The organism is Trichocoleus sp. DQ-A3 (assembly GCF_039961975.1).
Lineage (GTDB): Bacteria > Cyanobacteriota > Cyanobacteriia > Cyanobacteriales > FACHB-T130 > FACHB-T130.
The window spans coordinates 57672-288357 of record NZ_JAMPKC010000004.1; the positions used below are offsets into that span (position 1 = coordinate 57672).

The window sequence follows — 230686 nt, forward strand, 5'->3', positions numbered from 1 at the left end:
CCCATTACCACCGCCTCTAGCTCCGCAGAAGTTGCTTTAGCGAAACATCTTGAAGCGGCAGGAGCAAAGATGTACGGCGCTTTCTGGTGTTCTCACTGCCACGATCAAAAGCAATTGTTTGGGAAAGAGGCATTCAGCCAAGTCAATTACGTTGAGTGTGCCGATCCCAATGCTCCACAAAAGCAGGCGGAAATCTGCCAAAAAGCGGGAATTCAAAGCTACCCCAGCTGGGAAGTCAACGGTAAATTGGTCGAGCCTGGTGTGAAATCTTTAGAAAAACTGGCTGATTTATCAGGTTATACAGGGCCTCGCAACTTTCAGAACTCCTTGCCGGGACTTTAAATTTGGGTGCCCTAGAAAATAGCGATGTCACCCAAAACGGAAAAAAAGATATTTGCCGTAGAAGTATTTGGCCTTTTCAGCAGTTGCTAAAATCAAAACCGAATACTTCTACGGCAAAATCTTTGGCATGATGGGGTATCGTTTCATCATCCAATTATTTAGCACTTTACGGATAGCCAAAACAGCGACAACGCTGCTGTCTTAGTATTGAAGAAAGGATAATCAGCAACTCTGATTTTGAAAAAGTCTCTCATTGACCAGACTTAAAGTTTGCACCGAGCCATCTACACATACTGAGGAAAGTTGTATCACGATGGTGTATACAACAAAATTGTTTGGATAACCCTGTAACCAGGTAGATGCTAAAAAAAAGTATATGGACAAGATTGAAGCAACAGCTTCAACAAGAGCGCCGAGTACCAATCGCTTCGTCGGCTGTTGCAAGCTGCATCATTATCCTGCGGATGGCTGGACTGTTTCAATCCTGGGAGTTGGCAGCCTTAGACCAGATGTTTCTTTTGCGTTCTTCAGAACCAATAGACGAGCGCGTGGTAATTGTCGAAATTAACGAAAAAGACTTAAAGCACGTAGGACAATGGCCCATTCCTGACGCAGTCATGGCAACTTTAGTACAAAAACTAAATGCCTTTGAGCCACGAGCGATTGGTCTGGATATTTATCGCGATCTCCCAGTACCACCCGGTCATGTAGAATTCATCAAAGCTGTTCAAACGATCCCTAACTTGATCGGAATTGAACTATTGAAGACTGAAAAAAGCTTGGGTGTTCCACCATCCCCAGTACTAAACCGTCTCCAGCAAGTTGGTTTTAATAATGTGGTCGTTGATGCTGATGGTAAGGTGCGCCGTAGCTTTTTATATGCACACGTAGATAACAAACTACATACAAGTTTTGCGCTCCAGTTGGCGTTGATTTATTTGAAGGACAAGGGAATTACTCCTAGTCCGTCCCCAGTGAACCCCGATTACCTACAGCTAGGGAGGGGTGTTTTCCCAGTTTTTAAATCAAATGATGGAGCTTATGTGACAGCTGATGCCCAGGGTTATCAAATATTAGCCAACTTTAAGCAACCCAATAGCTTTCAGATTGTTTCAATGGTAGATGTTCTGGCAAACCGGGTACAACCAAGCCTTCTACGCGATCGCATTGTGTTGATTGGTTCAACCGCACCCAGCCTCCAGGATTTTTTCTACACCCCTTACAGTAGCCGTTTCAACCAAGGCGCACAAAGGATTTCAGGTGTCGAACTCCAAGCCAATTTTACCAGTGCGCTCCTGAGCGCTGCTCTGGACGGACGTTCCTTAATCAACGTCTGGCCCGATCTCGTAGAAGCCTTGTGGATTTTGGTTTGGTCGTGGATAGGTGCCTATATCAGTTGGCGATTGCGTCTCCTTAGAAAGTCTGGTCTCAGTATTTTAGCGGCTGGGGCTGGATTGCTCGGTATTTCCTACCTGGCCTTTCTCTTCGGTTGGTGGATACCGCTGATTCCTCCACTCCTGGGGCTTGTAGGGTCTGCGATCGCGATCGTGAGTCATCTGGCTTATTTGGAGGAGGAGTTAAAACGCTCTAAAGAGTTTTTGCAGAAGGTGATTAATACCATCCCCGATCCAATTTTTGTCAAAGACAAAGAACATCGTTGGATTATTTTAAATCAGGCATATTGCAAATTTATTGGTTATCCCCTAGAAACTTTACTTAAAAAGTCTGCTTATGAGTTTTTTCCTAAACATGAGGCTGAAGTTTTTTGGCAGAACAATGAGCAAGTGTTACAAGGTGGTGAGGAGCAAGAAAATGAAGAAGAATTTACGGATATTTTGGGTACAACTCACCTAATCGCTACCAAGCGATCGCTCCACAAAGATGCTGCCGGTAATATTTTTTTAGTTGGTGTCATCCGAGATATCACTGAACGCAAGCGGATAGAAGAAGAGTTGAAACGAACGGCAGAGGAGTTAATCCGTTCTAACGCCGAATTAAAGCTTTCAGAAGACCAAATGCGTCATCTAGCTTATCACGATCCACTGACTGGTCTACCTAACCGTAAACAATTCTATGAACGCATGGTTCAAGCTCTAGAATGGGGTAGTAGTAATAACCAGTTGTTTGCTCTTTTGTTTCTTGATCTGGATGGCTTTAAGCAGGTTAATGACACCCTCGGACATGACATGGGCGACCTGCTGTTACGGATGGTTGCTCAACGACTCACGGGTTGCTTGCGCGGCAGTGATACCGTCTCGCGTTTGGGTGGTGACGAATTTACAGTAATTTTACCTGCAATTAGTAGAGTTCAAGATGCTGCCAGAGTTGCAGAAAAGACTTTATCAACCCTATCTCAGCCTTTCATTCTCAACGGACAAACTATCTTCGTAACTGTCAGTATTGGTATTAGCATCTATCCTTTTAATGGGAACACTGTAGATACCTTAATTAAAAATGCAGACTCTGCTATGTACCGTGCCAAAGAACAGGGTCGCAATCGATTTCAATTCTTCTGATACTATTTTCTTGAGGGGTTGCAGTTTACTCGTTGTTAATTAATAAAAATTCGCTTGCTCATTAGTTATTCAACAGTTGCTATTAAAGAATAACGAATTCATTAATCAATAAAGAAATTTAAAATTACTCGTAGTCTTTCTAAAAATATTGCTTCAAAAACTGTAGATGACCTCTACAACCGGGCAACCCTGTTCAGTCTATGGTCTATCCTGTTCAGGAGTGCTTTTGCCTTCATGGAAGGGACGTTCACAGCCCGTTTTGATTTTGACTGGAGAATATTTAGAATCGCCCAGTCGGGTGAATACACGCAAAGAATTAGTTGTAACGATAGGAATGTAAGCCTCTGTTCTTCCCCAGCTGATATGAGAAACAGAAGCGATCGCCTCTAGTTGAACTGATTTCACGAGGTGTTCAAGATGAACGCAATTCCAACTTCTATGCGGATCGAGACCCACAACATTCTCGATTCAAGCGTTTATAGATTGAGCTATAAGAGGAAAAGATGAATTCGACAGCAACCATTATTGAACCTGACAATCAAAAAACTCAGATTCTCAACCCCATAGAACGACCTGAGATTACCCATAGTCTTTCGGAAAATGTCGTTTTGACAACCGTAGACGATTTTTACAACTGGGCACGCCTCTCCAGCTTGTGGCCTATGATGTTTGGGACTGCCTGCTGTTTTATTGAAATGATGGGGATGTTTGCAGCCCGTTTTGATTTTGACAGATTTGGCTTGAAACCTTGGGCAAGTCCTCGTCAAGCTGACTTGATGATTACCGCAGGCACCATCACTATGAAAATGGCTCCAACATTGGTGCGCCTCTACGAACAAATGCCAGAACCCAAGTACGTCATTGCAATGGGTGCTTGCACGATTACCGGCGGTATGTTTAGCGCAGACTCACCAACAGCGGTGCGGGGAGTCGATAAGTTGATTCCGGTCGATGTTTATCTGCCGGGGTGTCCTCCCAGACCAGAAGCCGTGATTGATGCAATTATTAAACTGCGTAAGAAAATTGCCAATGACTCGATGCAGGAGCGAGATATCATTGCTCAGACTCATCGATACTACAGCATTCGCCACCAGATGAAGGTAGTTTCGCCAGCCGTTACGGGTGAATATTTAGAATCGCCCAGTCGGGTGAATGCACCCAAAGAATTAGTTGCAACGATGGGAATGCAAGCCTCTGTTCTTTCCCAGCCGATTTTAGAAACAGAAGAGATCGCCTCTAGTTGAACTGATTTCAAGTTGAACTGATTTCACGAGGTGTTCAAGATGAACGCAATTCCAACTACTCCGCAGACCGAGATCCCCGCCACGACCCACGATATTCTTGATGTACAGCAAACACACTGCTGCATTGTCGGAGGAGGGCCTGCGGGGGCTGTCCTAGCGCTTCTCCTAGCCCGTCAAGGCATCCCAGTGATGTTGCTGGAGGTACACAAAGATTTCGACCGCGATTTTCGGGGAGACACGCTTCATCCATCGGTGATGGAAATCATGGATGAACTCGGTTTGGCAGATCGCTTGTTGCAGATGCGTCACACAAAGGTTCCCAGTCTTACTCTGAAGACGACCGAGGGGCCGATTCGATTTGTTGACCTCAGCCACTTGAAGACGAAGTACCCCTACATCACCATGCTTCCCCAGGTAGATTTCCTGCAATTCATTACTGAAGAAGCGAAACGCTATCCAAATTTTCAGCTGGTGATGGGAGCGAACGTACAGGAGCTGATTGAAGAAAATGGGGTCATCCAGGGTGTACGCTACCGGGGACACGGCGGCTGGCATGAAGTCCGATGTCAAGTGACCATTGGCGCAGACGGACGCTTCTCTCGCATCCGCCAATTAGCCGGGATGGAACCGATCAAGACTTCGCCGCCAATGGATGTGCTTTGGTTCCGCTTACCTCGCAAAGCGGACGATCCCGAAGAAACAATGGGGCGCGTTGCTGGCGGTCATCTTTTGGTTCTGCTGAACCGCTTTGATTATTGGCAGGTTGGCTATGTGATTCCTAAGGGTAGCTATCAACAGTTGCGGGAAGCGGGTTTAGAAACTTTGCGTCAGTCTGTAGCTGAGATATCACCCCTGTTTGCAGACCGGATGCAAGAATTACATGATTGGAGCCAAGTGGCGCTGCTTACCGTCGAGTCTAGCCGCGTCAAGCGTTGGTATCGCCCTGGTTTGCTGCTGATTGGCGATGCGGCTCACGTCATGTCGCCAGTTGGTGGAGTTGGCATTAACTACGCGATTCAGGATGCAGTGGTCGCTGCAAATGTGCTGAATGAGCCGCTGAAAAAAGGACAGTTGCAAGAAAGGGACTTGGTGAAAGTACAGCGCCAACGGGAGTTGCCGACGCGGATTATCCAAGCCTTTCAGTCTTTGGTTCAGCAGCGGGTTATTGCGAGGGCGATTGACTCGACCCAGACATTTAAGCCGCCATTCTTGCTTCGGTTACCGATTTTGCGCGACATCCCGGCGCGTTTGATTGCTTTTGGCGTCTGGCCTGTTCGTATCAAGAAAAACTTAGAAGCAACTTAGCTCCAATTGCACTAACTTAAAGACTTGTAGCAAAGTACACAGAGAGAAGAAGATTTCACGTTTTCAACGCTTTTTTTCAAAAGCATTAAGGGGATTTGTTGCGGACAAGCCGTAAAACGGTATTAGCGTGCAAAGGGTGTTAACTGGAAAGCTTGGGTTTTGCCGTTATAAGTACCGATGCCAACAATGACTCCGCGATCGCTAATGTCGGTGGCACTAGTTAAATCCCAACCCGAATTGGCTGGAATGACGTGATTTAGGTCAATCATGCGATCGCCACTGTAAAGAAAGGCGCGGGGGATGCGGCTGGCATTCTCTGCTTCACCGACCACTTGCCCAAGATTGTTGATACTGTGAGCAATGCTGCTTTGTCCCCCTAAAGTTCCGAGGTCGAGCATCTTGCCATTGTTGTAGAGGAAGGCTTGAGGGCGATAATTCGCGGTGTCTGCCACACCAACTATCTGACCTTGGTTGTTAATACTATTAGCAGTGCTGCTTTGTCCCCCTAAAGTGCCAAGGTTCACCATCTTGCCGCCGCTGTAGAGGAAAGCTTGGGGAATGCGATCGCGATTCTCTGCGGAACCAACGACTTGCCCGTTTTCATTGATGTCGTTGGCGTAGCTATTCGCACCTCCGAAGGTGCCGAGGTCAATCTTCTTGCCGTTACTGTACAGGAAGGCGTGCGCCTTATCGTTGCGAGTTTCGGCAAATCCGACTATCTGACCTTTACGATTGATACTTCTGGCGTCGCTGCTTTTACCGCCAAAAGTGCCAAGGTCAATTGTCTTGCCATTTTTATAAAAAAAGGCGTGATAATTGTCGTTGGCAAAGGTCATCACACCGACTATTTCCCCGTTGTCATTGATACTCGTAGCGGCATTGTAGCGGCTGTTAATACTGTTAATTTCGGTCATTTTGCCATCACGATAGATGAAGGCCGTTTGGGTACTGTCGTTAGGGTTAAAAAAGCCAACAACTTGACCGTTATTATTAATTTTTTTAGCGACGCTGGCACGGCTATGAAGGGTGTCCAGATTAGCGATGCTATAGCGTAGATTTACGGGAATTTGTGTCTGTGATTGCTGTGCGTTACCTGATGAGTGAAGGGTGACGCGGCTAGCAATCATCAATCCAGCGAGGGAAGTAATAATTCCTAAAATAGTGATCGCTTTATGAGTGAAATTCATTATTCCGCGATACCTGAAAAATCCAAGGGAAAGGCAAATATTGGTTGTGCCTGTTCTCCTCGACTAGCGATCGCTCGCGATAGTTGCTAATTCGATCGGAATCCCCCAATCGGATTAGTCATTTCTACTGGTATCCCGCTGCTTGCAACGTGAACAACCGCGCGTAGCGTCCTCCAGCTTTCAATAACTCCTCGTGACTTCCTTGTTCTATCACCTTTCCGGCTTCCAAAACTACAATCTTGTCAGCCATTCGCACCGTTGAGAAGCGGTGGGAAATGAGGAGAACCATCTGATTTTTTGTTACCGTCCGAAAGCGATCAAAAATCATCACTTCCGCTTCTGCGTCCATCGCCGCCGTTGGTTCATCCAATACCAAGATATCCGCTTTCGTTCGCATAAAAGCGCGAGAGAGGGCGATTTTTTGCCACTGACCGCCAGAAAGTTCCGTTCCTCCTTTAAACCATCGTCCTAACTGAGTCTGAAACCCGTCTGTCATCGTTTCGATAAAAGGTTTCGCCATGCCTTTTTCTGAGGCAATTTCCCAGTGTTTTTCGTCTTCTAAGTAGTTGACATCCCCAACGCCCACATTCTCTCCTACCTTGAACTGGTAGCGGACGAAGTTCTGGAAAATCACGCCAATCCGTCGGTGCAGCACCTCAATGTCCCATTCCGGCAAATCCAAGCCATCGAGTAAGATGCGCCCAGAATCGGGGGCGTACAATCGAGTTAACAGTTTAATTAGCGTGGTTTTTCCAGAACCGTTCTCTCCGACAATCGCTAGTTTTTCTCCTGGTTTCAGGTGTAACGAGACTCCATTTAAGGCGGGTTGAGGGCTTCCTGGGTAGGTGAAATAGACATTCTCGAAACGCACCCCATCATTCGGAAGTACACCCTGAGTTGCCATCCCCCAAGTTTTGGGGATGTCTTGTTCTAGAAACTCGTAGAGGTTGGAGAGATACAGGTTGTCTTCATACATTCCCCCAATGGAAGTCAGGGCGGCGGAGAAGGTAGACTGTCCTTGCCGAAACACCATCAAGTACATCGTCATGTCGCCGAGAGAAATCCGACCCGCAATCGCTTCTAAGACAATCCAGGCGTAGGCGACATAGAAGGCGGCGGTACTCAAACTCCCCAGCAAGTAACCCCAGAATCCTCGCCGTAAGGTTAAATCTCGGTCTTCGCTGTACAGTCGAGAGAAGATGTCTTGGTAGCGTTGCAGCAACATCGATCCCAACTGATACAATTTCACTTCTTTGGCATAATCTTCCCGCGCAATCAGTGTTTCCAGGTAGTGTTGTTGGCGGGTTTCCGGCGATCGCCAGCGGAACAAGCGAAAAGCTTCCCCAGAAAAGCGCGTTTCGGCGATAAAGGCAGGCAAGGCGGCTATGACTAGGACTACTACTGCCCAAATGGAGAATTGCAGCAGCAAACCGCCGTAGGTAACCAGCGACAGACCACTCTGAATTAAGCTGAAAGTCCGGCTGACTAGTGACAAGGGACGACTGGATGCTTCCATCCGCGCCCGATTCATTTTGTCGTAAAACTCGGAATCCTCAAAGTGCGTAAGGTTGAGTGTAAGTGCCTTTTCCAAAATTAAGACATTTACTCGCTGACCCAGCAACACTCGCAGCAAGGATTGACAAACGGATAAACCTCTTTGACTACCTGCCAACAACAGGACAACGATCGCTTCTAATCCTACATAACCTAACGCTGTCCAGCGATCGCTTTGCAAGCCGGTTTGAGAAGCCAAAACGACCCCATCGACGATTAACTTGCTGACATAAGCAACAGCTGCGGGTAGCAACCCGGCGAATAAGGTGAAAGCGGCAAGAACGATCGTGAGGATGCGGCTGGTAGTCCAGACTAAACTAATCGCGCGATCGCTATATCGGAAAACTGCTAAAGATTGGCGTAAACGTTGCCCAATCAATCTGAAGAGATTAAATTTCTGACGACTCATAATCTATTTATAACGTCGTCTAGGCATCAGAACGAGCAACGGCTATCGTCCCTAGAGGCGGTAAAACAACTTCTAGATTGAAGTAGCGATCGCGCAACACTCCCGCAAGCGATCGCAATCCCCATTCTTCACTCCGACGATGACCAACGGCGATAACGCGGATTCCGGTTTCTTCCACAGCCGCTGCTGCTGGCTGTCGTAACTGTCCAGTAATGTATAGATCGGCACCCCGCACAGCCGCCTCGCGGATTAGCGCATCAGTCATTGCCCCAACGACTGCGACTCGCTGGATGTCGCTTTCACTACTCGCAAGAGTTTTATCGTATCCGCCGAAGATTTCCCGAACGCGATCGCAGTAACTCACAAAACTCTTTGCAGCAATTTCCCCAATCGTACCAATCGGTCGCCCTTCCTTTTCCCCCAACACCTCCAATGCAGACATCCCCAATACATCGGCAAGTCGAGGATTAAAACCCAGCGTCATTCGTTCGTCAAAAGCTAGATGATACGCCACCACCCCAACATTGGGTGCGAGTTGGCCCGCTTCCAGCTTCCAAGGACGATGTAAAAATAAAGCATCTATTCGTTGAGATTTTGCCCATTTTTCTAGTCCCGCCCAAGGTTCTAAGGCTAATCCTATCCGACGAATCGGGCGCGTTGAAGGGTGATAAATGCCACCTTGGTCATCACCAAAGCGATGAACGGCAAAGAATCGATCTAAAAATTGTCCAATATCATTTAGAGCGATCCCGTCTCCAGTCAAGGCAACTGTACTCATGGGCAAAATCTGATTTATAGCGGCTGTAATCTACGCTTGTGCCCGATCCCAATCCATTCACCGAATATCCATTCATACATCCCGCCTGATAACTGGTAGCCATCTCACAGATGACTCAGTTCAGTTATGACTCAGTAGAACTGGAAACCGGATGAATCGAAGAGAGTTGCTGCAATTTTTGCGCTTCCAGGACTTCTAGCCGAGCCAGTGATGTAGCGGCATCTGCTAACTGTAAAGCCAGATTCACTCGGCATACAGGATCTTTTGCTTGCCAAAGATCCCGCGACAGACAATGTACTCGATAGCGGAACATTTTAATGGAGTATGACGGGATGGCTTTAACAGTCATGGTTACAATCTCTTTTCTACAGAAGCTTGAATGTCTAGAAGTACCCGTGCTGGCTCTAGATAAACAAATGTCAGTATGATTACTTGTTCGTCCGTACTGATTGTTACATCATTAAGGACTTCTTGCGGTAAAACCCGTTCATGCCTCACCACTACAGTGTATTGCCCAATTGGCAGGTCATCAAAGCCCGCGTCTGCATGAATCAGGTCAATTGTCTCCTGAGCGATCGCTTGCCCATTTTGCCTAAGTAAAGTGATAAAGGCAATGCCATCAATTGAAGTCAGGGCATGATTCTCCTGATTGCGAATCGTGACATAAATATCGGACATTTACTCAGACCTCTGTTTCCAGTTTCATGAGTGTATCCGATAACCAAAGCGATCGCTTTTTGGTCTAATCAGCAGTACTTTGTTAAAAGTAGCACCACCAGCGAGATCGCTTTTGTGTTCAATAACGCGATCGCCGCAGTTACAGAAAGCCAGCTACAAGGTACCATTGCTGTAGCAAACCCCACTTGAGAGGCGCTATGTTCATCAGCCTGATTGCAGACTACGGAACCGGCGATCCAGCTTTTGCAGAGGTCACGCAACGTCTTTTGATGGCTTTACCTTCCTCCCAGATTCACTGCCTCTCGGTCCCTCCCTTCAGCACCTTGGCAACTGGTTTCTGGATTGCTCAACTCGGACTCAATCCTGGTCCCGAAGAGCGTCTCATTTATCACAACTGTGCTCCTCGCCAAGATGACCCAGAAGCACGGCAAAACAATGAAGGCGAGGGATTAACTTATGCGCTGTTGCCTAATGGCGTCAAAGTAGTGGGTGTGTTTGCTGGTTACACGCTCTCTTTTATCAAAGACCATGCTCAAGTTTTGCAAACAGTCAAGGTTTCTAGAGGCGGGTCGCAGTTCCGTTCGCGGGATGTGTTTCCTAATGCAGCAGCAGCGATCGCTCAGGGAGATACTAGCTATTTAGGAGAAGTCTTGAACCCCAGCCAAATCCCTGATGCACCGAGCGATCGCGTTGCCTGGATCGATGGTTACGGGAACATCAAAACCACAATTCCCGCTGATACCCTCAACCTAAAACCGGAAGAAAAAGTAGTGATTCGGGTCGGGGATGTCGTGAGCGATGCCATCTACTCTGACGGCAGTTTCCGCGTGCCTCAGGGAACTTTGGCGTTTTCACCGGGAAGCTCCGGCTGGAATGCTGCTAAGGATGGAAAACCTATCCGTTGGATGGAGTTATTTTTGCGAGGGGGCAATGCTTGGGAACGCTTCGGTAGACCCCGAGTGAATCAGGTAGTGACACGACTCTAAATAAGGAATTAAAAATTCTCCTTTCTGAATTTTTAATTTGGCTTAATTTGGCATCTTTAATTTATAGTGGCTCTTTCGGAGCATTACCGATTAGCGCTTGCACTAAATTCCAGAACGTCGAAATAAATGCCGCTCCTAAGACAACAAACATTAGCATCGCCAGCCCAGCAAAGGGAGCGGTAATGAATAAGACTATGAACGCGAACAAGAGAATCGTCAGTAGTGCCTTGTTCATCGGTGTTGTTTCCTTCCGATTCAGGTGTACTTTCAAAGGATAACTAGGTGGTTTGTTCTCGTGACCCCTTCTGTGTGCTGAATTAAATATCATCACAGCGAGAGATGTTCCCAAAGGAGTTAAGTTCCAACGAACTTCAGGAAGTTTATAAAAGCGAGAGCCGCTTTGCTTCGCACTGCTGCGAAAAAGGCGATCGCTTTTAACAAATCTTGGCTATCGCAAATCGCCTTTGGTGAATTATTATCAACCAGAGATAGAAGTAGCACCAAAACTAATTTGCACCTATGGCTTACACCGCTAAAATCTTGGCATTTGCAGGTAGCACCCGCATTGATTCTTACAATAAAAAGCTGGTACAAGTTGCTGCGAACGGAGCGCGGTCAGCGGGAGCTGAGGTGACATACGTGGATCTGCGCGACCTACCGATGCCGCTATACGACGAGGATCTGGAAAAGAGCGAGGGAATGCCTGAAAATGCGCGGAAGTTTAAACAGCTGATGATCGAACATCAGGGACTTCTCATCGCTTCTCCGGAGTACAACAGCTCAATTACAGCCGTTCTGAAAAATGCTATTGATTGGGCGTCACGTTCAACTGCACCGGAGGAACCTCCGCTCGTGGCTTTTGCGGATAAGGTAGCGGCGATTATGAGTACCTCACCGGGAGGATTGGGCGGTTTACGCTGTTTAGTCCACCTGCGCTCAATTTTGGGGAATATCAGAGTCATCGTTCTTCCCGATCAGATAGCGGTGCCTAAAGCTTTTGAAATATTTAATCCCGACGGTACGTTAAAAGATCCTAAGCAGCAAGAGTCTGTCGAGAAGTTAGGTGAAAAAGTTGCTCACGTGGTGGCGAAGTTGCACGGATGAAATATGGCGCTAAGAGCGATCGCTGATTTGCTAAGCCTAAACTTGATTAAAGTAACTACTTATGAGGCTCTAACCTTTTAAAAGCTCTTAGAACAACCAAACACAGCAAAGCCCCAATTAAGCTCATTTGCCATAACCCACACCCAGCAGCAATTCCTAAAGCAGCGGAAACCCAAGTAGCCGCAGCCGAGGTGAGTCCACGAACTTTAACACCTGTTTTCGATTCGTCCTGAGACTCGCGTAAAATTTCTCCTGCGCCTAAAAATCCAACCCCGGCTGTAACGCCCTGAATGACTCTGCCAAGAGCCTCAGCACTTTCTTGTGCCGTACCGATTTGGAGGGGCACGAGAACAAAGAATGCTGAACCCAGACTGACCAGCATATGGGTTCTTAAACCTGCTGGTTTGTTCTTGAGTTGGCGCTCTAAGCCGATGACTGCCCCAACCAGCAAGGCAAGGCATAGCCTTAAGAAAATTCCTAAGCCATCATTGGGAGAAAGGATGTAGGTTTGTGGCAATGTTGTGCTACTAAAAACGAAGTTTCAACCAGTCTAGTTTACAGGCTGGTTTATATAGATGACTAAAAGGGGAATGGGTGCGAGCTAACCATTCCCCTTTTATTCGCTAACGGAGAGGGGGGGATTCGAACTCCCGGAACCTTTCGGTTCATCCGATTTCAAGTCGGACGCAATCGACCACTCTGCCACCTCTCCAGGTGTGTTTTTTTATCATATCAAGGTTGTGGAATTTGTTACTACTAACTTAAAACGGGTTGGATCGCTGGCTCGGTGCGATGGTAAAGAATCTGCTCAGATGCAACGGTGAAGTCTTTACCAACCCAAATCAGGGAGACTTGGGAGACGATACCGCCTTGCAGAGAGACGAGAGAGAAATTATGTAGGCGGTTTGTCTCCGTTTGGATAATCCGAGGTACGCTGGCTGAATTTAAGTAAACGGTTCCCTCTGCGCTGACATAAACTGGGGTTCGCAAGTGGATCTTTGTGTGGCGCATAGTGTGGTGCATATGACCAAAGGTGACGAGGGGAATGGTTTTCCCTGCGTCGCGAGTTTGGGCGATCGCATCTGCAAAATCCGGATCGCCATAGTCGCCCCCAATAGGATGCCAATCTTTGCCACAGGGGTCTTCTGGGCGATCGCCTAACCCGACAGGCCCATTGTGACCTATAAAAATAATCGTTTCAGAAGCAGCACTCTGAGCCGCTGAGAGAATTCGGGCGGTTGACTCCTCGAAATTCTTCACCCCATACCGTTGTTCGTAGAACTGGGCATTTTTCCAAACTTCTCCGCCCCAGCTAAAAGGGCGACTCCCAACAACTGTTAAATTCAGGGCGGGAAAATCAAGCGAACCGTAACCGACATGGGTTTCTCCCAACAAATCCATCTGTTGCTGCACCCGGTCTTCTTTCTGGCGGTCGTAGGGACACCGACTTCTGCCCCAATCTGAGGCGCTGTACCAAGCGTCATGGTTGCCAAATATTGCCGCTTTGGGAAGATCGAGAGATGCGATCGCTCTTACCACATCCACCGACTCATTGCCGAAATCCCCTACAAATAGCACTAGGTCAACACCCAGATGCTTGAGGGCAATTTCATCATCGCTGTCCCACTGGTCGTGAATATCGCCAACAACCGCAATTTTGATGGGTTTTTCCGGGTTCCTCTGATTGCTCATCCTATCTTCCTCGTCGGTCTTTCTCCAGCATAAAAAAGCATCGCCTGTTTTCGCAGTATCCTCTGGTGTAACTCCTTTTTTTTGTTTGTGAGCAATCGCGTGATTTGATTTTGCCAGGAACACTTGCCTGCTTGGGCGGGGTCTAGAGCGTTGTTCACTTTCGACACAATTCACCGCCAGGTAGCACAAGCCGATGAGCGATCGCACAGATGCATCTAACTCTTATTGAGAACCGCTATATTAAAGCAAATTTTCTCTGACCTGACTTGCCCACAAGTTTTGGTAAAAACAACTATAATTACTGATTACACGCCTAGCGATTTGATTCCCCCAAAAAATTATCACTGTGTTTACTACTACACTTCCTCAGCGTAATTTTGCTCAGACAGCGGCATTCCCTCACGATTTATTTGAGGCAATTAACGCCCTCAAAAAAGAGTTAAACGCTGTTATTCTTGCTCATTACTATCAAGATTCTGATATTCAGGATGTAGCAGATTATATCGGAGATTCCTTAGAGCTTTCCCGAAAAGCAGCCAGCACAAATGCTGATGTTATCGTGTTTGCGGGCGTTCACTTTATGGCGGAAACTGCCAAAATTCTCAACCCCGATAAGTTGGTACTCTTACCCGACCTCAACGCCGGTTGCTCGTTGGCAGACAGTTGTCCTGCGGATGCTTTTGCTAAATTTAAGGCGGCTCACCCCGGTCATATAGTCGTTTCTTATATCAATTGCTCTGCCGAAATTAAGGCAATGAGCGACATTATTTGCACCAGTTCCAACGCGGTTAAACTGGTTCTTCAGATTCCAGAAGACCAGCCGATTATATTTGCCCCCGACCGGAATCTGGGACGATATGTAATGGAACAATCGGGGCGAGATTTGGTGCTGTGGCAAGGTAGCTGTATGGTGCATGAGACTTTCTCTGAGAAGAAGATTGTCCAGCTAAAAATTGAACATCCAGAAGCTGAAGTCATTGCCCATCCAGAGTGCGAACCGTCGGTGTTGCGCCATGCCAATTACATCGGTTCTACTTCAGCACTGTTGAAGTATTCTCAAGCAAGTTCCACTCAGGTATTTATTGTGGCGACTGAGCCGGGAATTATTCATCAAATGCAGAAGCAGGCACCTAAAAAGCACTTTATTCCTGCACCGCCAATGAACGACTGTGCTTGCAATGAGTGTCCTCATATGCGGTTAAATACTCTGGAGAAGCTGTATTTAGCGATGAAAAATCGGGCACCAGAAATTACTTTACCGGAAGAAACGCGAGTGGCGGCGCTGCGTCCAATTCAGCGGATGTTGGAAATGAGCGCCTAGCCAATGTTGGGTCGGGAAGGAAACCTGATGGAAAAGAACCCCACCCCCAGCCCCTCCCCGCTTGCAGGGCGGGGAGATGGAGTAAGAGGCGCAGGCGATCGCTTGGTTGGGGTTCTTCATTTCGGGGGATCGATTGGACTTGGTATAACAAGCAACAATGAACGATGAATGAGCAACGAATTGAATGGCAATGAATAGAGAGTGCTTGATCGTTTTTACTCGCTATCCAGAGCCAGGAAAGGCAAAAACTCGGCTAATTCCAGTTTTGGGGGAGGATGGCGCTTCAAATCTTCATCGCCAGATGACCGAGCATACACTCTCGCAGGCGAGGGAACTGCAAAGCGATCGCGCGACGAGAGTGGAAGTTTATTTTACTGGCGGCGACCAGCAGTTGATGGAAGACTGGTTGGGAGCTGATATCATCTATCAGCCGCAGGGTGAGGGCGATTTGGGACAGCGGATGAAGTCGGCGTTTCAAACGGCTTTTGCGGCTGGGATAGAGGGCGTTGCGATCGTCGGTACTGATTGCCCTGGTTTGGATGCGAAAATAATGGCGCAAGCATTTGAGCAGCTAAACGGTCATGATTTGGTTTTGGGACCAGCGATGGACGGCGGCTATTATTTAATTGGGTTGCGGTGGGTGATTCCAGAATTATTTGCGGGAATCAACTGGGGAACCTCGGAGGTGCGAGAAAAGACGGTAGCGATCGCTATCTCCCTTGGTTTGGCAGTTGCTTATCTTCCCCCCCTATTTGATGTTGACCGTCCAGAGGATCTTGCAAAAGTTACAAGTTTTGAGTTTTGAGTGATAGAAACGGCAAGAATTTCCATCATTATTCCCGTTTTGAATGAAGCTGCTGACACGATTCGGTCAACATTAGCGAGTGTTCAGAATGTCGAAAATGTGGAAGTAATCGTAGTGGATGGGGGAAGTCAGAATGAAACCGTCGCTCTTGTGCAATCCTGGGGCGTTAAAGTTCTGTTTTCGACTGCTGGACGTGCTTGCCAAATGAACGCGGGTGCAACGGCTGCGACAGGAGATATCTTGTTATTCCTCCATGCAGATACCTCTTTACCGCTTGGGTTTGAGAAATTAGTTCCGTTGACACTAGCCCAGTCTGGAACCGTTGCGGGTGCCTTTGAACTCAAAATTAATTCTCCAATGCGATCGCTACGTCTAGTTGAAAGGATGGTGAATTGGCGATCGCGCTTTTTTTCCCTACCCTATGGCGACCAAGCTATCTTCTTGAAAGCTTCTCTATTTCACGATATTGGAGGTTTTCCCAATCTTCCCATCATGGAAGATTGTGAATTAATTTGTCGCCTGAAACGCTTAGGGCGAATTTCTATTGCCCCCGCTCCCGTAATGACTTCAGCCCGTCGCTGGCAGAAACTTGGGGTGCTGAAAACTACGCTGATAAATCAGATAGTAATTCTTGGCTATTTCTTGGGAGTTTCCCCATCTCAACTGGTTAAATTTTATCGCGCTAAAAAGTGAGTAGAAAATTTCTCTAAAAATTTTATTAATATAGCCTGAGTTCGGGATAAGAGAGGGGCAAAACTGATAGGCAGAAAGTGCTAAATTGTTATCCATCTGGTTGCCCCATGTCCAGTCTAGAAGAACTGTTTTGCTGCGTCGATGACTTCTGCCAAACCTTTGAATCACTCTCTTGAGTGCCAACTTCTTAGTAACATCTGCCTGTTGAATTGCACAGCTTTTGGCAGCCGCTGATCGCAACTGTCAAACCACTTAATCTTGAGTGGAAACACAACCAAAAGGTTATGAGTGGGAATTCAGCACCGAGTTAAATAAGTCTGAGTTTGCCCCCGATGAATGAAGCCTTGTATTTGAAAGCTGTGCAACCATCTCGGCACGGGATGAAACCTCAAGCTTACGGAACATTCGCTTTAAAGCTTGCTTCACAGAATTTTCAGTAATCCAAAGTTGATTGCCAATTTCTGCGTTGGTTTGCCTCAACGCCACCAATTCTGCAATTTGCAACTCGCGAGGTGTTAAACGTTCGGCTTTGCCGTTCTGAAGGAAACCGCTATTAAACGGTTGGTGCTGTGACTTTCCTGCAAAAATGCTTTGTGAATCCACTGTTGCAACCCAACTCGATAAGTGCAGGCAGATGGCACCTAAATCGACTAGATTTTCGCTATCAAAAGCAGGCATTATCTTTTCAGGTGTGCAGCCGACTACGCCCACGATTTGACCCTGATTGATGATAGGTCCCGCCATCACATGCCAGTGATCTGGACGAGGACAGATTAATTTCCAAGTCTTGGGGGTTGTCACTAATGCTTCGTGAACCGGAGCATAGCGCTCCGCTAAATAACGCGCCACAGGATTATGCTCGATTGAGAGTGCAATTTTCAGGATTTTCTGAAAATTGCGATCGCTTAAGGGCAGTTGGTTAAAGAAAAAAAATTGCCCATCGTTTCGCTGCAAAATATTCACCAATTTTTGGTGCGATTTGCGATCGCAGGTCGGATTTGCTATGGGTTTGGCGAATGGCTGACAACAGAGGCTCTAAGGAATTTGTCATACGTGAAGGGGTCTAAAGTGTACCCGATCGAGGTCTAGAAGCATTAAGGCGCTCAGCCTATATTAGCTTTAATCTCAATAATCCCCTGATATGACTATCAATCCAGAAATCGATCGCACTTCTATCCGCGCGATGCAGGTCGGCTTTTATGCGACTTCAGTCGTCTTTAACCTATGCTTGATTACTCAATTATTGACAGTCGGAATCGCCTACTTTATTAGTCCTGCATGGTGGAATATTCACGTTTGGCTAGTCCGAGGATATGGTGGACTGTCATTAGTATTACTAGGATGGTCATTTATCACCTCATTTCCACCTCAAATACAACGCCTCACTGCGAGTCTACCCGTGCTGCTGGCACTACAGTTTGTCAGCATTCATCTCAAAAGTTCTTTGCACCTAGAGATACTACACCCTTTGATAGGATTTTCGTTACTCTACGTTTCCTCAAGCCTTGTCCATCGTGTATGGCGCAGCCTATCGCTCAATCATCGGCATAATGAACAAGTTTAAGAGGTAGAGATGACACAAGAGGCAATCTTTAGTCCCTTTTTTGCAACACTGTTTCTGACACTCCTAGTCTGGGTGTATATGTACATTCGTCGGATCGGTTTCATCAAAAGCCAGAAGCTCCGTCCGCAAGACCTTGTTGCATCTAGCACACCCGCACAAATCTGGCCGCGAAACGTATCCAATCCATCAGATAACCTAAAAAATCTGTTCGAGATTCCGGTACTTTTCTATGCGCTCGTACTCTACCTTTTCGTCACAAAACAAGTAGATATAGTGTACGTAACCGCTGCGTGGATCTTCGTTGGGTTTCGCGGATTGCATAGCGCCGTCCACTGTACATTCAATCTCGTTATGCTTCGGTTCTACCTCTATCTGTTCGCTACCCTCTCGGTTTGGTTCATCGCGTTCCGCGCCGCCCTTACTTACTTTGGCGCGTAGGTATGCTTTCATAAATTTGCGTCATGTATTCAGCCACTTGGGTTGAGACGTGCGATCGATCCCAGACATCAAATTGAGATTGGAACAATCATGTAAACGGTGGACAAACTCTGGATGTGCGAATCGAGCAATCATCTCCTAATCCGTCAAATCCGACTGAAAAAATCGCCCTCTAGGAGAAGAAAAAGCGATCGCATTCTCACGATAACTGAATGTGAAATATGCGATCGCGAAGCGCCGACTTTGTCGGTTCGCCCATTAGAATCCCGATCCCAACCACTTGGCAAAATTGTGTTTTTGGGCGTCGTCAGGAGACTCCACTGGCACAATTTTGTAAGCACTTGGGCGCGGATCTGCTAACGTCACCAGTGGCATCCGGAGTTCATCTTGATGGAAAACCGTTACCTGAATCGTATTACCCGGTTGGTAGTCTTTCAAGCGATCGCTCAAAGAAAGTGCCGTCACTCGGAAGCCGTCAATTGCTAGCAATTCATCTCCCGCATCAATTCCTGCTAACTGAGCTGGAGAACCCGCTTCGACAAATTTGATCGCCTCGCGCCCATTCTCCGTCTTCGCCGTCACACCGAGAAAAGGAACGGGTTCCTCTTCCTCAACCACTAACCGCAAACCGAAGGGATTCAGGTACTCGTCAAAGGGTAACTCTTCAGTTCCATCAACGTAGCGCTTAAAGAAGTCGCTCAAATCCATATCAGCGACTGATTCTATAACTTGCTGCAATTCTTCTGGAGTGAAGCCGGTTTCCGGCTGTCCAAACTGCTGCCACATTTGCCGCATCACATCATCGAGCGATCGCTGATTGCTATGACGCCCTCGAATCAGTAAATCCAGCAAAAAGGATACCATCGCCCCTTTCAGATAGTAGGAAATCTGGGAATTCCCACTATTGGCATCCGGTCGGTACAGCTTAATCCAGGCATCAAAACTCGATTCACTCGCCGGTTGCACCAGCCGCCCTGGTGTCGTTTGTAACCGCGAGATTTCCTTGCCTAACTCCTTCAAGAAAGACTTTGCATCATAGATTCCCGCCCGGAACGGAATCACCAAGTCGTAATAACTGGTCGTCCCCTCACTAAACCACAGAGAAGGCGTATAGTTTTCCCCAGTATAATCAAACACTTCCAATCCTTTAGGACGGATGCGCTTCACGTTCCACAGGTGAAAGAACTCGTGGGCGACCAGCTGCATAAAGCGATTGTACTTCTCGCGATCGCGGAAACCAAAGCGATTGTAATTCAACGTGCAAGCATTCTTGTGTTCCAAACCTCCAGCACCCGTGGAAGCTAAATGCAACAGAAACACATATCGGTCATAAGGTAAACCTCCAAATATCTGGGATTCCACCCCAATAATTTTCTGCGTGTCCTCAATAATCCGCTCTGGTTCGACGTTCCCCTGTCCCCAGATGGCTAACTCATGAGCTTTTCCCAAAACTTCAAAATGATACAACTGGTGGCAACCAATCTCAAAAGGACTATCCACCAGCGTGTCAAAATCGGGCGCTTGGAAGGTGTTCGCTTGCCCATCCGCCGTGGGTAATGGAGTTGTGACGCGCCATTCGGGTTTGGGCGGCACAATCGTCACTAGAATGGGTTGTTTTTCAAATTCGGGTATATAAAATAACAGAGCAGCACTGTTAAAATAACCGTGAGTCGCGTCCAAATGATTGGTTCGCACTGTTAGTTCATTGGCAAACATTCGGTAACGCACCGTAACTTCCGACACACTGTTTGTCTCTATTTGCCAGTGATTTTTGCTAAGCTTGCGCCACGCTAAAGGTTGTTCGCTGGAATCAGCTGAAAAGTCTTGCAAATGTTTAGAATACTCGCGCACCAAGTAGGAACCAGGAGTCCAAACGGGCAATTTTAAATCGAGAATCGGTGACTGCCAGTTTTGTACGGTAAAAGTTACGTCAAAAAGATGCGATTCCGGCTCCTGTATCGCCACCTGGTAATGAATTTTTGGTGCGGTATTGGATAAGCGATCGCGGCGAATAGCTGTTGCTTCTGTCATTTTTAGCTTTTATCAATCGTAGATATCCACTAATTTAACTAGCAATTTTTGGTCAGTGGTTAGCCGGTAGTCAGAAATTCGGTTTTCAATTAGTAGAGATAAGGATTAACGACATAAGTCCTAAATGATTCGCGCAGGGGAGATCCTCAACTTCGCGAGAGAAGCCAGGGATCTGAACATCTGGAATCTCACAACTAAACTCGTCCTGCTAGATGCGTTAGCTGCTTGATGTTGAGAAGATGGAGCGTCTCCTGCGCTGGATCGATTTTAATCCAGCCTTTACTTTCCAGTTTCTCGATAATTTTGCTAGTGTCTTCAACGCCGATATCTGTGACGTTAGCCAAATCTTTAGAGGGAATATTATAGATTTCCGTTCCTTTTTCTGTGGCTTCGCCATAGTTTTCTCCCAAAGCAATCAGCGTGTTCGCTAATTTTACGGCTGGGGGTTGATGACGCATTTGAAAGCGGAGGTTCGTTTGGCGCAGACGCTTCACCATCAGTTGTAACATCCGGTGGTGCAACTGCGGATCTTTGAAGAGGGTTTGAATGAAGCGTTGGGCAGAGACGCTGAGCAATTCTACGGGTGAGAGGGCAATCACATCGGTTGAGCGGGGAGATTCATCAAGAATTGCCATTTCCCCAAAAAAATCACCTTTGCCCAAGATTGCTAGGGTAACGACATTCTCCCCAGAGAGTCGTCGGACTTTCACCCAACCCGACACGACAAAATAAACTGCGTTGCCCCAAGCGTCTTCCATCAAAACCGCTCTGTCTGATGGGTACTCGTGTTCGACTGCGACAGACAAAAGCCATTCTAATGTCTCTGGAGCGGCAGTGTTAAAGAGGGGAAACAGCTCAGAAAAAGCTTTGGTCTGCATGAAAGGAAGTGTGAACTATAAAGTATGAATTATCAAGTTTAAAGTTTGAACGAGCAAGCTTGGAAAATAGGATTATCTAAGTTGGGATATTCGTCGATTCATCCTTTATGATTTATCCTACCCTACTGCAACGGGTGCGAATTCGTTCGTGCAGGCTAAGGCAATCGGTAGCACCTTACAGCCTTGAATTCATCTATCACTTCAGCGATCGCGATCTGCCTCTTGCTTGGAGCATTCATGCTTTTTTCTTCAGCTTTCAGGCAAGAAGCTGGTTACTCCTACGCTCTTCATTACATCACAGATGAGCCATATTGTCCTTTGACTTGGGATCAAGGTTCGCGCGATCGCTCTGCATTCGTTTGAGTCCTTCCAGTTGTTGCTCTATGCTCGTAAGCAAGTGATGCACGGCTGGCAGGGCTTCTATCTGAGCTGGGTTTGAGGCGGGATGGGATGAAGTACGGAGAACTGAGTCTGAGGCGCTGGCATGGCATATCTGATTCATCTTGCGCTGGAGCTTCTGGGCAAGATTTAAAGCTTCCCCCCAGAGATTTTCTAGTTGCTGCTGCTGATAAGCTCTCAAAGCTTCTCCGCGAAACACTTGCATAACTGCCTCATCTCCGTACTCACCAGGGATGATTTGCAAGCGCAGTAACAGATGATTGTGCTGATAGCATCGCTCAATCTCCACCATTTTGGTTTGTTCGACTGGCATTAATTGCAGATTTCCGATTCGCTTTAGCTCGTCGATGACTCCTTGAAGTATGGGTAGCGCCAATCCTGGGATCGCAAACTGCAAGACATTGTTTCGACTACAGAGAATGTTTCCTTCATAGAGCTGTCGTTCGCAATCCAGCCGATCGATGGTTCCATTCAGCACCCGCTTTAACAATTCTTTTAACATCTGCTGGGGCGGTAGGGCTGCCAGATTAGCAGTGAAACCAGATAAGTGATGCTGCGATCGCTCTTGCCATTGGAGGGAGGGATTGCCAGCCGGTGAAACTGTGGCGTTGCGCTTCACCTGCTGCGATTTTCTCAAAGGTGTTTCTGGAGCTGGTTGCGGCACTTGAGTGTTGGGGCGATCTGCCTCCACTTCAACCAGTTCTTCCGGACTATCGACAATCAGAGTTGGGAGGGTTTGCCGTTCTATCGGATCGGAATTTTTGCTTGGGCTTTCTCGATCTGGCTGCGTGTCTAAGTGTCCAGTTGCCGGCGTGGGCGGTTCGGTATGGGCTTGTTGTTTGCCGATGCCCGTATTGTGTTTCAAGTACGCGCTGAGGATTGCCTGGAGAGCGTCAGCGGCTATCGGCTGGGTTTCTAACGAGTAGTTTTGATAAGTTAGGATACGACGGACATAATCCAACGAGACTGTGTCTGTTGGATTTACCATGCCCAGTTTCAGGCAGGTGCCTTCTAAGGTGATGGGCAAAATTTGATAGTACAGACAGGCTTCAAAGGGCAGGAGCTTGTCAATCAATCTAAACATTTGATTTGCATCTATCAGAGCCACCCAGGAAAAGAGTGGAGAGGGTATCAGCACCAGTAGTAATTACCAGCCGCAGCTTGGTTACTCCGAGTGCGGTCATGGCGAGTTACAGAACTTGAATTGTGAATATCCTAGATGCCCCTGCGATCGAGTTTCAGCTATTATCTAGCACATTGTTCTGAATAAATCAGTTTTATCCATATAGTTATAGTTATGCTACCCCTCTGGGAAGAAAATATTGCTAGTTGTCGAAAACTAGGTTAAGAATCGCTCCGCAAGGCTTGAGCGGCTAGATAAAGTTTGCTCCATTCGCCCATGACTTGGTGATTTTTCAGGTTCAACTCAGCAGCGATCGCGTCTAGGGTTTTGCCTGCTTTCAAACCGTCAATCAACTGGCGCTGCACGGAGGGGAGAGTGGCGTAGAATTGCTCCCACTCGATTAGGGTCAACCCCAGGTTGTGTTCTTGCAATGATGCTTCTAGCCAACTGGCAACTAATTCTGGCTGACTTTTAACAGCAAAGACGCGAATGGCATGGTAGCTGACTTTTTCGCGCAGTCGATAGACTTCTTTGATCTGTAGGTTTAAGGCGCTAGCAATCGCTTCTTGGGACTTGCCTTGCAGATACAGTGTCAGCCAATCAGCAGCAGATTGACTCACATTTTCGGCTAGATAGTCTTTAAATTCCTGCTTGACCGTGGTGCGTAACGCTTGTTGTTCTTCCCAAACTTGATTTTCTTGGTACTGAGTGACTGCTTGAGCGTCTAGCAAACTCACCGGGCTGTCTGTTTCATCGGGCGTCACTTCTTCGGAAACCAGCCGTACCAGTTCGCCATCGGGTACGTGAGTCATGCCGCCTCGCTGAGAACGCCGTAGATAATTCACAAACCGATACACTAACAGCGGTTGGTTGCGAATCGGTCTGAGGCAATACTCTTCGATACTGGTCATCAGTAGGGAATTGCGGAGGCGAGTATCACTAGGAGTACATTGGGCAATCCAAGCAATTTGCTGTTGAATGTAGCGATCGCTGTGTAATAGTTCCTGAATTACTTCTTGCAATACATCGACCACTGCCCGCTGGCGATCGCGCGAAAGCGCCACCCAAGTACGGATTTTATTGCGAAGCAGCACTAAGCTGCCCAAGCGAGTCGTAAGATTCCGATAGGCACGCTCTGGCCCCACGCCTAAATAGCGCTGCCGTAAAATTCGGTAACGATATTCCATTGCTTGCCGAGCAATTGTCATCTGGCTTGGGTTCAGGGCTTCAAATCGTTCTAAATCTTCTCCGATCAGCCAGCGCGTAATACTTTCTTGCATTGCTGCGCTAGAGTCGGGATAGTCGGCTACAATCTGCTCTCGCCAATTCTGTGCCAGTTCTTGGGCCAGTGACATGGAGTTTTGAGTATTTAGCATCGTTTGAGTTTTCAGTTTTGAAGCCGGAAATTCAGACAGAGGAAGACTGACTTCAAACTCATTTTCCTGATTTAAAGTTTGCTCTACAAACCTCATCTCTCACCTCACCCATTTAAGGAGCAACTGACCTCTATTTCATCATGTCTACCTTGAGATAGAAGTGATCGCACCACCCTGGATAGTTTGACTCCTAACATCTATGGAGTGAGATTTTGATCTTATTGCCTTGTGCGTTGAATCACAACATTTAGTTGGTCAACTCATGAGCGATAATGTTAGATTTTGTTAAGTAAAGAATGATTAAGAAAGGTTTACTTTTGACGATGAAAGCCACATTAACAAGATTCAGACGGTGCTAGACTGATTCCCGACTTCTTCACCCTCAACTTCTCAAAAAACTATGCAACCAGAGCAGACAATCGCTGCTGGGCAACAGTCAAAGGAGGAACAAGAACTCATTTTGAATCCAGTAGACCATGCGATCGCTTTGTTTAACCGCTCCCATCACTTAGTCTTGTTTAATCGAAAATTCAGTCTTCTTTGGGGACTTCCCCCCGAATGGCTGGGTCTACAGCCGCATTGTAGCGAAGTCTTGGCTGAAGTGGTGGCGCAGGGCTATTGGTCGCAGCAGCAGAGCGAACAAATCGCTTCAGCCCTTAGCGAAACCGAAACAGAATACATTTCCTTTCCCATACAGCAATCTAACGGTATCTGCCTAGAGATAGATACCACACTGACGAGTGATGGGGGACGCCTGTTTACCTTCCGCGATGTCACCAGGTATCAAGACTACCAGGTAACTTTAAACGCTGAGGTGAGGCGGCTGACTTTTTTAGTAGGTTTGATGGAACGGTTGCAGCCTGCCAGTGACTTGCAGACAATCGGAAAATTTGCACTTTCCTATCTGGTGGAGACAATGGGTGCAGCGTTCGGCGATGTCAAGGTAATTACGGGTCAAGGCATTGATGCCTATGCCGATATTCTCACCAATCAAATTTCTGGTCGATTCATCGCGACTCACGGCGAAGCTGCCGTTGCCGAGATGCAAGCCTTTCTCGATCGAGGGATTCCCTATGGTCAAGGGTTATTGTGGCAAGTCGTAGAAACCGGCAAGCCAGTATTTGTTGACGATTATTCTAAACATTCCCAGGCAGTGTCGGCATTTCGCCATCCGGCAATTGGTCAACTGGGCATTTTTCCCATTCCCGCCGCCAATGGCAAGATTATTGGCGTCTTGACGCTGGAATCTCGCACTCATCAGAGACTTCAGGACGCTCCCCAACAGGATATACTCTTGGTCGCTTGTCGCACGCTGGGCGTTGCCATTGAAAGGGCCCAGGCGCAAGAACACCTGCGCGAAATTAATCAGAATTTAGAACGGGCTTCCCAAATGAAGTCTGAGTTTCTGGCTGCCATGTCCCACGAACTGCGGACACCCCTCAACAGCATTTTAGGGTTTTCGGACTTGTTGCTGCGGCAAATTGCCGGTTCTTTGAACGAACGCCAGATTAAATACGTGCGGGTGATGGAAGAAAGCGGTCAACACCTGTTGCAGTTGATTAATGACATTCTGGATCTCTCCAAAATAGAAGCCGGAAAGGCAGAACTCGAACTCCAGCCAGTTTCCATCCTGGATCTTTGCAGGCAGTGTTTGCAAATGATTCAACCCCGTGCGGATAAAAAGCGACTTGCCTTAACCCTAGAAATAGACTATCGGCTGGGGCAGGCATCTTTAGATGAACGCCGTGTCCGCCAGATATTAATTAATTTGCTCTCCAACGCTGTCAAGTTTACCCCAGATCGCGGGCAAATTAAATTGAGTGGACGACTGGCTTATGGCACCCAGTTGATTGGGGAATTTCGACCGGATCGCAGCCCGGTGAATCCTAGCACGCCTTTCTTGTGTCTTGAAGTCAAAGACTCAGGTATCGGGATTTCTAGAGATAAGTGGCATTTGCTGTTTCGCCCTTTCCAGCAGGTGGATGCTTCCTTAACGCGGCAACATGAAGGAACTGGGTTAGGTTTGGCGCTGACGAAGCGACTGGCGGAACTCCACGGCGGCACCGTCTCTCTGGAATCGGTGGAAAATCAGGGGAGTACGTTTCGCGTCTGGTTGCCGGTAACGGAAATGAGTCAAACTTTGACAGAGGCAGCGAACCCAGTGCCAAGCCAACAGCAGTCATCATTGCTCAAAGGTGGTGTATCTTCTGGGAATGCCAAGCGAGTTTTGGTGGTGGAAGATCAAGCTTTCAATCAGGCATTGATTTCTGATGTGCTTGAGTTAGAAGGGTATGCAGTTGAGTTAATTTATAACGGTCGCACGATGATGGAAGCGTTGCAATCTCCCTTTGTGACGCCTAAATCGCTGCCGCACTTGATTGTCATGGATATCCAACTACCGGGGGTGGATGGGTTTGAAATTATCCGTCAGCTCAAAGCCAATCGCTTGTGGAAGTCGGTGCCAGTAATTGCAGTAACGGCAATGGCAATGGCGGGCGATCGCGATCGCTGTTTGGCTGCTGGGGCAAATGGTTACATCAGTAAGCCAATAGATATCGATCTCCTCACGACTACCGTCCGCTCTTTTATGCAGGATTAGAACCCCAAAGAATCCATGAGGGGCAAGGATACCCTGCTCCTATACCCTATTTGAATCTGCAAATTGAGAGGTGTGGCAGCCCTCTAGGTCTATGGGGTGGGGTTAAACCTTGCTGCATTCAATCGAGAATTGTTATCACCAAAGGGCTATCTATCTTTGGGAGAAAGATCATCTCTTGATCGGTTTGTTTTTCGATCTACCAGATGGTTAATTGTCTTTACCGAAGTCCTGTGTTTCAATAATGTTAAAGTTCTCTCAGTTACCGGCGACCTCGGAGGAGTTAGATTTCCATCTATCTACCTACCTGTACTGAAAGAAAACTTGTCAAGCTTAGGAATCGTCAGGGGCATCTAGTTAGAATTACTGGTTCAGCGAACAACTGTTTTAAGTAGTTACACTGAAGGAAAATCATAGGCGCGAGTGTAATGGTGGCTAACAGAAGTAGTTTTCCATAACAGCGCCACTTGCACTTATATTGTCAGTCCCATGACAAAGCCCTTGCCGCGCATTCTGTTAGTTGATGATGAACCCAATAATTTATTGCTGCTAGAAGAGTTGTTGTATTCACAAGGATATGAAACTCTAATAGCTTCATCAGGCGTTCAAGCACTGGAAGTTGTCAAAGATTTTCAGCCAGATTTGATTTTACTGGATGTGATGATGCCGGATCTGGGAGGCTTTGAAGTTTGTCGCCGGTTGCGGGAGGATGCAAAGCTACAAACGGTGCCGGTGATTTTTTTGACGGCTTTGGATGATGAAGAATCCAAGCTTCGGGGGTTGGAAATATTAGGTGATGACTACTTCACCAAGCCGATTAAAACTACTCTCCTTTTGAAAAAGATTGCAAATACTCTGCGTTTGATCGAGATGCGATCGCAGCATTCCGGGCAACAAATGCAGGAAAAAATTAAAGAAAAAACGAAGCGTCAACTATCAGCGGCATGGCGAATCAATGAATATCTCTCAGAGAAGTTTCGGCTATTTGTGCCGGATCAATTCTTGAGACGCATTGCACCCGAAGGGGTAGAGTCAATTCAACTGGGAAATGCCAGGGAAGAAGAATTGACGATTTTGTTTTGCGATATTCGGGAATTTACCGCGATCGCTGAAACTCAAACAGCCAGCGACACCTTTGAGTGGCTGAACGCTTTCTTTACCCAGATGAATCAAGAGATCGCCATCAATTATGGATTTATTGATAAATTCCTGGGAGATGCGCTGATGGCGGTGTTTGACCGCACGGGAAACCACGGACAGGATGCCTTAAGTGCGGCGGTGGCGATGGTAGACAGCTTAAATCGGTTTAATCGCGATCGCCAACAATACAACCTGGAGCAGCCGGTGAACATTGGTATCGGCATTCATACAGGCGTTGCCATGATTGGGACAGTGGGTTCAGACCGGCGCATGGACTCTACTGTAATCGGCGATGTCGTGAATACTGCCGCCCGTCTAGAAGAATTGACAAAGCTTTACGGCTGTCACATCCTTGCCAGTGATGCCGTTATTGCCCAGATGAGACAACCGGAGTTATTCAAGTGTCGGTTGATTGACCGGGTGATCCCTCGCGGTAAGCAGCAAGCAGTTGACCTCTACGAAGTCTTGGGTACGCAAACTCAACTGTTCCATCAAGCAAAGCTACTTTATTAATTCATCTGAATTAATGCAGCTAGCTGATGGTGCAATATAAAGCTTATCCGGAACACAGCAATAGTGTGTGCCAAAGCGTCTCATTTATGCATCTGAGAATTGCTGCTATAGGATCTGGATAACAGCCGCAAGATTTAATGAATTGTAAGCTATATAGTTTTGCAGCCTTACAAGCTTAATTTATGCTCAGCGATCAAAAACTTCAAAATAGACTTATGTATTTTAAATTACAGATTTGCTGCAAGTTATATCCCTAGAAAGAAGCTGCGGCAAACGGTATGCAGTTATTTTAGTTATTCAGGACAGCCAATCTGAGACATAAAAAATTTCCTGGGAGTCTTCTATATCTCCTGGGTATTTTTATGCACAAAACAACCATTAATACCTGGACATAAAATCAATGGAAGCTCAAGAAAACGTACCAGCGAATAAACCTAGCGGGCAGTTGGTGATCATCGGGGGTGCAGAAGACAAGGAGGGAGACTGCACAATCCTCCGAGAGTTTGTTCGCCGCGCCGGGGGTACTAAAGCTCGAATTGTCGTCATGACCGTGGCGACAGAGCTGCCCAGAGAAGTGGGAGAGAACTATATCAGAGTGTTTGAGCGGCTGGGAGCCGAAGACGTTCGTATCGTTGATACTGTTGAGCGGGAAGATGCAACTTCAGCCACTTACTTGGAGGCAATTGAGAAAGCCACTGGTGTATTTTTTACCGGCGGAGATCAGGCTCGCATCACCAGCATTCTGAAGGGTACCCAGATCGATGAGGCGATTCACAGACGGTACGCTGAAGGAATCGTGGTGGGAGGCACCAGTGCGGGAGCTGCCATGATGCCAGATGTCATGATCGTTGAAGGCGACTCTGAGACAAATCCACGGGTTGAAGTGGTAGAGATGGGTCCCGGTATGGGCTTCTTGCCAGGAGTGGTCATCGATCAACATTTCTTACAGCGTGGGCGTCTGGGACGGTTAATTTCTGCCTTGGCACAGCAGCCTGCTGTCTTAGGATTTGGGATTGACGAGAATACAGCGATCGCAGTCAGCGATAACAAGTTTGAAGTAATCGGGGAAGGAGCTGTCACGATTGTCGATGAGTCAGAGCTTACCCATAGCAACATCGGTGACATTTTGAAGGATGAGCCTTTGGCAGTTTGCGGAGCCAAGCTTCATATCCTTCCACACGGATACAAATTTGATCTGAAAACTCGCAAGCCAATTCTTGATTAATTGAAAGTAGGGTGGGCACTTTCCATCCTACTTTTTAAATGCTACCTGTGCCTTTAAAATCTAACTGCCGAGGGATGTCTTTTTCACCCTTAAGCTTCTTATACTGGGAGTAGTATAATAAATTACATATCCTTGTAAAGGAGCTAAAAATGAGCGTAGAAGATAGAGCCAGAGCGGTTGCTAAAAACATAGAAGGCAAGGTGCAAGAGGGGCTTGGTCATGTAACCGGCGACCAAAAAGACCAAGCAGAAGGTCAGATGAAGCAGGATGAAGCTGCTGCTATGCATCTAAAAGAAGACCTCAAAGATAAAGCAAAAGAAATTGTAGATCGAGCTTAGGTTTTGTATCAAATTTTCAAGGGGGGAACTCCACAAATCTGAAAACCCATTTTCTTAAAGAAAATGGGTTTTTAAAGTGTTTTATTAAAGAAATTTAAGCGATTTGGGTAATGGCGATCGCAAATGGTAGAAAGGCAACGAACCATTCACCATTAAATCCAATAAAAAAGAATTGACTTGACTCTGCCCTTTGATAGCTGAAAAGGTTATGCAATCGAATTAGGCTCAAGTAAGCGAGTCGCCAAGTTAATAAAAAGGGTGTTTAAAAACGGGAGATACTCAATGAGCAGAGAGATAATGACCGATGCAGTCCGTGTCAATGCGAGAAAAACGGATGCATTCGATATCTTTAACTTCAAGCATTACATGGGGCCAAACCCGTATTTGCAGACGGGGGCGCTAATATTCGATTTCGCCCTAACTGAGTCCGCGCAACCTCCGGCAATTAGCGATTATGTATCGATTATTGGCGATCGCTACCCCCACCTGCGTGATGAAACCTACGAATCTCATGCCCAACTGTTCGCTCGAACCGTGTCAGAAGTGGGAAAACTGGACATGGGGCTGCACCTCAAGCACTGGAGTATCAAGCAACTTCCCGCTTGCACGAAGATTGCCGTAGAATCACTTCATGCACGCACTAGTCGGGCAGTCGTTTACAGTGTTTGGGATTGGTTTGAAGCGATCGCTCAAGGCAAAGATTTTAGGATTGACGATCAGTTCAAGGCGATGCAGGATCAGTTCCGCTACTCCGTCTACGGCGGACCGACAGTCTATGCGCTGTGGCGTACAGCTCACGAAAAAGGAATTCCCGTTTTTTATCTGTGGGACGAAGGACTGGTTCAATATGGCTATGGAAGAAAGCAGATTCGCGGGATAGCAACGACTTTTGACTGCGATAGCCATCTGGATTCGGACTTTACCACTCGCAAAGATGACTGCAAAGCTTTCTTAGGTACCTTGGGATTCCCCGTTCCCAAAGGTGACATCGTCGCTTCACTGGAAGACGCTCGCGCAGCCGCTAGAGAGATTGGCTATCCCGTCGCTGTGAAGCCGGTAGTGGGCCACAAAGGAATTGGGGTAACGGCTGATGTGCAAGATTCAGAAGAACTGAAATATGCCTTTAGCAGGGCAGTCAATGCGATTCCTAAAGAGCAGCCAGTCCGGATCATCGTCGAAAAAAGCTACAAAGGGTCAGATTTTCGGATGCTTTGCGTCAATGGTAGATTCGTCGCCGCGACGGAACGCCGCGCCGCATCAGTCGTGGGTGATGGACACTCGACGATTGCGGAATTGATCGAGCAGGAAAATCGGAAGCCAGACAGGATAGATACACCAACGTCGCCAATGGGCAAGATCCAGTGCGATGAAGCGATGGAAATGTACTTAGAAGAACAGGGATTAGGTCTGGATAGCGTGATTGAAAGCGATCGCACCGTCTATCTTCGCAAAGTTGCCAACCTATCGGCTGGCGGCTTGAGCATCGATCAGACAAGCACTGTTCATCCTGACAACATTATCCTGGCGCAAGACATCGCCCAGCATTTCCGGCTAACTTGCCTGGGTATTGATGTCATTGCCCAAGATTTATCCAAATCTTGGAAGGATGGTGAGTTTGGCATCATCGAAATCAACGCTGCCCCTGGCATCTATATGCATCTTAGACCCGCCGTTGGTGACAGCGTCGATGTACCTTCCCATATTCTGGAAACCTTCTTTGACTCCCCTGAAAAAGCCAGAATCCCATTCATCACCTTCAACCGGATCTCAGTTCAAGAACTTCAAGAAGTCATTGACGATATTCTGATGCGACACCCCGACTGGACAATTGGCGCAGTTTGTCGGGATGGAGTTTTCGTCAACCGTTCCGAGAAAAACTTGAACAAGGATTACAACATTAACGTTCAAAACCTGCTCCGGAATCCCCAGCTCGATCTGCTGATTGTCGAGTACACAGAAGACGTACTAGAGGCAGATGGGATGTTCTACTACGGCAGCAATCTTGTAATCTTGGATAATCCTACGGAAACTGAGATGATGCTGGCGAGAGACATTCTCCACGACTCAACCGTGGTGATTAAGGAAGGAGACACTATCTCTATCCGCTCTCATGGCTTGCTTGAACAGTACCAGCTTGGCTCAGCCGAACCTTTTTCGCGAGTTTATCTCAAAGAAATTCCAAAAATCTCACCTGAGTTTGAAGTTAGGCACTAAACCTTTTGTAAAAGTCTCTGGAATACACAAGCGGGCAGACTTTACCCAAACCCCTCTCCGTATCGGAGAGGGGTTTGAAGATGGTTTCCCTTGCCTGTCGCTTTCTAAGGGGCGATTCTGGCTAGGTCTAAGACTGCTTTGAGCAAAATAAGTCCCTTGAGTTCGCATCTTGCACCGGACGGTTGAAAGCGCACCAGCAAGCACGCAAGCGAAACTTGCCAGGAGCAGGTTACAGAACCTTTAATGTTCGCTTAGTTCGCGCTTTTCTGGGCGGGGATGTTTGTCTGGATGCCAAAGTTGCTAATCTAGTACCGTTGCTCAAAAAAACGGCTGAATAATCAGATGGAAAATATTGATTGGATGAATGTTACGGCAGGCGGGATGGCGATCGCAATTTTTATAGGCGGGTTGACCATGATGTTCACGGATCTTTGGACTCGCAAGAAAAAATAATGGATATCGTCTCCGGGTGAATACTCCGATTATTTATTCGCCCCTCTATTCATCGCACATCCATCGCACATCGCTTTAAGCTTCATCGCGCCTCTATTTCTAAGTTAAAGAAATTTTCTTGCGGAACGTTGGCTTCTGTCAGGTCGGCACCCTTGAGCATCGCCCGACTCAAATCCACATCCGTCAAGTCTGCCCCACTTAGGTTGGCTCCCCTTAAATCCGTTCGCGTTAAGTCTACCCCCCTCAAGTCGGCTTCACTTAAGTTCACCTGCTTCAAGCTAGCTCCCGTCAAGTCTACTCCTCTCAAGTCGGCTCTACTTAGATTGGCTCCCTTCAAGTCGGCTCGCGTTAAGTCTACTCCTCTTAGATCCGCCTCGCTGAAGTTCACCAGCCTCAAAATGGCTCCCGTAAAGTCCGCCCCTCGTAAGTCGGCTCCGCTCAAGTTGGCATCATCCAGGTCAGCTTTCCTCAAGTTAGCTTTGCTTAAGTCTACCCCTCTCAAGTTTGCTCCTCGTAACTTTGCCCCTCGCAGATTGGTCGCCCTTAAGTCGGCTCCGCTCAGATTAACTCCGCTCAAATTAACCCCAGGCAGGCATACACCCGCAGCAATCAAGTAAGCTCCAGCTTCACTGGGGTCAAACTCGTAGGGAAATTGAGTCTCTTGCGTGTAGACAGCTTTTTCTAGAATGGTTCCCCTCAGCTTGGCTTTACTCAAATCGGTTCCAACCAGATTGGCACCCGCCAAGTTAACGTTCTCCAAATTTGCGCCGACCAGATTTGCTCTCATCAAATTTGCTGCTTTCAGGTCGGCTGACTTTAAATAAACTCCACTGAGATCGACTTCACTCAGGTTGACGCCGATGAGTAAAGTGCCAGAGGCAATCAAGTAAGCCCCCGCTTCCTGAAGGTTAAAGTCTGGAGGGAATCGAGTCTCTTGATTGTAGACAGCCTTTTGTAGGATAGCCCCCTTTAGCTCGGCTGCGCTCAAGTCTACTCCTACCAGGTTCGCTCCAGCCAAGTTAGCATTTTCCAGATTAGTTCCAACCAGATTCGCCTTTTTCAAGTTGGCTCCGCTCAAGTTGGCGGCTGTTAAATCTGCTCCAATCAGGGTGGTTCCACTCAAATCTGCTTTCGTCAGGTCTGCCTCGCTCAGATTTGCTAAATTGAGACAAGCTCCACTTAGATTTGACCCATTCAGGTTTGCCTCTGTTAGGTCTGCTTCTATGAGATCTGCATAACTGAGGTTCGCCTCGCTGAGGTTTACCCTTCTTAGGTCTGCTCCCCTCAGCTCCTTCCCTTTGAGAAAAGCTCCCCTGAGTTCAGTTTCTTTCAAGTCTACAATCACGGCGTATGCCCCCTGGGTTTTTGCCCCCTTAGGTATTGGCTATTCAAGTCAGCTCGAATAGGTTTTTCCCCGCTCGGATTTTCTGGAAATGTTTTTAATTGTTTTTTCAGCACTTTAAAAATAACCGCTTTCAACTCTTAAGTTATTATTCCCAGTGCTAAGCAGCTGATTACTAATCATACGCGAAGTACAACTTTTCACTCGCCTGCCGATCGAAGATAGATGAGCAGCCGCCGAGCGATCGCGGCATACGCTAGCAAAGAGATCGCATGGTAAAGTTTACGAGCGATCGCAACACTCAGTTTTCTGCTTGTCAAATTCCTCCTGTTTCCAATTCACCTAGCGCTCAATCGTGACTCCACCCCTTCGAGAATTTCAGGTGGTTAGTCTTGGCTGGCTGACCAATCTTTACGTCTGGGTTGGGTTGAAGTGGATGCACCCCCAACAGCAGCCAGTGTTTCGCTCTATTGACTCTCCAAGGCTGCACCTACGCTCCCGCACGGGCACCTACGGCTTTTGAAGGGGTTCAAGAATTTTGGAGAGTCTTGCAGGTCGTCTGCTTGACCCTAAACTAGCAGTTGTTTCCCGAAAACAGGCTTCATCGCTATTTGATTCGAGTTTAGAGTTCAAATCCCAGACTGTTCTAAGGAGTCTGGGGTTTCATCTTTAAAAATTAGTTGAAAGTGCTATACCTGGGTTGTTGAAGGCGTCACGATTTCCTCAGAAGTATTCACTGCTAACGGTAAAATGACAGTGAAGGTGGAGCCAATGCCTACTTGTGAAACTAGCTCTATTCTTCCTTGTAATAATTTTACCAACCGCGAGACAATCGCTAATCCTAAACCTGTACTTTCCGGAAGGAAAGACTTTTCTTGGGGGATAGAGCGAAAGTAGGGTTCAAATATACGAGCTTGGTCTTCTGGAGGAACGCCGATTCCCGTATCGCTGATAGCGATCGCCCACTCTTTATCTGATAGCGTTTGGCACCTTAATTTAATCGTTCCAGAGTCGGTGTAACGAATCGCGTTACTAAAGAGATTAGTAATAATTTGCTGTAGTCTCAGCGGATCTGTCAGCACCCGATCGGGGGCGCATGTTGGGTGTAGTCCTTCTCGAAGAGCAGCACAGCTATCGGCGCTAGCTGAATCGTAATCAACGATTATCTGTAGCTCCTTGGAATCCGCCAAAGGTTCTACCATTTCCAGGATATTCTGAATTAAAGAGCGTACATCTGTTACAGATGGCTGCAATTTCATTTTCCCCGCTTCATAGCGAGAGATTTCCAACGCATCGTTGATTAATCGAAGTAGCTGTCGTCCATTTCGTAGCACTTTCTCAATGTGTTCTAGATTCGGAAGGTTATCACTCTCCTCCGGCTTCCGTTGTTGTTGGCGCAAAAATAAATCTGAGTAGCCAATAATGGAAGTAAGGGGAGTTTTCAATTCGTGGGCTAGATGAGAAAGGTTATCTTTATTCGCCCGAAGCAAACGAGTTAATTCTTGATTGGTCAATTTTAACTGACTTTGCAGCTGTTGGAGTTCGTGCAATCGCTCATCCATGTAGCTTTTAAAACATTGAGCGATCGCTTCATCCACTACTGTATCAATCAGACGAATGACTCGGATTATCTCAATCGGTGATGAGTCTAGCAACTCTCCCTCTAACGTAGAAACAATTGTCTCCCGTAAAATTCGGTATTCGCGGACAATTTCTACTGGATCGTAACCTTGTTCAGCCCGAAGTATACCATGTTCTAAACTTGCATCTACTAACGACTGAACATCACTGTCTTGAAACTTAGAAAGTACAGTCGCTAATGCCTTGAGGACACGGGGGAGGCTGTCGCGCAAACCCTTGTAAGATAATTCTGCTGCGGTCTCAATTCGACTATCAGCACGGACAGCTTCAATCCATTTCTCTACAATCGTGGCAGATTTATCGATCAGTAATTGACTAAAATCCATCATTTTTTGGCGCTATTGACTCGTTTACAAATGCTCTCCCTAAACTAATCTTAGTTTAGGGAGTAGCTAATTTGTTTGTCTTTCTTATTTTCGCGCCCAAATGCTTCGCCTATAAGCTCTTAAAATATTTTTAATCAAAAGCCACCCTAAGGGTTAAAAGCTTCATTTTCAGACGCTCATTTCTTCATGTACGCGGAGATGATCGCAGGGAATTACTTCTATTAAAGCTAAGTTTTCAGTAGAACTTTTTGTTGGGTTAGTATGTATTTTTAGTTGGGAGTCCGGTAAGGCTTTAAACAATAAACGTTGACCAGGGAAAACAATCCGTTCAAAGTTTAAGTCTTGAGTATTATCAAATTTAACAATTTGAATCTTATTTGTGCAATTTGTATAAAAACAAAGGATTTGTTCGGAAGGTTCAGAAACCAAAGAGGAGAATGCTGACATCATATTGGGTGCCTTGAACGAACGATAAAATTGGCTGATTAACAAGATAGATAATATAAACTTTGACTGCTTTAAGCGGCTTCTACTTAAAGATGGGGTTGAAGGAAGGCAAGATGTAGTACAAAATACAAACACCACTAGAATGCCTCAAAAAATTCGTAAACTATTGTGAATTTGATGGAGAAGCGATCGCTAGAAAGCTATGTCTTCGGAAAGGTGGACTGTCTTAAAAAGGCGTGCTAGACTTATCGGTTAATCCGAGTAAGTCAGCCTAATTCAGCGTCTTAGCAAGCGATCGCTCTGTATAAGCGCTGGAACGGAGGAACCAATTAATGGGGCGTATCTCTGCCAGGAGTAAGGCAAAAGGTGTAAGGCGGAATAAAAAACTGTTTATTCATCCTTCATCCCTTATCCCTTAGAGAAGAGCATCTCTCAGCTCTAGCCCGTCAGCTAACTTCGTAGGCATTGAGAGGAGACTGAAGAGTCAGCATTTTTCATTTTTTGAAATGTTCTGAACTTGTCAGTGTCCCGGCTGGTACTGCTCTACTTTTTTGTACCTGAAGAGTGACTCTGAGGAGCTTCATAATGATATTGCAGCTGAATTTGTCTGCGATTGCAGTTGCTGGACAGGTAGCCTGGAAACGGGCAAAACCCGTTCTGATTCGGGATGTCGTCGTCCTCCCCGCCCTTGGTTTTTTAGGAATTATCGTTCTGTGGTGGATTGTTGCGCTTTTCAAGCATGAATTAATACCCACCCCACCAGAGGCGTTCGTCAAGAATTTAGACTACATTCTGAACCCCTTTTACCGACGGGGTCCTGGCGATCTAGGGATTGGTTGGTTACTACTGGCAAGCCTTCGACGAGTATTGCTGGGATTTTTGTTAGGTGCAGTTGTTGCCATTCCCATTGGATTTTTGATTGGCATGTCCAAGCAAGCAATGATGGCACTCAATCCCATAATTCAGATTTTCAAGCCGGTATCGCCGCTAGCTTGGTTGCCCATTGCTTTAGCAATTTTTAACCTAGCAGATCCGTCAGCAATTTTTGTTATCTTCATTACCTCTTTGTGGCCCACCATTATTAATACTGCTCTCGGTGTTTCTAGCGTTTCCAAAGATTACCTCGATGTGGCAAGGGTGCTAGAAATGCCCCGCTGGCGACGAATTACCAAGATTATTTGGCCTGCCAGTTTGCCTTATATCTTTACTGGTTTACGGATTAGTTTGGGGATTGCATGGCTGGTCATTGTCGCTGTAGAAATGCTCACGGGCGGCATCGGGATTGGGTTTTTTGTGTGGGATGAATGGAGTCGCTTAAACCTAAGCTCAGTATTTTTGGCAGTGGTAGTGATTGGGCTGACAGGACTACTGCTGGACTACGCCCTAGGCAAAGTTGAAGCTTTGGTTACTCACCGTCGCCCTAGGGCAACCTCTGTCTAATAATTTTCTGTAAACCTCTGTTGAGTAGGGATGATTCTGCTCTAACAGAAATCGCTAGTGTGAGCGAGACTCACGGGCGTCGTGGTAACGATGATTGCTCAAACGAGTGGGTTGAGAGACATAGTACCTACGGCGTCAATTTTTTCAGAGAACTCATGAGCAGTAATGGCTCAAACCTAGTGGCTTGAGCTGAGTGGAAATGGATCGCAAGGACGAATTATGAGTGACACCACAAACTGGACGCGACGAAAATTTCTGGAGGGTATGGGTGCCACAGCAGCAGGAATGGCACTATCATCTTGTGCGATTAGCGGCGATCGCTCAGCGAAAGGACTCACTGAAGAATCCGCATCCATCAAACAAGTCGTAGAGCCAGGATCGTTAGAAAAACCCGATCTGATTGTTGGCTATGTGCCGGTGAATGATTGTGCGCCGTTTGCGATCGCTTGGAAAAAAGGATTTTTCCGCAAGTACGGTCTCAACGTCCAACTTAACCGGGAAGCTAGCTGGGCAACCTCTCGTGACGGCGTAATTTTTGGTCGCACTGATGCCGCCCCCGTAGTCTCCGGTGCCGTCACCAACGCCAGAATCGGTGCTGAAGGCGCACGCCACGCCCCTCTCTGCGCCGCCATGACCATTCACCGACACGGCAACGCCATGACGATGAACCGGAAAATGTGGGAAGCAGGTTTGCGTCCCTGGCGGGAGTATAACGGCGATTTAGAAGCCTTTGGAAAGGACTTCCGCAGCTACTTTGACAAGCAGCCGCGAGAACAACGAGTTTGGGCAGTTGTACTCAGTTCTGCCATTTACGAATACTTCGTCCGCTACTTATCCGCCGCCGCCGGAGTCGATCCCCTCAAAGAGTTTCGCGTCATCATCGTTCCCCCACCGCAAATGGTGACGAACGTGCGGATAGGGGCGATGCAAGCCTACATGGTGGCAGAACCTTGGAATACCCGCGCAATTACCGGAAATGAAGGCGTTGGTTTTACCTTCGCTCAAGGCAAAGAAATTTGGTTGGGACACCCAGATCGACTGCTGGGTGTGATGGAATCTTTCATCCAAAAAAATCCCAAAACTTATCGTTCCCTTGTCAAAGCGATGATTGAAGCTTGCCAGTATTGCAGCAAGCCTGAAAACCGCGAAGAAGTAGCAACACTTATTTCCGAGCGTTCCTTTACAGGTGCTAAACCCAAATTTACTCGTCCCGCAATTATTGGCGACTACAATTATGGCGGTTTTGATGGTAAAGCTCGGATTGCGAAAGCCGAGGACAGTACAATCTTCTTCGATATCCCTGACAACATTCCCAAACGTCCAGGAGAACATTCGACATTTCTCTGGCAATCTGAAAGTCTCTGGTTAATGACTCAAGCAGCTCGTTGGGGACAAATCAAAGAATTTCCAAAGAATGCAGAAGCACTTGCCAAACAAGGCTGGAGAACCGATCTCTATCGAGAAATTGCCGCAGAAATGGGCATTGAGTGTCCCCAGGAAGATTACAAAGTTGAAGTACCGGAAGTATTTATTGATAAGAAAGGTTTTGACCCCAGCGATCCTGTTGGATATGTCAACGGTTTTGAGATTCGGGCGAACCGTCCCACTCGTTTCTTTCTGTCTTAATTAGCTGCACTGGCTACAGTTCAAGCGGCTCGGCTAAGTTTTACTTTTTAGAAACAGCCAGCCTAATACCTTCAAAATTCTCAAGAGTTCGTCCCAAGAAGGAGCATGATATGACTAAATCCACCTCATTCTCAACGGATGCTAATAATCAAAGTGTCAACCGCACTGGATTTCTGGAAATAGAAAATCTTCGCAAGTCCTATCCCACAGCAGATGGAGGTGAATTTGTTGTCCTGGATGGCATTAATCTTAGTGTCAGTGAAAATGAATTTATTTGCGTGATTGGTCACTCTGGCTGCGGTAAATCAACGCTTCTCAAAATGGTTGCCGGGTTAGAAAAACCAACTTCAGGCTCAGTGCAATTAGAGGGTAAAGAAATTCGTAAACCTGGTGCCGAGCGCATGATGGTGTTCCAACACTATTCACTGCTGCCGTGGCTGACGGTGAAAGAAAATATCCGTTTGGCGGTGGATGAAGTCTTGAAAAATGCCTCTCGTGCTGAAAAAATTAGCATTGTGAACGAACACCTAGCAATGGTGAATTTAACAGCCGCCGCTGACAAATATCCCGATGAAATTTCTGGCGGCATGAAACAACGGGTGGGGATTGCTCGTGCCCTCGCAATTCGCCCCAAAATGTTGTTAATGGATGAACCTTTTGGGGCACTCGACGCCTTAACGAGAGGCAAATTACAGCAGCAGGTACTGCATATTTGGGAACATCAGCGGCAGGCAGTGATGATGATTACCCATGATGTAGATGAAGCGCTGTATATGTCTGACCGAATTATACTGATGACCAACGGCCCCCACGCGAAGATTGGGGAAATTTTGGACGTGCCTTTTAAGCATCCACGCGATCGCCAAGCCCTCCGCAACTCCCGCGAGTATTTTGAATTGCGTAACCACGCTTTGAACTTCCTCGATGAATATTTTAATCAAGACGAGTAGACGAGCCATTGGTCAACTGTTTATCAAAGAAAAAACAACTGAACTGGAAACACGCTCTATTGCGTTTCTAACCCATTAAAACCCTTACTTAAGTTCTTGCAAAGCTAGGCTAATTACTTCAGGAGGTTTGAATTTGTGAATATTAAGTCAATGTTAGCCCGTCTTGAAAGCGCAATGGGTCGTCAGGATGTAGTTGAACAAATGGTATTACTACCAGAGCCAGCTTCCCCCACTTCCAAACGCGCTAACTCTGCTAAATCAATCAATTTAGTCGTGGGCTATAATCGCTCTCCTAGCAGTCAAACCGCTCTGGATCTTGCCCTATGGATTGCCCATCAAACCCGGTTAGTTACAAAGGCGCAAGTCACGGTTCAAGTCGTTTACGTTGTCGATGAAGAGCAAAGCAGCCATTGTCCACATATCTCTAACGGGGGCGATGCTAGACGCCCTTTAAGCCAACAGCTTCCCCTAGAGTCTCTAGAAGCATCGGCAAGAAAGTGTGCCACACCTGTTTTAACTCAACCTACCCCTGTGGAATTAGAAGCACGCACACGAATGATGGAGATAGATCCTTCCTATTTGAGGGAAATTTTCTATCAAACGAATCCTTTTGAGCAAGCAGATCGTATCCTATCGCAAGCCCGTTGTCTGGCTGAAGAATGGCGAGGTTCTTTCAAAGCTCATCTACGGTTTGGTTGCATTTCTACAGAACTCAGAAAAGTTGTTGAATCAGAAGCTGCGACTTTATTGTTACTGGGCTGTACCTCTGCCAATCATCCAATTGTTCAGAAACTAGGTTCTAATTTTCCTTGCGCGGTGTTGGGTATTCCCAGCATCTTGAATTCACCGGATACTTCAAGTTGTTCCTCAGATTTCCAATCAGTTTAATCGTTGAGTAGAAATTTTCACATAGGAAATTAGAGGAAAACCATCGGGATTTAAATAATTTTGATTTGTTTCTACCTTTTCCCGATACCTGAAAAAGCACAATTAGAGATCGCCTAAAAGGTTTCTATTGCACTTCTATCTGATTTGTGAAGAGAGTCTCTTCTAAAAAACTCCGTTAGCGATCGCATAGCACTGCGGATGCGTTATTCTCCGCTTTAGATGCAAAGGAAGCGAAGAACACAAGCGATGATTTTACAACCTACAACAAAAATTAAAAGGCAAATGCATCAAGAAAATTGCTCCTTTCTTTAGCATTTTGCCTTTTTATTGTCTCAAGCCGACTATCGGCTCCTGAAAAAGAAATTCTGAAAATTAGTACTGAATCAGATGGAGTACATCACAAACCACACTATCGCTCTTTTGTCACTCTAGGCAGAGGAAAAGTGGAAATCGGTTGGCTCAAGAGCTGTGGGAACAACTCCCCTGAACCAATTCATAAAAGCAATTAAACCCTAAAAACCCGCATCTAGCTCAAGGATAGGAAATACTTTTAGCCAAATCTTCATAAGATTAAAAGCCACAAAAGGTCGGAGAATTAAACGTAGATAGCGCTAGCTCCTCCCGAAGGGAGGCTCGCCCTTGCATCAGACGGGAAAGATAGTGGTTTGCTGACGGCGGGTGAAATACTGGATTTGTACGCACGAGCGGAGCGAACTGCCTTCGACACACCGCACAGTTCGTCTTTAAAAGCCGAATTAGGGGTTTTGAGTGCTTGTGACATGGGAAGGGGTCGGATTACAGGCGATGGCGTCATCAGGCTGTCTCGTGCTTTTATTTCTGCTAGAGTTCCTAGTGTTCAAGTGTCATTATGGCCGATCCCCGATGCCCCCACTTTTTTCCTAATGACGGAGTTTTATCATAATCTCCAAGGAAATCCAGACAGAGCCGCTGCACTGCGAAGTGCCATGTGAAAAACTCTGAAAACATATCTGAACCCATTAGACTGGGCAGCATTTACCCTGATTGGCGAAGCGCAGTGAAGGGAAATATTTGAGTAAGATTGAAGTCAATACTTTTCGGTTAATCTCTCCCCAACTCATAATTATCTGTGTGAAGGGTAGAGCGACTAAGCGTTAGCCATCGAACCCTTCTCAATGTTGTGGGTTGCGTTCCTCAAAGGCTACGCCCCCAACGCGGAGAACTCATTTACACGGGGTGGCTTACCAGCCTAAAAAATGACAGGGTTTCATTCATTTCTCCGACTTAACTCCCAGCAATCCTCGATCTAGAAGCTCGTGCATCGGATTGTGAATTCTAGAAGACTTGAGGCGAGTATTGCACAAAGTGCATCTGAAGAGCGCGATCGCGTTTTTATTTAGATAAGGCCATATTCTTGCGGAAATCCTCGAACTCAGCATGTAGGGGCTAGCAAAAGCGGTAGTGACTCTTTGTCATTCATCTCGGAAAATTCCCAAATGAATGACAGACTTTTCGGATCGGTGCAGCAAAGCCCTGGGCTATCATCGACCCATGCGGCAATCCTTAAAGGAAAGGGGTACGTTTAAGGGCAGAAAGGGGTATACTCCGGAAGGGTATATGTTGCCGACTGAACTGTCCGAAGTGGAGATTCGAAATTTGCCTACTCATCCGTTTTGGCGATGATTGGCACTTCACGATTGGCATAGACTCAAACAGTGTTACAGCCAATTAAGTTTTAGAGAAAAAATAATTTTACCATCCCCTAAAAGGAATGCGTTCGCCTATGGATTTTATATAGCTGTAGAGAGAAAAGTGCATTAACACATCTTGTTAAAATAAATGCATTAAAAATGCCTAAAATCTACTTTTTGAGGATAGCTTGGAGATAAGGCTAGGCAGGGCAATCTAAATTTGGTTTTTTTGCCGCCTCGCCACTTTTCTAATTGAGAGTAGAAAAAAAGTCGGTGCATTCTTACCAAGTATCTGGCTACCTGCTACCTGCAACACAAGCTGGGGTGACAGTTCCAGAAGTGGCAACGAGCGACGTGTTTCTTCCCAGGAATTAGGCAAATGAAAGTCGCTGTATGTGAAATCAGTCTATTGCTGAAGGCAAGCTATATTAAAGTGAAAAAAGAAAAAGGAAAAAGGATAAAATATTTAGTTTTACCCTTCGCCTTTTGGATGTTGCCTGCGATCGCTCCAGGAGGCGTCGATTGGGCGATCGCGCAGGCACAAATTGTGCCAGATCAGGACCCCACCAACACCACGAACACCATTGTCAATACCAATGGCAACAGTTTCGACATTACTGGGGGAAAAACCTCCAGTAATGGGGCAAACCTTTTTCACAGTTTCTCCGAGTTTGGGCTAAACGCCAACCAAGTTGCGAATTTTCTGTCGAACCAAAATATTAAAAATATATTGGGTCGCGTCACTGGCGGAAACCCCTCTATTATTAACGGTCTGCTCCAAGTTACGAATGGCAATTCCAATCTATTTCTAATTAATCCATCTGGCATTGTATTGGGTGCCAACGCCAGCTTAAATGTAAACGGAAGCTTCACCGCCACCACTGCTACAGGAATTGGTTTTGGCAACAACTGGTTCAATGCATCTGGTAACAATAATTATGCTGCCCTGGGGGGAGAACCCAACGCCTTTGCCTTCACCAACGCTCAACCCGGTGCAATTATCAACGCAGGGCAACTGAGTGTAGGCGCGGCAAAGGATATTGCTTTACTGGGTGGTACCGTAGTAAATACCGGAACCCTGACAGCTCCTGGGGGTAATATCACCTTAACAGCCGTACCTGGTGAGAACATAGTACGCCTGAGTCAACCAGGGAATCTACTAAGCTTAGAAATTCAACCCATAGCAGCAGCCGGTAGCCAGCCGGAAAATTGGACATTGCCAGTTGCTTCCATCCCAGAACTGTTAACGGGAGGCGGTGCCGGGAGTGCCACTGGGCTAACAGTCAACAGCAATGGTCAGGTAGTGTTAACGGGATCTGGGGTTAGCATTCCCACAGATCCAGGCACTGCGATCGCCTCTGGCAGTCTCAACGTTTCAGGTCAGACTGGCGGCACGGCGCAGGTCTTGGGCGACAAAGTCGGGCTGGTTAGTGGCAATGTTAACGCTTCAGGCACCAATGGTGGCGGCACCGTCCTGATTGGAGGGGATTTTCAGGGGAAAGGCACCATTCCCACTGCCTCTCATACTTACATCAGCAGCGACTCTACGATCAATGCTGACAGTTTGCTCAACGGCGATGGCGGTCATGTCATCGTCTGGGCAGACAAAGTAACCGGCTTCTATGGCAAAATCGGTGCTAGTGGCGGCACTAATCAAGGTAATGGTGGCTTTGTCGAAGTATCCGGCAAGGAAAACTTAGCATTTAAAGGAGAGGTGAATGTAGGTGCCCCTAACGGGGTAGACGGCACCATTCTGCTCGATCCAAAGAATATCAAGATAGTCAATACAGGTGGTACGAACGACGATCAACTCAATGCCGATACTCCTACAGGAGACTTAGCGGGGCAAATTTTATCGGCTGATGGAGGGGATGAGGTAGACTTCACTATCTCCAAGAGCTTACTCGAAAATCAGACTGGTAATGTCTTACTACAAGCAACGAATGATATTACCATCGACAACGGTGTGTCGCTGGACTTTTCTTCTGGTGGCTCGATTACCTTTACTGCCGACGCGGATAAAAATGGTGCCGGGTCTTTTTCAATGGATCAATCGCAATCCATCACAACTTCCGGGGGAGCGTTAACCATTACAGGTGCAAATGTAACTGTTGGAGAGATTAACACTTCTGTTAAGGGCAACATGGGCGGTGCTGGTAGTGTAACGTTGACAGCACAAGACGGAAACATTAAAACTGGCAACATCATAACGAAAGCTACAGGCGGCCCCAACGATGGTGGGAATGTAACGTTAACTGCGAAGGGTAGCATTACGTATAACAAGATAACGGCGGGCGCTTCTGGTAATGGAAAGTTCGGTCAAGGCACTGATGGGACGATTACTTTAACAACGGGTACAGCAGCCCCCATAAAATACACGGGATCTACGGGATCTGCCCAACCGACCAAGGTAGGTACAGATATTGCCCCAAATCCGGGCGGTAATACAGGTGGCAGCGGCACGGGTGGCATAGATACAGGTGGCAGCGGCACGGGTGGCATAGATACAGGTGGCAGCGGCACGGGTGGCATAGATACGGGCAGTAATACAGGTGGCAGCGGCACGGGCGGCATAGATACGGGCAGTAATACAGGTGGCAGCGGCACGGGCGGCATAGATACGGGCAGTAATACAGGTGGCAGCGGCACGGGTGGCATAGATACAGGTGGCAGCGGCACGGGTGGCATAGATACAGGTGGCAGCGGCACGGGTGGCATAGATACAGGTGGCAGCGGCACGGGTGGCATAGATACAGGTGGCAGCGGCACGGGCGGCATAAATACAGGTGGTAGTACCGGCGGCATAGATACGGGCAGTAATACAGGTGGCAGCGGCACCGGCTCATCCGGGGGTACGGGTGGAAACACAGGCTCCTCCGGTGGCACGGGGGGCGGCACAGGCAAAAACACAGGCTCCTCCGGTAGCACGGGGGGTGGTAGCACCGGCACTGGTGGCACGGGCAAAAACACAAGTTCCTCTGGCGGTACGGGTGGAAGCACAGGCAAAAACACAGGCTCCTCCGGTGGCACGGGGGGCGGTAGTACCGGCACTGGTGGCACGGGCAAAAACACAGGCTCCGGCAGCCCTAGCAACGATCAAGCAAGCAAGGGAGATGACGGAACAAGTCAGGGAGATAACTTATCCGGCTCAGGAAACGATCCGGTTTCCACCTCTTCCGGCAAGGAAAATTCATCATCACGAAAGGTGGATGCGGAATCATCTTCACAAACTGATGCAAGTGAATCTGTTGCAGTTCTGGAAGAATCCTTCACCCGTGAATTTGAGGAATATTTGGGTCAGCAGGTTGATTCTCAGACAACCACACTGGTAGAGGCTCGGAATATTCTGCAAAAAATTGAGAAAGCGACTGGGGTGAAACCAGCACTCATCTATGTAACTTTTGTGCCTCAGACGATTGCACTCGATCCGAGCCTACTGGATACAACGGCTTTCAATGGAACTAAGTCACTACAGCCGTTAAATCAACCAGAAAATGTGCAGCAATCTAGTTTCCTAGGTAAGGTCAATCGGGCAGGGCGTAACAATAGCGACCAGTTGGAAATATTGGTGGTGACTTCTGATGGTGTCCCCATTCGCAAGCGGGTTCCGGGGACAACGCGATCGCAAGTAATCAAGGTTGCCGATCAATTCCGTGCCGAAGTGATTAACCCCCGAAGACAGAAGGCTTACCTGGCTCCAGCCCAAAAACTTTATAAGTGGATGATTGCACCCATTGAAGCCGATTTACAAGCGCGGGGTATCCAGAATATGGTCTTCCTCGCAGACAGTGGGTTACGCTCCATCCCGATTGCCGCTCTCCACGATGGTCAAAAGTTTCTGGTGGAGAAATACAGTACGGGGCTGATGCCCAGTCTTAGTTTGACGGATACTCTCTTCAAAGACATTAAAAATTCCCAAGTTCTGGCAATGGGAGCAGAGAAGTTTCCCGAACAAAGCGCTTTACCATCAGTGCCCCTGGAGTTGTCAATGATTACGCCCCAGCTGTGGAAAGGCAAAGCCTTCCTTAACGACGCCTTCACCCTCAAGAATCTGAAGTCTCAGCGCTACTCGCAGCCTTTTGGGATTGTCCATCTAGCAACTCATGCCGAATTTGAATTAGGCCCTCCTAGCCAATCCTACATTCAGCTATGGGACACGAAACTGCGATTGAATCAGCTAAAGCAAATGGGCTGGAACGATCCACCTGTAGAGTTATTAGTGCTGAGCGCCTGTCGCACAGCGTTAGGCAATGAACAGGCAGAGATGGGCTTTGCTGGATTGGCTGTGCAAGCAGGGGTGAAATCGGCAATGGGAAGTCTGTGGTACGTCAGCGATGAAGGGACGCTGGGACTGATGACCAGTTTCTATTCACAATTGAAAAAAGCCCCCATCAAAGCGGAGGCACTACGGCAGGCACAGATATCGATGATTAATGGAGAAGTAAGCATTGAGGGAAACAAAATGCATACTTCCAGAGAGGATATCTCGCTACCTCCGGAGTTGGCAGGGTTAGGAGAGAAGAAACTCTCTCATCCCTATTATTGGGCAGCGTTTACGATGATCGGCAATCCTTGGTAAACAATTAAAAACGCCAAATTAAACATTCTCTGATTTTTAATTTGGCGTTTTTTTGAATTTTTAATTGCTTAATACCCACGAGCGCATCAGAGCATTTACTTGTTCTGGTACCTCATCATGGGGACAGTGACCTGCTTGTAAAAAATGCTCTGTCAGTTGAGGATAGTATTGGCGAAATTGCTCCGCTCTATCTCTTGTATTCATCCAGGGATCTGCTTCTCCCCACAACAGTAACAGCGGGCAGCGCATCTGCTTTAATAAAACGTCAACTTTTTCGCCTTGAGGCGTTCTGAAGACAGAAGCAAATACTTGAGCAGCACCGGGATCGCAAGAGGGGCGATAGATTTCTTCCACCAACCGATCGGTGATCGCACTCTGGTCGAGATAAACTTTCTGGAGTGTATTCCGAATGACTGAACGTTGTCGCGCATACTGGAACAACAGAAAACTAGCCCAGGGTTGGCGAAAAAGTAACTGAACGACTTCACCCATCACTTTTTGGATGGGGTTCGGTTGAGTCGGCACCTTAAGATTGGTGAACGGGCCAGCACTATTGAGCAATACCAATCCAACAGCGGCTGATGGACGTTGGGCTGCCACGCAAAGCCCGCAATAGCCGCCTAGAGAGTTTCCTGCTAACACAACTGGCTGACGAATCACGTTAGTGATGAAATCATACAGTTGGTCTCGCCACAAGTCGCCACCATACTCCCACTCCGGCTTGGCTGAACGACCAAAGCCCAGCAGATCGATCGCCCAAACTTCAAAATCCTGACTCAGTTCAGTAATATTCTTGCGCCAGTGGTCTGTAGAGGCACCAAAGCCATGAATCAATAATAGGGGCGGGCGTTCGGTTTGCGGTTGTCCTGACCGTACATAATAGATGGATTGCCCCCGCCATTGCCAATAAGTGCCGGGAATGGGGACGGTAGAGGCTGCTGGGGTTGCCTGCATGTCACAAAAATGTTAAGTAATGTTAACTTCTTTATTTTAGCTTCTCAGGAAGGCTGGATGCCCTTAGACATTCAGTAGTTCCGTCTAAGGGCTTGGTTGCTGCATCCCCGTTAGTTATGTTGAGGAAAGGTTTTGCTCAGGCGTAGGGGAAATGCTGGAGCGATCGCCTCCTCAGAACGCATAAGTATTGAGTAATATAAAAAAAGCAGCTAGAATCTTAACATTTGCCTTGAGCGACCCGACTTCAGATGGGGTAACGTAGGCGCGTAGCGGCTTTCCGTATGGTAGTACGCAAGCTGTGTTCGCATCGCATCTGGAGTAGAGAAGGGGAGAGTTCAAGTAGCGTTTATCAATCGTAGATCAGTAACGAAGAGGGAAGAGCAGTGTCTGTCGAAACCGTACAAAAGCCTTCAACAGTCCGTAAACTCGCACCTCGTTATCGTGTGTTGCTCCATAATGATGACTTCAACCCAATGGAGTACGTGGTGCAGGTTTTGATAACGACGGTGCCTGGTATCACGCAACCTCAGGCTGTCAGTATCATGATGGAAGCTCATACCAATGGGCTTGCTCTCGTGATTACTTGCGCCTTGGAGCATGCGGAGTTCTATAGCGAAACATTGAACAACCACGGATTGACCAGCACCATAGAACCAGACGAATAGGATACGCCCAGGCAACAAGTAAGAGGCAAGATAAGAGGCAAGAGGTTGTTAAAAATAAACTTTGTCCGTTTAGCCCAGTACCCGGCACCGGCGCGGCTGGGCTGTTTTGTGCTGAGTTTACTCTTGCTCTGGTTGCCGGTGGCTGCACCCATTTACTTACTCTTGAGTAAAGATCCCAACTTAGTTACCATCCTGACGATGGGGCTGTTGTTTGCAGCGTTTCTCCTGCTTGTTCGGTGGTGGGGTCAGAAAGTCTATCAGCAACCCCAGCTACTGAGACGCTATGGTTTACAAGGAACGCGGCAAAATGCCAAAGAGCTTTTCTCTGGACTGGGTGTTGGCGTCTTGATTACTTTCAGTCTGTTTGGGCTGGAGGGGCTATTGGGTTGGCTGGTGTGGCAGCCTCCGACAATTCCATTAGCCAAGCTGATTTTAGAAGGGTTAGCGAGCGCTCTGGGTATCGGTTTTGCAGAGGAATTGGTATTCCGAGGTTGGCTGTTAGATGAGTTGGAACGGGATTATCGTCCCCGCGTATCTCTTTTGGCAGATGCTTTTATCTTTGCGCTGCTACATTTTCTGAAGCCGCTGAGGGAGATTTTTCGGACTTTGCCGGGATTTCCAGGGTTGTTGCTGCTGGGATTAACCCTGGTTTGGGTAAAGCGCGGAAGCAAGGGGCGTCTGGGACTTTCGATCGGTCTGCACGCTGGCTTGGTTTGGGGATACTACATCATTAATGTGGGGAATCTGGTGCAATTTTCTGGTCAAGTTTCCGACTGGATTACTGGTGTGGACAAAAATCCCTTGGCGGGGGTAATCGGGTTGGTGTTTTTGAGCGTTTTGGCGTTTGGGATGCGGAAGCGATCGCATTCACTACACTCGCCCCAATAATCAACAACCAGTGATCCTAGACTCGACCTATAGCATTACCCGATCTGGCTTCTGGAGTGGGAGAGTCCCTCTTTATCGGCAAACGGAATTCTCTACTTCCCTGCCTCTCTCCCCCATCTAGACTCTTTAGAGGAAGGTTAACCGAAAAGTATTATAAAACTTAGTTGTGGCGGATTCGGTAAGCGGCTCTTGAGGAGCAACGACGAGCGCAAATATTCTTACCAGATTGCCCCTCGCCGCTTCAAGTCACGCTTCATTGCTTCTGAAAGTCCTGTATTCTCTCCAAATCGAGCTTTTTCCACTTTTACCGTGCCTAAATCCGCATCGCTCAAATTGGCACGACGCAGGTCAGCGCCGCTTAGGTCGGCACCCATCAAGTTTGCACCTATCAACGTGCCACTACTCAGGTCAGCACGACGCAGGATAGCATAACTCAAGTTCGCCTCACTCAAGTTGACACTACACAAGGAAGCATCAATTAAGTTGGCACGACAAAGGTCGGCTCCAATCATTTGAGCCTCATTCAGTTGGGCACATAGTAAGTTGGCACTGTTGAGGTTAGCGCCAATCAAGTTGGCACCCATCAAACAGACTTTAATGGCGTCAGCTCTGTTGAGATTGGCACTGAGCAAATTGGCACCGCTCAAATCAGCCATATTCAAGTTGGCTTTATTTAGCTTGGCACCCGCGAGATCGGCACCAATCAGATTGGCACCCAGCAGCAGCGTACCCAGCAAAATCGAACCGCTTAAGTCGGCACCATGTAGGTCAACGCCACTAAGATTAGCACCCGCAAAATCTTTAACGGGATTTAATCCAGCAATTTCTGCTAATTCAAGGAAGTTATCTGTATCTGCCTCTACAACGTGTAAGATCAAGTCTTTCAGTCGCTGGAGAGATTTCTCATTAGGCACATTCAAACTCTGTCCGGCTTTCATTAGGCTTTTGTTTGGACCTGAATAGGCAGAGGGCAATCATTCTCTCTATTACCGCCCTCTTGTTACGACTAATATGCTTCAACCCCAGTTCCTCGACATCCGGATATTCACTTACAAATTGGTTATTTTGCTCTAGTTGAGCCAAAATTGCTTCTAAGGATTTATCGAGACTGTCTGTTGACTCCTCATCAACCATCTCTAGGTGGGATTTTTTAGAATTTGAGTATTGCATTTTTTACCTCAACATCATTTAGCTTAAGTAAACCCATTCTAAAAATAACATTGCACTGCGATCTCCGGGGAAATATCCACTAAAATTTACGTGAATTTGAGGGTTCATCAAGTTATGGAAAAGTAACAAACTCCTTTTCGTCTAGATGTCTGAAGCTGCATGAGTTTAGAAAAAACTTTTGATTCTCAACCAGTAAAACAAAAGCAATGTTTAGTATGTTTTTATACTTGGGTTACTTGGATTTTGATTTCTGGATTGAACTCGCTCGAAAAAACTTTACGGTTGTTTTTGTCTAAAGTGCGATTGGTTGGCATTTTCCCAACAAAATAGCTGGGATCGTTACGGGCAGACATTTATCAGACTCAGAGAAAGAAGATTTAACCTTGACCTGCTTGAGGGACTTTGGGCGATCGCTTATCGAGCGATCGTGTTGCGTAGCCGACAGCATATGCTGCAATTGAAATGGCTATGTGGCGATCGCATCGGTTCAGTTGCATCAGGGGAACACCAAGCGAAATTACTATGTAGCCTATAATACTTTCGCCTACTGAGATTCCCTTTGCTCGAAATGCCTTTTTAGTCAAGTTTCTATCAAATTGCATAAAAGAATAATTGTGAATCCACGCTTCTCGATAGAAGGCGAATCTGACGATTTGCTGACAATTTAACAAAGTAGTAATTTCTTCTGAATGTCAAAAAATCTCAACTCAGTTGCTGCCAACTATTGCCTTTACGAAGGGCAATAAATTTATACCTATCCCTAATAATTTATAAAGGTTGCCAATAAATTGTCAAAGCTCAGCGTCGGTTTCTGGGATGACAAGCTTGACATTTTGAACGGGAAATGGTCTAAGAACGGGGATGCTTATCTCTTGCAAAACCTGATTGAAGTCCTAACTGAAGTAGGGATACGATCGCACTACGTAGATTTCGGCTTAGTTTTGAAAGAACCCAAACCTGTTCTCGAAGAAAACAGGTTTGGGTAAGCAACCTTGCGATCGCTTCGGTAAAATCCCCTAAGATTCATGGGGGATACCCGGAAGCGCGTTTGGCATCTATAGCGGTTCTTATTGTTATGCCATACACTCTGACCTCGCCCCTCCCCTTTTCGGAATCGGGAAGGGGACTCGAGGGTTAAACCTGGATTGGACTCAACTTGGCATCACTATAGTTGGGGATGCCAATATAGTCTTGCAGCGCTTTCACCTCCAAAGGAGCTGACTGCAAGGCACGAATCGCTGCCGCAGTAGCTTTAGCACCTGCAATCGTCGTGATCATAGGGATTTTGTAAGTGAGGGCACTGCGACGAATCAAGCGTCCATCTGCCTGCGCTTCTTCCCCAGAAGGTGTGGTGATAATCAGCTGAATCTTGTTGTTTTTGATCGCATCCAGAACGTGAGGACGCCCCTCATGCAGTTTCAGCACCACATCCACCTCTAGCCCATGTTCCCGCAGCACTTTGCGCGTGCCAACGGTGGCGACAATATGAAAGCCCAACGCGATCAAATCTCTGACCACTGGCACCGCCGCCGCCTTATCCCGGTCGTTCATTGAGACAAACACTGTGCCAGATAAGGGCAACCGCTGTCCCGCTGCTAACGCTGCCTTAGCAAACGCTCTTCCGAAATCCACGTCAATCCCCATAACTTCTCCCGTCGAGCGCATTTCTGGCCCCAGAAGGGTGTCAGCACCGGGGAATTTTTCAAAAGGCAGTACGGCTTCCTTGACGGCAACGTGACGCGGCAGTACCTCCTCTGTCAAGCCGAGGGATTCCAGGGTGGCACCTGCCATAATTCGGGACGCCAGAGCGGCTAGGGGTACTCCAGTCGCTTTGGAGACATAAGGGATGGTGCGCGAGGCTCTGGGGTTGGCTTCTAGAATGTAAACTTGTTCCCCCTGAACGGCAAACTGGATATTCATCAATCCAATCACCTTGAGGGTCTTGGCGAGATCGATAGTCCAGGTACGGATGGTATCCAAGACTGCTTCCGATAGGGAAGTATAGGGCAAGGAACAGGCAGAATCCCCAGAGTGAATGCCCGCTTGTTCGATATGCTCCATGATGCCGCCAATCACGACCTTACCAGTGCGATCGCTGATCGCATCCACATCCACCTCAATCGCATTTTCCAAAAACTTGTCGATCAAGATTGGATGATCGGGTTCCACCAGCACCGCATACATCATGTAGCGCTGCAAATCCTCATCGGAGTAGACAATTTCCATCGCCCGTCCTCCCAATACATAAGAAGGACGTACCACGACGGGGTAGCCAATGCGCTGCGCGACCGCTAAGGCGTCTTCAAAACTCCGAGCAATTCCGTTCGCTGGTTGCTTGATATCAAGTTCCCGCAGGATTTTTTCAAATCGCTCTCGGTCTTCGGCGGTGTCAATCGAATCTGGCGAGGTTCCCCAAATTTTAGCGGTGATTTCGGGGTGGGATTGCAGATATTCCTGCAATGGCAAAGCCAATTTTAGCGGCGTCTGACCCCCAAACTGCACGATAATTCCCTCTGGCTGTTCCGCCTCGATGATGTTGAGAACATCTTCTTTCGTCAGCGGCTCAAAGTAGAGACGATCGCTCGTATCATAATCGGTGGAAACGGTCTCCGGGTTTGAATTGACCATAATCGTCTCAAACCCTTGCTTGGAGAGAGCATAAGCTGCATGACAGCAACAGTAGTCAAACTCAATCCCCTGTCCAATCCGGTTCGGGCCACCCCCTAAAATCATGACCTTGCGGTTATCTGAAGGCAATACCTCCGATTCTTCCTCGTAAGTTGAGTAGTAATAAGGAGTCAGTGCCTCAAATTCCGCCGCACAAGTATCCACGGTTTTGTAGACGGGGACGACGCCCAACTGCTTGCGGTAGTCGCGGACTTCATCTTCGGTCGTTTTAGTAGCGTAGGCGATCTGGCGATCGCTAAAACCTTCCTGCTTGATGTCCCACAACTTTTCTTTTGTCAGGTCTTTCAGCTTGCTTCGCTTCAAGAACTTCTCGGTTTCCAACAGTTGTTGCATCTTATCTAGAAACCACGGATCGATTCCCGTCAGTTCATAGACTTCTTCTACCGTCATCCCCATCAACATGGCATGACGAACGGTGAAAATTCTCTCTGGATGAGGCGTCCGCAGTCCCGAACGAATTTGTTCCAAACTCGGCAATTTCTCGTTCTTGTCGCATCCCCAACCCGCGCGACCCGTTTCCAAGCCTCTTAATGCTTTCTGGAACGACTCGCAGAACGTTCGCCCCATCGCCATCACTTCTCCCACCGACTTCATCTGCGTCGTCAGGATTGCCTGAGAACCCGGAAATTTCTCAAAGGCAAATCGGGGTATTTTCGTCACCACATAGTCAATGGTCGGTTCAAAGGATGCCGGGGTTTTCTTGGTGATATCGTTGGGAATTTCGTCGAGGGTATAGCCTACCGCCAACTTTGCCGCTATCTTCGCAATTGGGAACCCGGTTGCTTTAGAAGCCAGGGCAGAACTGCGAGAAACGCGGGGGTTCATCTCAATGACAATCAGGTCGCCAGTCAGAGGATTAACTGCAAACTGAATATTCGAGCCGCCGGTTTCTACCCCAATCTCGCGAATAATTTTAATCGACGCATCCCGCAACCGCTGGTATTCCTTATCGGTGAGGGTTTGCGCGGGTGCTACGGTAATCGAGTCCCCGGTGTGGATGCCCATCGGGTCAAGGTTCTCAATCGAGCAGATAATCACGACGTTATCTGCCAAATCGCGCATGACTTCTAGTTCGTACTCTTTCCAACCCAACAGCGACTGTTCGATGAGAATTTGCGACACTGGGCTGGCATCCAAACCGCCCTGAGCCATTTCTTCAAATTCTTCCTGGTTGTAAGAAATGCCGCCGCCGGTGCCGCCTAGGGTATAAGCAGGGCGGATAATCAAGGGATAGCTGCCAATTTGGGACGCGATCTCCTTCGCTTCGTCGAGGGTGCTAGCAATCCCCGATGGGCACACGCTTACCCCAATTTTCGCCATCGCTTCCTTAAACAGCAGCCGGTCTTCGGCTTTCTCGATTGCCGGTAGCTTGGCTCCAATTAACTCGACCCCGTACTTTTCCAATACTCCATTTTTCGCAAGGGTGACGGCTATATTTAGAGCTGTCTGACCTCCCATTGTGGGCAGCAGCGCATCAGGTTGTTCTTTGGCGATTACCTTTTCTACGATTTCTGGTGTCAACGGTTCAATATAGGTGCGATCGGCCGTTTCCGGGTCGGTCATAATGCTGGCTGGATTCGAGTTCACCAGCACGACTTCATATCCTTCCTCCCGGAGCGCCTTACAGGCTTGAGTGCCTGAATAGTCAAACTCGCAGGCTTGTCCAATCACAATTGGACCAGAGCCTAGTAACAGAATTTTGTGGATGTCCTGGCGGCGGGGCATAGTTGTTTGTCCTAGCGTGACTGTTTTAAGTCCAGATTATTTTAAAGGCTTTCTTCCCTGTGCTTGGTAGTGGTTTTTGCCAATTTGCCCAAGATTTGATGAGGAAAGGTTTTTGCAACTTCTTTTGTGTCAACTGGCAAGTGTCTTCTTGGTACAACCAGCTCCCATTGACCGGGCAGTTTGATTGAGGCTATCGATGTTAGAGACCAGGTTATCGCGTCTCTACCGCGATCGCGTCAAATCCGCCCTTCCATTCTGAACTCTTCGGTTCTCATTCCCATGATGTAGGGAAGCCAAGAAATCTGCCTTTTAGGTTAGTTGACAACTAATTTCAACAAGCTTAAAATCAATTTCTGGGTTTTTCTTTACAACTTAAATCAGAACTTTTACAACTTCATAATAAACAAGCAGAGAGAAGATATCTTCCCTCTGCTCAGTTAGTGTTACTCTCTGTCTTAAAGAACCACAGGTTAGGTACTGAAAATTTTAGCAGCCTGCATATCGAGGCTACATCTAGCTTACCTCAACGGGATTCAAGAGGCAGATACTAATTATTCGTAGTCTGGACAAAACCCAAGGTCAAGCTGTCTTTAGCGAGGAAGTGAGCCAGATGATAAGCCCGCTCTTCGGTTTTCAGCAAGATTGTTTCGTACAGATAACGGGTTGCGCGATCGCCCAAACTTTCTGCTTGTCCTGCCTGACGCCGGATTAGCTGAATCATCGCTTGCTCGGCGGCTAAGTCGTGTTCCACCATCTGGCGGCAAGAAAATACCCCTTCATCTTCTGGCGTGAAGCAGCACAGCTCTGCTAGCTTGGCAAAGCCAGCTACTGGAACGCCACCCAGTCCATCCAACCGTTCGCCAATATCATGAACGTGTCCCTGCACCTGTTCGTAGCTTTCGCTGAAGAACTCGTGCAGCATATAAAATTCTGAACCTTCGACCACAAAGTGATGCTTTTGATATTGCAAGTACAGCGCCTGAAAACTCGCTAGAGCAATGTTGAAGCCCTCACAAACCGGCGTGGTGATACTGCGATCCAGCAACACCGGATTGTCATAAACCTGACCGAAGGAGCGCAATACACTCTGAGTTTCGGACATCGTTGTATTCTCCTCTCAATAAGCAACGGTTGTTGCTAATGCAGTAAGTGTATCACGCTAACCCAATTTTGGTGTCTCACTATAGTCTGAGCCAGTTTGACCCGATCCGCAGCAAGCGCTAGTTCCTCAGTTGTATCTTTGCCTATTTCTCGCAAGCAATTAAATTTTCAGTTAAGCTAGTTGAGAATTGTTGTCGTTTGAGTTATATGTATTAACTAGGGTGAAATTGTAAAAATTCCCTACGTCAGGGAATTTTCGGAAAGGCTAGCGAGTCCAGGGAAGTTATAGACAATGCTAATTTTTCGCGTCTGTGGGAACGAATGAATCCAATAGAGCCAATTGAGCCACAACCAGAAACCGGCAAGGTTGTTGAGGTGAATCGAGCAGATCGGTGGCAAGTTTATTACCGCTTGCGAGAGTTAGGAATTTCCTGTGGGTGTGCGGTTGACCAGCCCTTGCTGGTTGAGGTCTACAACACGACAGCAGCGATTCAGCTGTGGAGTGTAGTCAGGCAGTTAACTGCATCGCGCGGCGAGTTGGTGAGCCATCTGGAACGCTGCTGGCAGACGAGTAACGATCCAAAAGAAAGTTAAAAGAGGTTGTAAAAAAGCATGAGTAAATTTAAACAAAACAACTCAGAATTCCGCCTTGAGGGATGGTTACTCGGTTTTGTCATCGAAGATGGCTATAAAATCAAATATTTGAGACTCGCAACTTCAGAGGGTGAATGTCAGATCAAGCTTGCCAAAGAAGCTCGGATTTCCCTATTTCGCTCAGGAGTGACACCCGGTACTTGGGTTGAGGTTTTTGGCGAAACCAAGCTTAAGTTAAAAAGTGGAGAAGTCAAACAAAAAGCTTATCTGGTTAAACCCGGTGTTCCTCCCAGCCAATTGCAGGGAGTTACACAAGTTGAGGAAATTCAGGAATTGCCTCGACCTGCTAAAAAATTGCCTCTACCTTCCGGCGTCAAAGCGACAATTTTGGTGTGTAAAAAGTCCGATTGTTGCAAGTTGGGTGCTAATAAAGTTTGTCAGGCTTTAGAAGAAGGTTTGCGCGATCGCGGCTTGGACGACCAGGTTACGATTAAAGGAACTGGCTGCATGAAGCGTTGCAAATCAGGGCCAAATATCGTTATGCCGGATAAAACCCGCTACACTCGGATTAACGCTACAGAAATCCCTGAAATTATAGATAAACATTTTCCAGATGAGATGGTATCTGAAGAGCTAATTGCACCTCGTTTGGAGTGCGAAACAGCTAGGGTTCGTTAATAATTTTTCGTAATTTATAGATAATACATACCCCCAACTTCTTTTTATCAGGAAGTTGGGGGTATCGTCTATGTGCAGCCTGCCATAATATTAGTACCTGACCAAAGCGAGTAGATAACTATGGCGATCGCTACTGTAACCGAAAGCTGCTCTCTAGAAGACTTTATGGCTAATCCCCCCGATCGCATGGAGTGGGTGGATGGACAACTTGTGGAGAAAACGGGAATGACGGTAAAACATAGTATAGTTCAGACTAGGTTAGCTTGGGGCTGGAAAAATTTCATTACCCAATCTGGACAAGGAGGAGAGGTTGTTGTAGAACTTCCCTGTCGGACTTTGAAGCAGGGGCGTCGTCCTGATGTATCCTATCTCACAGCGGAATTGGTAGCGCAGTTTGGTGAGGCAGGAGCGTTGCCACAAAGTCCGCCACTGATTGCTGAAATCGCTTCTCCAACTGATTCAGCCGAGGATTTATTTGCCAAAGCAAGCGAGTATTTAGAATCGGGTTGTTCGGAAGTCTGGCTAGTATTTCCTGAGAGTCGTCGGATATTGTTAATTACTCAAAGTCAGACATTAGGGTTTAATACTGGTAATGTAGTGAGTACGCAATTGGTACTCAGAGGATTTAGTGTAGCAATAGATGAATTGTTAGCTTGAAGCTGACAGTTGATAGAGATTTTGAATATTACTAAATAGATAGTAATTTTAGCGCGAGTAGAGTGGCAAGAGCGATCGCCTAAAAGTTACGTGGATTAAGCAAAAACCCACCATCACCGCCTGAAGACGGGCATAGTGGGTAAAGAGAAGGAAATTCTTCAACTCAAGAAAGCGCGATCGCTTTTTTGCCATCGCCGTCCATCTTGACTAAAGCGTAAACTGACCTTGCATTTGACTCAGAGCCTTAGTGCAAGCAGCACAACTGCACCCTAGATGGTCTTTGATAGGATTACTCGGTTGCACAGATGCAGGCACTTGTTGATATTGCACGACAATAACTTGTGCAGTTGGTGCAGACAGCATCATATTTGAAGCTTCAGCGGCTTGTGCTGTATTCGCTAGCAGGAGCATTGATGCCAAAATTATCGGACAAGTAAGCAAAGCAAGAGCAATTCTGTTCATAATTCAAAAGCTGACAGTTTTTGATGGCATTATAGCCAATTAATTGCCCGCTAAGTTTTGCTTAACGGCAACCAAATCCTTAGCTGTGTTAGCTTGGCTTGGCTTGAGGACAAAGTAAATGCGATCGCACTCACCCACCCTCACCCATCAAAAATGGCAAGATAGCAGCGCCTACAGCATCTGCGTACTCTTCATGTAATCCCAACGAACCGGGAAGCCTGACTGTCTGCACTCCTGAGACATTCGCCATTGCTTCCATTTCTTCCTTTGATTTCGGCGGTGCTTGTTCGCCAATGACTACCATCACGGGTAACGGTAAAGGCTGAAACCAGGCGAGAAAATCGTCTCTATGATTAACCGGATCTAAACCTCCGGTGACGAAGGCGGCGGGAGCAAAACGCGCTCCTGGTTGATGTGCTGTCTGCAACTTTTGTTCGAGTCGGCTAGGAGTCAGCGAGTCAGGTTCAACGTAGACATGGCGACGATACATCAAGCTAATGAAAGATTCGGTGGTGTTTAGCTTGTAGAGAGCTTGTCCTAAAATAGGCGATCGCACTACATTTCTCAGCGTTCCAAACCACCCTTGCTGTTTACCCATCATCGTCGGAAATGGCCCGCGCCAAGTGGGAGCCGCTAAAACAATCCGTGACAAAACGGGCGGTTGTTGTTGCGCTAGTTGCATCGCGTAACCAGCAGCGTGTCCAGCAGCGATGATGGCTACTGGAGTATTAAAAACATTTTTGACAAAATCTTCCAGAAATTGGTGATATAGGGCGGGTTGGTAGTTCAAGGGTAGACGAGGCGATCGCCCAAATCCAGGCCAATCGAGAGCGACGACTTGAAACTGAGATGATAATAACTCTGCCAGTCCGCGCATTTCCGAGCGTGTGGAAGCAGTGCTGAAAGCTGGCAGAAGTAATATGGGAGATCCTTTGCCTAGAGTTTCATAAACGATGGGTAATTCTTGCCGTTCCCAAGCCCAGAGATATTCCTGAACGGTTCCGCCAATTCCGACAGCATTAGGTGCAGAAATCGTTGAAGTTGCCATAAGACACAATCCCTATTTTATTTACTCTAGGCAGTCTTTTAACTGCTGTTGAATTTCGGCTACATTCAAGTTTCGCCCAATAAATACCAGTTGATTGCTTTTTTGAGAAGTCCACTTGTCAGTTTTCATCTCAATTCGTTTACCGCACAGTTGAAAGATGTGGCGTAAACTACTCTCCTTAAACCAGAGTAAACCTTTGGCGCGAAAAACGTCTTCGGGAAGTTGTTCGGTTAAAAATTCTTGAAATTTCTCTAAAAGGAGAGGGCGATCGCTTTCAAAAGAAAATGACATGAAACCATCATTTTCTAAGTGGTGGGAATGATCGTGATGATGATCGTGATGGTGATCGTGATGGTGATGATGGCTAGATTCCTCTTTAGCTGGATAAGATTCCGCTTGGGAAACTCCCACATCTAAAATTAGTGGCAGAGGAACTTGTCCGTAGGAGGTTCGCAAAACTCTTGCGCCTACTTTCATGGCGCGAATGTAGTCTTCCAACTCCTTGACTTGGGCTTCTGGAACCAAATCGGTTTTGTTCAGCAGAATGATGTCACCATAGGAAATCTGATTGAGGGCGGCATCACTTTCAAAATGCTCCGGTGTAAACGTTTCCACATCCACCAAAGTCAAGATAGAATCGAGCCGAGTTAGATCGCGCAAATCTGTACTAATGAAGGTCAAGGCAATGGGCAATGGATCGGCAATTCCGGTTGTTTCGACAATTAAGTAATCAATGCGATCGCTCCGTTCCAGCACCCGATAAACTGCATCGAGCAATCCATCGTTGATGGTGCAACAAATACAGCCATTAGTGAGTTCGATCATGTTTCGATCGACGGAAATCAATAGCTGGCTATCGATATTAATATCGCCAAATTCATTAACTAAAACTGCTACTTTTAAGTCTTGACAATTATGCAAAATATGGTTAAGCAGCGTTGTTTTACCACTGCCTAAAAAGCCTGTAACGATCGTGACTGGCATTCCCCGTTTAGGAATATCCGAAATCAGGTTTTGTTTGGGTGCTGTAAGATTGTTCATTACTCTTTCGGTGTTAATTGAGCGATGCAGACATAGATTCACACCATGCGGCGCAGTGTCTGCGATGACATGGCAAGTTCTCAGAATGCCAAGATATTTTTAATAATGATAACTATTATCATAGGCGATCGCAGGTAGTGCTTCGTAGGCGAACTCTTCTATCAATCGCTTACAGACTATACAGGCGTAGGTTAGAGTAGCGAGTTCTAACCTACAATGCGATCGCGCTTGGCGTTATCGGTCTTAAATTACCGCAATGCAGTCAATTTCTACCAGCACATCCTTGGGTAGACGGGATACTTGCACGCAGGCACGGGCAGGGGCTGTCTCTGCGTCAAAATATTTACCATAAACTGCGTTAACCGCAGCAAAATCATTCATATCTTTGAGAAAGACGGTGGTTTTGACCACATTCTCAAAGTTAGCGCCAGCCGCAGAGAGAATCGCTTCAAGATGAGCCATTACCTGTTCTGTTTGCTTGGCTACATCGTCGGTGTAGACAATATCACCGATTCTGGGATCGATGGCAATTTGACCAGCGACGAAGATCATCTGACCACTGGCAGCGATCGCTTGATTATACGGCCCGACTGGTGCTGGTGCGTTCTCGGTGCGAATTACTTTGCGTGTCATTGATGTTTGTGTTGGTAACGATGTTTCCTGTTTGCGGGGTTCTGTATCAGAGGCTAAGGACTTGTAAACTTCCCCATCGGGCATTATCGCGCCCGTGAAATCCGCACCCTTGATGCTTGCTCCATAAAGGTTTGCATCAGTCAAATCTGCTTTTTTCAGGTTGGCTCCATTCAGGTTTGCCCCCATGAAATTTGCTCCTTGCAGACCTGCTCTCTCTAAATTTATCCCTCGCAGACAGGCTTTTCTAAACTGTATGTTTGTCAGTTCTGCTGCGCCTAAATCTACCTCAGCAAAATTCATAGCTGACAAATTATAGCTGGGCAACTTGACACCCCGGAGCTTGGCTCCCTGGAGGTTGGCATCTTGGATGTTAACATTAGCTAATTCTGCCCGACTTAAGTCAGCTTCAGCTAAGTTTGCACCCGTTAGTTTCGCATTACTCAAGTTTGCTCTAACAAGGTTGGCTTGACTTAGAGACGCTTTAGTTAGGTTGGCACTATTTAGTTGAGCATCACTTAGGTTTACATTGTCTAGGTTGGCATTATTAAAGTTAACACCACTCAAGTTTGCCTTACTGAGGTTGGCACCGCTGAGTTCTGCCAAACCCAAATTTACTGAAGAAGCTTGCACCCCACTCAGATTTGCTCCAATTAAGGATACTCTGCTAAATTTTGCGCCAGTGAGGTTGGCATTAGCCAAGTTTGCCTGATTTAACTCAGCTCCGGTCAAATCTGCATTCTGTAGGTCTATCCCATTTAGGTTTGCACCTGGGAGCTTTATCCCACTTAGTTTTGCTCCTTGAAAGTTCCGTTCGCGTTGGGCGTATCTTTTTAGAAGTTCTTCAGCGTCCATTGTTGGTTGAGCAATTATCGCGCACTTGCATCAGTTTAAGACACCAGGCGAACAGGAAATCGCTGGGGCATTATTTTAAACCTGCGAAGGCGGGTTTTGTCTGTATAGGCGCGATTTCTAATCGCCGGAGCTAATGCAAATTTTAAACGCTCGGATTAATGCAAATTCTAATTGCCGGACTAATCTTAATTGCTTGATTTCGCTAACACACCATTCAGGAAAATATCAGCTAACCCTTCTGCCATTTCTTGCATTGCTTTCGGGGAAGCATTTTCTCCCAATAGGGTGTCGTGGCTAAAACCGGCGATTGTGAACATCCCTAAGAAAACTTGGGCGACAATTCTTGGATTCATGCGGCGATAGGTGCCTCTATCCATTGCAGTTTGAAAGAAAGCTTCCGCCACATCCGTCATTTTGACAATGACTTCAGCTTGGATGCGATCGCGCAACTCTGGATGAAACTGCGCTTCTGTAAAACAAACCCGCAGCATATCCGCATTTTCACGTAGATTCATCATCCGCCGATGCATCACCTGAGCCACAGCTTTATAGCTGCCCATTTCACTCAATTCCGTTAATAAATCTGTGAGAATTTCTACCCAGCCTTGCGTCGCCACCTCAATCAAGATCGCCTTTTTGTTCGGAAAATGACGAAACAACGTTCCTTCTGCAACCCCCGCTGTTGCGGCAAGATCGCGGGTTGTTGTCCCCTCATATCCCTGGCGGGCAAATAACCGCTGTGCTGCCTGTAAAATTCGGGTGTGAGTATCGTCTTCAGTATGAGCAACTTGCTTAGTTGTTCCTACCGTTTTCCGGTTAAAAATTCCCATATTAAGAAATAAATGGATGGATTACCACTAACACCCTAATGCAATTGTGCTATAGGCGAGTAATCAATCACCCAAACCTTCACAGATTGTTAACACCACACAATCCACGTTAGAGTCAATATCTTGGAATTAGCGCTGCTTAATCTTTAGTATTGTATGAGTCAGTTTTGTCGATTCCTGTGTGTGTCAATCCCAACGACAGCACAACCGTTACGGGAAAGTTTGAACCCCAGCCCTCAACCGTCAAGACAGCGTCAGTGGCGAAGCATTCTGGCTTTTCTGCTCGCGCTGCTGCTGGGGTGGGGTATGCAGCCCAATGTGGCGTTAGCTCGTACCCAGACGCTTGAAAAGGCGGATGTAAAACCTGCCACAACCCAATCGATTCAGCCCTATTTAGACCGGGTAATTCAGCGGGTGACAGAGTTTCGTTTAGAGAATGGTCTCAAGTTTATTGTATTGGAACGGCACCAAGCGCCAGTTGTGTCGTTTTACACCTATGCCGATGTGGGCGGTGCCAACGAACCCAATGGTCAAACAGGCGTTGCTCACTTTCTAGAGCATTTAGCTTTTAAGGGAACCACCCGCATTGGCACGCAGGACTACAAGGCAGAAAAGCCACTTTTAGACCGCTTAGACCAGTTAGCCGAACAAATTGAGGCAGCAAAAGCGGCAAAGAAATCGGCAGAAGTGACAAGGTTGCAGGCAGAATTTAACAAAGTTGAAGCCGAAGCAGCGAAATATGTCAAGCAAAATGAACTGGGTCAGATTGTCGAGCAAGCGGGCGGCGTCGGTCTAAACGCGGCAACCTCTACAGATTCCACAGTCTATTTCTACAGCTTTCCCTCTAACAAGTTAGAGCTGTGGATGTCGCTAGAGTCGGAGCGGTTTTTAGATCCGGTGTTTCGGGAATTTTATAAAGAGAAAGAAGTCATTCTGGAAGAGCGGCGGTTGCGAACCGATAACTCGCCCATCGGTCAAATGATTGAGGCTTTTCTGGATGCGGCTTTCAAAGTGCATCCCTATAAGCGTCCAGTGATTGGCTACGACCAGGACATCCGCAATCTTACCCGCGAAAATGTGCAGGAGTTTTTTGACACGCACTACGTCCCCAGCAAGTTAACTATTGCGGTCGTTGGGGATGTTAACCCAGCGGAAGTGAAACGGTTGGCTCAAGTTTATTTTGGACGTTACAAAGCGAGAACGGCGGAGCGGGAGCAATTACCGACGGAACCCAAGCAAATGGAAGCGCAGGATGTCACCTTGCGGCTGCAATCCCAACCTTGGTATCTAGAAGGCTATCACCGCCCAGCGATGAATCATCCGGATCATGCGATTTATGAACTGATCGGTCGATTGTTGAGCGATGGTCGGACTTCTCGCCTCTACAAGTCTTTAGTAGAAGAGCAGCAAGTGGCTCTGAATGCGGAAGGTTTTAGTGGCTTTCCGGGAGATAAGTATCCGAATTTGATGCTGTTCTACGCGCTAACAGCTCCCGGTCATACAGTGGATGAAGTGGCGGCGTCTTTGAGCAAGGAAATTGAGCGGCTGAAGACGGAACCCGTAGCGGCGATGGATTTGGATCGGGTGAAGACTCAAGCAAGAGCTGATTTATTGCGATCGCTCGATTCCAATATGGGCATGGCGATGTCGCTGGTGGACTATGAAGTGAAAACCGGCTCATGGCGGAACCTTTTTAAGCAACTAGATGCGATCGCTACCGTGACACCCGCAGAGATTCAGCGCGTGGCGAAAGAAACTTTCCAGCCACAAAACCGGACAATTGGGCGAATTCTGCCTAAACAGGACTGAGGACTGAGAGGAAGAAGAAGGAAGAGGAATGAGTATGCAGTGGTTTAGGCAGAATTTGCTGAAGAAAGGCAAAGGAAAACAAAGGAAAAACTATTTTCTATTTCTTTTGACTTTCTCCTTGATACTTTTGACATTTTTGATGCCAGCGGTAGCGGATACAGCGCGACATTATACGGAGTTGAAGTTTCCGCCGTTGCCGGAAATTCAGGTACCGCCATACACGCGCTATCAGATGGACAATGGGATGATTGTGTATCTGATGGAAGATCGCGAACTTCCCCTCGTGAGTGGCACGGCGATGATTCGCACCGGCGCTCGTCTGGAACCAGAAAACGAGGTAGGTTTGGCTACGTTGGTTGGGGAAGTCCTGCGGACTGGCGGAACCGCGAAGCACTCCAGCGATGAACTAAACCAATTGTTGGAACAACGCGCCGCTTCGGTAGAGAGCAGTATTGTTAGCACTGCGGGTAGTGCTGACTTTACGACGCTCTCTGAAGACTTGAAGGACGTATTTAGTTTGTTTGCTGAGGTAATCCAAGAGCCGATTTTTGCACAGGAAAAGCTAGATTTAGCCAAGACGCAACAGCGTGGTGAAATTGCGCGTCGGAATGACGACCCAGGTGGTATTGCTTCCCGCGAATTTGAGAAATTAGTCTATGGCAACAATAGCCCCTATGCTCGCACCGTAGAATATGCAACCTTAGACAACATTTCCCGCGATGACTTAATCAGTTTCTACCAGAAATATTTTCATCCGAAGAATATGATTCTGGGCATCGTGGGGGATTTTGATAGTAAGGCGATGCGTCAGATGATCCAGGAAAAGTTTGGGAACTGGAAGCCAAAAGGCACAGCGCAAACTCCACCGATACCAGGGGCGGAACAGGCAAAGCGAGGAGGGGTTTTTCTGGTAAATCAGCCGCAGCTGACGCAGAGTAATATTGTCATGGGTCATCTGGGCGGTCAATTGAACAGTCCTGACTATGCGGCTCTGTCAGTATTAAATGGAGTGTTAAACGGTTTTGGCGGACGGTTGTTTAACGAAGTGCGATCGCGCCAAGGTCTTGCTTACACGGTGTACGGTTATTGGGGCGCTCAATATGACTACCCAGGCGTATTCCTTGCTGGGGGACAGACTCGCTCAGATGCGACTGTACCCTTCATTAAGGGCGTCTTATCGGAAATCGAGCGCATCCGCACCAATCCAGTGACGCCAGCAGAACTTTCCTACGCCAAGGAATCGGAACTCAATTCTTTTGTTTTTAAGTTCCAAGATCCCAGCCAAACTCTGTCGCGATTGATGCGATATGAATATTACGGCTACCCGAAGGATTTTATCTTTCGTTACCAGCGCGACGTGGAAGCAACCACGATTGAGGATATTCAACGGGTTGCTGAAAAATATCTCCAGCCAGAGAACATTGTCACGCTGGTGGTCGGAAATGCTGCTGCAATTCAGCCGCCTCTAACCAGCATCACGCCCAATGTTACGTCGATAGATATTGCGATTCCAGGAGCATCAAAAAATAGTTAGTCCTTAGTCCTTAGTCCTTAGTTATTGCAACAGACTAATGACTCATGATTAAATGATTATTTGTCACAGGTCAGGAATCATTAGTTAAATGACTCTTGACCTGTGATTTTAATTTGATTGCATCTGAGCATCTAAGGCTTTAGAGATGCGATCGCGTGTTTCTTGCAGGTGGGCTTTGGTGTATTCATCTAAGTTCCCACTCCGGTGCCTGAGGCTGCCGTTGATGTCTTCGCGCAATTGGCGCAATTTCGACCAGGCAAGCGTTCGGGCGTCTTCGGGCACGTCCTCAGTCCGCAACACCATGCCGATTAGTATTTGCAAATGTTCTCGCTGCAAAGCCCGACGAAAGCTGGATATCTTCACCGACTTGCTATCTGCTGGCTGCAACTCACTCCAAATATCACTGTGCAAGGTATTAAATAGTTCTGGTAGCGTCAGCGCTTGATTTGGCTGACTCTTCAGTTCCAAGTCGCGCAGACGGTTGAGGCGATCGCCCGATAGCACTTCTCTCAAAACAATGCTTTGCGGGAAGAAGATGCTGTCGTGAACCGGAAAATCAAGGCGATTAATGGCAATATTATTGCTCCAATCCATCCAGCGCGAGGGTGCTAACTTATTGAGTAGATCCGGCGGGAAATTAAAAGCGTCTTCCGCAAAGACATACTTTTGCAATGCTGCCAAGGCTTCTCGCTGCTTGGCGACTGGCACAGGTTCAAAGGGTAAGCGTCCGTTGCGGTTTCCGGGGCGATCCCGGTAAAACGACTGTCCACCAATATATTTAGTAATCAAGAACACGTTTTGCAAATAGTGCATAAACGCGGTGTTAAAGCGATCGCTGACTTCGCTGTAACTTTCGCCGGTGCCGGGATACCCTTTATTGAGACGATCCCATAGTTGGCGGTCGATATCCAGTTGCGATCGCGCATAGCCCAGCGGATCGCCACTCAGGTCATATTGGTTCACGGTGGGATCGAGGTCAAAGCTGTCCTCATCGGAGGCATAAGCCAATTCCGGCTGACTCGATTTCTTGGCAATCTCATCAAGAAACCGCTGTTCGGCGATGGGAACTACCCCACCGCTGGGTTTGTAGCCATACTCAATCGCCCACTCGTCATAAGCGCCCACCTTGCTGGTATAGTAATCTCCTTGCTTGACGCCTTGGGGTGCCAAGTTGGGTGGCAGATAGTCCATGACGGAACTTACCATCCCCTTCGCGCGGGTGATGTCAGTGTTGTTCAATTCCTCTGGTGTTAGGAGGGTACTGCCACGGAAGTTGTGTCTTAAGCCTATAGTGTGTCCAACTTCGTGAGCAATGAGCAATCGCACAAATTGATGAATATACTCTTTCATGCGATCGCTTCTGGGACTGACATTCTGCAATAGTGACAGCGACAGCGACCCAACTGCCATCTGATTGGCAAATTGCATTCCCTTGCATCGATCGTTGTGACCATCATGCTCTAATAACGAAGGTTTTACCTGTCTATTGGCACCATGCGCCTCTCCACCATGCGCCTCTCCACCATGTTTAGACGAGTGAGAAGGCAAGAAGCCACGGTGACAAATACTGCTATTCCCTTTCTGGTTTGGTTCGATCAGGTGGCGATATTCCTGCTTGAACGAATTCACAAAGTCAGCGTCCACGATAATGTCAGCATCCAAGATTTCCCCAGTCAACGGGTTAACCCGCGACGGCCCTAATGCAAATGCGGCATCCAAAGAATTGAACCAGCGAATCGTGTTGTAGCGCACATCAGCCGGGTCCCAAGTCGCATTGTCTGGCATCTGCTGCACTGCGATCGCATCCTTGAATCCCGCCTTCTCAAACGCGGCGTTCCACATCAAAACGCCCTCGCGGATAGCGTCGCGGTACTCAACCGGGACAGTATTTTCAATCCAGAAGACAATTTGTTTTTTGGGTGGCGACAAGGAAGCTGCGGGATCTTGCTTTTCTAAATTCCAGCGCTGGATATAGCGCACAAACGGATCTTTACCACTTTTACTGGAAAAATCCTTGTAAACCGTGGTGAAGTATCCAATCCGTTCGTCGGCAAGACGCGGAATATAGCCGTTATTTTCCGGCAGCTGAGAGAGGCTGTAATGTACCTTGAGGGAAAGGGCGCGACTGTCTGGCAGCGTTGGCAGGTACGCCCCGTCATCTCCACTAGGGTTAGAGAAGCCGTAAATCGACTCAATTTCCATGTTCAGGGGGAAAGCTTTGGCAGCACCGAAGTAGGTTTTGTCTTCTTCTAGCTGGTATGAAGCCTCCAAAGCAGTTTTTAAATACGAACTTAATCCAGGTAAATCGCTGAGTAGCAGGTTCCCCAGATCGACGAGAATGGTTTGACGTTGCGGATGAATGCTGATGATCTTCAGGGAACTGAGAACGGAGTCAGAAAACCCTCGTTCTAGCGATCGCTGTTCTGGATTGCCGGGACTAGTGCGGAAGTTCACGTTGCGGACGGCAAAGTGCAAATTGTTGTTGACCCGGCGAAAATAGAAAAGCATATCTTGCAGCGGCATTCCGCTGTAAAGACCTCGTTCGCCAATTCCGGAGTCTAAGGTAATGGTGGCAAGGTAGTTTTTATTGAGCTGTTCTGGTTTAATTTCTAGATATATTGTGCCGGTTTGTTTGTTTCGGTAAAGGGTAAATAATCCTTCCAGCTTTTGAGTATTTTTAACCGTATCATCGAAGGATTGAAAATCTGAATTTTCTATATTTATATCTTTAGCTAAAACCTGAGAGGTTACGACTGGCTTCTGGGTGTTTGTAATGGCTGCTTTAACTGAAGAAACATTTGCGAATAATAATCCCAGAAGACAACACACGTAGAATGGCGATTTTTTCATTTTGTCTTTAAACTGATTGACGATTACTGATTCAAGTTAAAACAATGATGGGGTTGGTGCTTTATAGACACCATCTAAGCCGGGCTGAAGACAGCACATAAATCCTTTGTCTCTTTAATAAAACCTAGAGAGCTATGTTGCACGCTAAAGTTGAACGTCGTTTGCAACGCCATCTTTGAATGCATCAGCGGCTCCCTGTTTAAGATTCCCGCTTTGGAGTCTAAAAATACTATGCGCCAGCCAAAAAACCAAAAAAGTTTATATTTAATAGCGGATGGCTGTTTCCCCTGGATTTAACCTCTCCTCCAACCCTTTCAAGTTGCACCATTTATCGTCGATGGTGGATTCACTTCGATTCCAACTGGGCGTTTAAGGCTTTGTTAATGCGATCGCGTGTTTCCAGAAGGTGCGCGTTGGTGTAGGTGTCGAGGTTCTTCTGCTTCGATGCGCTATCCAGCGATTTCCGCAGTTGTTGCAGTTCGTACCATGCCAACGTTCGGGCATCTTCCGGTACCGATTCAGTCCGCAACACCATCCCCAGCATGATTTCCAGATGTTCGCGTTGCAAGGAACGGCGGAGGCTGGAAATATTCGCGGGTTTGCGATCGGATTGCTGCACCTCTGTCCAAATGCTCTTTTGCAAGGTGTCGAAGAGTTCCGGTAATGTCAGCGCTTCCCCTGGTTTTGTCTTCAGTTCGATGTCGCGCAGACGATTCAGGCGATCTTCTGATAGAAGCGATCGCAATACGCGACGTTGCTGCAACAGCAGGTTTTCGTGAATGGGATAATCTAGTCGGAAAATCGGGATCGGATTTCCCCAGTGTCTCCAGCGCGACGGTGCTAACTGATTGAGTAATTCCGGCGGAAAATCAAAAGCGTCTGCTGCAAACACATATTTACCTAATTTTGTCAATGCATCGCGCTGTTTTTCCAGGGGTACGGGTTCAAACGGCAAACGCCCGTTGGGATCTCCGGCATGGTTGCGGCTAAATGACTGTCCGCCAATGTATTGACTCATCAAATTAGCATTACTGAAGTAGTAACTAAGTATCGTGTTAAACAACAGGCGCATTTCTGCATAGCTATCACCCCGCAACGGATAACGCTTATCCAAACGCCCCCACATCATCCGGGCGTTGTCCATCTGCGACTGTGAGTAGCGCAGCACATCGCCACTCAAATCCCAAAGGCTGGCACCCGGATCGAGATCCAAGATGTCTTCATCCGTCGCATAGGCGTATTCTGGCTGGGGTGATTTGGAGGCAATTTGCTCTAAAAATCGCTTTTCAGCCACAAAATTCGTTGCCCCACTCGGTTTATAACCGTATTCAATCGCCCATTTGTCGTAAGGGCCAACAACGGCTGGATAATAGTCTCCTTGCTTCACACCTTGGGGCGCCAAGTTGACGGGAACGTAGTCCATCACCGAACTCGCCATTCCTTTGATGCGCGTGATGTCGGTGTTGTTCAATTCTTCCGGCTTTAGCAGAGTGCTACCGTGGAAGTTGTGCCGCAACCCTAAAGTATGTCCAATTTCGTGGGAAATCAGGTGGCGGATATACTGATGCACAAATTCTTTCATTTCGTTGCTGTTAGGCAAGACATTGTGAACCAGCGATAATGCGATCGCTCCCATCGCTGATTGAGTAGCCGCTTCCATGCCGTAGCAGAGATCGTGGTCTTGTAGGAGTTGCGAAAAATCGGGGGTAGATAATGACGGATTTTCCTCTTTTCCTTTCTCCGTCGCTTGTCCTCTCTCCAATCCGTTGCAGAGATTGGGATTCCCCGCAATTTGGGAAAATAACCCGGTTTCCGACGACTGGCTTGACTCGACAAGGTTGCGATATCGCTGCTTGATCGATTGCACCATGTTGGCATCTACAATGATGTCGGCGTCTAAGATTTCGCCAGTCAGCGGATTGACACGCGATGGCCCTCTGGCAGAATATCCATCCAAAGAATTGATCCAGCGAATCGTGTTGTAGCGGACATCTGCGGGACTCCAGGTGGCATTATCCGGCATTTGCCGCACTTCAATGGCGTCCTTAAATCCCGCCTTCTCAAAAGCTTTGTTCCACATCAGAACGCCTTCGCGGATGGAGTCGCGGTACTCAACCGGGACAGAATTCTCAATCCAGAAGACAATTGGTTTCTTGGGTGGTGACAAGGATGCTTTCGGATCTTGCTTTTCCAAGTGCCAGCGATGAATATAACGAACAAAAGGTTCTCTGCGGTTGTCGTTGGAGAAGTCCTTATAAGCAGTAATAAAGTAGCCAATCCGGTCGTCGGCAAGACGCGGAATATAGCCGTTGTTTTCCGGTAGCTGGGATAAACTGTAATGGACTTTAAGGCTGAGTGCCCTGCTATCAGGCAGAGTCGCTAAATTTGCGTCCTGGCTACTCGTCGATGAGAAACCGTAAACCGAGGAAATTTCGATATTGAGGGGAAAGGCTTTGGCGGTGTCGAAATACGACTTGCTACTGTCGAGGCGGTAGGAAGTATCCAAAAACGTTTTTAACATCGAGGTTAACCCAGGCAAATCGGTGAGGAGTAAGTCCCCCATATCGATAAGCAGGGTTTTGCGTTGCGGATGAGTCGCTTTGATGTCCAGCGAGTAGAGGACAGAGTCGCTAAACGCCCGGTTGAGCGATCGCTCTTGCGGCTCCCCAGAGCGCGTGCGAAAGTTAACATTGCGAACCACAAAGTGTAAATTCTCGTTCACGCGACGAAAATAAAACAGGAAATCATTTAGGGGAACTCCGCTATAAATCCCGCGTTCTCCAATCCCCGATTCCATCGTCACGGTGCCGAGGAAGTTTTTATTGAGCTGTTCGGGCTTGATTTCTAAATAAATTTTGCCCGTCTTCTTGTTGCGGTAGAGGGTAAACAACCCTTCCACCTTCTCCGTATTTTTAACGATTTCATCAAAGCCAGACTTTTTAGTAGCTTTACCCGCGTCACCCGCGTCTGCCATCTGAAGCGCTGCCTGGTTGGTATCTTTCAGCAGCCCCAATATCGGTTGTAGCGGCACCGTACTGCCATCTTCATGCTGTTTTTTAGTATCTTTGACCATCCACGCAAAAGGCTGTTGCTCTGGCTGATTTTGGCTGTCTTTGATGACCCATACGTGAGAATACGGAGACGTGACAGAGGTAGGAATTTCGAGTGCTGACCCCTCTTCACTTTTTTGAGGCAACTTATTTGCGCTGCCCCGATCGAGAGGAATCTGTTGCAATTTATTAGTAAAACGGTCTGACTTCTGGCTTCCAGATAGCTGCTTCTTGGTAACAGCAGCCTCAAGCGATCGCATCTGTTGGCGACCGCCCAACCTTTCCACCGCTTTTAGAGGCACCAGCGCCTGCGCTGCTACTTGTAGCTCTATCCCGAACAACACTCCTTGTAGAACCAATAGATAGAACGGCAATTTTTTCATTTTGTTCAGCATCCGAATGACCATTCCTACTTCATCAAATCTTTAAAAAGTATTTCAGTATATTTACTGGAGCTTTACTCTAATTTTAGAGAATTGGGATTATGATACTTACGTGAAAGTCCTTAAGTATTTCTTTGCTAAAGTGCAATAGAAACTTTTCTCGTCAGTCTTTTCAGCGTAACCCAAAGGTTTGTTAAATGGAGACATCCATTTAACAAACAGGCTGTTTATTGTTATTGAAAACAGTCTAGGTGAAATTGTTCCTTTGTTAGTTCATCGCTTCGATCTGCAACTTTCAGCAGGTCAAAATTCTCATGCCCAAAATTTTAGTGACATAAGGAAATAAGGTTTTTATGATAACCAAACAACGTCCCAGCTTACGCTTCTTGCTGTTCGCAACGCCTTTGATGGCTAGCTCTGCGTTCGTTGCTGCGCCTGGTTGGGCTGCAACTCTAGCCAAGTCTGAAGCGACAGTAGAACTGAATAAATTTAGCCACTCACCTGTTGAGGTGGAGGCTTTTACTGAGGCTTTTACTGAGATATTTACAAGCAGTAGTGAGGTGACTGCCGATGCTGATGCCTTTGCAGAATTTACAGCCGATCCCTCCCCTAAAAAAACCTCAGCTTTCAATTTCTCTTTAAGTAAAATTGAGGGCGAAGGTAAGAGCTATTTTGGACAGGTGAAAAGCGTAGCTGGAGTGATTGGCTATAACTTTCTAGTAAATGCAGGTCAAACTTTCTCTTTCGATTTTTCAGCTTTTTTAGGTCTTAAAACCTCTATTGACGAACCAGAATTTGAATATGCTAGTGCGTCTGGAGAGGTAAATTTTCAGTTATATAACACCCAGAATAATAAAGATACGAAGACTTGGATTCCTTTAGACTTTTTTAGCTTAGCCGGAAAAATAAAGACATTAGAACCTGGTGATTTTCTTGCTTATGAGAAGAGCGCCAACGTAACCGTTAAGCCAAATAAAGTTTTTTTAGAGACTTCTTTTGGAGGCAACGAAGAAACTGCTGAAGCTTTTATTCAAGGTAAGTTTTCGCGTAAATTCGATAGCTTAACTTATCTAACCTTAGTAGAAACTAAGACAAATAAAGTGAAAGCAAGTAAGGCAATTGCTGAAACCCCAGAGTTTTCGAGTACCTTAGCTTTACTCTTATTCTGCTTAATGGGCGTTGGATATGAAGCCAGAAAGAAAGCTGTTGCAGTGAAGTCAAAGTAAAAACGTTAGGCGACTAAAGTCGTAGCTACACGAACGAAGCCTGCCTACGTAGCCTTCATTTTTCAGCCTCTTAGTAGGGAATAGTTGCTGTAGGGGCACGGCATTGCCGTGCCCCTACAATGGCATAGAGATGATTTTTTCTAGAAGTCCCTAATAGAAACATCCTAATGCTTGTAGAAAGGGCGATCTGTAATCGCTAGGGATATAACAATTCTCGTTTGGATGCAGTAAGATTATATCCCACCCCACTTTTCAGGCAGGTGTCTATTTAGAAGTCACGCTAGATGTTGAGCGACTGCTACAACGATTGCCGGAACAGACTTCAACCGTGACGCATTGACTAATTGTATTCTCACTATCATCCGACGTAATGACTACGCTCTTGGCTTCTGCAACGCTTTTTCCATCAGATGAGACGATTCGCTGAATTAAGACTTTAGAACGGATCACGATTGATATCCTCCATTCAGAAGGGTGAATTAAAAGCAAGAGTTTAGATAGAATTCTAAACTCACCCAAAATTGGTGGCTTGTTCAAACCATTTGGTTATGAATCATATAATTTAACTCACTGGTTAACCACTCTTCAAAGAGTCTATCAAGGATTTCTTGATACCTTTCAGGGGTTAATTCCGCAGGAATGAACTCTTCAACCATTAAGAGATGATAACCTTGCTCGGTTTGGATGGGACCCATTACTTCTCCGATTTGGGCACTAAATATAAGGGCGGCAATATCTGGCTTTAAGTTCCAGCGGAAAAGCTTGCCTTCCAATCCACAATGATGTCTGCGCCTTTCATCACAATCGTAAAGATGAGCGGCTTGATGAAAATCGATCTCCTCTTCTTCAATTTGATAGAAAAGTTCTTGAGCGACCTTTTCGTAAGGAACAATAATTTGGTAGAGTAAAACTTGGTCAAAATCAAGCCGATTTTCCGCAAAGAACTTCTCGACTTCTTTAGAGAATAGAGAATTAGCTAACTTGCAAGCCAGAATGCGATCGCTAATTCCTGCCTCCCAGTCATCCACAGTAATCATCTGGTCTGCCAGCCATGCTAGCGTGTCTGAGGCTTTCTCCAAACGCTTCTCATAACGCAGCCTATCCGCGTCAGCCTGAATTTCTTCTGCGGTGACTGTTAGGTTTCTTTCCTGAGCCGCTTTTTCGATGATTCTTTGATATAAAATTTTTTGATGGACATCCTTCAACTGAAGATTTTTTTTCAGGAAATTAACCACTTCATTCGGATGAATAGATGCCCCTGAAAGATCGGTCATATCATTGTTATGACTCCACTCAGTTAGACTTAATCAGTAACTAGCCTCACACCAAGGCCTGGAAAAACTCGGCTACCTAGCCCTACAAGGCTATAGGAAGCTCCTTCATTGTTGCTACTATTATTTTCAACAGAAAGGTCTTTACGTTGTTCAATAATCTCACTCTTGTCTGGAAGAGATGATAGCAAAGAGAAGTTGCTAATGTAGGTTGCGGCAACGGTTGATGAGCGGGAAGTGCTTGGGACGTTAGGGTTAGAGAAGGTTGCCACTGGCAAGGTGGTTGAGATTCCAGCAGCATTAGGGATGATTGTTGCTGGCGCATTAACTTTAGCGCTAGTGATATTAGCGCTAGTGATATTAGCGCTATTGGGATTGGCAGAGGTTGCAGGTGTAGGAACGGTGACGCTAGTGGGATTGGTAGAGGTTGCGGGTGCGGCAACAGTGACGCTCGTAATATTAGGAGAAGTTGTAGATGCGGCAGCTGTGGCGCTAGCGCTACTGGATGTTGCGCCAGGAGTAAAGACTGTCGCACTTTGGCTACTGGGAGTTCCTGTAGGAGATGTCGCTGTCGCACTACTACTACTGCCAGAACCCGCTGAAGATGAGAATGCGCTAGAGGTACTTTGACTGCTGCTGAAACCGCTATCACCAGACGAGGTTGCTGTTGCACTACTGGTAGCGGTGACACTACTAGAACCACCTCCAGAGGAAAATGAACTAATGACGCTTAAAGCGCTGGTGAAATCTTTGCCACCCGGAGGGTTAGCTTGGGAAGGTAGAGCAACAGATAAGATCAAGCTTCCAGCTAGACCAAGATACAAAACGCATTGAGATGATTTAATCATATTGTTTATATGTCCTTAGATCAACAACTTAAATAAAGTCAGCAAGGCAAACTAAGGCATAATTATCTTCAATTTTTACAGTCATAGAAGGATTGATAAACAGTCCAAGCTAGGGTAAATCTTGAACTGTTATCTGCAAAATCTAGATTAATAGCCACCGGAAGTCCATGTTGAAACAGACATATTACCCTTGCTCCCAAAAGCACTAGCTGTGGCCTTCAGGCTATTTTTTGTTCCCTTGCTACTGCTAGTCGAATAACTAAAGTAGTCCGTGTCTTTGACATCGATATAATCAATCGGGATGCTGATATCTTTCAAAAAGTCGTGCAAGGTAATCTTGCTTGAGCCACCTGTCACCCCACTTGAGTCCGAAATTCCCGAATCGAAAAAATTTAAATCATTGATTGTTAATCCACTCATGGGAGTCCTCCTGCTAACAAAAAGGCCGCTGAAAGCCTTTTTATTCACTTAAAATTGGCTTTCAGCAGTTCTCAGACTTAAATTTGCTCAATGACTAGAAGCAATAGCCATCGTTAATTAGTTACTTTGGTAAACGTTGGCTGAATTGGAAGAAATTGCTACGGCAGTTGCTGGACCGAAGAATGATTTAGCCGTCGCTTTGGAAGAAGCGTATTGACTGAGATAGCTGTAGTTGCTCTTAGATGTGCTGTAGTAGCTATAGCCAGCACCAACAACGCTGGGAGATTGTTCGGCAACTTCTAAATGGCTCAGGTCAGAAATAATCATGGGATGTCTCCTTTTCAAAATGGGTTTAGTTTTTGCAGAAATCTAGTTGAAAAGCCAATCCCGGGGATAAGTTTCCCCAAGGTTTACTACTGAAAAAGCTCAAAGTTTAGAGCAGCAGTCACCTTTCATCAATTAATTTGGTAAACGCTGGCGTCATTGGTAGAGATTGCTACCGCAGTTGCTGAACTTAAAAATGATTTAGCACTTGCCTTAGAAGAAGCGTATTGATCGACATAGCTGGAATTGCTCTTATAATTGCTATAGCTATAGCTATACCAACCACCAACAACACTGGGAGATTGCTTCGCAGCTTCCAAATGGCTCAGGTCAGAAATAATCATTCGATGTCTCCTTTCCAGATTGAGAGTTTGGTTTACTTTTTGAGTAACCGAGTTAGAAAGCCTATTGTCGATAGACTTCCAGAGAGGTTTACCCCGATAAATGCTCAATATTTAGAGCATTATTTAACAGCAACCGCAACTTTTAAAAATTTAGTTGGGTAACGGTGGCTACATTTGTAGAAATTGCTACGGCTGTTGCTGGACCAAATACTGATTTAGCCGTTGCTTTGGAAGAAGCGTATTGATTGAGATAGCTGGAATTGCTCTTATATTTGCTGTAGCTGGAGTAGCTATAGCCAGCACCAACAAGACTGGGAGATTGGTCGGCAACTTCCAAATGGCTTAGGTCAGAAATAATCATTAAATGTTTCCTTTGCAATTCAGTTTTTTTCTGAAACAACCTTGTTTGGTTGATATAAACAATATAAACAGTATGGTTAAGGTCGTGTTGCCATTTTGGCATTTTTTCTCGATGATTTAAAAAATAGTGTGAGAGCAGTTTTTTGGCAATTGTAAAAGAAAAACCTGCCCCATTCTTTAGTAAAGATGAACGCGGCAGGATTTTTACGACTGGTCAAAAAATCAACTTCAATCTTGAAGAGCAGATTTTTTTGTTATTTTAATTCCCGAAAAATTGAGTTTATTTTTTGAGTTTTTATGACTAACCAGGGATCAAAATGACCCCCGCTTCCCCGTACTTGTGGCTCAGCGATCGCTTCTAGATAACCAAGGTCTTTAATTGTGCTTAAGCACTTGTGTGACTCTAGGCTCTCTGACCCGATTGCAGCCCTTTGATTATCTGTATTTAAAGTATCTGTTTTACAGTTGGTGTGTCTGCCAACTTGGCAGTTTTCTTTGAGCAATCGGTTGTATGTTCGGTAGGGGATGTAGTGTAGGGGATTGTAACCAGCAAACCGCAATAGTAAAACGCAAGCCCAAGAATACTTTCCTTCCATGATGGCTTCAACAACTTGATTAAACTGTTCGGAATTCATGGTTTTGTCAAGTTTAGGATTAGAACAGGGAATGTGATAAGCCATAACAATTGCCCTTGGATAAATTTGGTTTTACAAACTGATGCCGCCTTTTTGCATCTGGCGGATGGGATCTAACAGAATGTCGGCAATCCGGCGTCGGCGGATGATAATCTCCGCAGAGGCAGTTTGACCGGCTTTAAATTTGATGTTTTGACGATCTGCATTGATATAGTTACGATCCAGCGCTACTTCAATTCGATAGACTTCTCCCAGTCGCTCATCGGGTTTCGCATCGGGAGAGACGGATTGTATCTTCCCGGAAACGATACCGTACTCTTGATAGGGGTAAGCGTCGAATTTGATTTTTACTGGCATTCCCGTTTTTACAAAGCCCGCTTCTTGATTGGGTAAACTGGCTACGAGAATCATGGGTGCTTTGTGGGGAGCGATTTCGGCAACAGTTTGGCTGGGTTGAACCACTTCGCCAACGTTGCGGACTTTCAGAGACGACACCACTCCATCAACGGCAGCAGTCAGAAACCGTTGTTTGAGCTTTGCTTTAGCGGCGTTCAGCAGATTTTGAGTTTCAGCAATTTGGGCTTTAAGCTGAGTCATTTCAACTTCTAATTCCTGAATTTGCTGCTGTGTTTCTATCTGAGTTTTGCGCTCTTGAGCTTGTTTTTGAGCGAGTTCTGCGTGGAGTTGCTGTGCTTGTGCGAGTGTCTGCTTTAAATCGCCTTGACTTGAAGCGATCGCGCGATCGCCATCTCGCAGAGCTTGCTGGGCCTCAAACAGTCGGTCTTTAAGAGTTGTGTCTTCTTCTAGTTGAGTTTTGGTGATGGCACTTTGGCGATCGCGCATCATTTGCTCGGCATCCAGCAAATATTTCTTGGAGATCGCCCCCTCTTTGACCAGCGGTTTTACCCTCTCGACTTCCTCTACCGCCGCCGCTACATCAGCTTTTAGTTTCTTGTGCAGTTCTGCCGTCGTCGCCGACAGGGGTTTTAGTGTTTCGAGTCTTTCTTGATTCGCCGTCTTTGCCGTTTGAAGTTGAGCGATTTGTTCGCGGGTAGCAGATCCTTTGGCATTGACTTCGGAGATCGCAGCAAAAGCTGCTTGAGTGTCTGAAGAAGCGATCGCTGTCTGGGTTTTCACTTCCAGATGCGTTTTCTCTAGAAGCGCTTGTTTCTGAATAAGTTGCATTTGATTCGTTGCCAGCATTTGCTGCAAACGCTCTACTTCACCCGCCGCAATTTGGGTATCCAGTTCCACTAACACTTGACCGGCTTTTACCGCTTGACCTTCTTTGACGGCAATGTTGGCAACCTTCCCCATTTCCACTGGGTCAATCTTGTAGACGGCTCCTTTGGGCATTAACCGTCCTTGAGCGTGACCCACTTCGTCAATTTGCCCAAAGGTAGCCCAAGCCCCAAAAGCCAGACAGAAAGCCATTCCGCCCAATATCAGCTGACGAGGAAGCGTGGAAGGTGGCTGGTCGAGCACCGTCTGTAACGAGGTAGACCATTGGTTGGTTCGAGTCTCTGGAGAAGTGGCAGACGCGAAATGAACTTGAGAATTGCTAGCTGTTTCAGTCGAGGTGGGCTGTACGCTCATTTCGATAGAGCCAGTCGCACCCCCATAAATCTCAGCAAAAGAGCGATCGCACTGACGCTGAATCTTGCCAGGATGAGTAACCGACTCGCCTTGAGTCGGAGTACGGGATAATATCCCCTGGCTATCGAATGAATTCTGGTTGCTACCTGTATAGCCTGAGCCAAAAGGCTCAACGGGTGGAGTTAAGGGTAGGTTTGAGGCCGTTGATGCAGAAATCGATCTGATTGGTTTTTGCATGGCTGTGGCCCAGAATGAGCAAGTTCAAAGTTTGAGATTGAGGATGGCTCTCGTTGCTTGGATTTAACGAGCGGTGCCATTTTTAGCCGGTTTCAGCAACATTTTGGTTTGGCTTTTCATCGTTACCAATTTTTCCACAGGAACTCCCTTTTTATCCTAATTTCTGCTGCTTGGAAAGTCTGCCAAATTGGCATATTTTTTGCCAAATTTTCTGAATTAGCTGCTAATTCACCGAGGACTGGAATTGATGATTGCAATGCTACTGAACAAATGGTCGTGGAAGAGGAATTTGGCAGAACAAGAATCTTTAACATCGTAACGGTTGTAATTTGCTCCACATTCCTGCCAACGGATGAAACCAATTTCAAGTAAAACTGTAATAATTCATACAAGTTGGCTCGGTTTAGAACATTTGGAGTTAAAGATCCAGTTGTTGCTGCGCTAGATGGTAATAAAGACCTTGAAGCGAAATCAGTTCATCATGAGTACCGCGCTCAATTAGAATGCCTCGATCTAAGACCAGGATGCAGTCAGCGTGTCGGACCGTTGAGAGTCGGTGGGCAATGATAAAAATTGTGCGATTTCGGCTAATTCGAGCTAAATTTTGCTGGAATCGCCGCTCGGAGTCAGTATCTAGAGAGCTGGTAGCTTCATCTAAAATCATAATTTGAGGATTTCCCAAAAGCGCTCGAGCGATCGCAATTCGTTGTCTCTGTCCGCCAGAGAAATTTGCACCTCGTTCTCCCACTTTTGTGTGATATCCCAACGGCATATCTTGAATAAAAGCATGAGCTTCTGCAAGTTTTGCCACTTCAACAACTTGCTCTAAAATGAAGTCATCCGAGTAGAGCGTAATGTTTTCTAAAATGGTTCCGGAAAACAAAAAACACTCCTGCGGTACCACCCCCAACTGACTCCGCAAGGAGGAGGGAGAAACATGGCGGGTATCGTGACCATCGACACAAATTCGACCGCTGGTTGGCTGATATAAACCCTGGAGCAAATTGACCAACGTACTCTTTCCAGAACCGCTGCGCCCTACAATTGCCACCGTTTGCCCAGATGTCACTTCAAAAGATAGATTCTGAAGCGTATTGCGCTCTTGATCTGGAGAGTAGCGGAAGGTAACATTCTCCAATTTCACCTCGCCGCGCAACTGAGGCAACACCAGCAAAGGTTTTTGAGGACTTTCTTCAGGTTGCGCTGAAAAGACATCATTCAGCCGTTCCACAGATACCATGACTTCTTGCAGTTCATCCCAAAGGTTCACCAGTTGCAGCACCGGATTGATGACACTGCCAATCATCATATTGAACGCCACAAACTGACCGATCGTGAGCCGATCCTGAATCACCAGCGTCGCCCCGTACCAAAGCAATGCTGTAGTACCCAAGGTATTAATTAAGCCGCCGGTAACTTGCAAGCCGTTTGCCAGTTTTTGACCCTGAAATTGAGCATTTAGGGTGCTGGTTAAGCGGTCTTCCCAACGCCAGCGCAACTGTCGTTCTGCTGCTGCCGCTTTCACCGTGGCGATGCCGGTCATCATTTCCACGAGTGAGGAATTTTGTCCCGCTTCCTCGTTAAAGATTTTCCGCGACACCCCTCTGAGAAATGGACTCGCCACTACCGTCAAAATGACAATCGGGGGAATTAGCGCCACCACTACTAAGGTGAGACGCCAGTTGTAATAAGCCATCAGCCCCAAATAGACGATTGCCATTGAGGCGTCTAACCAAGCTGTAACCGCTTGGCGAGTTAGAAACATCTGGATTTTCTGGTTTTCCTGAACGCGCGTGATAATGTCCCCGACATGGCGCGATTCAAAAAAGGCGAGGGGTAAGGTTAAGGTATGGCTGATAAAGCCGCCGATTAGGGTGAGGTCTAATCGGTTGCCAAAATAATCCAGCAGGTATTGTCGAATTCCCGTGACGCAGACGCGCCAAACGCCAAATAGTAGCAGACCAAGGCTGAAGACGTGCAGGGCGATCGCGCTTTTGTGAACAACCACCCGGTCGAGAATTATCTGGGTAAACAGGGGGGTAATCAGACCAAAAATCTGGATCAGCAGAGACGCCAGGATAATTTGTCCGATCGCGGAACGATAAGGCCAAAGCAAACCCCAAAAGCGATTGAGAGAATTTTTTTCCGTTGGGGCGGCGTGCAATGCTGGCGTCGGATCGAGCAGCAGGGCGTATCCCGTCCAACTCGCGAGAAATTCCGCCTGGGAAAGCGATCGCCTGCCGACAGCGGGATCGGCAATCAGGATGCGGTCGCCCTTGACTCGGTAAACCACCACATAGTGATCGCCCTGCCAGTGAGCAATCCAGGGGTTTTTCCCCTCGACTAGGCGATTTAAACTTGCCCGCACGGGTTGGGCGTGAAATCCAACCTTTTCTGCCGCTGCGCCTAAGTTCTTCAGAGAGGCACCGGCACGCCCCACGCCAGCGAGATTCCGTAAGGAAGTGATGCTAAACCGCTTCCCCCAGTATTGCCCTATCATTGCCAAGCAGGCGGCACCGCAGTCAGAAGAGCTTTGCTGCTCAATCAAGGGATAGCGTTGCCAAAACCATCGACCCGGACGCTTGACGGGTTTGGGAAAAGCAATCGGAGGCGATTCAGGGGGCTGGATATTTGCCTGCACCTCTGACTGAATTTGCGGCGGTCGATTGCCCTTCAAAGAAGCTGGTGGAGACAGGTTCTTTGGCTGATGCCGCAATTTTCCTTTCTCCGTAGATTCACGGTGCCCGTTTTCAAGCGATCGCTCGGCAACTGCTTCTGACTGCTCTGAGAAAGTTGCTGCGATTGGCGCAATTGCTCGTGCTGCCTCAAAGTGTTGCTCAGGCAACTGATAAACGACTAAATCGGTCTGGGCAATCCAACTGCTCGGTGTGGGATGAGGATACCCCCAACTTTGTCCGATGGCGGGGGGTAAATCTGCGTCTTGTCGGCTTTCAATTTGACCGCTGCGTAACCAAAAGCGACCCGCCTCGGAGGGTGTGGATTCAATCAAAGATGCTCCCGCTTCGATCCGCGTTTCTAGTAGGTAGGGCAACAGTTGTCGTAGCGTATGGCTGCTCAAGCGCCGCCAGTCTGTAGAGGTTTTGAAGAAAATCAGACATTGCCGCCAAATTGCCTGCTGTTGCAGGTAGTCTCGCAGATTCGGGAGTCGCTCTAACCAAGGCTGAAGGTCTGCAACTGAAATCCGAGCCACAATTCCGGCACTGGCAGCGATCGCGCTCGTCAGCTCGCAATGATTGCCAAATACCTTTTCTGCCCCAAAACTTTCTCCCGATTCCACCACCAGAGCGGGAACTTCCTTACCCTGTGCTGCGTCTAAGGCTAGTAGCCGCACCCGACCTTCACAAACTAGGTAAAAATCCCCCTCATTTTGTTCATCACGAACTGAATTTCCTGAGGCAGTGGCGGCACTATAGTTGACAAGGCGATCGCCCAGTTGAAAATCGCAAAGTTCAAATGCTTGATTCAAGTCGGAAGCAAAGCTCGTATCTGATTGGGACAGCCTCAAGAGATTGAGGATATCGGGAAGGCTAGAGTAAGCGTTTTGTATGTCCTGAAGCGGAGGATGACCCTGTACCAGCATCCGATTCATCAGTGAGCCTCTTAGCTTTCAAGGTTTGTGATTGGCTCAATATGCGTTTCCGGTAGGTATCGCAGTAGTAACCGCTAGAATCCTTAGCCAGAAAGCATCTTTTGAATAAATTTCCCGAAAACCATAAACAGCCTAAAGTTTTTAACTTTAGGTTTTGCTTAAAAAAGCATTAAAGGAAAGTTAAGGCTGTTTCGCCGTTAACAATGTATATGTCTTAGTGAATTTACTGAGGATTTGTCAACCGAGGCGCTAACGAATCTCATGGCTTCCATACAACTTTACAGAATCTTTACAAAAAAATGATGGAAGCTTTATGGAATCGTTCGATTTGTTCATCGTAACTTTACAATAAACATTCTTAACTCCGTAAATTCCGCACTGTCTTTCGCAATTGATATTTAAATTCGTTAGTGTAGCAGCAAATTCTATCAATCTGATATATTTCACAAACGGGGATGCTGCTCAATCCTTCTTGAATCAGACAAACTTAACCCCCAATCCCCCTACCAGGGAAGGGGGATAATTTCACTTTCGCCTTAGAGGATGCTGTTGGCTAATCGGGGAAAAACGATTTCATTTCACATTTTTACCGCTACACTGAATGCTTCTGTTTTCTCCAATTGAGTGGAGAGTTGGGGGATTAAATGTGTAGCATCCCCAAGGGAAATTCGGATAACAAAATATCGGGATACTGCCGTTAAAAGTGCGTTATCATGCCGTAGATTGCCCAAATTGCCATTGCTCGCAGGTAATGACTGGCGCGGAAAGTACCGGCAGCAGTAATCGCTTCCGGGGTTCGGAATTGCAACCCATTCTCATAAATTTGCTGCACCACAGCTTCCGTCATTTGGAAGGCTTCCTCTTTCATTCCCATCTGGATCATGAATGCTGCTAGCCCAAAGTTAATACCAGTCCAAACTTCCAGGGGATGAGTCGCGTCGGGGTTTGCTGGTGTACCGTCGGGTTTGACGCCATTAACGGCACCGATAAAGGTTTCAGGCTGGGAGGACGGGAGGTGCCGATTGAAATTCAAAAAACAAGAATTATAGACAGTTTTTAAGGCAGATTCGGCACGCTCAAGCGGCACGATATCGGGTAATTTTAATAAACGAGCGTAGAACTGACCGCATAGCTGATCTGCCATCACGATATCAGAGCCGCTTTCGCTATCGAGCCGGTAGTATTGACCGTTCCAGAGTTTTTCTTGATACACCTGCCGAGATTGTTTTAGCCAGGTTTGGTACTCGGTAATCGGTAATTGGTAATCAGGGGAATTTTCTTCGGAATTAAACTCAGACTTGTGTAATATTTCACCAATGGCGATCGCTGCCTCTAGTGCCGCAATCCACAAGCCGCCGCAGTAGGCGCTAACCCCCTGCAACTTCCAATCATCAAACGTTTGATCGGGCGCACCCGAATTTTCGGGAATCCCATCCCCATCGATATCAAATTGCTTGACATAAGCAAGCGTCTTCACAATCGGCACCCAACACTCGCGCAAAAATTCGATATCTGTGGAACCCGTTAGGACAAAATCTCGATAAACCTGCAACACAAAGTCGCAGGGTAAATCTTTCCACAGGTTGCAATCTTGATAGCTGGTGTAGTTCGTTTTCTCCCACGGATGCTCGTTGGGGGCACCCAAATCGTGGGGCGTCGCATCGGCGGCTTTGCGAATGGCTGAGGCTTGGTTATAGCCGATAATTCGGGGCGTCTCGTCGTGGGTGGAAATCGCCCGTGCATAAGCTTCTAGCACCGCTTTGTCCAGTTTAGGCCAGAGCATCATCAAAGCAAATGAGCCGTAAAGTCGCACATCTAAGCTTTCGTACCAGCGATAATCCAAGCACTCTAGGACGCCAAATTGCCCCACAGGGTCATCTTCCGAAGCCGCAGTCCAGAGGGTGCCGCCGTCGCAAAGTAAGTACAGCTCATTAAACAGCGCCATTTTAAACCAATTGGGCAAGTCTTGACGCTGCAAAATCGGCTGTTGCCATTCTCGGATCGCATCCTTCCACATATCATCTTGCTTGAGAGCGGTGCGAACCATCGACCAGGCATTTTTGCCGTTTCGACCAAAGAAATCGGTGTAGCGGCGGTAGTATTGAGTGCCCAGATTTGGTTGCTGGGTACTCCGTGAGAAGTCCATCACTGGAAAATCCCAGCAGACGATGAAGGGAATTTGGCGAGTTCTCCCAGGTTTTAGAGTAAACCGGACAGCGATCGCGCAACCGATTTGTTCTCCCGGTGCTGCCGGAGTTTCATCTTCTCGATCTGGCAACGAGCCATTACAAGCGAATAAATCCCAAATATCTGAGCCATCCCCGATCGGGTTCCAACGACCGTGATAGAAGACTTCTAAACTAGGATTCGTGACAGTTGCGATCGCCCACTGTCCTTCCCCCTCTCCGACTTCATCGTGTAGCCTCACCCGATCTAGCAGACACCCCACTCGGTGGAAGTCCACAATCCACTGATTTAAATTTCCGGTACTATCCCCCCAGCGCGGCTGGTACTCGTAAACCGGACTGCCATCATCCCGCACCCGCACTTCTGGAGATTGAATTGCATTCGTAAACCAACCTACGACATTCTGCCACGTCAGCATGATGCTAATCGTGATCGGCTTATCCGTAGGATTGTGGGCAGTCCAGTGAAAGATTGCTGTTGGGTAAGAGCTTTCTTGATAGTTACCCGCCCAAATGGGGGAGAATTGCTCGCACGTCAACTGAGACTGAAAAACCCCTTCATAAACAAACCAGCTGCGGGGATACAGCGCATGATAGGTTCCAGTGCTGCCTGCTGAGTTTGATTCCTCGTTTGATTGTTCATTTTTAATTTTTGATTCGCTCGGATACCATAACCACCGGGATAAAGTCCCATCCTCAGGCGGTTCTGTACAAAGCGCATAAGCTTGCGCGGGGGAGTCTTCTGGCTGCTCGAAGACGCTGAACTGACAAGCAGGCAGGCTCCGGAAGACGTGTTCTCCGCCATCCAAATGCCACAAGTTAAAGTCGCCACGCGAAGAACGACCGATGCATCCGGCTCCAAAGCCACCCAAGGGCATCCCGTGCCAAGGGCCATCGTCGAGATTACTAGGGTAGCGAACCGTGTGGGGTTTGTCCCAGCCGAGACCAATGGGACGACTCCAAGTGCAATCGGGGATTTCGGGGCGAGGGCGTTGATAGATCATGCCTTGATTTTACGGTCTTTCGTTCCTACGATTACCCAAATTTTGTCAGTTCTTCTCTAGCTTCCCGATAAATTGGGGAGTTAAGAAGTCTATATACTGCAAACAAAAAACAAAATGTATTAGCATTGCACATTACGTAGTATTACTTAATTGCGAAAAATTTTTTTGTTGATTTCTCCTGAAAAATACGTAACTTAATCTATATTTTACAGGCATCTCTTTATAACCATCTGTATGACTAAATATTAAGAAATTGCACTACAATTTTAAATTTTTAATTATTTCTTTACCTCTAAAAAAATGACAAACTTCACTAAACTTTTATAGATTCTTTATCATTTCCGATGCTTATTTTTATGTCTAAAGGGGGATGATAAAAAATATTCAATTTGATCGCCAGAGTATTACATGGAAGTTATCTCTCAGAAAACTGATTCATCAGCGAATCCACAGCCAGAGTTAGTTCAAAAAAAAGCTGACGAACTTCTCAAACGATACGCAACCGGACAAAGAACCTTTAGTAAGGTAACAATGCAGGCAGGCAAGCTATGTATTTCTACATTTAACTTGATGGGAGCCAATTTAAGAACTGCTTGTCTAAGCGGAATTGTCCTAGTTGGCGCTAACCTAAGTCAAGCTGATTTGGCTGCAATCGACTTAAGACGCTCGGATCTCAGTAAAGCCAATTTAACTGGCGCGAACTTATGGAAAGCAGACCTCAGTGGGACGAACCTTAGTTATGCAAATTTAAGTGAAGCTTTTTTAGGAGGAGCTAACTTGAATGGAGTGAATCTATATGGAGCTAATTTGAGTCGATCCAATCTCAGAGGAGCCGATTTGTTGGAAGTTGACTTGAGCGGAGCCATTCTGACTCAGGCAATTATGCCCGATGGCAGTATCCATGAGTGAAAAGGATTGGGAACATCTTAAGGGATGCCCAGAACCAAAGCAGAATATCGCCCAACGCGAAGAGGGCGCGGCGTTTGTCTAGAGGTATCCCTTGGCTGAATCAACGCGCGATCGCGTTCCATCTACTCTCCATGTATATGTAAAATATCTTAGGTCTACCTACTTTGCTTTCCAATAGCTGTGCGTTGACCGTTGTTGATTAATTAGAGTGTATTTGTAAAATGGGTCTTAAAATCGTCGAGAATTTTGACAGTAGTTTTGCGCTTGCGCCAGAAGCGAAAGAAGCTCTGTTCAGTTTATTAACAGGTGAAGCTTTTCTCACCCAAATTACCGAACAGACAAACTGGGAAGCAGTTGAGTTTACAGAATTACTTTTTCAACCTGTTCCTTACAGCACTGCAACTCCCAAAGGAATGCCAGCAGAATTTGAAACATATAAAGAATCTGACGATCATATTATCATCAACGTGCCGCCGAACTTTATGTTCAAAGCAAAAATATTTAAACCGTCTCGTCTTTGTGCCATTTATAGAAAGGCGCAGTTAAATTAAGATAGGCTAGGTGGTTGAAACCGCAGCTATACACACAAAACCTGGCTTCTCTGGTTTAAAATTTATGATTTTTCGTTAGTCCGCTTGGCGCGGACTTATTTTGTTTAGCCGCGATTTCCAATTTCCAGGGCTAGTAAGTTGACAATGAGCGCTTCTCCATAAGTCGTCAAAGCGAGATACCCGACTTCTTCAAGAAGTCGGGTATCTGAATTTTTAGCATCTTACAAGGCAATTGTTTCGAGCTTGTGCAGCGTTTATTTAAAAGGACTCCAAAAATAAAAAATAGAATTTTTAAAATAGCTAAAAATAATCCAGAAGGTAAATAGACAAAAATATTTATCTATCATAAGGTCATAAAGTGAAAACAGTTTTATCAAGTTAGTCTGAGGACTCAGCTAACAGTCCTATGTTAAAAGTGTTAAAAGTCACGCGCTCTCAACTGCAACGTTATGGTATCGCGGCTTTGTCAGTCACCTTAACGCTGCTGCTGCTTCTGCTATTGCCGCCGACTAAAACATCCATTTCACCGTTGTTTTTTGCCGCCGTGACGTTCAGTGCCTGGTATGGCGGACTGGGGCCAGGGATAGTGGCTACGATAGTGGCTGTTTTAGCTAACAACTATTTCTTCGTACCTCCGATCTATCAGCTAGCAATCAGCCGTGAGACGGACGTTCTCCAGCTAGTCATATTTAGCTTAGTCGCACTGCTGATTAGTTCGTTAAATGCAGAATTACTGGCTGCGAAGCAACGAAGTGAGGCAAGCTTATCAAAACTAGAAGTAAGCTACCGTCGCCTGATTGATACAGCTCACGAAGGCATCTGGTTGATTACCCCAAACTTGCGGACAGATTACGCGAATCAGCGGTTAGCTGAGATGTTGGGTTACAGCGTCCAAGAGATGGGCGATCGCTTTGTTTTTGACTTCATCAATCGAGAGGAACGCATCGAGGCAGAGGAACACATTGAGCGAAGTAAACAGGGAATTCGAGAGCAATTTGACTTTCGGCTTCGCCGTAAAAATGGCGAAGACCTTTGGGCAATCCTCTCCACAAACCCGATTCTCAATCGGCAAGGTGAGTTTATCGGGGTGCTGACAATGCTGACCGACATCACCAAGCGCAAACAAACCGAGAAGGCACTCCAAGAGAGCGAGAGGCGCTTCCGACGCCTGGTTGAGGCGAATATTTTTGGTGTCACCTTCGCCAACTTTACCGGAAAAATCAACTACGCCAACGACGCTTTCCTGAAATTAGTCGGATATGAGCGGGAGGATTTGGTTTCGGGTCGGCTTTCCTGGGAACAGATAACACCGCCGGAATATCTGCATTTGGATGCACAGGCAGCCGAAGAACTCAAGAAAAATGGTGTTTGTACCCCATTTGAAAAAGAATATATCCGTAAAGACGGGAGCCGGGTTCCCATTCTTATTGGTGGTGCCCTGTTACAGGAACCTTACGACCAGCAACAAGAAGGGATGGCCTTCTTGATAGACATAAGCGATCGCAAGCGAGCGGAGGAAGCGCTTCAACTGCGATCGCAAGCACTCCAGAATCAGCAGCAATGGTTAGAAGACGTGCTGAATCTGATGCCATCTCCTTTGCTGTTTGTTGAGCCAGGAACGGGTCGAGTCCTGTTTTCCAACCGAGCCGCTGACGAGTTGGCAGGAGGCGAATTTCCCAAAGATAAACCAGCCGAAGAGTACCACACCGTTTACTATTGCACGGATACGACGGGAGCGCAGATTCCCAACGAGCAAATGCCAGGAGTACGAGTAGCACGCGGCGAACGGCTCAACGGGTTTGAGATGAACTGGCACACGCCAGGAGGAATCCGTTCCCTGATTGTCTTTGCGGATACCCTGCCACCGATGCACGGTCATTCCTCGGTCTGTGTCGTGATGTTCCAAGACATTAGCAAACGCAAGCAAGCAGAAGCAGCTCTGCGCCAGAGTCAGGAGCGGTATTCTACCTTAGCGAGAGTTTCACGGGTGGGAATCTTTCATACAGACAGTCGGGGGAAGTGTTTGTATACCAACGAACGCTGGTGCGAACTGACCGGAATCACTCCAGAAGCCGCATTGGGAGAAGGTTGGGAAACTGCCCTTCATCCGGAGGATCGCCAACGCATCTTTGAATGGTATCAAGCCGCGCAGGGAAATCGGCTGTTCCAATCAGAGTATCGATATCAGCATTCTGATGGTTCGGTGACTTGGGTATTAGGTCAAGCGGCTCCTGAAATTGGAGAAAACGGTGAGACAATCGGCTATGTTGGCACCGTTACTGATATTAGCGATCGCAAACAAATAGAAATCGCACTGCAAGAAAGCGAAATGCGACTGCGGCGCATCGTTGACTCAAATATCATTGGCATCTTTTTCGGCGATCTGAGCGGCAAAATTACCGAAGCCAACGATGCCTTTCTGCAAATCGTCGGCTATACGCGGGAGGATTTACAAGCTGGTGAAATTGCTTGGAATCTGATGACTCCACCAGAATACATCGAGCGGACTCAGCAGGCGGTTAAGGAACTCAGAGAACAGGGGGTTTGCGTTCCCTTTGAAAAAGAATTGATCCGTAAAGATGGCAGCCGCGTCTTTGTACTGGTGGGGACTGCTTTGTTTGAGGGATCTCTACAAGAGCAGGGTGTCTGCTACGTCCTCGATCTGAGTGAACGCAAGCGAGCCGAAGAAGAACGCGATCGCCTCTTCAAGCTGGAACAGATCGCACGCGCCCAAGCGGAGTCAGCCAACCGGATGAAAGATGAATTTCTGGCTGTCCTCTCCCATGAGGTGAGAACGCCTCTCAATCCGATCTTGGGTTGGGCAAAACTCCTCCGCAGCCGCAAGTTTGATGAAAAAACCACCGCCCGCGCCCTAGAAACGATTGAGCGCAATGCCGAATTACAGTCACGGCTGATCGAGGATTTGCTAGATATTTCGCGGATTCTGCAAGGCAAACTGAGTTTAAATATTGCTCCGGTTAACTTGGTGGCAACGATTGAGGAAGCGATGGAAACGGTGCGTCTAGCGGCTGAAGCGAAGTCGATTCAAATTCACTCAGCGATCGCTCCCAATCTTGGTAAGGTATTGGGGGATGCCAATCGCTTACAGCAAGTCGTCTGGAATCTGCTCTCGAACGCTGTTAAATTTACACCGATAGGAGGACAGGTAGATATCCAACTTTCACAAGTCCCCAGTCCAGAGAATTCGGAATTCATTCAATCAAAATTCAATCAAAATTCCTATGCCCAAATCCAAGTAAGAGACATGGGGAGGGGAATTCACCCAGACTTTTTGCCCTTCGTCTTTGATTCCTTTCGTCAAGCTGATAGCCAAACGACACGGGTATCCGGGGGATTGGGGTTAGGACTGGCAATTGTCCACCACCTCGTAGAACTTCACGGCGGTACTGTTACGGCTGCAAGTCCGGGAGAAGGGCAAGGGGCAACCTTCACTGTGACGCTACCCCTAATGACAACTGCGCCTCAGACGAGTCAGGACAATCCGTTACTTGATAATTCTCCAAATTTGGAAGGGGTAAAGCTACTGGTTGTAGATGATGAGGTGGATACGCGGGAGTTAATCGTCTTCATTCTCGAAGAGTGTGGCGCACAGGTACGCGCTGTGGCATCGGCGGCTGAGGCGCTGGAGGCGCTAGCTCAGATGAAGCCGGATTTGCTGTTGAGCGATATTGGAATGCCTGAAATGGATGGCTATATGCTGATTCGTCAAATTAGAGCCAAGAGTGCAGAGCAGGGGGGAGAGATTCCAGCGATCGCCCTAACCGCTTATGCTGGCGAAACTGACAATCAGCAAATACTAAAAGCAGGCTTCCAGAGACACCTCACCAAGCCAATTGAGCCAGACGAGTTAGCGGTAGCGATCGCTAGCCTGATGAGCAGCATCAGTTCCTGAAGCTACCCTTCCCCGAAGAATTGATGTTAGCTCAGTTGCACTAATTTAGTGCCGCATTTAGAACAGAACTTTGAGTTCGCTGGGTTCTGATTTCCACAGTTAGTACAGAAAACGTGAGTGCGAGTCTCTTGAGCCGGAGAATGATTTGAAGCAACCCCAATTGGCTGAGTTGTAACAGGAGAATCAACAGGTTGACTACCCGGTGAATAAAGCTTAAAAGCTTCAATCATCTCCTGAATCACTCTTGCTTCGCGCTTGTAATTTAAGCTATCAGTTGCGCCTTCTTTTTCTAGTTCGACGGCACGCCGATCCAGATATACTTTCAGTTGGTGATACAGAGCTTGTTTTTTCTGCACCGTGTCAGCTTGGGTTAATTTTGCCGTTACCTGACGCTGAATTTCTTCTTTATCCGGGCGACACGCCAATACTTGCAGCACTTGCACCGCTTCTTCCCAACTGGAGGCGATATCGACATTTTCCAAACCAATTACGGTTTGTCGGGTGTAGCGAATTACCTTTTCTTTGGTTAGGCGATTTTCTTCTATTCGCAGCACTTGTAACGCCCTTGCTTGCACCACAAGGCGGAAAATATCTGGATTTTCTGGAAAAATATCCCAGAAAGGCGGTTCTTTTTGAATGTGAACGGGAATCGGTGGTTCTTTGCTTTCGCCTTTAAGTTGCGCTCGTTTTGCCTGAATCGATTGTCCTTTCCAATCTTGATAAGATTGCTGCAACTCCGGCATTCCCTCAATGCAACGCAGAGAGAAACCACCAATTTCTTGTACAAAAACAATCCGGTGACGTTCAGCTTCTCCCAACGGTGTAATGCCTTCGTTGCTGCCAACTCTCTCCCGCAGAATCGGGATAAGCTTAATTGCCGCTGGATCGCTGCTGTTGCGTCCGCCAACCAGGGCGACTTTGGCATTGAGTGCGGGGGTAAAGCCTGCGTCTTGACGCTTGAGAACGGCGTCAGAGAGTAAAATCAGCGGCTTCGATTTGCTGTAAGCAGTGCCGATGCGGTTGCGGATTTCGGCTTCGTCGTTGTTGAAGACTTTGAATAAGCGATCGCCAGCTGCCAATTCCCGCTTCAATCGGCTACTTTCCGGCGCACTGATCACGACTAATTTAGCGCGATCGCCAATAATTTCTTTAAAATCATTCTCCTGCACATCCGCTAAATTCGGCACATCAAATAGTCGCATCAACTCACCCGCCGCACGGTTACGCTTCCACAGCGGACTTGCTTCTGCGAGAACCTGTACTGACAAATTGCTACAAATCCCATCAATTCCCAACTCGTAGCGACTCTTAGAACCTTCGCTAGCACCCGCTTGTTGCTCAATTAAATCTCGATATAATTCATTGAGTTCTTCGCGGTTATACAGCTTAATCCCATTCACAATCAAAGCATCAGCACTATCCGCTTGTCGATCCGCTTTTTGTTGAAAATTATCGCGGGTTTGCTTCAATTTTTGATTTAAGCGTGCCAAACGGCGGTTTAATTCATCCAGATGTTCTAGCATTCTGGTAATGACTTCTAAACCTAAATATCTTGCTTGAGTTTGAATGGTTGCTACCAAGCTACCTTCTAACCCGGTTAGCGCTAACTCGCAGGATTTTTCCATATCTGCGTGCTTGGTAAGGGCAAACTTATTCTTAAACTCAGTAATATCTTGCAGCGCCTTTTCGTAATCTCTCTGTCGTTCGGTTTCCTTGGGTTGCCAAACTTTTTCTGATTCCCGGCGAAACTTTTCGGCGGCATTTTCAAAAATTTGACGCACCGCCGTCACGAAAGCATCAGCAAATTTTGGCCCTCTCGTGCGATCCTCAATAATCCGATAAAACTCTTCGTCTAACGCTTTTCGTCCTTGTTGTACGATGCGGTTGCGGTTATCGTACATCTTTTGCAAGAAGTCACCGTGCAATCGCTCGTCCGGACTTAATTTCCGCAAATGATTGGCTTTATATTCTTCAACTTTTGGCTGGAGATAGTCTAAAAACTGGAGAATTTTGCCCTTTTCGGCACCAACAATGTTTACGCCTTGCTGGGTACATTGCAACTTATTATCCGTAGCAATTTCATTGCGGATAGAGTTTACCCAAGCGGAGATTTCGGTTATATATGACCTGTCACCAGCCGCAGCTAAATCTGCAATCAGTTCCCCTTCTGTGAGGCGCATCCGTTTCAGGTCACTTTGCACCATCTCTAATACATTCGGTGGCAACTGTACCGATTCATTCAGCCACCAGCGAATAAAATCAGCGGCAAGCCGATCTGATAAAGAAGTGCGAATTTGAGCTATCGGAATTTCTACCGTAGATAACCCAAAACTCATAAAGTTCTTAGGATAACCGCGTCCACCAGGATCTGCTTGCGCCCAAGCTCCTTTAATATTATCTCGAATCGAACGTTTATAAGGCGCAAAATCAGAAGTTAAATCAAGGAAGATATTTTGGGAAATCATCTCCCGAATTTGGTCGAGAGTAAATTCACTCTCCCCATTTTTTGTTCCAACCAAATAAGTAAAATCAAAAGGCGCAGATTTACTGCGAATTTCATCCACTAAACCACTGCTAAATTGGGCAATATATTCTGTTCTATAATCAGAAAAATAGCTCAATTCCATCAAAGCAGCGTAACCGTTAGCGAGAACGCGATCGCCTACATTAATACTGGCGAAAGCTGTAGGCATCGGCACAATTGCCGTTACCATTGGACTCGCTTGTCCCCGCAACCAATGGCGGACGCAATAGCCGATATCAATCAGCATTCCGCTACCAGTCCCGCCAGAGAGAGAACCCGTCACAAAGACATTTAAACTTGTTGTATCTACCTTAATGCCATAGCGATCGCGCATAAAGGTTTCGTGTCCTTTGACGGCATCAGCAGCTTCATTAAACCGTCTTTGAAGTTTGTGATAATTACAATAAAAAGCAAATCGCCCATAACTGCGAATTTGTCCTGCACCAACTTCAATTGCCCCAATATTTCGCTCTAATTCGGTAGGAAACCAACTCTCTATCCAGGGATAGTTTCCCATATCCGACATAATTTTTTTGACTTCACTACCAGCAACACTTGCCCAATATTTTTCGTTGTCTTTGAAGGGAGAACCAGCGGCGGCAGGATTATTGACTTTGTACTCTCTATCTGTATCAATAATTAAAAAGCTGATTAGGGGGAAATTTTGCAAACTGCCATAAGTTTCTTCTACTAAGCGGCGTACTCGTGACAACACTTCATGCCCGGTGCCTCCGATACCCACTAATACAGTGGGAACCATGCTTTTCTCTTCTACTGCCATAAGATTTTCTCCTAGTAGCTATATTTTAGAATTTTTAACGCAAAGGAGCGCAAAGGTAAGCGCAGAGGTACGCAAAGAAAAGATTTTATTTGCGTACCTCTGGGTTTTAAAAATCTCACCTAACATTTAACAACGATATCCAATAAACTAAATAGCTGCCAAACAATTAAAGGTGTCAAAACACTCCAAAATAGAGCATTACTTAAGGATAATTGACCAGAAAGTGACCGATTAAAACCAATTAAACCTTGAAATAACCACCGATCCAGGGGTAAAATTAGCGTCCACATTAAAGCAATCCATGTCGCCCCTAGCCCCAGAATAAGCCATTTAAGGTTACTGTTGAAACGGGTAAAAAATGTGTCGGTGAAGAGCATTTCTAGATTATTCTGTTCGCCAGACAGATAAATACCGCCAGTAGCTAAAGCTGCGGCTTGCAATTCTGGAGAGCCTTCCCCTATCACAACTGTATTAATTCTAACTTTACGATTCCTGGCATCGGTGATGATGGCTGGTGACACGTTAGCACCGCCATCGGTAACTAACAGTAATTCTCGACAGCGCTTTTGCCCAATAGTGCCGAGTGCTTCCGTACCTTTTTGAATTGCTAAGTTAATATCTGTCGTATTGTTCGCGACCAGTTGAGGGAGATCGGGATTTGCCAAAGCTTGAGTTAATTCGGCGTCCACTTGTTGACTGTCTGTTTTAAAATCACCCGTAAGCGATCGCACGACTCCCCCAAATCCCAAAACCTGTATCTGGTTTTTGTTTCTCAACTGCTGGGCGTTTTGTTGCAAATACGACCGCACCGCTGCGACTTCCTGATACATAACTGTACCTGGGGCGTTAAATTCCGTACTGTAAGTGCTGCTGCTGAGGTCGAGAGCGATCGCAACTGCTACTGGCGGTCTACCTAATCCTAACAGCCAGATGAGTGCCGTCACGACTATACACGCTCCCAGCAACATCAACGGAATCTGGAATAACGGATACAACCACAAACCGCGACGAGAACGACTCACTTAGAGAACCCTGTTGTAAATTGGTCATGAGTCATGAGTCATCAACAACAACGACTCATGACAAGCAAAGACAAACTATAAACTACAGCCCTTTCACTACCGACTCCGGACTGCAATCAACCCAAAAACTCCTCTCTCTCCTCTCTTCCCTCTGCGTCCTCTGCGTCCTTGGCGGTTCGTTCTCTTCTAAATCGGGTTAAATTCATACTTAGATCCCGGCGGACCATTAGAACCAGGCGCGGCTTGCACAAGCGGAACTTCATTGAGAACATTAAAATCCGTAGCAGTACCGCTAATGGGCACTCCCTGGTTCAGAAGTTGAGATACCCCCGAACGAGAGGGATTTTGGCTAAAAGCAGACGTTAAAGCTTTCGTCGCATCATAAGCGGTAGCGGTGCGCCAGCTGACACGTCCTTTCCAAATCGTGGCAGCTTGGTTGGCGAAAGGATCGTTCGGTTGAGAACTCCAGGGAACTGCCAGCACAATGCCTTTAATCGCGTCGCCGCCAGAGGTGAGGATAGTCGGGTTATAGAGTTCATCTCCGCCAATTAACTGTAACCCTTGCGTCCCCGTGGGATTGGCTTTGGCAATCGCAACGGCTCGATCTACTTTATTCTTACTGAGTGCCAAGAAACCAATTTTCGCCCCCGCCCCAGTTGCATTCTGAATCTCAGTAGCAGCATTGAAATTGGCACCCGTAACATCTACTTCTTTCACAACTTTGCCGTTTACTTTAGATAAGGCGGTGGTAAACTGCTGCTTCAATTGCTGAGAGTAAGGACTATCGGCGTTGTAAAAAACCACCACAGACGGCGCGGAGGACTTTGCCGCGGTATATTTTGCTAAGGTGGTGCCGACGGTTTGCAGATAAGTACCCAGCAACTCGTTGGCTTTTTTGGCGAGGGGGATGGTTTGCAAGGTAGACTGACCGCCAGAACCGGGAGTAATGCTAGTGCTGATGGGAGAAAGGACGGTTAATCCAGCTTGTTCGTACATGGCGATCGCTTGCTGAGAGCCATTATCTACCCCGTGTCCCAAAACGCCTAAAATATTCGGTGACTTGGTAAGGTCTTGCGCCAAGGAAACCGCTTTTACCGGGTCAACATCGTTGACAATCACGACTTCTAATAAGCGTCCGGGTGTCGCCGGAGACTGGTTAAACTCGTCTTGCGCTTGTCCCACACCCCGCAGAACTTCCTTCGCTGTGTCCGGACTGGGGGTGATGGGAACCACGACTGCCATTGTCAGGGGATTCCCGGCTTTTTTGGCTTTGGCGTTATTCAGGTAAATTTTGCTTTCGGGATCGTTGGGGTTGACGCTAACCGCTTGTTGATATTGCGCGATCGCTTCCTCCCAATTTTTCTGGGCAAACGCGACTGCGGCGGCTGTTTTTTGGGAATTTGTTGCATCCTTTAATAGGATTTTCTCGCCTTGACTGATCAACTCGGAATTATCAGCGGTATCGCTTGCGATCGCTTGCGGATCGGCAGTTGCCGTGGGTGCATTGTCACTAGCAGTGGGAGATTGAGTCTCAGGAGACGCAACGATTGCCGGTTGTTTATTCCCCTGTGTCAGTTTATACAAGCCAAATCCCCCCGCCAGTGCCGCCAGAATCCCCAGCAGAATCAGGATTGGCAGCAGAAGTGAAGGCTTAGAACCGGGCGGCTTAGAGATGACCGTTTTCTGGCTTTTCTGAGGATTCATTGCCGCTCTAGGCAAGCCGCAAACAATACAGTCTGGCCCGTGATTTTCCTGGGGTGGATGGGCTTCATTGCTTGGGTACTGTTGATTGTTGTTTTTCGGTACACCATCACAGATCCATTTGCCTTGCGTATTCAATTCTGCCAATCTCCCTGGTAGCCATACTTACTATTTATTCTAATAATTCCAATCTTCTGCCGGAAAGAGCGACTGTGTCATCGCCATTGCCATCAGGATTCATTCAGATTAAAAAAATTGATTATTATAGCTTAATCATTTAATTCTTGTTAGCGCGGCAACGTTCGCTGCTCCAGACGCTTTAAGATAGTGAAGGTGCATTATCCTTCACTAAGCTTGTGAAGCGTGAGCGCAGAAGTGTAGAGATAAGGTTAATTATTTTCTAGCGCTTTTTTGGCAGTAAGATGACACCTAAAGGAAGAACCTCTGAGTTTAAGCCTAAATCTAAATCTAGGGATAAATTCAAGAGCAATATTTTTTCTGGAATTTGTTCGAGCCACCTCTGTGAGATTATCAAAAAGTCAAATAAATAACTCAAAAAATACCGATGACTTCTGAAAGCGATATTCCATCTCTTGCCAGCCTAGAATATATCCCTTACCTCGACGAAACCGGACATTTACCAGAGAAATTTCAGGGAAAAATTGGCGTATACGCAATATTCGATCGAGAGAAAGTGCTGCAACTGATCAACTATTCCCGCGATATCAATCTCAGTCTCAAGCAACATTTGGTACGTCAACACGAACGCTGCTATTGGCTAAAAGCACACACGAACGATCGCCCGAACCGTACCCTGCTAGAGAGCATTCGGAATGCCTGGATTGAAGAAAATGGTGCCGTCCCTCCTGGTAATGGTTCCGAACAAGCTGCATGGAACGATCCGATTGATGCAAAACGAGCCATGACCGCTGAGGAACAAACTAAATTGACAAGTCCAGCGATGGATGAAGTCGGGCAAGGGAAGCTGTTAAAAAATGTAGCAAGGCGCGTTGAAGAAGAAATTTTTCAGCAGCTCAAATCTCGTGGGGTTCAAGAAGAACTCCGCTTTAATCCAAAATTAAAAGAAAGTGGCTTACTAGACCTAAAGTAAGGACGCCATAACCGCAAGTCTTCTACAATCCTTGCACCAAGCAACCCCGACCGCCCTAACATCCCATGAATCCACACCTGTTGAACAATCGCTATCGCATTATCCAGACGCTGGGAAGTGGTGGATTTGGTAACACCTTTCTGGCAGAAGATACTCATATGCCGTCACGGCGTCGCTGCGTAATTAAACAGCTCAAGCCAATGGCAAACAATCCCCAGATGTTCCAGATGGCGCAAGATCGATTCCAACGGGAAGCGGCTATTTTAGAGGCGATGGGTGAAGGTAGCGATCAAATTCCCAAGTTGTACGCCTACTTTTCGGAAGCTGGGCAGTTTCACCTGGTGCAGGAATTAATTGAAGGGCAAACCCTGACCAAAAAGGTGCAAACTCAGGGGTTAGTGCCTGAAAGTCAAGTTAAGGAGATACTTGTCAGTCTGCTGCCCGTCTTGGATTATATCCACAGCAAGGGCATCATTCACCGGGATATCAAACCGGACAATATTATTATCCGGCAACGGGATGGGAAGCCGGTATTGATTGATTTTGGTGCCGTTAAGGAAAGTATGGGTGCGGCGGTGCATCCAGGGAATGCTCCCGCCTCGATTGTAATTGGCACGCCGGGATTTATGCCGCCGGAACAGGGAGTCGGGCAACCCGTCTTCGCCAGCGACATATATAGTTTGGCGCTGACGGCGATTTATCTACTCACGGGGAAACTACCGCAAGATTTACCAACCGATCCGCGAACGGGGGAGATTTTGTGGCATCAGTCCGCAGCGAATGTTAGTCCGGGTTTTGTTGCTGTCTTGGATAAGGCGATTCAGTCGCATCCGCGCGATCGCTATTCCACTTCCAGAGAAATGCTCGATGCTTTACAATCGGGTGCAACTCCAACGGTGGCTTCTGCTGGGGGTGCTGGAGTGTCTAATATGGCAACCGTTGCAGTGTCTCCGGGTGGTGGCAGGAACGTTTCGCCTGCGCCTGTCAATTCGCCGCATACCCCTCAAAACCCTGCGCCTGTAGTTGGTCAAGGACGGCGATGGAATCCTCTGCTAATCGGCATTGTGGGTGCAATTGTTTTGGTGGGCGCTATTGTCGGTCTTTCTCGACTGTTTAATTCTCGCCAACCCTCTCCCGTCACGTCATCTTCCCCATCAACATCACAACCAACCACCAGAGAAACAGAACGAACCCCAGAAAGAAATCGTCCCCTGGAGACATCGCCTGAACCATCACCTGAAAATTCTCCCACAAGACAGGACGAGGCGACGCCGCCAGTTATTGCTGAATCTCCTAGTCCAAGATCGGAACGTTCACCCGAACCAGAACGGGCGCGTACTACAGAACCCGTGCCCGTTCAATCTGCAACACCAGAACCAGCGCGATCGCCCGAACCCGCACGAACTCCAGAACCTGCACCCATACCCGAAAACAATAACCCAAATCCAAATCGTCCAGTTTCGAGCGTTCCTACATTTCCCGTCGGTACATCAAGAAGCACTATACAAGCATCCCTCGGCACTCCAAACATAGATGTGAGTGGCGCTTGGAGAACCCGCGCTGTCGTCTATAACTTAGTGCCAAATCAGATCGATCTTGGCTACTTATTCGATCGAAATTCCGGTCGTCTTCGCCAAACTGAAGCCTCCTTTTACCCAACAGTAGATCCTCAAGTCATGGAGACTACTTTGGATGGATTATTAAAAGGTGGAGCCGATAATTACATTAAAGATGGACTCCAAAAAGTGCAACAGCGTCGCTTGAGTTCTTACCGTTTTACTCAAGGCTCTTTAAAAGGCATGATTGTCCGGCAAGATTGTGATGTTATTTACATCAGTATTTGGGAAGCAGATATGCACGATTACAATGTGTCTGCTGCTAGGAAATGTTAGTATTTTTATCGTCCGCTTTGGGACAATGCTAATAGTTGTAGTTTACAAACATTTGTTAGGTTTTGTCCCTCAGCCTCACCTACATGGGCTTCTAAATCGTGCTTTTCAGTCTACTATCTTAGTGAACTTTGGCTTAAAGTGTGCGGCTTCAATCGCTGGCGGATGAACGGGTTAGAAACTAAAATATATCCTTCCGCTTCTGTACCCAAAAAGTAACTGTTAAATAAACTGCCGCGTGCAGCAACAAAATACCCCAATTTAACCCTAAATTCTGCCACGTTGGATCGTAAATTGGCGTTTTATCAAACGGCATCGGCGCAAGCGTACCATTCGGTAAAAATATCGGATCGGGAACCATTGCATTGACATTGACCAAAGAACCGTAACCACCAATCGACCACCGACTTAACATCAACCAGGAAATTTTACTGGCAATTCCTTCCATCTTAAATAAAACCCCGGAAAAGATAATTTGAGGTAGCAAAAGTAAAGGTAAAGCACTATTCGCTTGACTGCCATTTTTGGCAAGAGATGAAACCAGTAAGCCTAAACTCATGCTAGTAACAAGCGTCAAAAAGGTATTTAATGCGAATCCTAAAGACCAAGGTATCAATTCAGGTTGCGGAGATTTGAAACCAATCAGAATTACTGCTGAAATCAGCAAGGTTTGCAATAAGGCTAGCGCGGAAAGAACAAATGTTTTTGAAGCAAGATAAGGGATTAACCCTAAATTGACCAATCTTTCTCGCAAGTAAATCGCAGATTCTTTGACGATTTCTTGCAAAGAACTGGAAAGTCCAACCCAAATCGCAGCGCAGGTAAATACAAATAATACTCGCAGCGCTAAAGGTGCAAGCGCAGGATCGGATTCACTGCTAAGAATGAGAGGATTTTTCCCTCCAATTGCGAGGGGAATTAAGGCGATACCGATGGGAGAAGTTAGAAGAGATAAGGCGAGATAGATGAGATCGCGTCCGATCATCTTCAAGTAGCGCCCACTCAGCAAAGCTAATTGCTTCCAAGGCGAGATACTGGCTTTCTGGGGAGGTGAACCGGCGTTTTGTGGCGTATGACTGCCAGCACCGAGGGAATTCGCAATGTAATGTTGATAATCGGGCGATTGACGAAACTGATTCGCGTATTGTTGGACAATGGCTTCCGTTTCTTCTTCTTTCTCCTTATCCAGTTGCGTGTAAATATCGGCAAAGTTATCCGTTGTCACCCCAAAAAATTTCAGCGCGTCCTCCGGGATGCCATAGTAACAAAGTCGTCCGCCGCGACCGAGAAAAGCAACGCGATCGCACATTTTGATATTTGCCGTCGCATGAGTGACTAAAATAATCGTCCGTCCTCGATCCGCTAATTTCCGCAACATCTGCATCATCTTCTTATCCAAACCGGGATCGAGTCCCGACGTCGGTTCGTCCAAGAAAAACAGTTTTGGATCGGCTAAAAGTTCTACCCCAATGCTGACTCGCTTGCGCTGACCGCCGCTGAGATGTTTGATTAAGGCATCCTGGCGATCGGACATTTCAATATCAGTTAGAGTTTTTTGTACCACTTCCAGATCCGTATCCGGTGGAAGTCGCAGCGCCGCCGCATAAGTCAGCACCTCTACCACCGTCAAATCTCGGTGCAAAATATCATCTTGGGGCACATAACCAATTTGCGTGCGGTACATATTAAAGTTTTTCTGCAAATTGTCGCCATTGAGATACACCGCACCTTTAGCCGTCTTCTCAATCCCCAATAAAGTCTTCAGCAACGTGGATTTACCCGTTCCGCTTCCCCCCACCAAAGCCACAAATTGCCCTGGTTCAATTGCCAGGGAAACGCCATCCAGACGCCCTTTGATGACCAGATTCTCAGCATCCAGACGAATTTGATTGCCCTGATCGAGTACCACCAGATTGTCGCCGCGTAGCACCAGGGTAAATGACCCAATGCGAATGGTTGTCCCCTGTGACAGGACAGCAGAACCCGTGACTCGTTGCCCGTTTATAAAAACGCCGTTGGTACTGCGATCTTGCAGGATGTAGCGCCCCTGAGAGTCCGTATCAATCGTGGCGTGACGCCGAGAAACGATGGGCGAATCTAACTGCATCGTGGCATTGGCGTCGCGTCCGATTTCCACCGACCGATTTTTCAGCGAGACGGGACGCGGTGGCGTCAGCATTTTGGCGCTGGAGGGATTGAAATACCTCAGCTGAATTAAATTCTGGGGATTTTGACCAATTTGAATTTCAATGCCATTTTCCAGGCGATAGCCTTCTGTGGGCGTAATCAATCGGTGATCTACAAACAACTTATTGGTACTGGGTTTGCGTCCATCGCCGTCATAAATGTAATAGTCATCCCCATCTCTATGTAAGACGGCTTGGCAAGCGGAGATGACGCGCCAATCATCTGGAACAATTAGATCGGCGAAAGCGCGATCGCGTCCCAGTATGTGTCGGTCTGCTGTCAGTTCCAAGGGTGGTAAAATCTGCCCCTGATTATTTAGCACCAAATAGGGATTGGTGCTGATAACAGTCCGCTGCCCTGGCTGGGTGGTCATTGCATTCTCTAAAAGTGGGTAACTTTTTTTAGGAAAATGAAACCTTTCCGAGGTTTCTCCTTCTTTATCCTTCTTTAACTATTGGTAAATTTTGCTGAAACTGCTAGAAATGTCCTGAATACCTGATGTTATCTTCTAAAGAAAACCTTACGCGGTGAAGGCCAATGATGCCAACGCTGTTGGACAATCGCTATCGCATAATTCAGACGCTGGGCGCTGGTGGGTTTGGCGAAACCTTTCTGGCAGAAGATATCCATATGCCTTCGGGTCGCCGGTGCGCGATCAAGCGACTCAAGCCGGTGACGAATAATCCCCAGTACCAGCTAATTAAAGATCGATTCCAACGCGAAGCCGCCATCTTAGAAGAGTTGGGCGAAGGCAATTACCAGATTCCCCGGCTGTATGCTTACTTTGCGGCTGGCGATCAGTTCTACCTAGTTCAGGAATGGATTGAGGGGGAAACGCTGGCTCAAATGGTGCAACAGCAGGGATCTCTCAGCGAGAGTTCGGTGCGGGAAATTTTGGTAAATCTATTACCTGTCCTAGATTACGTGCATCACAAAGGGATTGTCCATCGAGATATTAAGCCAGCCAACGTGATTGTGCGAAAACGGGATACCAAACCCGTCTTAATTGATTTCGGGGCGGTGAAAGAAACGATGGGCACCATCGTCAATTCTGAGGGGCGTACCATCAGCTCAATTGTAATTGGAACGCCTGGATTTATGCCTAGCGAGCAGGCAATCGGACGCCCACTTTTTTCGAGTGACTTGTATAGTTTGGGTTTGACGGCGATTTATCTACTGACCGGAAAACTCCCTCAATCCTTAAATATCGATCGTGACAGCGGCGAGATTCTGTGGCATCAGTACACTTTGAATGTTAGCGCCAGTTTGCTGGCGGTGCTGGATAAGGCGATTCAGTCTCATCCGAGCGATCGCTATACGAATGTCCAAGAAATGCTCGATGCTTTAGAAACTCCAGTCTCTCCAATTCCCCCCACAGTTCCTTACATTCCCCCGCCAGTCGTTTCTCTACCCCCAGAAAACACCTATCAGCCGTCCACGGTGCCTTCCTACCCTCCTGAAGTTACTTCCTTACAAACCGCTGCGGTGTCTTCCTCCCAACCTGCTGTCACCAGAACCCTCTCCAATTCTGGAGATTGGCAAAAGGCAGTAATTTTAGGCAGTGCGATCGGGATAGTAATTCTGGGTGGTATTTTATTCAAAACTGGAAAGTTACCAAGTTTTTTAACGAACCGACCTCCCAATCTAGAAAATACTCAGCAAGCTCAACAAGAAGCCGTCACGTTAATTAATCGGTGGGTAAACAGCAAGCGAAAAATATTCGCTCCCCCCTTCAATCGCGAACTTGCTGCCGAACTGACCACGGGACAACTCTATGAAAATACCGTTGGTGAGGGCGGCTCAATGGCTTGGTTAGAGAATAACAATGCTTACTACCAATACGGCGTTCAAAAAGTCGGAGATGTTGAACAATTTACCGTGGATGGCGATCGTGCAACCATCGAAATTAGGGTAACTGAAGAACGTACTCTCTATAAGAATGGGAATATCGACCCCAACGAAACTGACTTCAAAACTCGGTTGGTGCGATACACTTTGCAATCAGTAGACAGCAAATGGAAAATCCTTGAATACAAAACGGTCAGAGAGATTCAATAAATTCCCTGTACATTTTCTCTGTTAAAAATTTCTCTGTTAAAAATTATTTTAAACGGGCAATCAGGAAAACTTAAAAACCGTAAGGTGTAGCTCGTGGGTCAGCAACCACAACCAAAACCGAATAAACGTGTCCAACAAATTGCTAAGCTTAAAGCAGGAAGGGCAGCGCGTGCCCATCGAGTCAAGAAAGTACGCCAGCTGCGATTTGCTGCTTTAGCGATCGCTTCCGCTACAATTTTTACAACTTGTGGGTTAACGTTAAATCGGTTGATAACTCAGCGTCCAGTAGTAGTATCCGAGCCACTAAGTTCTCCTTTGCCGGTGGTACTTCCCTCTTGGGCTAAAACCGCATTATTACCGCTTCCTTCTCGCCTACCCGGACGTAATAGTTCACAACTTGTCTACAACGTCAAGACTCCGCCGAACTTTAAACAGAGCCAGGAATTGGAAGAAATTGTTGATAATGTTGTGAAATTGGCGACCGAGAAAGACTTACCCACAAAGCCTTTATCCATTACCTTAATCAACGTTAAAACGGGTGAAATTGCCGGATATCAACAAGATACCTTGAGATATCCGGCTAGCGTCATCAAAATGTTTTGGATGGCAGCTCTCTATGGCCAGATAGAAAATGGTATTTGGGCAGATGAAGGTGCATTTTCTTTATATGTGTCCAAAATGATTAAGGAGTCTGATAACGAGGCAGCTAGCGTCATTCTTGACCTGTTAACCGATACGCAATCTAGACCGAAAATAGAAAATGATGAAGAGTTTAAAATATGGCTAGATAAGCGTCAACAAGTTAATCATTTTTTTAGAGAAGCAGGCTACAAAGACATTAATATTAGCCAAAAAACTTATCCAATCCCCTACCTAAGGCTTCCAGAGCCTCTAGAGATTGATTTGCAAATGCGAGGCGATCCCAAAGACCCCATTCGGAATAAGATAACAACCGATCAGGCAGCTAGACTCCTGTACGAAATGTGTGGAACTGGACAGGCTGTTTCCTCAACTGCTAGCGAAAAAATGTGCGGATGGCTGAGAAGAGATTTGCGTCCAGAAATGAGGACACTAGAGTCAAAAACCTGGGGTGACTTCAACCCCATCCAGGAATTTTTTGGCGAGGCTTTGTCTGATGTGGATATTGATTTTTACTCAAAGGCGGGTTGGACTTCTTTTTCGCGCCAAGAAGCGGCATTCGTCGCAACCAGAGATGGTAGCACCGTTTATATTTTGACAGTCTTTGGTGACGATACCGCCTACGCCCAAGATAAGACAATCTTTTCCAAAATGTCTCGTTTAGTCTTCGATCGCATGGTCGCTCGGAATTCCCCCTAGTAACAAAAGAGGGATTAGATTACCTAAAAAATCACCTCAAAAAAAGGAGCCTTCCTTAGACTCCTGAATCGTAATTCCTGTTTAGCTTCAGGAAATTACTTCATTTCTATTCGGTGATTTTTTGCTAAGTAGGCGGATGCAATTAAATTGAAGATTTTCGTAGATTTTCGTAGGTTAGTTGGAAAAACGCCAGGAACCCCCAAATTTGCATGAGTTACGCGATCGCTAACCCATCCTGCAAATAATTAATCCCGCCTACTGAATGGCTAATGGCTCATTGAAAAAAGCCATTAGCCATTAGCCATTTACTTAACTGCTACCTTCGCACCAGCTTCTTCCAACTGCTTCTTGATATCAGCAGCTTCTTCTTTGGCAGCGCCTTCTTTAACTGGCTTGGGAGTGGATTCTACCAAGTCCTTAGCTTCTTTCAGACCCAGACCCGTGATGGTGCGGACTACCTTAAGAATGGCAATCTTCTTATCAGCTGGGACATCTTCCAGAATCACGTCAAACGCAGTTTGCTCTTCAACTGGTTCCGCAGCAGCAGCAGCACCAGGAGCCGCCATCATCATCATTCCACCAGCAGGGGCAGCAGCACTAACGCCGAAAGCCTCTTCAATCTGCTTAACGAGTTCAGAAGCTTCCAGCAGAGTCAGTGATTTTAGTTGATCGAGAATTTGGTCAGTTGTAGCAGACATTTCAAAACTCCAGTAACGTTATTTTTGTTACAGCCTGCCTAGGCAGGCTTTGTTTGTGTAGCCGCGAATCCATTCTTTAGGCGTTTAGGTAGCTGCCTTCATCGGCAGACTTTGTACCTGTAGCCGCCAATTTATTCCTCAGACGCTGAGGCAGTAGCAGTTGCATCGCTTTCGCCGTTGCCACCTTCTTGCTGCTGCTCGGAGACCGCTTGTAGTCCTCTTGCCAGCGAAGCTGGAACTTCGTTGATAGCCACAGCAATCTTGGTTGCCAAGCCATTGATAGCTCCAGCAATTTGCGCCATGAGTTGTTCCTTGGAAGGCAAATCTCCCAGCGCTTTGATGTCAGCTTGGCTCAAAGCTCGACCTTCCATTACACCACCACGAAGTTCTGTCTTCTTAGTGGCTTTTTGGAAGTCTTGGTAAGCCTTAATTGCGCCGCTCAAATCGTCCTTGACTAGCAAGAAAGCAGAAGAACCTTTAAGGAATTCTGACATCGGTTGCCAGTTGGAATCACCCTCAATGGCAATTCCCATCAGCTTGTTCTTGCTTACCTTGCAAACGGTGCCGCTGGGACGCAGCCGCCGCCGCAAGTCCATAATCTCCGAAACTGATAACCCCTGGTAATCGATGACGATTGCCAGCTGAGCTACATTTAAAGTTTCTTTGATTTCAGCGACCATCGCCCGTTTATCTTCCGGCGTTCTACCCATGTATCTTTCACCTCCTTTAGAAAATGCAGAATGCCAAACCTAAAAAAGCCCAATTAAAAACCCCAGCGGTTGAGCCGGGGTTACGCAATATCCCAAGGAACCCTTTTCAGGGTTCGCATTTTTGGTGCAGCTTCTGCCATGTTGCGTGTGGCGAGAAGATTGACCTTAATGCGGTAAAGTCGCAAACCTAGGCAGGAAATTAAGCCATTAGCTCCTGCTGTCTCCGGCGCGTGCTATTCAGTTAATTGGGCTGAAAACTTTAAATCTTGCTCCTGTTGTTTACTCAATCGATTGCTCCTGTAAGGGTGGGAAACCCTTGCCCCTACAGGGCTGAATCTTAGGCAGCTTCAGTCAGCTTTAGATCGCGCAGGGCGTTGATGTCAATTTCAATCGATGGCCCCATTGTCGCAGATATGTACACTGTGCGCCAGTAGCGACCCTTGGCTCCAGAAGGACGGTTACGGTCAATCGTTTCCTGTAACGCCTTAAGATTCACGAGCAAATCTTGAGTTGGGAAGGCAGCCTTGCCAAACAAAACGTGGACGATCCCAGTACGGTCAGCTCTGAATTCTAACTTACCGGCTTTAAATTCAGCAATCGCTTGCACCAGATCGAACGTCACCGTCCCACCTTTGGGATTGGGCATCAAGCCACGGGGTCCGAGCAAACGTCCCAGTTTTGCTACCTGGGGCATCATATCCGGTGTCGCCAGCAGCAGGTCAAAATCCATCATGCCTTTTTGGATTTGGTCAATCAGCTCTTCGGAACCGGCAATATCAGCACCGGCATTGCTAGCTTCTTGTACCTTTTCCCCTCTGGCGATTACGGCAACTCGAATCGTTTGTCCAGTTCCTTTAGGCAAAGCCACGGTTGTTCGCAGCTGTTGGTCGGTGTATTTGGGATCGATTCCCAGGCGGATATGCGCCTCAGCAGATTCAGGAAACTTAGCAGTGGCTGTCTCTTTTAAAAGGTTGAGAGCCTCTGTGGGTTCGTAGGGTCGATCTTCGACTTTCTTTTGCAGCTCTTGGAGCCTACGGGATACTTTCTTTGCCATATTTTTCTCCTGGGGTCACTAACGAGATGTTACCTCTCCCCCGATTGGGTTTACGTTGCCAGCTTTCCGCTTGCTTGCAATTAGCGAATCAAAGAATCGCTATTCGTTAATAGTAACGCCCATATTCCGGGCAGTTCCTTCCACAATTTTCATTGCCGCATCAATGTCGTTAGCATTGAGATCCGGCATTTTAGTTTGAGCAATTTCTTGCAACTGTGCCTTTGAAATTGACGCCACTTTTTTCCGGTTTGGTTCGTTGGAGCCTCGCTCAATGCCAGCTGCCTTACGAATCAGAACGGATGCCGGTGGTGTTTTAAGAACAAAGGTAAAACTGCGGTCTTCATAGACTGAGATTTCTGCCGGAATTACCATCCCAGCTTGATCCGCTGTTTTGGCGTTGTATTCTTTACAGAACGCCATGATATTGACCCCGTGCTGACCGAGCGCTGGTCCCACTGGCGGGGCAGGGTTAGCTTTGCCCGCATTAAGAGCTAGCTTGATGATTGCAACAACTTTCTTTGCCATCTTAACTATTTAGCTTTGTTTCTGAACCTGATTAAACTCCAATTCTACCGGCGTATTGCGTCCAAAAATGGATAGTGACGCCTTCAGCTTGCTTCTTTCTGGGCTGACTTCAATGACCTCGCCTTCAAAATCTTTAAACGCACCAGAAAGGACAATAATTTTATCTCCTGTAGCCAGATGAGTTTTCACCACTGGCTCTTGCTCGGTAGCTTGTTTAAAGATACGTTCGACTTCTGAAAAACTCAGCGGCAAGGGTTTAACGTGTCCGCGTCCCCGTCCGTAACGGCGTTTCTGTTCTGCACCGACAAAGTTAATCACGTTTGGGGTGTTCTTGACAACCTGCCAAGCTTCATCGTCCATCTCCAATTCACCATCTGCCCCAGGAGTTAGCCGCATCCGGACTAGCACGTAGCCGGGAAAGACTTTTTCTTCCGACTCCTTGCGAGTGCCATCTTTGAGCATTTTCAGGGTGCGAGTTTGAGGAATTTCCACCTGGAGAATGCGATCGCGAACATCAAGAGTTTGAATCCGCTGTTCTAAGTTTGTCTTGACACGCTTTTCACATCCAGATGCCACCTGAACGGCGTACCAGCGGGATTTTACCGAGCCATCTGACGTGTCTTCAAGTTGATTGAAATCCTGTGGATTGTCGGTTGCAAAACTCATCCGAACACCTGCTTTGCTGCCCAAGCAAAGAAACCATCAACCAGATAAATTAAAACTGCCGAAAGAGTTACCATTAACAGCACAGCAGCAGATTCGCTGAGCAATTGCTGCCGACTGGGCCAGACGACTTTATTCAGTTCGTCTTTGGTTTCTTGAAAAAAGGTTGATATATTAAACCCAGTTGTTTTTGCTTCGCTCTCGGCTTCGTTTTTCTTTGCCACAATATCTCTCCCGTTAATACAGCTCTTGAGCAGTTCATTTCTACCGCTTTTAGCTGTGTACAGCCTAATGTGCTGCCAATCTACGCAGATACCGATGCAATCGTTGGGTCTAGCACCTGAACTTAGGCAATACTGATGAACCACCTACACAACACAAGTCTACCCGAAAGTAAACGTTTTTGAGGCTGACTATGCAACCACAGGAATGCTTTCGGGCAGAGCTTTGATGCCTAAGTTCTGAGTCCCTCTATGTTTTCACTCTGTTAGCGCTGTTGCGCTACTTCGCGAACACTCTTCAGTTCTCAGTCCTGTTTTGTGATGAGAGCGCGCCCTGGAGGACTTGAACCCCCGACATCAGGTTTTGGAGACCTGCGTTCTACCAACTGAACTAAGAGCGCACAGGTGGATTTGAGAGCGAGAGGCTGAACTTTTCTCTATTTAAGTTTAACCCCTAGCGGCGTCAATCGGGAATAGCCTTGTCCAAATTGGACTACAGGCTACGGTCAAAGCGTTGTTTAACGCGAGTGGCTTTCCCAACGCGATCGCGCAGATAGTATAGTTTAGCACGACGCACCTTACCCCGACGAATAATCTTGATGCTTTCGACTCGGGGAGAATGGAGCAGAAATACCCGCTCAACGCCTACTCCCTGAAATACTCGCCGCACGGTAATCGTACAGTTAATGCTGCTCCCGCCCTTGGCAATGACGACGCCTTCATAGGGCTGCGTCCGTTCTTTACCGCCTTCCTGGATAATTACCCCAACCTTAACGGTGTCGCCCACATGGATAATGGGCAACTCTTTTTTCAGATGCTCCGCTTCAATCGAGCGGATGATTTCCTGAGCGTTCATTGGTTTCGCCAAAAAGTCACAGCCTTTAATCTTATATCAAGAGCTAGGTATACGTCTACCGGGAATCTCTGAATTTTCCCAAGTTTTTACTTTTGTAGGCGATATAGTGCTAGGCGAATTCAGGATTGGAAGTTCTAGATTCTCACTCCCCAATCCCAAAAACTTCATTGTTAAGTCTTCATAGTCAAGTAGGGTAAGCAGTGCCTACTTGACTAACATTCTGGTTCAGAAAGATCAGCCTCTTGCCGATTCGGGCAATATCTAACGCTGAAACTTACGGCTTGATGGTATCCACTGCTGCTTGAACTTTGGCGACAACAGGCTGTGGAAGAGGCACGTATCCTAGCTCTTCACTGTACTTTTGTCCTTCGTTTAACGACCACTTCAAGACATCCTTGAGGGCTTTTGCCTCGTCAGGATTCTCATAGGTCTTGTAAGCCATGACCCAGGTATAGGTGACAATTGGGTAAGAATTCTCGCCGGTTGGGTCGGTGATAGAAACTTGCAAGTCTGTGGGCAGAGTCACTGCGGCTAGCGTGTTAGCCGCGCTTTCGCTGGAGGGTTCAATAAACTTGCCCGCTTTATTTTCCAGCGCCGCTACAGGGATATTTTGTTGCTTGGCGTAGCCGTACTCGACATAACCGATGGCACCATCACTTTGCAGGAGTTGAGCGGTGACGCCTTCGTTGCCTTTGGCACCCACGCCGACAGGCCAGTTGACAGTTTTACCGTCGCCAGGACCACTTTTCCATGCCGGACTAATCGCACTCAGATGTTTGGTGAAGACTGCTGTAGTACCGCTACCATCGGAGCGATGGATAACAGTAATCTCCCTGTCTGGTAAATTCACCCCAGGATTGGCTTGGGTAATTCTGGGATCGTTCCACTTCTTGATTTTGCCCAAGAAGATATCGGTGTAAACTGCACGCGGTAGCTTGAGACCTTTGACATCGGGCAGGTTGTAGGCTAGAACAATGCTGCCTGCTGTCATGGGTAATAACACAGCACCCTTGCCAACCTTGGTGATTTCCTCCTGTTTCATCCCCGTATCGCTGGCACCAAAGTCCACCGTTCCCTGGGTGAACTGTTCCACACCAGCGCCGCTACCAACTGATTGATAGCTGACTTGGACGTTGGGATTTTGCTTGTTGTACTCCGAGAACCACCGCTGATACAAGGGAGCTGGAAAACTGGCACCGGCACCAGTTAAGGAGACGTTGCCACCGCCACCACCGTTTGCTGCGGCAGGAGTGGCGCTACCAGGGGTTCCTGCCGTTGGACTGGTGGAAGGAGTTGTGTTTGGCGACTGACAGGCAGTCACGCTCAGTGAGAGGGCAATAAAGGGAACGAGAAAAGCCCGTCGTGTTGAATGCATTGGAGAAAACATACTGAATCTTTGAGTCTTTAAAAAGCTGACGCTGAAGAATTGTCAAAAATGCTAGGTGCATGTTCTTTCCTGGCGGTTATTGTCGTTTTATTTACTGCCAGGAAGTAGAAATGAACTAGAGCAGATGAAAACCAACTCTACAAGATAGCGTATTTACAAAATTAAAATGCTACCCCTGCCGATCTTTATGCTAGTTCTGTAAGTTTAGGTAAAGGTAAGGCTTTGGTAATCTACAGGTTAAGCAAAGATGATGATTGCCAGCAGGGAAGCGCAGATCGAAGCAGTTTCGGAGGCTTGGATCTGCACAAGAAAGTGCGATCGCTTAAGTTTCAGATAGGAGCGATCGCACGCAGCATTTTATTCGCGTAAATCTACCGTTTCTTGGGTCAGAGACGAGCGGGCGAGGAATCCCCCGCCCCTAACCGAAACCGAAACGCAGGTGCTTAGAACTTAAAGGTTGTTCGCAGCGTTCCTACGTAGAGTGTGTCGTTATTGTCGTTGTGTTCCGGATTGAGAATCACCAACAAACCTGGGGTGAGTTCAATGTTGTTAGTTAGGCGGTAGCGATACAGAGCCTCTACATGATATGAGGTGTCCCGATCGCTACGGTTACTGACATCGTTGTCAGTCACTTTAGGCGGCATCCCAAATATGAAACCAAGCAGGTTGCCTTTTTTACCCAAGTCTGGGAAGGCTAGGCTTACAGCCCAGTTCCAAATATCTGCATTAGATCCTGTAGTTGCAAGACCAGCCGGGCTAATTTCAGCTGTAGCTACTGAGTAACCTGCCCACCCTGAAAGGTTAATGCCAGGGCCAAACCGGAAGCTGGCATTCAGTCCGTAGTGATTGCCAGAAGTCGCAATGTTCCCGAAGGGTCGATTAGCAAAGCTACTGCCCGTACTCGACATGAAGCTGACGCCTTTTTCTTGGTTTTCATAAGTATGGGCGTAAACCAAACCCACATTAAGGGCGTCACTAGGACGGAATACCAGTTGAGCTAGACCGGCATAGGCACCACTGAATTCCCCCGAACCGTTTGAAGGATCGTTACCCCGAGGCGCTAGATAACCTAAAGATAGGTTTAATGCCTTGCTAAAGTTGTAGGTCGCAGTCAACCCAGTCCCCTCAGAACCTAGTCGGTAGATGGGGTTGAAACGCCCAAAGCGGGAGATAGAGCCACTTCCACTACTCTCGAAATTGGGGTTGAAGGTGTAGACGTTGTCATTGAATTCAACGTTGGCGGCATCAATTTGGATTAAGAGCTTATCACCTAGGGGAAAACGATAGTAAAAGTCGTCAATTGCGACATCATTCGCGCTATCGCCGTCAAAACCCAAACGGGTCATGTTGGTTCCGGTTACACCTGTATTAAAGGGGACGATGTTTCTAGCTTGCAGGCGGGTTCGCAGGCGGTCTTTGCCTGTGAAGCTAGTGTCAAAATTCAAACGGGCACGGTCAGCAAAAATGAGGTTAGCGTCTATGTCGCCCCCGCCAGCCCTTTCTTCACCAAAAACGTCAGCAAGCGCAAAGATAACTTCGCCAGTCAGCTTAGTCGTTGTAGAGAATTGATGGCTTTCCAGAAATGCCGTGCGACCTTCTAAGTTATCTACTCGCGTTCTTAAGGTGGCTAATTCTGCCCCAAATTCATCAATTAGCCGCTGTAGCGTCGCTAAATCTTCTTTAGTGACAAAGTCAGCCGAACTTGCCGCAATCAGTTTTTCGATTTGCAGCAAACAGGCGTTCATTCCGGCGGCAAATTCATAACGCGACAGTGCCCGGTTGCCCCGGAAGGTGCCATCGGGATACCCGGCGATACAACCATAGCGCTCCACCAGACTCCGCAGTGCTTCGTAAGCCCAATCCGTCGGTTCTACGTCCTGCAACTGCGACACGTTGGTGACTTGATCCATCGAGTCGGTTGTACCGGCTTCGGTGGTGTATTGGTCGATTTGTTCTAATTCGCTGTTTTGGCTCGTGGGGACAGCATCAGCAGTGGGTTGCGCGATCGCGTTATCTGCTAAAACTGGTTTCGGACTCACTAATTCAGCTTCAGCAACCGGCGTTTCTTGGGCAGACGTGCCGTTGGTGAAAACTGGAATAGAACTAATTTCTGGTTGAACAGCCAGTTCTTGAACAGGTGTCTGCTGCGCTTGCTGGGATTGGTCGGCTGGTTTTAATAAATCAGTCACCTGGTTAGTGGCAGCTATCGGTTCGCTCGCCATTTGAGTGTCAGGCGTCTGTGCGGCAAGCGTGCTACTGCAAACTAATAAGGATGCACCTAGTATCGCTGGCCCTAATTTTAGAGTATTCCACAAAATTTTAGACATCTAATCTCCTCACACCTAACTGAACTCAAGGGAAACAATCCCGGATTAACGGAACGCTATAGGGAGTCTTCTTGAGAAACTCCATCATTATTAAACATGAAACACTGCCAACTCAAGCTCAACATTGTCTTGTAGGCGACATAATTTCCTCTAATGCTAGTTGTGTCAGTTTAGGGATAGGTAAGGATTTGGTAATCTACAGGTTAAGCAATCCTGACAATCCGCTAGCTAGGAACCCAACAAATAAAGCCGATTTAGAGGCTTTCAAGTTGCGCTCCGAATCGGCAAGAGCAAAGTTGGCGATTAAGCGATTAGATTAGTTTATATGATTAGTTGTCAGTTGTGACTATCGATCCTCACCCTGACCGCTAATTAAAAGGTAAACGTTGTTCTAATTGTACCAATAATGATGTCATCATTATCTCTGTTTTGGTTAGGAGATGTCAGCCAGATAATGCCCGGAGTAATTGAGATGTTATTTATCATCTGATACTTATAGAAACCTTCAATGTGATAGGCAAAATCACGCTCGAAGTTTTCTGGGCCTGGAACATTTAGACCTCTGAGAGTTGGTTCGGCCCCAGCGATAATGCCAAGCAAATTGCCTTTTTTGCCAAAATCCGGTAAAGCAAGACCAAGGGCAAAGTTCCAAATGTCGGCAGCGCCTAAGCCAATCAAACGAGCGTCAGTTTTGCCCACCCAGCCATTTAGAACAAATTGAGGGGTTAATTGGAAGGAAGCCTCTAACCCGTAAGAGTTGCTCGAAACGGGTCTGCTCAACTGAGCTTGGGTTAGACCACCTGTAGTCGCAGCAGCTAGCGTTGCTGGATTCAAATTGGCAAGACCAGTACCAGTACCGCCCATAGCAAAGCGGGGAGCATTATTGCCGCCATTATCATAGGCGTGAATGTAAGTGAATCCAACCTTAAATCGGTTAGTCCCAAAAACTAACTGTGCCAAACCTGAGTAGTTACCGTTAAAAACCCCGTTGTCATCTTCGGGATTGTTGGCTGTGTTGGAGAGATAACCTAAGTCCAACTTCAGAGCGTTGCTAATCTTGTAGTTCAATCCGACACCAGCACCTAAAGGTCCAATCCGATAAATGGGGTTGCGTTCGGAAAAGCGGGATAGGGCATTATTGCCACCGCCATTGCCTTCAAAATACGGGTTAACTGTGTCAGCGTAATAGTGATGCAGTCCATTAGCAGCAGTGAGGGTAACAGTTATATCACTTCTCAATAAGAGGGAAATACAGCGATAGGGGTCTACAGGTAGCTAGCTGTAGACCCTTATCGCGAACTGTATAGAACGCAAGTAAAAAATGCTATATGAGTGCAAGTTTACTTTTAAATCAGTATGGGCACTGCCGTGCCGTGACTGTAGCCTTTAAGACCGGGTTCCCGTGACAATGTAGGCAACTCGTTGACCAATATTGGTGGCGTGGTCTGCCATTCGTTCCAAATGCCGAATGATCAACCCCATCAACAGAATCGGTTCAACCACCCCTTTGATATCCCGCTGAAAGGCTAAGGTTTGATAAACCGTTTCGTAAGCGCTATCCACGGCATCGTCTTGCTGCTTGACAGCTTTCCCGGCGGCTGCGTCCAAATCTGCCAGCGCGACTAAACTCGACGCCAGCATGGCTTGAGCATGATGGGACATTACCTCAATCTGCGGTAGGCAAGAATGAGGCGGGTAAGGAAAGAGTTTAATCGCAATTTCTGCTAGGTCTTTGGCGTAATCACCAATGCGTTCTAAGTCTCGCACCAGCTGCATACAAGCACTGAGTAAACGCAAATCCTGTGCAACCGGAGCTTCCAGAGTCATTAAAGTTGCACAATCTAGCTCGATTTGGCGATAAAATCGGTCAATTTGTTTATCCAATAAGGGAATTTCCCTAGCGGCTGCCAGGTTACGGGAAAATAAGGCTTGATGCGAGAGGCGAAAGGAGTTTTCTACTAAGGCTCCCATTCGCAAAACATCCCTTAATAAGCCCCTAGTTCTGCGATCGAAGTGTATCCGTTCCGTATGCACGTGTTTAGAGGAAAGCATTCACCTCTGCTGGTAGAAAAACAAAACGACTGTACTCTCTAAGATGGCTTAAATTTGTTGATTTGGCTGTATGCATATAGACTAAATGAAAACCTATCGTAGGATAGATGTAATCTCTAGGGGCTGATTTTGGAAGATACAGTTAATAACTTAACGAGCCGAGTTCAGTCGCTGAAACCCTTGAAAAATCATTTAGTCGAATCATACTTTGGTCATCTTAGTGTTTCATGACCCTTTTAAATTGTGGGTTCTGTCTGACTAGCATGATTGGTTAATACTAATTTTCTTAAATGGTGCAAAAAACTCAAAGTGAATATCGAAACTGCAACGACGCCTAACCTTAAATTTCAAGCGGGGATTGAAAGGAAGGTAATTCAATTTGCAGCCACGCGCCGCCGGTTTCTGGATGATTCTTCGCTTTGACGGAGCCGCCATGAGCGATGACAATTTGCCGCACAATCGCTAAGCCTAAACCGCTGCCAGTCGTTACCACAACTGACAATTCTTCAGAAGTTCCAGAGGAGTTGTGCTGACGCCGCCTGGAGGGATCTCCTCGGTAGAGCCGCTCAAAAACATGGGGTAAATCGAACTCAGGGAACCCAATCCCTGAATCAATAATATTGATTTGAACCAAGTTAGGGATATCCTTATTCGGAATAAGATTTACTTCAACACGGATAGCTCCTTCAAGGGGAGTGTATTTAATGCTGTTGTCGAGTAAGTTGAGAAATACTTGGGTGAGACGAGATGCGTCGGCTTTGATGAGTAAGGTGTCGGAACCAGAATAGCTGAAGCTGAGTTGCTTTTGTCGTGCTAAAGGCTCTATTGTTTCCCAGGCAGAGTGAATTAAGCTTCGCAGTTCTACTAATTTTAGGGTGAGGTGTTTGCTGGGATCTTGCTCTAAGTGGCTTAGTTCTAGCCAGTCTTGAACTAGGTTCATTAGTCTGTTGACTTCTGGCAGGAGGCGGTCAATTAATGAGCGCTCTTTTGTAGACTGCAAGCGTTTTTGCAAGGTTTCAGTTACTAAACGGATGGAGGTGAGGGGGGTTCTGAGTTCGTGAGCTAAATCGGAAACCCAGCGATCGCGCGATTGGGAAAGTTCGATTAAAGGTTGACGATTTTCTAGAAAAACACCCACTTGTCCGTAGGCTAAGGGCAAGCTGGATGCGCGTAAAGTAAGCGATCGCATCTCCCCAATTACCGCTGCATCTGAACAATCTGGGTGAAATACCCACTCTTGTTCACAAGGCTTTTGCTGGTGTCGAGTTTGCTCAATTAGCTGATCGAGTTCATAGGATCGCACTAACTCCAGCAGCAAACGCACCTGTCCTGGTTCCCATCGATGAAGCTCTAATAAAATGCGGGCTTGCTCGTTGCACCAAATCAACTGGTTTTCTTCATCCACCTCCAGATAGCCGATGGGTGCCACTTGCAGAATCTCTTGATTCATTTGCAACTGCGTCTTTAGCTGAAGAGACTGCTGATTTGCCAAAGCAATTCCACTGCGTAGCTGCGAAACCAGCGGTAAAGATACCCCAATGACACTTGAAGGTAGCAACCCAAGAATTTGCTCTAACTGGCGGTAAAGCTTGTTCCGCCGCCAGATCCAAAACCCAATTCCTAAAGTTAGCCCCACAAAAAATGCGATGAGGGTCATTTAAGCTATCAGTTAAAAATACAAAGTTAGTAGAGGTGGGTGCCAATAAACGTAAGGTGATGGGAATAGTTGGGGGGAATGATTCATAAAAACAGCGCCTCTCAACCATCGACCGCTACCAGCCATGTTTAGTTGTGCCCCTCTACTGATGAAGAAGGAAGGTTGAAAATTCACTCTTCCTTCTTCATATTGCATCTTTTAGCCGAACCGATAACCAAACCCACGTACCGTAATTACGTATTCTGGTTGGCTAGGGTCGCGTTCTAATTTTTCTCGCAACCAGCGAATGTGAACATCTACTGTTTTACTGTCCCCCACAAAATCTGGACCCCACACCTGATCGATCAGCTGCTCCCGCGACCAAACTCGACGCGGATAACTCATAAATAAGTCCAGTAAGCGAAATTCTTTAGGTGATAGGTTAACTTGCTCTCCCCGAACAATCACGCGACACTCTTGGGGATAAAGCGTCACATCCTTGAATTGCAGCACTGGCGCTTGGGGCAATCCGCCAAGTCGTTGGCGTCGCAATAAGGCACGACAACGGGCAATTAACTCCCGCATACTAAATGGCTTGGTTAAATAGTCATCGGCTCCCACTTCTAGACCTAAAACTCGGTCAGTTTCAGTTGCTTTAGCACTGAGAATCAAAATCGGGACTGGATTTCCTTGATACCGTAACAAGCGACAAAGATCCAAGCCATTGACCTGAGGAAGCATTAAATCGAGAATAATCAGGTCAAAGGGGAAATCTACCGTAGCAGGGGTCTCACCCTGAAGAAATGTCAAAGCGGTACGCCCATCGGCGGCTGTTACCACCTCGAAACCTTCCTCTTCTAGAGCCAAAACTATCATTTCCCGGATGAGATCCTCATCTTCAACAATTAATATCTGGCTCGTTCGCCCTAATTCTGGACTAGATGGGTTCTTCGGGAGGTCGAGGGAAAGCATAATTGGGGAACTTGAGAGTGTAATTCCATCCTCATTCATACAACAAAATTGCTGCCTCAGAGATTCCTTTTCGAGTACATGACCCCTCAACCCAGCTAGGATGGAGTCGGTGCGCTGTTTCGCCCAAATTTATCTTTAGCGATCGCCCAACATTTCTGATTATTCTGATTATGCTGCTGCACTTAAGTACCTGGCCTGAAGTAGAAGTCTATCTCAACCGTTCTCAGGGGATAATTTTCCCGATTGGTTCGACAGAGCAACACGGGCCAACTGGGTTGATTGGGACAGATGCAATTTGTGCAGAAGCGATCGCGCGCGGGGTTGGCGAAGCGATTGACGCAATGGTAGCCCCTACTATCAATGTTGGCATGGCGCTGCACCATACGGCTTTTCCTGGCACAATTAGCCTGCGCCCCAGCACCATGATTCAGCTAATCCGAGACTATATCCTCTGTTTAGCTAGGGCTGGATTTACCAAATTTTTCTTTATTAATGGTCACGGCGGTAATATTGCGACGCTAAAGGCGGCTTTCTCGGAAACTTACGCTCATTTAGCTGATTTAAATATTCCTAATGCCCAGTTAGTGCAGTGTCAAGTCGGCAACTGGTTCATGTGCAGTTCTGTCTACAAGCTGGCAAAAGAGCTATATAAAGACCAAGAAGGTTCTCATGCCACCCCTAGTGAAGTTGCCCTCACTCAGTACGTCTATCCAGAAGCCATTAAACAAGCGCCCCTCTCAGATCAAGTCGCTTCTGGACACCCAATTTATGGTGCTACTGATTTCCGTAACCGTTATCCCGATGGGCGTATGGGTTCTAATCCCGCTTTGGCAACACCCGAACACGGCAAGCAATTCTATGAATTAGCCGTAAAAGAACTCAGCAATGGATATCTGGAATTTTTGAATGCAAACTGAGCACTTCTTTTCTTTATTTAGGCAAATTGAGTAAAATCTGCTCAATTTCCTACTAGACCTATAAAATCGTTCTCGTTTTACGCTTAGCGGGCACTAAGAGTACACAATCCTGCCCACAAGACGATAAATGTCAGTATAGCTTTTCCAATATCCAGACCCGCTCCCAGCAATATTCCAAAAACACACCCTACAAACCCTAAAAGCAGGAACGCGCAAAAGAGCAAGCGGCGGCTGCGTCGGCTGATTTGCATGGGATTTCCCAAAATCCATCCACTCTGCGTATCAAAATTTGTACGTGTGCTTAAAGGTGAGCTTTCGGAAGAGTTGTACATAATATTTATAAAATACAGGCGTCTACTTAAAAATACTTACATAGCTTGCTATGAATTCCCAGTAGGTTCACGGAATCTTTATCAAAAAAATATCTTGATTTACCTACAAATAGAGTAGGTAAAACTATAAAGCTGCTATTTCCTTGGCTTTAAGGAGTTTTGCTGAATATTAATACTTAACTAAATTATGAAGATTAGATAAAGCTTCCGTATTCTTCGATTTGTTTTTGTGGTTAGCAGAATATCAAACTTGGGTCGGATGCAAAGGAGGACAAGTGTCCATTTGCTTACAGTTGTATAAAAATAGACAAGAAACAATTGGGGGCAATGCGATCGCATCCTCATCAGACAGAATCAGACAGAGTGCAAGCGATCGCGCTCAAGAATTTGTCTTTGTTTGCACTTGCCCGGCCATTTCAAAAATTGTTGCCTAGTATCTTCTATTTACAAAGCCCAAAAGCCACTCAGGACGTTTTGGCTAATACAACAGGCTGTAGTTGCCAAAGCAACCATGCAGTGAATGCTGTCAATAGTGCGCCTATCCCAAAACAAACGCTATACCCAAAGGTAGCAGCAAGGTATCCGCTTCCCAAGCTACCCAGCGCGCCTGATGCCCCAATTATTGCGTTGTAAAACCCAATTGCCGAACCTTCCTTGTCTTTGCCAGCCAGTATACCCACTGCCGTGCTACTAGATACAGCGATCGCTGCCCAAGTAATACCGCTTAATATCTGGGCTAATCCAACGAACGCCAGACTGCTCGGTTGAGGCGGAATTAAAGCCAACAAGACAAAAATTCCAAAAACGCCACCCCTGAGAGCGGTAGCCTGCGCTTGGAGTTTGATACCAGGTCGCTGATGCACCCAATGACCGACAGGAACGTACAACCAAGACTCTATTGTTGACTTAACTAAGGCAATTAAGAATACCTGAGTATTCGTAGCTTTTAATGTGTTGGTGAGAAAAACCGGGAAGGGCACAATAACCAGGTTGATGGCAACGAAAAATAGTAAAGAACATAGATAATAACGCCCTAAAGGGCTTCCTAGTGGCTGAACCGCTTGGCTCAGAGAGCTTGGGCGCAGTACAAAGTAGAGGGCGCGGGATGGGTAAAAAACTGCTCGCCTTTCAATCACTCCTACAGTCAATTGTCCTAGCATTTTCGGATTAAATTTTCGGCGTTTGCGAACAAATTTCGGTTCTTTTACCCAAAGAAAGCACAGAAGTAAACTCAGCGACGAAACAACACCTGCAAATAATAATAATCCGCGCATTGCTGCAACATTGCCCACGCATTTGGAAGCAAAGTTGAGCCAGAGCATCCCGAATAGAACACTAGCGACAAAACTCCATCCTGTTACCTGATAGAATTTACCGAAAAACTTAGGCCACTCCTGTTCGGGAAAACTATCCAGTACCAATGCTGAACCTACTGGGGTAATTGTTGCCATGAAAAAGCCCCCCACACTGCCAAGAATTAATACTTGTGAGAGGTTATCGCTAAAGCTGAGCATTGATGTGCAGAGAGTGAATCCTAGAAATCCCAATATCAAGAAGGGAGTACGATAGCCCATCTTATCTGATAGGTTGCCCCATAAAATGAAGGCAAACATACCTACTAGGGCGATCAGTGAGTTTACTTTAGCGACATCAGCGACGGTTCCCCCTACTACCTGAATGATAAATAGGGGCATTAGTATAATTAGTAGGCCTTCACCTATTTTATAAGGAACAAAAGCGAAAAACCATAATGGAACTGAGCTTTCAAGCTTCCATGCGTTTTTCTTGGTAGTAATATTCATTGCTAAATTAAACTGAATCTGGGTGCTGGATTGGCTGTAACTCTCTGTTAAGGTTTACCAGAGTTCTTCATCAATAACAGGATCGATTATCTGCACCCAGACGGTTAATTATTATTAACCCTTTTCTTAATTCAGCCTATTTTTTTGTATTTGTGCATCAGTAATATTACGGATAAAATTGCGGATAAATATTAACAAATAAAACTATTTAGTTTTATAAAAAGTTTATTTTCTTAAGGGATTGAAAGTTAAATTTCTATAATTGGGAATATAAATAAATTCATTTTTTTGAGCCAATATACAGCAATCCTAAATCATGCGGGCAAGCGAGATCCCTGACTTTCTAGAGAAGTCGGGGATCTGAAGAGCTGGCTCACAACTCAAATAGAATTGCTATATTCGCTTTCTCCTTGGTTCCGCTTAATAACGGTTTTTGAGAAAGCGTATATTGCAAAAATTGGAGAAATGGATAGATTCCAAAATGATACAAGATGCTTAAAAAACGCAATAAAGGCGATCGCGCATCATTCCCCAAGCGCTACCACTTGCACCTTAATGCCGTCTATTCATCATCATCATCTAGCATTTCTTCATCATCATGATGATGAGAGGCTGGGATAGCAGCAATGATGGCATCGATAACTTTGGCGACGGGTACAATTTCTAATCCCAATTCTGGGAAAGTTTGCCCTTTGGGGACAATTGCTCGCTTAAAGCCTAGTTTGGCTGCTTCTTTCAGGCGCAGTTCCATTTGGGAGACAGCGCGGACTTGTCCGCCTAAGCCAACTTCGCCAATTAAGACAGTGCGGGGATCGACGACGCGATCGCGAAAAGAAGCCACAACTGCGATCGCCATTCCCAAATCAACAGCGGGTTCTTCTACACTCAACCCCCCCGCTGAAGCCACATAAGAATCTAATTTAGATAAAGGGATACCGACTCGTTTTTCTAATACTGCCAAAATTTGTAGCAGTCGGTTGTAATCAACACCCGTCGTTGAGCGGCGGGGGGAACTATAACTGGTTGGACTCACTAAGGCTTGCAGTTCCACGACAATCGGGCGAGTGCCTTCGCAAGCGACGACAAGAGCGGTACCCGGAACCACTTCGTCCCGATTGCCCAAAAATAACTCCGAGGGATTAGAAACTTCTCGGAGTCCTCGATCTGCCATTTCAAAAACGCCAATTTCGTGAGTTGCGCCGAAGCGGTTTTTGACAGAACGCAGAAGCCGGTGAGACGCAAAGCGATCGCCTTCAAAATACAATACGGTATCTACTAGGTGTTCTAGGACTTTTGGCCCAGCGATCGCGCCCTCCTTAGTAACGTGTCCCACAATCAGCAGGGTGATACTCTCTCTCTTTGCCACCTTCATCAATGCAGCAGTACATTCCCGCACCTGCGCCACCGATCCCGCTGCCGACGTTAGAGACGGTAAGTAAATCGTCTGCACGCTATCAATTACTGCCACATTCGGTTTCAGAGATTCCAACTCCCTGATAATCTCTTCTAAATCGGTTTCCGCCAGCACATACAGATCCGCACCCGCTGAGATGGATGTCACCGGAGTCTCTACAGATGTCTCTACAGATGCCTCTATTTCTGGCTGGAGAGACACGCGATCGCCGTTTTTTTCCCGATCCGGATTCAGGTTGCTAACACCCAAACGCGAAGCCCGCAGTTTTACTTGTTGTCCCGATTCTTCCCCACAGACATAGAGAATGCGATACATCTGCGACATCTGATTCGCCGTTTGCAGCAGCAGCGTTGACTTACCAATGCCCGGATCGCCACCAATTAACACCAAAGAGCCAGGAACAACCCCCCCGCCCAGTACGCGATCGAATTCTCCATAACCAGAAGTCCACCGTTCCTGATACTTGTCGGTAATTTGCGCGAATGTCAGCGATGCCCGCGCCTGGGGTGCTTTGGCAGCTAATTTGCCATTGCGCTGTGAGCTTTGCAAACCCCGGCTGGGAAGGGAAGAATTAATCTGGGACACAAACTGCTCTTCCAGGGAGTTGTAGGTGCCGCAGGCGGGACACTTACCAAACCATTGTGAAGATTCTGACCCACATTCGTTACAAACATAGTTAGTTCGCGGCTTTGCCATGCACCATTCTCGATTTGTTAAAGAATCTTAATAAATCGCAAGGAATAAGAGAATATAAAAATCCAGCAACTGTGAGGATTTCAGGCTTTCCAAACCGACTAAACAGAATGATATCTTAATGTAATGGTATCTAAAATTAACGATTAGAAATCGGAACTTAAGGAGCGTTGACGAGCTTGGAAAGCCATAAAGAAAAAATTCTGGTAGTTGACGATGAAGCTAGCATCCGTCGCATTCTGGAAACGCGCCTTTCCATGATTGGCTACGATGTCGTGACGGCGGCCGATGGAGAAGAAGCGCTGGATACCTTTCGCAATGCCACTCCTGACTTAGTAGTTTTGGATGTGATGATGCCAAAGCTAGATGGCTACGGCGTCTGTCAGGAATTGCGGAAGGAATCGGATGTGCCAATTATCATGCTAACGGCTCTAGGGGATGTCGCCGACCGCATCACTGGTTTAGAGCTGGGTGCAGATGATTACGTTGTCAAGCCTTTTTCCCCTAAGGAACTGGAAGCCCGCATCCGCTCTGTGTTGCGGCGGGTAGACAAAACGGGTGCCTCTGGGATTCCCAGTTCTGGGGTCATCCATGTCGGGAATATCAAGATTGACACCAATAAGCGGCAAGTCTATAAAGGCGATGAGCGGATTCGACTCACCGGAATGGAATTCAGCTTGCTGGAGTTGTTAGTCAGCCGTTCTGGAGAACCTTTTTCCCGTTCTGAGATTTTGCAAGAGGTTTGGGGATATACGCCAGAACGCCACGTAGACACTCGCGTGGTGGATGTGCATATCTCACGACTCCGGGCAAAGTTGGAAGACGATCCAAGCAATCCAGAGCTAATACTGACGGCGCGAGGCACTGGCTATCTGTTTCAACGGATCATTGAGCCGGATGAAATCTGAACTGAAGGATGAAGAATGAATTACGTTAAAAGGTGAGAAAATTTCTACTCTTTTATTCCTACTCATTCCTCAGCCCTCAATCCTCAGCACTAAGAAAATGGCTAAGCCAGATCAAAATCAGGTTCTACGACAACTCCCCCTTGTGGTTGGTGGGTTGGCAGGGGTGCTGCTGTTGATTAACCGTTTATTGACACCGCAGCTAGCGGATTCTCAAGCTCGTTCGGATGCGTTGGGCGTGATAATCAGTGCGGTGTTAATTTTAACGGGGTTGCTGTGGCAGCAAGTACAGCCACGATCGCCCGAAGCTGTCGAATTGCTCGGCGAGGAAGGGTTTGAACTAGCACCCGACTTACCGGAAGCCGTAAAGATAGAACTGGCTTGGGCATCGCATCTGTTGCTCGCGAACACTGGGACGCGATCGCTCGTCGTTTGGTACAAAGGACGAGTGTTGTTGCGGCGGGGTATCTTAGGCGTCAACCCAGAAGTAAAACCAGGGCCGATTCTACAGCGGGTGTTGGAAAAACAAAAACCCGTTTATCTAGTGGCTCTAAAAATATACCCAGGACGGATTGAATTTGACTATCTACCAGAGAATACTCAAGGAGCGATCTGTCAGCCGATTGGCAATCAAGGCGTCTTGATTTTAGGTGCCAATGCTCCGCGCAGTTACACCAAGCAAGATGAAAACTGGATAGCTGGGATTGCTGAAAAACTAGACGTTACTCTCAGCTACCACTTAGATGATGTTGCACCCGCTGGAATTTAAATATCCATGACGATTCTCTACTGGCTTCTCGTTGTCCTCATGCTCGTTGGCGTCGTGGGCGCAGTGGTTCCCGGCATTCCTGGAACTAGCTTGATTGTGATTGCTATTGTGGTTTGGGGAGCCGTTCACAGTTTTAGCAGCGTGTCTGTGGCGCTGGGCGTTGCTATCCTAGTGTTGCTACTTAGCGTTGGCGTCGATCTCTTAGCAACCTACTTGGGGGCGCAACAAGCAGGGGCTAGCAAGTGGGGGCAGATTGGAGCCATTGTTGGCTTGGTGTTGGGCTTTTTGGGATTGTTACCCGCTTTTCTAGTTGCGGGGCCACTAATCGGAATTTTGATTGGACCGCTACTGGGAGCGATTACTGGAGAGTTTCTCTACCGACGCGATTTAGAATTTGAGCCAAGAATCAAGCTAGCACTGAAAGCCGGGATAGGCATTGTGGTGGGTTCGCTGATTGGGAATTTGATTCAGGGATTATTAGCGATCGCCGCCGTGAGCGTTTTCCTCTACACAACTTGGCCCCCTGGAGCTGGGGCATAAGAAACTTAAATCGTTCTTATTTATCGATAATATTTCGGAGAGTTAGCCATATTTCGGTCGACTCTCCCAGTTAATGCTAGGTATTTTTATCTTATCTAGCTAAACATCAGCTTAAATTTTGAGCTTTCCAGTGTAATCACTAAATTTTAGTTATTTTGGCGGACTCACATATTTTTTATACCGAATTTAGATTTTCGTGCAGTATTGGCTGCATAAACAACTTATGATAAGGCGATTTTGTATACCCGTTCGCGTGATGTGTAGCGAACAAATCGCTTATATTAGCCGAACTGACTAAAAATTTCCTATAAGAAAGCTAACCAATGGTAATTCAACTGGATGAAAAGGGAACTATAAGGGTGTGTAGCATCACGCTAAAAGCTTAAGCTAAGGGCTTCTAACTATGAGACAACTGCTATATCTAGTATTTATATCAACTTTGACTGGATGTATCACGATTCAGGCTCCTACTCCAGTGGCACAGAGACAACAAGTTTCATCTTCATCCACTTCAGAAGTATTACCTTCAAATGCTCAAACAGATGTACCTAATGTACCTAATCCTTCTGGTAACTGGCTACTAATTTCTCGTAACGATGATAATGGAAAGCAGTCTTATTTTGATAAAAATTCATTGTTATATAGAGAAAGCCAAGTAAAGTTTTGGCAAAAGATAGTTGCTCCTCTAGAAGGTTATAGCACCGAAAGCTATGTTTTAGCTGATTGTTCTTCTGGTAGCTTTAAATACTTAAGGCTTAGGAATTTTGAGGGAAATAACTTGACAGACGACTTTTACCCTAATAAGGGAATTGAACAAGCAAGCATCAATACTCTTCAAGGCAACGTAATTCAGTATGCCTGCTCTCATCGTTAAACTTTATTGTGAACATCTAGTTAAGAAACATAAACCTGGCGATAGTAAGCTTGGTACTCCTCAGACAGCAACGGTTCCCACCAATCGCGGTGAGTGAGATACCATTCAACAGTGCGTCGTAAACCTTCTTCAACCGTTACAGAAGGAGTCCACCCTAACTCAGTTTTTAGTTTCGTGCTATCAATCGCATAGCGGCGATCGTGCCCCGGTCGATCCTTCACAAATGCGATCAATTTTTTGCAAGAATGCACGGGTAAATTAGGTGCTAATTCATCCATTAGCTGGCACAACATATTAACTAAGTCAAGATTTTTAACTTCATTATTGCCGCCAATATTGTAGGTTTCGCCCAGTTTGCCGTGATGAATCACTACATCCAAAGCGCTACAATGATCGCCAACATATAGCCAATCCCGGATATTCTGCCCATCACCATAAACAGGCAAAGATTTGCCGATTAAGATATTGATGCACATCAAGGGAATGAGCTTTTCAGGAAACTGATAAGGGCCGTAATTGTTAGAGCAATTGGTGATAATGGTGGGGACGCCATAGGTGTGGTAATAGGCGCGGACTAAATGGTCGCTACCCGCCTTCGATGCGGAATAGGGACTATTTGGGGCATAGGGCGTTGTTTCTGTAAATGCGCGATCGCTAGGATTGAGGCTACCGTAGACTTCATCGGTGGAAACATGAAGAAAAATTCCCTCTTGTCTTGTTTCCCAATGTTTCCGAAAAGCTTCTAATAGGGTGAATGTGCCGACAATATTGGTTTGAATGAAGGCACCGGGACCTAGAATTGAGCGGTCAACGTGAGATTCAGCGGCGAAGTGAGCCACTGTATCGATATTTTCTTCTTGTAACAGCGAGTCTAATAAAGCGCGATCGCAAATATCCCCCTTGACAAACCGAAAATTTTCTTGCCCCTCCAAGGACGCCAAATTATAGCGATTCCCTGCATAAGTGAGCGCATCTAGTACCACCACTCGATCGTCAGGGTAAGCCTTACCCCAATAATGCACAAAATTGGAACCAATAAACCCAGCCCCACCTGTCACCAACAACCGACGGCTTCCTCTCATCAAACTCTCTCCTTTTCTTCCCTCTGCGGACTCTGCGTCTTGGCGGTTCGTTTATTCTTCTTCTAACAACGCCAGTAAAGCCGCCTTCATCTCTTCTGGACTGGTGGTTGCCGTTCCAAATTGGCGCACCACGATACTAGCCGCCAAATTTCCCAAAACCGCCGCTTCCCAGAATGACGCCCCAACAACTAAGCTTAGCGTCAGCGCCGCTACCACAGTATCTCCAGCGCCAGTCACATCAAACACATCGGTACGGTTGAACGCTGGGATATGCTGCTCCGTCCCGCTGCGGTCAAACAAACTCATCCCCTCTTCACCGCGAGTAATCAGCATTTGCTGGGCTTGAGTCAGCGCCAAGAGGTCGCGTCCAGCTTGGGTGATTTGCCCAGACGCGATCGCATACCCCACCGCTTGCTCCGCCTCCGGCAAATTTGGCGTAAACAGCGTCGCTCCTTGGTATCTTTGGAGACCGACTTGAGCATCCACTATTGTCTTCTGGTGAGACAACGCCGCCTCAATTACAGGCTGAGTAAAAACGCCATCGCCATAATCTGAGCAAACTACTGCATCCACTGTATCTAGATGTTGCTGAATATACTCAGCAAGCTGTAGCTGCAAATCTTGATCTGGCAACTCATCCGATTTCCGGTCAACGCGCACAATCTGCTGAGTTACCGACTGCCGAGCATGACCAGAAATCCGGGTTTTCGTCACCGTCGGGCGGTCTGGATCGAGCAACATTCCACTGGTATCAATTCCAGCTGCTTCAAAGATATGGCGCAATGCTTGCCCTTGGTCATCCTTTCCGACTAATCCAGCCACCTTCACCTGTGCCCCCAGCGTTGCCAGGTTATAGACGGCATTTGCTCCACCCCCAGGTACCTGCCGGGTATTTTCGTGGCGCAGAATCAACACAGGTGCTTCACGAGAAATTCGTTCCACTTGACCCGTCAGAAACTCATCGAGGGTAAGATCCCCAACAACCAGCACCCGTGCTTGGACAAAGTTATCCAGTAGCTGAATTAATCGCTCAGATGAATTTTGCAGCTGAGCCAAGAAGGAAGCATCTAAAGCCATAGAGGAAGTCGCAAAAGTCCAAGGGTTTATTATCCTGCAAGAGGGCGCTTTTAATGAATCCAGATGGATTCCAACTACTAGCTGCTTACTCCCACGTGAGTTTTGAGTTTATTGAGAGTTATAGGCTAGCTTGAAGAACGAACCTCAACACGCATAAGTATTGGTTGGGGTTCGTTCCTCAACCCAACTGACTGTCTAATACTGTCTTCGCTTCTTGTGAACTATGTTCAGGGTGTCTGTTGAGAATTTTGAGAATCCGGAGATTCTTGTGGTTTTCTCGGCTCAGGTGAGTTTTGAGAATTTTGAGAATCTTGCGGTTTTTTGGACTCCGAGGATTCTTGAGATTCCCGTGGTTTTTGAGACTCAGAGGATTCTTGAGAATCTCGTGGTTTTCTAGAATCTTGAGCTTCTTGAGAATCTCGTGGTTTTCTCGGCTCAGGGGAGTTTTGGGAATTTTGAGAATCTCGTGGTTTTTGAGACTCAGAGGATTCTTGAGAATCTCGTGGTTTTCTCGGCTCAGGGGAGTTTTGGGAATTTTGAGAATCCCGTGGTTTTTGAGGCTCAGAGGATTCTTGAGAATCTCGTGGTTTTCTAGAATCTTGAACTTCTTGAGAATTTCGAGCTTCTCGTGAAGCTGTCATCGGCGGACAATCTTTTTCGTTGTACGCAAACTTGACCTGAACAACATAAACTTGTTCCTTTGCACCAAAGGAATGAGCCTTAACGACTTCCTGCGCTTTCTCATTCAAAATGTTGTAACCAGAACTCCTAAGCAGTTCGGTCGTGACACTACCTTTAGCATCCACCTGCGCCCCAACTAAAGCAGTTGCTTCCGGCTTCTTAATAAAGCACGCACGAAATTGAGAAGTCAGCGTAATTTCTTGTTCTTTCGATGGGACTTTGTTGAGTCTAGAACCCCAACCCGCTAACTTTTGGCTGTAATCGTCATCACGAGTGCCATTGCCGTCATAGGCGTAGTTTCGACGTTGCTGCCGTATATCAGCAAGGACTTGCTGCCGTTGCAGTTCGCGCCGCGCCATTGCTATTTGTTGTGGAGAAAGAGGAGGCGTCTGTTGTCCGGAAGTCGCTGGAGGTTGTTGCTCAGAATTTTTAGACGTTTGTTGTTCGGAATTCGCTGCTATTTGTGGTTCCGAATTCGGTGTCTGTTGTCCAAAATCAATTGACCTCTGTGGCTTGGGATTGCTAGGCGTCTGTTGTCCAAAATCGATAGGGGGCTGTTTTCCAGAAGATTCCTCAGAAGGGTTGAAAGGTGTCTGTTGATCGGAAGTGGGCGGTGGCGGCGGAAACAGACTGGAAATGTCGTCCTGCCCCGGCTCGACACCAGCAGGCAATCCCTGAAACAGGCGACGACGAATCTCTTGCTGTGTAACTTTCCGAGATCCCGATTGGGGAACTTTGGGGGGATCGGGAAGCCGTCCTACGCTAAAACTCGGATTGTTAGGATTGAAAGGATTTTGCCTAGCTCTTTGCTGACGGCGATCGCTCGATCTCTGAAAAATCTCCGGCAACCCAGCCCCCGTGTTAGGTTGCGGTGTGGAGTTCAGCGGAAATTTGTAGGGTGGGGAGCTAGGGATCGGCGGCAATACGGAAGACGGCGGCGGCAAAGGTGGCAACAGCTGGGTTTGGTTGGGAATGGGTGGCAGCGACACGGGCGGCGGTGCAAGTTGCGGAATGCGGCTTTGCTCTGCCGGTGTTAACTCCACAACTTTGACAGTCCCTCGCGGCTTCTGCTCTTCCGGTTTGGAGGACGCGGATAAACTGGGAAGGGTCATCGCCAGCACTCCGTGGATGCCCACGGAAGCCAAAGCTGCAATCAGAGGCGGCTGAGTTAACTTTTCAGGCAGGTTTCTAATGAATGAGAGATAGGACATAGCAGGTAAGTTACACTCCTCAGCGACAGGACAGGCTGGGAATCAGGTCAGGTGGGTACGTGCGGCAAGCACGCGATCGCGATCGAAACAAGCACTCCGCTTTTATATTAGTTTCAGATTCTGAATTTTAATCTCAATTATTTCAGTCTAAAATGCTTAAAAGTTAATTTTCAGGTTCTCTGACCCAATCGCCAAGACTGGAAAAAAAGCCCAAAAGTTGCCACTTTCCTCAAGTTCCTGAAGAAATTAATCTACTGACTCGTTTACTTGCACAATTAATAAAGAAAAGTAAGGCAATTTCAGATTCGGGCGATCGCTTAACCCCGCATAAATTACCTGCTCTGGTAGCGTTGCCCGTTCCACTACCCAGCTACGTTCCAACAACCCGCGCTGCTGCAACACTTTCCAAACTTGCTCGTAAACTGAACTCACTTTCATCAGCACCACCACATCTGCCCATTCTAAAACAGCTTCCAGCTCTCCTACCGTGTAGATCGCTGGTAACACGACGAGGCGCTGAGCGCGAATTGTCAGTGGAATTCCTAACACCGCTGCCGCCGCCAAAGGGGAACAGATTCCCGGCACTGTCTGCACTATTACTTCAGGATGCAGTTGTTGCAGTGTCTGCGCCAAATAGGTAAACGTGCTATAGAAACTGACATCGCCTTCCGAGACAAAAGCAACATCTTGACCCAATTTTAGAGATTGCCAGACTTCTTGGGCTGCGACTTGCCACGCCTGAGTCAAAATCTCGCTTTCTTGTACGTAAGGAAAAGTTAACGCTAATTGCACTTGGCGGGGATTCAACCATTGAGCCACCATCTGCTGAGCGATTCCTGGCTTACCGTGTAACCCAGCGGGAAAAGCCACCACCGGCACCCGTTGCAAAATGCCGAGTCCCTTCACAGTAATCAGTTCTGGGTCGCCGGGACCCACGCCAATGCCGTACAAGATACCTGATTGCACAATAAAATTTAAAATCTAAAAGCTAAAACTCAAAATCTCAAATGCCTTTACCGACTGTCATTTTGCCCGGATATCTCGAAGGCGCGATCGCCTACCGTCCACTCGAACAATCTCTACAAGAATCGGGTTTCCCCACTGTAACCGTACCCTTGCGAAGTCGGGATTGGGTGCCCACTGTAGGAGGACGGTCGATGATTCCGATTTTGCGGCAACTCGACCGCACGGTAAAACAAATTTTGCAGCAATACAACGTTTCTCAGCTTAACCTGATTGGTCACTCCGCTGGCGGCTGGATTTCCCGGATCTACCTGGGGGAAAAACCTTATTCTATTCACGGAGATGTCACAGAAGACGCTGGTTTGTGGCACGCTCACCCTTATGTTGCCACGCTTGTCACCTTGGGAACGCCCCATATCAGCGGGGAACGCTGGACGCGGAAAAATCTAGATTTTGTCAAAATGAACTATCCAGGAGCCTTCTACTCAACGGTGCGTTACATCTGCGTTGCCGGTAAATCTATCTTCGGGGCGAGGCGTCCGGGGCAGTGGCTAGCCTACAGCAGTTACAAACTTACCTGCGGGATTGGTAACACTTGGGGAGATGGGATTACGCCGATTGAAGCGGCTCATCTGGAGGGAGCAACCAATCTGGTTATCGAAGGTGTCAAGCACTCACCCAGAACTCCTGGCATTTGGTACGGTTCGCCAGTCGCTTTACCGTCTTGGGTGGAGTATTTGGCATGACATGGGTAATACTGATGAGTCATTGACCCTTGGCGAATCACTCATGACTCATCACAACGATTCAGCCTTTAGGCATACGCTGTTAGGACAACGAAATTCCTTCTGTAACTGGCTAGCATTTGACTAATGTTAAGAAAAGTAAAGTTTAGCCATGAAAACCGAGCAGTATGAATTTGTCCTTCGGCGTCTGGCTACGATCCTGGCTGTTGGGATTCTAACCTTGAGCCTAATCGCTGCTGTGACTGGAATTCTGTTAGCTTTCTACTACGAACCGGCGGCGGGTGGTGCTTATGATTCCCTGCAAGCGATCGCAAATGAAGTTTCCAATGGCTGGGTGATTCTCCGCGTTCACGATCTCGCGGGAAATGGGTTAATTGCAGTGTCTTTAATCGAAATTGTCGTGATGTTTCTGGGGCGACAATTTACGAATAGTTGGTTAACTGCGTGGATTAGTGGCATTCTATTGACATTAACCGCGATCGCGCTCGGTTGGACGGCGATGATTCTCGACTGGACTCAACTCGGCTACTGGCGTCTGAGCATCGAATTGGGAACTATCGAAGCCATTCCTTTTATTGGCTCCCAGCTGCGAGACATCGTTACAGGTGGTGGAGCCATTACTACAGCTACTGTCGAACACCTCTACACCCTACACAGCTACATTTTATCCGTGGGAGCGATCGCGATCGCACTGATTCATCTAGGCGGGTTATTAGTCCAGGAAAGACAGCACAAGCAGCTTCAGATGAAATTAGCCGCCACCAACTTAGCCACCGAGTCAGAATCCGCGCAGGCAAAGAACGATCCAAAATCTCTCAGCCTCAGTAGTGCTGAGTCACAGAAATAGCAAATTTATAGTCGCAAATCTAGGTTCACTTAGTAACCTGCTCCTGGAAGGTTTCGGTTGTGTGCTTGCTGTCGCTGTGCGGTTTCAACCGCCAAGTGCAAGAATATGCGATCGCTTTTCTTGCTTTCCAGGCAGATTGGCATAGTCGCGACTGTCTTGTGTCAAGCTTCTGTAGGTTCTGTTTGAGGTTCTGGTTTGAGTTCTCCCAAAAGGACACCTACACTTGCAGATGAGATGGGTACCTCTTCAACTTCCGGCAGTTTCTCTAGCGCCAAACGAGAAGATGGACTCGCACCCGATAAACGCTTCAAGAGTTTTGGTCGAGGGTCATGCAGCACATAAATAATCTGATCTCCCGCTTCCCAATCCTCTGTCGCAGGTACCACTTGGAAACGCCCCTCCCGTAAAAATAGTAAGGGTACTAGCTCCCCGGAACGAATTAAGGCTTGTAGATGAGCTTGTTGAAACGAAAAACCAGGCTCTTTGAGTGACGTTTTGCCTAACTTCACCTGTCCATCGTTCAGGTATTGATTCCAATTCTTAATTGATAAATTAGGAATGAAAGCTTGGTGAACCTTACTATTATTAGTCGGTGTATTCGCTTGGGGAAATACTGCCAACACACGAGGAGGACGAAACTCCTCAGAAGCACGCTGCGCCAACACTAAATTCACCTCCCCATTATTCGTCATTGCCAGAAAGGTTCCCATTGAGTCGAGTCCCGCCTCTTCCAGAACTTCCGTATCCAAACCACTGCTTAAAAATACCCGCAGATTTTCCTGCTCTGCTTTTTGGCACGCTTCGGGGTCTGTGTCAATCAGCACTACAGACTCTCCTTGTTCCTGAAACAAACGGGCAATCAGGCGGCTTAAGGGATTACAACCAATAATCACAGCGCCCGTTGCTTCCTGGAGGTTGATTTGCAGCCAACGAGCAACCCAACGTGCTGTCAGTCCTTGCAAAAATACGGTCAGGATAATCGTGAGGAAGACCAACGCTTTGATAGAATCGCCGCCGTTGATGCCCCGCTGGGTCAGAAAAATGGCAAATAGAGAAGCAACCGACGCCGAAACAATTCCTCTAGGAGCAATCCAGCACAAAAACAGCTTCTGCCGCCAGTTCAGGTCGCTATTGAAGGTACATAAGCCGATGTTTATCGGTCGCACGATAAACATCAGTGCCAGAACTGTAAACAAACTTCCCCACCCCAGCGCAAATACACTTGCGATGGACAAGTCAGCTGCCAGCAGGATGAACAAAACCGAAACGCCAAGAATCGTTAATTGTCCTTTAAATCGCCGCAACATCCGTTCTTCTGGGATTGAGGAGGCACCCAGAACAATTCCCGCCATCACGGTTGCCATTAACCCCGACTCACTGCGGATTGTTTGCGCCAAACCAAATAAGCCCCACAACCCAGCCAGAACGACCAGGTTATTTAAGTCTTCTGAAAGAAACTTGGCGCGTTTGATAATCCAACCCATCAACCAGCCACCGACAACGCCAATGCCGCCGCCGATGCCTAAGCGTAAGACGAGACCGATGAAAGCTTCGATGGGGTCGGTATCGGCGTTCAAAATGGTGTCCAGCACGACGACAGCCAAAATAGCCCCTACTGGGTCAATTAAGACGCCTTCTCCTTCCAGAAGTGCTGCCACTTGCCGATCTACTTGCACCTGTTTCAGCAGAGGACTGATCACGGTTGGTCCCGTTACGACCACTAAGGAAGCGTAGAGAAAAGCGATAGGCCAGGGAAATTCACCCAGCCAGTGAGCTGCCATACCGCCGCCCAGAAGCGTGATCAGCGTTCCCAGCGTCACTAAGTTTCGCAGGCTGCCGGAAACCTTGCCCAACTCTCTCAGCTCTAGGTTCAGCCCCCCCTCAAACAGAATCACTGCCACTGCCAGAGCAGTAATGACCTCTAAGCCCGTACCTAGAGAATGCGGGTGTAGCAGGCGCAAGCCATCAGGTCCCAGGAGAATGCCAAACAGCAGCAAAAAGACGATGCTAGGAACCTGAAGATATTGGGCTAAAACCTGGGCGCTGATACCTGCAACAACCGTGATAACGATTTGCAGGGTTAGTTCAAAGGATGTTTCCATGTTGTAGATTTTGATAAAACCAACGAAGTTTTATCAATATCAATATCTTTGGTAAAGGATAGTAAATATTAACCCTTCCTGGCTGCTATGCAATAGTCAACCTGTCTTTGCATCGGATATTTTGAGACAAGTATCTGTAGTCTATGATACACGTTTGGTCTAAAAATCTACTGAAAAAGCAAAAATTTGTCTGTGATGCAAACAGGGTATATAGAGTAGATGCGAAAAGGGCACAGAAGAAAAGTGCGATCGCTCCTTTACTGAATTGCTTGCCCTTTTAACCACGCTTTTCAATCCGTTTGTTGAGAAAAATCCAGCAGCAACTCCCCCAAATCTTCTCACTGGACAACCGTTCCTGCACTCAGAACGCAAAGAACCTCTTCCTAATGTGCTGGTTCGATCCTAGCAAGCTGTTCTAAGAAACACTGCTTCTTGCTGGCATTCAACTGGAGTAGGGGTGTCAATAAAGCCGGTTAGCTGCACTTGTGTTACTTTTATCATTTCTACGGTATCTTTTCGGATATCACCACTTGCTCCAGACTTGTAAACTTGATCAGCACACGACTTGGATGCCTAAGACCATGAACGCATCTGCGAATTTTGACTTCGACGACGACAAGTTCAACGCACCACCTTCTCAAGTTATCCCTTGGTGCCAGATGATCAATCCTCGATATGGGAAAACTGGCATCCAGCCGCACGGATTGGCAATTAAGCTAGATAACGCTAATGCGGTTGGCTTTAAACCGGATGCCACTTGGGACCAGGTGCAGCATGAGTTTAGCACCGGAGTCGAAACGCTGTTTATCACTACTACCCCCCGCTTAGTCATCGTGCGGCGGGGTCCATTGTCTGTGAAAGACCGTGAAACTGGGATGAAATTGGGTACGTTTAAAGATAACTACGATGCTTTTTTGGCAGACAAGCTCAAGTTTAAGACATTCACTCGCCACTTGATTTTTTTAGTGGGGGAGAAACAAAAGCTTTTGCATCACTTGCCATTGCAATTGACGGTGAATGGTGCAGCAGGTGCTAGTTTTGGAAAATCCTACTGCGAGATGAAACAAGGTCAAGTCGTCGGTGGATTTATTGCTGAATTGGAAAAGGCTTATGCTCAGTATCGAAAGCAGCCTTTAACACCAAAAGGGCCGTTGTTTCATGCTCATGGAATTTTTTGTCCGTTAATTGAAATGGAGGAAAGGGGCAGTGGCACAAATACGGCTCTGGTGGCTAGTACAGTAGATTATGAGCATCCTACTGCTAAGAATTTAACAGAATATCTAATTTCTTCCAGTTCTGAGGAGTCTGTGCTTATCTGCAAAACTTTTGAGGAGTACCAAGACTTCGGAAAAGAAAAACCGAAAGAGGAAACCCCCGCGCCCAAAATGGAGATGGCAGGGGTGTCTAGTTCATACGATTATCACGATGAATTTGAGTACGGCGAACCTCCTTATTAAATAGGACACAAGGAAAGAGTAAAAACTTAAAAAAGGCAAAAGTAACAAGTTTTTACTTTTGCCTTTTTACTTTTAATTTCTAGGTAGGATTAGGACGCGATCGCCTCAATTTCTTAGGTTGCGGGATGCTAAAAGATTTACTGTTTTAGCAGCAGGTAATACAGTTGCCCATTGCCGCCGGTGACACCTGCGCGATCGCCTGCCCGTTTACCCGTTCCGATAAAATAATCTACGCGACCGGGACCTAGAATTGCACTTCCCTTATCCTGGTCGAGTACGTAGCGACTCACCAGACGCTGTTCGATCTTACCGGCACGATTAAAGTAGGGAACTCTTGTATGAATTAAAGCTAAGGCACCCGGAGGCATCAAAGATTTATCCGTCGCAATCGAACGCTCAGCTGTCACCGGCACCCCAACGCTTCCCATCGCTGGGGCACCATTGGTTTCGTTGAAGAAAACAAAGCGCTGATTGCGCGGGATATAGTTACTCAGCTCTAAAGGATTTTGCTGGAAGTATTTGATCAGCACAGGTAACGTCAGACCGGATAGGGGCAGTTTGCCATCTTTAGCGAGTTCTTTCCCAACACTGGTGTAGGGGTAATCGGTTCCACCCGCATAACCGACCGTCATCACGCTTCCATCGGTCATCTGGAGCTGAGCAGAGCCTTGGATTTGCACCAAGAAGGCTTCCAGGCGATCGCTCATCCAAGCGATTTCTAGCCCTTTTAGCGGACTGTTCGCTCCCAGCAAGCCATCCTCCCCTTCTAGCTGAACCCGTGTGGGGTGGGGTTTGGGCCAAGAGTTGAAGTTTGACGGCATCCCATAGAGAGGATAACGATGCTCTGCCGTCTGCTTGCGGCTGGCTGTATAGGTTGGTTCGTAGTAGGCGGTGTACTGAACGTTCCCCTTGTTGTCCTTGCCTACAGACTGGTACAAGACAAACTCACGCTTGATTGCAGCTTGCAGTTCGGCAGCCGAACCAGAGTTGAGAACTAGCTGCCGAAAGCGCACTAAAGATCGGCGGACGCGATCGCGGGTGATTCCCGGCACCGGATACTGCTGGTAGGCTTGAGCGGCACTGTTTGTCTGTAAATATCGCAGACTGTTATCAATCGAGGCGATTAAAGCTTTTCGGTCTCCGGCTTGACCGTTTTGCCCCCAGATTTGCTCATCAAGTCCCAGTGCATCTGACCGGCAACAGACGAGATTTAAAAGGTTTGAGTTGACTGGTATCAGCGGAACGGACAGGGGATCTTTAGCGAGGGCAGGCAAAGTGACATTTCCCAGAGTTACACCAAAACTCAGGGACAGTAAAGCCAATGTCTTTCTCATTACTTACACCAAAAGGGAAAGTGATAGCTATTCGTAGTCACTTCTATCGACACTTCCGGCGAAGACAGGTTCCACTCGGATTGCCCTAATGCTGACGGGACGTATAACCATGTACTCGCCCTGGATATTTTTGATCGGCACACTGATAAAGTCCGTGGAGGCGGCTTTGGGCATCAGCTCGCCGCTGTACCACTTCTGAAACTCTTGAATGGTTGCAAAACGCACTTCTGCTTTGTGACCACCTTCTATCATCAGGTGTACAGCGTATTCGGTGGGAGTTCTCGGCATACAGTCGATTGATTTTCAATCCGTCCTGATTATTATGAGCTGAGAATGGTCGAAAATAACAGGCTATTTCTACAGAATTTTCTCAAAAGGTCATTCGTTATTAGTCTGTAGCAACCAACGAATGACGAATAGCACTGGCTTCAGAGCCTTGAATTAAAATTCAGGCTTCACGGCTAGAACCTGTTTTCACAGGTTGAAATTTATATACTGTAATGACCAGTGACGAATGACTAGGAAAATAGATTAAACCGATGCAGCAGGGTTTCTAGCAGGGGCGGTAAAGTTTGATGCAGTTCCGACGCACTGTTAAACAACAGTTGTTGATGGTTGGGAAGGTCAAAGGGAAACTGTCCCGACATCTCCGAACGCTCCATTTGAGCTAGCAGAATTTGTTCAGAACGCTTACTTTGAAAGGCGTAGCCAATTTCTACACAAACATTCGGACTGGGAATGAGTAGGGGCGTTTCTTCCCTGGAAATGCTAGTGATAGGTGTCCCATCAGCAACAAATAGCAGACTCTTCCGAATTTTTCGCATCTGCGTGGTGTTGAGGCGATTTGAGGCACCTGTGGGGCGGTTGGATACTTCTAGCGTCAAAGGAAGACGCGATCGCGTGTTTAATGCTTCTAGGGCGTTAGCCAGTCCCTCTCGCAGGGCTTCACTCGACGCCGCATATTCAGTCTGATGGCAGAGGAAGATAATCGGTTCCAGATTCGCCATCACCGTCTGTTTAGTGAAATAAATCTCGTGGCTTGTCAGGTCAATGTTGGAGATTATGTAGCCACCGCTGCCTTCGATGTAAAACTCTACCGATTCCCCTTCTAGATAACGACCAAACCAAGCTGAGCGCTTAACATCCTGGCTGTCTTCTAAAAAATCTGCCCGTAATCCAGACTTCAGCAAGCTATTTTTGCTCAATCGCAGATCGTGGGGACGTTTCTCTAATTCTTTAATCGGCTCATACTCTTGGAGATACCAGCCTCTCAGGGCAATGATAGCCATGATGTCTTATCAATAATGCACAGAATCTTCACGTCTTTAATTTAAGACGCCTGAGAAGGAATCTTAGCAGTATGCGGTGACATCTTCTCCACATTCATCTGCTAGATAGCAAAGTGCCCGGAAACGTAGGCTTACGACTTCTTCGTAAAGCGGATTCAGCTTGCACATTGGAGGAATGTGAAACAGGGTGCGACCAAATACTTTGATATCGCGCTCAAAGGGGCACTGGGAGGGGATTGACTTGCACAGGCGATGAGCGAGTTCGCGATCGCGCACTTGTATGTTGTCAATCCATTCGCGCAGAGGTTGCAGGAAGTTCAACCGCGTCCGTGCTTTTGTGGGTTGTTGAATCGGGGCTACCTTTTGGGAAACCTCTTCTTGAGGCATCCAGAACCAGCTTGTCAGGGAAATATTTTTTACTGTATACTGGGATACATTCATGATGCTTCTCCTGTGTTGCGTTTTCAAGTCTTCAAAAAGCTAAATTTAACTGTCTGTCCTTTATCTACAACTGCGACTCTGCTTTTACCGGATGCTGGCTGTGAGATTTGAGCGTTTCTAGAAACTTTGACCGTTAGACTTACTTAATCATTGACGCGCGATCGCTATTTTTTGTTCTTTGCTCGGTTAATCTCGGATGCCGACTTGACAGACAAAAGGCTTGTGAGAACTCTTCTGTTATCATCCTCCCTAATTTCCTGTCTATATTGCGTGAGGAACATCACTGAATATTTGTGAGTGTCCCTTCCAGGTTTCAGTGATTACACGCATATATTGCCACTGCACTCTCGCATAAACTTGTCTGCATAAAGGCTGTAAGGTCTGTGGTTGCTTTGCTTTCGGCAAAAATGCCCCTACACGCTTCGCGGCTCGCTCGCTTCCTAACTTTTCTTAGAATCAGAGCCATTTATTTTCCTTTAACGACGAGAAAATAATCACTCATTGAAAACTCTAAGGAGAAGTGAAAGAACCTAGCCAAGTTGATAAAATCATTTCCCGTCTACCAATTTGAATTCAGCAATTTTGCTGATGAAATAAAAAATAAAAGTTGGTAATAAATTACCTATTTCACTGAGGAATAAAAAAATAGAGATAGAAATCTTAAGCTACAGCTAGTTGATTCAGTTTTTGCCCTATTTTCAAAGAGCAATACTTAAAAATCATTAAAAATAAATTTCGTAAAAGTACTTGCAAAGTTATACTGCAAAGGTAAATTATGATCGCTCTACAAAATATATGTGAGTTCAAGGTAAAGATGAACACCCGAACTTTAAAAACAACTCCAATTAAGACAAATATATTGGGAATTGGAGTCAGTCGTACTAAATATAAAGACTGTACGGATTTGATTATTCAAAGTGCCCAATCACGCCAATCTTGTACCGTTGCAGCAGTGAATGTCCATAGCATTACCTCCGGTTATCTTGACCCAGACGGTCATGGTTATCAACTCAATCAATTTACTCTAGTTGCCCCTGATGGTCAGCCGGTGCGTTGGGCGCTCAATCTTCTTCGTAATCGTGATGAAGAGATACTCCCGGAGCGGGTGCGGGGTCCAGAGCTAATGTTAAATATTTGCGAACAAGCTGCTGCTAAAGAAATAAGTATTTTTCTATATGGCTCTACGGAAGCAGTTCTGGAAACTTTACAGAAGAATCTACAAGAAAAATTTCCCAGATTGATAATTGCCGGGGCAGTTTCTCCTCCGTTTCGCCCTTTAACGCCGCAAGAAGATGCGGCATACACTAAACAAATTCGGGAATCTGGCGCGGGAATTGTCTTTGTTTCTTTGGGTTGTCCGCGCCAAGAAGCATGGGCTTTTAATCATCGCCATCAGCTAGATTGTCCGATCGTTGCGGTGGGTGCTGCTTTTGATTTTCATTCTGGCAACATTCCTGAAGCTCCGTTTTGGATGCAAAGCTTGGGTTTAGAATGGCTTTTCCGCTTTTTACAGGAACCCAAACGCCTATGGAAGCGCTATTGGTTACTGAATCCTCTTTATTTGATTCTCTTGGGTTTACAGCTGCTCAAATTACTTCCTGTCGAGCAAGACTCAATAGAAGTAGAAACCAGCAGCGCTGAGCGCCACCCAGAAGCAATCAATCGCTAGTTACAAAGTTGTGTCGCAGTTACGGATTGAAGTCACTAGCGTTTTGGAACGCTCATCTAGCTTAGTCACCCGCGATGTGAACAACAATTTCTCGATAATGACCGCGCTGCCGATGTTCCCAAATATAGATTCCCTGCCAGGTTCCCAATAGCAATTTACCGCCAGCGATAGGGATTTGTTCAGAAGTATGAGTCACAGCAGTGCGAATGTGAGCTGGCATATCATCAGGGCCTTCCGCATTGTGGAAGTAGCGATCGCTTTCCGGCGCGAGTTTTGTTAAAAAGTTCTCTAAATCTTTGAGAACATCTGGATCGGCATTTTCTTGAATCAGCAGACTGGCTGAGGTATGACGCAAAAACAGGGTGCAAAGTCCAGTCTGTATACGCGAATCTGCAACGATCGCTTGAACTTTGGGCGTAATTTTGTATAAAGATTTGCCAGGAGTTTGAACAGTCAGGATCTGTTGGTAATGAGTCATTGCGGCTCGAAAAAATTAACGGTTTTGGAAATAGCTGACGACAGCACGGGCGATCGCTTCGGTTCCATCTGTCGCCACCATCTGAGATTGATGGGGTGGAAGCATTGGTTGATGCAAAAACTCCCAGTTGCTTTGGAAGAACTCAGCAGGTTGTAGAATTTGATGATAAGTATGATTTTGGATGCCTTCAAGCAGCAGAGGCGCTTCGGCAAAATCTTCTCGTGTTAGCGTCACAATGGGTACTCCCAATCGCAAAGCTTCGGCAAAAGTGCTGTATCCAGGTTTGGAAACGACGCGCCCGCATATTGGCATAAAATCGACTGGGCGGTAAGATTGGTCTGTAATTTTTATAAGATTCGGTAAATTGGGTGCATTCCGGTCAAAGGTGATAAATTGCCAATCGGAAAACTTCAGCAAATTGTTGTAGGGAATTTCTTGTAACCCTAAACCGCCAAAGGTGAGCAAGATGGTTTGCTCGGTTGGTGTGGTAATTCCCCATTGAGATCGTAGTGCGTCTGCGCTGTGGCGAGGAGTGCCGCCGGTTAAACCGACATCGACGATCTGTGGGAAAGCGCTCATCGATTCGTGGAAGGGCAAGCGAAACAAGCGATCGCACTTTGCATAACATTCACTCATCCAATCCGCAATTGCATTAAATTCTCCTCCCCACTCCCGATAGATAAAATCCCAGCCAAAATTACTCAGCATCCAACAAGGAATCCCAGCGGCTTTGCCGATTGACGCTGCCAGCGGTGGAATATCTGCCAAAATCAAACCCACTCGGTTTTGACGGATAAAGTTTACTTCACTTGCAATTATCGATTTCTCTTGGGCGCGAATTTGTTGCACTTTTTCCAAAGTCGCAGCTTTATCCATTGCGAAACTATCAGCTTGCACAACGCCGATATCAAAAGCGCGGGGGCGATGAATAAAATCCCCTGGAATATAAGATTCTAGTAACCAACGGGGTGCTGTTGTTACCAGAATCAGCAAAATTTCTGGATACATTTGCTGAACCGCCGCCGCGACGGATGCCGCCCGGACTGCATGACCAAAGCCATGATTGGTGATAGCGATGTATAAAATTGGGTGTTTAGCAGTCATTAGTCAGTAGTCAGTCATGATTAGTCATTAATCTAGTTGCCAATTCCTAAGGTCTAATGACCCGTGACTACTGACTCAATTTTTGAATGGCTTCAACAAGTTGGTCAATGTCAGATGGCAGGGTGAAATAGTGAACGCAGGCGCGTACACAGTCGGGATTGCGGATTGTCCGAACCAGCAAGTTTTGATTTTCTAAAGATTGTACTAATTGCTGGTGATTGCCCCCTCCTGAAAGCTGGAAGGAGACAAGACCGGATTCTGGCGGTGCATTTCGCAGACATTTGATGTGAGGAACTTCGGCTAAACGTTGCCAGAGGTATTGGCTCAACTCTAGGATTTGTTGGAAGCGAGATTCTGGGGTTCCCCATTGCTGATGAAGAGCGATCGCTGCCCTAAGCCCAGCATAGAGGGGATAGGCAGAAGTCGCTACTTCATATCTTCGCCCATCCGGTTGCCAGCCAATTGGTTGACCGGATGAATTGGCGATAATGCTGCGCCAGCCAATAAACGTGGGATTCAGGCTTTCTAAAGCTTCCGGTCGCACGTACAGACCACCGACGCCTTCTGGCCCGCACCACCACTTGTGACCTGTGAAAGCATAAAAATCAATCCCCAATTCTGTCAAATTTAACGGCATTGACCCCACGGATTGAGCTGCGTCCACCAAAATTCTGATGGGGGGATTCTCGGTGGAATGGTTGCGGCAGGCGGCAGCAATTTCAGCCAGCGGCAAGACTTGACCCGTGTTCCAGAGGATATGACTCAGCACGACCATTCTGGTCTTGGGGCGCAGATATTCTGCGATCGCTGCTACGGGATCGCCTTCATTCAAAGTTCCCATGAGCGGACAGCAGGATACTTCAATGCCAAAGCGTCGTTGGAGTTCCTGTACGGTTGCCACAATGCCTGGATGTTCGCAGTCAGAAATTAGCAGATGGTCTCCTGCTTGCCAGTCCATGCCCCAAAGGGCGATATTGCAGCCGACGGTGACATCTTCAGTCAGGGTAATGGTTTCGGTGGGAACACCCAGAGAAGACGCGATCGCAACTCTCGTTTCCGTTGCCTCCCGTACCACCCAGGTACCTACCTCATTGGAGAACGGCCCCACTCGCTGCACGTATTCATAGGATTGGAAAATAGCATCCAAAGCTGCTTGGGGCATCGGACCTTGACCGCCATAGTTGAAATACGCTTTATTCACTAGAGCTGGAAATTGCTGCCGATGCTGTTCTAGCAGCGTTTGTCCTGAAGAAATGCTCGTCATAGTATCAATATTAGACTTCACTGGAACAAGGAATTGTCACTTCGTAGCTTTGCTGGATACGGCAGCAGAGGCGTTGCAATTGGTTATCGCTGTAACGGTTGCTAGATAATGTTAACTTATTTAAAATTTTGCATAAATCCGGTGCGTTGACTTGACAAGTTTACAAGAACGTGAATCAAATTTCACAAAATCTCTTTCTCAGATTTCCCTTGTATGCAGGCTACAAAATGGCGTTGAGTGTCGGTTAAGTTGCTATGCATCTAATACCAAGTTTTCTTTTTGATGCTACACAACATTTAGAACCCAGTTATTTCCCTAGCAAATAACAAACAACAAGGGAGAATCAAAAATCGGTTCAAAGTTCATCTTATAACGAGTAAAGGAACTCGCTATGAATCAGCCAATTGAATTATCTTTAGAGCAAAAATTCAGTATTAGAAGCTTCTCAGACCAAGTGCAAAATATGTCCCGCGAACAAGCACAGGAATTTTTGATTATGCTGTACGAGCAAATGATCGTCAAAGAAAATATGTACAAGTCCTTTCTGAAGCACGAGTGGGGACTTGATTCAGGCAAAATGTCTGCATGAATCTTATCCGTAGTGCCACATTCGGGATGAGAAGTTAATGCTGGGCGATCGCACTCTCTTAAGCGAGGGGCGGCAATGGTGGTCAACCAGGTTAGGTAGTATGGGATAGCCTTGCTAAAATACGCTCTTGCGTCGCATCCCTCCAGTTGAACCATGACCACCACTACTGACTTCCTTAGCCACCTCAACCCCTCCCAGCGCCGCGCTGTTGAGCATTTCTGCGGGCCTTTGCTGGTTGTTGCCGGTGCTGGTTCCGGCAAAACGAGGGCGCTGACTTATCGAATTGCCAATCTCATTTTGAAGCACCGGGTCGATCCGGAAAATATCCTGGCGGTGACTTTTACCAACAAAGCCGCACGGGAGATGAAGCAGCGGATGGAAAAGCTGTTTGCCGAACAGCTTGCTGAAAAAGAATATGGGAAGCCGCTGACAGCGTTACCAGCGGATGAACAGACAAGATTGCGATCGCGCGTTTATAAAATTTACATCAAAGACTTATGGATTGGGACTTTCCACAGTCTGTTCTCTCGTATCCTTCGATACGATATCGAAAAATATCAAGACGAAAGAGGACGTAAGTGGAGCCGCAATTTTTCTATTTTTGACGAATCCGACGCTCAAAGTTTGGTGAAAGAGATTGTTACCAAACAAATGAACCTGGATGAGAAAAAGTTTGAGCCGCGTTCGGTTCGTTATGCCATCAGCAACGCCAAGAATCAGGGATTTTCCCCCAAAGAATTTGAGGCGGAACAGGCGAACTATCGCGGACGGGTAATCTCGGAAGTTTACAGCAAATACCAAGATAGACTGGCAGAAAATAACGCGCTTGACTTCGATGATCTAATTGCGATTCCGGTAAAGCTATTTCAACAAAACGAGCAAGTCTTGGGTTACTGGCATCGAAAATTTGGTCACATTTTGGTAGATGAATATCAAGATACAAACCGGATTCAGTACGATTTGATTCGCCTGCTGACGACGAATGGAGAAACTAGAAAGAATGAGTGGGATTGGAAAAATCGCTCGGTTTTTGTCGTCGGTGATGCGGATCAATCTATTTACTCTTTCCGCATGGCAGATTTCACCATCTTGCTGGAATTTCAAGAAAACTTTGGGGATGGTTTGCCGGATGACGATACGCGGACGATGGTAAAGCTGGAGGAAAATTATCGCTCTAGGGAAAATATTCTCCAAGCGGCAAATAAACTCATTGAAAATAACACTCAGCGGATTGATAAAATTCTCAAAGCGACACGCGGGGCAGGCGAACAAATTTTTTGTCACAAAGCCGACAACGAGATTACAGAAGCTGAGTTCGTCGTGCATCAAATTCGCAACCTGAAACATAAAGATCCAGAGTTAGACTGGGGGAGTTTTGCGATTCTCTACCGCACGAATGCTCAATCTCGTGCTTTTGAAGAGTGCTTGGTGCGTGCGGGTGTTCCCTACAACATTGTTGGGGGTTTAAAATTTTACGACCGCAAAGAAATTAAAGATGCGATCGCGTATCTGCGGCTCATTGTGAATCCAGCGGATGCGCTGAGTTTGTCGCGAATCATTAATACTCCACGGCGCGGTATTGGCAAAGCGACCTTGGATGCGATCTCGGATGTCGCCCAAGAATTAGGCGTATCGATGTGGGAAATCCTCAAAGACGAAACCTCTGTGAAGACTTTAGCTGGACGGGCGGCGAAGTCTATTAACAGTTTTGTGCAGATGATTTGCCACTGGCAGCTACAATTGGACACTCTGCCAGCTTCGGAAATCGTGCAGGGAGTGATGCAAGATTCTGGTTATATTCAGGATTTGAAAAGTCAAGGCACCGACGAATCGCAAAACCGATTGGAAAACGTCCTCGAACTCAAAAACGCTGTTCTGCAATTTGAGGAAGAAAACGAAGATTCAAGCTTAGAGGGTTTTCTCGCAAGTGCTTCCCTATCTTCTGATTTGGATGATGTGAAAGAAGAGCGATCGCGCTTGTCGCTGATGACGTTGCACTCTGCCAAAGGACTAGAATTTCCAGTCGTCTTTTTAGTAGGAATGGAGCAAGGATTGCTTCCTCATACTCGGACTCTCAACGATCCGGCGCAGCTGGAAGAAGAACGCCGCCTCTGTTATGTGGGCATCACCCGCGCTCAAGAACGACTCTATCTCACCCATGCCCGCGAACGTCGCCTCTGGGGTTCCCGCGAACCAGCCATTCATTCTCAGTTTCTCAAGGAGTTACCCGCAGATTTGCTGAGTAGTAATTTACCCAAGGCAACTGCTAATAGTCGCGCTGGTATGGCGTCAACATCTCCGAGACAAACATCCAATGGTGCCAGCAGTCTAGGGCAGAATTGGAGCGTGAGCGATCGCGTCCTCCACAAAGCGTTTGGTGTCGGTCAAATTACGAACATTTTCGGGCAAGGAAGCAAAATTACTCTCGCCGTGAGATTTCCTGGCATCGGTATAAAAATCATCGATCCTAAGATTGCTCAACTGCAACGAGCGGAATAAACAGTCAGGAGAGCTGATTCATTCAAAACTCAAAACAATTGATTGAGTCGTGAGTAAAATCGCCCCAAAGGAATACCACTCGAAAACTGGAGATGTTGTTACAGTCCGGAGTGCCTTGATTGAGGATGCAAAAGCTCTCGTCGATCTTCAATTTTCAGTCGCTCAGGAAGGCAAGTATATGGTGACTGAGGCTGAGGAATTTAACTTAACCAAATCGGAGGAAAAAGAAACAATTGAACAGCATTCTCAGCAACCAGGACAACTTTACTTGGTGGCTGAGATTGACAACACAGTTGTCGGATTTGTTGAGTTTGAGAACGGAAACCGAAGACGCACCTCTCATAGTGGGATACTCTCCATTTTTGTTGGCAGAGAATGGAGAGGAAAAGGCATCGGCTCGTTTTTGCTGCAAGAACTGCTTGATTGGGCAGCTAATGAGCCGCTGATAGAAAAAGTGACTCTAGCAGTATTCTCTACAAATCGCAGCGCGATCGCTCTCTACAAAAAATTCGGTTTTCAAGAAGAAGGAAGATGTCCCAAAGATATGAAATTAGCATCTGGAAAGTATATCGATAGTGTATTGATGTACAAATTTGTAAAGGAAACGTAGAGACACGATATATCGCGTCTCTAGATACTAGGAGAGGAATTCTCACTTGATATTGAGTCCGCGCATAGCTAATAACGCCGAACCATAAGCAGCGGCTGCGTGCATTGGCGGAACAATTGGCACTTGCAGATGACGGGCGCGAATTGTTGTCCAAGTGGGATTTTTCGCACCGCCTCCAGCCGTATAAATGCGAGTTAGAGGAGTGCTACCGAGTTGTTGTAAAAGTTGATACCCTCGTGCTTCAATACGGGCGATACTTTCGAGCAAACCGTGTAGAAATTCTACTGGGTTATCTGGACGCGGTTCCAGTCGTGGCGATAGATGGGGGTCGTTAATCGGGAAGCGATCGCCTTTTTTTAACAACGGATAATAATCCAGCAAACTTTCTTTTTCTGCATCAATCTGACTGCTGAGGCTTTCTAATTCAGCATCGGTGAAGAATTTTCGCAGCACAGCACCGCCAGTATTAGAAGCACCGCCGACTAACCACAAATCGCCCAAACGATGGCTGTAAATTCCGTATTTTGCATCATCTACGCGAGTGCGACTTAACAGCTTCAGCACCAGCGTTGAACCGAGGGAGGTACTCGCTTCACCGGGAGACTTTGCACCGCTAGCGAGAAAAGCCGCAATACTATCAGTGGTTCCAGCACACACTACGCAATCTTTGGGTAATCCCAAGTTAGTAGCAATTTCAGGTTTTAATTCAGCAACAGGTGTCCCTGGGGCAATAACTTCAGGAAGATGAACGGGTAACTTGAGATTTACTAACCATTCTGGATAACATGAATTTTCAACATCGTAGCCTAATTTTAAACAATTTTGATAGTCACTTATGCCCAGTTTTCCATGTAATAAAAATGCCAGCCAATCTGCCTGATGAAGGAAGTAATAATTTTGAATTATAGGAGTAGACCCTTGTACCTGCTCTGAATTTTGAAGCAACCATAAAAGTTTGGCGAGGCTGGAGGTAGCGCTTAATACCGTGTGGTTTGGGGGCGCAATTTCCTGCAACTGCGCCATGACTTCCACCCCTCGCGCATCGTTATAGAGGATAGGTTCAGTAACAGGTTTACCAGCGTCATCGCACAGCAGCACTGTGGAAGAAGTTCCATCGATAGCGATCGCTTTAATTTCCCCGCGTACTTCCAAAGGGATTTGCTCAATCAAGGAAAACAAAGCTTTCTCCCAGCTTGCAGCCAATGCCACTCCCTCAAAGGGATATTCCGCCTCAGCTTGGATCGTCCCATCCGCGTGAATTGCGACGGCTCGTGCGCCAGAGGTGCCAAAATCAATGCCAAGGTAGAGGTTCATAATGAGATTATTGATTCAGGTTCTAGAGAGACTCAAGTTATTTTATTTGCTATCTCTAGTTAATTAAATTAGAAAATAGGTCTTTAGAGATAGGATTTTAAAATTTTAAAATTGCAAGTTAGTATTACATGAATCAGGTGATTAAATTTATGCCTTATAAACAAACTGACGAATTACCAGATTCGGTAAAAAATCACCTACCCAAGCACGCCCAAGAAATTTTTCTCGCTGCCTTTAACAAGGCTAACGAAGAGTATACAGAGGAAGAAACTGCCTTCAAGGTTGCTTGGAGTGCGGTAAAGCGCGATTACGAAAAGGGAGATGATGGGAACTGGCATAAAAAGCCGGAATAGATATGACAACAATAAAATCAGGTTTGGCTGAATGGAGCTTATAGGGAGCTTTTTCCAGGTAAATGGGCGCAATGCGCGATCGCTCTCTCATGTTTGCGAGCGATGCGTAGAAAATAACATCGACTGGTTTATCGATGCGATCGCCTCCTGAAGAGCCAGCTGAAGCCGCTCAAGCAGAAGTGGCAACAGCTCAAGCCGAAGCTGCTGCGAAGCAACGAACAGCACTTCATGCAAACGCGATCGCAGTAGAAAGAGATGCGATCGCGCTTATTAACATCTGCAAACAACTCTGGAGTCCCGATCCTCCAATGGGTAGACAATAGTGCTTCATACCCCAAGTACAGAGGTCATAATGTCTGAACCCACAAGAAGTCCCCAACCAATCATTTTGATTCGTGGTTTTGGCGGACTCGACGTTTCCGACGAGAAAAAAGATACCTACCAGAGATTTAATGTTGGTACTGTTTACCCTCAAAAACAAGGTGAAAACTACATCTACGAGGGGCTAATTCTGCGGTTTATGAAGTCGAACTGGAAGTACCAAGATACCACTAACGTCGTCGGGTACTACGGTAAAACTTATGCCTACGAACCGCTGCTACCGGAGAAACTGAAGCGCTCCACAGATAAGGATATCGTGGAAAAATTTATGCGCTTAAAGGAGTTGGGCTATTTTTCTGGCAATAAGATCATTATCGACCCCGGCATGGCGCTACATCTGCTGGAAACGGTTGAGCAACCCTGGCAAACTCTCTGGGTATTTCGTTACTACGACTTGGACGAGCGAAAATTCAACGTGTATGGTGAAGCACTGGTTCGCTTGATCGACTTTATTCGGGAACTTACAGTCCAAAAGGAAGGCTTTAAGCCCAAGGTGAATATCATTGCCCATTCAATGGGTGGACTCATCGCACGCGAGGCAGTTCAACGCACTTATCCAACCTCGAAGCAACAGAAGGCAGAGAATTACATTAACAAAATTGTCACCCTCGGTACGCCGCACCAAGGCATCAGTTTCCAAATTCTCAAAAATTGGATCAATATTAGTGCGGAAGATGAGTTAAAGCATTTTAATCCTGATTTTCAAAAAGACCCTAGAAATGATGCGGCTTTCGTTAATTTTCACAACTATTTTCCCGCAGAACGACTGCTGACAGTGGTTGGAACAAACTACCGTAGCTACGACGCCGCGATCGCATCTCGGTTAAATCGCGCTTTCTCTCTAGAGGGCGAGTATGGGGCAAACTACAATCGCAGCGATGGTTTAGTCAAACAAACTTCGGCGCAAATCCCCGGCACACCGCGCACTTTCGTCCACAAGTGCCACGGGGGTGACGACTCGCTGATTACTTCACGAGAAGCGTTTGAAGTGGCAACCCGCTTCTTTTTTGGGAACTTGCGATCGCGTCTGCGCTTGGTGAAGGGAAAAGTTACTCGTGGTAAGGATTTCTTCGGCAAGAGCGAATTTTTTCTGGGCGTTTCTATCAAGCCGCGGGGTGTAGATTTCGAGCTTTTCCATCAAAGTAAAGATGCCGAAAATTGCTATGGCCCCTTTAGTCAAGTTGATCCGCTTGACAAAAATGTTAACTTCTCGGAAGCCAATCAGAGTCTCGGCTTTCCTTGGGCAGATAATAACAAACTCATCTGGCAAGGGTACCTCGACACGAAAAAGAGCCTCACTGCCAAAGACATGGTGTTGCGCGTAGAATTTTACATTGGCGAACGCGATCTTTATGGCTTTGGTTTCTCGGACAACAAGATTTTCAACAAGCAATACTACGTTCGTGCCTTGCTACCAACCACTCTACAGCCCAACCTGAAACTCTACCTCCACGCCGATGAACAGTTTATGCGGGAAGGCTTCCAGCCTTCGCCGCAGGAGGAGATGCAGAAGGTGAACGGCGGCTGGCAGTTTGATGTCAGAGAAACCGGGTTCGAGGGGACTTTCCGGATCGAACTGGATAGAATTCCCGAAAATGGGCTGCCAATCCCGTTTGTATAGGCAATTCTTGTTACCTCTCCCCAACATCTCTCCAGCATCGGAGAGCTTTCAATTGTCCTCCTTCCCTTGTAAGGAAGGGGATTAGGGGGTTAGATGTATCTTAAGTAGCGATCGCAGAGTGGGGGCTGAGGACAGTTTGCTTTTCTTTACGAAACTCACAACACTTTTGGTCGGATCTACCTCCAGAATGGTTTTGAGTAACAACGCCGATTACAGCAATCATCATGTCTCAGCCCACAATAGAATCCATCCTTCAAGAAAAACGCTTATTCCAGCCACCGGCTGAATTTTCACAAAAGGCACATATTAAAAGCCTGGAGGAATACCAGCAACTTTATGACCGCGCCAAAGCCGATCCGCAGAAGTTTTGGGCAGAACTTGCAGAACAAGAGTTGCACTGGTTCCAGAAGTGGGATACGGTGCTGGATTGGCAACCGCCTTTTGCCAAGTGGTTTGTGGGTGGTAAAACAAATATTTCCTACAACTGTCTGGATAGACACTTAACTACCTGGCGCAAGAACAAAGCCGCTTTAATTTGGGAAGGGGAACCGGGAGACTCGCGCACCCTGACTTATGCCCAGTTGCATCGGGAAGTTTGTCAATTTGCGAATGCGTTGAAGCAGTTGGGGGTGGAAAAAGGCGATCGCGTCGGGATTTATATGCCGATGATTCCGGAAGCCGCGATCGCAATGTTAGCTTGTGCCAGAATTGGTGCAGCCCACAGCGTCGTTTTTGGTGGTTTTAGTGCCGAAGCTTTGCGCGATCGCTTAATCGATGGACAAGCCAAAGTAGTTGTCACGGCTGATGGCGGTTGGCGCAAAGATGCGATCGTTCCTCTCAAAGATCAAGTTGATAAAGCTTTAGCTGATGGCGCTGTCCCCAGCGTGAAAAGCGTCCTAGTTGTCAAGCGCACCGGACAAGAAATTTATATGCAGGTGGGGGGACGCGACTATTGGTGGCATGAGATGCAAAAGACTATCTCCGCCGATTGTCCCGCCGAACCGATGGACAGCGAAGATATGCTGTTCATCCTTTACACCAGCGGTAGTACCGGCAAACCAAAAGGCGTTGTGCATACCACGGCTGGTTACAACCTCTACACCCACATGACCACCAAGTGGATTTTTGACCTTCAGGATACCGATGTCTATTGGTGTACCGCTGATGTCGGTTGGATTACTGGTCACAGCTACATTGTGTATGGCCCCTTGTCCAACGGTGCCACCACCGTAATGTACGAAGGTGCGCCGCGTGCCTCAAATCCTGGTTGTTTTTGGGATGTGATTGAAAAGCACGGTGTCAACGTTTTTTATACCGCACCGACTGCAATTCGCGCTTTCATCAAGATGGGCGAAGAGTTACCCAACGCCAGAAATCTCTCTTCCCTGCGATTGCTGGGAACGGTAGGCGAACCAATTAACCCGGAAGCGTGGATGTGGTATCACCGCGTAATTGGTGGCGAAAAGTGTCCGATTGTCGATACCTGGTGGCAAACTGAGACGGCTGGGATTATGATTACGCCGCTACCTGGGGCAATTCCCACTAAGCCCGGTTCTGCTACCCTTCCCTTCCCTGGAATCCTTGCTGATATTGTGGATTTGGAAGGCAACACAGTCCCCAACAGCGAAGGCGGCTATCTAGTAATTAAGCACCCTTGGCCTGGGATGATGCGAACCGTCTACGGCGACCCCGATCGCTTTCGCCGCACCTACTGGGAACACATCCCCCCCAAAGATGGGCAGTATGTCTACTTTGCCGGAGATGGTGCCAGACGCGATGAGGATGGTTACTTCTGGGTGATGGGGCGTGTGGACGATGTGCTGAATGTGTCAGGACACCGCTTAGGGACGATGGAAGTGGAATCCGCTTTAGTTTCTCATCCTGCCGTTGCTGAAGCTGCGGTTGTGGGGAAACCGGATGAACTCAAAGGTGAAGAAGTAGTAGCTTTTGTTACTTTAGAAGGTACGCATAGTCCCAGTGAAGAACTGAGCAAAGAACTCAAAAAGCACGTTGTCGCGGAGATAGGCGCGATCGCGCGTCCCGGCGAAATCCGCTTCACCGACTCCTTACCCAAAACTCGTTCGGGTAAGATTATGCGGCGACTGCTGCGAAATCTCGCTTCCGGTCAAGAAGTCTCCGGCGACACCTCTACGCTAGAGGATCGTGGCGTCTTGGATAAACTCCGAGAAGAAGCGTAATTTTTTTAACGCAAAGGTACGCAGTAGGGCAGGTTTTAAACCCGTCCCTACCCCAAACGTTCGCCAAGGAAATTCTCTGCGAACCTCTGCGATTTCCTTAGCGTACCTTTGCGTTTAAAAAAGTGTTGGCAGACATTGCCCACTCTACAATTCAACTATTTTGAAAATAGGCTATTTTGGCATAGCTTCATAAGAAGCTAAAAAGCCACTGGAAGTCAGCATTTATTCAACCCCTTATCTGCATCAGTATCGGCATCCTTGCGGGAATCAGCATATCCCCTGTAGTGCTGGCTCAAACAAGTGTTATCTCTGAGAATGGTGATAGATATTTGTTGTCTTACCCATGTGCAACAGAAGATGCGATCGCTATCTTTAACTCCACTTCAGAGGGGAGAATTAGCGAAGTTAGCACAATGCGTTGTATCTGATTCTGACTCTAATTCAGGCAGAGATTTATGTCCAAAAAACTGGTACTCATGGATCACGATGGCGGCGTTGATGATTATCTTGCCACGATGCTGCTGATGACAATGGATGACGTTCAGCCACTTGGCATCGTTGTGACGCCAGCAGATTGCTATGTTCAGCCAGCCGTGAGTGCTACGCGCAAGATTTTAGATTTGATGGGGCGTTCAGAAGTGCCAGTGGCAGAAAGTACGGTGCGCGGGATTAATCCATTTCCACGCCTATTTCGCCGCGATTCGTTTGTTGTCGATCATCTCCCAATTCTTAACGAACGAGAAACAATTCAGACACCGCTATTGCCAGAATCGGGTCAGAAATTTATGGCGCGATCGCTCCAATCTGCACCCTCACCCGTCACACTGATGGTAACTGGCCCTTTGACAACAGTAGCCACTGCACTGGATATGGCACCGGAGATTGAAGGGAAAATCGAGAAAATTGTTTGGATGGGAGGTGCGTTGAATGTTCCGGGTAACGTTAGCCGCGATATCGAACCAGGACAAGATGGTTCGGCTGAATGGAATGTCTACTGGGACCCCATCTCAGCAAATCGAGTTTGGCAAACATCAATCCCCATCGTACTTTGCCCATTAGACCTGACTAACAATGTGCCGGTGACTTCAGAAGTAGTGCGCCAATTAGGTAAACAGCGGCGTTATCCTATTTCCGATTTAGCAGGGCAATGTTATGCGCTGGTGATTCCTCAAGATTATTATTTTTGGGATATTTTAGCGACGGCTTACCTTGCTCATCCGGAGTTTTATGAAGTGCGAGAAGAGGAGACAATAATTGTGGCTACTGGCATCAGTCAAGGACGAACCAAAGTGGAACCAGGTGCGAGGAAAATTCGGGTGATGCAAAAGGTAGATAAGGAGCGATTCTACGATTACATTTTGCAGCAATGGGCGCGTTAAGGAAAATCATTCCAAGTTTCTGAAAGTAAATAAAAATAGAGGGTTTCCGGAACGGGGCTTTCCTAAAGAGAAGAAAAAATATATATCAGATTCTCGTTCGGAAATATCTATGTTTACCTCTATTGATTCGAGTCAATCTACCTTACCTAATGGCGTTGCCTCTGGGGATACGACGCAAACTTCAACCGTTTTGTGGACGCGCAGCACTGCCAAAGGGACAGTTTTCTTTGAATACTCAATTCACCCGAACTTCTGCACCATTCTTGGCACTGCCAGCGGCTTAGTTACCGATTCCAACCAACCTGTAAAGGTAGAGTTAACTAACTTAAAGCCTAGGACAACTTATTATTATCGAGTCACCGACGCTGCTGGAACGTGTGCTGGTGGTCAGTTCCGTACCGCCGCTGAGTTGGGGACTCCTGCTGGTTTGCGGTTCGGGGTGGCGGGGGACTGGCACGGCGATTTAGCACCCTACCCAGCGATCGCTAATGTACCAGAACGTCAACTAGAGTTCTTTGTTGCACATGGCGATACTGCTTATGCTGACCTGAAGACGCCGGATTTAGACAGACCCGCTTCTACCCTTGACGAGTTTCGTATCAAGTTCAACGAAGTTTATTCCGCCCGTTTGGGGTTAAATACATGGGCGGATCTTCGCGCCTCTACTTCCATCCTCGCTACAATTGATGACCACGAAGTTGATGATAATTTTGCAGGGGGCGCACCAGCATCATCTCATCGGAACGGGCGCTTCGGCACGGGTAGCGAGTTAATTAACAATACCGAACTGTTTAAAAATGCTCTACAAGCATTTCAGGAATATCATCCTCTACGCGATGAATTTTATGGAGAAACGCGCGAAGAACGCACGACAAATAAGCGCAAGCTTTATCGTTACAACACCTATGGCAGTGACGCGGCTGTTTTCATCCTAGATACCCGCTCTTTCCGCGATGCTAATTTGCCGCTTTCTTTTAACCCTACTAAAGAACAAGAAAAAGAGTTCCTAACTCGTTCTTTTGAGCCAAATCGCACGCTCTTAGGTCAAAAACAACTTACGGATTTGCAACGGGATTTGCTAGATGCCCAAAATAACTGCATTACCTGGAAGTTTATTTTGATTCCTGAACCCATCCAAAATTTGGGCATCCCCGTTGCCAACGATCGCTATGAAGGTTTTGCAGCAGAACGTACCCAATTGCTGCGTTTCATCAAGGAAAATTGTATCAATAATGTTGTATTTATCTCCGCTGATTTTCATGGCACAGCGGTGAACAATCTCACCTATCAAGAGTCTGCCGATGGGGTTCAGATCCCGGTTGATGCCTTTGACATTATGACGAGTCCGGTGGCATTCTATGAGCCGTTTGGGCCTACTAGCGTAAGATTTTCCAGCCTCACGTCAGAGGAAAAAGCTGCTTATGAGGCTCTGCCAACTATCCACGAGAAGGATGAATTTGTCAAAAATTTAGTGGATGCCCGTCTTATCCCCTTCGGCTACAATCCTCTAGGGCTGGAAGGTTCGGGAATTGATACTACCCTGCTTAAAGGTAGCTATGTGGCGGCTCATGTCTATGGCTGGACTGAGTTTGAAGTAGATGCCTCCACGCAACAATTGCGCGTAATAACCTATGGAATTGAACCCTATTCCTTAGAGCAACTAACAGCAAATCCCAGCACTATTATCAGCCGGACGCCCATTATTATTAGTGAGTTTATCGTTAATTCCAAGAATTAGGAAATAAGCGCGATCGCTTTCAGCATCTTTTTTTTGGGACTCACTCACTAGCTAAACTCAAATCTTCTCAAAACGAATCATTACAGCAATATAAAACACTAGAGACGCGATTAATCGCGTCTCTACTCATAAATAGACGATTCGGTAACAAGCGGCTTAACTTAAAAAGTAATTCTTCCCTCATTGAGCAATTTGTAGCCGCCAGCCAAAGCAGCAAATCCGACAAAGAAGTTCCAGAGGCTAGTTTGTCTTAAAATTACGCCACCGCTCATAAAAACTAGCACAATTCCTAAACCCAACAAAAATGCCCCAAAGGTGCCCGTTTCTCTTCTAAAAAACATCAGACAAATCACACCGCCCATAATGGCTAAAACGGAACCCATTGCCGGTAAGTTCCGCCAATAGTAAGGGAAGTAGTGACTAGCAAAAATAATATTTTTACCTAAAAAGTAAACTCCAGCCAGAAGCAGGATGAATCCTATTAATTTGATGAAGAGTCTAGTCATAATTTTGGCTATGGTTTCTAACTAAAGTTATTGTATGCAGCTGAGTCAGTACCGCAACCCTTAGTTTTACCGAACTCTTATCTCAGGTTGTAACTTCCGGTAGAGGAAATTACTTAAATGTAACACTACAGAATAGCTAGCCAGAGTGAAGAAAGCGTGTAGAACCCTCCGCTGGACAAATAAATCAGCAAATTTATGAGAATCGTTGATTTAAGTTAACATTCGTAAATATTTGTTCTCCGATTGTCAGAAATCAGTAAAAATACTGAATACTCAATCTTAATTAAAGAATTTGTATAACTTTTGTAAAAAGTTGGTAAAATACAAAACCATTTTCAAGTTTTGTATTTTTGGCAACAGACCCGGATAACCCTACTGTGTGTTAGCTTGATTTTTCCAGATTGAGAAACCTTGGCTGAATTGCCTTGGATGGCTAAATTTCCCTTTTTTTAACAATTTTGGATTTTGTGATGACTCCCTCATTAGCATCTGCTCCGGCTAAAGTTCAGTCTCCTCACGTTGCAATCCGCAACTCATCAAAATCGAATGTTCATTCTCTGGCAGCACTGTGGGCACGAAAATACTATCGTGCAGTTACAGTGGACTATGATACCGAGCATCTAAGACAAAATGAATTTTTAAAAGAAGTAACGTCCAAGGAAGGTCGAGCTTGCACAGCGAACAAGCTAATGCAAAACCTGACTTTGGCGAGTGCTAGAGCCTGGACTAAGACAGAAACGCTGTTATCGGAAGAGATTCGGCGTCATGGCATCAACCCAGACTTAATCAATCCATTAGAAATTGCTGCCGATACTCGCTACTTATTTCAAAAAGTTTTGAATGGTTATGCTGAGCGAGCTACAGCACAACGGGTGTCAGTGATTGCAGGTAGTGACTTTGGGCAGGTACGCGACAAATACACTAACGTCGATCCCCGTGCCATCGGCTTTGTAAGTATGCAGTTTCATTACACAGGTCAGATGTTACTGGAGTGGCTTTCGCCGCCAGAGAAAGCGCTGTGGATGCCGTACTTAAAAATGATGGACGATCATATGTATATGCCGCTACGAGCTGCCTACTCAGCAGCGGCTAACTATAATTATGATTCTCCAGTTTTAGCCGCAGTTCAGCATCTTCTACCGATTAGTAGCAAAATTGCCGAAACGGTTTGTAATCAGGTTTGCCGCCTACATTCCAACCATCGCACTTACAGCGGATCTTTGAGCGAAGCAGTCGTCAGAACCGCTAGCATTCGCGATGCTGAGATGTTTCAGGTTTATCTTTGTTTATGCGTTTTGGAACATGATATCTGCTCCGTACAGCGAGAACTGTTTCCTTTATGCGTGATGTTATATCCTCGCTTAAATGTGAGCTGGAGATTGGTGCAAGATATGCTTCAGGCAATGGGTTGGGCAATGCACTCCCATCTGAGCGCTGATGATATGGCAATCTTGTTACCTTATTTACGGACGATGACGGAAATGTTTTCTTTGGAAGTGTTTCAGGGCGGCTGAGGTGATGAGTAATTAGTGAGTAGTCATTCGTTAAGAATGACTACTCATAACCTTCTAAGCTTTCCGAAAAGCTTATGTATTACCGATAAGTTTCACAATCCTTTAGCTGCAACCCTACCAGATTTCAAGAGATGTGGGTCATGCATAGATTGAAAAGCGATGAGGGAGAATATCGATACCCTTTCGCCTAAAGGTCGCCACAAATAAATTTTTGGAAGTGCCTACTGGCAGAGATGGAATAACCCTAAGGAGTTCACAATTTGGATTGCGAACTCGAAAATCTAAAACGCAGTTCCTTTATCAATTCACTTCAACTGAGCGAATAGAGGCAGCGTCTTTAAATTGCTTTGTCTCAGACAATCCGCCCGATCCTGATTTTGAAGAATAAACTCCTATCAAGCTTGCATCATTAGCATTTCCAAGACGGAAGGAGATACTCTTAGCTGGTTGATTAGCAAACCGGACGTATTCTCTGCCTTCATTGTCAAGGTTGTAAGACAAGGTGGCGTCTCCGTAGGCTGCCTCTGCTTGTTTGAGAGAGGTTCCGGGACCGACTCCTTTTTCAGTTTTATAGTTAGAATTTTCGGTTACTAAAGCATCGATTTTGGCCGAATCAGCTAAGGGGTTCCCGGCTGGGTAGAGGATGTAATATTGCACCTTTCCATTTTGGCTGACAGCGATCGCATCAAAATCCACGATGTAAGGCGACTGCACCTTAAATTCAGCTTTTGAACCCAGCTCTTTTTTGAGTTCGCCTAAAGTCATTCCCAGCTTAGCAGGGCCAATCCCTGTGGCTGAAATTTTCTGGTTTTCAGAAATTGTTTCCGAGACTGGGCTAGGACTTGGAGATTCCGTAGCCGGGGTGGGACTAGGCGACCCTTGCACTGTCTGGGGTGTCGCTGTGCTGGTAGGTGAAACGGATGCTTGTGGAGTTGGCGGCGTCGCCGTGCTACAACCCACGAGTGTCATGAGCAAAAGCAAGGAACTAGACAGAAAAAATCGAGCTTTCACGGGCTAAACCTAACGCAATTATGTATCGAGTCTGTTATTGAGATGAGGTAATGAGTAATTGTCATTTGTCCTTAGTCCTTAGTGCTTATGTTGCTACTAACTAAGCACTAAAGGCTAATAACTAATTTTAGGGTTCATCTACTTCTTTCTCCTCAGTTAGAGCTTCAGCCGGAATTTCTAGCGCTAACTGATAGAGGTGGCGGCGGGAAAAAGAGGTGGCTTTTGCTAACTGGCGACTGGCTTGCGATCGCGAGATTCCTGCTTGCAGGAGATGTTGTAACTCGGCTTTTAGCGCCTCTTCCGACAGCATTGGCATCGTTAACTCGGCACCGGCAACGACGAGGGTAAATTCTCCTTGGGGTTCGCGGGTGGCATAGCGATCGCTTCCTTCCCTAATGGTGCCCCGCCAAAATTCCTCGTGCAACTTGGTTAACTCCCGCGCCAGTACAATTTGGCGGCTGAGTCCCAATACAGCCCCTAAGTCTTGCAGCGTTTGTCGTAACCGATGAGGAGCTTCGTAAAATACAATCGTGCGGTTTTCGCTTTGTAAAGCTTCCAAACGTTCTTGCCGTTCTTGACCTTTTGCGGGTAAAAAGCCTTCAAACACAAATTTGTCTGGGGGGAGTCCGGCGGCACTTAAGGCAGTCGTGACAGCCGTACAACCGGGGATGGGAACGACGGAAATGGCTGCTTCGATACAAGCTTTTACCAGTTCGTAGCCCGGATCGGAGATTCCCGGCATCCCGGCATCAGTGACAAGCGCGATCGCTTTCCCGATTTTGAGTTGTTCCAACAACTCTGGAATCCGCTGCTGCTGGTTGTGTTCGTGGTAACTCCACTGGGGAGTTTTAATTTGAAAGTGCTGCAACAGCTTCCCCGTGTGGCGCGTATCCTCGGCTGCGATCGCGTCCACCGTTTGCAAAATTCGCACTGCCCGAAAGGTCATATCTTCCAGGTTGCCTATCGGTGTCCCGACGATGTAAAGTGTCCCCAATTTTGGCTCAGTTTGCATCAAATCAATTAAAAATTAACAAGTAAAATTAAAAAAGAACAATTTCCTTTTTAATTTTACATTTTTAATTGAATTCTAGTGGCTGGGGTTTGGCAATGACATAACCTTGGGCATAATCTATTCCTAAAAATTTTACCTTCTCTAAAATCGAGTCATTCGTGACAAACTCAGCAATTGTTTTCAGACCCATGACGTGCCCAACGCGGTTAATCGCTTCCACCAGTGCCAAATGAATTGGGTCATCAGCAATATCTTTTACAAAACTTCCATCAATTTTTAAGTAATCTAGTGGCAGATATTTGAGATAAGCAAACGAGGACATCCCGCTGCCAAAATCATCTAAAGCAAAACGACACCCTAAAGCTTTAACTTCCTTAATTAACCCTGAGACTTTACTCAAATTTGCAATCGCGACAGTTTCAGTAATCTCAAAGCAGATCATCTGTGGGGGGATTTTATAGACGGAAAACTGCTCTTTAAGGAATTCTATAAACTGGTCGTCATTAACGGTAGCACCAGAGAGATTGATAGTATACAGGGGAAAAGATGAAGGAGGAAGGATGTAGGGTGTTAGCGGAGGCGAAGTGGCAACATTGCTAGCACCAGCAACGAAGGAGTTGCGAATCCTTCCCCTAGGGTAAGATGCAAAATTCTGAAATTGGGGTTCTAAATTCTGAATTTCTGATTGGTGAAGCATCGCCAAGAAGGTACGGATCACCCAGCAGTCTATTGCAGGCATTAGGTTGTATCGCTCAGCGGCGGGGAGAAATGCCATTGGCGGGATCAACTCGCCTCTGTCATCCACGAAACGCAGCAGAACTTCGTAATGTTCGCCGGTGGTTAGTTCGGCATTCAAAGGGGCAATCGGTTGGTAGTACAAGCAGAATTGATTCTTGGCTGGTAACGTATTTTCAGGAGTAGCCAAAAGCTTCACAGACCCGCTTTGCGCGATCGCTTGATTCAATCGGCTCAACCATTGCACTTCATTGTGCTGCTGCGCCAGTTTTTGATCGTCAGCTTGGTAGACATACACGCGATTTCGTCCCCGATTTTTAGCTTCATAGCAAGCTGCATCGGCAGCACTAACAACGCCCGACAAACTGGAAGAATTGGCGTCAAATGTCACGACACCAATACTGACACCGACCGTAAAAGTTTTATCTTGCCATGCAAATCGAAACTCCTGAATGGTCTCTAGGAGCGAATGAGCAACTCGCAGTGCTTCATCTGTGGGACATTGGTACAGCAGCACGGCGAATTCATCACCGCCTAATCGTGCCAGAACATCAGTTCTACGCACTCTGCTTTGCAACAAACTACTGATTTGACGCAACAATTCATCGCCAGCAACATGACCGCAAGTATCGTTAACAATCTTGAACCGATCGAGATCCAGATAGCAAAGCGTGTGTTCTTGGTTTTGCATTCTGGTATTTGACACCGCTTCTTGCAAACGTTGCTCAAATTCGTAACGGTTGGCGATTCCCGTCAGTGGATCGTGGTTTGCTTGCCAGGAGAGTTTTTCGTTGACTTTGGTGAGTTCGGCAGTTCGTTCTCCCACCACTTTTTCTAGATGTTCTTGGTACTGTTTGAGTGCTGCCTCTGCTTTCTTGCGGGCAGTGATATCTTCCACCAGGCGAATGCCAAATTGCGGTTTGCCCTCAGCGTCCCGCACTTGGGAAACAGTGATGTTGCACCACAACATCTGCCCATTTTTTCCCAGGTAACGCTGCTCCATTTGATAGCAATCGCGACCCCAAATCAGATGTCCATCCTTTCCTAGATAACGCTTCGCCATTTGAGAATAGTCATATTTTCCGGCGAGTAAGTTAATGTAACGATCCCAACCCACTTCGTTCGGAGTGGTATCTTCTTGAATATATCCTCCTGGCAAATTATCCTCTTTGCAACCCAGCATCCGTTGGAGTGCCGGATTCGTTGTCACGACATGACCTTCCATGTCTACGATCGCGATTCCCATGCCTGCTCCCTCAAAAATTGAGCGAAAGCGAGCTTCGCTATGCCGCAATGCTGCTTCTGCTTGCTGGCGTTCGATGACTTCCTGACTGAGTTTTTGGTTCGTTGCTTCTAGTTGTGCCTGACTGGGGATTGCCAGTGCTTTGGGAATCAAACGAATCAGTTCGACAGCTGTGTAACCGGAAATGATAGCGGTAATCACTTTGACGGCACCCGAAAGCCAATAAGCTGGATGCCAGAGCGTCCAGATTTCCATCAGGTGGGTCGTGCCACAGGAAACAATGAAAGCTCCAAACAGGAAAAATATCCTTCGGAAGGGCAAATCCTGTCGTTGGTGGATGAAATAGAGCAAGGCGAGGGAAATCGAGTAATAGGCGATCGCAATCAACGCATCTGCCACGATATGCAGCGAGACTAACCCTGGTTGCCAGAGATAGCCGCGCCCGTGGGGAATAAACCAATTTGGAGAGATTAAATTTTTTAAAAATTGCAGCATTAGTCGTGAATCCTTAAGGATTAGCGGTAGGTTTGATTAATCTGCAAGGATGTTCAACAAAGGTTCCCGCTACTTTTAGGATGCCCAAAAAATTTGCTGCATTTCACAATTAATTGGCTTTCTAGATAAACTTTTGAGTTAATTTTTATGTGTTAATCGTTGTCGGTAATAATTTTAGCAACTAGCATTTAACCCACTTGTCCGTAGAGAATTGGGTCAGTCGGAACAGGAAAAATAATCAATGGCTTTTCAGGGACTTTTTGTAGGATTAGTTACCTTAGACCTGGTGTATTTAACGACGGGTCTACCCGAACAAAATCAGAAAATTGTTGCATCTGACTATACGGTGGCGGCAGGAGGCCCTGCGACCAATGCAGCCGTGACTTTTAGTTATTTGGGCAATCGAGCAAGCCTTTTGGGTATAGTTGGTATTCATCCAATTAATTGCCTGATCCGGACTGATTTGGACAGTCACTCAGTGACGCTGATAGACCTGTCACCTAGCCAATCTGAACCTCCGCCGATTTCTTCTATTATCACGACTCAGGCAACAGGCGATCGCGCGGCGATCTCGATCAATGCGACGAAAACACAAGTTAGCGGTGAATGTCTGCCCCTCAATATTTTACAGGAAATTGATATTGTACTCATTGATGGGCACCAAATGGCAGCTGGCGAGAAAATTGCCCGATTAGCTAAAGAAAATCAGATCCCTGTTGTCATAGATGGCGGCAGTTGGAAGCCTGGATTTGAAAGAATATTGCCCTTTGTAGATTACGCCATTTGTTCGGAAAATTTTCATCCCCCAAGTTGCGATCGCGCACAGCAGGAAGTTCTTTCTTATCTATCCGCACTAGGGATTCCTCACATCGCTATCACTGGCGGAGAGAAACCTATCCAATATCTTTCGCAGGGTACAAGCGGATCGATAGAAGTTCCCCAAATAAATCCCGTTGATACGATGGGTGCTGGGGACATTTTTCATGGTGCCTTTTGTAACTATATCCTACGGAAAAGTTTTGCCGATGCGATCGCATCGGCGGCAAAAATTGCCTCTCATTCCTGTCAATTTTTTGGCACTCGTCGATGGATGCAGAAAACAGCACCAAAGTAATCAGAATTAACCAATCTTAAACTTGGGAGAGGGAACCGGCAGCATATAATAAATCAACTGGCTTAGGACAGAAATTCTCAGAAATGGAAAGCACTTATCAAAAAAGCGGTTTGACCCGCAGACAACATCTTTGGATTGCTGGTAGCCTTTGGACGCTAGTCGGATTAGGGCTTTTTAGCATGGGGTTGGTATTCTGGTTTAAATTCCCTTATTTGGGATTGTTAGACGGACAACATTTGGGGTGGGGTGCAGCAGCTTTTAGTCTTGGTCTAATGAAGGGAAAATTGATTCTTGACCGCACTGCAAATCGCGTCATTAATCGAGTAGAAATGCTACAGGAACCAAACCCGTTTAAGAGTATTTTCCAAATGTTTGGAGGGAAAACGATTGCCTTAATTGTGGCAATGATGACCATTGGTATCGGATTACGTCGTGCGGGTGTTAGTTTTGAAGTGAGGGGTTTAATTTACATAGCGGTTGGCGCTGCGCTGCTGTGGAGTTGTCGCCGCTACTGGATAGCCTCCACCCAAGTGCCGACAGCCGAGGAAGCTTAAAGTGACAGTATTAAAATCGTTGGGCGAAAACCGATATGAGGGGCTAGAAGAAATTGTCGCGATCGCTCGAAGTGTAGGTTGGGGTGCCGCCGATATCCTCCAGTCTTACTATCGCGGCGATCGTAGCACCGATGATTTGGAAGTTGAAAACAAAAAAGATGGCCCAGTCACGGCAGCAGATGTCGCCGTCAACGAATACATCCTCTATAACTTGCAGGCGTCTCTCAACAGCCCGGATTTCGGATATTTAAGCGAAGAAACTTATAAATCTCAGACACCAGCAGTAGAGCAACCTTGGGTTTGGATCGTTGACCCCCTCGATGGAACGCGAGACTTTATCGATCGGACGGGTGAATTTGCAATTCATATTGCCTTAACGCACCAAGGGCGTCCCATTCTGGCAGTGGTCGCGTTGCCAGAGGCAGGAAAATTGTATTACGCAACCAAAGGCGGCGGCACCTATATGGAAACTCGTGAAGGCCAACCCAAGCCAGTTCGCGTATCGGAACGCAACGCCCTTGAGGAACTCACCTTAGTCGTTAGCCGCACCCATCGAGATGAGCGCTTCAATCAGCTAGTGCAACACCTGCCGTTTAAAAATAAACACTATGTCGGCAGTGTCGGCTGCAAAATTGCCACCATCATCGACCACCAAGCAGACGTTTATATCTCTCTGTCTGGTAAATCTGCTCCCAAAGATTGGGATATGGCGGCTCCAGAGCTGATTTTGACGGAAGCAGGCGGACAATTCACCCACGCTGATGGCACTCCCCCCAAGTACAACCAGGGGGATGTGAATCAATGGGGTTGTCTGATTGGGAGTAATGGTCACTGTCACGACACGCTTTGCGCCCAAGCCTCAGAAATTCTGGCTCAATTGGACGCGCCCGCTTAGGTTGCACCGTGCGATCGCGTCTAAAATGCCATTAAAGCGCGATCGCGTTTCCCACCAGTAAAACCATGAATATTTCTTAGCACCATCATCAATTAAAAATTAGAAATTAAAAATGCCAAGTTTTTAATTTTGCATTTTTAATTGATGATTGAGTAGTTTTACTAAGAATCAATCAGATTATCTAGGAGTTAGGTGTCTCCGGGGGCCAATACCTGGATTGATAACGGCTGCCAACTCCTCCTCAGATAAATTCTCGATTTCATTATTCAGTTCTTGAACCGTGAAGTCATAGCCACGTTCACGGGCAATCTGGATGAAGGTTTCTGGGTTAGTGGTTGCTTTGAGTCTTGCTTGTAATGCTTGATCTTCTTTAACTGCTTTGAACAAACTGGCAGCGCTTTCCTGTGCCATGACCATACATCTCCATTAAATATGTGTGATTTAAATGCGTGATTCCGATGCACTAAAGATATTGAGATAGTGCATCGAGTCGGCATCACATCTGAGGTGAAACAAGTCTCTACCCCGCATGTCATGTCGGCTGAATCTAGTTACCTTTTAGGATAAAGATTTCTGTGATACAAGTCACAAAATATTGACAAAAATTAAAGCTGCCGGTATTTGCAGATACCGGCAGCTAAATACACTTGTGCTAATACATACCAGTGCTAATACATACCAGCACGAAGATTTTAAATTTCGGCGGAGGCGCGTTCAATCAAGCGACGAGCCAAGGTTTGAGTGCCTGTGTGTTCGTAATAGTTTGTTGTCACATCTAGAAAGGCACCCAGATAGTCCAACTTGTCACCGGAAACTTCCACAAAATTTTGCAGGTTACTGACAACTTTTTGTGGGGTTAAATTGTGAGAGGTTACAAAACCACTCATCCAGCCTTTAACTGAATCAAAGCTTTGACCGATAAAGTTGAGCTTACCTTCCGGACTGCCGCCAGGAATCAAATCGTTGACACGCTGGTATGTCTGATTTCCTTCTAACTCTGCGGGACTCGCTTGATTCAATCCGGAGGTAGCTTTGAGGAGGAAGTCAGAGCCAAGGGGAACTAAACCATCAAAGCTAATTAAAGCCACCATCCGCATCAAAGATTCGCCACTATAATCAGCTAAAGAGGCGACAAAATCTCCAATGCTGTCTCCTGGGATGCCGTTGATTTGGCAAAAGGCAACCAACTCAACCACCAATTTTATACACAAATCAATCGTTTGAGCTTTGTCCGCTTTAGGAGTGATGTTGTTTAAAAAACCGAAAAGCGGAATTTTTTCGCCTACTTTGTTCGCCAAGGCGGCTGTACCGAGAGCTTTATCTGCACTATCAACAGTTTGATAGAGCCACATGGCTCGCTGATATCCCTGCGATTTGTCGTTGTACAGATAGACGGCGCGTTCGCCAATTTGCTGAATTAACGCTTCGTCAGTTTCGCCAGTGACAGCACGAATTGTGTTGTCAAAGCCAACAATATTTTGCCATTGCCCTGGAACGACAAGATCAAGCGATCGCAAAGCCATCGTGGTGATGTTATTGGTTGGTAGCTCATCAACCAGTTCAAAAATCGATTTGCTCACAGTCGTAGTCTCCTTGTTTTTTCAGTCGTCATTCATCAGTAGTCAGCAGTAATCAGTCATAAGTCATAAATTGCAAACGAATGACTCATGACTGATTCCTCAGGACTACTTACTTTAGTCGAGACAGACCATTGAGATTAAATTTTTGCAGCCAAGCTTCGCGATCGCTCTGAGTAAAGGAAGCATCGCGGGATTGAATTTTGACTTGGTAGCGATCGCCTACTAAAACAGCAGTGCCATTACTCCCCTGGTTAACCGCTGGATAGCCAGCGATTGTTTTACTGCTGCTCTTAAATTTTGCTGCGGCTGCGGGGGTGCTAGTAGTATCAGAAATAGACAGCATGGCAACATCCTTGCCGTCTTTTTTCAACTTATACTCAGCAAAGCCTTTTTTCTCTTGAGCTGGTACAGTTTGGAAGCCACTGCTACTTTTTGGAAAGAATTTATTAAAGCTGCTTCCCTGTTCAGCCTGTTTAGCAACTGCTGGAGGAGCATTCCTTTGAGTGCTTTCCTTTTGCGCTTGGTCGTAACGAGAGGGAGTTTGGGTTGCACAAGAAGTTACTAGCAGCAACATCGAGAGCAACATCGCTGCGAAAATTCTCCGCCCATTTTGAAAAATCATTACCGCCTCCTGATAGCTTGAGGTTTCATTTTTATCACCATCTTCACATTTTTGGCATCTAGCTATGGAGAAACTTAAGCGATTCTCAAGAGGTTCACTCACTTAAGCCGTGACAAGTCTCAACCCCAATTCTTCTTCTCCCTACATTCTACTTGCGCGAGATTTTACATCAGAATTCCCCAAACCCTTTTTTCAGGGAGAGAGAGAAGTGAAGTGTAGCGCCAATCAAGCGGAGGGATTGGGTGCCTCGGAATCCCTGTGGAGAAAGGGGGAGGAGATTATGCCGCTTAAGCGCGGTGAGCAATGACAGCGTAGAAAGGATCTCCCCCACTGGCACCCATCCACTGTAGGAGCTTCGGCGCGGAGGATTGGTGAGTAATGACTTCTGGGGAGCTAAATCCGGGGACTGAGGTGAAGTAGCTTTTCACTAGCTCAACCCGGCTAGCTTCGGAACTATCCCGCCACGCAGCGATCGCTTTTTGATAGAACATCCGGTTGGAAAAGCTGATAATTGCGATTCCACCCGGCTTGAGGATGCGGTAAATTTCCGCAAATACAGCATCCGGATATTGCAGATACTGCACCGAGACGCAGTTGAGAACGGCGTCGAAATCTTCATTCGGTAGGGGTAGCTTCGGATTTTTGTTGATATCTTGAACAAAATAACGATCGAAGCGGGGATTTTTCGCCAGTTCCTCTTCGTTCAGTCCGTGTCCTTCGATGTGAGCAAATTTCATCTCCTCTGGTAGATGGGAAACCCAGCTACTCATCATGTCCAAGATGCGGGTATTCGGCTTCAAGCGATCGCGGTAGAGATCCGTCAGTTGTTGAATAAACCCTTCGTCTACGTGGGTCACAAAGCGCGGATAGGAGTAAAACTCCTTATCATCGGTATCATCTAACTTAGTGCGTTGATTCGGTCGCAGCATCATCACCTAAAATTGAAGCTATCTTTACATCACCAGTTTAGAAAAATTACGAACTGTAAAGATATGCCCGTAGGCTAAAGCCACACTCTTGAGCGTGACGGCTGTTCACTTTAACTTGGCATCCCTCTGCGCCCCCTTGGCGTTCTTTGCGTTAAAAAACCCTCTTTCAAATCCTGGCGGGGTTTCCCTTGCCAGCAACCGAGAAACAAAGCTAAATTAATATTACGCACGCTAAATAATTAACCAATGTCTTCTACATCTGCTGAGAGCAAGCCTTTTGAGCAATGGCACGAAGTAATGGCACCCTATAGTTTGGGCTACCGGATCAAACTGCTCTCCCAGGTGTTTAGCCGCAAGTTTCAGGAACGGCTGGAGCCTTTGGGACTGACTCCCTTTCACTGGGTTGTATTGTGCTGTTTGTGGGAAGAAGACGGCTTAGCCACTTGCAGTATTGGGGAAAAACTACAGCAAGTCGGAGGCACGATCACCGGGGTGCTAGATCGGATGGAAGAACGGGGGCTGATTCGTCGGGAACGCGACCTTCGCGATCGCCGGATTTGGCGCATTTGGTTGACGGAAGCAGGCAAGCAACTACAAGAAGTCCTACCGCCAATCGCGCTAGAAATTCGGGAACAGGCGATGAAAGGGATTCCGATGGCTGAACGCGAACATTTTTCTCAATTGGTAGATCAAGCGATCGCGAATCTCTCTTAAGGCTTGTAGAAGATAGCGACAATCTTCATCCGACTGGGTGAAGCACGGCATTAGGGATTCATCTAAAAATATTACGTATACGAAATAAATGCTGTTCACCAATGATTTCACAAATATTACATATACGGAATGACCGCTTATTAAATACTTTGCCGAGCAGGTAAAAACTGATAACAACAAACTGAACCAAGGACAGATGCCTCTCTAGAGGAACGTGTTGGTCCTCTAGCAACAGCCCAACAGACAGTAGATAGGCAATCAGAACTACCTACAAGCAACCCCTGAATTTCAAGATTTATGAAAAAAAACGCCATCAAGTTCATGCCAGTTTTACCGGCATTGAGATCGAGAAACTATCAGTTATTTTTTGCCGGTCAGGGGCTTTCGCTCGTTGGAACTTGGATGACGCAAATCGCCACGATTTGGCTAGTTTATAGTCTCACGAATTCAGCCTTATTACTGGGTATAGTTGGATTTGCAGGACAATTTCCCAGTTTTATACTGACTCCATTTGGTGGGGTTGTAGTCGATCGAGTCTCTCGTCATCGGCTCTTAGTCCTTACTCAAAGCCTCGCCATGCTCCAGTCGTTGGCGCTAGCTTTTGTAGCACTAACCGGAATCGTCCAAGTCTGGCATCTAATTGTTTTGAGTATATTTCAAGGAATCATTAACGCCTTTGATGCCCCCACTCGTCAAGCTTTCGTACCAGAAATTATCGAACGAAAAGATGATTTAGCGAATGCGATCGCGCTGAATTCTTCCATGTTTAATGGGGCGCGATTGATTGGTCCTGCCATTGGAGGGTTCCTTGTTGCCTCAGTTGGAGCAGGTTACTGTTTTTTAATTGATGGTCTCAGCTATATTGCCGTCATTACTGCTTTATTAGCAATGAAGGTAAAGCCCAGTAAAATAGCAGTCTCTCACGATCATCCTTGGCAAAGATTGAAAGAAGGATTTGTGTATACCTTTGGCTTTCCACCAATTCGTTCTATCATCTTGCTGCTAGCGTTAGTTAGTTTTATGGGAATGCAATATACCGTTCTCACACCAATATTTGCCACGCAAATTCTTCATGGGAATGCTGAAACTCTGGGCTTTCTGATGGCGGCGGCGGGAGTAGGAGCGTTAATTGGTGCAGTTCATTTAAGTACGCGGAAAAATGTTTTAGGCTTGGGCAGATTGATTGCTTATTCTCCGGCTTTCATGGGGATGGGATTGATTGGTTTTTCTTTGTCTCGCATGCTGGGACTTTCTTTACTAATGATGTTACTAGTTGGCTTGAGTTTTACTTTGCAATTTACATCTAGTAATACAGTTCTCCAAACGATTGTTGAGGATGATAAGCGTGGCAGGGTAATGAGCATCTACACGATGGCTTTTTTTGGCGTCGTTCCCTTAGGAAATTTATTTGCGGGTTCTTTAGCAAGTCAAATCGGCGCTCCCAATACGTTAATGATTGGGGGAATCTTTTGTATTCTCGGTTCTTTCGTATTTACAAAACAGCTTCCTGACATAAGACGCTTGGTTTGCCCTATTTATACGAAAATTGGCATTCTTCCCTAGCGATCATAAAAAGAGTGTGATTGAACCGCAAAGGCGCGAAGTAAGAAGGGAAGAAAGAAAGAAAAAAGAAAAGTTTATGAATGAATTCAAATGGCTATATTGGTTGGCAATCCTTCAATTTAATCTGGAGGAAACCAGTGGCGGAACCTGATGCAGTTCGGAAGCAACGCCGGCAACGCAGCAGCGACTGGAACAGTTGACTCAGTTTTTTGTCAGTCGCGGTGCCGATCTGAGTACCGCTCAAAATCAAGCGATCGCTACGATTACGAATACCGTCCGCCGAGAAGCTTATGTGATGGCTTTCAATTAGCTCCAAGTGAAGCGGAATGTCGCTCCAGTGCCCGCTGCGGACTCCACCCACACCCTTCCACCGCGACTTTCGACAATTTTCTTAACCACCGATAGACCGATGCCTGTTCCTTCAACTTTGTCCCTCGCTTCCAGTCTTTGGAAGATGCCCCAAATCTTCTGATGGTATTTGGGTTCGATTCCCTGCCCGTTATCAGCGACTGAGAACTCGTAGTATGTTCCCAGTTCCCGAACACCAACCTGAATGCACATATCCGAGCGATTTGCGTACTTGATGGCGTTGCCGATCAAGTTCATAAACACCTGCTGTAGGGGCACCCGTTCGGTTTGCAACGTCGGCATATTTGGTACAACAATCGCAACTTCGGGCGGTGGATCGAGCAGTTCGATGACTTCCGATAGCAAGGAGGACACATTCACCGCCTCTATCTGTTGTTGTACCCTACCCGCCCGCGAATATTGCAGAATGCCGTTAATTAAAGCTTCCATACGATGAACTCGTCCCCGCAATAAATTCAGATGTTCGCGGGAGTCTTCAGTCAGTTTATCTGCGAGGTCTTCTTCAATCCATTCTGAAAGCGTAGCGATCGCTCTTAAAGGTGCTTTCAAGTCATGAGATGCAATGTAAGCAAATTGGTCTAAATCCCGGTTACTGCGCTCTAGTGCTTGGGTCATTTGAACCAGTTCTTCCGCCTTCTTCTCAATTTCCTGACGCGATCGCACTTGTTCTGTCACTTCCACGGCGTGGGTCATAATGCCGTTGACTTTACCATTAGCATCTACTAAGGGTTGGTAGACAAAATTCCAAAAACTCTCTTCTAGAATGCCATCGCTGTTGCGGTCGAACATCGCCCGCATCTCATTGCCGACAAAAGGTTCGCCACTGGTATAAACCTGGTCTAACAACTCGAAAAAGCCTTGCCCTTGCAAGTCCCAGAACGCCTCGCGCACGGGTTTACCGACGATATCCCGCTTTTCCACAATCTGCATATACAGTGGGTTAACCGTTTCGGTGACATGGTTCGGGCCACGGGTGATGGCAATTGCCGCCGGTGCTTGCATGAAGACTCGCTGTAGTTCAGCACGCGCTGCTTGGGCTTCGGCTAAAGCGCGATCGCGAATCTCCCGCTCTTGCTTGCGTTCGCTGATGTCGCGAGAAACCCCTACAATCTCCACAACGTTGCCGTTGGTATCGAAAATTGGGGATTTAATCGTGTGAAAGAAGCGAGTTTCGCCGTCAGCGCGGACATTCGGCTCTTCCAGAACTTCGATTGGCTGACCTGTTGTGAAGACTTGCAGATCGTCTTGCAGGTACTGCTGAGTGTAATCGAGTTGATTGTAGGGGACATCCGTGATGCCGTGCAGCTGCTCAAGGGTCATTCCATAATATTCGCAGGCAGCTTTGTTGGCGTACACGACAACTGAGCCGGGAGCCTTGCAGAACACCATATCCTGCACGGAATCGAGAATCTGGGCATAGCGGTGTTCGCTCTGTTTAAGGGCTTCCTCGGCACTTTTGCGATCGCTAATATCGGTGTGAACGCCAATCCATTCCCGAATGCTGCCGTCCGCTTCAAATACGGGGACGGCGCGCACGCTCATATATTTATAAATACCGTCGGAACGCCGCAGACGATGCTCGATTTGGTAAAGGGTGCCATTGGCAACCGCATTCGACCACTCTTGCACGGTATGCGCTTGGTCATCTGGGTGAACGGCATTGAGCCACCCCCAGCCTTTTAGCTGTTCGTAGGATTGCCCGGTAAACGCACTCCAACCCGGCTGTGGAGTGACAAATTCTCCCTCAGCTTTGGTGTCCCAGATAATTTGAGCTGTGGCTTCCACAAGCGAACGGTAGCGTTCTTCACTCTTGCGGAGTGCTTCTTGCACCGTTTCCACCTCGATTCGTGCTGCCTGTTCGCGCAATAGAAGCTGAGTTTTTTCCTCAGCTTCCTTCTCCTTGGTGATATCGACCATTACGCCGCGCAGCAGCTTGGGGCAACCTTGTTCATCGCACACCACGCGCACCACATCTTTGAGCCAGACGAGGCGACCATCCGATGCGATCGCCCGATACTGGAATTCGTGGTCTCTAGCTTGATTGGTTGCACTCACGCAAAAATTAACGCACCAGTCGCGGTCTTCCGGATGCAGCAAACAATCCTGCCAAAACGTCGGCTCATCTAACCACTGACCGATCGGATAGCCAAGAATATCTTGAGCGCGATCGCTAACAAACGTGAATTTCCACGTCACGGCGTCCATTTCCCAGACAATCGCATCTAGTCCTTGCACTAGCTCGACAAAGCGCCGATGTGCCTCTGCTGCACTTCGTGCCGCTACTTCCTGCTCAGCCGCTTCGCTAATGCTAACAGCTAGCGCTGTTGTTGATGCTTCAGCGTCTCGCTGTGCCGCTTCTAACTCCGTCTCACTCATCCTCAAGTCTTCTTCTCAGTACGACCAGCTCAAGATGCCCGACTGTTTGCCCAGGCTCCAAACGTTTCAGCAGCTTACTTTTGAGTAAATTCCGGCGCAATCCGATCTGTCTTTGCCGCCATTATAAAATCGTTCCGGTGCAAACCAGAAATCGCGTGAGTCCACCAGCTCACCGTCACCTTACCCCACTCCGTCAGCAAAGCCGGGTGATGCCCTTCCGCTTCCGCTGCTTCGCCGACTTTATTAGTGAAAGCTAGCGCCGTCTGAAAATCTGCAAACTTGTAGGTGCGCTTGAGCCGCGATTCTCCCTCCTCTTCCACAATGTTCCAATCTGGAATCTCCGGCTTGAGTTCTGCAATGTCCGCCTCAGTTACGCGCGGTGCATCTTTATGACAGGCAATACACTTTTCTTGTGTCAGATTTGCCATATTTCCCTATTTTCGGCACTTAAGTTGTCCGATTTTACCCAAGTGTCTGTTTTCCCACGTCTGCCATAATGCGGATTTTGAGGGAAAGGATAAGTGGGAGCGATCGCGCCTGGGTTCGAGGAAGAGGAAGGGTGCGATCGCACTCTTCCACCTCCACAGCAAAACGCGATCGCATCTCCTCCAGCCAGCACTTGTAAAATAAGAAAATCTGATACCCATTACAGGTTAAAACCGTGACACCAAGTTCACAAGACACGGACGTAGAGATCAGAGAATTTCCGATTCGTTTGCGGGAAGGGGGGGAAATTACCGTTCCCCAGCTGGTGCAAGATAAGCTCAACTTAACCGAAGGAGATATGCTGACGCTGTTGCAAGTAGGCAATATAGTCTTGCTTACCCCCAAACAGCCCCAAGTTCCCCAACTAGCCGATAAAATCATAGCCCTCATGGAAGATGAAGGCGTAGGCTTGACTGAATTGCTAGAAGGAATACACGCAGAACGGGAAGCAATCTGGCAAAAGCAACAAGATGCGTAGAGTCTTTGCTGACTCAAGTATTTTAATTGCTGGAGCAGGGTCTCGCAGTGGAGCCAGCCGTGCTGTACTAACAATGGCTGAAATAGGCTTATTTAAGCTGGTCATCTCCCAGCAAGTATTAGATGAGTGCGAGCGCAACCTTCGCAAAAAATTACCCGCTGCCCAACCAATTTTTGCACAACTTCTGACTGCTATCGCTCCTGAAATTCGACATAACCCACCCTTACAAGAATCGGCTCAATGGACAGCTATTATCGAAGCAAAAGATGCACCAATTTTGGCTGCTGCTGTAGTGGCAAATGTTGATCGTCTGTTGAGTTTAAACACGAAAGATTTTACCCAGGAAGTCGCTGTACAGAGTAGGCTGATTATTCAGACTCCCGCCGATTTCATCCGAGAAATTCGCGCAATTGTAGAAAGGGGTTTACAGTAAACTCTCTCTTATGGGCGCAAGGATGCGATCGCACTCTTCTTTAACACCAAAAGCGCGATCGCATTCTTCCCAACACAACAAGCGCGATCGTATTCTCCCCAGCAGAAGAAACGCGAGCGATCGCATCTCTCAGCCTCGCCTCCAATTAACAAAGCTTACCGCTAGCTATAATCAAACCATCAAAGTGTTTTTGAATCCAAATGACAATACCTCTTCCTCCACAACTTCGTAGCCTACCCAATAGCCTGCCAGTAGAAGGTGCTGTCCGAATCGAACTGGAAGAAGGAGTACCTATTTTTCGGGCTTCAAGTTTTGTGCAAACTCGAATCGAAGAGTTATTGTCTAAACAAAAAGATTCCCCTCTTAGTAAAGCAGAAGAACAAGAACTTGATAGCTACGAAGAAATTGATGATTATCTGAGTTTTCTTAATCGCACTGTTCGGAATCTTTTTCTAGCTCAAAATCAAGGATATCTATAAATTTGCCTCCTCATCGTAAAATAAGCGAAGTTGTTCGGCAGCAGGTACGTCAGCGAGCCAGTAGTTTGTGCGAATATTGTCACGCATCAGAACAATGGCAATACGTGCAATTCACAGTAGATCATGTAATTCCAATTGCTCAAGGCGGAGTGGATACTATCGAAAACTTGGCTTTAGCTTGTTTCCATTGCAATCGAAGAAAAGCCGATAAAATAACAGCGATAGATCCTCAGTTTGATGCACAAGTTCTGCTGTTTAACCCCAGACAAGATATCTGGAAGGAGCATTTCATTTGGTCTGGTGATGTACTCTCAATCGTTGGTATAACACCCACTGGTAGGGCTACAGTCGTTGCATTAGGATTAAATCGCGAATGGGTTATAAATATTCGTGCCGCCGATCGAGCAATTGGGCGGCATCCACCAATAGGCGATCCAATTCAGCAAGCTGAGTAAATGATAAACGCGATCGCATCCTCCCCAACACAAAGCGCGATCGCTTGATTTTAATTTTTTCTTTAATCCGTTGATATCTTTAGATCGCAAACCCCAAAACCACATTTAAACTAAAGCGAATCTGTTCCCAATATTCTTCTTCCAGCACACCCACTAAACCCAAAACGCGACGATGATCGACAGCACGAATTTGCCCGACATCAATAAAACGGTCTTGGTCTAATCCATTGGAGGATGTTGCTTTAACATTCACAACATAAGGGGCTTCTTTATTTCCCGGTCGAAATGGCATCACAATTGTCAGAAGCCCATACTGGTTCATAATGTCATTTTGCACAATCAAGCAAGCGCGGGTTTTTTGCGCCTCAGCCCCCACTGTTGGATCGAGTGTTACCCAACGGATTTCTCCCCGCCGATAAGTTAAATTACTCGCTGGCATTCATGCCATCCCCAGCGACACTATCCCAAGCTGCAATTTCAGCTTGGTACTCTGGATCTTTAGCATCCTGTTGGAGGGCGGTAATCATTTGTGTCTCCAAAATACGGCGGCGGTGTTCTGCAAGCAAATCGTTAATATAGGCACTGCGGTTGCCTTTTGCCTGCCGATCTACAAATCGCAGGATGTCATCTTCTAAAGAGATTGTGACTTTCTGCATCAGTATGAGTTTTGGGTATGGTAATTTCATCATACTCAAAATTCTCCCAGTTCATTTCAGGCATCGTGTGTGAAGCGAACAGAGCAAACCCAGTAAATCGCATCCTTCACCAAGACAAAGTGCGATCGCTTATGTTCGCCACTGGTTCAGCCAGCGTACTTGCCCGATCCACTCAGATGCGTGTGTCTCTGACAGCAGGCGATCTAGAGCAGCAATTAAATCCGAGAGTGTCCAACTGCTTTGAGCCGCCAGGATAATGCCCCCATGTTGGGGGTATTCGGCTAAAATCAAAAAATCGCGGATGTTAAAGGTAAAGATACACCGTCCTTGTGCCGTAGCCCCTAATAACTGAGCCTCATCGCTGGCATCTAAAGGCATCCAATCAGTTGGTGTTCGGGTGACATCGTGACCGCGAGAAATTAAGGCTTGATGTAGGGCTTTAATAGATGTATCGGCATCAAGGTGCAACAGCGGTTTAGACATTTGCCGCTTCAAGAGTTTCTTCAGATGCGATCGCCATCTCTATTTCCGCCGCGTGCGCTCCAAAGTAAGCTAGAGCCTGCTTCACCTGAGCCTCACTCAACCCATACTCAGCAGCAATCTCCTTCGGGGATAAACCCCAAAGTTTCGCAGCAACTACCACTGTCTGCACGCGCAAGCCAGTCCCGCGCAGAAAAGGCATTGGCTGACCGCTAGCGCCGCGACGGTATGTAATTTCAGGAAATGCCGGATCGTCGAGTTGCTGGCTTAGCGCCCCTACCTTCTCTGCCACAGCCCACAAAATGAATTGATTTAGCGAAATACCTTGGGAAGCTGCATATTTTTCGGCATCTTGCTTTAACTGAGTCGGTAAGTTCAAGGAGTAACGTGCCATTGATTCTTCCTCAGCGTGCCAATATTATACACATCATATATTACGTCGTATGATATGTCATTTAATCCACAAGCGTCGTCAAGACAACTGTTTGGCTATCCTAATTTGTATCGGCACACGATCGCATCCTCGCCCCGTCACAGCCAAAGCGATCGCATTCTCCCCAACAGAAGAAACGCGATAGCTTGCGCTGACTTGTCAGTTCGCGCTTTATCGGGTCGGTTAACCATACTGGGGGATTCGCGAGTTCTATGAGCAAAGTAAGAATAAGGAGATCGAGTAGTAAGAGGTAAAAATGCAATCAACTATTGAGCGATCGGCAACCCAACTACCGCCGCTGATTCCCCGCGAGATTCTTTTCGGCAACCCAGAACGCACCAGTCCGCGACTATCGCCGGATGGTAAGTATCTGGCGTACATCGCCCCCGACGAGAAGAATGTCTTGCAGGTGTGGTTGCGGACAGCCGGACAGGAAGACGAGCGCCAACTCACCGCAGATAAGAAGCGCGGTATCCGGATTTTCTTCTGGACTTATAACGCCGACCAGCTGATGTATATGCAAGACTCAGATGGCGACGAGAACTTTCACCTCTATTCGGTCAATATTCACTCCAATATTGTCCGCGACTTAACGCCATTTCAAGGGGTGAAAGCACAGCCAGTGGATCTTGACCCCAAGTTCCCCGATCAAGTGTTGGTGGGGATGAACTTGAAGGACTTGCAAAAGTTTGACGTTTACCGCATCAACCTGGCTAACGGTGCGGTTGACTTATACGCCGAAAACCCAGGCAATGTCGTTAGCTGGACAGTAGACGCCCAATTCCAAGTCCGTGCCGCCACCGCTGCTACGCCTGATGGGGGTTCTGACCTATTATTCCGGGAAACAACCCAAGGTGATTGGGAAACGCTGCGTCACTGGGGGCCAGATGATGAAGGCGGTGCCGTTAGCTTCTCGGAAGACGGCAAAACCCTTTATATCAGTGGCAGTCACGATGCCAACGCTAGTCGCCTGATTGCTTTCGATGTCACTACTCGCGAAGAAACAGTAATTGCCGAAGATCCGCAATACGATCTAGGCGGCATCGTCATTCACCCAATTACGCGAGTTATCCAGGCAGTTTCCTTCTACAAAGAGAAACAAGAATGGCAGGTACTTGACCAAAGTATCGCCGCAGACTTTGAAGCGATCGCCCAAATTCGTCCCGGAGAGTTCGGTATCTCCTCCCGCGACCTCGCTGACAAAAATTGGCTAGTCGCTTTCCTCACCGATGACGGCCCGGTCTACTACTACGCCTATAACCGAGACTCCAAGACCAGCACCCTCCTGTTTAGCAACAAACCCACACTCGAAGGGTTGTCGCTGGCATCCATGCAACCGATTTCTTACCAAGCCCAAGACGGCTTGACGATTCACGGCTACCTGACAACACCTGTGGGAATCACCGCACAGAATTTACCAACCGTATTGCTGGTTCACGGTGGCCCTTGGGCGCGAGATACTTGGGGTTACGACCCGCAAGCGCAGTGGTTGGCAAACCGGGGTTACGCAGTGCTGCAAGTGAATTTCCGGGGTTCCACTGGCTACGGTAAAGCCTTTGTCAACGCTGGCAACCGGGAATGGGCGGCGAAAATGCACGACGATCTCATTGATGCCGTCAACTGGCTGGTACAACAAGGCATCTCCGACCCACAAAAGATTGCTATCATGGGCGGTTCTTACGGCGGTTACGCGACGCTAGTGGGATTAACTTTCACTCCGGATGTGTTTGCCTGCGGTGTGGATATTGTTGGCCCCAGTAACCTGATTACGCTGATGCAAAGTATCCCACCCTACTGGGAACCGCTGAAGGCGAATTTCTACTATCGGGTTGGCAACTTGGAGACGGAAGAAGAATTTCTCAAGTCGCGATCGCCCTTATTTTTCGTTGACCGCATAACTAAACCCTTGCTAATCGCCCAAGGTGCCAACGATCCACGGGTGAAGCAGGCGGAAAGCGAACAAATCGTCGAGGCGATGCAAAAGGCAAATAAGCCTGTAGAATACGCCCTTTACACCGACGAAGGACACGGTTTCGCCCGTCCCGAAAACCGACTGCACTTTTACGCGATCGCAGAAGAGTTTCTCTCTAAATACTTGGGTGGACGCTGTGAACCGCTAGGAGACATCCCCGGACATTCCGGCGTACTAAACCCATAGTCCCCATCCTCACCAATTAAGGTACGCAAAGAAAGTCTAAACTTTGCGTACCTCTGCGCGTACCTTTGCGTACCTTTGCGTTGAAAACCGAACCTTTTGCACAGAAAAGCAGTATTCTAAAACAAACTAAATTGTTGACAATTAGACTGTTATGGACGACTTTATGACAGATGCGATCGCCGAAGCTAAACAGGGACTCAGTGAGGGTGGAATTCCCATTGGTTCAGTTCTGGTGAAAGATGGGCAAATTGTCGGGAGAGGACATAATAAGCGCGTCCAAGACAACGACCCTGTTACCCATGCAGAAATCGATTGCTTACGCAATGCTGGCAGAATCGGCAGCTACAAAGATACAACACTTTATTCTACCTTGATGCCTTGTTACCTCTGTGCGGGTGCTGTTGTCCAATTTGGGATTAAAAAAGTCATCGCCGGTGAATCTGCAACTTTTTCTGGTGCCAAGGAATTCATGGAATCTCATGGCGTTGAAGTGATTGATTTAAACCTGGATGATTGCAAGCAGTTGATGAGCGATTTCATCCATAATAATCCCCAGTTATGGAATGAGGATATTGGCAAGTAATTTCCCAGAAAATAGCTTTTAAATTTAAATAATCAGGGAAAACTTTTTGTTTTACCCTCTAGAAGTTATTTATTTTTTTCGATATAATAAACTTGATAAGGAAGAACTAAGCTTCAATATTTATTGAAAACGGATTTCTATTATTTAAATATACCTTGAAAAGGCGGAATTATCGTTACCAAATACGGGATTAATCATAAAAATATACTGAATATCCTTCCCTTTTTCCACTCAACTATAGAATCCCTCTGTTTCTGAGAAATGTGTCGAACGTCTCTCTATCGGGCAGAGAGGGTTGGGCACCGGCAATGGTTGCCGAAATCGCACCAGCGGCAGCACCCCAAACCACTGCCTCCCGGAGAGGATGCCCAGAAGCCAAAGCTGCTGCCAATCCCCCATTAAACGCATCCCCAGCCGCAACAGTATCAACTGCCTGAACAGGGAAAGCGGGGACGAAGAATGTTTCCTCCTCTGTGGCACAGAAGACACCGCGATCGCCTAGTTTCACAATTGCAGTACCGACGCCCTGTTGACGTAAAGCTGCGGCTGCTTTGGCAGCGGTTTCTTGCCCATCCACCGCAAAACCCACCAATTGCCCCGCCTCAATTTCGTTGGGGGTGATAATGTCAACCAACGGATATAAAACAGACGCAAAATCTCCCATCTCGATAGCAGGTGCGGGATCGAGAATCACCTGGACACCGGCTTGTCGGGCTGCCCTAGCCGCGGCTACAACGGCTGGCATCGGAATCTCGAATTGAAGGAGCAATGCAGCAGCACCGGGTAACAAATCGCTAAGGCGTCCGACATCCTCCTGGTTCACGCGCCCATTGGCACCGGGGACGATGATAATGTGATTTTCTCCCCTCCCACCCACAGCGATCGCTGCGACGCCAGAATGAGCCGCCTCATCCACCAAGACAGCCCCAGTCTCGACACCAGACGCTTGAAGATTGGCGAGGAGTTCGCGTCCAAAATTATCGGCACCCAGACGCCCCACAAGCTGAGTTGGAATCCCCAGCCGCGCCACTGCTACCGCTTGATTCGCTCCTTTCCCACCCGCAGCCGTAAAAAAGTCATGACCCCGTAGCGTTTCGCCAGCAACTGGCAATCGGGGCGATCGCGCCACGAGATCCATGTTAATGCTGCCGAAGACGATAACTTTGGTCATTGGTCGCTCTTGAAAGTTTTGAATTTTGAGTTTTGAATGAAAGGGATTCCTAACTCAGAACTCAACATTCACCACGCTTCGGACTCGCTTACTGCACCGTAACCGCCGGTTCTAAACCCAAAGTCGCCATTAACCGCTCAATATCGAAGTTTTCAGCCATCATCTGGCGAACGCACTCGACCTTAATCGGTTCGTGGAGCCGCACTTGACCAAAGGCACGGTCAATAATTCCTACAGTCGTCAGCGTATCCAGGTCAACCGACAAAATCGGAATCTCTAAATCTTCAGCGCGGCTGAGGATAAAATGTTGTGGTGGCAATTGTCCAGTCAAGATCAGGCACTGAGTAGAAGTTTCTAAGGCGGCTAGCTGGATATCCGTGCGATCGCCTCCCGTCACCACCGCCATGTTCGTTCCCTTGCGGAAATACTTCAGCGCTGAATTTACATTCATTGCGCCAATTGTCAAGCTCTGTACCATTAAATCCAATCGATCTGGACGGCACAGAACTTCTGCTTTCAACTGGCTGACCAGTTCCCGAACGCTGACACTCCGCAGCAACTCGCTTCTTGGCAACATTCCCAACACAGGAATCCCCTGCCGCTCTAGAAAAGGTCGTACGAGCGTCTCAGCGGCTTCCAGATTAGCTGCGGGAATATCGTTTATCAAAACACCCGTTAAGCGATCGCCCAGCCGCTTTTTGGCTGACAACAGCGCATCCACCAATAGAACCGAGTGAAAACGAGCCACCAGTAAAACAGCCGCATCAACCGCCTCAGCAACCTGTCCCAGAGACAAGTCGAATAAGCTGCCTTCTTCCAAAGTTCCTGGCCCTTCTAATAAAACCATTGGGGCACCAGGCACCCGTCGATACTGCTCCAGAGACAGACGGTAATCCGTCTGGTCTTCTCCAGATAGGCGTCTTTGAATCGTCTCTTCATCCAGAGACAGCAGAGTCGGTCTGATTCGGTTTTCTGGTAATTTCAATACCTGAGCGAGTAACCGGACATCCTCCTCCATCGCATCTGTTTGCGATTCACTTAAACAGGTGCCCAGCGGTTTCCCATAGGCGATATCCAGACCTTTTTCTTTCAGCTGATGGGCAATCCCCAAGATCGTTGCTGACTTGCCACTGTAAGCTTCTGTTGACCCGATAAGCAAATATTTAGCCGCTTTTGGCACACCCTCACTCCTCATTTCTACAGTGTTCAACCATCTGCTCGTAGCAGCTTACGATAGAACGCGTGGGAAAAGTCGATTGTGCGAGTGCGCTTGAAATTCATAATTACATCGATTAAAAAATCGACTAACTCTGAATTTGCCATCATCACTTCGTAACTCAGTTCCGCATTTCCATCAAACTGCAACCGACAACGGGTCAAATCCAATGGGAGCCTAGACACATACCAGGTGGCAACAAAAGGAATGCTATCGCCGCCTTCTATTTTGCGATTCCCTTCTAAAGACCCTTTTTGATACAGGCTAATTGCCAAGGGCAACATATTTCGCTTATTGCCCTGGTAGTAGGGCATGTAGACACTGACATCCCCTTGGTTTGCAGGCTGAAGTTGGTCAATTGACATTGTCTTAAATCTTCCTCAATTTCCGTCTGACTGGCAGTAGGGCGTTGTCCCTAATTTTCTGCGCTCTGACAGCCGATTGGGAACACAATAGCTTAGAGTTCTAGCCTTGGACGGTGGAGCTAATGGTGATTCTACCTTAATATACAGGTTCCCGCGTCCTCCCCAGGATAAATTCATTCATTAAAGGAATTAAGGACTATGTGGGAGGGAGAAAGAGCAGGAAAGAGTAGTAGAGAAATTTTCGTTTTCCTTCCCCTTTTTTCCCTTTGTAGCGAATTTTTTTCCCCTTTTCCCCGATTCCTGAGTAAAACTTCCTATCTGTTGCCGATTAGTTTACGCTGACTGAATAAAGTTAGGGAATTATTCACGCGAGAAATCTATGCCTCCTTTAGTTGCTAATTACTACTTAACTTATCGCTGCAACGCCCGATGTCATTTTTGTAACATCTGGGCATTAGAGCCACCCCAAGAAGCTGACTTTGCCACGATTCAACACAACTTAAAGGACTTGCGCCGGTTGGGTCTGAAGTATATAGACTTTACGGGTGGCGAACCCCTGCTACGTGCAGATGTTGGTCAGATTTACGCTGAAGCCAAAAAGCAGGGATTCTGGACCAGCATGACGACGAATACAATTCTTTACCCGAAAAAAGCCAAAGAAATTCAAGGATTAGTTGACTTCTTGAATTTCTCGCTAGATGGTGCAGATGCTGAAACCCACGACCATTCGCGGGGAGTGAAAATTTTTGACACCCTGGTTGAGTCGGTTGCTCTAGCACAAGAACTCGGCGAACAACCCGTTCTCAACCACACCGTCACCGCCCAAAATTATCAGCACATTAACGAAGTCGCAGAACTCGGTCTGCGCCTAGGCGTCAGGGTATGGCTCAACCCAGCTTTCACCGCCCACGACCACTACAATTCCAACAAGAATCCCACCCCAGACATGGTGGCAGCAATTCAAGCCGCCGCCAAGAAATATAAGAATGTCGGATACAATAAGGCTGCACTGGCGTTCATTGAAGCTGGGGGGAATGATACGAAAAATCCCCGCTGTAAAGCGGTAGATGCAGTAATTGCGATTTCTCCCGACGACAAGCTACTCCTACCTTGCTATCACTTTGCCCAAACCGGCGTTCCCATTAACGGTAAGCTTTACGACCTCTATCGCCAGTCAGAGGAAGTAGAATCCTACCGCCAATCTCAGGGCAAGCTGTCCGTGTGCGAAGGATGTACGGTATGGTGTTACCTGATCCCCAGCTTCTTTATGGGTGTAGATAAGTATTGGTGGTTGAATCAAGTAACCTATGCCGGAGAATTCCTGGCCCGAAAAAGATTCTTACAACGAGCTTGAACCGCTCGATTCTCTGTTGTCTGAATGTAGAGACGCAATCAATGAAGTTTCTACAGAAGAATTTGAGAGCGACTTTTTTCAGGGACTGGCAGGACGCCGACGCAAAGCGGCGTTCGCCTTAACGGTGATTTGGGGCAGCATCATTGCCCTACATCTGTTTGTTTGGGGTTCGTGGTTAGTCCTAGGACTGACCGGACTGTTGGTGATTCAAGCGTTCCGCGTCGTATTCGCGCGACCCCGACCAGTCCCAGCGCCGTTGTCGGAAGCAACAAAAGACCAATGGCCTTCTGTTTCCCTACTGGTGGCAGCTAAAAATGAGGAAGCTGTTATTGGTAACCTGGTGAAAATGCTGTGTAATCAGGACTACCCAGTAGATCGGTATGAAGTTTGGGTGATTGACGACCACAGCACCGATCGAACCCCCCTAGTGTTAGAGCATCTGGCGAAGGAATATCGCCAGTTAAAAGTCCTGCGCCGAGGTGCGAATGGGGTTGGCGGCAAATCGGGAGCGCTGAATCAAGTGTTGTCCCTGACGCGAGGAGAAATTGTCGGGGTATTTGATGCCGACGCCCAAGTGCCACCAGATATGCTGCGTCGGGTTTGCCCAAGTTTTGAGCGGCAACAGGTGGGAGCCGTGCAGATGCGAAAAGCGATCGCGAACCCATCGCTGAATTTCTGGACTCGCGGTCAGATGGCAGAAATGGCACTGGACTCCTATTTCCAGGAGCAGCGCATTGCCATTGGCGGCATCGGGGAACTTCGAGGCAACGGTCAATTTGTCCGCAGAGCTGCCTTGGAGCATTGCGGTGGGTGGAATGAGGAAACCATCACGGACGACTTGGATTTAACGATCCGCTTACACCTGGATCGGTGGGATATCGAATTTCTGATCTTTCCCCCCGTGTATGAGGAAGGCGTCACCAGCGCGCTGGCACTGTGGCACCAGCGCAATCGATGGGCAGAAGGGGGATTCCAGCGCTATCTGGACTACTGGCGTTTCCTGGTGTCAAACCGGATGGGCACCCTCAAAAGCATTGATGCGTTCTCGTTTTTGCTCACCCAGTATATTCTCCCCGCTGCTGCCGTGCCCGACTGCCTAATGGCGATCGCGCGGAATCGTCTGCCGATTCTGAGTCCCGTCACCGGAATGACGTTCACCCTCTTTCTGATGGGGATGTTCGTCGGTCTGCGCCGCACCAGAAAAGAAGAGAAATTGACTGCATCGGTCTTTTTTGCCACCCTGGTGCAAACCTTACGCGGCGTCCTTTATATGCTCCACTGGATGGCGATTATCGCGAGTACCACCGCCCGGATGTCAGTGCGACCGAAGCGGCTGAAATGGATAAAAACTGTGCATCAAGGCAGCAGCGAGGAAAGTTTCGAGTTTTGAAGTAGAGACACAGGCACTGCCTGTGTCTCTACTCTAAAACCCTACATCATCATCCTCTTGCCACTCATTGAGTAGCTCATCGGCAGGCTCGATCATCTCTGCGAGTGGCAAGCGTGTCGGCATCGGTTCGGAAAGAGACTCTAAATCTAAAGTCTCTAAATTTTCCTCTCGCTCGTCAGCCAGCTTGACAATTTCCCCTTTGAAAAAGTCCGCGAGGCGTTTGGCAGCGATCGCGACTTCATCGTCCCACTCTACATCTGGCGGTGCGGGGGGTTGGGCTGTCGCTGCTGGAGTCCGCGAAGCTGTAGAACTGCCGTTTTTAAACTCATGCTTCGTCTGCGGTGCCATCTTAGACGGCAGCGGACTGGTTGAAGCGGGTGCTAAGTAGTTGCTAGCGCCATTCTCTTTCTTGACTTCCCCGGAAGGCTGTACGGGCGGTGATTGAGGAGCCGGTGTCCCAGACGCGATCGCTCCTACGGAATTTTGACTGGGCGATGTTCCCACAGACTTTTCAGAGTTTGGCGGCTTTGAGGCACTATTCGACTTCACCTCAGTCCCTCCGGCAACTTGAAAGCTAACTTTTACCTTAGATTGAAAGGTTTTTGAAAACGCTGCTTCCACATCTGGCAGTTTTGTCTGGGCTAACTTTAACAAACCCGTTGAACTGACACTCAGGATTGCTTCCCGACCATTAAAGTTTAGTAAGCGACATCGTTGACGCAAAAATTCTTGCGTCCCAAATAGCTGGACGCGATCGATCACCTGTTGCCAAACTCGATCGAGTTCGACTCCTCGATCCGGACCCTCCGCAGGCTGAGAAACTGGCGCAGGGGTTTCGGTCGATTCTCGCTTTTCTGGTGGCGGTGGTGCCGCTGAGGGCGGCTCTGGTGGTGCTTCCTGCTGAATCGGCGAAACATTGGGGGGAGGGGTGTCAACGACTGGCGTAGCGGGTTGGGCAGGTGTTGAGTGTTGAGTGTTGGGCGTGGACGATCCCCGATCGCCTCTTGCCTCTTGCCTCTCGACACGGGGGCGAGTCAGATTAACACTGCCCACCGCCTGTGTCTGCTGACCGCTATTCGCGATTGGCAGCAATCCCAATAGCGTCACTTCTAACCACAGGCGCGGCTGAGTCGTATTTCTAATTTGAACTTCGCTGTCCTTCAGGTGCTTTTGCCCCTGCAAAATGGTCGGGATGTCCAGATCCGCAAATTCGCACAGATGAGTCCAAGTGGGCGCGGTCACGGCGACTAAATCCGGGCGTTTGGGGGCAGTTTTGGCAATGAGTAAATCCCGGTAGAAACCGGCAAGATTTTGGAGGACAATCAGCGGTTCTCTCCCCCTGTCCATGAGGTGACGAGCTTTTTCCAGAACCGCTTCGGGATCGGAATGCGCGATCGCCTTCAACAACTCCATTAAATCTCGTTCTGGCACCGCTCCCACTAAATCCCAGACCGCCTCTACCGTCACTTGACCGGATAATAGGCTGAGCTGGTCGAGCAGGCTTTCCGCATCTCGCAAGCCTCCCTGCGCCACTTGAGACACCAAGGTAATCGCCTCGGAAGTAATGTTGATATTTTCCAACTGGGCAATTTTTCTCAGATGCTCCACCATCGCCTCTAAGGGAATGCGGCGAAAATCAAAGCGTTGACAGCGAGAAATAATTGTCGGTAACACTCGCTGCGGATCGGTGGTCGCCAGGACAAAGACAACGTGCTTGGGTGGCTCCTCTAGCGTCTTCAGCAAGGCATTGAACGCAGCTGAACTGAGACTATGAACTTCGTCAATCACATACACTTTGTAGCGGCACTGAACGGGGGCATATTGGGCGCGTTCGATGATTTCCCGGATATTGTCCACGCCGGTGTTGCTAGCGGCGTCGATTTCAATCACGTCCAGTGCTGAACCTTTGGCGATGCCTTGGCAAACAGGACAAACGCCACAAGGTTGTTCTGTCGGCTGACTATTCTGAAGACAGTTCAGCGACTTTGCCAGAATCCGGGCGCTGGAGGTTTTGCCCGTTCCTCTGGAACCCGTGAATAAATAGGCGGGAGCAATCCGTTCGGTACGGATGGCGTTGCGGAGTGTGTGGGCGATCGCTTCTTGTCCCACCAAATCCGCGAACGTCTGAGGGCGATACTTGTGATGTAGGGGTTGGTAGGTCACGGCAGGGATTCGTCAGGCTAGACAAGCGACAGAGGTGTCGATAAAAGTGTAACGTGTTGCTCTAGTCGAACCGGATGCGATCGCCTTCTGGTTGTCTTTAGAGAATTGGTGTGGTTTTCTGGAAGGCAAACATTACGGTTAACCGATCAAAAGCTCATAATAGCCAGTAAACTGTTCAAGCCCGTTAGATAAAATCTGAGAAAGTAAGGGCGGGGGGACTCTAGCAAATGCTCAAGCAACTATGGCGATCGCTGGTAAGGTGGTTTCAGCGTTTATTTGGAACGGGCGGCAGGCGAAACCCAACACCCGCCTCGGTTCGCTCGGAACCCCCTAAACCCCTGACGGATACAGATTATGAATTTTTGTACAGCCAACTGCTCGAAGGAGTCGCGCATGGCTGGCAGCAAGACCGGGTTTTACGATTTTTTGAGTCTCTGGGCGATCGCGGTCAATCATCCCTATGGGTGGGGTGGCTGAACCGCTTTGGGGAAAGATTATTGGCTTCCCCTGCACCTAATAATGAGTTAGCGGCGCGAATGGTGCAGCTTGGTCAGGTGGGCTGCGGAGAAATCGGGGAAGTTTCTTATGATATTGGGATGCAACTGCTGACGAGAAATGCTCCGGCACGAGCAGTAACCCCCCCACCTGTCTCTTCTGTCTTTGAATACGAGGAGTTCGACGCACCGGAGGAGGAAGTCCCTGCGGTTAGTGAGGAAGGAGAGGAAGGTGAACTCAAAACAGTCACCCTAGATGAGTTGTTGGTGATGTTGCAGCAGGATAGCGGTTTACTTCAGCAAATTTCCGAGCAACTGCAAATTGAGACGACCGATCCACAAGTGATTGTGCAGGCATTGATGAATCAATTCAATGCGGCAAATCCATCCAGCGCCGAGGAAGCAGAAAATCCATCGAGTGCAGAGGAAGCCGAAGCTTGGTTTAATCAAGGCAATCAACAAGCCAGTGCTGGAGAATTGTCAGAAGCGATCGCTTGTTACGATCGTTGCTTAGCGATTAGCCCGGATAACTATATCGCCTGGAACAACCGAGGCGTGATGCAGAAAAATTTAGGACAGTTGCAAAATGCGATCGCTAGCTTTAACAAGGCGATAGAAATTAAACCCGACTTTTACGAAGCTTGGAACAACCAAGGCAATACTTTCCAAGACTTAGACCGTTTAGAAGAAGCGATCGCTAGCTTTGACAAGGCAGTAGAAATTAAAGCAAACGACCCAGAAGCCTTCTACAATCGGGGATTAGCGCTGGAAAACTTGAACCGCTATGAAGAAGCGCTGGCGAGTTTTGACCGGGTGCTGCAACTCCAACCCAACTATTCAGAAGTCTGGATGGTAAGAGGCGAGACCCTACACCGCTTAGCTCGATATGAGGAAGCGATCGCCAGCTACGACCAAGCTTTGCAACTCAAACTGGATGACTGGGACTCCTGGATCGGTCGCGGCAAATCAGCGCTTCTTTCAACAAATTTGGACCCTCTACTGAGTTCCTTAAGTAAGGTTGCTCAAAATAATCCAGCCTTGAACCAGCGCGGTGATGAAGGGCAGTTGGCAAGCTATGAGGAAGGGTTGAAGTACGTTTCTCAAGACACTCACCCAGAAGGTTGGGGTAGATTGCATCAGGCAATCGGCAATGCTTACTATGAGCGATCGCAAGTTAATCCAGAACCTAATCCGTTGCGCCAAAAAGCCATCATTGAGTACGAACAGGTGCTATCAAGCCTCCCCGAAGCGGATTTTCCAGAGTTGCATCAAGAGATTTTACAAGACCTTCTGCAACTCCAGCAATCTTTAGGACAACCCTCTGAATAATCTGACAGGGCAGTTTTCCCTCACTTGGGGCTGCCCGTTTTTTGTACAATAACCATTCAACCTCGCAAAATCACTTTCATGCCCTTGACTCGGACAATCCAAAGTATCTATACCGATGGTGCCTGCGTCGGCAACCCAGGTCCTGGAGGCTGGGGTGTTGTTGTCTATTTCACCGATGGTTCGGTCTATGAAATGGGCGACGCCGATCCGGCAACCACTAATAATCGGATGGAAATGCAAGCCGCAATCGGCGCATTGAAACTCGTGAACGGCCTCGGACAACAAGAACCCATCACCCTCTACACCGATAGCGAATACCTGAAAAACGGTGTTACCAAATGGGTAAAAGGTTGGAAAAAGAAGGGTTGGAAGACGGCAGAAGGGAAACCCGTCCTCAACCAAGACCTTTGGGAAATACTCGATGAACTCAATCTTCCCCGGATCGAGTGGCGATATGTCCGGGGTCACGCAGGAAATGAGGGGAATGAGCGCTGCGATGCGATCGCGCGGGCTTTTGCGACGGGGAAGACTCCTTCGCTGCAACAACCCATAGCAGAAGAGTCAATTGTTTCACCCGCCACTAATTCTATTGATAACAAAACGATACAATCGAGTGACTTATCTTCTGACCCTCCTAACCTCGGCCTAGTCATGGTAGATTCTACTACTCCATCTGCTCTTGATTCTCAGGACAATCTGCCCCGTGAGGTGAGAGTCGCCCAGCTGCGTAATCTGATAGAAACTCTCCACGTGGCTGACGAAATTGCTGCTAAAGGCTACCTAATTACTAGCTCTGAATTAGCTGACTTGATGGATGTCAATGCCAGCGCTGTCACCAGTCGCGGAGACCACTGGGGATGGCGCAATTGGATTGTGTCGCGGGTTCGCCGTGAGGGCAATCAAATTCTTTGGCAGCTAGAACGGGTAGATGCCGTTAACAGTAATTTCGATTCTTAAATGAGTTTTGGTTTTGGGGAATTGGGAAAAAGTTGTGAGTTTTGAGTTTTGAATTAAAGAACTCTCCGATCGCTCAAAATCCAACACTCATTACTCTCATTACCCCTTTGCTTGAAAACTCAAAACTATCCATAACTCCGACCGCGCCATTGCTTAGGAGTACGGATAGCAGACAGAAAAATTCGCAACACAGCTAAAGGATCTGCCAGAGGGGAAAGATAAAAGTAAACAGGTAAAAGTAAAAAGTCAAAGTTCCTTTCCCGTTTGCCTGATTCCGATCCTTTGAAGCTGGGGGATCGCACTGTGCTTTCATAAGATGGCGCGATCGCGAGTAGCAACGCAAACCGAATTAATAGCAGAAATAAATTTAACCCGACAGCAGCCACCACTGGGAGTGTCGAAGTTCCCATCACCAGCCAGGTGAGTAAAACCAAGGACGCGGGTAGAGGTAAACCTTGAACGGCGAATAGCAGCCACAAGTCCCCCCATATCTGACCCCTGGAAGCAGCGTCTTTTAGGTCAAGCGATCGCCCCCACTCTTTCCAAGTTTCGGCTGCCCCCTCATACATCCTTACCTTCAAAACCTTGGCTCCATCTAGAAAGCCCACCTTGAAACCACGGGAGGCAATATTGCGGGCAAGGGTCACATCGTCACAAAAAGAACTTCGGGCGCTGGTATAACCCCCTACAGCCTCCAAAACAGAGCGACGGCACAGGAAACACTGACCGTTCGCCATTACCCGCTCCGGATCTTGAGTATTTGTACCCGCCGGGTCGAATCGGTAAAGCAGGGTCATTAAGAGTGCTGGTTGCAACCACCACTCGCCTGGATATTTCAAGATAAATTGCGGCGACAAGGAGATTAGGTCATAACCTTCTTCCTTTGCTGTCCTGAGCAAACCGGCAACCAATCCGGGAATCGCCTGAGTATCGGCGTCCATTCCCAAAATCCACTCGCTCTGTTCGCTACTGTGCAAAAATCCGGTATGTAAAGCCCAAGGACGCCCTACCCAACTAGGCGGTAAGGGGTCATCCGTCATTAAACGAAACCGGGGATCTTGTTGCTGTGCCGCTTTAACTAACTCTGGAGTTCCATCCTGGGAGCGACTATCAACAACGATAATCTCCCGGACTTCGTAGCTTTGGCGGGTTAGCCCAGCCAGCGCTGGGCTAATTCGCTCTGCTTCATTTAAAGTCGGAACCACGACACTCACAGCACCTAAGAGTTCGGGCGTGGCAGTGTCGGGTTGAATAGGCGATCGCCGAGACGGCCCTTTCAATAGACGCGAGAGCACTATCGCTACTGCTGGTGCCTGAACGAGTAGCAGCAGCAGCGATAGTGCGCTCTGGAGTGTTAACCAATCGACGTTCACTTCACCGCCACTTTGACTTGAGTCACTGGAATTTCTGGCTTCAAACTCGCAGGAGTTTCCGCTGTGGATTCGCGAATCTCTGCGGGTTGTGCCATTTGCCAGAGGGTCAAAGTTGGAATGACACCGACCAGAACGCCCAAGGAGACGGGTATCCAATACCCAGCTGCCAAGCTCAATCCGGCTGCATAACCAAAGTTACTTAGATAGATGATGAGCGGGAAACCTAGCCCAGAACGATCCAATAAAATTGGCGTCTTTCTCCACAATATTGCTCCCACACCGATAAAGAGCGAGCTAGTGCCAAACCAACCGGCATAGTTTCCGTAAGGTGTGCCAAAGAAGGCTCCTGGCTGTTCCCAATACCAAAAAGGTACCATTGTTTGACTCATCGCTGGCTCCAGCGCAAAGTCCCAAGAGGTGAACATCATAGCAGCTACAGCGATCGCGCCTACATAGCGAACCAAGCTCGGATTTTGCCGAGTTTTTAGACCCGCGCAGGCAATTAAATAAGAAACCAATCCCATATAAAACCAGGACAAGGGAATGGTAAAAGGTACCAGTCCACCAATCTTATACCCCAAGCCGTTCAGGTAGCTGTAGTCCCCAAATGGAAAGCCTGTACTGGTTCCCAGCAATTCGCTTCCCAAGGACAGGCACACCGCAGGCAACATGAAAGTCAGCCAGTGCCACAGTCCTAACTTTCTATAGGCATAAATGGCAACGGCGACCGTTCCCAAGACGATATTCACCACTCCACCCCAAGCCATACTCCACTGGAATGCAGTCTGCCCAGTCTCCCCTAAACTCATAATTATTTCAGGATGGGGTACGACCAGCACCAGCCCCGCCAGTCCAAAAACCATCGTTACAATATGACCAATCAGGCAGAAACGCTCGACAGTGACAAGTTGCTTCATTGCAGAATTCTTACTTCTGTATGTTCTTAATAGTAGTTTACAAATGTTTGTCAAATAACCCCATGCTTATGCGGCTGTCGTCGTTAGTCGTGGCTTAAGAGTCCAAATTTAGTTGGAAGTCTCCCAATCTCGTGTCAGAAGTCCAATTCACCCGTTAGCACAACGACCTCGATCAACCTTTGGAATGCTCCGAAGTTTAAGGCTGCTGCTGGACTCCAGACTTCGAGAGAAGGAAAAACGACAATCAAATAAATTCTTCGCCAGTCGGCTTTTGGCTCTTCCTGGTCGGCGGTCAGTAGGGGAAAGCAGTTAAGATATTGGCAGCAACACTTAAAAGGCTTTTTCACTAAAAACCTATTGGTTGCGTTTTTAAGCTGGGCTTGCTCTCCAAGAGCAGCTCGCTCGACCCTATCGGCTTCATGGCGCATGTACTTAACATGACTTCATTTCTGCCTAAAGAAACCAAAATTGCGATCCGTCCCGTTCAATACCGCGATCTAGATGCGCTGGAACGGCTAGCCGCAGAAGATTTTGACGCAGGAGACCAAATTTACTCAACGGACAATCTGGGTAGAAAAGTTCATCAAATTCGACCCTGGTTTGGCCCGCTGAAGTTCTTGAGCTGGTTTCCCAATCCTTGTCAGCACACTTTTTGCGTTTATGTCGCGGAGCAGGATAACCAAGTTCGCGGTACGATCCAGGTTTCACCGTTCAACCGCACGCGCAGCACTTGGCGGGTTGAGCAGGTAGTTTTGGAGACAGGGGTACCGGCGGAAGTTGGCTCGCAGCTTTTACGTTATTGCTTCGAGTCAATCTTGGAAGCGCGTACCTGGGTGTTGGAAGTCAATGTTAACAACAAAGCAACACTGGCTCTCTACCGCCAGAATGGGTTTCAACCTTTGGCTCAGCTGACTTATTGGGCGATCGCTCCAGAGCTGCTTTCGTCACTGCAAGAGCGCGAACCGGATTTACCCAATCTTCTCCCAGTCAGCAATGCTGATGCCCAGTTACTCTACCAACTCGATACGGTGTCAATGCCGCCGCTGCTACGCCAAGTTTATGACCGTCACATCCATGACTTCAAAACTAGCTTCGCTGGCGGGTTTCTCACCAGCTTGAAGCAATGGATTGGCAAGACAGTTAGCGTTAGTGGTTACGTATTTGAACCGCAGCGCAAGGCAGCAATTGGCTATTTTCAAATTTTTCTGTCCCGCGATGGCTCCCAACCCCATGTCGCTGAGTTGACCGTACACCCAGCCTACACTTGGTTATATCCGGAGCTACTTTCCCAAATGGCTCGGATGGCTAAGGATTACCCTTCCCAGTCCTTACAACTGGCTTCAGCCGACTATCAGCCAGAACGAGAAGAATATTTGGAACAATTAGGGGCAGAACGAATCTCCCACTCGCTCCTGATGTCTCGTTCTGTGTGGCACAAGCTGCGGGAGGCAAAGCCCATTTCCCTAGAAGGGCTACAGTTGGCTGAAATGCTTCAGGGTCTCCAACCCGCTCGCAAAGCAGTACCGGGGCGGATGTCTTGGCTGAAGTCGAAGCATAAGAAGCCGCAGGTAGAACCGCAGAAGGATTTATCGTCCTCTGTGGCGTTGCCTCCAAAAGGGGGAATCGTGCTAAATTCCCAATCCCTTGATGCCACGAAAGCTAGCCGCACAGAGCGGGGAGAAGAGAATGGAGAGAATCTCGGCACTGGGTTTGGATGTCGGTAAAAAGCGGGTTGGGGTAGCTGGCTGCGATGGCACTGGATTGATTGCCACCGGAATCGCTACGATCGAACGCACTTCCTTTGACCGGGATATCGAGCAACTGCGACGCCTGGTTGAGGAGCGACAAGTGCAAGTTCTGGTCGTCGGCTTACCCTATGCGATGGATGGAACCCTAGGATTTCAGGCGCAGCAGGTGCAGAAATTTGCGACAAGAGTGGCAGCGGCTCTCCAGTTACCACTGGAATATATGGATGAGCGGCTCACGTCCTATGAGGCAGAGGAACTGCTGAAAACAGAAAGGCGATCGCTCTCCCAAAATAAGCCTCTAATTGACCGCAAGGCGGCAGCTTTGATTTTGCAACGCTGGTTAGATGAACGTCGAGCCGCAAACAAAGTCGCCAAGCAACTTGTAGAAACAACCTATATCGCGTCTGGCGCACAGATAGAGACACAGGCACAGACATCGGAAATTCCCAATTGATTCGCAATTCCCGATTATCCATCACCGATTTCCAAATCAGATGATAATATGAGAGATTGCTGCATTCTAAAAATAGACTTTATCCATGACTCTGCCGCAACAGCGTAAACACGAAATTATGACGGAGTATCAGGTTCACGAAACTGATACTGGCTCGACGGATCTCCAAATTGCGATGCTGACAGAACGCATCAATCGTCTCAGCACTCACCTCAAAGCCAACAAGAAGGATCATGCTTCTCGGCGAGGTTTGTTGACAATGATTGGTACCAGAAAGCGTCTCCTGTCCTACCTGCAAAAGGAAGATAGACCTCGCTATCAAGCCTTGATTGGTCGCCTGGGTATTCGCGGTTAAACCGCCGATAAACTTATGTCTTCAGAAGAATCCCAACGGAATCGCTTACCGTTTGAACCCGCTAAGAAGAATCGCAAAAAACCAGCGAAAAACCAACCAACAACCCTAAGCACTGCCAAAGCGGAAGGTCAAGCGCCTTCTCCAAGAAAGCTCGAATCTTCGGCAGTCCCAGAGGTGGTGAGCAAACGCATGGCTCGCCGGATGGCTCTTTTTTGTGGGATTCCTAGCGCTTTAGGCATTTTGACTTTTATTGTCAGTTATGTCGTGGTTAGCCAGCACTGGTTCAAGTTGCCCAACGCCGCAGTTGTACTTGTGAGTATGGGCTTCTTTGGGTTGGGCGTTCTGGGATTAAGTTACGGGGTTCTCTCAGCCTCCTGGGACGAAGAGAGACCGGGTAGTAAAATCGGCTGGAACGAGTTCACCACGAACTGGGGACGGATGACAGCAGCATGGCGCTCTGCTGGGCAAAAGGATTCATAAATCCCGCGCAAATACCAGTAGTCCAAAGGTGAGTTTTACTTATAAGTTCTTGAGAGAACGATTGCCATCGGTCTCGCTCTTTCCTGGGGTTTGAACCCCAGGCTATTTTCATTTTTTGCTGGAGAGATAAACTCGGCGGTCTATCTAGGCAAAGCTAGAGAAGTATTATCTCTGGTGACTTTTGAAAAAGGAGATATTCGGCAGATAAACAACCGAATTATGGATTTGGAAAAATGATTGTAGTCATGAAAGCTGGCACTCCAGAGGTCGAGATTGAGCGCGTTAGCTCTGAACTCGCCACTTGGGGACTGACACCAGAAAAAATTGTTGGGAAGCATAAGGTGGTATTAGGTCTGGTTGGTGAGACGGCTGACTTAGATCCCCTCCAGATGCAAGAAATTAGCCCTTGGGTTGAACAGGTTCTGCGAGTTGAGCAGCCCTTTAAACGGGCAAGCCGCGATTATCGTCACGGTGAAGCTAGTGACGTTGTGGTATCAACACCTAACGGTAATGTCACTTTTGGCGAACATCATCCTTTAGTAGTGGTGGCTGGTCCTTGTTCGGTCGAAAACGAAGAAATGATTATTGAAACCGCACGTCGAGTTAAGGCGGCGGGAGCGCAGTTTTTGCGCGGCGGTGCTTATAAGCCTCGGACTTCGCCCTATGCTTTCCAAGGACACGGTGAAAGTGCCTTGAATTTGCTAGCGGCGGCGCGGGAAGCGACAGGCTTGGGCATTATTACGGAATTGATGGATAGCCCTGAATTGGATGTCGTGGCAGAATTTGCCGACGTGATCCAAATTGGTGCCAGAAATATGCAAAATTTCTCCCTGTTGAAGAAAGTAGGGGCGCAAGAAAAGCCTGTGCTGCTGAAGCGGGGAATGGCGGCGACAATTGAAGATTGGTTGATGGCGGCGGAGTATATTATGGCTGCTGGCAACCCGAACGTGATTTTGTGCGAACGCGGTATCCGCACCTTTGACCGTCAATATGCACGGAATACGCTGGATTTATCGGCAATTCCAGTGCTGAGAACTTTGACTCACCTACCGATTATGATTGACCCCAGTCACGGTACTGGTAAGTCTGAGTATGTGCCTGCGATGGCGATGGCATCTATCGCTGCTGGTGCTGACTCGTTGATGATTGAAGTCCACCCCAACCCGAAGAAAGCGCTTTCTGACGGTCCTCAATCTCTGACACCAGAGCGTTTCGACCGCCTGATGCTAGAGATGTCTGTAATTGGTAAAGCTGTAGGTCGTTGGCCTGAACCTGCTGTTGCATTAGCTTAGAGTTACAAGGGTGGGCAAAGGCTCACCCTTTTTTATGGATGCGATCGCTACTGTTGATTAGTTTTGGAATGCGATCGCTACTTTTGATTAGTGATGGAATGCGATCGCTACTTTTGATTAGTGATGGAATGCGATCGCTCCCAGTACATCCCCCAACCTCCCTTTAAAAGGCGGCTAGATTCTTCAAAACCCCTTTATTAAGGGGGTCGCCGCAGGCGGGGGATCAAGTCTGATGCCAGAGGTATTGGGAATGCGATCGCTACCTTTGATTAGTTCTGGAATGTGATCGCTCCTGAATGAGATTTGACATTTTTCCGAAAATGTGCCAGCTTATCAACCACTGGGCGGTTGAAACCGCGTCTACACAAACAAAGTCCGCCTTCGCAGACTCTGATAACCCGCCTTCGCGGGTTTTACTTTGGTTGCAGAAATTGAATTCGCAAAATGCGATCGCTTTCCTCTACCCTCAGATAGGTTTTTGATGCCACAACAATAAAGAACAATACGACAAGCCTGCTTTTGTCAGGCTTTGTTTGTGTAACCCCAGCCTACAGGCTGCGGACATCTTAAAAGCTAAGTTCTGTAGGTGGGATATGGTGTCTTGGCGTTGGTTGATTGCTTCTGGTTTCATCGCTTTCTTAACGTCCGGCTGTACTAAACAACTCACATCTGGAGAGATTGCCAAGCAAGTCGGAAACAGTGTAGTTCTGATTACCTACGCAGACGCACAAGGAAATGGCAGCGGCTTTTTCGTGTCGGGAGAAAAGAAAGTCTGCACCGTACTCACAGCGCGTCATGTGGTGGCACCCAGTAGTCAATTGAAGCTGCAAACCAACGATAGAAAATTTTGGAACTCGGCGACTATTCAAAACTTCCCCAATCAAGATTTAGCACTCATCACCTTCGATCCAGGTAGCGAAAACTGCCCTTATAAAGCCCTTGAATTGGGCGACTCAGACACAGTGAACGTGGGAGACGGCATCTACATTACTGGTTTTCCTGGTGGTTCTTCGGCACAGCAGTTTGTACCGGGTACGGTGTCAGCACTTGGCAAGCTATCTGATGGCTATGGGATTTCCTACCCTGTTATAACCGCTGGGGGAATGAGTGGGGGGCCGGTGGTAGATACAGCAGGGAAGATAATTGCAGTTCATGGACCCAGCGAGAGAGAACTTGTTAAAAAGGCAGAACTCACGAACGGAAATCTGCCGCCAGAACAGCAGTCTGCACAAAATGTAAATTCCGCTGATGGGGACGCACAAAATACTTTTAAATGGGGCATCCCTAGCAATACCTATAAGGTAAATCTTTCCAAGATGCTTGCCGAAGCGGCGGCGACAACAAATGCGGAAGAGTTGTTGAATAGCGGCAATGATTTGTTTCCTCCGAACGCTACAAAGAAGCTGTTATTGACTATGACAAAGCAATTCAAATCAAGCCTGACTACCATGAAGCTTGGCATAACCGAGGCGTGGCGCTAGGGGAGTTGAAACAGTACCAAGAGGCGATCGCATCCTATGACAAAGCGATTCAAATCAAGCCTGACAAGCATGAAGCTTGGACTGGTCGAGGCATTGCGCTAAGGAAGTTGGAACAGTACCAAGAGGCGATCGCATCTTATGACAAAGCGATTCAATTCAAGCCTGACAAGCATGAAGCTTGGACTGGTCGAGGCATTGCGCTAGAGGAGTTGAAACAGTATCAAGAGGAGATCGCATCCTATGACAAAGCGATTCAATTCAAGCCTGACTTCCATGAAGCTTGGTATAACCGAGGCGCGGCGCTAGGGGAGTTGCAACGGTATGATGAGGAGATCGCATCCTATGACAAAGCGATTCAATTCAAGCCTGACTTCCAAGAAGCTTGGTATAACCGAGGCGTGGCGCTAGGGGAGTTGCAACGGTACGATGAGGAGATCGCATCTTATGACAAAGCGATTCAATTCAAGCCTGACAAGCATGAAGCTTGGCAGAACCGAGGCAATGCGCTAGTGGCGTTGGAACAGTACCAAGAGGCGATCGCATCTTATGACAAAGCGATTCAATTCAAGCCTGACTTCCATGAAGCTTGGACTGGTCGAGGCAATGCGCTAGTGGCGTTGGAACAGTACCAAGAGGCGATCGCATCTTATGACAAAGCGATTCAATTCAAGCCTGACTTCCAATTAGCAATAAATAATCGTAAGAAGTTACTAACTCCGTTAGGACGCTCAAAATAGCGGAAATTTATTAGGACAACATCGCTAAACTTATAACTTGTCACAGACAGCAGCTTCGGATTTTCTCAATTAGCGCCTATGCGGTATGCGGAATAGTTATAAGTAGCTATGTTGTCCCAGTCACAGCAGATTATTTTTTAGCAGTTTCTCCAGCTTTCAGATCCTCATCTGCCAAAAAGTTTCCCAAATGAACAGACGGCGAAGCTGGGGACAACAGAGAAGTAGATGGTTCACCGTTACTGTTTTGATCCACAGTATTCTTATTCTCTAAAGCCTCAATCATCTTGCTCAGAGACTTATAGGGATCAACACCAACATCCAGCGTCACCAATAGGGGACAATTGTCGCCACTCAGTTTAGTTTTGGCACAGATAACAGATTGACTGGGAGTTGTGGGATCATCGCGATAACTAAATTCAACCAGACCATCTTGGCGATAATTTTCCAAACGACTTTCAATCTCGCCACAACGTTTTGGAGTATTCCACTCATCACCAAAGGTGTTTACCATTCTCAGCCAAGGTTGCACCTCTTTGTCGTTATGATAAACCACTGTCCAAATTTCACCTTCCTCGGAGTAAGGTCGGAGTTCGCAAGTAAAGCGGTCATTTTTTCCGCTGAATAGTAACGGCGGCTTCTTGTTATTAATAACATCGTTTGCAAAGGCAGCAGCACCAATCAAAACACCGATAATCGTTACCACCAAACCTGCTTTTGCTAAAGACATACGACTTGTTCCAAAACCCCGTAGAGATCTTGATGTTTCTAAGATAACTTATCTATACACCTATCTAAAGGAGGGTTTATGAAGAGATTGCAAAACTTGGCAGTTATAAACCGCGTCTACATAGACGAAACCAGCCTGCGCGGGTTAATTTGTCAAGCGATAAAATTTCGGAGAATGCGATCGCATTCCATCTTTGTAGGGGCGAAGCATTCGGGCGAAAAAATAGGCTATTGACGATAATTGATCTACCCGAAAGCTTCGCCCTGCCTCACAGATAATTTATATGTACTGACTTCGCCCTGTCACAGGAAAGGGCGAAGCTTTCGGGTATAAGGATTTACGGTGGGTTTCATAAGGTATCGCCCGAATGCTTCGCCCCTACAAGATTGGTGATTTATTGATGAGATTTTCCTCGTCTTCATCCCAATTTAACGGATTTTCTAAGATGTAACGCCTGATGTTTTCGTATGCTTTTTCGTTGCGGATAATCTCTTCATAATAATTGCGCTGCCATAATGTGCTAGAACTTCTATTGACGCGATTAACTCTGCGTGTTGCTGTTGATTTAAAGCTTTGAATAATTGCTCCCAATGAACCTGATTGAGTTCCATTGAATAAGCTATTTTTAGAATTTGATTTACTTCCTAATAATTCCCGCTTGCTAATATTATTTTCGCTTTCATTAATAACAATAATCCCATGCAAGTGATTAGGCATTACAACATAAGCATCGAGTTCAATAAAAGGGAAATGATGAGGTAAATTATTCCAAACTGCCTCAACAGTTGCACCTATGAGATTGGGGTGCATTACTCCATCTATAATTTCTCCTAACAAACATTGCCTTTGATAACAGCAGATAGTGACATAATATGCACCCACTTGCCCATAATCATATCCCTTGAGGCGAATGGAGCGACGATGGTGTTTGTCTGGGTTATAGGACATTTTACTGCCTCAACGAGATCGCCCCTCTATATCGTCATCACTCCCATAAAAAAATTACCCAGCTCTCGTTAGAGCTGGGTGATAGGAAAAACGGGCTAACCTAAAGTTGATTAACCCGATAGCTTGGGAACGCGCACACAAATTACTTTTGCACAACCAACTTAACGTTGGCATTTTGCAGACCGCGTTGCTTGACTTCAGCCAAGGTCTTGTTCACGGCATACTTCTGATTAATCGAGTTAATCAGTTCGGTTTGGTTGTGCTTCTTGGCGACGCCCCACAGGTCAGCAATCAGGTCGAAAGAACCGTCGCTGTTGCGAGACCAACCGAGGTCATACTCGCCTTCCAGAACTGCAACGATGTCAGAACGAACCCGCTGACCGTTATAACCCCGAACATCTGCTTCGGTCTTAACACTGATACCCAGGTCGCGGAGAGAAGCTTTCAGGATTTCGGCATCGGTGATTTTGGTACGCAGAGTGCTAAAGTGAGACATTTGGATTTCCTCCAGTAGAGAGTTAAGAGAAACGACAACTTGTGGATGTGAGTCTGCCGCCTGGACACATTACTGGGCGGCTTTTTTTTGTCAAACTGCTAGCAAACTGCTAGCCTTTCCTCCTGTTGGGAGCAGGAGAAAGCTTTTAGAACTCCAATCGCTGATACTCGGCGACGGAGGACGCAGCAGGTCGCGCTCGCTGTCTGGCCCAGTCCCTCAGGGCCGTTACCTGCTCGTTCATGGTTCGGGAAAGCGGCAGAGTGGCTTTAATTGCCGCAATGATATCGAGCTGGGTAAATTCTCGGTCTTGGGCAAAAGCTTCGTACATTGCCGCAACCAATCCCTGCTCAATTTCTGCCCCGGAAAACCCATCCGATACCTTAGCCAGCTGGTCGAGGTCAAAGCGAGAAATGTCTCGCTTCCGCTTGCTAAGGTGAATATTGAAAATCTCTTTGCGTTCTTCCGCAGTCGGCAAGTCTACAAAGAAAATCTCGTCGAAGCGTCCTTTGCGGAGAAACTCACCCGGTAGACGTTCAACCCGGTTGGCAGTTGCCATCACGAACACCGGAGACGTTTTTTCTTGTAACCAGGTAAGGAAAGAACCAAAGATGCGGCTGGAAGTACCCCCGTCTGAGTCAGCAGACCCAGAAGTACCGGCAAATGCTTTATCCAGTTCATCAATAAAGAGAATCGCTGGGGAAATTGATTCAGCCGTTTTTAGGGCATTCCGCAAGTTAGCTTCTGAGCGCCCCACCATTGAGCCGTCGTACACTCGCCCCATATCTAGGCGCAGAAGTGGCAGGCTCCAAAGGCGGGCAGTCGTTTTGGCAATTAAAGATTTGCCACATCCCGGTACCCCTAGGATTAACATCCCCTTGGGTTGGGGTAGACCATATTCCCTTGCTTTCTCTGTAAAAGCATTGGAACGTTGTCTCAGCCATCGCTTTAGCTCTTCTAAACCGCCAACCGAATCAATGGTTTCATCTTCTTCGATAAATTCCAAGATACCGTTGCGGCGGATTAGCTGTTTTTTCTCAGAAAGAATAATATCGACTTCTGTTTCCGTCAGACGCCCAGTTTTGACGAAAGCTTTCCGATAAACTTTTTCGGCTTCATCCCGCGTCAGACCCAAGGTTGCTTTTAGCAGTTTTTCCCGAACTTCAGTTGTGGTGCGGCGAGAACGGGTTTGCTCTAACTGGCTAGATAGCACTTGGTTCAGTTCTGCCAAATCTGGCAAAGGATAGTCTAGAACGACGACTTCCTTTTCCAGCTCAATGGGGATTTGCTGAACGGGTGACATGAGAATGATAATTTTCTGTGTCCCTTTGAAGCTGGCGATCGCATCCCGCAGCCACCGCGTTGTTGCCGGTGAGTCAATAAAGGGGTGTAAGTCTTTAAAAATAAAGATACCAGGCTCTCTTTGGCGTACTACCCATTCAATCGCTGCCTCTGGGGAGACGGTGTTGTGCTGGGTAATATGGCGGGGTTGACCGTACTCGACTATGCCGTGGGTGACAGTCCAAATGTAGACGCGCCGAGCCAGGGATTTTGTCTGAGCAATATTGGCAATTGTTCGCTCCGCCCGCTCTTCTTCGGAAGTTACTAGGTAGATGAGGGGGTATTGAGCCTGAACCAGAATATCTAGCTCTTCTTTCATATCTATCGACCCATTAGAGACGGCACAACCACTAGCCAAACATTTATCAACCGCAACCAACGTGAGCAAGCGAGGAATTCAAGCAGTCTGGAGGATTTGGAACTTTAACAGGGAACCAATGCCTCTTCTCCCTGAGAATCCGTGCCAAGTTCACCTCTGGCATTTTCAAGGGTAGTCAGCTCTTCAGCGATTACTCCTGGTTGATTATCCAGGGAAACCATTTCTCCATCTCGCAGTACCACAGAGCTAGTACACTCCGGACAGGAATAGACTCGATGAGTCCTTCCCTGGATTGCTTCTACCTCATCAACCACTTCTGGGTTAGCCAGGTAGAAGACGATCGCTCTTTCGACAATTGTTGACATGGGTTCCGTGTCAACAGCTGAGCGAATTTTGAGCTGGCGATGGAGACCTGGAGGAAGATACAACGTAACCTTTTGCTTGTCTTGCATATAACTTTTCAGTTGTTCTACCCGGGTATATTTCACAGGTTATCTGCCTTATTCCGGGCTGTCAAGACATCATGCCAGCATGACGGCAATATTGTTACATTGCTTAACAGTTTCCGGCAGAGTCGGACGAACTGGCGTAAGGAATATAAGCAAGCAGAACGGAGATAGGTTTCGGCGGTGTCCATTGCTAAATAACCTTCCCAGAGGGGTCCGGCGTCCTAGATCGGTTGTTAGAAGTCAGAGAGTCGAAGCTTGTTGCAACTGGCGTGTTGTTGTTTATGCGATCGCACTCTGTGTAACGCTGTGGAGTTGTCGCGCCTCGGATACCCAGTCGCCAACCTGGAAAACTTATAAAAACCCGCGTTATAGCTTTGAGTTTCCTTATCCCAGTACCTGGATTGCTGCGCCAATGCCAGACAATCGGGATGGACGAGCTTTTAGAGATCCTCAAGACCCAGAGGTGGAAATATTAGGAGTGGCAGGCGATCGCTTGCCAGAAATTGAACTTGCGCCATCAGGGCAAAAAACTCCCCATCAATTCACGCAGAAGAACTTTACTACCCAACAAGGAGTTACCGGAAAACTTTATGTAGAACTACGTTCAGATATCAGTTTGATGCGATTGACACTGATTCAGGGAAGGATACGCTACTACTGGCAGGGGCGATCGCCCTCTAAACAATTTCCCAATTATTATCGCTTCTTCTATTATGTTGCCGGACAATACCGCATCCCCTTGCAAGTGGAAGGAAGAGAGGGAGAGAGGTTAAGAGAGGGAGATTCCAGGCAGTAATCAGCGCAAAATACTATAAAAATTCAAAATCCCTCAAAAATATAGGGCTTTGGCAATTTTTAATTTTAACTTTTACTTTTTAAATTCCGGAAGGGATTAGGATTGGTCTGAGGAAATCCGCTTTATCCGAATTACCTGCCAATCCGCGTGGTTTTACCATAAGTGTAAAGTGCCATTTAATTCCATGCCCTCCGAAACAGAATCACCCCAGAATCTACCAACCGAGTCAAAGCCATTGCGAGTTTTGATTGTAGAAGACGATCCCATGATGCAGTTGGGTTTGGAGCAGTCATTAGCCGCTCATCCGCAGTTCACGATTGTCGGACAAGCCGAAGATGGCTATTTAGGCGTTGAAGCTGCTCTTAAACTGAAACCGGATCTGGTGGTTATGGATATTGGTCTGCCAAGACTAGATGGAATTGCCGCCACCCAGCAAATCAAGGCAGCGCTTCCTGATATCCGGGTAGTGGTATTGACCTCCCATACGACAGAAACCGAGATTATTGCCGCCCTTTCTAGTGGTGCAGATGCTTACTGCATCAAAGGTGCCAGTGTAGAACGCTTGCTCTCTGCGATTGCTGCCGCCCAAGAAGGTGCTACCTACCTCGATCCGCAAATTGCACGACGAGTAATTGACCATCTTAAACCGCCTTCAGTGACCGGCACTGTTTCGACGCTATCGCAGCGCGAGTTAGAGGTATTGAAATTAATGGTAGAAGGCAAAAGCAATCCGGAGATTGCTGCCGCCCTCTACCTCAGCCCCAATACGGTCAAAACCCATGTCCGTGGCATCATGAACAAACTGTCTGTCGATGACCGGGTTCAGGCAGCTGTTGTCGCGCTTCGTTCTGGACTGGTGTAAACCAAATTCTGTAGGAATGCGATTCATTGTATTTCTACAGAAATGTCCGACGCTCCAAGTGATAAAGTTGTGCGATTTGATGTCTACTTTCCGTAAACTGTGCTGACTGTTGGTGCGTCGAAACCTGTAGTTTTGGCTCAATTAAAGACTGTCTGCTAGTCAGACGGGGAGTTTTTGTAATTGCCTCCGGGTGAATCAGAATAAACCCCATGCGTCGAGCGTATAAGTAGAATGACAACATGACCATGCACCCTTGAATTCAGTGTCAGGTCTCAGGTTAAGACGATTAGAAGCGATCGCACTTCATCCCCTTGTCTCACCCAACTGGGTGAACATCTATTCTGTCTTAAGCTAGATGAAAGATTGCAAAGGCTAAGCCAACTAACTCAAGAGTCTTTAGTTTAATCGTGTCCAGCTACTTAGATGGTCAACAACACTTTAAAAAAAATCCTATCTATACAATTCAATTGTTTAAAAAAACAGTAGTTATCAAAATAATATGATTTATTTTATCTACCTCATGCTCTTGATTCACCCGAATGGATGATTTCGAGAAAGGGCAAACATTAGCACTTAATAAAAACCTTTTTACAAGGAGATAAGAATCAATATCATCCAAAGGAATGAGCTAGTTGGGTGAAGTGGAAGCTGAGAGCTAAACATTACCTTAGTAAGTGTAAGGAACACCAAATCACTTTAAGGAACACTAACCATGCAAGCTCCAATTAATACTCAAGCAAATGCTAACATCCAGACCAACAAACCTGTACTTCAGCGCGGTTCCCAAGGAGCATCGGTTGAGGAACTACAAAGACTTTTAACTCACTGGGGAAGTTATAACGGTGACATTGATGGAATCTTCGATATCGTCGTTGAAAATGCAGTGAAATCTTACCAGCACCGCGTCTTTTTGAAAGAAGATGGCATCGTAGGAAATCTAACTTGGCAGGCGCTTTACAAGGGTGCGCCCGTCAATATGCCAGTGCTGCAAAAAGGTAGCAAAGGTCAAATCGTAGTCACGCTTCAGCGTCTTTTACAGACAACTGGCGATTTTACTGCTGCAACTAGCCCAAACTTCGGCCCAGCAACAGATGCAGCGGTGCGCTCTTTCCAAAAGCGTTCTGGTTTAATTGCGGATGGAATTGTTGGCGAGCGCACTTGGCACGCTTTGAGTAAGATTCCTCACTAAAGAAGGAACTTCCCTCTCTTGACGCCTCTCCGTGAACGGAGAGGCGTCAAGAAATTTTTCTATAAGGTTGATGAATTAACCGGATTCGATATAACTTCAAAGACTAAAAGGCTAAGAAGCATCCCGATTTAGAGGTAATGTAAACCACAAGGTTGTCCCTAATCCAGGACTGCTATTCGCTCCAATTTCCCCGCCGTGGGCTGTGATAATTTGCTTGCAAAGATACAATTTTAAACCAGTGCCAGTCGAGCAACTGGATCTCGGATCTCGGATATAAAGATCGAATAAGCGATCGCACTCTTGTTGGCTCATCCCGATACCGTTATCCTGAAGCGTACAGCGCAGTCTTTGAGACTCAATGGTGGCGCTCAGATGTAGGCTCAGTTTAGGGGGATTATGCTTCAAAATATGGTTGAATAAGTTTTCTAAAACTCGCTGTAACTGAGCCGGATCGACCATAACCAAGGGGAAATCAGCGGAAACGAGATTCGTTAGTGTCGCTTGATTTTGCGACAGCATTGGCTCTAAGTCTTGGAGAATCTTTGCAAACAGAGTCTTTATTTGAACAGACTCGCGATGGAGGATAATGCCCTCTTCCTCGCTAGAATGAGTTTCTAACAAGGAATTAATCATTCCCAATTGCCGATCGTTCCCTTGAATCATGCGCTCGACAATTGAGCGAGAAAGGATGATTTTTTCCGATGGCTGATTGAGCAAATTTTTTAGCACCATCACAGTTCCCATTACCGAAGTCCGGAGTTCGTGGGAAACTGTATGTAAAACAACGTCCTTGAGCTGGTTCATTTCTTGGAGTTCTGCCACTACCTGCTGTAATTGGGCAGTGCGCTCCTCGACAGTGCGCTCTAGACAGGTATTCAGAGTGGATACTTGTTCGTAAAGTTGTGCTTGTTGGATAGCGATCGCGACTTGGGTTGCTAGCGAACAGAGCAATTCAATTTCAAACTGCTGCCAATGACGCGATCCGCTGCATTGATTGGCGATCAACATTCCAAAAAACTCGTTTCCCACCAGAATGGGAACGCATAAACTGGCTTTAATTTGATATTGAGCGTAGTAGGCAGTATGAAAGCGAGATTTAACGACTTTCTCTGTATCATCAATTGCCTGAACCTGACCTTGTTTAAAGAAAGATTTAAGTTCTCTGAGGTAACGGTCACTTGTCACCCAGCCGAGAATCGATCGACAATCCGGTACCACTGATTCTGCTACAACTTTGCCTTGAGAAGTGGTATCTAAGTGAGCGATGAAAACTCGGTCAGCTTGCAGAAATTGCCGAACCTCCTGAACGGTGTTGTTGAGAATTTGATCGAGATCCAGCGATCGCCGAATTCTCAGCGCAATCTCTCCTAGTAAGCGAGCCGCACTCAGAGCGCAGATGCTAGCGCGATCGCGTTCTCCCGCAGCCCGGAGTTGGACTTCCGCCTCCTTTCGCTTGGTGATATCGAGAATATATCCTTCGTAGTGGGTGATGTTCCCTTGGTCATTGCGGACAACGCTGGTGAATTCATAAACCCATCGCACCTCGCCATCAGAGCGAATCAGGCGATAGTCCTGTTCCTGAAAATTTAAGCCAGCCGCATCATACGCTTGAGTCTGAGCCTCAACTTGAGCTAAGTCATCGGGATGAATAACGCTACCATACGTCACCCTGCCACTAATGAAGTCATCCGATTGATAGCCCCACTGACTGATGTTGGGCGAGACGTATTCCACGGGTCGATTTTCTTGGGCAATCCAGCGGAAGACCGTAACCGGCCCTCTGATAAATAATCTGCGTTCTCGCTCTAGTGCTGCTTCGGCTCGCTTGCGTTCTGTCACTTCCATCAGCAAGCCATCCCAGAGAATATCACCGTTCGCCTGCTTTTCCGGACGGGAGGCGCATTGTACCCACTTAATTTTGCCAGTAGGCGTGACGATACGACCTTCCCAAGCCCAAGGTTGCAGCGTGGTGGCAGAAATATCTACAGATTCTTCATACCCTTTGAGATCGTCGAGATGAATTAAATCCTTAAGCAGTTGAAAATTCGCCTGAATATTTTCTGGTTCTAACTCAAACAATTCTTGGTACCCGGGACTGGCACAGACGATGGACTCACGACCATCCGGGCACCGCAGATACTGGTAAATCATGCCCGGTATGTTGGCAACCATTCTTTGAAATTTCGATTCTTGCTGTCTGAGCTTGTCTGTCGTTTTCTGAATCGTTTCAATCTCGCCGTCAGCCAGAATTTGTTTAAGCTTTTCAAAGGCGGCTTCGTCCCGACAACACTCCCGGATGGCTTCTAGATATTCAGGCATTCGCAATTACTTCACTTCTTTTTAACTCAACCATTTTTCAACAATTTCACCAGATTAACAGGCTGAAAACCCTGAAAAATGAAGTCCGAAGTGTGAAAAGCTACGCTTTGGGGTAACTTTCAACTTTTCTGGTTTTTCATTTTTTTATAGCCTTCATCCTTTAGTATTCCCATCCCTGCTTCAAAAATGCAGTCCATAGGTGATTGTAAGAAAACTGGCATAGAAAAGGTAAAGCCTAATCTCTTTGTTCTATCAAAAGTAATAATTTTTTTGCCACGATAACAAGCAAAACTTGATTTTCAATTATTTTCACTGATTGAGCGATCGCTCAAAGGTTTATTTTCTAATTTAAGAGGGAACCATACATTTAACCTTCTTTTAGCGAATCACCCAATCGGGTGATTCTTAACCATGCTTTAGTTATTGGTTAGTAGCCATCGTTAAGGATGTACCAGGATTCATTCATCTGGCATCTTTATCTAGTCAGCATAGGAATCTAGTCAGCACAAGAGTCCTATTATTGCGTTTCTCGGTTGGATTGAAGACGAAATACCCAACTTCTCTAAGAAGTTGGGTATCTAAAGGACTAGCATCTTATAAATTAAATCAGATTGGTCTAGTAAGCAGGCATAAAACAGCTCTTAGACTAATAACATCTTTCTGTTTATGGTGACGTTGCAAAAGGTAAAGTAAACCAGAAGGTTGCACCAGCTTTTGGAGAACTAGTCACGCCAATTTTGCCACCGTGAGCTTGTACAATCTGTTGACAAAGATATAATCCCAAACCAATACCCGTTGAGCGTCGTGCTTGCGAACCACGGGCATAAAGTTCAAAGGCGCGATCGCATTGTTCTGGATTCATCCCAACACCGTTATCTTCAATAGTGCAGCGAATTGTCTGTTCTTCAATGGTCGCCTTAAGAATCATCCTGAGTCCGGGTGGGTTATGGTTAAAAGCATTCGTGAGTAGATTTTCAAACACACGCCGCAGCTGAAGCGGATCGGCGTTCACTGTGGGCAGTTCAGAAGGAATTTGATCGATCAGAATTGCCTGATTTTTGACACACAACGGCTCAAAATCCTCAACAATCTCTTGAATGAGAGAGTTAAGTTGAACTGGTTCGCGCTGCAAGACAAAACCTCGCACTTCACTGGTGTGAACTTCTAACAAGGAGTTAATCAAGCGGAGTTGGCGATCGCTACTTTGAATCATCCGCTCTAAAATTGAGCGAGACACTGAAATTGTCTTTTGTTCGTTGCCATTTGCTGTTAACAAATTCTGCAACACTAGTAACCAGCCGGTGAGCGGCGTCCGCAGGTCGTGGGAAACGGCATGGAGGAAGACATCCTTCAGTTCGTATAGTTCTTGAACTTCCTGGATTTTTTGCTCTAGTTGAGCGGTACGTTCCCGAACTTGGCATTCTAAGTTGGTATTGAGTTCCTGTACCTGTTGGAAGAGGCAAGATTGCTGAATGGCGATCGCAACTTGGGTTCCTAATTGCTCCAGCAAATCAATCTCGATCGGCTCCCAGCGCCTCGCTCCACTGCATTGATTAACAATTAATGCACCCAATAGCCGATCGCCTTTCACGCGAATTGGAACAGCCACGGCGGCTTTGACGTGATAATCGCGGTAATAGGATGCGATCGCTGGGTGAACCGTCGCCTGGGTTGTATCCTCAACGACTCGAACCTGATTCGCCTCAAACAAGGTTCGCATCTCCTCCAGGGAACTTCGATCGTCAAGTACCCAGTTCATAATCGGCGGGTAATTGGGTTCTACGGATTCAGCCATTACCCTGCCTTTTCCCGTTGTGTCGGAAGCGATGAAGACGCGGTCGGCTTTCAGAAACGACCGGACTTCTGCCACGGTAGTGTTAAAAATTTCGTCCAAATCCAGCGATTTGCGAATTCGCAGCGCCATTTCTGCCAACAAGCGATCGCGTTCTTGCACCAAGCGCTGCCTCATTTCCGCCTGCTTGCGTTCAGTGATATCGTTCCCAATTGTCAGCAAACACGGCTCACCCTCCAAGTTGATGATTTCTGCACAGAAAAGCCCTATTATTACCTTTCCAGACTTGTTGCGAAACTCGCATTCCTGGTTGCGGACAGCACCTTCTTCCTGTACCTGCTGGATAACTTTGATGCGGTCTTCTGGATTCACCCAGATATTTAATTCCAATGTCGTATGACCAATAATTTCATGGCGTTGAAAACCTGAAAGATGGAGGAAACTGTCGTTGACATCAATGTATCGTCCCTCTTTGAGGGTGGTAATCGTTATCGAGTCAGGACTGGAACGAAAAGCGGATGCGAACTTCTCCTCAGAACTTCGCAGCGCCTCCTCACCCCGCTTTCGGTCGCTAATATCCATTACCAACCCATCCCAGAGAATATCTCCATTGGGTTGCTTCTGCGGTCGGGAAGCGCATTGAATCCACTTAATTTTGCCGCTGGGAGTCTGAATCCGACCTTCCCATTTACAAGGTTGCTGTGTCACAGCCGAAACCGCGATGGATTGTTCATAAGCCTCGCGGTCGTCGGGATAAATTAACTCCTTGCCACAATTTGCCTGAATCGCCTCCGGCTCTAATTCAAACAGTTCGCGGCAACCGGAACTGGCATAGGGGACAGCCTGGGAACCATCCGAACGCTGAAGGAACTGAAAAATCATCCCCGGTACGTTAGCGGTAATTTGTTGCAGCCGTAATTCGCTCTGCCGTAGAGTTTCAGTCGTTTGCTGATGAGCGATCGCTTTCCCGAAACTTGCTGCCATCGTTATCAAACAAGCTTCCTCATCTTTTGACCACTGGCGATCGTAGCGGCGATCGTCAAAGCCAATTAAGCCCCAAAGTTTGCCATTACAAGAAATTGGGACAACTAATATAGAGGAGATTTGCTTGTTTGTTAAAACTTCCCGTTCGTCATTTGGAAGTTCGCGAATTAAACCCCGAACTGCCTTCCCAGCTTGCAAATCTTCGTACCACCGACTGATGCGACAAGCCGCCAATGCCTGGTTTTGTAAATTGGGATTGTGAATTTGAGGCGTTACAAACTCTTTTGTCCATTCAAATCGATGGCTAAAGGCTAATTCACAGGTTTCTGGATGAGGATGAATCTCAAAAATATAAGCTCGATCTACTCCCGTTACTCTGCCTAAAGTTGCTAAAGCTTGATTCAGGCCGACTGCAAAATCGCGATTCGTCAGCAGTTGGTGAGTCGCTTCCGCCACACTTTGTAGGAGATTAGAGCAATACATGGGGCTAGTTTTCGCATACAGTCTAGTAGAAACACGCTCTTCTGAATAGGAAATTTTTTGACTCTGACTTATGGTTTTGTTCACTTTTTAACCCTTTTGTTCGATTGCAGTGGAGGCTTTCATCCTTCGCGCCGATAAAAGTCTTTTGATGGGTTGAAAGCCAAAGGCAGCAGTCAGAAGAATGAATTTTCCAAAAGCATCATGAAAAATGATGAATTGGGAACAAATTCATCATCTAATCTTCAAGATTTATCTTTCCGATTTCCGAAAAAATACGGATCTATCACCCGATCGGGTTAACCAATCTGTAGGAGGGCGATCGCGCCTGCGCCAAGCGATCCTATTTATAGAGGCTCTTCACTTGAGACGCTGGCAGGCACTTCAAATGGCACTAACGACTTTAATTTCCCAAAAATTCCTCTCCAAAATTCCCCCTTTTCAACCCGTACAATTCGTGACCACTTTAGGAATTTTGTCTGCGTTGCTGCTGAATACATCTACTTCGACGTTAGCTCAGCCAGCATCCGATGTGTCTTCAGAAGAACCCAACCAGCAATTGACTGTAGAACAGCAATCAGGAACGTGTCCCGCATCAGTCGGACTTTGGACAGTCTTGTTACCTTCTGAAGGTGCTGCCGATCATACAGTTGTCGCTGACACGAAAGCGATCGCGAGTAATGGGAAAATTTCATCTTCAGGCAATACGTTTGTGGAATATGAAGCTCCACTGCAAGAAGCTTATGCCTCCTGCGTCGGTCAGGCAAGTTCTCCAGATTTACACTCCTATAGCTTCGAGTTTCGCAATGGTAAAGTCTATTTTCGCGTGAATCTCGATTGGGTTCCTGGCTATACCAAGATTGTTTCTAAAACTGTGGCATCTGGGCGTCCTTTCGTGCATTGGCAAGCCAGCGAATAAACTCCTGCAAAATCGCTCAAAATCGCTTTATCTATCAGCTTTTGAAATATCGCTCGTCTTTGTGAAGTCTAGTAGTAAGTGTTAGTTGCGTGCCTTTATCACTGAAGATTAATAATAAAGCGATCGCTTCTTGTCACATAGGAAGCGATCGCTTTCATGAATCTTATCAACTAATTTTATTAATCCTTGCCGAACCACTCTTGCATTTTCTGCTTTGCAGCTTCTTTTACTTCAGAGTTGATATTCCAAACAATCATACTTAGGGCAGTCGTTAAGGAACCTATATCATCCCCAAATCCTACAGCAGGAAGAAAATCAGGAACAGCATCTACGGGCAATATTAAGTAAGCTAATGCTCCATATACAATTAGTTTTTGGTTAGTTGGAGTGTTTGGATGCTCAGCAGCATAGAAAAGAATTAAAGCGTTTTCAACAACATTTTTTCCAGCTTGCACTGCAAAATTTCCAAGCTTTTCCCAAAACAGATCATCTGAATAAGTAGTTTCAAAACTTGTCTGGGTATTTGCTGTTTCTGATGAAGAGAAGGGGGTGACGGGAATCCCTGCTTTTACGAGAACTGAAGTTGCTTCTTTCATGGCATTAACTGCATAATCATCATTTAATCCACGTTCTCGAATCTCTCCCATCTTCTGAACAAATGCCTGTATAGCTTGCACCTGCTCATCTGTGATTTTCAGTTCTGCTTGAGCTAGCTTGATTGCTTTTGCTTCACCAGGGTTAAGAACCTTATCCACCCAAACAAGGTTCAGAATATATAACATTAAACCAAAGCGAAGCGTATCATCTGCCTTAGACAGTTTTTTTAAAGAGTCCTCTAAGGTAGGCGGATTAATAGCATAAGACTGCACCTGACGCTTTGCAGATTCAGACATATTATCCAGATCGGGAGTATTTAAAATTAGGTTCAACTCCTCTGGATCAATTGAGCCATCTGCTGCTGCAACTGCAAAAAGCACACCATAAAAGGCTAAGCGATCATCCTCAGACGTTTGGGGTAAACTTACTGGCTTTCTGGTAGTTTTTCCAACCGCCATAGCCGTTTCTGTTACTGCTTTACTCGCTTGTGATACAGCACTGCTAACAACTCCCCCAAAGCCTGTCGCTGTTTCTGCTGCGGCTTGAGTTGCTTGCGATGCAGTGTTGCCGACAGCTTCTCCAAGATTTGTTGCTGTCTTAGTGAGTGATTCCCAAAAATTTGGTGGTGTCATGAGTAATGGGGGAGTAGAGGTGGGATGTAACCTTTGACTCAAAGGATATCCTCCTCTCAGCAAATAACGGCTCAGTGTTTTCACCCATGTTGGATACGATCGCGCAACTATTGTCAGTAAAAATAATCGCTTGGAAGCGCGATCGCGTCAAAAAAAACCCGCTTTCTTCAAGAAAACGGGTTTTTAAAAATACCAACTTCTATCCTAATAACCAGTAGCTGCCAAATCCAACTCATGCGCGTAAGCAACCCGTTCCACCCTAGTTTCAATCCTGCCATCTGGATACAGATTAAATAAACGAAATCCTGGCGCTTCCTCATCTAAGGAAAACTGGTGGCTATGCGGTTCAAACTGAATTGACGTAGAGGGACTACCCAAGTAATGAACCTCACCGCGCCGCCGATAAAATTCTTGATGAATATGACCAAAAACAACCAACCGCACCTGAGAATGGCGATCGATGACGGCAAATAGTTCCTCTGAATTTTGTAATGAACTGCCATCCAGCCAATCGGAATCGACAACAAAAGGGGGATGGTGTAAAGCAATTAGGGTAGGACGTTTATCTGCACGCTGTAGCTGCTGGTCTAGCCAAACTAAGCTTTCTGAAGATAGTTTGCCATAGACGCAACCTGGTACGTGAGAATTGAGCAATAAAAACTGCCACCCTCCCGCTTCAAACGACTTCTCCGGACAAATCGGAGCCTCATTTAATACCTCTTGCATAACCAATGGTTGGTCATGGTTGCCCGGTAGCCAGTAAGTAGGAATTCCCAGAGGACTCAGCAGTTCTGCCAACCGCGTGTAAGATTGCGGCTTACCATCTTGGGACAAATCTCCTGTTAGCAATAGCAAATCCGGCTGAGGGCACATTCGGTGCAATTGCTCTAAAACTACATCAAAAGACTTGGCAGTAGGAAGCCCTAGCAATTCCTTTTTGGTATCTGCGAACAAGTGAATGTCTGTAATTTGAGCAATCAGAAGCGGGTTGGCTTGAGTCATAGTTTCTGTAATGAAAAGGTATTCTGGTCGCTGCTCAAAAAAATACTTAGCAAGTCAGTACACCCAGATGGCTGTTTTTGGTCAAACCAAGGCGATTCTCCGTTTAGAGATAACCAAAGCTGACGAACTTCCCCAGCAGTAGGCGAACGTCAACCATTCCGTAAATCCACTTACATTTGGAGATTCGTATTAGATTAGCGTTTCAGATCATCAAAGACTTGCGATCTAGGAACCCCGTTCCTGTGATCGTCATCACATCAGATAACCTGCATCAGCTTTGAATATAGCGACTAGTCTTCCAATTCGTACAGAGTCAATGCGTCCGGAAAAAATTTTGGTATACTAAGAATCTGCAATTGCGGCGGCATAGCCAAGTGGTAAGGCAGAGGTCTGCAAAACCTTTATCCCCCGGTTCAAATCCGGGTGCCGCCTTTTTAATCTGGGATTCCAATCAAACCCCCGCTACCAGCGATCGCTTTGCCGATGGCATAGGCGGGGATATTTTGGGATTCAAACCAGCTGATGGTTTGGTCGGCTTGGTTTGGGGGCACGAGGACTACAAAACCGATGCCCATATTGAAAGTATTAAACATATCGGCGGGTTTGACTTCACCAGCGTCAGCAAGCCAATTAAAAATAGGCGGAATTTTCCACGATTGAAGATCGATCTGGATAGATAAATCGGCACCAATACAGCGAGGTAAGTTTTCTGGCAAGCCGCCACCCGTAATGTGAGCCATGCCATGAATGTCAAGCCCAGCCTTCCGTGCTGCTAAAACGGGTTTGACGTAAATCCGGGTGGGAGTTAATAAAACTTCCCCAAAATTCTTACCGTCTAAGGGCGCAAAGCCTTCCCCCCTAACATCGGTTGGGGAGGCGTGCAAGTCAACGCCGCTACGTTCAACAATCTTCCGCACCAGACTAAAACCATTGCTGTGGAGACCTTGACTGGCAAGAGCGATCGCGACATCTCCCTCTTTCACCAGAGAACCATCCAATATCTGGCTCTTTTCTACAATCCCCACACAAAAACCCGCCAAGTCATACTCGCCCAGTTGGTAAAAACCCGGCATTTCTGCGGTTTCTCCTCCCAGGAGGGCACACCCCGACTCGCGACATCCCGCAGCGATGCCATCAACCACCTGAGTCAGCTGCTCTGGGTTTAGTTGCCCTGTGGCTAAATAATCCAGAAAAAATAACGGTTCTGCGCCACACGTCAACACATCGTTGACGCACATTGCTACAAGGTCAATTCCCACGGTGTGGTGAAAGTTGAGCTGATGGGCGAGTTTTAGCTTGGTGCCTACGCCATCCGTCCCTGAAACCAAAACCGGCTCTTTGTATCCAGTTGGCAACTGAAACCAACCACTAAAGCCGCCTAAACCACCCAATACTTCTGAGCGGTGCGTACTTTGCACCAAACTGCGGATTTTCTCTACAAAACTCCGCCCCGCCTCAACATCTACACCAGCGTCTCGATAATCCATGAATTCAAACCTGTTCAGCAGCGATCAAGAGACGTATTTTACTTGGCTAACGCGACAGATAGGACAGCGATCGCAATTTTGTACCGTTGGGCAGCACTATGCCCCGATTGCTTCACCAATTATTCACAAACTGGCTTCCTCGTTTGTGAAGTTCTGATAAAGTTTCGGAAACCTGATTTTTGTCTCAAACCATATTGACTTCAACATCATAACCGCATTTTTTCGGAAATTACTGTGTGAAGGTTTCATAAAGTTGTTGCTTCCTAGCGGAAATCCCCGATCCCCTTTTCAAAAACTTCATGGTAGTCTGTTGCAGTTCCACAGACCAGGGTGAACACAGAACGAGTACGAGTTATCGATTGGGCAAATGAGCCGTCTGGCGCTACCACTGGCATTTGGCTCTAAGCTCGACCTCCCAGTACTTTTCACAAGGACTCTATGAACCAAAGATTTTGTTTCGGAATGTTTGCAACCCTTTTAACGACTGCCCTCCTGGGTACGACTACATCTAGTTATGCGGAGTCAATCAAGGGGGTTAACCAAGCTTCCGAATCCCGTGTTTCTCAGGCGCAACAGACCAGCAAATCGAGAGTGACTAAAAACGACCTTCGGCAAGCAGTCTCTTCGCCCTTACTCTCAACACCGTCAAACCTTCAGCCGACTAACGGTGTCAAATTGGGAGAATACCAGTCTCAAGCCGCGCTCCGTTGCTTAGTAAAACCTTGTCCAAGCGCAATGGATCGGGCGGTTGTTGCTAAAATTCTTCCCCATGAGTTAAACGGGTATCAGGCAGCAACACTCTATGTCCGCAGTATTCCAGTTTTAACCTTTCTCGGCTCCCGTCAAGCTCCCGCAGAAAGCACGAAAGTAGGGGAAACCCAGAGAACTTTAGACGGGTCGCGTCAAGCGGATGCCAACACTTCTCAAGACGATCCGGTTTGGCGAGCCACTACTGTCGCTGCGAAGCTGAATCAGTTGAGCCGAGAGCAAGTGGATGCGAAAGCGATCGCAGTCGTTTGGAATGGTGACAAGAGCAACTACAGCATTAAAGTGAATGGCGAGGAACTGGTGGAGGTAAACGGGAAAACAAGATTGCCCGACACCACTCGTAACGTTGCCACCGATGCCTTACAAGCAACCAATCGGCTGAGACGCCTGATGGGGAACGCGCCGCCGCTACGGGCAATTGCAGGTGTACCCACATCTAAGCCCAAGCCGCGCCAGATTGCCAAGCGCCCTAGCGCTTCCAGAGTCGCGAACGAGCGATCGCGCGTCGTGCAACAACCATCGAACGCCATTGCCTACAGACCAGTCATCTCCGAGCTTAAGGGCATGGCATCCTGGTATGGTTACGCTGGCAATGGCACTCAAAGTGCCAGCGGTGAAAGATTTAATGAGAATGCAATGACCGCGGCTCACCGTACCTTACCTTTTGGAACCCAAGTGCGCGTGACTAACACAAACAACGGGCGTTCTGTCGTCGTGCGAATCAACGATCGCGGGCCTTTTATCCGGGGTCGGATCATTGACGTGTCAGCCGGGGCTGCTAGAGTTCTAGGCATGATCAGCAGTGGTGTGGCACCCGTGCGTGTAGAAATTCTGGGCAAACCGCAGAAGGTAGCAGTTGATGACAACTAAACTTTTAGCCACAAAGGTGTTAAGCCCAGACTCTTGACATTGAACCTCCTGTTCACCTAAAACGCCCAATCCTCTTTTCTGGAGATAGACTACTGGGCAGAGAGTAGTGTTAGTGGTTAGTAGTTAGTTGCTCGAAAACCAATTACTAACCACTAACAACCAAAAAAGGGGGGTTTGGTGCGCCTGTTTACGACAACTGCTGGATTGCACTGCTACTTGGATTTATACCGGCATCCCTTGAAAATCGGTTTTGTACCGACAATGGGAGCATTGCACGCAGGGCATCTTAGCTTAATCCAACACGCTCGACGCGACAACGATCGGGTCATCGTCAGCATCTTCGTAAATCCGTTACAGTTTGGCCCGACAGAGGATTTTCAACAATATCCTCGTCGGCTAGAGCAGGATTGGCAATTGTGCGAACAAGCGGGGGTAGATGCGATTTTTGCCCCCGCTCCTGAAGAAATGTACGGAATGAGGAATGTGGAAAGGACGCTTGCGCCTGTTCCCGATTCCCAATTACCCATTCCCAATGACTTAACTCAGGTAGTTCCACCGGAGAGCATGACCTCATTGTTGTGCGGTCGCTCTCGTCCCGGACACTTTCAGGGAGTGGCGACAGTGGTGGCGAAGCTATTGAACCTGGTACAACCGACTCATGCTTATTTTGGCGAGAAAGATGCCCAGCAACTGGCGATTATCCGGCGTCTGGTGGCGGATCTCAATTTGCCGGTAGAGATTATCGGGTGTCCCATCGTCAGGGAGGCGTCGGGACTGGCACTCTCATCCCGCAATCAGTATCTAAGTGCTGAACAGAAAGAGCAGGCGTCTGTCTTGTATCGCGGCTTGCAGCAAGCGCAGAAGAAATTTAAATCGGGCGATCGCGATCGCATTGTTCTCATTGAGGCAGCTCAAAAGGAATTTGCACTCGTCCCAGAGGTACAGATCGAGTATATTGAACTGGTTCACCCAACAACTCTCATGCGATTGGAAAAAGTTGACGAGGCGGGACTGTTAAGCATCGCGGCGCGGCTAGGAACAACCCGTTTGATTGATAATGTAACTTTGCGCGATCGCCAGCCGATTCTGGCGATTGATGGCCCTGCCGGAGCAGGAAAATCGACCGTAGCCCGCACGGTTGCCCAGTCTTTAGGACTACTTTATTTAGACACCGGGGCGATGTACCGCGCCCTGACTTGGCTGGTTCTGGAATCAGGAACCAGCGTCAAAGATGAACCCGCGATCGCCGAATTAGCGAGCGGTTCTCAGATTCAGCTAAGCACCAGTGACGACCTCCAGACGCCAGTGCGGGTTTGGATTCATGACCGCGAAGTCACCCAGGCAATTCGCTCGCGAGAAGTCACAGCTCAAGTATCAGCGATCGCTGCTCAACCCTACGTCCGCCGAGAACTCGTAAAACAACAGCAGCGCTGGGGAGTAAAAGGAGGCGTCGTCGCCGAAGGACGCGACATCGGCACCCACGTTTTCCCGGATGCGGAACTCAAAATCTTCTTAACCGCCTCCGCTCAAGCACGGGCGCAACGCCGTCAGCAAGACCTGAAAAACCAAGCTCAGCCAGAAGTCAGTTTAGAGCAGTTGGAGCGGGACATTCAAGAACGCGATACCCGCGATAGTACCCGCGCCTTGGCACCCCTGCGAAAGGCAGCCGATGCCATCGAGATCCAAACCGACGGTCTGAGCATAGCCGAAGTCACTGCACAAATTGTCAGCCTTTATCATCAAAGGCTGTCTGTGCCTGTCTAGCAGCTGCTTTCTGAATGTACGGTTTAACAAAAATACAAGGTCAGTCAAAACTAACTTTAACCCGGATTAACTTCTGGTTGGTGAGTATTCTGCTGTAGCCTGCAACAGGGCAGACTTCACTGCCCTGTACAAAAAATAAGCAATTTAACGATAAATGATATAGTTTCTAGCTTTTAGCGCTCTAGACAGGGATTCTAGAGACGAACAAAGGACAGTAGACGCACGTCCTCTAGCTAGCAGTCTTGCTCGCGCAAGTTGCGCCGCTAGTTGTGAAAAAATTTTTGAGAAGCATGGTGTCTGGAAGTGGCGGCAGATGAATTGCCGCCCGGATGAAAGGAGGAGTGGAGGGGACTTAACGTGGCAAAGTATGACAGATTTCTCTGGCGGGAAAAAACAACATTAATTGCTCTGGCTGCGGCTGCTAGTAGTTTTATTGCTGGTCTCATGTTGCCAGTAAACCCACAAGGTAGCGATCCAGAAATTCTTCTATCCCCTACTGAAAAAATGGGGCATCACACCCCCGAAAAAAGTGGCATTGATATCCAAGCTTTAAAGGCACAGCGAGATGAGGCATTTGTAAAGGTATTCTCTCGATTGGAACAGGAGGCACAAGACAGACGCCTGATGGTTTCTGTACCTACGCAATTTCAGGGCAAAACCTTTCAGGAAGTAACCCTCAGCAGCAAAGAGAAAGTCATTGCCCTGACATTTGATGACGGACCTTGGCCTAAAAGCACGTTGGAAGTGCTGGAAATCCTCAAGAAAAATAACATCAAGGCAACGTTCTTTATGGTGGGGAAGAACGTGAAAAATTTTCCCCATTTGGCGCGTCAAGTTTCCCTGGATGGTCACGCGATCGGCAATCACACTTGGAGCCACCTTTACCATCGCTTCAACGAAACTGGAGCTTCCAGTGAAATTGACCGTACATCCGACATGATTTATCAAACTACAGGCATCAAGACAACTCTATTTCGTCCACCCGGTGGTCATCTTAAAAACGGATTAGCTGCCTACGCCCATAAGAAGAATTACGCGGTTGTGATGTGGTCTTCTGATTCAAGAGACTATAGCCGTCCTTCGGTGCCATTATTCATCAAGCACGCGCTAACTGGAATCACACCAGGCGGAATTGTCCTGATGCACGATGGAGGTGGCAATCGAGACCACACGGTGCGGGCTTTACCCCAATTAATCACCGAATACAAAAAGCGTGGCTACAGGTTTGTCACGGTGCCAGAACTGATGGAGATGCAAGACAAAGAAGTTAAGTTGGCAGCCGCTGCTAAACGAGTTCCTCCAAAAGTTCAATCGGCTGTTCCAAAACCTGAATAAGGGAAGAGAATATTTCCTCTTTTCAGGCACGATACAGAGGTGGCTGGTGATTGGGAAAAAGTTTTAAGTTTTGAGTGGTGAGTCTTGAATTAAAGAAATTTATTTTCACTCATCAATCATCACTTTCATTACTGCTGACCTGTACGATGTAGCGGCATTTATAGAATTTATAGAGAAAATTTCTTCTCTATGATGCTGGTAAGGGGAACCCGATGGTTCCCCTTCACTTTTTAGTGCTTACTGCACCGAGCTAAGCACCTTTTCTGGTGTTGCTTCAGGATTGGCTTCTGGAGAATCAGCCTCGGAAGGAGGCACAACTTGCCAGAATTTGGCTAGAGACTCAGCCCAGTTGGCTAAAATATCTTTCGCTTTCTGGCTACCTGTACGTTCGGCGTGCAGCTCAATCAGCTCTTTGAGTTGTTGCTCACCGGCAGGTGTCCTGACTCGTTGCAGCTTGACAATTTCTGGGTTTACCTTCGATGTAAAGCTGCCATCCTCATCGAGGAAGTAAGCTAAACCCCCGGTCATCCCCGCGCCCACATTGCGTCCGACTCTGCCCAAGACGACAATCGCGCCGCCAGTCATGTATTCGCAACAGTGGTCGCCTGCACCTTCGATCACCGCCATGCCCTTGGAATTGCGAACGGCAAAGCGCTCACCAGCTTGACCATTGGCAAGCATGATGCCGCCCGTGGCACCGTAGAGACAGGTGTTGCCGACAATCACGTTTTGGGCTGGATCGTAGGTAGCTGACTGGGGCGGCTTGATGACAATTTCGCCACCATGCATCCCCTTGCCTACGTAATCATTTGCTTCACCTTCCAGGTTGAGAGTGATGCCAGGGAGGTTGAAGGCACCAAAACTTTGACCCACACTGCCTTGGAAGTTGAGGGTAAGACTGCCACTCCAGCCGGTGTTTCCATATTGAGATGCGATCGCTCCCGCAATTCTTGCCCCAACCGTCCGGTCTGTATTTACCACGGTTACAGCTTTGGTCACGCTCGACTGATTTGCGATCGCATCCTTAACTTCCGGGTCGTTGAGCAGTTGATCGTCCAAAACCGAGCCATTGCTATGAACGGCCTCGTGAACCAGCCAGGAACGGTCTTCACGGGTATCGGGAAGACGGGTCAGGCAATCTAGATTCAGCGCCTGTGTCTTGGTGAGTTTCGTTGGGCGCACCTTCAAGAGGTCGGCTCGACCAATGATGTCGTTGAGCGACCGATATCCCAACCGTGCCAAGAGACTCCGCACTTCTTCTGCTGCAAAGTAGAAGAAGTTGACGACGTGTTCTGGCATTCCGGGGAAGCGCTTCCGCAAGTTTTCTTGCTGAGAAGCTACGCCTACAGGGCAGTTATTGGTATGACAAATCCGCGCCATAATGCAGCCTTCGGCAATCATAGCAATTGAGCCGAAACCGTATTCTTCTCCGCCCATTAAAGCGGCAATAACGACATCCCAGCCACTCTTAAAGCCACCGTCTACTCGCAGAATCACGCGATCGCGCAAGCTGTTTTCCATGAGGACGCGATGCACTTCGGTTAACCCCAGTTCCCAAGGGCTTCCGGCGTGTTTAATCGACGACAGCGGAGAAGCGCCCGTACCCCCATCGTGACCGGATATCTGGATAATATCGGCATTTGCTTTGGCGACCCCAGCCGCGATGGTACCGATGCCAACTTCTGCTACCAGCTTCACCGATACTCCCGCTTTCGGGTTAATTTGGTGCAAGTCAAAAATTAACTGCGCCAAATCTTCAATGGAATAGATATCGTGGTGCGGCGGCGGCGAAATCAACGTCACCCCAGGCTTGGAACGGCGCAGCATGGCGATGTAAGGGCTAACTTTTGTCCCCGGTAGCTGACCGCCTTCTCCCGGCTTGGCACCTTGAGCGATTTTGATTTCAATTTGCTTGGCGCTCATCAGGTACTCAGGGGTGACGCCAAAGCGACCGCTAGCAACCTGCTTAATCGAAGAAGAAGCCGTATCCCCATTCCTTAATCCTTTCAGATGCGGTAAGACCTGGGAATGACCCATTTCATCGACATCATCGAGAACTTTGTAACGAACTGGGTCTTCGCCGCCTTCTCCAGAGTTGGATTTACCGCCGATGCGGTTCATGGCGATCGCGAGGGTTTCGTGCGCTTCCCGCGACAATGCCCCTAGAGACATCCCACCTGTAGCGAAACGCTTGAAAATTTCCTCGACTGGCTCTACTTCTGCCAGTGGAATGGGGGCGCGATCGCTTTCTAGATCCAGCAAATCTCTGAGCGCCGTTACAGGTCGCCCTTGCAAGTGCTTTTGATAAACTTCGTAGTGGTCGTACTGCGGATTCTTCACCGCCTGATGCAGCGACTTGGCAACTTCCGGGCTGTTCATGTGGTACTCGCCCCCCGGACGGTACTGCACAAAGCCACAGTTTTCCAGCTTTTTGCGCGGCACTTCTGGGAACGCCGCCGAATGGAAGGACATCACTTCTTGGGCAAGTTCTGCTACGCTCAAGCCACCGAGGCGCGACGCCGTCCCCGCGAAGCCGAGCTTCAGCAAATCTCCTCCAATACCAATTGCCTCAAAAATTTGTGCCCCTTGATAGCTAGACAGTAGAGAAATCCCCATTTTTGAGAGAATTTTCAACAATCCAGCTTCTACCGCTTTGCAGTAATTTTTTTGAGCCTGCTCTAAGCTAATACTCTTGATTCTGCCCCGCTGCATCATATTTTGCGTCTTGCTGTCGCTCCACCAATGACGCACGGTTTCCAGAGACAGATAAGGACAAACCGCAGAAGCACCGTAGCCAATTAGACAACCAAAGTGGTGCGTACTCCAACACTGAGCGGTATCGACAATTAGGGATGCCCTCGTCCGCAGACCCTGCTGGATCAAGTGATGGTGTACTGCCCCTACAGCTAGGAGCGGTGGAATATAGCTGGATTCGGCACTAATACCATTCGCTATGCGATCGCTTAGAATGATTATTTCTTTCCCAGCACGGACGGCTTGAGCCGCTGCTTCGCATAAGCTTCTAACCGCTGCCTCTAGCCCTTCTGGCCCTTTCTCAATTTCAAACAGCGTTGAGAACTGCTCTGTCTCGAAAGAAGAAGCGCAGATTTGCTCTAGTTGTGCTTCATTCAGAACCGGAGACTCTAACTTCAGCAACCGGGCATACTCTGGTTTCACTTCCAAGAGATTTCCCCGCTTACCCAGAGAAACCGATAGCGACATCACCATGCCTTCGCGCAGGGGGTCAATTGGCGGATTTGTCACTTGGGCGAAGCGCTGCTTGAAATAGTCATAAAGCAAATGCGGCTTTTCTGACAGCACTGCGAGGGGAATGTCATCTCCCATGCAAAATGTCGGTTCTTTCCCAGAAGACGCCATTTCCTCAATGACCATTTCCACATCTTCGGTGGTGTAGCCAAAGGCAATTTGCTGGCGCAGCAAGGTTTGATTATCCAGCTTTGGTTCTGGTGCAAAAGGCTCCGCTGCCAGATTTTGTCGGTGAGACGCTAGCCACTCTCCATAAGGATGGGTAGCCGCAATCCGTTCCTTAATCTCCCAATTTTTTTGAACTTCGTGGGTTTCCAGGTCAACGGCGATCATTTGACCTGGCCCCAAGCGACCTTTTTCCAGAATCTCTGCTTCGGGCAAATCGACTACACCTGCTTCGGAAGCGACGACGACGTAGCCATCCCGCGTGATGCTGTATCGAGCCGGTCGCAGACCGTTACGGTCGAGGGTCGCCCCTACTTTTTTCCCGTCGCTGAATACTAGCAGTGCTGGGCCATCCCAAGGTTCCTGAAGCCCGTTGTAATATTCATAAAAATTAACAATTTCTGGACGCTCCAACAATTCCGGCTGATTTTGGTACGCCTCTGGCACCATAATCGTCAAGGCTTCCAGAGGACTCCGACCCGTGCGTACCAGTAACTCTAGTACGTTATCAAGAGTTGCCGAGTCGCTATTATCGAGATGAACGAGTGGCTTGAGGTCGTTGATGCGTTCTCCCCAAAGCGGGTGCTTCAGCTCTGCCTCTCGTGCCATCATCCAGTTAATATTTCCCAACAGCGTATTAATCTCGCCGTTGTGCCCCAAAAGCCGCATTGGCTGGGCTAGAGGCCATTTGGGCAGGGTGTTGGTGCTGAAGCGGCGGTGATAGACCGCAAAGGCGCTCTTATAAACTGGATTTTTTAAATCTGTATAAAATTCTCCCAGCACGGCGGAGCGCACCATGCCCTTATAAACGATGGTGCGGCTAGAGAACGAACAGACGTAAAAATCTTCAGACCATTCTAGATCGAGGTCGCTATTGGCCTTGAGTGCCTTGCTGATACGGCAGCGAGCCAAATACAACTTTCGTTCCAGTTCATCGCCCTGTAAATGGGTCGAGGTACAGATCAGCTGCTCGATTCGTGGCTGGTTCTCTTTTGCCTGTATCCCAAGCACCTGGGGCTGTACCGGCACCTCTCGCCATCCCAAGACAGTTAATTCTTCCTGTTCGAGAGTTTTCCGAACAATGTCCTTGGCTCTGCTGGCAGCTTCGGTATCTTGGGGTAAAAATACCATTGCCACCCCTGTCTGCTGAGTCGGGGGCATTTCTATGCTTTGAGTTGCCAACCATTCACCCAACAGTTCCCACGGAATGGCGGTCATCAAACCGGCTCCATCCCCAGAATCCTGGTCAGCACTACAACCGCCCCGGTGTTCCAGACAAGCCAGGGCAGATAAAGACTTCTCGACTAATTCATGCTCTGGCGTTCCCTGCGGATTGGCGATGAAGCCGACGCCGCAGGCATCACGTTCCTCTACCAACCATCGCGGGCCAGGAGAGGTTTCTGCCCCCTTTAGCGTTCCCTGTAATTGATGATTATCATTCACACTCCTGTTCTCCATGAGCTGATCCACGTTTTTCCTTTACTTACTGATACAAATTTCCCGTTCTCAGGTTGCTAACCCTGTGGCAAGACTTTACTAAACAACAGGATTAAAAATTGTCAAACGATGACAAAACTCGTCGTCAATGTATTTAAACACTCATTTCAGTCTTCTCTCGCCGAGACTAGGTGATGCCTCCAAAGCCTGACTTATCTAGATATAGATGCCATTTGACCATGAAGGCTGCAACTGAATGACATTACTACTTTTTCTGCTTTTTTTGCGCTAGAGCCAAGGGTGACAAAACTGGTTGTCAGAGCGATCGCTTCCCGCAAGGTGCTGTTAAGAACCTCGTTCTAACCCGATTCCTATACCAGCAGCCTGCAAGAGTGACGGATTAGACATCTTATCATTTTTTAATGACGCCTAATATAAATCCCCGACGCTGGTCAAGGGACTGGTAAGCGACCCCAAGACATAGAGCCAGGACAAACAAATTGTAGGGGCTATCGTCAACACCAAGTCTAGACTGGGCTATGTTTTTAGCCGCTACTTTGAGAGCGAATGCTTCGCCCTATTGAGTTGTTGAATAAAGCGTCTTGCCGAACCCTGCGGTTATGCTTTTTATTATGAAGCTAAAAAAGCAGGCTTGAGAAGATAAAGTCATTGTTTTTTGATAGTTGTGCTGCTGACGCGCTGAGTTATTTTAGAAGTCGTGACTCTGTAGACACGCATCCAGCGCTATCCAGGTGTATGGCAAATACGCCCCTACAGAAGAGCCGCCCTATTTTTATTGATGTTGTCGAATGATCAGGAGAACGACGTCACAGAGTGAGACGTTCGATGGTGTAGCGGGCATAATTGCCCCCGGTCGCCTAATCGCTTTCTCGCTCCCGTCCATTATTGCCCTCTCAGTTTACATGGCGACTTCTTCCCCGGTCGGAAGCACTAAAGAGCCAGTGTTAAAGGCACGGGAGAGCGAAGAAAAGAGCCAGATAGCACCACCGACTGCCAAGCAGATACCTGTAGCCCCCCACAAGCTTCCCCCCAAAGGATTACAGTTTTATGCCGCTCTCAGCAGGCCCAACAAGTTGCCCAGTCAAGCGTTGCCTGTTGCAGCTCCCACTGGGAAACTTCAAAAATTACCGGCACCGGAATTGCCCCTAACCACACAGGCGTTGGTGCCTTCAGCATCGCCTCAGATTTCTCGGTTGGGTTATCAAGTTTCTATCAACGGTCGCACCTTGCCAGCCACTTGGAGTCAGTGGCGGCTGGGAGAGTCTGTCCGTACCGGAATTAGCGACGCCGGGATGAGTCAAACATTGGGGGTAGAGCTTTTAAATACTGGAG

The 230686-nt window shown here is 47.2% G+C and carries 199 protein-coding genes, 3 tRNA genes, 3 pseudogenes, 1 riboswitch and 1 other annotated feature (2 of these 207 only partly in view); of the genes and pseudogenes, 97 read left to right on the plus strand and 108 right to left on the minus strand.

Annotated features, from left to right (window positions below):
- Both NDI44_RS09075 and NDI44_RS09080 read left to right on the plus strand, forming a co-directional pair.
- A protein-coding gene (locus NDI44_RS09075) for a vitamin K epoxide reductase family protein (protein WP_190415114.1) crosses the window boundary here: on the plus strand, positions 1–342 show its 3' portion. 603 nt of this gene lie to the left of the window's left edge; only the last 342 of its 945 coding nucleotides appear in the window; its start codon lies off the left edge, out of view; it ends in the stop codon at positions 340–342.
- A 359-nt stretch (positions 343–701) separates the two neighbouring features.
- Entirely contained in the window at positions 702–2858 is a 2157-nt protein-coding gene (locus NDI44_RS09080) for a CHASE2 domain-containing protein (protein WP_190415115.1), read from the plus strand.
- 198 nt (positions 2859–3056) lie between these two features.
- Here the strand turns inward: NDI44_RS09080 and NDI44_RS09085 are convergent, their stop codons facing one another.
- A complete protein-coding gene (locus NDI44_RS09085; protein ID WP_190415116.1) occupies positions 3057–3263 on the minus strand; it encodes a hypothetical protein in 207 nt (68 codons plus the stop codon).
- A gap of 98 nt (positions 3264–3361) precedes the next feature.
- On the opposite strand from NDI44_RS09085, the gene nuoB reads away from it, so the two are divergent.
- Together nuoB and NDI44_RS09095 are read left to right on the plus strand one after the other, a co-directional pair.
- On the plus strand, positions 3362–4102 hold the full coding sequence (nuoB, locus tag NDI44_RS09090) for an NADH-quinone oxidoreductase subunit NuoB (RefSeq protein ID WP_190415117.1): 741 nt from the start codon (positions 3362–3364) through the stop codon (positions 4100–4102).
- Positions 4103–4141: 39 nt separating this feature from the next.
- Positions 4142–5407: an FAD-dependent oxidoreductase gene (locus NDI44_RS09095; RefSeq protein WP_190415118.1), complete on the plus strand. Its 1266-nt coding sequence runs from the start codon at positions 4142–4144 to the stop codon at positions 5405–5407.
- 122 nt (positions 5408–5529) lie between these two features.
- Here the strand turns inward: NDI44_RS09095 and NDI44_RS09100 are convergent, their stop codons facing one another.
- The 5 genes from NDI44_RS09100 to NDI44_RS09120 form a co-directional block, all read right to left on the minus strand.
- Positions 5530–6594 (minus strand): DUF3466 family protein, encoded by a 1065-nt coding sequence (locus NDI44_RS09100; RefSeq protein ID WP_190415119.1) that lies wholly within the window; start codon positions 6592–6594, stop codon positions 5530–5532.
- A 124-nt stretch (positions 6595–6718) separates the two neighbouring features.
- A complete protein-coding gene (locus NDI44_RS09105; RefSeq protein ID WP_190415120.1) occupies positions 6719–8557 on the minus strand; it encodes an ABC transporter ATP-binding protein in 1839 nt (612 codons plus the stop codon).
- Positions 8558–8576: 19 nt separating this feature from the next.
- A complete protein-coding gene (locus NDI44_RS09110) occupies positions 8577–9335 on the minus strand; it encodes a Nif3-like dinuclear metal center hexameric protein (protein WP_190415121.1) in 759 nt (252 codons plus the stop codon).
- Positions 9336–9459: 124 nt separating this feature from the next.
- Entirely contained in the window at positions 9460–9684 is a 225-nt protein-coding gene (locus NDI44_RS09115; RefSeq protein ID WP_190415122.1) for a hypothetical protein, read from the minus strand.
- 2 nt (positions 9685–9686) lie between these two features.
- Positions 9687–10013 (minus strand): hypothetical protein, encoded by a 327-nt coding sequence (locus NDI44_RS09120; RefSeq protein ID WP_190415123.1) that lies wholly within the window; start codon positions 10011–10013, stop codon positions 9687–9689.
- 30 nt (positions 10014–10043) lie between these two features.
- Between NDI44_RS09120 and NDI44_RS09125 the strand changes: the two genes are divergently transcribed.
- Together NDI44_RS09125 and NDI44_RS09130 are read left to right on the plus strand one after the other, a co-directional pair.
- Positions 10044–10202: a hypothetical protein gene (locus tag NDI44_RS09125; protein WP_190415124.1), complete on the plus strand. Its 159-nt coding sequence runs from the start codon at positions 10044–10046 to the stop codon at positions 10200–10202.
- A gap of 8 nt (positions 10203–10210) precedes the next feature.
- Entirely contained in the window at positions 10211–10999 is a 789-nt protein-coding gene (locus tag NDI44_RS09130) for an SAM-dependent chlorinase/fluorinase (RefSeq protein WP_190415125.1), read from the plus strand.
- Between the two features lie 61 nt (positions 11000–11060).
- Here the strand turns inward: NDI44_RS09130 and NDI44_RS09135 are convergent, their stop codons facing one another.
- Complete coding sequence (locus NDI44_RS09135) at positions 11061–11234, minus strand: hypothetical protein (RefSeq protein WP_190415126.1); 174 nt, start codon at positions 11232–11234, stop codon at positions 11061–11063.
- A gap of 284 nt (positions 11235–11518) precedes the next feature.
- Here NDI44_RS09135 and NDI44_RS09140 point away from each other — a divergent pair, with 284 nt between their 5' ends.
- Entirely contained in the window at positions 11519–12103 is a 585-nt protein-coding gene (locus tag NDI44_RS09140; RefSeq protein ID WP_190415127.1) for an NAD(P)H-dependent oxidoreductase, read from the plus strand.
- Positions 12104–12158: 55 nt separating this feature from the next.
- On the opposite strand, the gene NDI44_RS09145 is transcribed toward NDI44_RS09140, so the two are convergent.
- From NDI44_RS09145 to NDI44_RS09155, 3 genes are all read right to left on the minus strand, one after another.
- Positions 12159–12620 carry an MgtC/SapB family protein gene (locus tag NDI44_RS09145; protein ID WP_190415128.1) on the minus strand — a complete coding sequence of 154 codons (462 nt, stop codon included), beginning with the start codon at positions 12618–12620 and terminating at the stop codon, positions 12159–12161.
- 110 nt (positions 12621–12730) lie between these two features.
- Positions 12731–12815: transfer RNA gene (locus NDI44_RS09150), tRNA-Ser, on the minus strand.
- Between the two features lie 44 nt (positions 12816–12859).
- On the minus strand, positions 12860–13795 hold the full coding sequence (locus tag NDI44_RS09155; protein ID WP_190415129.1) for a TIGR04168 family protein: 936 nt from the start codon (positions 13793–13795) through the stop codon (positions 12860–12862).
- A gap of 346 nt (positions 13796–14141) precedes the next feature.
- On the opposite strand from NDI44_RS09155, the gene nadA reads away from it, so the two are divergent.
- The 3 genes from nadA (at position 14142) to NDI44_RS09170 (ending at position 16614) form a co-directional block, all read left to right on the plus strand.
- Positions 14142–15116 (plus strand): quinolinate synthase NadA, encoded by a 975-nt coding sequence (nadA, locus tag NDI44_RS09160; protein WP_190415130.1) that lies wholly within the window; start codon positions 14142–14144, stop codon positions 15114–15116.
- A 190-nt stretch (positions 15117–15306) separates the two neighbouring features.
- Positions 15307–15921 (plus strand): TIGR04282 family arsenosugar biosynthesis glycosyltransferase, encoded by a 615-nt coding sequence (locus tag NDI44_RS09165; protein WP_190415680.1) that lies wholly within the window; start codon positions 15307–15309, stop codon positions 15919–15921.
- A 3-nt stretch (positions 15922–15924) separates the two neighbouring features.
- Positions 15925–16614 (plus strand): TIGR04283 family arsenosugar biosynthesis glycosyltransferase, encoded by a 690-nt coding sequence (locus NDI44_RS09170; RefSeq protein WP_190415682.1) that lies wholly within the window; start codon positions 15925–15927, stop codon positions 16612–16614.
- A 282-nt stretch (positions 16615–16896) separates the two neighbouring features.
- Here the strand turns inward: NDI44_RS09170 and NDI44_RS09175 are convergent.
- Positions 16897–17665 (minus strand): annotated as a pseudogene (locus NDI44_RS09175) (LuxR C-terminal-related transcriptional regulator).
- Between the two features lie 90 nt (positions 17666–17755).
- Here NDI44_RS09175 and NDI44_RS09180 point away from each other — a divergent pair.
- Together NDI44_RS09180 and NDI44_RS09185 are read left to right on the plus strand one after the other, a co-directional pair.
- The gene (locus NDI44_RS09180) at positions 17756–18178 is read left to right on the plus strand and encodes a DUF6220 domain-containing protein (RefSeq protein ID WP_190415131.1); all 423 of its coding nucleotides are present in this window, start codon (positions 17756–17758) and stop codon (positions 18176–18178) included.
- 78 nt (positions 18179–18256) lie between these two features.
- The gene (locus NDI44_RS09185) at positions 18257–18616 is read left to right on the plus strand and encodes an MAPEG family protein (protein WP_242037192.1); all 360 of its coding nucleotides are present in this window, start codon (positions 18257–18259) and stop codon (positions 18614–18616) included.
- A gap of 258 nt (positions 18617–18874) precedes the next feature.
- Here NDI44_RS09185 and NDI44_RS09190 read toward each other — a convergent pair whose 3' ends face one another.
- The 4 genes from NDI44_RS09190 to NDI44_RS09205 all read right to left on the minus strand — a co-directional run bounded on the left by NDI44_RS09190 (position 18875) and on the right by NDI44_RS09205 (position 24402).
- Positions 18875–20647, minus strand: coding sequence for a M61 family metallopeptidase (locus NDI44_RS09190; RefSeq protein WP_190415133.1), 1773 nt, complete (start codon positions 20645–20647; stop codon positions 18875–18877).
- A gap of 194 nt (positions 20648–20841) precedes the next feature.
- A complete protein-coding gene (locus NDI44_RS09195; RefSeq protein WP_190415134.1) occupies positions 20842–21525 on the minus strand; it encodes a Crp/Fnr family transcriptional regulator in 684 nt (227 codons plus the stop codon).
- A 295-nt stretch (positions 21526–21820) separates the two neighbouring features.
- Positions 21821–23008 carry a hypothetical protein gene (locus NDI44_RS09200; RefSeq protein WP_190415135.1) on the minus strand — a complete coding sequence of 396 codons (1188 nt, stop codon included), beginning with the start codon at positions 23006–23008 and terminating at the stop codon, positions 21821–21823.
- A gap of 260 nt (positions 23009–23268) precedes the next feature.
- Positions 23269–24402, minus strand: coding sequence for a HetZ-related protein 2 (locus NDI44_RS09205; protein ID WP_190415684.1), 1134 nt, complete (start codon positions 24400–24402; stop codon positions 23269–23271).
- Between the two features lie 421 nt (positions 24403–24823).
- Here NDI44_RS09205 and NDI44_RS09210 point away from each other — a divergent pair, with 421 nt between their 5' ends.
- From NDI44_RS09210 to NDI44_RS09230, 5 genes are all read left to right on the plus strand, one after another.
- Positions 24824–27022: an ATP-binding protein gene (locus NDI44_RS09210; protein ID WP_190415136.1), complete on the plus strand. Its 2199-nt coding sequence runs from the start codon at positions 24824–24826 to the stop codon at positions 27020–27022.
- Between the two features lie 486 nt (positions 27023–27508).
- On the plus strand, positions 27509–28672 hold the full coding sequence (locus tag NDI44_RS09215) for a response regulator (protein ID WP_190415137.1): 1164 nt from the start codon (positions 27509–27511) through the stop codon (positions 28670–28672).
- A 400-nt stretch (positions 28673–29072) separates the two neighbouring features.
- Positions 29073–29897, plus strand: coding sequence for a cyanophycinase (locus NDI44_RS09220; RefSeq protein WP_190415138.1), 825 nt, complete (start codon positions 29073–29075; stop codon positions 29895–29897).
- Between the two features lie 149 nt (positions 29898–30046).
- Positions 30047–30235 (plus strand): CsbD family protein, encoded by a 189-nt coding sequence (locus tag NDI44_RS09225; RefSeq protein ID WP_190415139.1) that lies wholly within the window; start codon positions 30047–30049, stop codon positions 30233–30235.
- Between the two features lie 282 nt (positions 30236–30517).
- The gene (locus NDI44_RS09230) at positions 30518–32449 is read left to right on the plus strand and encodes an acetate--CoA ligase family protein (protein ID WP_190415140.1); all 1932 of its coding nucleotides are present in this window, start codon (positions 30518–30520) and stop codon (positions 32447–32449) included.
- Between the two features lie 535 nt (positions 32450–32984).
- Here NDI44_RS09230 and NDI44_RS09235 read toward each other — a convergent pair.
- Positions 32985–34247: a pentapeptide repeat-containing protein gene (locus NDI44_RS09235; RefSeq protein WP_190415142.1), complete on the minus strand. Its 1263-nt coding sequence runs from the start codon at positions 34245–34247 to the stop codon at positions 32985–32987.
- Positions 34248–34599: 352 nt separating this feature from the next.
- Here NDI44_RS09235 and NDI44_RS09240 point away from each other — a divergent pair, with 352 nt between their 5' ends.
- Positions 34600–34767, plus strand: a complete 168-nt coding sequence (locus NDI44_RS09240; protein WP_190415143.1) for a hypothetical protein — start codon at positions 34600–34602, stop codon at positions 34765–34767.
- Between the two features lie 166 nt (positions 34768–34933).
- On the opposite strand, the gene NDI44_RS09245 is transcribed toward NDI44_RS09240, so the two are convergent.
- On the minus strand, positions 34934–36211 hold the full coding sequence (locus tag NDI44_RS09245; protein WP_190415686.1) for an ATP-binding protein: 1278 nt from the start codon (positions 36209–36211) through the stop codon (positions 34934–34936).
- 168 nt (positions 36212–36379) lie between these two features.
- Entirely contained in the window at positions 36380–36661 is a 282-nt protein-coding gene (locus tag NDI44_RS09250) for a DUF1830 domain-containing protein (protein WP_190415144.1), read from the minus strand.
- A gap of 255 nt (positions 36662–36916) precedes the next feature.
- Positions 36917–37138: riboswitch (cyclic di-AMP (ydaO/yuaA leader) on the plus strand.
- A gap of 105 nt (positions 37139–37243) precedes the next feature.
- Here NDI44_RS09250 and ntrB point away from each other — a divergent pair.
- The 6 genes and pseudogenes from ntrB (at position 37244) to NDI44_RS09280 (ending at position 47811) form a co-directional block, all read left to right on the plus strand.
- Entirely contained in the window at positions 37244–38098 is an 855-nt protein-coding gene (ntrB, locus tag NDI44_RS09255; RefSeq protein ID WP_190415145.1) for a nitrate ABC transporter permease, read from the plus strand.
- A gap of 219 nt (positions 38099–38317) precedes the next feature.
- Complete coding sequence (locus NDI44_RS09260; protein WP_190415146.1) at positions 38318–39724, plus strand: ABC transporter substrate-binding protein; 1407 nt, start codon at positions 38318–38320, stop codon at positions 39722–39724.
- A 110-nt stretch (positions 39725–39834) separates the two neighbouring features.
- A complete protein-coding gene (locus NDI44_RS09265) occupies positions 39835–40674 on the plus strand; it encodes an ABC transporter ATP-binding protein (RefSeq protein ID WP_190415147.1) in 840 nt (279 codons plus the stop codon).
- A gap of 135 nt (positions 40675–40809) precedes the next feature.
- Positions 40810–41562: a universal stress protein gene (locus tag NDI44_RS09270; protein ID WP_190415148.1), complete on the plus strand. Its 753-nt coding sequence runs from the start codon at positions 40810–40812 to the stop codon at positions 41560–41562.
- A 617-nt stretch (positions 41563–42179) separates the two neighbouring features.
- Positions 42180–42602, plus strand: a pseudogene (locus NDI44_RS09275) (CHAT domain-containing protein); the annotation flags it as partial.
- Positions 42603–43611: 1009 nt separating this feature from the next.
- Positions 43612–47811: a CHAT domain-containing protein gene (locus NDI44_RS09280; RefSeq protein WP_190415149.1), complete on the plus strand. Its 4200-nt coding sequence runs from the start codon at positions 43612–43614 to the stop codon at positions 47809–47811.
- Positions 47812–47871: 60 nt separating this feature from the next.
- Here NDI44_RS09280 and NDI44_RS09285 read toward each other — a convergent pair whose 3' ends face one another.
- Entirely contained in the window at positions 47872–48765 is an 894-nt protein-coding gene (locus NDI44_RS09285; protein ID WP_190415150.1) for an alpha/beta fold hydrolase, read from the minus strand.
- Positions 48766–49148: 383 nt separating this feature from the next.
- Here NDI44_RS09285 and clpS point away from each other — a divergent pair, with 383 nt between their 5' ends.
- Positions 49149–49430 carry an ATP-dependent Clp protease adapter ClpS gene (gene clpS, locus NDI44_RS09290; protein ID WP_190415151.1) on the plus strand — a complete coding sequence of 94 codons (282 nt, stop codon included), beginning with the start codon at positions 49149–49151 and terminating at the stop codon, positions 49428–49430.
- A gap of 54 nt (positions 49431–49484) precedes the next feature.
- Positions 49485–50318 (plus strand): CPBP family intramembrane glutamic endopeptidase, encoded by an 834-nt coding sequence (locus tag NDI44_RS09295; protein WP_347276538.1) that lies wholly within the window; start codon positions 49485–49487, stop codon positions 50316–50318.
- 218 nt (positions 50319–50536) lie between these two features.
- On the opposite strand, the gene NDI44_RS09300 is transcribed toward NDI44_RS09295, so the two are convergent.
- Together NDI44_RS09300 and NDI44_RS09305 are read right to left on the minus strand one after the other, a co-directional pair.
- Positions 50537–51232 carry a pentapeptide repeat-containing protein gene (locus NDI44_RS09300; protein ID WP_190415152.1) on the minus strand — a complete coding sequence of 232 codons (696 nt, stop codon included), beginning with the start codon at positions 51230–51232 and terminating at the stop codon, positions 50537–50539.
- Positions 51225–51488 (minus strand): hypothetical protein, encoded by a 264-nt coding sequence (locus NDI44_RS09305; RefSeq protein WP_190415153.1) that lies wholly within the window; start codon positions 51486–51488, stop codon positions 51225–51227. The genes NDI44_RS09300 and NDI44_RS09305 overlap by 8 nt, the downstream gene beginning before the upstream one ends.
- 307 nt (positions 51489–51795) lie before the next feature.
- On the opposite strand from NDI44_RS09305, the gene NDI44_RS09310 reads away from it, so the two are divergent.
- Entirely contained in the window at positions 51796–52023 is a 228-nt protein-coding gene (locus NDI44_RS09310) for a hypothetical protein (RefSeq protein ID WP_190415154.1), read from the plus strand.
- 599 nt (positions 52024–52622) lie between these two features.
- Here NDI44_RS09310 and carB read toward each other — a convergent pair.
- On the minus strand, positions 52623–55901 hold the full coding sequence (gene carB / locus NDI44_RS09315; RefSeq protein WP_190415156.1) for a carbamoyl-phosphate synthase large subunit: 3279 nt from the start codon (positions 55899–55901) through the stop codon (positions 52623–52625).
- Positions 55902–56448: 547 nt separating this feature from the next.
- Positions 56449–57003 (minus strand): Dps family protein, encoded by a 555-nt coding sequence (locus NDI44_RS09320; protein ID WP_190415157.1) that lies wholly within the window; start codon positions 57001–57003, stop codon positions 56449–56451.
- A gap of 320 nt (positions 57004–57323) precedes the next feature.
- Here NDI44_RS09320 and NDI44_RS09325 point away from each other — a divergent pair, with 320 nt between their 5' ends.
- The 3 genes from NDI44_RS09325 to NDI44_RS09335 all read left to right on the plus strand — a co-directional run bounded on the left by NDI44_RS09325 (position 57324) and on the right by NDI44_RS09335 (position 58931).
- Positions 57324–57596, plus strand: coding sequence for an Asr1405/Asl0597 family protein (locus NDI44_RS09325; protein ID WP_190415158.1), 273 nt, complete (start codon positions 57324–57326; stop codon positions 57594–57596).
- Between the two features lie 18 nt (positions 57597–57614).
- Positions 57615–58274 (plus strand): (2Fe-2S) ferredoxin domain-containing protein, encoded by a 660-nt coding sequence (locus tag NDI44_RS09330; RefSeq protein WP_190415159.1) that lies wholly within the window; start codon positions 57615–57617, stop codon positions 58272–58274.
- Positions 58275–58394: 120 nt separating this feature from the next.
- A complete protein-coding gene (locus tag NDI44_RS09335; RefSeq protein WP_190415160.1) occupies positions 58395–58931 on the plus strand; it encodes a Uma2 family endonuclease in 537 nt (178 codons plus the stop codon).
- 207 nt (positions 58932–59138) lie between these two features.
- Here NDI44_RS09335 and NDI44_RS09340 read toward each other — a convergent pair whose 3' ends face one another.
- The 5 genes from NDI44_RS09340 to NDI44_RS09360 form a co-directional block, all read right to left on the minus strand.
- Positions 59139–59393 (minus strand): hypothetical protein, encoded by a 255-nt coding sequence (locus tag NDI44_RS09340; protein WP_190415162.1) that lies wholly within the window; start codon positions 59391–59393, stop codon positions 59139–59141.
- A gap of 130 nt (positions 59394–59523) precedes the next feature.
- Positions 59524–60441 (minus strand): alpha/beta hydrolase, encoded by a 918-nt coding sequence (locus tag NDI44_RS09345; RefSeq protein ID WP_190415163.1) that lies wholly within the window; start codon positions 60439–60441, stop codon positions 59524–59526.
- 21 nt (positions 60442–60462) lie between these two features.
- Positions 60463–61482 carry a GTP-binding protein gene (locus tag NDI44_RS09350; protein WP_190415164.1) on the minus strand — a complete coding sequence of 340 codons (1020 nt, stop codon included), beginning with the start codon at positions 61480–61482 and terminating at the stop codon, positions 60463–60465.
- Positions 61483–61725: 243 nt separating this feature from the next.
- Positions 61726–62967 carry a Rid family detoxifying hydrolase gene (locus NDI44_RS09355; protein ID WP_190415165.1) on the minus strand — a complete coding sequence of 414 codons (1242 nt, stop codon included), beginning with the start codon at positions 62965–62967 and terminating at the stop codon, positions 61726–61728.
- A 185-nt stretch (positions 62968–63152) separates the two neighbouring features.
- Positions 63153–63797: a TetR/AcrR family transcriptional regulator gene (locus NDI44_RS09360; RefSeq protein ID WP_190415166.1), complete on the minus strand. Its 645-nt coding sequence runs from the start codon at positions 63795–63797 to the stop codon at positions 63153–63155.
- Between the two features lie 222 nt (positions 63798–64019).
- On the opposite strand from NDI44_RS09360, the gene NDI44_RS09365 reads away from it, so the two are divergent.
- Both NDI44_RS09365 and NDI44_RS09370 read left to right on the plus strand, forming a co-directional pair.
- Positions 64020–65606, plus strand: a complete 1587-nt coding sequence (locus tag NDI44_RS09365; protein ID WP_347276916.1) for a pitrilysin family protein — start codon at positions 64020–64022, stop codon at positions 65604–65606.
- A 28-nt stretch (positions 65607–65634) separates the two neighbouring features.
- A complete protein-coding gene (locus NDI44_RS09370) occupies positions 65635–67140 on the plus strand; it encodes a pitrilysin family protein (protein WP_190415168.1) in 1506 nt (501 codons plus the stop codon).
- A gap of 108 nt (positions 67141–67248) precedes the next feature.
- On the opposite strand, the gene NDI44_RS09375 is transcribed toward NDI44_RS09370, so the two are convergent.
- Both NDI44_RS09375 and NDI44_RS09380 read right to left on the minus strand, forming a co-directional pair.
- Positions 67249–69990, minus strand: coding sequence for a zinc-dependent metalloprotease (locus tag NDI44_RS09375; RefSeq protein ID WP_190415169.1), 2742 nt, complete (start codon positions 69988–69990; stop codon positions 67249–67251).
- 346 nt (positions 69991–70336) lie between these two features.
- Entirely contained in the window at positions 70337–73423 is a 3087-nt protein-coding gene (locus NDI44_RS09380; protein ID WP_190415170.1) for a zinc-dependent metalloprotease, read from the minus strand.
- Positions 73424–73776: 353 nt separating this feature from the next.
- On the opposite strand from NDI44_RS09380, the gene NDI44_RS09385 reads away from it, so the two are divergent.
- Positions 73777–74649: a hypothetical protein gene (locus NDI44_RS09385; protein WP_190415171.1), complete on the plus strand. Its 873-nt coding sequence runs from the start codon at positions 73777–73779 to the stop codon at positions 74647–74649.
- A gap of 264 nt (positions 74650–74913) precedes the next feature.
- On the opposite strand, the gene NDI44_RS09390 is transcribed toward NDI44_RS09385, so the two are convergent.
- Together NDI44_RS09390 and NDI44_RS09395 are read right to left on the minus strand one after the other, a co-directional pair.
- Positions 74914–75099, minus strand: coding sequence for a hypothetical protein (locus NDI44_RS09390; RefSeq protein ID WP_190415172.1), 186 nt, complete (start codon positions 75097–75099; stop codon positions 74914–74916).
- 83 nt (positions 75100–75182) lie between these two features.
- Positions 75183–75923 carry a peptidylprolyl isomerase gene (locus NDI44_RS09395; RefSeq protein ID WP_190415173.1) on the minus strand — a complete coding sequence of 247 codons (741 nt, stop codon included), beginning with the start codon at positions 75921–75923 and terminating at the stop codon, positions 75183–75185.
- A 234-nt stretch (positions 75924–76157) separates the two neighbouring features.
- Here NDI44_RS09395 and NDI44_RS09400 point away from each other — a divergent pair, with 234 nt between their 5' ends.
- On the plus strand, positions 76158–76550 hold the full coding sequence (locus NDI44_RS09400) for a hypothetical protein (protein ID WP_190429768.1): 393 nt from the start codon (positions 76158–76160) through the stop codon (positions 76548–76550).
- A gap of 365 nt (positions 76551–76915) precedes the next feature.
- Here NDI44_RS09400 and NDI44_RS09405 read toward each other — a convergent pair whose 3' ends face one another.
- The 8 genes from NDI44_RS09405 to NDI44_RS09440 all read right to left on the minus strand — a co-directional run bounded on the left by NDI44_RS09405 (position 76916) and on the right by NDI44_RS09440 (position 87484).
- Positions 76916–77188: a hypothetical protein gene (locus NDI44_RS09405; RefSeq protein WP_190415175.1), complete on the minus strand. Its 273-nt coding sequence runs from the start codon at positions 77186–77188 to the stop codon at positions 76916–76918.
- Between the two features lie 117 nt (positions 77189–77305).
- A complete protein-coding gene (locus NDI44_RS09410; RefSeq protein ID WP_190415176.1) occupies positions 77306–77515 on the minus strand; it encodes a hypothetical protein in 210 nt (69 codons plus the stop codon).
- Positions 77516–77643: 128 nt separating this feature from the next.
- Positions 77644–77856, minus strand: coding sequence for a hypothetical protein (locus NDI44_RS09415; protein ID WP_190415177.1), 213 nt, complete (start codon positions 77854–77856; stop codon positions 77644–77646).
- Positions 77857–77998: 142 nt separating this feature from the next.
- Complete coding sequence (locus NDI44_RS09420; protein WP_190429765.1) at positions 77999–78217, minus strand: hypothetical protein; 219 nt, start codon at positions 78215–78217, stop codon at positions 77999–78001.
- Between the two features lie 253 nt (positions 78218–78470).
- Complete coding sequence (locus NDI44_RS09425) at positions 78471–78896, minus strand: HetP family heterocyst commitment protein (RefSeq protein ID WP_190415179.1); 426 nt, start codon at positions 78894–78896, stop codon at positions 78471–78473.
- Between the two features lie 27 nt (positions 78897–78923).
- On the minus strand, positions 78924–80684 hold the full coding sequence (locus NDI44_RS09430) for an HlyD family efflux transporter periplasmic adaptor subunit (protein WP_190415180.1): 1761 nt from the start codon (positions 80682–80684) through the stop codon (positions 78924–78926).
- Between the two features lie 418 nt (positions 80685–81102).
- Entirely contained in the window at positions 81103–84294 is a 3192-nt protein-coding gene (locus NDI44_RS09435) for a peptidase domain-containing ABC transporter (RefSeq protein ID WP_242037173.1), read from the minus strand.
- A 697-nt stretch (positions 84295–84991) separates the two neighbouring features.
- On the minus strand, positions 84992–87484 hold the full coding sequence (locus tag NDI44_RS09440; RefSeq protein WP_190415181.1) for a GH116 family glycosyl hydrolase: 2493 nt from the start codon (positions 87482–87484) through the stop codon (positions 84992–84994).
- Positions 87485–87892: 408 nt separating this feature from the next.
- Between NDI44_RS09440 and NDI44_RS09445 the strand changes: the two genes are divergently transcribed.
- From NDI44_RS09445 to NDI44_RS09455, 3 genes are all read left to right on the plus strand, one after another.
- Positions 87893–88393 carry a pentapeptide repeat-containing protein gene (locus NDI44_RS09445; protein WP_190415182.1) on the plus strand — a complete coding sequence of 167 codons (501 nt, stop codon included), beginning with the start codon at positions 87893–87895 and terminating at the stop codon, positions 88391–88393.
- 221 nt (positions 88394–88614) lie between these two features.
- A complete protein-coding gene (locus NDI44_RS09450) occupies positions 88615–88944 on the plus strand; it encodes a hypothetical protein (protein WP_190415183.1) in 330 nt (109 codons plus the stop codon).
- A gap of 406 nt (positions 88945–89350) precedes the next feature.
- Complete coding sequence (locus tag NDI44_RS09455; protein ID WP_190415184.1) at positions 89351–92857, plus strand: PAS domain S-box protein; 3507 nt, start codon at positions 89351–89353, stop codon at positions 92855–92857.
- 26 nt (positions 92858–92883) lie between these two features.
- Here NDI44_RS09455 and NDI44_RS09460 read toward each other — a convergent pair whose 3' ends face one another.
- The 3 genes from NDI44_RS09460 to NDI44_RS09470 form a co-directional block, all read right to left on the minus strand.
- Positions 92884–96162, minus strand: a complete 3279-nt coding sequence (locus tag NDI44_RS09460) for a tubulin-like doman-containing protein (protein WP_190415185.1) — start codon at positions 96160–96162, stop codon at positions 92884–92886.
- A gap of 119 nt (positions 96163–96281) precedes the next feature.
- Positions 96282–97184: a VWA domain-containing protein gene (locus NDI44_RS09465; RefSeq protein ID WP_190415186.1), complete on the minus strand. Its 903-nt coding sequence runs from the start codon at positions 97182–97184 to the stop codon at positions 96282–96284.
- A 186-nt stretch (positions 97185–97370) separates the two neighbouring features.
- Positions 97371–99023 (minus strand): ABC transporter substrate-binding protein, encoded by a 1653-nt coding sequence (locus tag NDI44_RS09470; RefSeq protein WP_190415187.1) that lies wholly within the window; start codon positions 99021–99023, stop codon positions 97371–97373.
- Between the two features lie 427 nt (positions 99024–99450).
- On the opposite strand from NDI44_RS09470, the gene NDI44_RS09475 reads away from it, so the two are divergent.
- Together NDI44_RS09475 and NDI44_RS09480 are read left to right on the plus strand one after the other, a co-directional pair.
- Complete coding sequence (locus tag NDI44_RS09475) at positions 99451–99996, plus strand: GIY-YIG nuclease family protein (protein ID WP_190415188.1); 546 nt, start codon at positions 99451–99453, stop codon at positions 99994–99996.
- A 65-nt stretch (positions 99997–100061) separates the two neighbouring features.
- Positions 100062–101888 (plus strand): protein kinase, encoded by a 1827-nt coding sequence (locus tag NDI44_RS09480; RefSeq protein ID WP_190415189.1) that lies wholly within the window; start codon positions 100062–100064, stop codon positions 101886–101888.
- A 178-nt stretch (positions 101889–102066) separates the two neighbouring features.
- Here the strand turns inward: NDI44_RS09480 and NDI44_RS09485 are convergent, their stop codons facing one another.
- Positions 102067–104445 (minus strand): ATP-binding cassette domain-containing protein, encoded by a 2379-nt coding sequence (locus tag NDI44_RS09485; RefSeq protein WP_190415190.1) that lies wholly within the window; start codon positions 104443–104445, stop codon positions 102067–102069.
- Between the two features lie 167 nt (positions 104446–104612).
- Here NDI44_RS09485 and NDI44_RS09490 point away from each other — a divergent pair, with 167 nt between their 5' ends.
- Together NDI44_RS09490 and NDI44_RS09495 are read left to right on the plus strand one after the other, a co-directional pair.
- Positions 104613–106130, plus strand: a complete 1518-nt coding sequence (locus NDI44_RS09490) for an IMS domain-containing protein (RefSeq protein WP_190415692.1) — start codon at positions 104613–104615, stop codon at positions 106128–106130.
- A 93-nt stretch (positions 106131–106223) separates the two neighbouring features.
- The gene (locus NDI44_RS09495; RefSeq protein WP_190415191.1) at positions 106224–107468 is read left to right on the plus strand and encodes a serine hydrolase; all 1245 of its coding nucleotides are present in this window, start codon (positions 106224–106226) and stop codon (positions 107466–107468) included.
- A gap of 305 nt (positions 107469–107773) precedes the next feature.
- On the opposite strand, the gene rplL is transcribed toward NDI44_RS09495, so the two are convergent.
- From rplL to NDI44_RS09565, 14 genes are all read right to left on the minus strand, one after another.
- Positions 107774–108166 carry a 50S ribosomal protein L7/L12 gene (rplL, locus tag NDI44_RS09500; protein ID WP_190415192.1) on the minus strand — a complete coding sequence of 131 codons (393 nt, stop codon included), beginning with the start codon at positions 108164–108166 and terminating at the stop codon, positions 107774–107776.
- 131 nt (positions 108167–108297) lie between these two features.
- Positions 108298–108876, minus strand: coding sequence for a 50S ribosomal protein L10 (gene rplJ / locus NDI44_RS09505; RefSeq protein ID WP_190415193.1), 579 nt, complete (start codon positions 108874–108876; stop codon positions 108298–108300).
- A gap of 45 nt (positions 108877–108921) precedes the next feature.
- Positions 108922–109121, minus strand: a sequence feature (ribosomal protein L10 leader region).
- Between the two features lie 92 nt (positions 109122–109213).
- A complete protein-coding gene (gene rplA / locus NDI44_RS09510) occupies positions 109214–109930 on the minus strand; it encodes a 50S ribosomal protein L1 (protein WP_190415194.1) in 717 nt (238 codons plus the stop codon).
- Between the two features lie 99 nt (positions 109931–110029).
- The gene (gene rplK, locus NDI44_RS09515; RefSeq protein WP_190415195.1) at positions 110030–110455 is read right to left on the minus strand and encodes a 50S ribosomal protein L11; all 426 of its coding nucleotides are present in this window, start codon (positions 110453–110455) and stop codon (positions 110030–110032) included.
- Positions 110456–110464: 9 nt separating this feature from the next.
- Complete coding sequence (gene nusG / locus NDI44_RS09520) at positions 110465–111121, minus strand: transcription termination/antitermination protein NusG (protein WP_190415196.1); 657 nt, start codon at positions 111119–111121, stop codon at positions 110465–110467.
- Positions 111118–111342, minus strand: coding sequence for a preprotein translocase subunit SecE (secE, locus tag NDI44_RS09525; RefSeq protein ID WP_190415197.1), 225 nt, complete (start codon positions 111340–111342; stop codon positions 111118–111120). The genes nusG and secE overlap by 4 nt, the downstream gene beginning before the upstream one ends.
- Before the next feature lie 325 nt (positions 111343–111667).
- A tRNA-Trp gene (locus tag NDI44_RS09530) sits at positions 111668–111740 on the minus strand.
- 92 nt (positions 111741–111832) lie between these two features.
- The gene (rplS, locus tag NDI44_RS09535) at positions 111833–112195 is read right to left on the minus strand and encodes a 50S ribosomal protein L19 (protein ID WP_190415198.1); all 363 of its coding nucleotides are present in this window, start codon (positions 112193–112195) and stop codon (positions 111833–111835) included.
- 274 nt (positions 112196–112469) lie between these two features.
- Complete coding sequence (gene pstS / locus NDI44_RS09540) at positions 112470–113582, minus strand: phosphate ABC transporter substrate-binding protein PstS (RefSeq protein WP_190415200.1); 1113 nt, start codon at positions 113580–113582, stop codon at positions 112470–112472.
- Positions 113583–114025: 443 nt separating this feature from the next.
- Positions 114026–115909, minus strand: coding sequence for an iron uptake porin (locus NDI44_RS09545; RefSeq protein WP_190415202.1), 1884 nt, complete (start codon positions 115907–115909; stop codon positions 114026–114028).
- Between the two features lie 372 nt (positions 115910–116281).
- Positions 116282–117148 carry an iron uptake porin gene (locus NDI44_RS09550; RefSeq protein ID WP_199304984.1) on the minus strand — a complete coding sequence of 289 codons (867 nt, stop codon included), beginning with the start codon at positions 117146–117148 and terminating at the stop codon, positions 116282–116284.
- A 147-nt stretch (positions 117149–117295) separates the two neighbouring features.
- Positions 117296–117961, minus strand: coding sequence for a phosphate signaling complex protein PhoU (gene phoU / locus NDI44_RS09555; protein WP_190415204.1), 666 nt, complete (start codon positions 117959–117961; stop codon positions 117296–117298).
- 340 nt (positions 117962–118301) lie between these two features.
- Complete coding sequence (locus NDI44_RS09560) at positions 118302–119618, minus strand: ATP-binding protein (RefSeq protein ID WP_190415206.1); 1317 nt, start codon at positions 119616–119618, stop codon at positions 118302–118304.
- Positions 119619–119816: 198 nt separating this feature from the next.
- The gene (locus NDI44_RS09565; protein ID WP_190415208.1) at positions 119817–120569 is read right to left on the minus strand and encodes a response regulator transcription factor; all 753 of its coding nucleotides are present in this window, start codon (positions 120567–120569) and stop codon (positions 119817–119819) included.
- A 170-nt stretch (positions 120570–120739) separates the two neighbouring features.
- Here NDI44_RS09565 and NDI44_RS09570 point away from each other — a divergent pair, with 170 nt between their 5' ends.
- Entirely contained in the window at positions 120740–121486 is a 747-nt protein-coding gene (locus tag NDI44_RS09570) for a creatininase family protein (protein ID WP_190415210.1), read from the plus strand.
- A gap of 607 nt (positions 121487–122093) precedes the next feature.
- Positions 122094–122252 carry a hypothetical protein gene (locus tag NDI44_RS09575; protein WP_190415212.1) on the plus strand — a complete coding sequence of 53 codons (159 nt, stop codon included), beginning with the start codon at positions 122094–122096 and terminating at the stop codon, positions 122250–122252.
- 30 nt (positions 122253–122282) lie between these two features.
- Here the strand turns inward: NDI44_RS09575 and NDI44_RS09580 are convergent, their stop codons facing one another.
- Entirely contained in the window at positions 122283–123620 is a 1338-nt protein-coding gene (locus NDI44_RS09580; RefSeq protein WP_190415213.1) for an MFS transporter, read from the minus strand.
- A 562-nt stretch (positions 123621–124182) separates the two neighbouring features.
- A complete protein-coding gene (radA, locus tag NDI44_RS09585) occupies positions 124183–125730 on the minus strand; it encodes a DNA repair protein RadA (RefSeq protein WP_190415214.1) in 1548 nt (515 codons plus the stop codon).
- Positions 125731–125906: 176 nt separating this feature from the next.
- On the opposite strand from radA, the gene rpaB reads away from it, so the two are divergent.
- The 4 genes from rpaB to NDI44_RS09605 all read left to right on the plus strand — a co-directional run bounded on the left by rpaB (position 125907) and on the right by NDI44_RS09605 (position 128815).
- The gene (gene rpaB / locus NDI44_RS09590) at positions 125907–126635 is read left to right on the plus strand and encodes a response regulator transcription factor RpaB (RefSeq protein WP_190415215.1); all 729 of its coding nucleotides are present in this window, start codon (positions 125907–125909) and stop codon (positions 126633–126635) included.
- A gap of 97 nt (positions 126636–126732) precedes the next feature.
- The gene (locus tag NDI44_RS09595; protein WP_190415216.1) at positions 126733–127401 is read left to right on the plus strand and encodes a cofactor assembly of complex C subunit B; all 669 of its coding nucleotides are present in this window, start codon (positions 126733–126735) and stop codon (positions 127399–127401) included.
- Between the two features lie 6 nt (positions 127402–127407).
- Positions 127408–127941, plus strand: coding sequence for a DUF456 family protein (locus NDI44_RS09600; RefSeq protein WP_190415217.1), 534 nt, complete (start codon positions 127408–127410; stop codon positions 127939–127941).
- A 403-nt stretch (positions 127942–128344) separates the two neighbouring features.
- Complete coding sequence (locus NDI44_RS09605; protein ID WP_190415218.1) at positions 128345–128815, plus strand: hypothetical protein; 471 nt, start codon at positions 128345–128347, stop codon at positions 128813–128815.
- A 20-nt stretch (positions 128816–128835) separates the two neighbouring features.
- Here the strand turns inward: NDI44_RS09605 and rfbB are convergent, their stop codons facing one another.
- From rfbB to NDI44_RS09625, 4 genes are all read right to left on the minus strand, one after another.
- Complete coding sequence (rfbB, locus tag NDI44_RS09610) at positions 128836–129897, minus strand: dTDP-glucose 4,6-dehydratase (RefSeq protein WP_190415220.1); 1062 nt, start codon at positions 129895–129897, stop codon at positions 128836–128838.
- A gap of 51 nt (positions 129898–129948) precedes the next feature.
- On the minus strand, positions 129949–130974 hold the full coding sequence (gene rfaE1 / locus NDI44_RS09615; RefSeq protein ID WP_190415222.1) for a D-glycero-beta-D-manno-heptose-7-phosphate kinase: 1026 nt from the start codon (positions 130972–130974) through the stop codon (positions 129949–129951).
- 227 nt (positions 130975–131201) lie between these two features.
- The gene (locus NDI44_RS09620) at positions 131202–132866 is read right to left on the minus strand and encodes a hypothetical protein (RefSeq protein ID WP_190415223.1); all 1665 of its coding nucleotides are present in this window, start codon (positions 132864–132866) and stop codon (positions 131202–131204) included.
- A gap of 246 nt (positions 132867–133112) precedes the next feature.
- The gene (locus tag NDI44_RS09625; protein WP_190415225.1) at positions 133113–133832 is read right to left on the minus strand and encodes a precorrin-2 C(20)-methyltransferase; all 720 of its coding nucleotides are present in this window, start codon (positions 133830–133832) and stop codon (positions 133113–133115) included.
- 41 nt (positions 133833–133873) lie between these two features.
- Here NDI44_RS09625 and NDI44_RS09630 point away from each other — a divergent pair, with 41 nt between their 5' ends.
- On the plus strand, positions 133874–134575 hold the full coding sequence (locus NDI44_RS09630; protein WP_190415226.1) for an alpha/beta fold hydrolase: 702 nt from the start codon (positions 133874–133876) through the stop codon (positions 134573–134575).
- Between the two features lie 151 nt (positions 134576–134726).
- A complete protein-coding gene (locus tag NDI44_RS09635; protein WP_190415228.1) occupies positions 134727–135422 on the plus strand; it encodes a cytochrome b N-terminal domain-containing protein in 696 nt (231 codons plus the stop codon).
- 161 nt (positions 135423–135583) lie between these two features.
- Here the strand turns inward: NDI44_RS09635 and NDI44_RS09640 are convergent, their stop codons facing one another.
- Positions 135584–137524, minus strand: a complete 1941-nt coding sequence (locus NDI44_RS09640; RefSeq protein ID WP_190415230.1) for a cation:proton antiporter — start codon at positions 137522–137524, stop codon at positions 135584–135586.
- 581 nt (positions 137525–138105) lie between these two features.
- Here NDI44_RS09640 and NDI44_RS09645 point away from each other — a divergent pair.
- Complete coding sequence (locus NDI44_RS09645; protein WP_190415232.1) at positions 138106–138981, plus strand: DUF5895 domain-containing protein; 876 nt, start codon at positions 138106–138108, stop codon at positions 138979–138981.
- Positions 138982–139118: 137 nt separating this feature from the next.
- Here the strand turns inward: NDI44_RS09645 and NDI44_RS09650 are convergent, their stop codons facing one another.
- The 4 genes from NDI44_RS09650 to NDI44_RS09665 form a co-directional block, all read right to left on the minus strand.
- Positions 139119–140315 (minus strand): murein transglycosylase A, encoded by a 1197-nt coding sequence (locus NDI44_RS09650; protein ID WP_190415233.1) that lies wholly within the window; start codon positions 140313–140315, stop codon positions 139119–139121.
- Between the two features lie 27 nt (positions 140316–140342).
- On the minus strand, positions 140343–140603 hold the full coding sequence (locus tag NDI44_RS09655) for a hypothetical protein (protein ID WP_190415235.1): 261 nt from the start codon (positions 140601–140603) through the stop codon (positions 140343–140345).
- A 230-nt stretch (positions 140604–140833) separates the two neighbouring features.
- Positions 140834–141604 carry a hypothetical protein gene (locus tag NDI44_RS09660; RefSeq protein WP_190415237.1) on the minus strand — a complete coding sequence of 257 codons (771 nt, stop codon included), beginning with the start codon at positions 141602–141604 and terminating at the stop codon, positions 140834–140836.
- A gap of 63 nt (positions 141605–141667) precedes the next feature.
- Positions 141668–142045: a Mo-dependent nitrogenase C-terminal domain-containing protein gene (locus tag NDI44_RS09665; protein WP_190415239.1), complete on the minus strand. Its 378-nt coding sequence runs from the start codon at positions 142043–142045 to the stop codon at positions 141668–141670.
- A gap of 814 nt (positions 142046–142859) precedes the next feature.
- On the opposite strand from NDI44_RS09665, the gene NDI44_RS09670 reads away from it, so the two are divergent.
- Positions 142860–143714, plus strand: coding sequence for a WecB/TagA/CpsF family glycosyltransferase (locus NDI44_RS09670; RefSeq protein WP_190415241.1), 855 nt, complete (start codon positions 142860–142862; stop codon positions 143712–143714).
- A 61-nt stretch (positions 143715–143775) separates the two neighbouring features.
- On the opposite strand, the gene NDI44_RS09675 is transcribed toward NDI44_RS09670, so the two are convergent.
- From NDI44_RS09675 to NDI44_RS09685, 3 genes are all read right to left on the minus strand, one after another.
- Positions 143776–144192: a secondary thiamine-phosphate synthase enzyme YjbQ gene (locus tag NDI44_RS09675; RefSeq protein ID WP_190415243.1), complete on the minus strand. Its 417-nt coding sequence runs from the start codon at positions 144190–144192 to the stop codon at positions 143776–143778.
- Between the two features lie 15 nt (positions 144193–144207).
- Positions 144208–145296, minus strand: coding sequence for a glycosyl transferase (locus NDI44_RS09680; protein ID WP_190415245.1), 1089 nt, complete (start codon positions 145294–145296; stop codon positions 144208–144210).
- Between the two features lie 67 nt (positions 145297–145363).
- Positions 145364–146560 carry an aminotransferase class V-fold PLP-dependent enzyme gene (locus NDI44_RS09685; RefSeq protein WP_190415247.1) on the minus strand — a complete coding sequence of 399 codons (1197 nt, stop codon included), beginning with the start codon at positions 146558–146560 and terminating at the stop codon, positions 145364–145366.
- Positions 146561–146951: 391 nt separating this feature from the next.
- Here NDI44_RS09685 and NDI44_RS09690 point away from each other — a divergent pair, with 391 nt between their 5' ends.
- From NDI44_RS09690 to NDI44_RS09700, 3 genes are all read left to right on the plus strand, one after another.
- Complete coding sequence (locus tag NDI44_RS09690; RefSeq protein ID WP_190415249.1) at positions 146952–147149, plus strand: NblA/ycf18 family protein; 198 nt, start codon at positions 146952–146954, stop codon at positions 147147–147149.
- Positions 147150–147302: 153 nt separating this feature from the next.
- A complete protein-coding gene (gene pcrA / locus NDI44_RS09695; RefSeq protein ID WP_190415251.1) occupies positions 147303–149648 on the plus strand; it encodes a DNA helicase PcrA in 2346 nt (781 codons plus the stop codon).
- Positions 149649–149697: 49 nt separating this feature from the next.
- Positions 149698–150258, plus strand: coding sequence for a GNAT family N-acetyltransferase (locus NDI44_RS09700; protein ID WP_199292347.1), 561 nt, complete (start codon positions 149698–149700; stop codon positions 150256–150258).
- Positions 150259–150300: 42 nt separating this feature from the next.
- Here the strand turns inward: NDI44_RS09700 and NDI44_RS09705 are convergent, their stop codons facing one another.
- Positions 150301–151572, minus strand: a complete 1272-nt coding sequence (locus NDI44_RS09705; RefSeq protein ID WP_190415253.1) for an FGGY-family carbohydrate kinase — start codon at positions 151570–151572, stop codon at positions 150301–150303.
- A 149-nt stretch (positions 151573–151721) separates the two neighbouring features.
- Between NDI44_RS09705 and NDI44_RS09710 the strand changes: the two genes are divergently transcribed.
- The 3 genes from NDI44_RS09710 to NDI44_RS09720 all read left to right on the plus strand — a co-directional run bounded on the left by NDI44_RS09710 (position 151722) and on the right by NDI44_RS09720 (position 153927).
- A complete protein-coding gene (locus tag NDI44_RS09710; protein WP_190415255.1) occupies positions 151722–151925 on the plus strand; it encodes a ChaB family protein in 204 nt (67 codons plus the stop codon).
- 134 nt (positions 151926–152059) lie between these two features.
- Positions 152060–152248, plus strand: coding sequence for a hypothetical protein (locus NDI44_RS09715; protein WP_190415257.1), 189 nt, complete (start codon positions 152060–152062; stop codon positions 152246–152248).
- A 29-nt stretch (positions 152249–152277) separates the two neighbouring features.
- Positions 152278–153927: an alpha/beta hydrolase gene (locus tag NDI44_RS09720; RefSeq protein WP_190415259.1), complete on the plus strand. Its 1650-nt coding sequence runs from the start codon at positions 152278–152280 to the stop codon at positions 153925–153927.
- A gap of 100 nt (positions 153928–154027) precedes the next feature.
- Here the strand turns inward: NDI44_RS09720 and NDI44_RS09725 are convergent, their stop codons facing one another.
- Positions 154028–154153: a hypothetical protein gene (locus tag NDI44_RS09725; RefSeq protein ID WP_277877671.1), complete on the minus strand. Its 126-nt coding sequence runs from the start codon at positions 154151–154153 to the stop codon at positions 154028–154030.
- On the opposite strand from NDI44_RS09725, the gene acs reads away from it, so the two are divergent.
- From acs to NDI44_RS09740, 3 genes are all read left to right on the plus strand, one after another.
- Positions 154152–156125: an acetate--CoA ligase gene (acs, locus tag NDI44_RS09730; RefSeq protein ID WP_190415261.1), complete on the plus strand. Its 1974-nt coding sequence runs from the start codon at positions 154152–154154 to the stop codon at positions 156123–156125. The two genes, NDI44_RS09725 and acs, sit on opposite strands and share 2 nt — an antisense overlap.
- A gap of 455 nt (positions 156126–156580) precedes the next feature.
- The gene (locus tag NDI44_RS09735) at positions 156581–157504 is read left to right on the plus strand and encodes a nucleoside hydrolase (RefSeq protein ID WP_190415263.1); all 924 of its coding nucleotides are present in this window, start codon (positions 156581–156583) and stop codon (positions 157502–157504) included.
- 109 nt (positions 157505–157613) lie between these two features.
- A complete protein-coding gene (locus tag NDI44_RS09740; RefSeq protein WP_190415265.1) occupies positions 157614–159242 on the plus strand; it encodes an alkaline phosphatase D family protein in 1629 nt (542 codons plus the stop codon).
- Between the two features lie 161 nt (positions 159243–159403).
- Here the strand turns inward: NDI44_RS09740 and NDI44_RS09745 are convergent, their stop codons facing one another.
- On the minus strand, positions 159404–159748 hold the full coding sequence (locus tag NDI44_RS09745) for a hypothetical protein (RefSeq protein WP_190415267.1): 345 nt from the start codon (positions 159746–159748) through the stop codon (positions 159404–159406).
- A 470-nt stretch (positions 159749–160218) separates the two neighbouring features.
- Between NDI44_RS09745 and NDI44_RS09750 the strand changes: the two genes are divergently transcribed.
- Positions 160219–161262, plus strand: a complete 1044-nt coding sequence (locus NDI44_RS09750; RefSeq protein ID WP_190415269.1) for a hypothetical protein — start codon at positions 160219–160221, stop codon at positions 161260–161262.
- Between the two features lie 300 nt (positions 161263–161562).
- Here NDI44_RS09750 and NDI44_RS09755 read toward each other — a convergent pair whose 3' ends face one another.
- The 3 genes from NDI44_RS09755 to NDI44_RS09765 all read right to left on the minus strand — a co-directional run bounded on the left by NDI44_RS09755 (position 161563) and on the right by NDI44_RS09765 (position 165758).
- Positions 161563–162273 carry a hypothetical protein gene (locus tag NDI44_RS09755; RefSeq protein WP_242037175.1) on the minus strand — a complete coding sequence of 237 codons (711 nt, stop codon included), beginning with the start codon at positions 162271–162273 and terminating at the stop codon, positions 161563–161565.
- Positions 162274–162400: 127 nt separating this feature from the next.
- Positions 162401–163285 carry a 16S rRNA (cytidine(1402)-2'-O)-methyltransferase gene (gene rsmI, locus NDI44_RS09760; RefSeq protein ID WP_190415271.1) on the minus strand — a complete coding sequence of 295 codons (885 nt, stop codon included), beginning with the start codon at positions 163283–163285 and terminating at the stop codon, positions 162401–162403.
- Between the two features lie 64 nt (positions 163286–163349).
- A complete protein-coding gene (locus NDI44_RS09765; protein ID WP_242037176.1) occupies positions 163350–165758 on the minus strand; it encodes an EAL domain-containing protein in 2409 nt (802 codons plus the stop codon).
- 241 nt (positions 165759–165999) lie between these two features.
- Between NDI44_RS09765 and NDI44_RS09770 the strand changes: the two genes are divergently transcribed.
- The 3 genes from NDI44_RS09770 (at position 166000) to NDI44_RS09780 (ending at position 168321) form a co-directional block, all read left to right on the plus strand.
- Positions 166000–166872 carry a sugar kinase gene (locus NDI44_RS09770; RefSeq protein WP_190415273.1) on the plus strand — a complete coding sequence of 291 codons (873 nt, stop codon included), beginning with the start codon at positions 166000–166002 and terminating at the stop codon, positions 166870–166872.
- An 83-nt stretch (positions 166873–166955) separates the two neighbouring features.
- Positions 166956–167426 (plus strand): hypothetical protein, encoded by a 471-nt coding sequence (locus tag NDI44_RS09775; RefSeq protein WP_190415275.1) that lies wholly within the window; start codon positions 166956–166958, stop codon positions 167424–167426.
- Between the two features lies 1 nt (position 167427).
- On the plus strand, positions 167428–168321 hold the full coding sequence (locus tag NDI44_RS09780; protein WP_190415277.1) for a 3'(2'),5'-bisphosphate nucleotidase CysQ: 894 nt from the start codon (positions 167428–167430) through the stop codon (positions 168319–168321).
- A 177-nt stretch (positions 168322–168498) separates the two neighbouring features.
- Here the strand turns inward: NDI44_RS09780 and NDI44_RS09785 are convergent, their stop codons facing one another.
- The 4 genes from NDI44_RS09785 to NDI44_RS09800 form a co-directional block, all read right to left on the minus strand.
- Positions 168499–168732: a Nif11-like leader peptide family natural product precursor gene (locus NDI44_RS09785; RefSeq protein ID WP_190415279.1), complete on the minus strand. Its 234-nt coding sequence runs from the start codon at positions 168730–168732 to the stop codon at positions 168499–168501.
- A gap of 281 nt (positions 168733–169013) precedes the next feature.
- A complete protein-coding gene (locus tag NDI44_RS09790) occupies positions 169014–169901 on the minus strand; it encodes a hypothetical protein (RefSeq protein WP_190415281.1) in 888 nt (295 codons plus the stop codon).
- A gap of 109 nt (positions 169902–170010) precedes the next feature.
- On the minus strand, positions 170011–170523 hold the full coding sequence (locus NDI44_RS09795; RefSeq protein ID WP_190415283.1) for a hypothetical protein: 513 nt from the start codon (positions 170521–170523) through the stop codon (positions 170011–170013).
- 287 nt (positions 170524–170810) lie between these two features.
- A complete protein-coding gene (locus tag NDI44_RS09800; protein WP_190415285.1) occupies positions 170811–171455 on the minus strand; it encodes a class I SAM-dependent methyltransferase in 645 nt (214 codons plus the stop codon).
- A gap of 243 nt (positions 171456–171698) precedes the next feature.
- On the opposite strand from NDI44_RS09800, the gene NDI44_RS09805 reads away from it, so the two are divergent.
- From NDI44_RS09805 to NDI44_RS09815, 3 genes and pseudogenes are all read left to right on the plus strand, one after another.
- Complete coding sequence (locus NDI44_RS09805; RefSeq protein WP_190415287.1) at positions 171699–172166, plus strand: MarR family transcriptional regulator; 468 nt, start codon at positions 171699–171701, stop codon at positions 172164–172166.
- 297 nt (positions 172167–172463) lie between these two features.
- On the plus strand, positions 172464–173729 hold the full coding sequence (locus NDI44_RS09810; protein WP_190415289.1) for an MFS transporter: 1266 nt from the start codon (positions 172464–172466) through the stop codon (positions 173727–173729).
- 169 nt (positions 173730–173898) lie between these two features.
- Positions 173899–174036, plus strand: a pseudogene (locus NDI44_RS09815) (EmrB/QacA family drug resistance transporter); the annotation flags it as partial.
- Here the strand turns inward: NDI44_RS09815 and NDI44_RS09820 are convergent.
- The 3 genes from NDI44_RS09820 to NDI44_RS09830 form a co-directional block, all read right to left on the minus strand.
- Positions 174036–176474 (minus strand): PAS domain-containing sensor histidine kinase, encoded by a 2439-nt coding sequence (locus tag NDI44_RS09820; protein ID WP_190415290.1) that lies wholly within the window; start codon positions 176472–176474, stop codon positions 174036–174038. The pseudogene NDI44_RS09815 and the gene NDI44_RS09820 sit on opposite strands and share 1 nt — an antisense overlap.
- Positions 176475–176548: 74 nt before the next feature.
- The gene (locus NDI44_RS09825) at positions 176549–176902 is read right to left on the minus strand and encodes a 4a-hydroxytetrahydrobiopterin dehydratase (RefSeq protein ID WP_190415292.1); all 354 of its coding nucleotides are present in this window, start codon (positions 176900–176902) and stop codon (positions 176549–176551) included.
- Positions 176903–176936: 34 nt separating this feature from the next.
- Complete coding sequence (locus NDI44_RS09830; RefSeq protein WP_190415294.1) at positions 176937–177077, minus strand: hypothetical protein; 141 nt, start codon at positions 177075–177077, stop codon at positions 176937–176939.
- A 58-nt stretch (positions 177078–177135) separates the two neighbouring features.
- On the opposite strand from NDI44_RS09830, the gene NDI44_RS09835 reads away from it, so the two are divergent.
- Positions 177136–177438 (plus strand): hypothetical protein, encoded by a 303-nt coding sequence (locus tag NDI44_RS09835; RefSeq protein WP_199302350.1) that lies wholly within the window; start codon positions 177136–177138, stop codon positions 177436–177438.
- Positions 177431–177871: a PIN domain-containing protein gene (locus NDI44_RS09840; protein WP_190415296.1), complete on the plus strand. Its 441-nt coding sequence runs from the start codon at positions 177431–177433 to the stop codon at positions 177869–177871. The genes NDI44_RS09835 and NDI44_RS09840 overlap by 8 nt, the downstream gene beginning before the upstream one ends.
- An 8-nt stretch (positions 177872–177879) precedes the next feature.
- Here NDI44_RS09840 and NDI44_RS09845 read toward each other — a convergent pair whose 3' ends face one another.
- Complete coding sequence (locus tag NDI44_RS09845; protein WP_190415298.1) at positions 177880–178023, minus strand: hypothetical protein; 144 nt, start codon at positions 178021–178023, stop codon at positions 177880–177882.
- 48 nt (positions 178024–178071) lie between these two features.
- Between NDI44_RS09845 and NDI44_RS09850 the strand changes: the two genes are divergently transcribed.
- Positions 178072–178350: a hypothetical protein gene (locus NDI44_RS09850; protein WP_190415300.1), complete on the plus strand. Its 279-nt coding sequence runs from the start codon at positions 178072–178074 to the stop codon at positions 178348–178350.
- Positions 178351–178352: 2 nt separating this feature from the next.
- Complete coding sequence (locus NDI44_RS09855; RefSeq protein ID WP_190415301.1) at positions 178353–178805, plus strand: HNH endonuclease signature motif containing protein; 453 nt, start codon at positions 178353–178355, stop codon at positions 178803–178805.
- 79 nt (positions 178806–178884) lie between these two features.
- Here the strand turns inward: NDI44_RS09855 and NDI44_RS09860 are convergent, their stop codons facing one another.
- From NDI44_RS09860 to NDI44_RS09875, 4 genes are all read right to left on the minus strand, one after another.
- Positions 178885–179244, minus strand: a complete 360-nt coding sequence (locus NDI44_RS09860; protein WP_190415303.1) for a type II toxin-antitoxin system PemK/MazF family toxin — start codon at positions 179242–179244, stop codon at positions 178885–178887.
- Positions 179231–179461, minus strand: a complete 231-nt coding sequence (locus NDI44_RS09865; RefSeq protein ID WP_190415703.1) for a CopG family transcriptional regulator — start codon at positions 179459–179461, stop codon at positions 179231–179233. The genes NDI44_RS09860 and NDI44_RS09865 overlap by 14 nt, the downstream gene beginning before the upstream one ends.
- Positions 179462–179590: 129 nt before the next feature.
- Positions 179591–179944 (minus strand): DUF5615 family PIN-like protein, encoded by a 354-nt coding sequence (locus tag NDI44_RS09870; RefSeq protein ID WP_190415305.1) that lies wholly within the window; start codon positions 179942–179944, stop codon positions 179591–179593.
- The gene (locus NDI44_RS09875; protein WP_190415307.1) at positions 179937–180335 is read right to left on the minus strand and encodes a DUF433 domain-containing protein; all 399 of its coding nucleotides are present in this window, start codon (positions 180333–180335) and stop codon (positions 179937–179939) included. The genes NDI44_RS09870 and NDI44_RS09875 overlap by 8 nt, the downstream gene beginning before the upstream one ends.
- A gap of 54 nt (positions 180336–180389) precedes the next feature.
- Here NDI44_RS09875 and NDI44_RS09880 point away from each other — a divergent pair, with 54 nt between their 5' ends.
- The 3 genes from NDI44_RS09880 (at position 180390) to NDI44_RS09890 (ending at position 183115) form a co-directional block, all read left to right on the plus strand.
- On the plus strand, positions 180390–180590 hold the full coding sequence (locus tag NDI44_RS09880) for a hypothetical protein (protein WP_190415309.1): 201 nt from the start codon (positions 180390–180392) through the stop codon (positions 180588–180590).
- 40 nt (positions 180591–180630) lie between these two features.
- Positions 180631–182532: a S9 family peptidase gene (locus tag NDI44_RS09885; protein ID WP_190415311.1), complete on the plus strand. Its 1902-nt coding sequence runs from the start codon at positions 180631–180633 to the stop codon at positions 182530–182532.
- Between the two features lie 151 nt (positions 182533–182683).
- A complete protein-coding gene (locus NDI44_RS09890; protein ID WP_190415313.1) occupies positions 182684–183115 on the plus strand; it encodes a nucleoside deaminase in 432 nt (143 codons plus the stop codon).
- 235 nt (positions 183116–183350) lie between these two features.
- Here the strand turns inward: NDI44_RS09890 and rbsK are convergent, their stop codons facing one another.
- From rbsK to ebsA, 3 genes are all read right to left on the minus strand, one after another.
- Positions 183351–184286 carry a ribokinase gene (gene rbsK, locus NDI44_RS09895; protein ID WP_190415315.1) on the minus strand — a complete coding sequence of 312 codons (936 nt, stop codon included), beginning with the start codon at positions 184284–184286 and terminating at the stop codon, positions 183351–183353.
- A gap of 88 nt (positions 184287–184374) precedes the next feature.
- A complete protein-coding gene (locus tag NDI44_RS09900; RefSeq protein ID WP_190415704.1) occupies positions 184375–185466 on the minus strand; it encodes a DRTGG domain-containing protein in 1092 nt (363 codons plus the stop codon).
- Between the two features lie 26 nt (positions 185467–185492).
- Positions 185493–185867 (minus strand): type IV pilus biogenesis protein EbsA, encoded by a 375-nt coding sequence (gene ebsA, locus NDI44_RS09905; RefSeq protein ID WP_190415317.1) that lies wholly within the window; start codon positions 185865–185867, stop codon positions 185493–185495.
- A gap of 379 nt (positions 185868–186246) precedes the next feature.
- Between ebsA and NDI44_RS09910 the strand changes: the two genes are divergently transcribed.
- The gene (locus tag NDI44_RS09910; protein ID WP_190415319.1) at positions 186247–187221 is read left to right on the plus strand and encodes a radical SAM protein; all 975 of its coding nucleotides are present in this window, start codon (positions 186247–186249) and stop codon (positions 187219–187221) included.
- The gene (locus tag NDI44_RS09915) at positions 187175–188611 is read left to right on the plus strand and encodes a glycosyltransferase family 2 protein (protein ID WP_190415321.1); all 1437 of its coding nucleotides are present in this window, start codon (positions 187175–187177) and stop codon (positions 188609–188611) included. The genes NDI44_RS09910 and NDI44_RS09915 overlap by 47 nt, the downstream gene beginning before the upstream one ends.
- 33 nt (positions 188612–188644) lie before the next feature.
- Here NDI44_RS09915 and NDI44_RS09920 read toward each other — a convergent pair whose 3' ends face one another.
- The gene (locus NDI44_RS09920; protein ID WP_190415323.1) at positions 188645–190774 is read right to left on the minus strand and encodes a DNA polymerase III subunit gamma/tau; all 2130 of its coding nucleotides are present in this window, start codon (positions 190772–190774) and stop codon (positions 188645–188647) included.
- 227 nt (positions 190775–191001) lie between these two features.
- Here NDI44_RS09920 and NDI44_RS09925 point away from each other — a divergent pair, with 227 nt between their 5' ends.
- Together NDI44_RS09925 and rnhA are read left to right on the plus strand one after the other, a co-directional pair.
- Entirely contained in the window at positions 191002–192597 is a 1596-nt protein-coding gene (locus tag NDI44_RS09925) for a tetratricopeptide repeat protein (protein WP_190415326.1), read from the plus strand.
- Positions 192598–192675: 78 nt separating this feature from the next.
- Complete coding sequence (rnhA, locus tag NDI44_RS09930; RefSeq protein WP_190415328.1) at positions 192676–193554, plus strand: ribonuclease HI; 879 nt, start codon at positions 192676–192678, stop codon at positions 193552–193554.
- Between the two features lie 125 nt (positions 193555–193679).
- Here the strand turns inward: rnhA and cruG are convergent, their stop codons facing one another.
- Positions 193680–194927, minus strand: coding sequence for a 2'-O-glycosyltransferase CruG (gene cruG, locus NDI44_RS09935; RefSeq protein ID WP_190415329.1), 1248 nt, complete (start codon positions 194925–194927; stop codon positions 193680–193682).
- Positions 194924–195844 carry a gamma-carotene 1'-hydroxylase CruF gene (gene cruF / locus NDI44_RS09940; protein WP_190415331.1) on the minus strand — a complete coding sequence of 307 codons (921 nt, stop codon included), beginning with the start codon at positions 195842–195844 and terminating at the stop codon, positions 194924–194926. Before cruF ends, cruG begins: the two co-directional genes overlap by 4 nt.
- A 437-nt stretch (positions 195845–196281) precedes the next feature.
- On the opposite strand from cruF, the gene NDI44_RS09945 reads away from it, so the two are divergent.
- From NDI44_RS09945 to NDI44_RS09980, 8 genes are all read left to right on the plus strand, one after another.
- Positions 196282–197568 (plus strand): GNAT family N-acetyltransferase, encoded by a 1287-nt coding sequence (locus NDI44_RS09945; protein ID WP_190674147.1) that lies wholly within the window; start codon positions 196282–196284, stop codon positions 197566–197568.
- On the plus strand, positions 197531–198046 hold the full coding sequence (gene ruvX / locus NDI44_RS09950) for a Holliday junction resolvase RuvX (RefSeq protein ID WP_242037179.1): 516 nt from the start codon (positions 197531–197533) through the stop codon (positions 198044–198046). Before NDI44_RS09945 ends, ruvX begins: the two co-directional genes overlap by 38 nt.
- Before the next feature lie 85 nt (positions 198047–198131).
- Positions 198132–198401: a 30S ribosomal protein S15 gene (gene rpsO, locus NDI44_RS09955; protein ID WP_190415339.1), complete on the plus strand. Its 270-nt coding sequence runs from the start codon at positions 198132–198134 to the stop codon at positions 198399–198401.
- Positions 198402–198416: 15 nt separating this feature from the next.
- Complete coding sequence (locus tag NDI44_RS09960; RefSeq protein ID WP_190415341.1) at positions 198417–198881, plus strand: PAM68 family protein; 465 nt, start codon at positions 198417–198419, stop codon at positions 198879–198881.
- Positions 198882–199114: 233 nt separating this feature from the next.
- Positions 199115–200173, plus strand: a complete 1059-nt coding sequence (aroF, locus tag NDI44_RS09965) for a 3-deoxy-7-phosphoheptulonate synthase (RefSeq protein WP_190415343.1) — start codon at positions 199115–199117, stop codon at positions 200171–200173.
- Between the two features lie 38 nt (positions 200174–200211).
- The gene (locus NDI44_RS09970) at positions 200212–200340 is read left to right on the plus strand and encodes a hypothetical protein (RefSeq protein WP_277877672.1); all 129 of its coding nucleotides are present in this window, start codon (positions 200212–200214) and stop codon (positions 200338–200340) included.
- A gap of 426 nt (positions 200341–200766) precedes the next feature.
- The gene (locus tag NDI44_RS09975; protein ID WP_190415345.1) at positions 200767–201654 is read left to right on the plus strand and encodes a serine protease; all 888 of its coding nucleotides are present in this window, start codon (positions 200767–200769) and stop codon (positions 201652–201654) included.
- Positions 201600–202391: a tetratricopeptide repeat protein gene (locus NDI44_RS09980; protein ID WP_339380825.1), complete on the plus strand. Its 792-nt coding sequence runs from the start codon at positions 201600–201602 to the stop codon at positions 202389–202391. The genes NDI44_RS09975 and NDI44_RS09980 overlap by 55 nt, the downstream gene beginning before the upstream one ends.
- Before the next feature lie 130 nt (positions 202392–202521).
- Here the strand turns inward: NDI44_RS09980 and NDI44_RS09985 are convergent, their stop codons facing one another.
- Positions 202522–203118 (minus strand): COP23 domain-containing protein, encoded by a 597-nt coding sequence (locus NDI44_RS09985; protein ID WP_190415347.1) that lies wholly within the window; start codon positions 203116–203118, stop codon positions 202522–202524.
- Between the two features lie 78 nt (positions 203119–203196).
- Between NDI44_RS09985 and NDI44_RS09990 the strand changes: the two genes are divergently transcribed.
- Positions 203197–203352, plus strand: coding sequence for a hypothetical protein (locus NDI44_RS09990; protein ID WP_190415349.1), 156 nt, complete (start codon positions 203197–203199; stop codon positions 203350–203352).
- A 144-nt stretch (positions 203353–203496) separates the two neighbouring features.
- On the opposite strand, the gene NDI44_RS09995 is transcribed toward NDI44_RS09990, so the two are convergent.
- The 4 genes from NDI44_RS09995 to NDI44_RS10010 form a co-directional block, all read right to left on the minus strand.
- Positions 203497–204066 (minus strand): transposase, encoded by a 570-nt coding sequence (locus NDI44_RS09995; RefSeq protein WP_190415351.1) that lies wholly within the window; start codon positions 204064–204066, stop codon positions 203497–203499.
- Between the two features lie 142 nt (positions 204067–204208).
- Entirely contained in the window at positions 204209–204562 is a 354-nt protein-coding gene (locus NDI44_RS10000) for a DUF1257 domain-containing protein (RefSeq protein WP_190415354.1), read from the minus strand.
- Positions 204563–204707: 145 nt separating this feature from the next.
- Positions 204708–206219, minus strand: a complete 1512-nt coding sequence (locus NDI44_RS10005; protein WP_190415355.1) for an AAA family ATPase — start codon at positions 206217–206219, stop codon at positions 204708–204710.
- Positions 206220–206323: 104 nt separating this feature from the next.
- Positions 206324–206671, minus strand: coding sequence for a hypothetical protein (locus tag NDI44_RS10010; RefSeq protein ID WP_190415708.1), 348 nt, complete (start codon positions 206669–206671; stop codon positions 206324–206326).
- A gap of 184 nt (positions 206672–206855) precedes the next feature.
- Here NDI44_RS10010 and NDI44_RS10015 point away from each other — a divergent pair, with 184 nt between their 5' ends.
- Positions 206856–207464, plus strand: a complete 609-nt coding sequence (locus NDI44_RS10015; RefSeq protein WP_242037181.1) for a hypothetical protein — start codon at positions 206856–206858, stop codon at positions 207462–207464.
- Between the two features lie 184 nt (positions 207465–207648).
- Entirely contained in the window at positions 207649–208326 is a 678-nt protein-coding gene (locus NDI44_RS10020; protein ID WP_190415358.1) for a response regulator, read from the plus strand.
- 34 nt (positions 208327–208360) lie between these two features.
- Here NDI44_RS10020 and NDI44_RS10025 read toward each other — a convergent pair whose 3' ends face one another.
- Positions 208361–208567: a hypothetical protein gene (locus NDI44_RS10025; RefSeq protein ID WP_190415360.1), complete on the minus strand. Its 207-nt coding sequence runs from the start codon at positions 208565–208567 to the stop codon at positions 208361–208363.
- A 471-nt stretch (positions 208568–209038) separates the two neighbouring features.
- Here NDI44_RS10025 and NDI44_RS10030 point away from each other — a divergent pair, with 471 nt between their 5' ends.
- The gene (locus tag NDI44_RS10030) at positions 209039–209515 is read left to right on the plus strand and encodes a peptidoglycan-binding protein (protein ID WP_190415362.1); all 477 of its coding nucleotides are present in this window, start codon (positions 209039–209041) and stop codon (positions 209513–209515) included.
- Positions 209516–209626: 111 nt separating this feature from the next.
- Here NDI44_RS10030 and NDI44_RS10035 read toward each other — a convergent pair whose 3' ends face one another.
- Together NDI44_RS10035 and NDI44_RS10040 are read right to left on the minus strand one after the other, a co-directional pair.
- Positions 209627–211834 carry a PAS domain-containing protein gene (locus tag NDI44_RS10035; protein ID WP_190415364.1) on the minus strand — a complete coding sequence of 736 codons (2208 nt, stop codon included), beginning with the start codon at positions 211832–211834 and terminating at the stop codon, positions 209627–209629.
- A 664-nt stretch (positions 211835–212498) separates the two neighbouring features.
- Entirely contained in the window at positions 212499–215177 is a 2679-nt protein-coding gene (locus NDI44_RS10040; protein WP_190415371.1) for a GAF domain-containing protein, read from the minus strand.
- 124 nt (positions 215178–215301) lie between these two features.
- On the opposite strand from NDI44_RS10040, the gene NDI44_RS10045 reads away from it, so the two are divergent.
- Complete coding sequence (locus tag NDI44_RS10045) at positions 215302–216009, plus strand: hypothetical protein (RefSeq protein ID WP_190415373.1); 708 nt, start codon at positions 215302–215304, stop codon at positions 216007–216009.
- Positions 216010–216188: 179 nt separating this feature from the next.
- Here the strand turns inward: NDI44_RS10045 and NDI44_RS10050 are convergent, their stop codons facing one another.
- Both NDI44_RS10050 and cpdA read right to left on the minus strand, forming a co-directional pair.
- Complete coding sequence (locus NDI44_RS10050) at positions 216189–217280, minus strand: DUF1232 domain-containing protein (protein ID WP_348235270.1); 1092 nt, start codon at positions 217278–217280, stop codon at positions 216189–216191.
- 162 nt (positions 217281–217442) lie between these two features.
- Positions 217443–218240: a 3',5'-cyclic-AMP phosphodiesterase gene (gene cpdA, locus NDI44_RS10055; RefSeq protein WP_190415375.1), complete on the minus strand. Its 798-nt coding sequence runs from the start codon at positions 218238–218240 to the stop codon at positions 217443–217445.
- Positions 218241–218600: 360 nt separating this feature from the next.
- Between cpdA and NDI44_RS10060 the strand changes: the two genes are divergently transcribed.
- A tRNA-Cys gene (locus tag NDI44_RS10060) sits at positions 218601–218672 on the plus strand.
- Between the two features lie 2 nt (positions 218673–218674).
- Here the strand turns inward: NDI44_RS10060 and purM are convergent.
- Positions 218675–219727: a phosphoribosylformylglycinamidine cyclo-ligase gene (gene purM / locus NDI44_RS10065; RefSeq protein WP_190415377.1), complete on the minus strand. Its 1053-nt coding sequence runs from the start codon at positions 219725–219727 to the stop codon at positions 218675–218677.
- Here purM and NDI44_RS10070 point away from each other — a divergent pair.
- The 4 genes from NDI44_RS10070 (at position 219726) to NDI44_RS10085 (ending at position 224464) form a co-directional block, all read left to right on the plus strand.
- Positions 219726–219884: a hypothetical protein gene (locus NDI44_RS10070; protein ID WP_190415379.1), complete on the plus strand. Its 159-nt coding sequence runs from the start codon at positions 219726–219728 to the stop codon at positions 219882–219884. The genes purM and NDI44_RS10070 overlap by 2 nt on opposite strands.
- A 305-nt stretch (positions 219885–220189) precedes the next feature.
- Positions 220190–221365, plus strand: coding sequence for a septal ring lytic transglycosylase RlpA family protein (locus tag NDI44_RS10075; protein WP_348235271.1), 1176 nt, complete (start codon positions 220190–220192; stop codon positions 221363–221365).
- Positions 221366–221542: 177 nt separating this feature from the next.
- Entirely contained in the window at positions 221543–223129 is a 1587-nt protein-coding gene (locus NDI44_RS10080) for a bifunctional pantoate--beta-alanine ligase/(d)CMP kinase (protein WP_190415714.1), read from the plus strand.
- A 357-nt stretch (positions 223130–223486) separates the two neighbouring features.
- The gene (locus tag NDI44_RS10085; RefSeq protein WP_339380555.1) at positions 223487–224464 is read left to right on the plus strand and encodes a polysaccharide deacetylase family protein; all 978 of its coding nucleotides are present in this window, start codon (positions 223487–223489) and stop codon (positions 224462–224464) included.
- Between the two features lie 237 nt (positions 224465–224701).
- On the opposite strand, the gene NDI44_RS10090 is transcribed toward NDI44_RS10085, so the two are convergent.
- Positions 224702–229354 carry a glutamate synthase-related protein gene (locus tag NDI44_RS10090; protein WP_190415383.1) on the minus strand — a complete coding sequence of 1551 codons (4653 nt, stop codon included), beginning with the start codon at positions 229352–229354 and terminating at the stop codon, positions 224702–224704.
- Positions 229355–230142: 788 nt separating this feature from the next.
- Here NDI44_RS10090 and NDI44_RS10095 point away from each other — a divergent pair.
- Positions 230143–230686, plus strand: partial view of a phosphodiester glycosidase family protein gene (locus NDI44_RS10095; RefSeq protein ID WP_242037183.1) — the beginning only. The gene runs 1631 nt beyond the window's last position; the window shows 544 of its 2175 coding nt (coding positions 1–544); the start codon lies at positions 230143–230145; its stop codon lies off the right edge, out of view.

Bases quoted from the DNA above. Each gene is read 5' to 3' on its own strand.
- NDI44_RS09080 (WP_190415115.1), top strand. From the start codon at position 702: ATGCTAAAAAAAAGTATATGGACAAGATTGAAGCAACAGCTTCAACAA.
- nuoB (WP_190415117.1), top strand. From the start codon at position 3,362: ATGAATTCGACAGCAACCATTATTGAACCTGACAATCAAAAAACTCAG.
- NDI44_RS09095 (WP_190415118.1), top strand. From the start codon at position 4,142: ATGAACGCAATTCCAACTACTCCGCAGACCGAGATCCCCGCCACGACC.
- NDI44_RS09100 (WP_190415119.1), bottom strand. From the start codon at position 6,594: ATGAATTTCACTCATAAAGCGATCACTATTTTAGGAATTATTACTTCC.
- NDI44_RS09105 (WP_190415120.1), bottom strand. From the start codon at position 8,557: ATGAGTCGTCAGAAATTTAATCTCTTCAGATTGATTGGGCAACGTTTA.
- NDI44_RS09110 (WP_190415121.1), bottom strand. From the start codon at position 9,335: ATGAGTACAGTTGCCTTGACTGGAGACGGGATCGCTCTAAATGATATT.
- NDI44_RS09115 (WP_190415122.1), bottom strand. From the start codon at position 9,684: ATGACTGTTAAAGCCATCCCGTCATACTCCATTAAAATGTTCCGCTAT.
- NDI44_RS09120 (WP_190415123.1), bottom strand. From the start codon at position 10,013: ATGTCCGATATTTATGTCACGATTCGCAATCAGGAGAATCATGCCCTG.
- NDI44_RS09130 (WP_190415125.1), top strand. From the start codon at position 10,211: ATGTTCATCAGCCTGATTGCAGACTACGGAACCGGCGATCCAGCTTTT.
- NDI44_RS09135 (WP_190415126.1), bottom strand. From the start codon at position 11,234: ATGAACAAGGCACTACTGACGATTCTCTTGTTCGCGTTCATAGTCTTA.
- NDI44_RS09140 (WP_190415127.1), top strand. From the start codon at position 11,519: ATGGCTTACACCGCTAAAATCTTGGCATTTGCAGGTAGCACCCGCATT.
- NDI44_RS09155 (WP_190415129.1), bottom strand. From the start codon at position 13,795: ATGAGCAATCAGAGGAACCCGGAAAAACCCATCAAAATTGCGGTTGTT.
- NDI44_RS09165 (WP_190415680.1), top strand. From the start codon at position 15,307: ATGAATAGAGAGTGCTTGATCGTTTTTACTCGCTATCCAGAGCCAGGA.
- NDI44_RS09180 (WP_190415131.1), top strand. From the start codon at position 17,756: ATGACTATCAATCCAGAAATCGATCGCACTTCTATCCGCGCGATGCAG.
- NDI44_RS09185 (WP_242037192.1), top strand. From the start codon at position 18,257: ATGTACATTCGTCGGATCGGTTTCATCAAAAGCCAGAAGCTCCGTCCG.
- NDI44_RS09190 (WP_190415133.1), bottom strand. From the start codon at position 20,647: ATGACAGAAGCAACAGCTATTCGCCGCGATCGCTTATCCAATACCGCA.
- NDI44_RS09195 (WP_190415134.1), bottom strand. From the start codon at position 21,525: ATGCAGACCAAAGCTTTTTCTGAGCTGTTTCCCCTCTTTAACACTGCC.
- NDI44_RS09200 (WP_190415135.1), bottom strand. From the start codon at position 23,008: ATGTTTAGATTGATTGACAAGCTCCTGCCCTTTGAAGCCTGTCTGTAC.
- NDI44_RS09205 (WP_190415684.1), bottom strand. From the start codon at position 24,402: ATGTCACTGGCCCAAGAACTGGCACAGAATTGGCGAGAGCAGATTGTA.
- NDI44_RS09210 (WP_190415136.1), top strand. From the start codon at position 24,824: ATGCAACCAGAGCAGACAATCGCTGCTGGGCAACAGTCAAAGGAGGAA.
- NDI44_RS09215 (WP_190415137.1), top strand. From the start codon at position 27,509: ATGACAAAGCCCTTGCCGCGCATTCTGTTAGTTGATGATGAACCCAAT.
- NDI44_RS09220 (WP_190415138.1), top strand. From the start codon at position 29,073: ATGGAAGCTCAAGAAAACGTACCAGCGAATAAACCTAGCGGGCAGTTG.
- NDI44_RS09225 (WP_190415139.1), top strand. From the start codon at position 30,047: ATGAGCGTAGAAGATAGAGCCAGAGCGGTTGCTAAAAACATAGAAGGC.
- NDI44_RS09230 (WP_190415140.1), top strand. From the start codon at position 30,518: ATGAGCAGAGAGATAATGACCGATGCAGTCCGTGTCAATGCGAGAAAA.
- NDI44_RS09245 (WP_190415686.1), bottom strand. From the start codon at position 36,211: ATGGATTTTAGTCAATTACTGATCGATAAATCTGCCACGATTGTAGAG.
- NDI44_RS09250 (WP_190415144.1), bottom strand. From the start codon at position 36,661: ATGATGTCAGCATTCTCCTCTTTGGTTTCTGAACCTTCCGAACAAATC.
- ntrB (WP_190415145.1), top strand. From the start codon at position 37,244: ATGATATTGCAGCTGAATTTGTCTGCGATTGCAGTTGCTGGACAGGTA.
- NDI44_RS09260 (WP_190415146.1), top strand. From the start codon at position 38,318: ATGAGTGACACCACAAACTGGACGCGACGAAAATTTCTGGAGGGTATG.
- NDI44_RS09265 (WP_190415147.1), top strand. From the start codon at position 39,835: ATGACTAAATCCACCTCATTCTCAACGGATGCTAATAATCAAAGTGTC.
- NDI44_RS09280 (WP_190415149.1), top strand. From the start codon at position 43,612: ATGAAAGTCGCTGTATGTGAAATCAGTCTATTGCTGAAGGCAAGCTAT.
- NDI44_RS09285 (WP_190415150.1), bottom strand. From the start codon at position 48,765: ATGCAGGCAACCCCAGCAGCCTCTACCGTCCCCATTCCCGGCACTTAT.
- NDI44_RS09305 (WP_190415153.1), bottom strand. From the start codon at position 51,488: ATGCAATACTCAAATTCTAAAAAATCCCACCTAGAGATGGTTGATGAG.
- carB (WP_190415156.1), bottom strand. From the start codon at position 55,901: ATGCCCCGCCGCCAGGACATCCACAAAATTCTGTTACTAGGCTCTGGT.
- NDI44_RS09320 (WP_190415157.1), bottom strand. From the start codon at position 57,003: ATGTCCGAAACTCAGAGTGTATTGCGCTCCTTCGGTCAGGTTTATGAC.
- NDI44_RS09325 (WP_190415158.1), top strand. From the start codon at position 57,324: ATGAATCCAATAGAGCCAATTGAGCCACAACCAGAAACCGGCAAGGTT.
- NDI44_RS09330 (WP_190415159.1), top strand. From the start codon at position 57,615: ATGAGTAAATTTAAACAAAACAACTCAGAATTCCGCCTTGAGGGATGG.
- NDI44_RS09335 (WP_190415160.1), top strand. From the start codon at position 58,395: ATGGCGATCGCTACTGTAACCGAAAGCTGCTCTCTAGAAGACTTTATG.
- NDI44_RS09340 (WP_190415162.1), bottom strand. From the start codon at position 59,393: ATGAACAGAATTGCTCTTGCTTTGCTTACTTGTCCGATAATTTTGGCA.
- NDI44_RS09345 (WP_190415163.1), bottom strand. From the start codon at position 60,441: ATGGCAACTTCAACGATTTCTGCACCTAATGCTGTCGGAATTGGCGGA.
- NDI44_RS09350 (WP_190415164.1), bottom strand. From the start codon at position 61,482: ATGAACAATCTTACAGCACCCAAACAAAACCTGATTTCGGATATTCCT.
- NDI44_RS09355 (WP_190415165.1), bottom strand. From the start codon at position 62,967: ATGGACGCTGAAGAACTTCTAAAAAGATACGCCCAACGCGAACGGAAC.
- NDI44_RS09360 (WP_190415166.1), bottom strand. From the start codon at position 63,797: ATGGGAATTTTTAACCGGAAAACGGTAGGAACAACTAAGCAAGTTGCT.
- NDI44_RS09370 (WP_190415168.1), top strand. From the start codon at position 65,635: ATGAGTATGCAGTGGTTTAGGCAGAATTTGCTGAAGAAAGGCAAAGGA.
- NDI44_RS09375 (WP_190415169.1), bottom strand. From the start codon at position 69,990: ATGAAAAAATCGCCATTCTACGTGTGTTGTCTTCTGGGATTATTATTC.
- NDI44_RS09380 (WP_190415170.1), bottom strand. From the start codon at position 73,423: ATGAAAAAATTGCCGTTCTATCTATTGGTTCTACAAGGAGTGTTGTTC.
- NDI44_RS09385 (WP_190415171.1), top strand. From the start codon at position 73,777: ATGATAACCAAACAACGTCCCAGCTTACGCTTCTTGCTGTTCGCAACG.
- NDI44_RS09395 (WP_190415173.1), bottom strand. From the start codon at position 75,923: ATGACCGATCTTTCAGGGGCATCTATTCATCCGAATGAAGTGGTTAAT.
- NDI44_RS09405 (WP_190415175.1), bottom strand. From the start codon at position 77,188: ATGAGTGGATTAACAATCAATGATTTAAATTTTTTCGATTCGGGAATT.
- NDI44_RS09410 (WP_190415176.1), bottom strand. From the start codon at position 77,515: ATGATTATTTCTGACCTGAGCCATTTAGAAGTTGCCGAACAATCTCCC.
- NDI44_RS09415 (WP_190415177.1), bottom strand. From the start codon at position 77,856: ATGATTATTTCTGACCTGAGCCATTTGGAAGCTGCGAAGCAATCTCCC.
- NDI44_RS09420 (WP_190429765.1), bottom strand. From the start codon at position 78,217: ATGATTATTTCTGACCTAAGCCATTTGGAAGTTGCCGACCAATCTCCC.
- NDI44_RS09425 (WP_190415179.1), bottom strand. From the start codon at position 78,896: ATGGCTTATCACATTCCCTGTTCTAATCCTAAACTTGACAAAACCATG.
- NDI44_RS09430 (WP_190415180.1), bottom strand. From the start codon at position 80,684: ATGCAAAAACCAATCAGATCGATTTCTGCATCAACGGCCTCAAACCTA.
- NDI44_RS09435 (WP_242037173.1), bottom strand. From the start codon at position 84,294: ATGAATCGGATGCTGGTACAGGGTCATCCTCCGCTTCAGGACATACAA.
- NDI44_RS09440 (WP_190415181.1), bottom strand. From the start codon at position 87,484: ATGATCTATCAACGCCCTCGCCCCGAAATCCCCGATTGCACTTGGAGT.
- NDI44_RS09445 (WP_190415182.1), top strand. From the start codon at position 87,893: ATGGAAGTTATCTCTCAGAAAACTGATTCATCAGCGAATCCACAGCCA.
- NDI44_RS09450 (WP_190415183.1), top strand. From the start codon at position 88,615: ATGGGTCTTAAAATCGTCGAGAATTTTGACAGTAGTTTTGCGCTTGCG.
- NDI44_RS09455 (WP_190415184.1), top strand. From the start codon at position 89,351: ATGTTAAAAGTGTTAAAAGTCACGCGCTCTCAACTGCAACGTTATGGT.
- NDI44_RS09460 (WP_190415185.1), bottom strand. From the start codon at position 96,162: ATGGCAGTAGAAGAGAAAAGCATGGTTCCCACTGTATTAGTGGGTATC.
- NDI44_RS09475 (WP_190415188.1), top strand. From the start codon at position 99,451: ATGACTTCTGAAAGCGATATTCCATCTCTTGCCAGCCTAGAATATATC.
- NDI44_RS09480 (WP_190415189.1), top strand. From the start codon at position 100,062: ATGAATCCACACCTGTTGAACAATCGCTATCGCATTATCCAGACGCTG.
- NDI44_RS09485 (WP_190415190.1), bottom strand. From the start codon at position 104,445: ATGACCACCCAGCCAGGGCAGCGGACTGTTATCAGCACCAATCCCTAT.
- NDI44_RS09490 (WP_190415692.1), top strand. From the start codon at position 104,613: ATGCCAACGCTGTTGGACAATCGCTATCGCATAATTCAGACGCTGGGC.
- rplL (WP_190415192.1), bottom strand. From the start codon at position 108,166: ATGTCTGCTACAACTGACCAAATTCTCGATCAACTAAAATCACTGACT.
- rplJ (WP_190415193.1), bottom strand. From the start codon at position 108,876: ATGGGTAGAACGCCGGAAGATAAACGGGCGATGGTCGCTGAAATCAAA.
- rplA (WP_190415194.1), bottom strand. From the start codon at position 109,930: ATGGCAAAGAAAGTATCCCGTAGGCTCCAAGAGCTGCAAAAGAAAGTC.
- rplK (WP_190415195.1), bottom strand. From the start codon at position 110,455: ATGGCAAAGAAAGTTGTTGCAATCATCAAGCTAGCTCTTAATGCGGGC.
- nusG (WP_190415196.1), bottom strand. From the start codon at position 111,121: ATGAGTTTTGCAACCGACAATCCACAGGATTTCAATCAACTTGAAGAC.
- rplS (WP_190415198.1), bottom strand. From the start codon at position 112,195: ATGAACGCTCAGGAAATCATCCGCTCGATTGAAGCGGAGCATCTGAAA.
- pstS (WP_190415200.1), bottom strand. From the start codon at position 113,582: ATGTTTTCTCCAATGCATTCAACACGACGGGCTTTTCTCGTTCCCTTT.
- NDI44_RS09545 (WP_190415202.1), bottom strand. From the start codon at position 115,909: ATGTCTAAAATTTTGTGGAATACTCTAAAATTAGGGCCAGCGATACTA.
- phoU (WP_190415204.1), bottom strand. From the start codon at position 117,961: ATGCTTTCCTCTAAACACGTGCATACGGAACGGATACACTTCGATCGC.
- NDI44_RS09560 (WP_190415206.1), bottom strand. From the start codon at position 119,618: ATGACCCTCATCGCATTTTTTGTGGGGCTAACTTTAGGAATTGGGTTT.
- NDI44_RS09565 (WP_190415208.1), bottom strand. From the start codon at position 120,569: ATGCTTTCCCTCGACCTCCCGAAGAACCCATCTAGTCCAGAATTAGGG.
- NDI44_RS09570 (WP_190415210.1), top strand. From the start codon at position 120,740: ATGCTGCTGCACTTAAGTACCTGGCCTGAAGTAGAAGTCTATCTCAAC.
- NDI44_RS09580 (WP_190415213.1), bottom strand. From the start codon at position 123,620: ATGAATATTACTACCAAGAAAAACGCATGGAAGCTTGAAAGCTCAGTT.
- radA (WP_190415214.1), bottom strand. From the start codon at position 125,730: ATGGCAAAGCCGCGAACTAACTATGTTTGTAACGAATGTGGGTCAGAA.
- NDI44_RS09595 (WP_190415216.1), top strand. From the start codon at position 126,733: ATGGCTAAGCCAGATCAAAATCAGGTTCTACGACAACTCCCCCTTGTG.
- NDI44_RS09600 (WP_190415217.1), top strand. From the start codon at position 127,408: ATGACGATTCTCTACTGGCTTCTCGTTGTCCTCATGCTCGTTGGCGTC.
- NDI44_RS09605 (WP_190415218.1), top strand. From the start codon at position 128,345: ATGAGACAACTGCTATATCTAGTATTTATATCAACTTTGACTGGATGT.
- rfbB (WP_190415220.1), bottom strand. From the start codon at position 129,897: ATGAGAGGAAGCCGTCGGTTGTTGGTGACAGGTGGGGCTGGGTTTATT.
- rfaE1 (WP_190415222.1), bottom strand. From the start codon at position 130,974: ATGGCTTTAGATGCTTCCTTCTTGGCTCAGCTGCAAAATTCATCTGAG.
- NDI44_RS09620 (WP_190415223.1), bottom strand. From the start codon at position 132,866: ATGTCCTATCTCTCATTCATTAGAAACCTGCCTGAAAAGTTAACTCAG.
- NDI44_RS09630 (WP_190415226.1), top strand. From the start codon at position 133,874: ATGCCTTTACCGACTGTCATTTTGCCCGGATATCTCGAAGGCGCGATC.
- NDI44_RS09635 (WP_190415228.1), top strand. From the start codon at position 134,727: ATGAAAACCGAGCAGTATGAATTTGTCCTTCGGCGTCTGGCTACGATC.
- NDI44_RS09640 (WP_190415230.1), bottom strand. From the start codon at position 137,524: ATGGAAACATCCTTTGAACTAACCCTGCAAATCGTTATCACGGTTGTT.
- NDI44_RS09645 (WP_190415232.1), top strand. From the start codon at position 138,106: ATGAACGCATCTGCGAATTTTGACTTCGACGACGACAAGTTCAACGCA.
- NDI44_RS09650 (WP_190415233.1), bottom strand. From the start codon at position 140,315: ATGAGAAAGACATTGGCTTTACTGTCCCTGAGTTTTGGTGTAACTCTG.
- NDI44_RS09655 (WP_190415235.1), bottom strand. From the start codon at position 140,603: ATGCCGAGAACTCCCACCGAATACGCTGTACACCTGATGATAGAAGGT.
- NDI44_RS09660 (WP_190415237.1), bottom strand. From the start codon at position 141,604: ATGGCTATCATTGCCCTGAGAGGCTGGTATCTCCAAGAGTATGAGCCG.
- NDI44_RS09665 (WP_190415239.1), bottom strand. From the start codon at position 142,045: ATGAATGTATCCCAGTATACAGTAAAAAATATTTCCCTGACAAGCTGG.
- NDI44_RS09670 (WP_190415241.1), top strand. From the start codon at position 142,860: ATGAACACCCGAACTTTAAAAACAACTCCAATTAAGACAAATATATTG.
- NDI44_RS09675 (WP_190415243.1), bottom strand. From the start codon at position 144,192: ATGACTCATTACCAACAGATCCTGACTGTTCAAACTCCTGGCAAATCT.
- NDI44_RS09680 (WP_190415245.1), bottom strand. From the start codon at position 145,296: ATGACTGCTAAACACCCAATTTTATACATCGCTATCACCAATCATGGC.
- NDI44_RS09685 (WP_190415247.1), bottom strand. From the start codon at position 146,560: ATGACGAGCATTTCTTCAGGACAAACGCTGCTAGAACAGCATCGGCAG.
- NDI44_RS09690 (WP_190415249.1), top strand. From the start codon at position 146,952: ATGAATCAGCCAATTGAATTATCTTTAGAGCAAAAATTCAGTATTAGA.
- pcrA (WP_190415251.1), top strand. From the start codon at position 147,303: ATGACCACCACTACTGACTTCCTTAGCCACCTCAACCCCTCCCAGCGC.
- NDI44_RS09705 (WP_190415253.1), bottom strand. From the start codon at position 151,572: ATGAACCTCTACCTTGGCATTGATTTTGGCACCTCTGGCGCACGAGCC.
- NDI44_RS09710 (WP_190415255.1), top strand. From the start codon at position 151,722: ATGCCTTATAAACAAACTGACGAATTACCAGATTCGGTAAAAAATCAC.
- NDI44_RS09715 (WP_190415257.1), top strand. From the start codon at position 152,060: ATGCGATCGCCTCCTGAAGAGCCAGCTGAAGCCGCTCAAGCAGAAGTG.
- NDI44_RS09720 (WP_190415259.1), top strand. From the start codon at position 152,278: ATGTCTGAACCCACAAGAAGTCCCCAACCAATCATTTTGATTCGTGGT.
- acs (WP_190415261.1), top strand. From the start codon at position 154,152: ATGTCTCAGCCCACAATAGAATCCATCCTTCAAGAAAAACGCTTATTC.
- NDI44_RS09725 (WP_277877671.1), bottom strand. From the start codon at position 154,153: ATGATGATTGCTGTAATCGGCGTTGTTACTCAAAACCATTCTGGAGGT.
- NDI44_RS09735 (WP_190415263.1), top strand. From the start codon at position 156,581: ATGTCCAAAAAACTGGTACTCATGGATCACGATGGCGGCGTTGATGAT.
- NDI44_RS09740 (WP_190415265.1), top strand. From the start codon at position 157,614: ATGTTTACCTCTATTGATTCGAGTCAATCTACCTTACCTAATGGCGTT.
- NDI44_RS09745 (WP_190415267.1), bottom strand. From the start codon at position 159,748: ATGACTAGACTCTTCATCAAATTAATAGGATTCATCCTGCTTCTGGCT.
- NDI44_RS09750 (WP_190415269.1), top strand. From the start codon at position 160,219: ATGACTCCCTCATTAGCATCTGCTCCGGCTAAAGTTCAGTCTCCTCAC.
- rsmI (WP_190415271.1), bottom strand. From the start codon at position 163,285: ATGCAAACTGAGCCAAAATTGGGGACACTTTACATCGTCGGGACACCG.
- NDI44_RS09765 (WP_242037176.1), bottom strand. From the start codon at position 165,758: ATGCTGCAATTTTTAAAAAATTTAATCTCTCCAAATTGGTTTATTCCC.
- NDI44_RS09770 (WP_190415273.1), top strand. From the start codon at position 166,000: ATGGCTTTTCAGGGACTTTTTGTAGGATTAGTTACCTTAGACCTGGTG.
- NDI44_RS09775 (WP_190415275.1), top strand. From the start codon at position 166,956: ATGGAAAGCACTTATCAAAAAAGCGGTTTGACCCGCAGACAACATCTT.
- NDI44_RS09785 (WP_190415279.1), bottom strand. From the start codon at position 168,732: ATGGCACAGGAAAGCGCTGCCAGTTTGTTCAAAGCAGTTAAAGAAGAT.
- NDI44_RS09795 (WP_190415283.1), bottom strand. From the start codon at position 170,523: ATGATTTTTCAAAATGGGCGGAGAATTTTCGCAGCGATGTTGCTCTCG.
- NDI44_RS09800 (WP_190415285.1), bottom strand. From the start codon at position 171,455: ATGATGCTGCGACCGAATCAACGCACTAAGTTAGATGATACCGATGAT.
- NDI44_RS09805 (WP_190415287.1), top strand. From the start codon at position 171,699: ATGTCTTCTACATCTGCTGAGAGCAAGCCTTTTGAGCAATGGCACGAA.
- NDI44_RS09810 (WP_190415289.1), top strand. From the start codon at position 172,464: ATGAAAAAAAACGCCATCAAGTTCATGCCAGTTTTACCGGCATTGAGA.
- NDI44_RS09820 (WP_190415290.1), bottom strand. From the start codon at position 176,474: ATGAGTGAGACGGAGTTAGAAGCGGCACAGCGAGACGCTGAAGCATCA.
- NDI44_RS09825 (WP_190415292.1), bottom strand. From the start codon at position 176,902: ATGGCAAATCTGACACAAGAAAAGTGTATTGCCTGTCATAAAGATGCA.
- NDI44_RS09830 (WP_190415294.1), bottom strand. From the start codon at position 177,077: ATGCGATCGCGTTTTGCTGTGGAGGTGGAAGAGTGCGATCGCACCCTT.
- NDI44_RS09840 (WP_190415296.1), top strand. From the start codon at position 177,431: ATGCGTAGAGTCTTTGCTGACTCAAGTATTTTAATTGCTGGAGCAGGG.
- NDI44_RS09850 (WP_190415300.1), top strand. From the start codon at position 178,072: ATGACAATACCTCTTCCTCCACAACTTCGTAGCCTACCCAATAGCCTG.
- NDI44_RS09860 (WP_190415303.1), bottom strand. From the start codon at position 179,244: ATGCCAGCGAGTAATTTAACTTATCGGCGGGGAGAAATCCGTTGGGTA.
- NDI44_RS09865 (WP_190415703.1), bottom strand. From the start codon at position 179,461: ATGCAGAAAGTCACAATCTCTTTAGAAGATGACATCCTGCGATTTGTA.
- NDI44_RS09870 (WP_190415305.1), bottom strand. From the start codon at position 179,944: ATGTCTAAACCGCTGTTGCACCTTGATGCCGATACATCTATTAAAGCC.
- NDI44_RS09875 (WP_190415307.1), bottom strand. From the start codon at position 180,335: ATGGCACGTTACTCCTTGAACTTACCGACTCAGTTAAAGCAAGATGCC.
- NDI44_RS09880 (WP_190415309.1), top strand. From the start codon at position 180,390: ATGTCATTTAATCCACAAGCGTCGTCAAGACAACTGTTTGGCTATCCT.
- NDI44_RS09885 (WP_190415311.1), top strand. From the start codon at position 180,631: ATGCAATCAACTATTGAGCGATCGGCAACCCAACTACCGCCGCTGATT.
- NDI44_RS09890 (WP_190415313.1), top strand. From the start codon at position 182,684: ATGGACGACTTTATGACAGATGCGATCGCCGAAGCTAAACAGGGACTC.
- rbsK (WP_190415315.1), bottom strand. From the start codon at position 184,286: ATGACCAAAGTTATCGTCTTCGGCAGCATTAACATGGATCTCGTGGCG.
- ebsA (WP_190415317.1), bottom strand. From the start codon at position 185,867: ATGTCAATTGACCAACTTCAGCCTGCAAACCAAGGGGATGTCAGTGTC.
- NDI44_RS09910 (WP_190415319.1), top strand. From the start codon at position 186,247: ATGCCTCCTTTAGTTGCTAATTACTACTTAACTTATCGCTGCAACGCC.
- NDI44_RS09915 (WP_190415321.1), top strand. From the start codon at position 187,175: ATGCCGGAGAATTCCTGGCCCGAAAAAGATTCTTACAACGAGCTTGAA.
- NDI44_RS09925 (WP_190415326.1), top strand. From the start codon at position 191,002: ATGCTCAAGCAACTATGGCGATCGCTGGTAAGGTGGTTTCAGCGTTTA.
- rnhA (WP_190415328.1), top strand. From the start codon at position 192,676: ATGCCCTTGACTCGGACAATCCAAAGTATCTATACCGATGGTGCCTGC.
- cruF (WP_190415331.1), bottom strand. From the start codon at position 195,844: ATGAAGCAACTTGTCACTGTCGAGCGTTTCTGCCTGATTGGTCATATT.
- NDI44_RS09945 (WP_190674147.1), top strand. From the start codon at position 196,282: ATGACTTCATTTCTGCCTAAAGAAACCAAAATTGCGATCCGTCCCGTT.
- ruvX (WP_242037179.1), top strand. From the start codon at position 197,531: ATGGAGAGAATCTCGGCACTGGGTTTGGATGTCGGTAAAAAGCGGGTT.
- rpsO (WP_190415339.1), top strand. From the start codon at position 198,132: ATGACTCTGCCGCAACAGCGTAAACACGAAATTATGACGGAGTATCAG.
- NDI44_RS09960 (WP_190415341.1), top strand. From the start codon at position 198,417: ATGTCTTCAGAAGAATCCCAACGGAATCGCTTACCGTTTGAACCCGCT.
- aroF (WP_190415343.1), top strand. From the start codon at position 199,115: ATGATTGTAGTCATGAAAGCTGGCACTCCAGAGGTCGAGATTGAGCGC.
- NDI44_RS09970 (WP_277877672.1), top strand. From the start codon at position 200,212: ATGCGATCGCTACTGTTGATTAGTTTTGGAATGCGATCGCTACTTTTG.
- NDI44_RS09975 (WP_190415345.1), top strand. From the start codon at position 200,767: ATGGTGTCTTGGCGTTGGTTGATTGCTTCTGGTTTCATCGCTTTCTTA.
- NDI44_RS09985 (WP_190415347.1), bottom strand. From the start codon at position 203,118: ATGTCTTTAGCAAAAGCAGGTTTGGTGGTAACGATTATCGGTGTTTTG.
- NDI44_RS09990 (WP_190415349.1), top strand. From the start codon at position 203,197: ATGAAGAGATTGCAAAACTTGGCAGTTATAAACCGCGTCTACATAGAC.
- NDI44_RS09995 (WP_190415351.1), bottom strand. From the start codon at position 204,066: ATGTCCTATAACCCAGACAAACACCATCGTCGCTCCATTCGCCTCAAG.
- NDI44_RS10000 (WP_190415354.1), bottom strand. From the start codon at position 204,562: ATGTCTCACTTTAGCACTCTGCGTACCAAAATCACCGATGCCGAAATC.
- NDI44_RS10005 (WP_190415355.1), bottom strand. From the start codon at position 206,219: ATGAAAGAAGAGCTAGATATTCTGGTTCAGGCTCAATACCCCCTCATC.
- NDI44_RS10010 (WP_190415708.1), bottom strand. From the start codon at position 206,671: ATGCAAGACAAGCAAAAGGTTACGTTGTATCTTCCTCCAGGTCTCCAT.
- NDI44_RS10020 (WP_190415358.1), top strand. From the start codon at position 207,649: ATGCCCTCCGAAACAGAATCACCCCAGAATCTACCAACCGAGTCAAAG.
- NDI44_RS10025 (WP_190415360.1), bottom strand. From the start codon at position 208,567: ATGTTGTCATTCTACTTATACGCTCGACGCATGGGGTTTATTCTGATT.
- NDI44_RS10030 (WP_190415362.1), top strand. From the start codon at position 209,039: ATGCAAGCTCCAATTAATACTCAAGCAAATGCTAACATCCAGACCAAC.
- NDI44_RS10035 (WP_190415364.1), bottom strand. From the start codon at position 211,834: ATGCCTGAATATCTAGAAGCCATCCGGGAGTGTTGTCGGGACGAAGCC.
- NDI44_RS10045 (WP_190415373.1), top strand. From the start codon at position 215,302: ATGATGAATTGGGAACAAATTCATCATCTAATCTTCAAGATTTATCTT.
- cpdA (WP_190415375.1), bottom strand. From the start codon at position 218,240: ATGACTCAAGCCAACCCGCTTCTGATTGCTCAAATTACAGACATTCAC.
- NDI44_RS10070 (WP_190415379.1), top strand. From the start codon at position 219,726: ATGAATTCAAACCTGTTCAGCAGCGATCAAGAGACGTATTTTACTTGG.
- purM (WP_190415377.1), bottom strand. From the start codon at position 219,727: ATGGATTATCGAGACGCTGGTGTAGATGTTGAGGCGGGGCGGAGTTTT.
- NDI44_RS10075 (WP_348235271.1), top strand. From the start codon at position 220,190: ATGTTTGCAACCCTTTTAACGACTGCCCTCCTGGGTACGACTACATCT.
- NDI44_RS10090 (WP_190415383.1), bottom strand. From the start codon at position 229,354: ATGGAGAACAGGAGTGTGAATGATAATCATCAATTACAGGGAACGCTA.